The organism is Dickeya oryzae, from assembly GCF_020406815.2.
GTDB lineage: Bacteria > Pseudomonadota > Gammaproteobacteria > Enterobacterales > Enterobacteriaceae > Dickeya > Dickeya oryzae.
Genome location: NZ_CP162670.1, coordinates 3,748,641 through 3,979,326 on the forward strand (window position 1 = coordinate 3,748,641; position 230,686 = coordinate 3,979,326).

202 protein-coding genes, 1 tRNA gene, 1 other RNA gene, 1 pseudogene and 1 riboswitch (2 of these 206 only partly in view) are annotated in these 230,686 nt (G+C 52.5%); of the genes and pseudogenes, 84 read left to right on the forward strand and 121 right to left on the reverse strand.

The window, feature by feature from the left end:
• Window positions 1-1,104, forward strand: the 3' portion of a protein-coding gene (locus tag LF929_RS16425; RefSeq protein WP_038903463.1) for an FAD-dependent oxidoreductase. The gene continues 468 nt to the left of window position 1, outside the view; the window shows 1,104 of its 1,572 coding nt (coding positions 469-1,572); the start codon falls outside the window, past its left edge; it ends in the stop codon at window positions 1,102-1,104.
• Window positions 1,105-1,148: 44 nt separating this feature from the next.
• Here the strand turns inward: LF929_RS16425 and alkB are convergent, their stop codons facing one another.
• The gene (gene alkB, locus LF929_RS16430; protein WP_038907175.1) at window positions 1,149-1,802 is read right to left on the reverse strand and encodes a DNA oxidative demethylase AlkB; all 654 of its coding nucleotides are present in this window, start codon (window positions 1,800-1,802) and stop codon (window positions 1,149-1,151) included.
• Between the two features lie 475 nt (window positions 1,803-2,277).
• On the opposite strand from alkB, the gene LF929_RS16435 reads away from it, so the two are divergent.
• Window positions 2,278-2,964 carry a DNA-3-methyladenine glycosylase gene (locus LF929_RS16435; protein WP_226093001.1) on the forward strand — a complete coding sequence of 229 codons (687 nt, stop codon included), beginning with the start codon at window positions 2,278-2,280 and terminating at the stop codon, window positions 2,962-2,964.
• A gap of 58 nt (window positions 2,965-3,022) precedes the next feature.
• On the opposite strand, the gene LF929_RS16440 is transcribed toward LF929_RS16435, so the two are convergent.
• Window positions 3,023-3,487, reverse strand: coding sequence for a multidrug/biocide efflux PACE transporter (locus tag LF929_RS16440; RefSeq protein WP_050570768.1), 465 nt, complete (start codon window positions 3,485-3,487; stop codon window positions 3,023-3,025).
• Window positions 3,488-3,592: 105 nt separating this feature from the next.
• On the opposite strand from LF929_RS16440, the gene LF929_RS16445 reads away from it, so the two are divergent.
• Window positions 3,593-4,459 carry a LysR family transcriptional regulator gene (locus LF929_RS16445; RefSeq protein WP_038903460.1) on the forward strand — a complete coding sequence of 289 codons (867 nt, stop codon included), beginning with the start codon at window positions 3,593-3,595 and terminating at the stop codon, window positions 4,457-4,459.
• A gap of 416 nt (window positions 4,460-4,875) precedes the next feature.
• Window positions 4,876-6,519: a class I fumarate hydratase FumA gene (gene fumA, locus LF929_RS16450; RefSeq protein ID WP_210175241.1), complete on the forward strand. Its 1,644-nt coding sequence runs from the start codon at window positions 4,876-4,878 to the stop codon at window positions 6,517-6,519.
• 46 nt (window positions 6,520-6,565) lie between these two features.
• On the opposite strand, the gene norR is transcribed toward fumA, so the two are convergent.
• Window positions 6,566-8,095 carry a nitric oxide reductase transcriptional regulator NorR gene (norR, locus tag LF929_RS16455; protein WP_226093002.1) on the reverse strand — a complete coding sequence of 510 codons (1,530 nt, stop codon included), beginning with the start codon at window positions 8,093-8,095 and terminating at the stop codon, window positions 6,566-6,568.
• Between the two features lie 162 nt (window positions 8,096-8,257).
• On the opposite strand from norR, the gene norV reads away from it, so the two are divergent.
• The 3 genes from norV to tehB all read left to right on the forward strand — a co-directional run bounded on the left by norV (window position 8,258) and on the right by tehB (window position 11,933).
• On the forward strand, window positions 8,258-9,742 hold the full coding sequence (norV, locus tag LF929_RS16460; protein ID WP_210175243.1) for an anaerobic nitric oxide reductase flavorubredoxin: 1,485 nt from the start codon (window positions 8,258-8,260) through the stop codon (window positions 9,740-9,742).
• 39 nt (window positions 9,743-9,781) lie between these two features.
• A complete protein-coding gene (gene norW, locus LF929_RS16465; protein ID WP_226093024.1) occupies window positions 9,782-10,948 on the forward strand; it encodes an NADH:flavorubredoxin reductase NorW in 1,167 nt (388 codons plus the stop codon).
• A gap of 121 nt (window positions 10,949-11,069) precedes the next feature.
• Entirely contained in the window at window positions 11,070-11,933 is an 864-nt protein-coding gene (gene tehB, locus LF929_RS16470; protein ID WP_226093003.1) for an SAM-dependent methyltransferase TehB, read from the forward strand.
• Between the two features lie 134 nt (window positions 11,934-12,067).
• Here tehB and ribB read toward each other — a convergent pair whose 3' ends face one another.
• Window positions 12,068-12,721, reverse strand: a complete 654-nt coding sequence (gene ribB / locus LF929_RS16475) for a 3,4-dihydroxy-2-butanone-4-phosphate synthase (protein WP_038903452.1) — start codon at window positions 12,719-12,721, stop codon at window positions 12,068-12,070.
• A 126-nt stretch (window positions 12,722-12,847) separates the two neighbouring features.
• A riboswitch (FMN riboswitch) is annotated at window positions 12,848-13,010 on the reverse strand.
• Between the two features lie 160 nt (window positions 13,011-13,170).
• On the opposite strand from ribB, the gene LF929_RS16480 reads away from it, so the two are divergent.
• Entirely contained in the window at window positions 13,171-13,458 is a 288-nt protein-coding gene (locus tag LF929_RS16480) for an accessory factor UbiK family protein (RefSeq protein ID WP_226093004.1), read from the forward strand.
• A 47-nt stretch (window positions 13,459-13,505) separates the two neighbouring features.
• On the opposite strand, the gene yjeH is transcribed toward LF929_RS16480, so the two are convergent.
• Together yjeH and zipA are read right to left on the reverse strand one after the other, a co-directional pair.
• Complete coding sequence (yjeH, locus tag LF929_RS16485; RefSeq protein WP_038907168.1) at window positions 13,506-14,768, reverse strand: L-methionine/branched-chain amino acid transporter; 1,263 nt, start codon at window positions 14,766-14,768, stop codon at window positions 13,506-13,508.
• 252 nt (window positions 14,769-15,020) lie between these two features.
• Complete coding sequence (gene zipA / locus LF929_RS16490; protein ID WP_038903449.1) at window positions 15,021-15,965, reverse strand: cell division protein ZipA; 945 nt, start codon at window positions 15,963-15,965, stop codon at window positions 15,021-15,023.
• Window positions 15,966-16,187: 222 nt separating this feature from the next.
• Here zipA and cysZ point away from each other — a divergent pair, with 222 nt between their 5' ends.
• The 5 genes from cysZ (at window position 16,188) to crr (ending at window position 21,099) form a co-directional block, all read left to right on the forward strand.
• Window positions 16,188-16,958 (forward strand): sulfate transporter CysZ, encoded by a 771-nt coding sequence (gene cysZ, locus LF929_RS16495; protein ID WP_038903448.1) that lies wholly within the window; start codon window positions 16,188-16,190, stop codon window positions 16,956-16,958.
• 190 nt (window positions 16,959-17,148) lie between these two features.
• Window positions 17,149-18,117, forward strand: a complete 969-nt coding sequence (gene cysK, locus LF929_RS16500; protein WP_012883550.1) for a cysteine synthase A — start codon at window positions 17,149-17,151, stop codon at window positions 18,115-18,117.
• Between the two features lie 398 nt (window positions 18,118-18,515).
• A complete protein-coding gene (gene ptsH / locus LF929_RS16505; RefSeq protein ID WP_012883549.1) occupies window positions 18,516-18,773 on the forward strand; it encodes a phosphocarrier protein Hpr in 258 nt (85 codons plus the stop codon).
• Window positions 18,774-18,820: 47 nt separating this feature from the next.
• The gene (gene ptsI / locus LF929_RS16510) at window positions 18,821-20,548 is read left to right on the forward strand and encodes a phosphoenolpyruvate-protein phosphotransferase PtsI (protein WP_038903447.1); all 1,728 of its coding nucleotides are present in this window, start codon (window positions 18,821-18,823) and stop codon (window positions 20,546-20,548) included.
• 41 nt (window positions 20,549-20,589) lie between these two features.
• A complete protein-coding gene (gene crr, locus LF929_RS16515) occupies window positions 20,590-21,099 on the forward strand; it encodes a PTS glucose transporter subunit IIA (protein WP_012883547.1) in 510 nt (169 codons plus the stop codon).
• Window positions 21,100-21,194: 95 nt separating this feature from the next.
• Here crr and LF929_RS16520 read toward each other — a convergent pair whose 3' ends face one another.
• Both LF929_RS16520 and LF929_RS16525 read right to left on the reverse strand, forming a co-directional pair.
• Entirely contained in the window at window positions 21,195-22,613 is a 1,419-nt protein-coding gene (locus LF929_RS16520; protein ID WP_038909482.1) for an ATP-binding protein, read from the reverse strand.
• Window positions 22,614-22,615: 2 nt separating this feature from the next.
• A complete protein-coding gene (locus tag LF929_RS16525) occupies window positions 22,616-23,296 on the reverse strand; it encodes a response regulator transcription factor (protein ID WP_038907166.1) in 681 nt (226 codons plus the stop codon).
• Between the two features lie 227 nt (window positions 23,297-23,523).
• On the opposite strand from LF929_RS16525, the gene LF929_RS16530 reads away from it, so the two are divergent.
• Together LF929_RS16530 and LF929_RS16535 are read left to right on the forward strand one after the other, a co-directional pair.
• A complete protein-coding gene (locus LF929_RS16530) occupies window positions 23,524-24,741 on the forward strand; it encodes an efflux RND transporter periplasmic adaptor subunit (RefSeq protein WP_226093005.1) in 1,218 nt (405 codons plus the stop codon).
• A gap of 3 nt (window positions 24,742-24,744) precedes the next feature.
• Window positions 24,745-26,694 carry a MacB family efflux pump subunit gene (locus LF929_RS16535; protein WP_226093006.1) on the forward strand — a complete coding sequence of 650 codons (1,950 nt, stop codon included), beginning with the start codon at window positions 24,745-24,747 and terminating at the stop codon, window positions 26,692-26,694.
• A 4-nt stretch (window positions 26,695-26,698) separates the two neighbouring features.
• Here LF929_RS16535 and cysM read toward each other — a convergent pair whose 3' ends face one another.
• The 5 genes from cysM to LF929_RS16560 form a co-directional block, all read right to left on the reverse strand.
• Window positions 26,699-27,580: a cysteine synthase CysM gene (gene cysM / locus LF929_RS16540; protein WP_038907163.1), complete on the reverse strand. Its 882-nt coding sequence runs from the start codon at window positions 27,578-27,580 to the stop codon at window positions 26,699-26,701.
• 90 nt (window positions 27,581-27,670) lie between these two features.
• Window positions 27,671-28,570: a Dyp-type peroxidase gene (locus LF929_RS16545; protein WP_038903441.1), complete on the reverse strand. Its 900-nt coding sequence runs from the start codon at window positions 28,568-28,570 to the stop codon at window positions 27,671-27,673.
• Window positions 28,571-28,822: 252 nt separating this feature from the next.
• The gene (locus LF929_RS16550; protein WP_226093007.1) at window positions 28,823-30,118 is read right to left on the reverse strand and encodes a cytosine permease; all 1,296 of its coding nucleotides are present in this window, start codon (window positions 30,116-30,118) and stop codon (window positions 28,823-28,825) included.
• Between the two features lie 15 nt (window positions 30,119-30,133).
• Window positions 30,134-30,823, reverse strand: a complete 690-nt coding sequence (locus LF929_RS16555; protein WP_210175252.1) for a PAS and helix-turn-helix domain-containing protein — start codon at window positions 30,821-30,823, stop codon at window positions 30,134-30,136.
• Between the two features lie 35 nt (window positions 30,824-30,858).
• Entirely contained in the window at window positions 30,859-31,272 is a 414-nt protein-coding gene (locus LF929_RS16560) for a GNAT family N-acetyltransferase (protein WP_210175253.1), read from the reverse strand.
• 408 nt (window positions 31,273-31,680) lie between these two features.
• Between LF929_RS16560 and LF929_RS16565 the strand changes: the two genes are divergently transcribed.
• Window positions 31,681-31,965 (forward strand): helix-turn-helix domain-containing protein, encoded by a 285-nt coding sequence (locus tag LF929_RS16565; RefSeq protein ID WP_226093008.1) that lies wholly within the window; start codon window positions 31,681-31,683, stop codon window positions 31,963-31,965.
• 172 nt (window positions 31,966-32,137) lie between these two features.
• Here the strand turns inward: LF929_RS16565 and fadK are convergent, their stop codons facing one another.
• From fadK to LF929_RS16590, 5 genes are all read right to left on the reverse strand, one after another.
• Window positions 32,138-33,820 (reverse strand): medium-chain fatty-acid--CoA ligase, encoded by a 1,683-nt coding sequence (gene fadK, locus LF929_RS16570; protein ID WP_226093009.1) that lies wholly within the window; start codon window positions 33,818-33,820, stop codon window positions 32,138-32,140.
• A 156-nt stretch (window positions 33,821-33,976) separates the two neighbouring features.
• Window positions 33,977-34,270, reverse strand: coding sequence for a ferredoxin ydiT (locus LF929_RS16575; RefSeq protein ID WP_016942287.1), 294 nt, complete (start codon window positions 34,268-34,270; stop codon window positions 33,977-33,979).
• The gene (locus LF929_RS16580; protein WP_226093010.1) at window positions 34,267-35,556 is read right to left on the reverse strand and encodes an FAD-dependent oxidoreductase; all 1,290 of its coding nucleotides are present in this window, start codon (window positions 35,554-35,556) and stop codon (window positions 34,267-34,269) included. Before LF929_RS16580 ends, LF929_RS16575 begins: the two co-directional genes overlap by 4 nt.
• A gap of 49 nt (window positions 35,557-35,605) precedes the next feature.
• Complete coding sequence (locus LF929_RS16585; protein ID WP_226093011.1) at window positions 35,606-36,559, reverse strand: electron transfer flavoprotein subunit alpha; 954 nt, start codon at window positions 36,557-36,559, stop codon at window positions 35,606-35,608.
• A 22-nt stretch (window positions 36,560-36,581) separates the two neighbouring features.
• A complete protein-coding gene (locus tag LF929_RS16590) occupies window positions 36,582-37,346 on the reverse strand; it encodes an electron transfer flavoprotein (protein WP_226093012.1) in 765 nt (254 codons plus the stop codon).
• Window positions 37,347-38,256: 910 nt separating this feature from the next.
• Here LF929_RS16590 and LF929_RS16595 point away from each other — a divergent pair.
• Window positions 38,257-39,168 carry an AraC family transcriptional regulator gene (locus LF929_RS16595; RefSeq protein WP_038907154.1) on the forward strand — a complete coding sequence of 304 codons (912 nt, stop codon included), beginning with the start codon at window positions 38,257-38,259 and terminating at the stop codon, window positions 39,166-39,168.
• A gap of 172 nt (window positions 39,169-39,340) precedes the next feature.
• Here LF929_RS16595 and LF929_RS16600 read toward each other — a convergent pair whose 3' ends face one another.
• From LF929_RS16600 to LF929_RS16620, 5 genes are all read right to left on the reverse strand, one after another.
• The gene (locus LF929_RS16600; protein WP_210175963.1) at window positions 39,341-40,492 is read right to left on the reverse strand and encodes an acyl-CoA dehydrogenase; all 1,152 of its coding nucleotides are present in this window, start codon (window positions 40,490-40,492) and stop codon (window positions 39,341-39,343) included.
• A gap of 14 nt (window positions 40,493-40,506) precedes the next feature.
• Complete coding sequence (locus LF929_RS16605) at window positions 40,507-42,102, reverse strand: acyl CoA:acetate/3-ketoacid CoA transferase (RefSeq protein WP_210175964.1); 1,596 nt, start codon at window positions 42,100-42,102, stop codon at window positions 40,507-40,509.
• Between the two features lie 292 nt (window positions 42,103-42,394).
• On the reverse strand, window positions 42,395-43,153 hold the full coding sequence (gene aroD, locus LF929_RS16610) for a type I 3-dehydroquinate dehydratase (RefSeq protein ID WP_210175965.1): 759 nt from the start codon (window positions 43,151-43,153) through the stop codon (window positions 42,395-42,397).
• Between the two features lie 98 nt (window positions 43,154-43,251).
• Window positions 43,252-44,118, reverse strand: coding sequence for a quinate/shikimate dehydrogenase (ydiB, locus tag LF929_RS16615; protein ID WP_038903428.1), 867 nt, complete (start codon window positions 44,116-44,118; stop codon window positions 43,252-43,254).
• Between the two features lie 69 nt (window positions 44,119-44,187).
• Window positions 44,188-45,456 carry an MFS transporter gene (locus tag LF929_RS16620; protein WP_226093013.1) on the reverse strand — a complete coding sequence of 423 codons (1,269 nt, stop codon included), beginning with the start codon at window positions 45,454-45,456 and terminating at the stop codon, window positions 44,188-44,190.
• An 836-nt stretch (window positions 45,457-46,292) separates the two neighbouring features.
• Between LF929_RS16620 and LF929_RS16625 the strand changes: the two genes are divergently transcribed.
• Window positions 46,293-47,195, forward strand: coding sequence for a LysR family transcriptional regulator (locus LF929_RS16625; RefSeq protein ID WP_226093014.1), 903 nt, complete (start codon window positions 46,293-46,295; stop codon window positions 47,193-47,195).
• 58 nt (window positions 47,196-47,253) lie between these two features.
• Here LF929_RS16625 and LF929_RS16630 read toward each other — a convergent pair whose 3' ends face one another.
• The 8 genes from LF929_RS16630 to LF929_RS16665 all read right to left on the reverse strand — a co-directional run bounded on the left by LF929_RS16630 (window position 47,254) and on the right by LF929_RS16665 (window position 59,537).
• Window positions 47,254-48,483 carry an MFS transporter gene (locus tag LF929_RS16630; RefSeq protein ID WP_210175264.1) on the reverse strand — a complete coding sequence of 410 codons (1,230 nt, stop codon included), beginning with the start codon at window positions 48,481-48,483 and terminating at the stop codon, window positions 47,254-47,256.
• Window positions 48,484-49,271: 788 nt separating this feature from the next.
• Window positions 49,272-49,628: a DUF1870 family protein gene (locus tag LF929_RS16635; protein WP_226093015.1), complete on the reverse strand. Its 357-nt coding sequence runs from the start codon at window positions 49,626-49,628 to the stop codon at window positions 49,272-49,274.
• 232 nt (window positions 49,629-49,860) lie between these two features.
• Window positions 49,861-50,451: an RpoE-regulated lipoprotein gene (locus tag LF929_RS16640; protein ID WP_210175266.1), complete on the reverse strand. Its 591-nt coding sequence runs from the start codon at window positions 50,449-50,451 to the stop codon at window positions 49,861-49,863.
• Window positions 50,452-50,674: 223 nt separating this feature from the next.
• Window positions 50,675-52,336 carry an ABC transporter ATP-binding protein/permease gene (locus LF929_RS16645; protein ID WP_038907144.1) on the reverse strand — a complete coding sequence of 554 codons (1,662 nt, stop codon included), beginning with the start codon at window positions 52,334-52,336 and terminating at the stop codon, window positions 50,675-50,677.
• Entirely contained in the window at window positions 52,333-55,122 is a 2,790-nt protein-coding gene (locus tag LF929_RS16650) for a pitrilysin family protein (protein ID WP_226093016.1), read from the reverse strand. The genes LF929_RS16645 and LF929_RS16650 overlap by 4 nt, the downstream gene beginning before the upstream one ends.
• Window positions 55,123-55,273: 151 nt before the next feature.
• Window positions 55,274-57,844 (reverse strand): TonB-dependent siderophore receptor, encoded by a 2,571-nt coding sequence (locus LF929_RS16655; protein WP_210175269.1) that lies wholly within the window; start codon window positions 57,842-57,844, stop codon window positions 55,274-55,276.
• Between the two features lie 41 nt (window positions 57,845-57,885).
• A complete protein-coding gene (locus LF929_RS16660; RefSeq protein WP_210175270.1) occupies window positions 57,886-58,782 on the reverse strand; it encodes a TonB family protein in 897 nt (298 codons plus the stop codon).
• Window positions 58,783-59,111: 329 nt separating this feature from the next.
• Window positions 59,112-59,537 (reverse strand): GNAT family acetyltransferase, encoded by a 426-nt coding sequence (locus LF929_RS16665; protein WP_016942301.1) that lies wholly within the window; start codon window positions 59,535-59,537, stop codon window positions 59,112-59,114.
• 221 nt (window positions 59,538-59,758) lie between these two features.
• Here LF929_RS16665 and hemF point away from each other — a divergent pair, with 221 nt between their 5' ends.
• Window positions 59,759-60,697 (forward strand): oxygen-dependent coproporphyrinogen oxidase, encoded by a 939-nt coding sequence (gene hemF, locus LF929_RS16670; RefSeq protein ID WP_210175271.1) that lies wholly within the window; start codon window positions 59,759-59,761, stop codon window positions 60,695-60,697.
• Window positions 60,694-61,143: a YaiI/YqxD family protein gene (locus tag LF929_RS16675; protein WP_016942304.1), complete on the forward strand. Its 450-nt coding sequence runs from the start codon at window positions 60,694-60,696 to the stop codon at window positions 61,141-61,143. Before hemF ends, LF929_RS16675 begins: the two co-directional genes overlap by 4 nt.
• A gap of 54 nt (window positions 61,144-61,197) precedes the next feature.
• Here the strand turns inward: LF929_RS16675 and maeB are convergent, their stop codons facing one another.
• Complete coding sequence (gene maeB / locus LF929_RS16680; RefSeq protein WP_012883512.1) at window positions 61,198-63,477, reverse strand: NADP-dependent oxaloacetate-decarboxylating malate dehydrogenase; 2,280 nt, start codon at window positions 63,475-63,477, stop codon at window positions 61,198-61,200.
• Between the two features lie 428 nt (window positions 63,478-63,905).
• On the opposite strand from maeB, the gene tal reads away from it, so the two are divergent.
• On the forward strand, window positions 63,906-64,856 hold the full coding sequence (gene tal / locus LF929_RS16685; RefSeq protein WP_210175272.1) for a transaldolase: 951 nt from the start codon (window positions 63,906-63,908) through the stop codon (window positions 64,854-64,856).
• 69 nt (window positions 64,857-64,925) lie between these two features.
• On the opposite strand, the gene nudK is transcribed toward tal, so the two are convergent.
• The 3 genes from nudK to grpE form a co-directional block, all read right to left on the reverse strand.
• On the reverse strand, window positions 64,926-65,510 hold the full coding sequence (nudK, locus tag LF929_RS16690) for a GDP-mannose pyrophosphatase NudK (RefSeq protein ID WP_210175273.1): 585 nt from the start codon (window positions 65,508-65,510) through the stop codon (window positions 64,926-64,928).
• 163 nt (window positions 65,511-65,673) lie between these two features.
• Complete coding sequence (locus LF929_RS16695; protein WP_210175274.1) at window positions 65,674-66,909, reverse strand: Nramp family divalent metal transporter; 1,236 nt, start codon at window positions 66,907-66,909, stop codon at window positions 65,674-65,676.
• A gap of 325 nt (window positions 66,910-67,234) precedes the next feature.
• A complete protein-coding gene (gene grpE / locus LF929_RS16700) occupies window positions 67,235-67,822 on the reverse strand; it encodes a nucleotide exchange factor GrpE (RefSeq protein ID WP_038907138.1) in 588 nt (195 codons plus the stop codon).
• Window positions 67,823-67,972: 150 nt separating this feature from the next.
• Between grpE and nadK the strand changes: the two genes are divergently transcribed.
• From nadK to bamE, 3 genes are all read left to right on the forward strand, one after another.
• Window positions 67,973-68,851, forward strand: a complete 879-nt coding sequence (gene nadK / locus LF929_RS16705; RefSeq protein WP_012883507.1) for an NAD(+) kinase — start codon at window positions 67,973-67,975, stop codon at window positions 68,849-68,851.
• A gap of 83 nt (window positions 68,852-68,934) precedes the next feature.
• Window positions 68,935-70,596 (forward strand): DNA repair protein RecN, encoded by a 1,662-nt coding sequence (gene recN, locus LF929_RS16710; protein ID WP_210175275.1) that lies wholly within the window; start codon window positions 68,935-68,937, stop codon window positions 70,594-70,596.
• A gap of 111 nt (window positions 70,597-70,707) precedes the next feature.
• Entirely contained in the window at window positions 70,708-71,052 is a 345-nt protein-coding gene (gene bamE, locus LF929_RS16715; RefSeq protein WP_012883505.1) for an outer membrane protein assembly factor BamE, read from the forward strand.
• A gap of 72 nt (window positions 71,053-71,124) precedes the next feature.
• Here the strand turns inward: bamE and LF929_RS16720 are convergent, their stop codons facing one another.
• Window positions 71,125-71,418 carry an RnfH family protein gene (locus LF929_RS16720; RefSeq protein WP_016942312.1) on the reverse strand — a complete coding sequence of 98 codons (294 nt, stop codon included), beginning with the start codon at window positions 71,416-71,418 and terminating at the stop codon, window positions 71,125-71,127.
• Window positions 71,411-71,845, reverse strand: a complete 435-nt coding sequence (locus LF929_RS16725; RefSeq protein WP_016942313.1) for a type II toxin-antitoxin system RatA family toxin — start codon at window positions 71,843-71,845, stop codon at window positions 71,411-71,413. The genes LF929_RS16720 and LF929_RS16725 overlap by 8 nt, the downstream gene beginning before the upstream one ends.
• Window positions 71,846-72,000: 155 nt before the next feature.
• On the opposite strand from LF929_RS16725, the gene smpB reads away from it, so the two are divergent.
• The 8 genes from smpB (at window position 72,001) to LF929_RS16765 (ending at window position 81,805) form a co-directional block, all read left to right on the forward strand.
• Window positions 72,001-72,483 carry an SsrA-binding protein SmpB gene (gene smpB, locus LF929_RS16730; RefSeq protein ID WP_016942314.1) on the forward strand — a complete coding sequence of 161 codons (483 nt, stop codon included), beginning with the start codon at window positions 72,001-72,003 and terminating at the stop codon, window positions 72,481-72,483.
• Window positions 72,484-72,533: 50 nt separating this feature from the next.
• Window positions 72,534-72,897: a transfer-messenger RNA gene (ssrA, locus tag LF929_RS16735) on the forward strand.
• A 779-nt stretch (window positions 72,898-73,676) separates the two neighbouring features.
• The gene (locus LF929_RS16740) at window positions 73,677-74,195 is read left to right on the forward strand and encodes an Hcp family type VI secretion system effector (RefSeq protein ID WP_038904890.1); all 519 of its coding nucleotides are present in this window, start codon (window positions 73,677-73,679) and stop codon (window positions 74,193-74,195) included.
• Between the two features lie 112 nt (window positions 74,196-74,307).
• Window positions 74,308-76,161 (forward strand): type VI secretion system tip protein TssI/VgrG, encoded by a 1,854-nt coding sequence (gene tssI, locus LF929_RS16745; RefSeq protein ID WP_368678948.1) that lies wholly within the window; start codon window positions 74,308-74,310, stop codon window positions 76,159-76,161.
• A 13-nt stretch (window positions 76,162-76,174) separates the two neighbouring features.
• Entirely contained in the window at window positions 76,175-76,582 is a 408-nt protein-coding gene (locus tag LF929_RS16750) for a DUF1795 domain-containing protein (protein WP_368678949.1), read from the forward strand.
• An 11-nt stretch (window positions 76,583-76,593) separates the two neighbouring features.
• Window positions 76,594-80,964, forward strand: a complete 4,371-nt coding sequence (locus LF929_RS16755) for an RHS repeat-associated core domain-containing protein (RefSeq protein WP_368678950.1) — start codon at window positions 76,594-76,596, stop codon at window positions 80,962-80,964.
• A 4-nt stretch (window positions 80,965-80,968) separates the two neighbouring features.
• Entirely contained in the window at window positions 80,969-81,382 is a 414-nt protein-coding gene (locus LF929_RS16760) for a hypothetical protein (protein WP_210175144.1), read from the forward strand.
• A gap of 294 nt (window positions 81,383-81,676) precedes the next feature.
• The gene (locus LF929_RS16765) at window positions 81,677-81,805 is read left to right on the forward strand and encodes an inovirus-type Gp2 protein (RefSeq protein ID WP_246753692.1); all 129 of its coding nucleotides are present in this window, start codon (window positions 81,677-81,679) and stop codon (window positions 81,803-81,805) included.
• Between the two features lie 114 nt (window positions 81,806-81,919).
• On the opposite strand, the gene LF929_RS16770 is transcribed toward LF929_RS16765, so the two are convergent.
• Entirely contained in the window at window positions 81,920-83,137 is a 1,218-nt protein-coding gene (locus tag LF929_RS16770; RefSeq protein ID WP_210175145.1) for a hypothetical protein, read from the reverse strand.
• 38 nt (window positions 83,138-83,175) lie between these two features.
• Window positions 83,176-85,389: an AAA family ATPase gene (locus tag LF929_RS16775; protein WP_226093450.1), complete on the reverse strand. Its 2,214-nt coding sequence runs from the start codon at window positions 85,387-85,389 to the stop codon at window positions 83,176-83,178.
• Window positions 85,390-85,768: 379 nt separating this feature from the next.
• Between LF929_RS16775 and LF929_RS16780 the strand changes: the two genes are divergently transcribed.
• Complete coding sequence (locus tag LF929_RS16780; RefSeq protein ID WP_012768898.1) at window positions 85,769-86,053, forward strand: DNA-damage-inducible protein J; 285 nt, start codon at window positions 85,769-85,771, stop codon at window positions 86,051-86,053.
• Window positions 86,050-86,361, forward strand: coding sequence for a type II toxin-antitoxin system RelE/ParE family toxin (locus LF929_RS16785; RefSeq protein WP_013316528.1), 312 nt, complete (start codon window positions 86,050-86,052; stop codon window positions 86,359-86,361). The genes LF929_RS16780 and LF929_RS16785 overlap by 4 nt, the downstream gene beginning before the upstream one ends.
• A gap of 45 nt (window positions 86,362-86,406) precedes the next feature.
• Here the strand turns inward: LF929_RS16785 and LF929_RS16790 are convergent, their stop codons facing one another.
• From LF929_RS16790 to LF929_RS16855, 14 genes and pseudogenes are all read right to left on the reverse strand, one after another.
• Window positions 86,407-87,645, reverse strand: coding sequence for a TrbI/VirB10 family protein (locus LF929_RS16790; protein WP_210175147.1), 1,239 nt, complete (start codon window positions 87,643-87,645; stop codon window positions 86,407-86,409).
• 2 nt (window positions 87,646-87,647) lie between these two features.
• Window positions 87,648-88,529 (reverse strand): P-type conjugative transfer protein TrbG, encoded by an 882-nt coding sequence (gene trbG / locus LF929_RS16795; RefSeq protein WP_226093449.1) that lies wholly within the window; start codon window positions 88,527-88,529, stop codon window positions 87,648-87,650.
• Entirely contained in the window at window positions 88,526-89,230 is a 705-nt protein-coding gene (gene trbF, locus LF929_RS16800) for a conjugal transfer protein TrbF (RefSeq protein ID WP_033569622.1), read from the reverse strand. Before trbF ends, trbG begins: the two co-directional genes overlap by 4 nt.
• Before the next feature lie 2 nt (window positions 89,231-89,232).
• A complete protein-coding gene (gene trbL, locus LF929_RS16805; RefSeq protein ID WP_210176132.1) occupies window positions 89,233-90,396 on the reverse strand; it encodes a P-type conjugative transfer protein TrbL in 1,164 nt (387 codons plus the stop codon).
• Window positions 90,396-91,127: a P-type conjugative transfer protein TrbJ gene (gene trbJ / locus LF929_RS16810; protein ID WP_226093454.1), complete on the reverse strand. Its 732-nt coding sequence runs from the start codon at window positions 91,125-91,127 to the stop codon at window positions 90,396-90,398. The genes trbL and trbJ overlap by 1 nt, the downstream gene beginning before the upstream one ends.
• Window positions 91,127-93,569, reverse strand: a pseudogene (trbE, locus tag LF929_RS16815) (conjugal transfer protein TrbE). The gene trbJ and the pseudogene trbE overlap by 1 nt, the downstream one beginning before the upstream one ends.
• A 10-nt stretch (window positions 93,570-93,579) precedes the next feature.
• Complete coding sequence (locus tag LF929_RS16820) at window positions 93,580-93,852, reverse strand: VirB3 family type IV secretion system protein (RefSeq protein WP_027711224.1); 273 nt, start codon at window positions 93,850-93,852, stop codon at window positions 93,580-93,582.
• A complete protein-coding gene (locus LF929_RS16825) occupies window positions 93,849-94,193 on the reverse strand; it encodes a TrbC/VirB2 family protein (protein WP_050515705.1) in 345 nt (114 codons plus the stop codon). Before LF929_RS16825 ends, LF929_RS16820 begins: the two co-directional genes overlap by 4 nt.
• Complete coding sequence (trbB, locus tag LF929_RS16830) at window positions 94,193-95,146, reverse strand: P-type conjugative transfer ATPase TrbB (RefSeq protein ID WP_226093453.1); 954 nt, start codon at window positions 95,144-95,146, stop codon at window positions 94,193-94,195. Before trbB ends, LF929_RS16825 begins: the two co-directional genes overlap by 1 nt.
• A gap of 53 nt (window positions 95,147-95,199) precedes the next feature.
• Window positions 95,200-95,640 (reverse strand): ribbon-helix-helix protein, CopG family, encoded by a 441-nt coding sequence (locus tag LF929_RS16835; RefSeq protein ID WP_027711222.1) that lies wholly within the window; start codon window positions 95,638-95,640, stop codon window positions 95,200-95,202.
• Window positions 95,637-97,586: a conjugal transfer protein TraG gene (locus LF929_RS16840; protein WP_318841905.1), complete on the reverse strand. Its 1,950-nt coding sequence runs from the start codon at window positions 97,584-97,586 to the stop codon at window positions 95,637-95,639. Before LF929_RS16840 ends, LF929_RS16835 begins: the two co-directional genes overlap by 4 nt.
• A 217-nt stretch (window positions 97,587-97,803) precedes the next feature.
• Window positions 97,804-98,064: an entry exclusion lipoprotein TrbK gene (locus LF929_RS16845; protein ID WP_201765884.1), complete on the reverse strand. Its 261-nt coding sequence runs from the start codon at window positions 98,062-98,064 to the stop codon at window positions 97,804-97,806.
• Window positions 98,065-98,088: 24 nt separating this feature from the next.
• Window positions 98,089-99,003 carry a LysR family transcriptional regulator gene (locus LF929_RS16850; protein WP_210175152.1) on the reverse strand — a complete coding sequence of 305 codons (915 nt, stop codon included), beginning with the start codon at window positions 99,001-99,003 and terminating at the stop codon, window positions 98,089-98,091.
• Window positions 99,004-99,179: 176 nt separating this feature from the next.
• On the reverse strand, window positions 99,180-99,485 hold the full coding sequence (locus tag LF929_RS16855) for a helix-turn-helix transcriptional regulator (protein ID WP_033569615.1): 306 nt from the start codon (window positions 99,483-99,485) through the stop codon (window positions 99,180-99,182).
• A gap of 139 nt (window positions 99,486-99,624) precedes the next feature.
• Here LF929_RS16855 and LF929_RS16860 point away from each other — a divergent pair, with 139 nt between their 5' ends.
• The 9 genes from LF929_RS16860 (at window position 99,625) to LF929_RS16900 (ending at window position 110,939) form a co-directional block, all read left to right on the forward strand.
• Window positions 99,625-99,963 carry a helix-turn-helix domain-containing protein gene (locus LF929_RS16860; RefSeq protein WP_050515699.1) on the forward strand — a complete coding sequence of 113 codons (339 nt, stop codon included), beginning with the start codon at window positions 99,625-99,627 and terminating at the stop codon, window positions 99,961-99,963.
• 368 nt (window positions 99,964-100,331) lie between these two features.
• Window positions 100,332-100,619, forward strand: a complete 288-nt coding sequence (locus tag LF929_RS16865; RefSeq protein ID WP_210175153.1) for a hypothetical protein — start codon at window positions 100,332-100,334, stop codon at window positions 100,617-100,619.
• Between the two features lie 204 nt (window positions 100,620-100,823).
• Complete coding sequence (locus tag LF929_RS16870) at window positions 100,824-101,699, forward strand: phosphorothioated DNA-binding restriction endonuclease (protein WP_210175158.1); 876 nt, start codon at window positions 100,824-100,826, stop codon at window positions 101,697-101,699.
• Window positions 101,700-101,892: 193 nt separating this feature from the next.
• On the forward strand, window positions 101,893-105,177 hold the full coding sequence (locus LF929_RS16875) for an AAA domain-containing protein (RefSeq protein ID WP_318841906.1): 3,285 nt from the start codon (window positions 101,893-101,895) through the stop codon (window positions 105,175-105,177).
• 67 nt (window positions 105,178-105,244) lie between these two features.
• A complete protein-coding gene (locus LF929_RS16880) occupies window positions 105,245-106,159 on the forward strand; it encodes a hypothetical protein (protein ID WP_210175906.1) in 915 nt (304 codons plus the stop codon).
• Window positions 106,160-106,613: 454 nt separating this feature from the next.
• Entirely contained in the window at window positions 106,614-108,050 is a 1,437-nt protein-coding gene (locus LF929_RS16885; protein WP_210175905.1) for a 3'-5' exonuclease, read from the forward strand.
• A complete protein-coding gene (locus tag LF929_RS16890; RefSeq protein WP_210175904.1) occupies window positions 108,047-108,697 on the forward strand; it encodes a DarT ssDNA thymidine ADP-ribosyltransferase family protein in 651 nt (216 codons plus the stop codon). Before LF929_RS16885 ends, LF929_RS16890 begins: the two co-directional genes overlap by 4 nt.
• Window positions 108,687-110,360 (forward strand): ADP-ribosylglycohydrolase family protein, encoded by a 1,674-nt coding sequence (locus tag LF929_RS16895; RefSeq protein ID WP_226093447.1) that lies wholly within the window; start codon window positions 108,687-108,689, stop codon window positions 110,358-110,360. The genes LF929_RS16890 and LF929_RS16895 overlap by 11 nt, the downstream gene beginning before the upstream one ends.
• 249 nt (window positions 110,361-110,609) lie before the next feature.
• On the forward strand, window positions 110,610-110,939 hold the full coding sequence (locus LF929_RS16900) for a helix-turn-helix domain-containing protein (RefSeq protein ID WP_226093446.1): 330 nt from the start codon (window positions 110,610-110,612) through the stop codon (window positions 110,937-110,939).
• Window positions 110,940-110,974: 35 nt separating this feature from the next.
• On the opposite strand, the gene LF929_RS16905 is transcribed toward LF929_RS16900, so the two are convergent.
• The 5 genes from LF929_RS16905 to LF929_RS16925 all read right to left on the reverse strand — a co-directional run bounded on the left by LF929_RS16905 (window position 110,975) and on the right by LF929_RS16925 (window position 115,988).
• Window positions 110,975-112,915, reverse strand: a complete 1,941-nt coding sequence (locus tag LF929_RS16905) for a relaxase/mobilization nuclease and DUF3363 domain-containing protein (RefSeq protein WP_226093445.1) — start codon at window positions 112,913-112,915, stop codon at window positions 110,975-110,977.
• Between the two features lie 200 nt (window positions 112,916-113,115).
• Window positions 113,116-113,661: a S26 family signal peptidase gene (locus LF929_RS16910; protein ID WP_226093444.1), complete on the reverse strand. Its 546-nt coding sequence runs from the start codon at window positions 113,659-113,661 to the stop codon at window positions 113,116-113,118.
• A gap of 310 nt (window positions 113,662-113,971) precedes the next feature.
• Window positions 113,972-114,784 carry a replication initiator protein A gene (locus tag LF929_RS16915; protein WP_050568520.1) on the reverse strand — a complete coding sequence of 271 codons (813 nt, stop codon included), beginning with the start codon at window positions 114,782-114,784 and terminating at the stop codon, window positions 113,972-113,974.
• A gap of 26 nt (window positions 114,785-114,810) precedes the next feature.
• Window positions 114,811-115,107 carry a helix-turn-helix domain-containing protein gene (locus tag LF929_RS16920; protein ID WP_012768890.1) on the reverse strand — a complete coding sequence of 99 codons (297 nt, stop codon included), beginning with the start codon at window positions 115,105-115,107 and terminating at the stop codon, window positions 114,811-114,813.
• An 83-nt stretch (window positions 115,108-115,190) separates the two neighbouring features.
• Complete coding sequence (locus LF929_RS16925; protein WP_226093443.1) at window positions 115,191-115,988, reverse strand: DUF2285 domain-containing protein; 798 nt, start codon at window positions 115,986-115,988, stop codon at window positions 115,191-115,193.
• A 933-nt stretch (window positions 115,989-116,921) separates the two neighbouring features.
• Between LF929_RS16925 and dgt the strand changes: the two genes are divergently transcribed.
• Window positions 116,922-118,430, forward strand: a complete 1,509-nt coding sequence (dgt, locus tag LF929_RS16930) for a dGTPase (protein WP_226093442.1) — start codon at window positions 116,922-116,924, stop codon at window positions 118,428-118,430.
• Window positions 118,431-118,459: 29 nt separating this feature from the next.
• Window positions 118,460-119,095, forward strand: coding sequence for a hypothetical protein (locus LF929_RS16935; RefSeq protein ID WP_012768886.1), 636 nt, complete (start codon window positions 118,460-118,462; stop codon window positions 119,093-119,095).
• Window positions 119,096-119,464: 369 nt separating this feature from the next.
• On the opposite strand, the gene LF929_RS16940 is transcribed toward LF929_RS16935, so the two are convergent.
• Together LF929_RS16940 and radC are read right to left on the reverse strand one after the other, a co-directional pair.
• Complete coding sequence (locus LF929_RS16940; RefSeq protein WP_226093441.1) at window positions 119,465-119,776, reverse strand: DUF736 domain-containing protein; 312 nt, start codon at window positions 119,774-119,776, stop codon at window positions 119,465-119,467.
• A 594-nt stretch (window positions 119,777-120,370) separates the two neighbouring features.
• Window positions 120,371-120,880, reverse strand: a complete 510-nt coding sequence (gene radC / locus LF929_RS16945) for a DNA repair protein RadC (RefSeq protein WP_161132948.1) — start codon at window positions 120,878-120,880, stop codon at window positions 120,371-120,373.
• A gap of 305 nt (window positions 120,881-121,185) precedes the next feature.
• On the opposite strand from radC, the gene LF929_RS16950 reads away from it, so the two are divergent.
• Genes LF929_RS16950 through LF929_RS16960 form a run of 3 tightly spaced genes read left to right on the forward strand, consistent with a single transcriptional unit; the run spans window position 121,186 to window position 122,616 of the window.
• Window positions 121,186-121,326 (forward strand): hypothetical protein, encoded by a 141-nt coding sequence (locus LF929_RS16950; protein WP_210174836.1) that lies wholly within the window; start codon window positions 121,186-121,188, stop codon window positions 121,324-121,326.
• A complete protein-coding gene (locus tag LF929_RS16955) occupies window positions 121,277-121,486 on the forward strand; it encodes a hypothetical protein (protein WP_027711199.1) in 210 nt (69 codons plus the stop codon). Before LF929_RS16950 ends, LF929_RS16955 begins: the two co-directional genes overlap by 50 nt.
• Entirely contained in the window at window positions 121,441-122,616 is a 1,176-nt protein-coding gene (locus LF929_RS16960; RefSeq protein ID WP_210174837.1) for a tyrosine-type recombinase/integrase, read from the forward strand. The genes LF929_RS16955 and LF929_RS16960 overlap by 46 nt, the downstream gene beginning before the upstream one ends.
• A gap of 264 nt (window positions 122,617-122,880) precedes the next feature.
• Here LF929_RS16960 and LF929_RS16965 read toward each other — a convergent pair whose 3' ends face one another.
• Complete coding sequence (locus LF929_RS16965) at window positions 122,881-123,426, reverse strand: type IV toxin-antitoxin system AbiEi family antitoxin (protein WP_210174838.1); 546 nt, start codon at window positions 123,424-123,426, stop codon at window positions 122,881-122,883.
• Between the two features lie 333 nt (window positions 123,427-123,759).
• Here LF929_RS16965 and LF929_RS16970 point away from each other — a divergent pair.
• Window positions 123,760-124,604 (forward strand): IS5 family transposase gene (locus LF929_RS16970; protein ID WP_226093440.1). Its coding sequence is split into 2 segments (ribosomal slippage): window positions 123,760-124,105 and window positions 124,105-124,604, totalling 846 coding nucleotides; the frame shifts between segments, so codons are not numbered across the junction.
• Between the two features lie 896 nt (window positions 124,605-125,500).
• On the opposite strand, the gene LF929_RS16975 is transcribed toward LF929_RS16970, so the two are convergent.
• The 3 genes from LF929_RS16975 to LF929_RS16985 all read right to left on the reverse strand — a co-directional run bounded on the left by LF929_RS16975 (window position 125,501) and on the right by LF929_RS16985 (window position 128,958).
• Complete coding sequence (locus LF929_RS16975) at window positions 125,501-125,887, reverse strand: hypothetical protein (RefSeq protein ID WP_210174877.1); 387 nt, start codon at window positions 125,885-125,887, stop codon at window positions 125,501-125,503.
• 147 nt (window positions 125,888-126,034) lie between these two features.
• On the reverse strand, window positions 126,035-127,444 hold the full coding sequence (locus tag LF929_RS16980; RefSeq protein ID WP_226093439.1) for an MATE family efflux transporter: 1,410 nt from the start codon (window positions 127,442-127,444) through the stop codon (window positions 126,035-126,037).
• 32 nt (window positions 127,445-127,476) lie between these two features.
• Window positions 127,477-128,958 (reverse strand): efflux transporter outer membrane subunit, encoded by a 1,482-nt coding sequence (locus LF929_RS16985; protein WP_226093438.1) that lies wholly within the window; start codon window positions 128,956-128,958, stop codon window positions 127,477-127,479.
• Between the two features lie 122 nt (window positions 128,959-129,080).
• Between LF929_RS16985 and LF929_RS16990 the strand changes: the two genes are divergently transcribed.
• From LF929_RS16990 to LF929_RS17015, 6 genes are all read left to right on the forward strand, one after another.
• Window positions 129,081-129,698, forward strand: coding sequence for a TetR/AcrR family transcriptional regulator (locus LF929_RS16990; RefSeq protein ID WP_226093437.1), 618 nt, complete (start codon window positions 129,081-129,083; stop codon window positions 129,696-129,698).
• A 95-nt stretch (window positions 129,699-129,793) separates the two neighbouring features.
• A complete protein-coding gene (locus LF929_RS16995) occupies window positions 129,794-130,906 on the forward strand; it encodes an efflux RND transporter periplasmic adaptor subunit (RefSeq protein ID WP_210174874.1) in 1,113 nt (370 codons plus the stop codon).
• On the forward strand, window positions 130,903-133,968 hold the full coding sequence (locus tag LF929_RS17000) for an efflux RND transporter permease subunit (RefSeq protein WP_226093436.1): 3,066 nt from the start codon (window positions 130,903-130,905) through the stop codon (window positions 133,966-133,968). The genes LF929_RS16995 and LF929_RS17000 overlap by 4 nt, the downstream gene beginning before the upstream one ends.
• A 243-nt stretch (window positions 133,969-134,211) precedes the next feature.
• Window positions 134,212-134,682 carry an MEKHLA domain-containing protein gene (locus LF929_RS17005; RefSeq protein ID WP_038907118.1) on the forward strand — a complete coding sequence of 157 codons (471 nt, stop codon included), beginning with the start codon at window positions 134,212-134,214 and terminating at the stop codon, window positions 134,680-134,682.
• 377 nt (window positions 134,683-135,059) lie between these two features.
• A complete protein-coding gene (locus LF929_RS17010; protein ID WP_226093435.1) occupies window positions 135,060-135,428 on the forward strand; it encodes a hypothetical protein in 369 nt (122 codons plus the stop codon).
• Between the two features lie 45 nt (window positions 135,429-135,473).
• Window positions 135,474-136,256 (forward strand): transporter substrate-binding domain-containing protein, encoded by a 783-nt coding sequence (locus LF929_RS17015; RefSeq protein ID WP_210176018.1) that lies wholly within the window; start codon window positions 135,474-135,476, stop codon window positions 136,254-136,256.
• Window positions 136,257-136,417: 161 nt separating this feature from the next.
• Here LF929_RS17015 and LF929_RS17020 read toward each other — a convergent pair whose 3' ends face one another.
• On the reverse strand, window positions 136,418-137,350 hold the full coding sequence (locus LF929_RS17020) for a nucleoside recognition domain-containing protein (protein ID WP_210176019.1): 933 nt from the start codon (window positions 137,348-137,350) through the stop codon (window positions 136,418-136,420).
• A 278-nt stretch (window positions 137,351-137,628) separates the two neighbouring features.
• On the opposite strand from LF929_RS17020, the gene mltB reads away from it, so the two are divergent.
• Window positions 137,629-138,732 carry a lytic murein transglycosylase B gene (mltB, locus tag LF929_RS17025; RefSeq protein WP_038909477.1) on the forward strand — a complete coding sequence of 368 codons (1,104 nt, stop codon included), beginning with the start codon at window positions 137,629-137,631 and terminating at the stop codon, window positions 138,730-138,732.
• Between the two features lie 399 nt (window positions 138,733-139,131).
• Here the strand turns inward: mltB and iolB are convergent, their stop codons facing one another.
• The 8 genes from iolB to iolG all read right to left on the reverse strand — a co-directional run bounded on the left by iolB (window position 139,132) and on the right by iolG (window position 148,797).
• Entirely contained in the window at window positions 139,132-139,959 is an 828-nt protein-coding gene (gene iolB, locus LF929_RS17030; protein ID WP_210174870.1) for a 5-deoxy-glucuronate isomerase, read from the reverse strand.
• Between the two features lie 23 nt (window positions 139,960-139,982).
• Window positions 139,983-140,873: a myo-inosose-2 dehydratase gene (gene iolE, locus LF929_RS17035; RefSeq protein ID WP_038907113.1), complete on the reverse strand. Its 891-nt coding sequence runs from the start codon at window positions 140,871-140,873 to the stop codon at window positions 139,983-139,985.
• Window positions 140,874-140,903: 30 nt separating this feature from the next.
• Window positions 140,904-142,889, reverse strand: coding sequence for a 5-dehydro-2-deoxygluconokinase (iolC, locus tag LF929_RS17040; RefSeq protein ID WP_226093434.1), 1,986 nt, complete (start codon window positions 142,887-142,889; stop codon window positions 140,904-140,906).
• A 72-nt stretch (window positions 142,890-142,961) separates the two neighbouring features.
• Window positions 142,962-144,095: a Gfo/Idh/MocA family protein gene (locus LF929_RS17045; RefSeq protein WP_226093433.1), complete on the reverse strand. Its 1,134-nt coding sequence runs from the start codon at window positions 144,093-144,095 to the stop codon at window positions 142,962-142,964.
• A gap of 17 nt (window positions 144,096-144,112) precedes the next feature.
• Window positions 144,113-145,147, reverse strand: coding sequence for an ABC transporter permease (locus tag LF929_RS17050; protein WP_029456630.1), 1,035 nt, complete (start codon window positions 145,145-145,147; stop codon window positions 144,113-144,115).
• 16 nt (window positions 145,148-145,163) lie between these two features.
• The gene (locus LF929_RS17055; RefSeq protein ID WP_038903394.1) at window positions 145,164-146,711 is read right to left on the reverse strand and encodes a sugar ABC transporter ATP-binding protein; all 1,548 of its coding nucleotides are present in this window, start codon (window positions 146,709-146,711) and stop codon (window positions 145,164-145,166) included.
• A gap of 56 nt (window positions 146,712-146,767) precedes the next feature.
• Window positions 146,768-147,706 carry a substrate-binding domain-containing protein gene (locus LF929_RS17060; protein ID WP_226093432.1) on the reverse strand — a complete coding sequence of 313 codons (939 nt, stop codon included), beginning with the start codon at window positions 147,704-147,706 and terminating at the stop codon, window positions 146,768-146,770.
• Between the two features lie 104 nt (window positions 147,707-147,810).
• On the reverse strand, window positions 147,811-148,797 hold the full coding sequence (iolG, locus tag LF929_RS17065; RefSeq protein WP_029456631.1) for an inositol 2-dehydrogenase: 987 nt from the start codon (window positions 148,795-148,797) through the stop codon (window positions 147,811-147,813).
• A gap of 630 nt (window positions 148,798-149,427) precedes the next feature.
• On the opposite strand from iolG, the gene LF929_RS17070 reads away from it, so the two are divergent.
• The gene (locus LF929_RS17070) at window positions 149,428-149,946 is read left to right on the forward strand and encodes a ClbS/DfsB family four-helix bundle protein (RefSeq protein WP_038907109.1); all 519 of its coding nucleotides are present in this window, start codon (window positions 149,428-149,430) and stop codon (window positions 149,944-149,946) included.
• Between the two features lie 299 nt (window positions 149,947-150,245).
• Here LF929_RS17070 and iolD read toward each other — a convergent pair whose 3' ends face one another.
• On the reverse strand, window positions 150,246-152,177 hold the full coding sequence (iolD, locus tag LF929_RS17075) for a 3D-(3,5/4)-trihydroxycyclohexane-1,2-dione acylhydrolase (decyclizing) (RefSeq protein WP_226093431.1): 1,932 nt from the start codon (window positions 152,175-152,177) through the stop codon (window positions 150,246-150,248).
• Between the two features lie 27 nt (window positions 152,178-152,204).
• Complete coding sequence (locus LF929_RS17080; protein ID WP_016943671.1) at window positions 152,205-153,716, reverse strand: CoA-acylating methylmalonate-semialdehyde dehydrogenase; 1,512 nt, start codon at window positions 153,714-153,716, stop codon at window positions 152,205-152,207.
• 311 nt (window positions 153,717-154,027) lie between these two features.
• On the opposite strand from LF929_RS17080, the gene LF929_RS17085 reads away from it, so the two are divergent.
• Window positions 154,028-154,885 carry a MurR/RpiR family transcriptional regulator gene (locus LF929_RS17085; protein ID WP_012883443.1) on the forward strand — a complete coding sequence of 286 codons (858 nt, stop codon included), beginning with the start codon at window positions 154,028-154,030 and terminating at the stop codon, window positions 154,883-154,885.
• Window positions 154,886-155,224: 339 nt separating this feature from the next.
• Window positions 155,225-156,325 carry a D-alanine--D-alanine ligase gene (gene ddlA, locus LF929_RS17090; protein ID WP_226093430.1) on the forward strand — a complete coding sequence of 367 codons (1,101 nt, stop codon included), beginning with the start codon at window positions 155,225-155,227 and terminating at the stop codon, window positions 156,323-156,325.
• 46 nt (window positions 156,326-156,371) lie between these two features.
• On the opposite strand, the gene LF929_RS17095 is transcribed toward ddlA, so the two are convergent.
• Both LF929_RS17095 and LF929_RS17100 read right to left on the reverse strand, forming a co-directional pair.
• A complete protein-coding gene (locus LF929_RS17095) occupies window positions 156,372-156,656 on the reverse strand; it encodes a YciI family protein (protein WP_016943674.1) in 285 nt (94 codons plus the stop codon).
• A 20-nt stretch (window positions 156,657-156,676) separates the two neighbouring features.
• Entirely contained in the window at window positions 156,677-157,069 is a 393-nt protein-coding gene (locus LF929_RS17100) for a VOC family protein (protein ID WP_210174863.1), read from the reverse strand.
• A gap of 136 nt (window positions 157,070-157,205) precedes the next feature.
• On the opposite strand from LF929_RS17100, the gene LF929_RS17105 reads away from it, so the two are divergent.
• Together LF929_RS17105 and LF929_RS17110 are read left to right on the forward strand one after the other, a co-directional pair.
• On the forward strand, window positions 157,206-157,688 hold the full coding sequence (locus LF929_RS17105; RefSeq protein ID WP_080646374.1) for a GNAT family N-acetyltransferase: 483 nt from the start codon (window positions 157,206-157,208) through the stop codon (window positions 157,686-157,688).
• Between the two features lie 73 nt (window positions 157,689-157,761).
• Window positions 157,762-158,001, forward strand: a complete 240-nt coding sequence (locus LF929_RS17110) for a DinI family protein (RefSeq protein WP_210174862.1) — start codon at window positions 157,762-157,764, stop codon at window positions 157,999-158,001.
• Window positions 158,002-158,240: 239 nt separating this feature from the next.
• Here LF929_RS17110 and LF929_RS17115 read toward each other — a convergent pair whose 3' ends face one another.
• From LF929_RS17115 to LF929_RS17125, 3 genes are all read right to left on the reverse strand, one after another.
• Window positions 158,241-158,969 carry a YnfC family lipoprotein gene (locus LF929_RS17115; protein ID WP_226093429.1) on the reverse strand — a complete coding sequence of 243 codons (729 nt, stop codon included), beginning with the start codon at window positions 158,967-158,969 and terminating at the stop codon, window positions 158,241-158,243.
• Window positions 158,970-159,088: 119 nt separating this feature from the next.
• Window positions 159,089-159,634 carry a GNAT family N-acetyltransferase gene (locus tag LF929_RS17120; RefSeq protein WP_226093428.1) on the reverse strand — a complete coding sequence of 182 codons (546 nt, stop codon included), beginning with the start codon at window positions 159,632-159,634 and terminating at the stop codon, window positions 159,089-159,091.
• Between the two features lie 160 nt (window positions 159,635-159,794).
• Window positions 159,795-160,217, reverse strand: a complete 423-nt coding sequence (locus LF929_RS17125; RefSeq protein ID WP_210174859.1) for a hypothetical protein — start codon at window positions 160,215-160,217, stop codon at window positions 159,795-159,797.
• Window positions 160,218-160,766: 549 nt separating this feature from the next.
• Between LF929_RS17125 and nifJ the strand changes: the two genes are divergently transcribed.
• The 6 genes from nifJ (at window position 160,767) to LF929_RS17155 (ending at window position 170,721) form a co-directional block, all read left to right on the forward strand.
• A complete protein-coding gene (nifJ, locus tag LF929_RS17130; protein ID WP_226093427.1) occupies window positions 160,767-164,300 on the forward strand; it encodes a pyruvate:ferredoxin (flavodoxin) oxidoreductase in 3,534 nt (1,177 codons plus the stop codon).
• A 301-nt stretch (window positions 164,301-164,601) separates the two neighbouring features.
• Window positions 164,602-165,684, forward strand: a complete 1,083-nt coding sequence (locus tag LF929_RS17135) for a L,D-transpeptidase family protein (RefSeq protein WP_016943683.1) — start codon at window positions 164,602-164,604, stop codon at window positions 165,682-165,684.
• A 274-nt stretch (window positions 165,685-165,958) separates the two neighbouring features.
• On the forward strand, window positions 165,959-166,414 hold the full coding sequence (locus LF929_RS17140) for a MarR family winged helix-turn-helix transcriptional regulator (protein ID WP_038907097.1): 456 nt from the start codon (window positions 165,959-165,961) through the stop codon (window positions 166,412-166,414).
• Window positions 166,411-167,532: an HlyD family secretion protein gene (locus tag LF929_RS17145; RefSeq protein ID WP_038907096.1), complete on the forward strand. Its 1,122-nt coding sequence runs from the start codon at window positions 166,411-166,413 to the stop codon at window positions 167,530-167,532. Before LF929_RS17140 ends, LF929_RS17145 begins: the two co-directional genes overlap by 4 nt.
• Window positions 167,519-169,123 (forward strand): DHA2 family efflux MFS transporter permease subunit, encoded by a 1,605-nt coding sequence (locus LF929_RS17150; RefSeq protein ID WP_038907095.1) that lies wholly within the window; start codon window positions 167,519-167,521, stop codon window positions 169,121-169,123. Before LF929_RS17145 ends, LF929_RS17150 begins: the two co-directional genes overlap by 14 nt.
• A gap of 101 nt (window positions 169,124-169,224) precedes the next feature.
• The gene (locus LF929_RS17155) at window positions 169,225-170,721 is read left to right on the forward strand and encodes a mannitol dehydrogenase family protein (protein ID WP_226093426.1); all 1,497 of its coding nucleotides are present in this window, start codon (window positions 169,225-169,227) and stop codon (window positions 170,719-170,721) included.
• A gap of 40 nt (window positions 170,722-170,761) precedes the next feature.
• Here the strand turns inward: LF929_RS17155 and LF929_RS17160 are convergent, their stop codons facing one another.
• The gene (locus tag LF929_RS17160; RefSeq protein ID WP_038903377.1) at window positions 170,762-170,983 is read right to left on the reverse strand and encodes a helix-turn-helix transcriptional regulator; all 222 of its coding nucleotides are present in this window, start codon (window positions 170,981-170,983) and stop codon (window positions 170,762-170,764) included.
• 464 nt (window positions 170,984-171,447) lie between these two features.
• Here LF929_RS17160 and LF929_RS17165 point away from each other — a divergent pair, with 464 nt between their 5' ends.
• Window positions 171,448-172,974 carry an MFS transporter gene (locus LF929_RS17165; protein ID WP_210174855.1) on the forward strand — a complete coding sequence of 509 codons (1,527 nt, stop codon included), beginning with the start codon at window positions 171,448-171,450 and terminating at the stop codon, window positions 172,972-172,974.
• A gap of 117 nt (window positions 172,975-173,091) precedes the next feature.
• Here LF929_RS17165 and LF929_RS17170 read toward each other — a convergent pair whose 3' ends face one another.
• Together LF929_RS17170 and LF929_RS17175 are read right to left on the reverse strand one after the other, a co-directional pair.
• On the reverse strand, window positions 173,092-174,102 hold the full coding sequence (locus tag LF929_RS17170) for an AI-2E family transporter (protein ID WP_038903375.1): 1,011 nt from the start codon (window positions 174,100-174,102) through the stop codon (window positions 173,092-173,094).
• 641 nt (window positions 174,103-174,743) lie between these two features.
• Window positions 174,744-175,136, reverse strand: a complete 393-nt coding sequence (locus LF929_RS17175) for a hypothetical protein (protein WP_038903374.1) — start codon at window positions 175,134-175,136, stop codon at window positions 174,744-174,746.
• 754 nt (window positions 175,137-175,890) lie between these two features.
• On the opposite strand from LF929_RS17175, the gene acs reads away from it, so the two are divergent.
• The 3 genes from acs to actP all read left to right on the forward strand — a co-directional run bounded on the left by acs (window position 175,891) and on the right by actP (window position 179,962).
• Window positions 175,891-177,852, forward strand: coding sequence for an acetate--CoA ligase (gene acs / locus LF929_RS17180; RefSeq protein WP_038907090.1), 1,962 nt, complete (start codon window positions 175,891-175,893; stop codon window positions 177,850-177,852).
• A 143-nt stretch (window positions 177,853-177,995) separates the two neighbouring features.
• Window positions 177,996-178,307 carry a DUF485 domain-containing protein gene (locus LF929_RS17185; RefSeq protein WP_038903372.1) on the forward strand — a complete coding sequence of 104 codons (312 nt, stop codon included), beginning with the start codon at window positions 177,996-177,998 and terminating at the stop codon, window positions 178,305-178,307.
• The gene (actP, locus tag LF929_RS17190; RefSeq protein WP_210174854.1) at window positions 178,304-179,962 is read left to right on the forward strand and encodes a cation/acetate symporter ActP; all 1,659 of its coding nucleotides are present in this window, start codon (window positions 178,304-178,306) and stop codon (window positions 179,960-179,962) included. The genes LF929_RS17185 and actP overlap by 4 nt, the downstream gene beginning before the upstream one ends.
• Window positions 179,963-180,016: 54 nt before the next feature.
• On the opposite strand, the gene LF929_RS17195 is transcribed toward actP, so the two are convergent.
• Window positions 180,017-181,663, reverse strand: coding sequence for a Na+/H+ antiporter (locus tag LF929_RS17195; RefSeq protein ID WP_226093425.1), 1,647 nt, complete (start codon window positions 181,661-181,663; stop codon window positions 180,017-180,019).
• A gap of 208 nt (window positions 181,664-181,871) precedes the next feature.
• Window positions 181,872-183,239, reverse strand: coding sequence for an NCS2 family permease (locus LF929_RS17200; RefSeq protein ID WP_012883418.1), 1,368 nt, complete (start codon window positions 183,237-183,239; stop codon window positions 181,872-181,874).
• On the opposite strand from LF929_RS17200, the gene LF929_RS17205 reads away from it, so the two are divergent.
• Complete coding sequence (locus LF929_RS17205) at window positions 183,238-183,468, forward strand: hypothetical protein (protein WP_368678951.1); 231 nt, start codon at window positions 183,238-183,240, stop codon at window positions 183,466-183,468. The two genes, LF929_RS17200 and LF929_RS17205, sit on opposite strands and share 2 nt — an antisense overlap.
• 682 nt (window positions 183,469-184,150) lie before the next feature.
• Here the strand turns inward: LF929_RS17205 and lpxP are convergent.
• Window positions 184,151-185,071 (reverse strand): kdo(2)-lipid IV(A) palmitoleoyltransferase, encoded by a 921-nt coding sequence (gene lpxP / locus LF929_RS17210; RefSeq protein WP_038903367.1) that lies wholly within the window; start codon window positions 185,069-185,071, stop codon window positions 184,151-184,153.
• Between the two features lie 266 nt (window positions 185,072-185,337).
• A complete protein-coding gene (locus LF929_RS17215; RefSeq protein ID WP_038903366.1) occupies window positions 185,338-185,766 on the reverse strand; it encodes a molybdopterin-binding protein in 429 nt (142 codons plus the stop codon).
• Window positions 185,767-186,002: 236 nt separating this feature from the next.
• Between LF929_RS17215 and LF929_RS17220 the strand changes: the two genes are divergently transcribed.
• From LF929_RS17220 to LF929_RS17240, 5 genes are read left to right on the forward strand one after another with little or no spacing between them, the layout of a single operon-like run.
• Entirely contained in the window at window positions 186,003-186,875 is an 873-nt protein-coding gene (locus LF929_RS17220; RefSeq protein WP_038907084.1) for a carbohydrate ABC transporter permease, read from the forward strand.
• Window positions 186,865-187,752 carry a carbohydrate ABC transporter permease gene (locus LF929_RS17225; RefSeq protein ID WP_210176035.1) on the forward strand — a complete coding sequence of 296 codons (888 nt, stop codon included), beginning with the start codon at window positions 186,865-186,867 and terminating at the stop codon, window positions 187,750-187,752. Before LF929_RS17220 ends, LF929_RS17225 begins: the two co-directional genes overlap by 11 nt.
• Window positions 187,753-187,762: 10 nt before the next feature.
• On the forward strand, window positions 187,763-188,584 hold the full coding sequence (locus LF929_RS17230; RefSeq protein WP_226093424.1) for a phosphodiesterase: 822 nt from the start codon (window positions 187,763-187,765) through the stop codon (window positions 188,582-188,584).
• Window positions 188,584-189,669, forward strand: a complete 1,086-nt coding sequence (locus LF929_RS17235) for an ABC transporter ATP-binding protein (RefSeq protein WP_210174851.1) — start codon at window positions 188,584-188,586, stop codon at window positions 189,667-189,669. The genes LF929_RS17230 and LF929_RS17235 overlap by 1 nt, the downstream gene beginning before the upstream one ends.
• The gene (locus tag LF929_RS17240; RefSeq protein WP_038903361.1) at window positions 189,662-190,984 is read left to right on the forward strand and encodes an ABC transporter substrate-binding protein; all 1,323 of its coding nucleotides are present in this window, start codon (window positions 189,662-189,664) and stop codon (window positions 190,982-190,984) included. The genes LF929_RS17235 and LF929_RS17240 overlap by 8 nt, the downstream gene beginning before the upstream one ends.
• Window positions 190,985-191,065: 81 nt before the next feature.
• Here LF929_RS17240 and LF929_RS17245 read toward each other — a convergent pair whose 3' ends face one another.
• On the reverse strand, window positions 191,066-191,614 hold the full coding sequence (locus LF929_RS17245) for a sugar transferase (protein ID WP_038903359.1): 549 nt from the start codon (window positions 191,612-191,614) through the stop codon (window positions 191,066-191,068).
• A 9-nt stretch (window positions 191,615-191,623) separates the two neighbouring features.
• Complete coding sequence (locus LF929_RS17250; RefSeq protein WP_210174850.1) at window positions 191,624-192,598, reverse strand: NAD-dependent epimerase/dehydratase family protein; 975 nt, start codon at window positions 192,596-192,598, stop codon at window positions 191,624-191,626.
• A 151-nt stretch (window positions 192,599-192,749) separates the two neighbouring features.
• Here LF929_RS17250 and LF929_RS17255 point away from each other — a divergent pair, with 151 nt between their 5' ends.
• The gene (locus LF929_RS17255) at window positions 192,750-194,636 is read left to right on the forward strand and encodes a nucleoside-diphosphate sugar epimerase/dehydratase (RefSeq protein WP_038907080.1); all 1,887 of its coding nucleotides are present in this window, start codon (window positions 192,750-192,752) and stop codon (window positions 194,634-194,636) included.
• Window positions 194,637-194,699: 63 nt separating this feature from the next.
• On the opposite strand, the gene LF929_RS17260 is transcribed toward LF929_RS17255, so the two are convergent.
• From LF929_RS17260 to LF929_RS17355, 20 genes are all read right to left on the reverse strand, one after another.
• On the reverse strand, window positions 194,700-195,833 hold the full coding sequence (locus LF929_RS17260) for a glycosyltransferase family 4 protein (protein WP_038907079.1): 1,134 nt from the start codon (window positions 195,831-195,833) through the stop codon (window positions 194,700-194,702).
• Entirely contained in the window at window positions 195,833-197,026 is a 1,194-nt protein-coding gene (locus LF929_RS17265) for a glycosyltransferase family 1 protein (RefSeq protein ID WP_318841904.1), read from the reverse strand. The genes LF929_RS17260 and LF929_RS17265 overlap by 1 nt, the downstream gene beginning before the upstream one ends.
• Entirely contained in the window at window positions 196,972-197,862 is an 891-nt protein-coding gene (locus tag LF929_RS17270) for a GDP-mannose 4,6-dehydratase (RefSeq protein WP_038903353.1), read from the reverse strand. Before LF929_RS17270 ends, LF929_RS17265 begins: the two co-directional genes overlap by 55 nt.
• Window positions 197,862-198,896 (reverse strand): GDP-mannose 4,6-dehydratase, encoded by a 1,035-nt coding sequence (gene gmd, locus LF929_RS17275; RefSeq protein WP_038907076.1) that lies wholly within the window; start codon window positions 198,894-198,896, stop codon window positions 197,862-197,864. Before gmd ends, LF929_RS17270 begins: the two co-directional genes overlap by 1 nt.
• A gap of 15 nt (window positions 198,897-198,911) precedes the next feature.
• Window positions 198,912-199,232, reverse strand: a complete 321-nt coding sequence (locus LF929_RS17280) for a hypothetical protein (protein ID WP_038903350.1) — start codon at window positions 199,230-199,232, stop codon at window positions 198,912-198,914.
• Window positions 199,219-199,938, reverse strand: coding sequence for a glycosyltransferase family 2 protein (locus LF929_RS17285; RefSeq protein WP_038903348.1), 720 nt, complete (start codon window positions 199,936-199,938; stop codon window positions 199,219-199,221). The genes LF929_RS17280 and LF929_RS17285 overlap by 14 nt, the downstream gene beginning before the upstream one ends.
• A gap of 2 nt (window positions 199,939-199,940) precedes the next feature.
• Window positions 199,941-200,567, reverse strand: coding sequence for an HAD family phosphatase (locus tag LF929_RS17290; protein WP_038906205.1), 627 nt, complete (start codon window positions 200,565-200,567; stop codon window positions 199,941-199,943).
• 8 nt (window positions 200,568-200,575) lie between these two features.
• Complete coding sequence (locus LF929_RS17295; protein WP_210174849.1) at window positions 200,576-201,199, reverse strand: phosphodiesterase; 624 nt, start codon at window positions 201,197-201,199, stop codon at window positions 200,576-200,578.
• Window positions 201,196-201,957, reverse strand: a complete 762-nt coding sequence (locus LF929_RS17300) for a glycosyltransferase family 2 protein (RefSeq protein WP_038907073.1) — start codon at window positions 201,955-201,957, stop codon at window positions 201,196-201,198. Before LF929_RS17300 ends, LF929_RS17295 begins: the two co-directional genes overlap by 4 nt.
• Window positions 201,958-201,970: 13 nt before the next feature.
• The gene (locus tag LF929_RS17305) at window positions 201,971-202,858 is read right to left on the reverse strand and encodes an FkbM family methyltransferase (protein ID WP_038907071.1); all 888 of its coding nucleotides are present in this window, start codon (window positions 202,856-202,858) and stop codon (window positions 201,971-201,973) included.
• Window position 202,859: 1 nt separating this feature from the next.
• Window positions 202,860-204,008, reverse strand: a complete 1,149-nt coding sequence (locus tag LF929_RS17310; RefSeq protein WP_080649052.1) for a glycosyltransferase family 4 protein — start codon at window positions 204,006-204,008, stop codon at window positions 202,860-202,862.
• Window positions 203,974-205,236 (reverse strand): hypothetical protein, encoded by a 1,263-nt coding sequence (locus tag LF929_RS17315; protein ID WP_038907069.1) that lies wholly within the window; start codon window positions 205,234-205,236, stop codon window positions 203,974-203,976. Before LF929_RS17315 ends, LF929_RS17310 begins: the two co-directional genes overlap by 35 nt.
• Window positions 205,233-206,456, reverse strand: a complete 1,224-nt coding sequence (locus LF929_RS17320; protein ID WP_274518126.1) for an ABC transporter ATP-binding protein — start codon at window positions 206,454-206,456, stop codon at window positions 205,233-205,235. Before LF929_RS17320 ends, LF929_RS17315 begins: the two co-directional genes overlap by 4 nt.
• Before the next feature lie 5 nt (window positions 206,457-206,461).
• Window positions 206,462-207,259: an ABC transporter permease gene (locus LF929_RS17325; RefSeq protein WP_038903341.1), complete on the reverse strand. Its 798-nt coding sequence runs from the start codon at window positions 207,257-207,259 to the stop codon at window positions 206,462-206,464.
• Window positions 207,256-208,623: a phosphomannomutase/phosphoglucomutase gene (locus LF929_RS17330; RefSeq protein WP_038903340.1), complete on the reverse strand. Its 1,368-nt coding sequence runs from the start codon at window positions 208,621-208,623 to the stop codon at window positions 207,256-207,258. The genes LF929_RS17325 and LF929_RS17330 overlap by 4 nt, the downstream gene beginning before the upstream one ends.
• Window positions 208,620-210,050, reverse strand: coding sequence for a mannose-1-phosphate guanylyltransferase/mannose-6-phosphate isomerase (locus tag LF929_RS17335; RefSeq protein ID WP_210174848.1), 1,431 nt, complete (start codon window positions 210,048-210,050; stop codon window positions 208,620-208,622). Before LF929_RS17335 ends, LF929_RS17330 begins: the two co-directional genes overlap by 4 nt.
• Window positions 210,051-210,870: 820 nt before the next feature.
• Window positions 210,871-211,248: a helix-turn-helix domain-containing protein gene (locus LF929_RS17340; RefSeq protein ID WP_038903338.1), complete on the reverse strand. Its 378-nt coding sequence runs from the start codon at window positions 211,246-211,248 to the stop codon at window positions 210,871-210,873.
• A 279-nt stretch (window positions 211,249-211,527) separates the two neighbouring features.
• On the reverse strand, window positions 211,528-211,800 hold the full coding sequence (locus tag LF929_RS17345; RefSeq protein WP_210174847.1) for a hypothetical protein: 273 nt from the start codon (window positions 211,798-211,800) through the stop codon (window positions 211,528-211,530).
• Window positions 211,801-211,820: 20 nt separating this feature from the next.
• Entirely contained in the window at window positions 211,821-212,591 is a 771-nt protein-coding gene (locus LF929_RS17350; protein ID WP_038907063.1) for a molybdopterin-dependent oxidoreductase, read from the reverse strand.
• A 10-nt stretch (window positions 212,592-212,601) separates the two neighbouring features.
• Window positions 212,602-213,201, reverse strand: coding sequence for a cytochrome b/b6 domain-containing protein (locus LF929_RS17355; RefSeq protein WP_210176046.1), 600 nt, complete (start codon window positions 213,199-213,201; stop codon window positions 212,602-212,604).
• A gap of 140 nt (window positions 213,202-213,341) precedes the next feature.
• On the opposite strand from LF929_RS17355, the gene LF929_RS17360 reads away from it, so the two are divergent.
• Window positions 213,342-214,064 (forward strand): response regulator transcription factor, encoded by a 723-nt coding sequence (locus tag LF929_RS17360; protein ID WP_210174844.1) that lies wholly within the window; start codon window positions 213,342-213,344, stop codon window positions 214,062-214,064.
• The gene (locus LF929_RS17365; RefSeq protein ID WP_210174843.1) at window positions 214,061-215,533 is read left to right on the forward strand and encodes an ATP-binding protein; all 1,473 of its coding nucleotides are present in this window, start codon (window positions 214,061-214,063) and stop codon (window positions 215,531-215,533) included. Before LF929_RS17360 ends, LF929_RS17365 begins: the two co-directional genes overlap by 4 nt.
• A gap of 126 nt (window positions 215,534-215,659) precedes the next feature.
• Here LF929_RS17365 and LF929_RS17370 read toward each other — a convergent pair.
• From LF929_RS17370 to xerD, 7 genes are all read right to left on the reverse strand, one after another.
• A tRNA-Gly gene (locus LF929_RS17370) sits at window positions 215,660-215,733 on the reverse strand.
• Window positions 215,734-215,818: 85 nt separating this feature from the next.
• On the reverse strand, window positions 215,819-216,490 hold the full coding sequence (locus tag LF929_RS17375; RefSeq protein WP_210174842.1) for a LysE family translocator: 672 nt from the start codon (window positions 216,488-216,490) through the stop codon (window positions 215,819-215,821).
• A 272-nt stretch (window positions 216,491-216,762) separates the two neighbouring features.
• Complete coding sequence (gene lysS, locus LF929_RS17380) at window positions 216,763-218,280, reverse strand: lysine--tRNA ligase (RefSeq protein WP_016943583.1); 1,518 nt, start codon at window positions 218,278-218,280, stop codon at window positions 216,763-216,765.
• An 8-nt stretch (window positions 218,281-218,288) separates the two neighbouring features.
• Window positions 218,289-219,387 (reverse strand): peptide chain release factor 2 gene (prfB, locus tag LF929_RS17385; protein ID WP_100224712.1). Its coding sequence is split into 2 segments (ribosomal slippage): window positions 218,289-219,311 and window positions 219,313-219,387, totalling 1,098 coding nucleotides; the frame shifts between segments, so codons are not numbered across the junction.
• A gap of 184 nt (window positions 219,388-219,571) precedes the next feature.
• Window positions 219,572-221,302, reverse strand: a complete 1,731-nt coding sequence (gene recJ, locus LF929_RS17390) for a single-stranded-DNA-specific exonuclease RecJ (RefSeq protein ID WP_210174841.1) — start codon at window positions 221,300-221,302, stop codon at window positions 219,572-219,574.
• Window positions 221,303-221,325: 23 nt separating this feature from the next.
• A complete protein-coding gene (gene dsbC / locus LF929_RS17395; RefSeq protein ID WP_038903329.1) occupies window positions 221,326-222,042 on the reverse strand; it encodes a bifunctional protein-disulfide isomerase/oxidoreductase DsbC in 717 nt (238 codons plus the stop codon).
• Window positions 222,043-222,128: 86 nt separating this feature from the next.
• Window positions 222,129-223,028: a site-specific tyrosine recombinase XerD gene (xerD, locus tag LF929_RS17400; RefSeq protein WP_210174840.1), complete on the reverse strand. Its 900-nt coding sequence runs from the start codon at window positions 223,026-223,028 to the stop codon at window positions 222,129-222,131.
• Window positions 223,029-223,290: 262 nt separating this feature from the next.
• Between xerD and LF929_RS17405 the strand changes: the two genes are divergently transcribed.
• A complete protein-coding gene (locus LF929_RS17405) occupies window positions 223,291-224,616 on the forward strand; it encodes an MFS transporter (RefSeq protein WP_038909473.1) in 1,326 nt (441 codons plus the stop codon).
• A gap of 157 nt (window positions 224,617-224,773) precedes the next feature.
• Window positions 224,774-225,292 (forward strand): flavodoxin FldB, encoded by a 519-nt coding sequence (gene fldB / locus LF929_RS17410; protein ID WP_038903327.1) that lies wholly within the window; start codon window positions 224,774-224,776, stop codon window positions 225,290-225,292.
• 88 nt (window positions 225,293-225,380) lie between these two features.
• Here the strand turns inward: fldB and LF929_RS17415 are convergent, their stop codons facing one another.
• Both LF929_RS17415 and sdhE read right to left on the reverse strand, forming a co-directional pair.
• Window positions 225,381-225,812, reverse strand: coding sequence for a protein YgfX (locus tag LF929_RS17415; RefSeq protein ID WP_012883372.1), 432 nt, complete (start codon window positions 225,810-225,812; stop codon window positions 225,381-225,383).
• Window positions 225,793-226,059: an FAD assembly factor SdhE gene (gene sdhE, locus LF929_RS17420; RefSeq protein WP_038909472.1), complete on the reverse strand. Its 267-nt coding sequence runs from the start codon at window positions 226,057-226,059 to the stop codon at window positions 225,793-225,795. The genes LF929_RS17415 and sdhE overlap by 20 nt, the downstream gene beginning before the upstream one ends.
• A gap of 309 nt (window positions 226,060-226,368) precedes the next feature.
• Between sdhE and ygfZ the strand changes: the two genes are divergently transcribed.
• On the forward strand, window positions 226,369-227,349 hold the full coding sequence (gene ygfZ, locus LF929_RS17425) for a tRNA-modifying protein YgfZ (RefSeq protein WP_210174839.1): 981 nt from the start codon (window positions 226,369-226,371) through the stop codon (window positions 227,347-227,349).
• A gap of 120 nt (window positions 227,350-227,469) precedes the next feature.
• Here ygfZ and tnpA read toward each other — a convergent pair whose 3' ends face one another.
• On the reverse strand, window positions 227,470-227,928 hold the full coding sequence (tnpA, locus tag LF929_RS17430; RefSeq protein WP_033570971.1) for an IS200/IS605-like element IS1541D family transposase: 459 nt from the start codon (window positions 227,926-227,928) through the stop codon (window positions 227,470-227,472).
• A 214-nt stretch (window positions 227,929-228,142) separates the two neighbouring features.
• Window positions 228,143-228,793: a hemolysin III family protein gene (locus LF929_RS17435; RefSeq protein WP_038903325.1), complete on the reverse strand. Its 651-nt coding sequence runs from the start codon at window positions 228,791-228,793 to the stop codon at window positions 228,143-228,145.
• A 212-nt stretch (window positions 228,794-229,005) separates the two neighbouring features.
• Between LF929_RS17435 and LF929_RS17440 the strand changes: the two genes are divergently transcribed.
• Window positions 229,006-229,614, forward strand: a complete 609-nt coding sequence (locus LF929_RS17440) for an HD domain-containing protein (protein ID WP_038907054.1) — start codon at window positions 229,006-229,008, stop codon at window positions 229,612-229,614.
• 79 nt (window positions 229,615-229,693) lie between these two features.
• On the opposite strand, the gene gcvP is transcribed toward LF929_RS17440, so the two are convergent.
• Window positions 229,694-230,686 carry the 3' portion of an aminomethyl-transferring glycine dehydrogenase gene (gcvP, locus tag LF929_RS17445; protein ID WP_210175896.1) on the reverse strand. 1,881 nt of this gene lie beyond the right edge of the window, so the window shows 993 of its 2,874 coding nt (coding positions 1,882-2,874); the start codon falls outside the window, past its right edge; its stop codon occupies window positions 229,694-229,696.

A 230,686-nucleotide genomic window follows, 5' to 3' on the forward strand; every position in this document is an offset into this window, starting at 1 on the left:
CCCGGCGGGCCGGGCGGGATGCTGACCTGGCACGTTATCGATGGCCCCGGCCACGGCCGTTACCTGATCAAAACCTTCCATGAGCAGTTTAAGAACATGAAGGTCACCACACTGGTGAAAACCGCCGGTAAAGACCTGGTGATGAAGGACGGCAAAATTACCGGCGTGATCGCTGAAGGCAGCGACGGTAAACCGTTCCAGATCGACACCAAAGCGGTGATCGTCGCCACCGGTGGTTACGCCAACAACAAAGAGATGCTGCAAAAATACGTCGCCATGCCCGACACCATCATGGTCGGCAACATCGGTAAAGACGGTGACGGCATCAAAATGGCGTGGAAGGCGGGTGCCAAAGAAGAAGGCATGGGCGTGGTGCAGTCTTACCGCCCCGGTCTGCCGGAGTATGCCCCTAACTCCCAGATGCTGGCCGCCGCTCGCCAGCCTTACCTGTGGGTAGACAAAACCGGACGCCGCTTCACTGATGAGTCCATCGTTATCATTTGGCCGCACGCCGGTAACGCGCTGGCGAAAGCAGGTGGCGTTATGTACTCCGTCTTCGACGAGGAAACCCGCAAGCACGTGGTCAACGACGGTATTGATGTGCCGATCGGCGAATGGGTTATCGCCAATACCAAACTGGTGAAATTTGATGACGAGTTTGCCAAAGAACTCCAGAAAAACCGCGGTTTTGTCTTCAAAAGCAACAGTATCGACGACCTGGCCAAACAAATGGCCATCGACCCGGCCGTGCTGAAACGCACCATTGAAGACAACAACCGCTATGCCACCCAGAAACGCGACGACATCTTCAATAAGAGCATGGACTATCTGCGTCCGGTGAAAACCGGCCCGTTCTATGCCGTGAAGATGATGCCAGCAGCACTCGGTACGCTCGGTGGTGTGAAAATTAACGAGAAAATGGAAGCAGTCAGCCCGAACGGCAGTGCGGTACCGGGCCTGTACGTGACCGGCAACGATGCCGCCGGTATGTACGGCGACACTTATGATTTGCTGTTGGGCGGCGGGACGTTCGGTTTTGCCCTCAACTCAGGTCGTATGGCGGGTGAAAACGCGCTGGAGTACATGCACTTCTCTGCGAAGTAATCATACAACGTCATGGCAAGTGTCCCTCACTGCGTGGGGGACACTCATACGCAGCGAAACGTCAGATTCAGGCGCACCTCATCGGACATTCCCATCGGCAACGGCCCACGTTTTAGCGGCAAAATAGCGTGGTAACACAATCGGGACGGGCCCCCCCATACCACCACATCACCGTGCATCAACGTCAGCCGCTGGCAAGGGTCGCTGCGTTTCATACCACCGAACAAAAACACCGCGCTCAACCCTAACGATACGGACACAATCGGCTGGCGTAAGTCCAGCTCGTCTTTATCCTGATGCAACGACAGTTTGGCACCAACGGCGTAGCGGTTAATCAGGCAGGCATCGGGCGCAAAGTCGTGATATCCCGCCTCGCGCGCCGCGGCCTGAGACAATTGCAAGAAACAGGTCGGCATAGCAGGCCAGGGCTGACCGCTGAGCGGGTCCTGCGCGCTGTAGCGGTAACCCTGCTCGTCGCTCACCCAACCCAGTGGCCCGCAATTACTCATCGCCACCGACATGGTATACCCGCCCGGCGTCACCAGGTGCCGAAACGGCGCTCGTTGCGTCACGGTCTTGAGAGCAGCCAGCAACGCATCGGCCTGTGGCCAGGCAAAACCTCGCAACACCACCGCACCGGGTGCCAGCGTTTCATTCCGGCGCTCCGGCGGCTCATCGGCAAACAGTTCAAAATTCATGCGTAAACCTGTTCAAATAACCAGTATAATTGAGTATACAAGGTCAATGGACAGCTTGCCCTTCTTGTTTTAGGAAACACAATAATTATCTAAAACAGAAAAAACATATTGCTGAAAAACCCTTTATTTACAGGCAATAGCGTTTTATAGCGTCAAAAACTGTGCTGAGGTGAGCGACTTCGCCGGGTGAGCCGCACGGACGCGGCGAAAGCCCGTGCCGCTCCGGGAGAGCGTCACGGGCGGCCCGAACAGCGAAGGCGAACGCCGAAGGGACCGCGAAGCGGCACCGTTTAGCCTTCAGCCAGTGGTCAAGGAGAGGTGGCGTCGAACCTCTCCTTGTCGGGCGTGCGATGACGCCGCAAAGAAACAACCGATGCTATCACGCACGAAACTTTCCACTGTTCTGGCATAAATTTGTCTGTCATAACACAACAAAGCTGTTTGTCTACAGCACCAACCATAAGGATGCCACCCTATGACGCCATCACCCCTCCCGTTCAACGAACCTCAGGCTCTTGCCCATTTGTCCGCCATTGATGTGCACTGGGCGCGCTTGATAGAGGGCGTCGGTCATATCCGCTTTGAAAGCCGACCGGCACGGGAACCTTACGAAGCGCTGATCCGGGCGGTCTCCAGCCAGCAACTCAGCAACCGTGCCGCCGCCGCGATCATCGGCAAGCTACAGCACCGTTTTGATGTGGGAGACGGCGGTTTTCCATCCGCTGAACAACTGGTGGTGTGCGAACCCGAGGTGTTACGCCAGTGCGGTTTTTCCGCCCGTAAAATCGATACGGTAAAAGGTATTGCGCAGGGCGTACTGAGTGGATTGGTACCCGCCAGAACGGCAGCCGAACATCTGGATGACGACACACTGATCGAGCGCCTTTGCACTTTGAAAGGCATCGGCCGCTGGACGGTAGAAATGCTGTTGATCTCCACACTGGAGCGGATGGATATCATGCCGGTGGACGATCTCGGCATCAAACAGGGGTTTCGTTACCTGTATCGCCTGCCACAAAACCCCACGCGCAAAGCGATGCTGGAGATGAGCGAGCCTTGTCGCCCCTATCGCACACTGGCAGCCTGGTATCTGTGGCGCATTCCTCACATGCCGGATTACGCCGAATACCGGGCGTCACTGCGTCAGTCGACCGACGAATGAAAACAAGCCCGAGGCAGGAGAGTGAAGCAAGCACTCACTCTCCTGCCTCGGGTGCCGACTAGCGTCCCTGTACCGCTGGGGTTAGCAGACGCTCACGCAGCAGGTCGTACAGCCAGTTGTAGGCCATGGTGTACGGCAGGAAAAACAGGAAGAAGCCGATTTCCACCATCAGTGCCTGCCACAACGTAATATTCAGCATCCAGGCGGCCAGCGGCAAACCAAACAGGATAAAACCACCTTCAAAGCCCAGCGCATGCCCTGCGCGCACCCATACACCACGCCTCACGCGGCTGACCGGCCACAGGCGATCAAACACGCTGTTGTACACCACGTTCCAGACCATTGCCACGCTGGACAGCATGATGGAGAGCACCCCGACCTGTAGGATGGATCGCTCCAGTACCCACGCCCCTATCGGCGAGCAAATCAATAACGCCATCACTTCAAAACCCACGGCATGCACTATCCGTTCACGCCAGGATTTTGACGGATGATGTCCTGTTTGCTGAGTATTCTGTTGCATAATTCCCCCTACTGATCGCGCGGTGGCGCTAACGGATTGCTATTTTCATCGAAATAACCAATAGTGATAAATTAGAATCCATCTAAAAAACCGATAGAGGTAGCGATGCGTTATTCTCCTGAATCACTGCTGGCGTTCATCGCCACCGTGAATACCGGCTCGTTTTCCGCCGCGGCACGCCACCTGCAAAAAAGCCAGTCCACCGTCAGTACGGCGGTGGCGAATCTGGAAGCCGACCTGGGATTGCAGCTGTTCGACAGACGTGGTCATCAGCCAGTGCTGACGGATGAAGGACGTAAGGTGCTCAGTCATGTGAAAGCGATTCTGGCCGCCAGCGAAGCACTGGATGAACTGTCAATCCGGCTGGCAGATAAAGTCGAGCCACGGCTCACCTTCGTGTTATCGGACACCTGGCAGTGCCGTTACTATCACCCGATACTGCAACGCTTCGCCGTGCGGTTTCCCGACGTGGAATTCGAATGCCTGATTGCAGAAGACGAAGACGTGGTGGAACTGCTGCAATCTCAACGCGCCCATGTTGGCGTGTTACAGGCGCAGGCACATTATCCTATCGACATTGCGGTATCCCGGTTGCAGGTGAAAACCGAAATGGCGGTGTATGTCGCCCGCACGCATCCGCTGGCGCAGCAGCCCCAGGTAACGCAGGAACAACTCGCTACGGTGCGTCAGTTATGTCTGCATACATACAGCCAGCGAGAGCGCCCACAAACGGAAAGCGCCAGTTGGTCAACGCCGTCGTACCTGATGCTGTTGGAGATGGCGCAACAAGGATTTGGCTGGAGCACCCTGCCGCGCTGGCTGGTCAAGGAATACGCGCAGAATCAGTTGGTGGAGCTATCGCTGCCAGGCTGGCCGCGGCAAATTGAAGTGGATATCGCCTGGTCCCGCCCCTCGCCCCCCGGTCCGGCGGGATTATGGCTTATCGATACCTTGCTCGAACAGCGCGAATAATACAATCAACATACTGTCAGTGCGATGTGTACCCTTATTTATTCAATGGGTATTCATCACCCAGCCACATTGCACTTAATTAACTTAAATAAATGACTTAATATGACATCCGTAACGTCATGATTATCAATATCAACATCCTGTTTCTGCCAGCGATATATTTTCGACGAAAACATGACGAAGATAAAAATAATGTGACTTGTCAGCGTGGTACTCCCCGCCATAAAGCCATAGTATGTGAGGTGGTATCCCTCAATAGGCGCACAACTGGCGCAAGTTAAGGAATATCAACCACGTTTATTGCTTTTGTCGTCGTGCCAAAGACGACGGACACAACAATAAGACCGGCACAAAAGCCTTAGGCGGAAATAAGACCCGATAAATCACTCAATTATGCGGCTGCAAGTGAGAAGAAAATGTCGAATAAACCGTTTTATTACCAAGATCCGTTTCCATTAGCGAAAGATAAAACCGAATACCGTTTGATCAGCAGCGACTTTGTTTCCGTTAGCCAGTTTGAAGGCCAGGATATTCTTAAAGTTGCCCCGCAGGGGCTGACCTTGCTGGCACAGCAGGCATTTCACGACGCCTCTTTCCTGCTGCGTCCTTCCCACCAGCAGCAGGTCGCCGATATTCTGCACGACCCGGAGGCCAGCGAAAACGACCGTTATGTCGCCTTGCAGTTCCTGCGTAACTCCGAAATCGCCGCCAAAGGCATCCTGCCGACCTGTCAGGATACCGGTACTGCTATTATCGTTGGCAAAAAAGGCCAGCGTGTGTGGACCAACGGCAACGACGCTGAAGCACTGTCGCGCGGTGTATACAACACCTTTATCGAAGACAACCTGCGCTACTCCCAGAATGCGGCGCTGGATATGTACAAAGAGGTCAACACCGGCACCAACCTGCCAGCACAGATAGACCTCTACAGCACGGAAGGTGATGAGTATAAATTCCTGTTCGTCACCAAAGGCGGCGGTTCCGCCAACAAAACTTATCTGTATCAGGAAACCAAAGCGCTGCTGTCACCGGGTAAACTGAAAAACTATCTGGTGGAAAAAATGCGTACGCTGGGTACCGCGGCTTGCCCGCCGTACCACATTGCCTTTGTCATCGGCGGCACCTCTGCGGAAACCAACCTGAAAACCGTGAAACTGGCCTCCACCCGCTACTACGATGAATTACCGACCGAGGGTAACGAACACGGTCAGGCGTTCCGTGATGTAGCACTGGAGCAGGAACTGCTGGAAGAAGCCCGTAATCTGGGGCTCGGTGCCCAGTTCGGCGGCAAATACTTCGCGCACGATGTGCGGGTGATCCGTCTGCCGCGTCACGGTGCATCCTGCCCGGTGGGGATGGGCGTGTCCTGCTCGGCGGACCGTAACATCAAAGCCAAAATCAACCGTCAGGGTATCTGGCTGGAACAGTTGGAAACCAATCCCGGTAAATACATTCCGGAACACCTGCGTCAGGCTGGCGAAGGTGAAGTGGTGCGTATCGATCTGAACCGCCCGATGGCAGATATCCTCAAAACGCTGTCGCAATACCCGGTTTCCACTCGCCTGTCGCTGAACGGCACCATCATCGTGGCGCGCGACATTGCGCACGCCAAGCTGAAGGAACTGCTGGACAACGGCGGTGAACTGCCGCAATACGTGAAAGATCACCCGATCTACTACGCAGGCCCGGCCAAGACGCCAGAAGGCTACGCGTCTGGTTCACTCGGCCCGACGACCGCTGGCCGTATGGACTCTTATGTTGATTTGCTGCAATCCCACGGCGGCAGCATGATCATGCTGGCCAAAGGCAACCGCAGCCAGCAGGTCACCGACGCGTGTCATAAACACGGTGGCTTCTATCTCGGCAGCATTGGCGGCCCGGCCGCGATTCTGGCGCAGAACAGCATCAAGAGTCTGGAGTGTGTGGAATACCCGGAACTGGGTATGGAAGCTATCTGGAAAATCGAAGTGGAAGACTTCCCGGCCTTCATTCTGGTGGATGACAAGGGCAACGACTTCTTCCAGGTGATCCAGTCACAGAAATGCACCCGCTGCGGCTGATGACTCGTTAAGCCTGTCCTTCAAACCCCGGCCATGCCGGGGTTTGTTATTTTATCCCCAGCCGTTTTGCCATACGGTGTAAATTACCGCTGTCTACCGCCAGCTCGCGGGCACAGGACGACCAGTTACCCTGATGCCGCGCCAGCGTATCGCTAATCACCTGTCGTTGATAATGCTCTGTTGCATCCCGCAGGCTGACGCCACGCCACGACGGCGCGGTATTCTCCGCGTTAGCAGGATGAGGCTCATCGGGCAGTACACCATCCAGATTCAAGTGTTCCGGTCGCAAGACAAGATCGCCGCTCGTGCCGCCTGCCCGCGCCACAATCGTCGCCCGGTAGATGACATGTTCCAGCTCGCGCACGTTCCCCGGCCACGGATAACGCACCAGCAACTGGGTCGCTTGCGGCGATAATGACAGGCGTTGCAACCCGAGTCTGGCACGGCTGCGCTCACAGAAAAAACCGGCCAGCAGCGCAATATCCTGACCACGCGCACGCAGCGGCGGTACCGACAGCGGAAACACGCTCAGCCGGTGGAACAGGTCGGCACGGAACGTCCCCTCCTGCACCGACTGCTTTAAATCCCGGTTAGTCGCCGCCAGCACACGCACATTCACTTTCAGGCTGCTGTCGTCACCCACGCGCTGCAAATCACCGTATTGCAATACCCGCAGCAGCTTGGCCTGCAAGGTCAACGACAGCTCGCCGATTTCATCCAGAAACAGCGTACCGTTATCCGCCAGCTCAAACTTACCAGTACGATGATGGATCGCGCCGGTAAACGCCCCTTTCACGTGGCCGAACAGTTCGCTTTCCGCCACTGACTCCGGCAACGCGGCACAATTCAGATACACCAGCGGGCGATCTGCACGCCGTGAACCCTGATGAATGGCCCGCGCCACCAGTTCCTTGCCAACCCCGGTTTCCCCCATGATCAGCACGTTAAGGTCGCTATCGGCCACAATCGCCACTTCTTTTTTCAATTGCTGCATGGGCGCGGACAATCCCACCATCTCGTCGGCACTTGCCTGCGCCATCGGCGCGACATCCGGCAGTGGTGCTACGGTCTGGCGCTCCAGTTGTTCCATCAATAGCGCATTACTCAGGGCTACCGACGCCATCGCACCAATCAACCGTAGCTCTTCATCACTAAAATGATCGAACTGGTGTGGATCCATCCCGTCAATGGTCAATACGCCAATCAGGGAATGGTGAGCAAACAGTGGCAGGCCGACGCAGGCATGTACTTTCAACGCTTCCTGACCGGGGATCAGGCCATCGTAAGGGTCGGGAAGCTGGCTGTCCGCCGGGAACCGCACCACATCACCGGCCCGGGCTATCGCCTCCAGACGCGGGTGTTCGGAGAGCCGAAAACGCCGCCCCAGCACGTCCGGTGCCAGCCCATCGGTTGCCAGCGGGCGCAGCAACTGACTTTCATAACGCAGCAACGCGGCGGCATCGCAGCAGAGTAATTGGCGCAGGCTATTTAGCAGGCGTTGAAAACGGTCGCGGGTTGAAAGCCCTTGCTGCAACTCAATAGCAATGTGCGCAAAGGCATCTATCGATAGCGTCATGGTGTGTCTTTTTCACAAAGAAGTGTCAAAAAGACATTATCTGGTTATTGTCATAATGACAAAGGCTATTTTTAAAATCATTGATAATCAACAAGATAAAAAATGGCACGGCCTGTGCAATGACATGGCATCGACCTTTACTACGTTCACTGGAGTATGACGATGTCTATTCATGTTAAAAATAACATTCACTGGGTTGGCCAACGAGATTGGGAAGTTCGCGACTTCCACGGCACTGAATACAAAACGCTGAAAGGCAGCAGCTATAACAGCTACCTGATCCGGGAAGAAAAAACGGTGTTGATCGACACCGTTGACCACAAGTTCAGCCGCGATTTTGTCCAGAACCTGATGGCGGAGATCGATCTGGCGCAGATCGACTACATCGTCATCAATCATGCCGAGGAAGATCACGCCGGGGCACTGAGTGAGCTGATGGCCTATATCCCCAATACGCCGATTTACTGCACCCATAACGCCATCGACTCGATTACCGGTCATCACCATCATCCTGAATGGCATTTCCACACCGTCAAAACCGGCGATTCGCTGGATATCGGCAACGGCAAACAATTGGTGTTCATCGAAACGCCGATGTTGCACTGGCCAGACAGCATGATGACCTATCTGAGCGGTGATGCAGTCTTGTTCAGTAATGACGCGTTTGGGCAACACTACTGCGATGAACACCTGTTTAACGATGAAGTCGATCAAGGGGAACTGTTCGAGCAGTGCCAACGCTACTTCGCCAATATCCTGACGCCGTTCAGCCGTCTGGTCACCGCTAAAATCAACGAAGTGCTGGCGTTTAACCTGCCGTTATCGATGATCGCCACCTCCCACGGCGTGGTATGGCGCGATGACCCGGCGCAGATCATTCACCACTATTTGCGCTGGGCCGACAGCTATCAGGAAGATCGCATCACGCTGTTCTACGACACCATGTCCAACAATACCCGCATGATGGCGGATGCCATCGCCCAAGGGATCCATGATGTCGATCCGGGTGTTGCCGTCAAAATCTACAATGTGGCCCGTCATGACAAAAACGAGATTCTGACGCAGGTATTCCGCTCCAAGGGTGTGCTGGTGGGTTCTTCCACCATGAATAACGTGATGATGCCGAAAGTAGCCGCCATGTTAGAAGAGATCACCGGCCTGCGCTTTCAGAACAAGAAAGCCTCCGCCTTTGGTAGCTATGGCTGGAATGGCGGCGCGGTTGATCGTATCCAGACCCGGCTGATGGATGCGGGTTTCGAGACCACGCTGTCGCTGAAAACCAAATGGCGTCCGGATGGGTCTGCGCTGGCAATTTGCCGGGAACATGGTCGTGAAATTGCCCGCCAATGGGCGCTGCATCCGCTAACCGTCTCACCGGTCACCACTGATATCAGCCCCACGCCGGTGGCGGCCGATACCGGCATATCAGCAGAGATAACCGCCGCCTCCCCTTGCTCCTGTAACAGCACCGCTGCACCGCAGTATAACGGGCGCATGCAGTGCAGCGTATGCCAGTGGATTTACGATCCGGCTATCGGTGAACCGATGCAGGACGTGACACCGGGCACCCCCTGGTCTGATGTACCAGACACCTTCTTATGCCCCGAATGCAGCTTAGGTAAAGACGTGTTTAACCCCATCAACTAAGGAACGGCCATGTCTGATGAGATCATTTCTGATGAAACCATTTCTTATGAAACCATTGTTGTCGGGGCTGGCTTTGCCGCCCGGCAATTGATTAAAAGCCTGCGTAAGCAGCATGCTCACTGCCCTATTCGCCTGATCACCGCCGACAGCGGCGACGACTACAGTAAGCCGGAGCTCAGCCATGTGTTAAGCCAACAGCGCCGTGCCGACGACCTGACACGCATGCATGCCGCGCACTTTGCCGAAGAACAGCGGATTACCCTGTTGGCGCATACCGCTGTCACCGCGATTAACGCCAGTCGACGGCAGGTCATCTGTGGTGACCGGCAGTATGATTACCACACACTGGTGCTGGCTACCGGTGCCAGCGCCGTGCTCCCACCGATTCCCGGTCGTGAATGGATGCTGACGCTCAATAGCCAGCAGGAGTATCGTCAGGCGGAAACTCGCCTGATGCAGGCAACACGCATTCTGGTAGTCGGCGCAGGGTTGATCGGCAGTGAACTGGCGATGGATATGGCGCAAGCCGGTAAACACGTCATGGTGGCGGATCGGGCATCGCATCTTCTTTCTGCTCTTCTGCCTGTCGAACTCAGCGCACGCCTGCAAACCACCTTGCTGCAACAAGGGGTGGAGCTGTTACTCGGCACCGAGCTCCAACAGGTGGAAAAAACCGAGGCTGGCCTGCGCGTTACGTTGGTGTCTGGCCGCACACTGGTGGTAGATGAAGTCATCTCCGCCATCGGGCTGCGCGCCAATACCGAGCTGGCCGCAGCGGCAGGCCTGTCGGTAAACCGTGGCATCGTTACCGATAGCCAGTTACGCACCTCTGATCCGCATATTTACGCGTTGGGAGATTGCGCTGAAATTAACGGTAAACTGCTGCCCTTTTTACAACCGATCCAGTTAACCGCCAGCATCGCGGCTAACAGTATTGCCGCACGCCTCACCCCGGAACCCCATCACCCTCAGCCACAAGGAGAGCAGCCACTCACCCTGCCTGCGATGTTGATTAAAGTAAAAACGCCGTTGTTTCCGTTGCAACTGGCGGGGGAAACACAAAACCCGGCGCTCACCTGGCACCTCATCGCCGATCATGGCGGCATCGTGGCAAAGGGAATGGCAGGGGAACAGTTGCGGGCCTTTGTTGTCGGCGGCGACCGCATGAAAGAGGCCTTCCCACTGCTACGACAACTGTCATCATGATGGTGTATCCAGCGACCGCCCGGCGGTCGCCTTGCCATTTCATGCATTTATAATACATATTTCTGGTCACACTACTGCGTGATTAATAGAATGGGAAAAGACGAGAACGTACGAGGTCCCTATGCAAGAACTGATTTGTTATAAACAGATGCCGGTATGGAACAGCAATACGCTGCCTGCTCAGTTCCAGGAAAAACACAACACCAAAGAAGACACCTGGGCAAAACTGGAAATACTGCAGGGCGAACTGACGTTCGAACTGCTGACGGAACAAGGAGAAGTCACAGAACGCTTACAGTTTTCACCGCAGCAGCAACCGCCTTATATTGAACCGCAACGCTGGCACCGCATTGCCGCGTTTTCTGACGACCTGCAATGCAGGCTCAGTTTTTATTGCACGGCGGAAGATTACTACCACAAAAAATATGAGCTGACGCGCACCCACTCGGAAGTTGTCAACGCTCTGCGTTATATCCAGCCGGGGAAAGCGCTGGATCTGGGCTGTGGCGGCGGACGTAACGCACTCTACCTGAACCTGAAAGGCTTTGAGGTCACGGCCTGCGACAAGAACGCCATGAGCATTGATAAGCTCAACCAGATAATCGCGGATGAGTCACTCAGCGGGATCGACGCATTCGTCCACGACATCAATCAGGCCGATATTCGTCATCAGTACGATTTCATCCTGTCGACGGTGGTATTCATGTTTCTGGATCGCTCCTGCGTCCCGGCTATTATCAGCAACATGCAGGAACACACGGTTGCCGGTGGCTATAACCTGATTGTCGCCGCCATGTCTACCGACGACTTCCCCTGCCCTCTGCCGTTCTCGTTCACTTTCGGGCACAACGAACTGCACGACTATTATCGTGACTGGGAGATAGTGAAATACAACGAGGATGTGGGGGAACTGCACAAGACCGACGCCGACGGCAACCGCATCAAGCTGCGCTTTGCCACGCTGCTAGCCCGCAAATCAGCCTGAACCCGGCATCTGAAAAAGCCTGCGCCTGAAAAAGGCTATGTCTGAAAAAGCATCTACCTGAAAAAATACATACCTGAAAAAACAGGGCCGGAAAACTGGCCCTGTTTCAAAGACGTGATAGTGTCTGGCAACAATCAGCTGGCTTTACGTTCAGCCGCCTGACGGTAAGCCACCAGATCTTCGATAGTCAGCACCGGCATATTGTGCTGTTTTGCGAAAGTGATCACTTCCGGCGCATGCGCCATGGAACCATCATCATTCGTCAGTTCGCACAGCACGCCGAACGGTTTAAACCCAGCCAGACGCATTAAATCCACTGTGGCTTCAGTATGACCACCACGCACCAGCACGCCGCCCGGCTGCGCACGCAGCGGGAACACATGGCCAGGGCGATTCAGATCGCTCGCACGGGCATCATCGGCAATCGCGGTACGAATGGTTGTCAGGCGATCGGCGGCAGAGACCCCGGTAGTGACGCCTTCAGCCGCTTCGATAGTCACGGTAAACGCGGTCTGATAATGGCTGGAATTGTTTTCCACCATCATCGGCAGTTCCAGCTTCTGACGGCGTTCTTCAGTAATACACAGGCATACGATACCGCTACCGTGACGAATGGTCAGCGCCATTTGCTCAACGGTCATGGTTTCGGCGGGGAAAATCATATCACCTTCATTTTCCCTGTCTTCATCATCCAACACCATGACGCCACGGCCTTGACGCAATGCATCCAGCGCACGTTCAACGCGTTCGACAGGTGTACCGAATTCGGAAAGTAAAGTCTGATTCATGGTAAAAAAACCTCATTGTTAGTATGGATTACCAGAATCAGGGCGAACTTGAGGAGTCGTTTTTGTACTGAGTAAACAGACAAAAACGCAAAAAATAACGCGGGCAGGCGCTAGCCTGTCAGAAACCGTTACTCTCTCCCATCCGGACTATAACCGTCGGCCCCGGAATTACACCGGATCTGCTGACCTCAAACCATGCAGTCTGAGCGCTCGCGGGCTTCCAGTTGACCTTAAGGCCACATACTGGTTTACCGCCGGTGGGGAATTACACCCCGCCCTGAGAATAAGCAGGATTACTATAGCGCTAACCGAAGGGAGGGGCAATCACTAACCCCGCTTATGGATCGCAAAATTTATCGAATGAAAATGACTTTTTGTTTATACCGTGCGGGTCAGGCATTACACTTGATGTATATCCACCCTTTCGTCAAACAGTTCAGGAAAGTGTCATGATTGACCCGAAGAAATTAGAGCAGATTGCCCGTCAGGTGCAGGAATCCATGCCAAAAGGCATCCGGGAATTTGGCGAAGACATGGAGAAGAAAATCCGTCAGATCTTACAATCGCAGTTAGGCAAACTGGATGTAGTCAGCCGTGAAGAATTCGACTTACAAACCCAGGTATTGCTGCGTACTCGCGAAAAACTGGCGCTGTTGGAACAGCGGATGAGCGAGCTGGAAGCGAAAGTCGCAGGCCGCGACACAGCGGAACAACAACAGCCTGCCGACGCTCAGTAACGCGGCGGTCTGCACATGCCAGACGGGGCCTGCGCCCCTGTCTGGTTTTACTTAGTGACCTCGGTGACAATGTCAGCGCGTCTTACCGGTAGCACCAGCCATAGCACCGTCAGCATCCCTAGCGCATACAGCGATTTCCAGCCGAGTGTCAGCAGCAACGCCACGCACAGTACGCTCCCGATGCTTGCCATCACACGGGAACGGCCATGCAACAGCCGCCACCCCGCCAGCATACACAGCAGATAAATCAAAATAAAAATGCCGTTGGCGTAAACGATCAGCTCAGATAACGGCAGTTGCAGCCAGTAAATCAACAGGCAACAGAGCAGGCAGCAGGCCACCACCAGCGATAACGCGTTCACCGGCGCACGTGCGGTGGATAAACGCGCCAGTCGGCTTCCCTCCGGGGCCTGCGACCACACCAGACGGGCAAAACCCTGGGTATAAATATTCACGCTGGCGAAACAGGCTAGATAGCCGACAATGCAAGCCAGCCACAAAGCATGCTCGCCAAACAACCGCACCACTATGCCAGGCAGCGATGCGGTGGCAGCCTGATGGGGACCGTAAGCCCCGAAATGCAAAACGGCGACAGTACATCCCCAATAAACGGCACCGGCCAGCAACATGCCTATCAGCAGCGCCCGCGGGAAATCACGCTCGGGTGATTTGAATTCCGTTGCCAGATGCGCAAAGGCTTCCAGCCCGACGAAACACCAGAACATCACCGCCAGCGCATCCAGCATCTGTGCGCCGTGAACCTGCGTAAGCGCAGGCCACGGAATCTGAGACGGCGCAATCTGCCCTTTCCACCAGATTGCCGCCACCAGCAGCACCACCAGTAAAGCAATCAGTGTCTGAATGGTGGCGCTGGAACCCGCACTGCGTATTCCCAGTAGCCAAATCGCCGCCAGCGTCAGCAATTGCACCAGCAGTAACCCGTCAGCACTCACCCCAAAAGCAGCCTGCCAGAACCCAGCCGCAATCTGCATTGCCGCTGGCAACCCCACAGGGATCACCGACAGGAACAACCATCCAGTCACCCGCGCCAGCCGCGGCCCAAACGCCAGCTTCACAAAATGCGCCGCCCCACCGGCATTCGGGAAGTGCCTTCCCAGCGAGGCAAAGGCAATCGCAATCGGAAACACCAGGGCAATCAATAGCGGCCAGGCCCACAAGCTAGCACCTTGCGACTGCTCAGCCACCAGAGCAGGCACAGCAAACACGCCGGTTCCTAACAACGAGGTCGATAACAACCCAATCCCCTGAACCAGTCCCAACTCCTGTTTTAACGTATTATTGCCGCTCACTGTCTGCACCTTATTGCCAACCGGTAGGTTCACCGGCCGACACTGCCATACGAAACGCGCTCGTTACGGAAACGACGCGATGGAGATAGCACGGAAAAACCGCGCGATGAAATTAATTACCCGATGAAAGTCATACCTGATGAAAGTCATACGCGATGGATGTAACACGCGATGGATGTAACACGCGATAAAAGCAAGAAGCCCCCGTAAACGGAGGCTTCTGATAAGCGCTGATATCACAACACACTGCCATTATTCGCTCTGCGCACTGTTCGCTTTGAGCACATCGCGGATACGGGCTTTATAGGCTTCCACTTTCTGCGGTGTCATCAGACGACGTTCGTCATCCAGCACCACGCCGCCCACATCGTCAGCAATACGCTGAGCGGACTGCAGCATCAGCTTGAAGTTCTGACTGGCATCGCCATAAGACGGCACCATCATGAAAATCGACACGCCCGGCGTGGTAAATTCAGACATCGCGTCCACATTGAACGAACCGGGTTTGACCATGTTAGCCAGGCTGAATAACACCGGCCCACTGCCAGCCGGGTTGACATGACGATGGAAGATGTTCATTTCGCCAAACTGGAAACCTGCCTGCAACACGCTTTGCAACAGCACTTCACCACCAATCACGCCGCCCTGATGAGCCGCTACGTGCAAAACCAGCACCACTTCTTGTTGCGGCATCGGCGGTGAAGCTACCGGCGCTTCAGACACCGGTTCAGCATGAGGGTGATGGTTGACGTCAGCTACCGGCTCTTCCGCTCTCTGCTCCGCAACGCGTTGCACCGGTTCTGTCGGCTGGGGTTGGGAAGCTGGCTGCTGATAGCGAGGCTGCGGTTCGGCATACGGGGCAGCAGACTGATGCGACGGCGCTGGCGGCTCAACTTCATCCAGCAGCGGATCGTAGACGGTCGGCTCCTGGCGGAAGGTCGTCTCAAAACGATCACCCGCCGCGTTGCCGGACGGCGTATTTTGCTGACGGCGAGAAGACGTTACCCGCACTTCACCCACCCCGTCGTCAAGCTCCTCCAGCGGGGCATCATCACGCTTTGGCTTCAGGCGCTTTACCGGACGATCGCGGAAAAGGGACGAGCGCTCCTTACGGCTTGTCCAAAGACCATGCAGTAACAGTGCTATAATTGCGATCGCGCCAACGACAATCAAGATCAGACGCAGGTCCTGCATCATTGCTATCCCAGTTATTCCAATACATTGCCACTACGGCAAATACACATACCTCTAACTGTATTTGCCTGTGTACTCAAGTGCAAGTCTGTACACTAGTTTATGATAATAAAGATCGACTGCGGGCATTTTTTTGCCGTTTTTTCAGGCAAATCGCAGCTAGCCAGCCGAAATTCATCCCGATATGATGCCGTAACCTGCCTACCATAAGGTGAGAACCACCCCATGTCCTACACGCAACACCTTGATCCCAAACACAGCGGCCTGCATTATTTTCTGAAAGGCTGGCAACTGCTTTCTCTGCCCGGTATCCGTCGTTTTGTCATTCTTCCCATGCTGGTGAATATCCTGCTGATGGGTGGTGCTTTTTGGTGGCTGTTTCGCCAGCTTGGCACCTGGGTCCCACAGCTAATGACCCATGTGCCAGAGTGGCTACAGTGGCTTAGCTACCTGCTCTGGCCGCTGGTGACACTTTCCGTCTTGCTGGTTTTCAGCTATTTCTTTAGCACCCTGACCAACCTGATCGCCGCACCGTTCAACGGCCTGCTGGCGGAGCAACTGGAAGCCCGGCTGACCGGCCAGCCGCTGCCCGCCAGCGGAATACTCGATATTGCCAAAGACGTGCCCCGCATCATGCGACGCGAGCTGCAAAAACTGGCCTATTATTTACCCCGTCTGCTGGTGTTACTGCTGCTGTATTTCGTACCCGGCATCGGTCAGACCGTCGTTCCTGTGATGTGGTTTTTGTTTGGTGCCTGGATGTTGGCAATCCAATATTGCGATTATCCGTTCGATAACCACAAAGTCGGTTTTGCCACCATGCGAAAGGCGTTGCGGCAAAACAAGCTGGCAAATCTGCAATTCGGCGCGCTGGTCAGCCTGTTCACGATGGTGCCAGTGCTAAACTTGTTGATCATGCCGGTTGCTGTCTGCGGCGCGACCGCCTTGTGGGTCGATCGTTACCGCCACCTTTCCAGCACATTGCCTCGGCACTGATACCGACACAGAACTGACACCGACACAGAAAGGAGAGCCAGTGACGCTACCCTGTTCTATAACTGGATATTAATGAAAATATATTTCCTCAGAACATATCGATATAGCGATTCTTTACTTCACTGGCTTTCCCGAACGAGTATTCTCTCTGAGGTTCGCAAAAATTTCATACAGTTATTAAGGACGGGCTATGAGTAAGATCTACGAAGACAATTCTTTCACTATCGGCCATACGCCGCTGGTTCGTCTGAATCGCATTGGTAATGGGCGTATTCTGGCTAAGGTGGAGTCACGTAACCCGAGCTTCAGCGTCAAATGCCGTATCGGTGCCAACCTGATTTGGGATGCCGAAAAACGCGGCGTATTGAAGCCCGGTGTCGAACTCGTAGAGCCGACCAGCGGTAACACCGGTATCGCACTGGCGTATGTGGCGGCAGCACGCGGCTACAAACTGACACTGACCATGCCGGAAACCATGAGTCTGGAGCGCCGTAAGCTGCTCAAAGCGCTGGGTGCCAATCTGGTGCTGACCGAAGGTGCCAAAGGCATGAAAGGCGCTATCGCCAAAGCCGAAGAGATTGTGGCCAGCGACCCGGAGCATTACCTGCTGCTGCAGCAGTTCAGCAACCCGGCCAACCCGGAAATTCATGAGAAAACCACTGGCCCGGAAATCTGGGAAGACACCGACGGCGAAGTCGACGTGTTCATTGCTGGTGTAGGTACAGGTGGTACGCTGACGGGCGTCAGCCGCTATATCAAGCAAACCAAAGGCAAAGCGATCATTTCTGTGGCCGTCGAACCGACAGACTCTCCGGTTATCACCCAGGCGCTGGCCGGTGAAGAAATCAAACCCGGCCCGCACAAGATTCAGGGGATCGGTGCCGGTTTCATTCCTGCCAACCTGGACCTGAAACTGGTCGACCGAGTTGAACGCATTACCAACGAAGAGGCCATCACCACGGCCCGTCGTTTGATGGAAGAAGAAGGCATTCTGGCCGGGATTTCTTCCGGTGCGGCGGTGGCGGCTGCACTTAACCTGTTAAAAGAAGAAGAATTCGCCAACAAAACCATCGTGGTGATTCTGCCGTCCTCCGGCGAGCGTTACCTCAGTACCGCGTTATTTGCCGATTTGTTCACCGAACAGGAATTGCAGCAGTAATTCCGGCACTCAAAAATGTGATTTAAAAGTTAAAAAAGCACCCTGCGGGGTGCTTTTTTGTGGCAGAGTTCAAACTTTCTGCTACTTGCAGATTGCTTTTCATCGTCAGGTTTAGTATTTAACCGGACAATTATTTTGATGCGTAAAATTAATATCTGTCGACGCTCCACATACGGATATCACTCTTGTGACATGAAGCAGCAAGGCCGGACGCTTCATCAACGCAAGAGCAAGGAGCATTGCCGATTTGAGCCAGGGGTAAGCGCATTCCGTTTCCCTTAACCGCATCCCGGCCTGCCCTGACCCATTCAGGGCAACCAAACAGGCTAAAGTTCAGTAGATACACTAAACTTTAGTTCCGCAACATGAACCTAATCCAACAAGTTGGGGAAAACAGAATGTTCAAGCAAGAAGTAACGATTACCGCACCGAATGGCCTGCACACTCGTCCTGCCGCACAGTTCGTGAAGGAAGCTAAAGGTTTTACCTCTGAAATCAACGTCACCTCTAACGGCAAAAGCGCGAGCGCGAAAAGCCTGTTCAAGTTGCAGACTCTGGGTCTGACTCAGGGTACGGTTGTCACGATTTCAGCTGAAGGCGAAGACGAACAGCAAGCGGTTGAACATCTGGTTAAACTGATGGCTGAGCTTGAGTAAACGGCCCGCTCTCTTTAGTGAACATCAGGATTAAGTAAGGTAGGGTTATGATTTCAGGCATATTAGTATCACCGGGTATCGCTTTTGGTAAGGCGCTGCTACTGAAAGATGATGAGATTGTCATCAACCGGAAAAAAATCTCCGCAGACCAGGTCGAGCAGGAAATCGAACTCTTCCTGACCGGTCGCGCCAAAGCGTCGCAACAGTTGGAGGCCATCAAGCAAAAAGCCGCCGAGACGTTGGGGCCAGAGAAAGAAGCCATCTTCGAAGGGCATATCATGCTGTTGGAAGATGAAGAGTTCGAGCAGGAAATCATTTCCCTGATTAAAGACGAGCATGCGTCTGCGGACGCAGCGGCGTTTTCCGTCATCGAAACCCAGGCGAAAGCGCTGGAAGAACTCGATGACGAATACCTGAAAGAGCGCGCTGCAGACATGCGCGATATCGGCAAGCGCCTGCTGAAAAACATCCTGGGCATGCATATCGTTGATCTGGGTGACATTCAGGACGAAGCGATCCTGATAGCCAAAGATCTGACCCCGTCTGAAACCGCACAGTTGAACCTGAAAAAAGTGCTGGGTTTCATTACCGATATCGGCGGCCGTACTTCCCACACCTCCATCATGGCGCGCTCGCTGGAACTGCCTGCCATCGTAGGGACAACCGACGCTACCCAGAAAATCAAGAATGGCGATTTCGTTATTCTCGATGGGGTCAACAACAAGATTTACCTGAATCCTGATCAGGCCACCATTGACCAGCTCAAGGCTGTTCAGGAGCAGTACAACACCGAAAAATACGAGCTCGCCAAACTCAAAGATCTGCCGGCCATCTCGCTGGATGGTCATCAGGTCGAAGTGTGCGCGAACATCGGTACGGTACGCGACATCGCAGGAGCTGAACGTAACGGCGCCGAAGGCGTGGGTCTGTATCGCACCGAATTCCTGTTTATGGACCGCGATGCGCTGCCGACCGAAGAAGAGCAGTTCCAGGCGTACAAAGCCGTCGCCGAAGCAATGGGCGCTCAGGCCGTGATCGTGCGTACCATGGATATCGGTGGTGACAAAGACCTGCCGTACATGAATTTGCCGAAAGAAGAGAACCCGTTCCTCGGCTGGCGTGCGATTCGTATCTGTCTGGATCGCAAGGAAATCCTGCATGCACAGCTGCGCGCCATTCTGCGTGCCTCCGCGTTTGGTAAATTGCGCATCATGTTCCCGATGATCATTTCGGTAGAAGAAGTGCGTACACTGAAAGCCGAACTGGAGATGCTCAAAGCCCAGTTGCGTGCTGAAAACAAAGTATTTGATGAAACCATCGAAGTCGGTGTGATGGTGGAAACCCCGGCCGCGGCGGCCATCGCCCATCACCTGGCGAAGGAAGTTGACTTCTTTAGTATTGGGACAAATGACTTAACCCAGTATACTCTGGCGGTAGATCGTGGGAACGAGCTGATTTCTCATCTCTATAACCCGATGTCTCCGGCCGTGTTGACCCTGATTAAGCAGGTAATCGACGCTTCCCATGCCGAAGGCAAGTGGACTGGCATGTGCGGTGAACTAGCAGGTGACGAACGTGCTACACTACTGCTGCTGGGAATGGGTCTGGATGAGTTCAGCATGAGTGCCATCTCGATTCCTCGCATCAAGAAAATTATTCGCAATGCCAACTACGAAGATGCGAAAGCGCTGGCGGAGCAGGCATTAGCCCAGCCGACAGCAGAAGAGTTAAGCAGTCTGGTAAGCCGGTTCATTAAAGAAAAGACGCTTTGCTGATACCGCTGTGCTGACCCAATATTAATGCTTAGGAGAAAATCATGGGTTTGTTCGATAAACTGAAATCTCTGGTTTCTGATGATAAGAAAGAAACCGGCAGCATCGAAATCATTGCCCCGTTATCCGGTGAAATCGTCAATATCGAAGACGTGCCTGATGTTGTCTTCGCTGAGAAGATCGTCGGCGATGGTATCGCTATCAAACCTAGCGGTAACAAGATGGTTGCGCCGGTCGATGGCACCATCGGTAAAATCTTCGAAACCAACCATGCTTTTTCTATTGAATCAGACACGGGTATCGAACTGTTCGTTCACTTCGGTATTGATACCGTTGAACTGAAAGGCGAAGGCTTTAAACGCATCGCCGAAGAAGGACAGCGTGTCAAGAAAGGTGACGTCGTGATCGAGTTTGATCTGCCGTTGCTGGAAGAGAAAGCCAAGTCCACTCTGACGCCAGTTGTTATCTCTAACATGGATGAGATTAAAGAACTGACTAAGCTGAGCGGTACCGTGGTTGTGGGGGAAACCCCGGTTATTCGTATCAAGAAATAACCGCACATCCTCATGAAAAACGGCACCTTCGGGTGCCGTTTTGATTTATCGCTCAATCTTTTCTCTCGCCAGCTAGCTTATGCACCACACAGCGCTTACTGCCAGCGTGGAATGCAAATATGGATCTGTAATCCGCCCTGCTGACGATTCTCCGCCTCAATCCGGCCGCCATGCGCCACCACCGCCTTGCGGGCGATCGCCAGTCCCAGCCCATACCCTTTGCCCGACTGCGGCGAATCGATACGCATAAACGGGTCGAAAATGCTGGAGAGCTTGCTCGCATCCACGCCCGGGCCGCTATCGGCCACACCGATACACCACTCTTTCTCGTCGCGAGACAAGGTTACCAGCACCTGCTGACCACGTGACGAGAAACGCAAAGCATTACGGATGATGTTATCCAATGCATGCCGCATCAATTCCGCCGAGCCCTTAACGGTATAATCGTCGTATTCGCCGGGGCTTAACGCAATATCGACCCCTGGCACCTGCGCTTCATAGCGGGCATCGTTGACCACCGCGCTCACTAATCCGAGCAGGTCAAAATACTCGTCACTATTGACGGCATGGCTATTAGCCATATGATTCTCAGCACGGGAGAGCGTCAACACCTCGCCTATCATCTTATCCATGCGCTCGGCTTCACGCTCCATACGCTGTAACGCGTTTTCCACGTTGTCGGGGTTCTGGCGCGCCAGCCCTATCGCCAGTTGTAATCGGGCCAGCGGCGAGCGCAACTCATGGGAAACGTCGTGCAGCAGTTGCTCGCGCGCACTCACCAGTATCGACAAACGGCTGACCATCGCGTCAAAGTCACGAGCCACATCGCCAATCTCATCATGGCGCCGCCGCATCGATGGATAAAGGCGTACCGACAGGTCACCCTGCGCCACCTGCTCGAAGCTCGCCCGCAACCGTCCAAGCGGACGCGCCAGATTCCATGCCAGCATCGCGCTAAACAGCAACCCGCCCAGTGCGCCAATCCAGATCATCGGTAGTGGCAAATGCAGGAAAAACGGCAGCGACGCCGGGGGTTCCTTCGGCATCACATCACGCCGCCAGCGCGCAATATCAAAACTGACCCGGTAACGCTGCCCGTCAGGGCCTTCCACAGCCTGCTGCAATGTCTGATCCGCCCGGTCTGGGAAGCGTCCTGGCTCTGGCGGAGGCCCAAAGCCCACTCTGCCGGGGTGCGGTGGCTCATCCGGCATTCCCGTGCCCGTCAAGGGATCGAGATTGCCCGTGTCGTTATCACCGACAACCGACACATTGATATAAACACGCTCGTTCTTCGGCCAGTCGGCCAGCGTTTGCCCCAGTTCAGCCATTCCCCCCTGACGCAACGCCTGTGCCGCCAGTGCCATTTGAAACGACGCGGTATATTTGACCTGACGCATTTCCGGTGGCTCGGGGCGCTCGCCGTAAAATGAGAACCCCACCCACAATAGCTGCGAAATGACGAAGAACGTCAGCCACAGTCCCAGCAGGATCTTCCAGAACAGCCTTCCATGCATCATTAACGGATCCGATAGCCAACGCTGCGCACGGTCTCGATGGTCAGGTTACACTCATCCAGCGCGGCCAGTTTCTGACGAATATTACTGATGTGGACATCCACACTGCGGTCATAAGCCTCACGGCGACGCCCCAGACATTTCTCCGACAGTTCATCCTTGGTCACGACCCGGCTCGACGAACGCATCAGCAGTTCCAGCAGGTTGAATTCCGACGCGGTGAGATCAAACACCTTGCCACGCCACTCGCTGCTGCGTGTAGACGGGCACACCACCAGGTCGCCATAGCTCACTGTCCCGGCGTCTTCGCTTTTTTCCGACTTATCTTCATAACGGCGTAACACCGCGCGCAAACGCGCCACCAGTTCCCGCGGATAACAAGGTTTCGGCACATAGTCATCCGCCCCCATTTCCAGCCCAATGACGCGATCGATATTGTCGCCTTTGGCCGTCAGCATAATGATGGGAATCGCGTGATTCCGACGTACTTGCCGCAGCACGTCAATCCCGCTCATGTCAGGCAACATGATGTCCAAAATCATCGCGGTATACTGACTGGACATGGCGCCGTCTATCCCTTCCTTGCCGGTCATGACCTGTGAAGTACTAAACCCCTCCGCCGTGAGGTATTCACACAACATGTTCCCCAGTTCAGCGTCATCGTCTACCAGTAAAATTTTCATACGTTCTTCCCATGCATTGTTACCGCCCTTATTGTCAGGGCTGGTCGCAATCTGCGCAGCAGTATTTACGGAATCCTTACCTTTTGCCGTTCAAAACATAACGCCTGTAAAGCCGAAGGACAGGTAAATTATACCCAGCCCTGATTTTACTCGTCAGTGATACGCCACGTGTGCTGCCCACGTTGGTTGTATCGGCAATTTATTCAGTCAAGGATGCGTTCGTTTTGATGAAATACCCTCTTTGCACCGGCCGCCGTGTCTGGTGGCTATTATTGTTACCTGTCACCATCGCGCTCTTCGTCGCCATGCCTCTGTTAAGACCCGCGCCTGCGAAAAATTATATTACGGCGGCGGTAGATATTCGTGACCTGCAACAAACGGTACTCGCCGACGGCACGGTGAATGCCCGCAAGCTGGTCAGCGTTGGCGCACAGGTTTCCGGGCAGATTAAAGCCTTGCACGTTGCGCTAGGCGATAAGGTAAAACAGGGCCAGTTGCTGGCCGACATCGACGATCTGACGCAACAAAACACCCTGCAAGACAGCAAAGCGGCGCTGGATAATATTCAGGCGCAACTGGCCTCCAAACTGGCAACGCTACGCAACAACCAGCGTAACTGGCAACGTCAGCAACGCCTGATGCAAACCGGCGTTGGGGTGCAGGCAGACTACGACAGTGCCCAGACAACACTGGAAGCCACCGAGGCCGATATTCACGCGCTGGAGGCGCAGATCGTGCGGGCGAAGATCGCCGTGAATACCGCACAGGTCAATCTGGCTTATACCAAAATCGTCTCGCCGATAGCGGGCACGGTGGTGGCGCTACCCGTCGAACAAGGGCAGACCGTTAACGCCGTGCAAAGCGCACCGACCATCGCCAAAATAGCCAGCCTCGACACCATGACTATCGAGGCCAAAATATCAGAAGCTGACGTTATCAACGTCAAGACCGGCATGCCGGTCTGGTTCACAATCCTCGGCAATCCGCGTCAGCGCTATCAGGCGGTGCTACGTGCAATTGAACCCGCGCCAGAATCCATCAGCAGCGATAGCAGCACGACCAGCAGTAGCCGAACCAGCAGCAGTAGCACCAGCAGCAGTTCCTCCAGTTCCGCCATCTACTACAACGGGTTATTCGATGTCGCCAACCCGGATGAAACGTTGCGTATTTCCATGACTGCACAGGTCTACATTCTCTTATCCGAAGCGAAACACGCCACTGTAGTGCCTATCAGTGCGTTGCAGAACCGCCAGGGTAAATGGTTTGTTCAGGTCGTTCGGCCACAAAGCCCACCACAATGGCGCGAAGTGACACCCGGCATCAGCGACAGCGCGTATATCCAGTTGCTGTCCGGCGTACAACCCGGTGAAGAGGTCGTGATAAGCCAGCAGTTAGCCAGCGACAGTAACCGTACCTCGTCACCGCCGCCGCCGATGGGGTTTTAAACCATGAGCACACCGCTGCTGGTATTACGTCAGGTTCACCGCCGCTTTACCCACGGTGAACTCGGCGTCGATGTACTGAAAAACATCAACCTGACGATTAACGCGGGTGAAATGGTGGCGATCGTCGGTGCATCCGGGTCTGGAAAATCCACGTTGATGAATATCCTTGGGTGTCTGGATAAACCCACGCAAGGGGACTACCAGGTCGCGGGGGTATCGACCCTAACGCGAGATGATGACCAGCTTGCCGCATTACGCCGCGAGCATTTCGGGTTCATCTTTCAACGCTATCACCTGTTAAATGATTTGAACGTCAGCGACAACGTAGAAATGCCAGCGGTCTATGCCGGTCAACCCCGCCACGAACGCCGGGCGCGCGCCGCCGCCCTGCTGGCAAGATTGGGTCTGGCCGGGCGTTTGCAGGACACGCCCAACCAACTGTCAGGCGGTCAGCAACAACGCGTCAGTATCGCCCGGGCACTTATCAATGGCGGTCAGGTGATTCTGGCAGATGAGCCAACCGGCGCGCTCGATAGCGCCAGCGGCGAAGACGTCTTATCCATCCTGCGCGAGCTACACCAGCACGGTCATACTATCGTGCTGGTGACGCATGACAAACGCATCGCCCAACAGGCCGAACGCATCATCGAGCTTCACGACGGTGAAATCGTGGCCGACCACCACACCGCAGCACGAGGGATGAAACGCAGTCCGACAGCTACCCCAGCCCCTCAGCCGGGCAGAACGCTGACCCGCGGGTATGACCGGTTGCAGAATGCGTTCAGAATGGCGTTACGCGCCATGAACGCACAGCGGATGCGTACTTTCCTGACAATGCTGGGGATTATCATCGGTATTGCCTCGGTCGTCTCGGTGGTCGCACTCGGCAAAGGGTCGCAACAACAGGTGCTGGAACACATCAATGCGATGGGGACCAGCACGCTGGAGATTTTTCCCGGCAAAGATTTTGGTGACATGCGCTCTGCCGCTATCCAAACACTACGCAGTCACGATCTACCGCCACTGGAACAACAGCCTTATATTCACAGCGTCACCCCCACCGTTTCGACCTCGGCCACGCTGCGTTATGCCAGTCACGCCGTCTCGGTCAGCGTTAATGGCGTAGGCGAGCAATTTTTTACGGTACGTGGCTATATCTTGTCGCAAGGGAGTGGGTTTTCACCGCTCAGCGTCGAGCGCCTGACGCAAGAGGCGGTTATCGACCAGAATACCCGCAACACACTGTTTCCTCATGGTGAGAACCCACTGGGACAAGTGATTTTTCTCGACCAGTTACCTTGTCGCATTATTGGTGTCGCCACCCGCAAACAGTCCGGCTTCGGCAGCGATGAAAACCTGAACATCTGGGTGCCTTATACCACCGTCATGCGCCGTATGGTCGGTCAGTCGTACCTGCGCAGCATTACCGTTCGGGTCAAAGACAACATTGATCTGAGTGTGGCACAGCAAGGCATCACCCAAATCCTGACGCGTCAGCACGGCAGCAAAGACTTCTTCGTCATGAATACCGATACCATTCGCCAGACGATTCAGCAGACGACGGCCACCATGACGCTACTGGTATCCGCCATTGCACTGATTTCGCTGATTGTGGGCGGCATCGGCGTCATGAATATCATGCTGGTGTCTGTCACCGAGCGCACGCGAGAGATAGGCGTGCGCATGGCGGTCGGCGCACGTACCGGCGACATTATGCAGCAATTTCTGATCGAAGCGGTGCTGGTGTGCCTGTGCGGCGGCGTATTGGGTATGCTGCTGTCGGTTCTGGCTGGCACCCTCGCCAGCCACCTCAGTGGCGTGACTTTCGTTTATTCCGCCACCGCGATGGTCGCGGCGTTCTTATGCTCCAGCCTGATTGGCGTGATTTTCGGCTTCTTCCCGGCCAGACGGGCGGCACAGCTGCAACCGATCCACGCGCTGGAGCGAGAGTAGCACGTCAGCCAAATACACCGGTAGACAGATAGCGATCACCGCGATCGCACACCACGGTCACCACCAGACTGCCGGGGTGTTCGGCGGCGATACGCAGCGCCCCGGCTACCGCCCCGCCGGAGCTGACGCCGCAGAAAATGCCTTCCAGCCGCGCCAGTTGCTGCATGGTGCTTTCCGCCTCCTGCTGCGACATATCCATAATTCGGTCAACCAGCTGTGGCTGAAAGATGCCCGGCATGTAGTCCGGCGACCAGCGGCGGATCCCCGGAATCTGGCTACCGTCTTGTGGTTGCAGGCCCACAGTGCAAACCGTATCGCTCTGGCTTTTCAGGTAACGGCTCACGCCGGTGATGGTACCGGTGGTCCCCATGCAGGACACGAAGTGGGTAAGTCGCCCTTCGGTTTGCCGCCAGATTTCCGGGCCGGTGGTGGTGAAATGCGCCAGCGGATTATCCGGGTTGTTGAACTGATCGAGCAGCACGCCCTCGCCAGCCTGTGCCATTTGCCGGGCCAGATCACGCGCGCCCTCCATCCCCTGCTCTCGGCTGACCAGCAGTAGCTCAGCGCCGTAAGCGCGCATCGCATCCTGACGTTCCCGACTCATGTTTTCTGGCATCAGTAACCGCAGTCGGTAACCTTTCATCGCTGCCACCATCGCCAACGCAATCCCGGTATTCCCGCTGGTCGCTTCAATCAACGTGTCTCCGGGGGCTATCTCGCCCCGGCGTTCCGCCTGCTGAATCATCGACAACGCCGCCCTGTCTTTTACCGACCCAGCCGGGTTATTGCCCTCCAGCTTCAACCAGATTTCGCTGCCGGTATGCGCCGCCAGACGTTGTAATTTGATCAACGGCGTATTGCCGACGCAGTGTTCAAGCGTACTCACGTTCTCTCTCCGCACGACGTCAGGCGTCGCCAAAAAAACAGGCACCGCGATGCAGTGCCTGTTTGTCACTCGTAGCAAAACCGGATTCTGTTATAGCGATAGCAAACGATCAAGAGAAGGCGCGAAGAAGTAGCTACCGCTGACTGCGCGGGTAAAGCGCAGCATCTCGTCACGTTTGCCGTCACGGTCGCCGAACATGCTCAACAGTTGCTGTTCAATATTGTGAAGACGGGCGCAGTACGCCGCGAAATACAAGCCGTGCTTACCGCTGGCGGTACCATAGGGCAGGCTCTGGCGCAGAATTTTCAGCCCTTTGCCATCCTCTTTCAGATCGACACGGCTCAGGTGTGAGGTTATCGGCCGCGCGTCGGACGACAGCTCTTCATTGTCTTGCTTCGTGCGACCGATCATCTGTTCCTGCTGTTCGACGCTCATGCGGTTCAACTGGCGCAGATTATGCTCCCAGCGCTGAACAAACACATAGCTGCCACCCTCACCTGCCTGACCATCCGGTACGATGGCGACATCGCGACGCGTATCGCCTTGCGGGTTCTCGGTACCATCAACAAAACCGCTCAGATCGCGGTCTTCCACCCAACGAAAACCATGGGTTTCTTCTTCGATGTTGATGGTGTTGCCGAACGCAGCCAGCACCGCCTGTGCCAGTGAAAAATTGACGTCATGACGCAGTGACTGGATGTGAATCAGCATATCGCGCTGGGTCGCAGGAGCCAGCCCGTTACCCAACGGCGTGAAAGGTTTTAGCTCCTGTGCGCTGTTATCGCAGTCCAGCTCACGCCAGACATCGTAGCCAAATGCGATCACCGCGCCGAGCCCCGCGTCAGGGAAGCGCTGCTGTAACTCGGTCAGCGCCTGACAAAACTTCTTGCAACCCTGGCGGATGGCATCAAATTCGCCCTGTACCATAGCCTCCATGAAGATGGCAAAACGGCGATGCTCCAGCAAAATACCGCTTTGAATTTGTGTCATCTGTTGCTTCCTCACTCGGTGCAGTTTCTTTTACGCCGACAAGACTATTACGCCGACAAAACGATTACGCTGACAAAACTATGCCGGACGGCTATCTCAATACTGCGTCAAAAAAATACGGGGCGCGACCTGCACGCCCCAATCGGATTCACATCATATCAAACGATGTTGACGATAACAGGATAACCTTACCAATAAAGGTAGAAATCGCAGGTGACTGTTTTTGCAAGGATGATCATCACAGACTACCGATTACTCCGCATAAACGGGTTTCGGTGCCGGGGCAACCACCTTGATGACCCAATACACAACACTGGCTGCCAGTAACGAGTTCAAGGCCGGAACACCCCATTCGGTGAACAGCCCAATGGCGCTCCCTGCCAGACTGGCGATCATCGCCGACCAGCCGATAGGTGGCGTACTGGCGGCATCTGGCAACTCACCGCGTTGGCGACTTTCATCCAGCACGGCCCGGCTGGTACGCAAAATATAGTAATCCACCAGCATGACGCCAATTACCGGTGGGAAGAACACCCCCAACAAGGTCAGGAAATCCACAAACCGGTCCAAAATACCGATCACCGACAGGAAGGTGCCGATAAAACCTATCAGTAACGTGATGGATTTATAGCTCAGCTTTCTGCCGGTGATGCCCTCAACCGCATTCGCAATCCCCAGCGATGAAGAATACAAATTGATGTCGTTGATGCGCAACGTGGAGAAAATGACGGTAATCAACCCGATACCGCCCGCAGTTTGCGACATGATAGTCACAATGTCAGCAGTATTCAGCACACGGGCAATCAGTATTGCCAGCCCGTTAACGACAAATTCGCCGATAATAATCGACAGCATGGTAATCCAGAAAACATGCTGCCCACGACGGGAGTAACGGGTCATGTCGGGGGTAATCAGGCTCGCTACAATGCAACCGCCGACCACCATGGTCGCCCCGGCACTCACGGATATGGCCTCACCAGACACGCCCTTTTGCAGCAGTTCGCTAATGTTGTGGCCGGTGAGCGTCATAAACGAAATATAACCGACGACCATGATAAACAGTGGCACCGCAATTCTGGCGGTATACCGCAGCGCGCTAAAACCAAACGTGACCAACAACGTCAACGCACAACCAGAAAGTGCGGCCGACCAGCCGAACCCCAGTCTGTCGCCCAATGCAAAATTGAGCGATTTGGCAAACACGGCGTTTTGCACACCGAACCAACCCAACAGGCTGACAGCAATAATAGCGCCGATAAATACCGCACCGATGCGGCCAAACCCACACCAGCGCGCCAGCAAACTCCCGGACAACCCTTCCTTCATGCCCGCGTAACCTAACCCCAGCGTTACAACGCCAAATATCGCACTGCCGATGGCAATAGCCAGAAACGCATCGCTGAGTGTCATCGAATGCCCCAGCACCGCGCCCAACATAAACTGATCCAGTGCGGTCAGCATCCCTATATGCACCAACGCCACATTGAAAAACGGCAGTCGAACAGACACGGGAACCCGACTTACCGGGTAATCATCAATATTTTCCATTACCTCTATCCTTGCTTAAATAAATAAAATACCTTTCGCGATCAGCGAATGAGGTATAAAACTCTCCAGGCCGCAATCCCGGCAATACTCCTCGAATTGATTCAGTGAGTGAACGCCGACTTTCTGATACATGTTATAAATTCTATTTTCGATTGTTTTATGAGAAACGTTAAATTTCCTGGCAATTTCTTTACTGGAAAATCGACGCAACATCAAAAAAATCACATCAAGCTCTGCTTTAGTAAACAAATCAATATTAATCGTCGTTTTTAACACCGATGGCTTTTTCTGATCGATATAAATTAACGGCGATAATGTACTGAATGGTTTGGCATTCCATATCACACCAATACATTTTTTATCGCTGTCAAAAATGGGGATTTTTTCACTGACGAACGGCGTGAGTTCATTTCGACCATACCAGTAATCGGTTTCGATAACTGAGACTCGTTGTTCACTGTTTTCTGTTCGCTTATCATGCTCGATAAAGTCGTCAGATAACTCAGCCCAACTGGCAGGAAACTCCTCATCTAACCGCCCCTCAATGCTAAATTTTTCAGGCGTTACCGTATAAAGGCGGGCAGCACGATTCATGTAAATATGACGCGATGCCAAATCTTTTATCCCCCAAGGCTCGTTTAGCCCCTCCAGCAGGGTGATGAGATTACCAATATAATCGCTTGTCACTGATAACGACAAATTCATCCTGTTATCCCTATTCCTTATCAGTCAGTCTGATATCAGGCAATATGCTTCGTCAGGTAATGCCGGGTATATTTATGCGCATAATCCGGTTGTGAGCCATACTCCTTATACCCTAATTTTTCATAGAACCCTTTAGCCTGAAAATTGAAGGTATCAACATAAGCCATATGGCATCCGCGCGCCAGAGCCTCTTTTTCAGCCTGTCGCATGAGCTGACTGCCTAAGCCTGTCTTGCGATATTCAGCACTCACCCAGAGATACTGCACTTCCAGTCCCCCCCACCAGGTTCTGGCTACCAACCCCGCGATAATCTCCCCCTCGTTATTGGTAAAATGCAAAAAAAGCGGGCGAATATCTACATGCTCATAATCTTCATTATGTCTCCACAAACTCTCAATAACATACTCCTGCTCCTTGTGATTAGGTGTATCGGTTACATGTAATTCCACACTATGCTCCTTAATGCTGCTTGTATTTATAGGGTAGTGGTCAGGCTCAATCAAGATTCACCGAAAAAATCAAGGGTGTTTTTTACCCGTTCAAAATTAGCTTCAGCAGGCTACCCTATAGAAAACCCACAATAATAACTTTTTTGATTGGTCGCAATTATTCCCACACCAGGGAAACACGTAAAGATAGCTCACCAATTATTTACATAAATTATTATATACTGATGTTTTTCATTTAAAAGAAAAAGATTAATAGTCAGAAAACGAAACCACTTTCATTAAATAATAAAAATAGTAATTAATAGCATAAAAACTTTCACGGAAAATCATACTTCGCACTGAATTGTGATAATCCTTTCAGATATCTCAAACTCAGAATAATCGGTTAGATATAGCAGAGAAAAAGCCATGCACATAAGGAAAACAGACTGGCATACAGCAGATATCATTGCTGCATTAAGGAAAAAAGGAACATCTTTATCAGCCGTCTCACGCCAGGCGGGATTATCCTCGGCCACGCTGTCTAATGCCTTATACCGTCCCTGGCCGAAAGGGGAACTGTTGATAGCCAGGGCACTGGGGGTTGGCCCGGAAGAGATCTGGCCAAGCCGCTATTATGACCCGCAAACCAATACGTTAATTGATCGTCAAAAGCTGATGCGTAACAAATCCAACCGACACATTGCAGGTTAATACGTTATTGTCGCGAAACACAGAGCACGCTTATTTTCGGAACGTTCAATAATAAAACCGCTCAGCATTGGCATGACGTAAAAACCTAACCCGAAGACACTCCACGGGTTAGGCATTCAAATAATGCGGATAATGTATTCCCCCGTGCCAGATAGACACATCAGGGACGGTGTTATACCTGCAGGGTGGTACCTGAAATCGCGGACGCCACGGTGTCAACTTGCGACGCTACCAGCCCCAAACGCTGGATGATGTCCTGTCGCAACAGATATTTCCTGATTTTCCCTGACGCGGTGCGGGGCAGATGGTCAATCACTACCAGATGCTCGGGGTATTTGTACTTGGCGACACGCTTGCGGCCGAAAAAGGCGATCACCTCTTCCAGTATCAGTGTATGGTAGGGTTCCTTCAGTACGACATAAGCGCAGGTACGTTCACCCAGACGCTCATCCGGCATGGCAACAACGCCCGCATCACGCACCCGTGGGTGTTGCAAGAGAATTTCCTCCACCTCCCGACTGCTGATGTTTTCACCGCCACGGACAATAATGTCCTTCTTACGACCGGTGATCTTGATATAGCCCGCCTCATCCATACGGCACAAATCACCACTGTAGTACCAGCCTTCGTCGTCCAGCGCTCTCGCCGTCAGTTCAGGTTCGTCCAGATAGCCCATAAACACCTGGGGGCCACGGGAAGCCTCTTCCCCTTCATCACCACACGCTACCGTCTGCCGGTGCTTATCAACCACCCGGATTTCAACACCGGCGACAGCCGTGCCATCAGTATTAACCACGCGGGACAGCGGATCATCCAGCTTAACCACAGCGTGAGGCGAGCTTTCCGTCGCGCCATACACACTCAGCAGCTTGATGCCAGCTTGCAGACAGTCGCGGGTGATTTTTTTCGGGATCGTGGTGCCGCCGCACAGGAAAAAGCGCAGTGACGACAGATCGTAAGGGTGCTGCTGTACGGTACACAACAAGTCGTAGACGAACGGCGTCGCCCCCAGCACACAGGTACAGCGTTCCCGTTCCAGTAAGGTGAGGCAGTGCGTCGGATTAAAGATGTCCAGCAGCACACTGCGGCCCCCGATCAAGAATGGCAGGGTGACGCCGTGCAGAAACCCCGTAGCGTGCGCCAGCGGTGCTGGCATCAGGATGGTGTCCAGCCAGTTCAGATTAAGAGTAGCGGCGTAAGCTCGCTCGCTGGCAAGAATATTGTTGTGGGTCAGCATCACTCCCTTGGGTACGCCTTCGGTACCAGAGGTGAACAACACCGCAGCCAGTTCGTCGCCGTTGACGTTGACCGGTTGCGCCAGCGGTGGGTAGTCCTGCAACAGTTGGCTAAGCGCAGGCGTCGAGGTCGTGGGCACCAGCTTGTCTACCGCCACCAGATGCTCTAAATACGGCAGTTGCTCACGCAATGGCGTAATCAGATCCAGCGGGCTGCTGTTTTTGAACCAGGTCGGCACAAACAACATGCGCGCCTGACTCTTGTTAAGAGTCCAGATCAACTCCGTCTCACGGTAGGCAGGCAGCAGCGGAACCGATACCGCGCCGACTTTCAGGCAGGCCAGATAGATTAACGTGAACTCGCTCCAGCCGGGAAGCTGGAACGCCACCCGGTCGCCGGGCGTAATACCGCAAGCCAGCAAATACGCCGCCAGGCTCCCGGCAGCGCGGTCCAGTTCAGCGTAGGTATAGGTCGCGCCTTGATTGTCGATAACGGCAATTTTGTCAGGTGCCGCCTTTACCGACTGGTGCCAGTAATCGCCAAGCGACGCGTCCCCCCAGTACCCCAACCGCCGATAGCGCTCGCGGCGTTCGGCGTTAAATTTTATTGTGACCGTCATGATGTTATCTCTGTTTTATACACGGCCGCGCTATCGTGAAAGGCTTGCACGGTATCGAGCCATTCCATCATCCATCACCGACACGACGACCTCTCGTTGCAGGTGAGCACAGTCCAGACAGAACGACTGGCTGGCCCCACTGCTGACGTGAGAGTCTCAGCCAAAACGGAACTCGATACCGAACGTGCCCTGGGGGTACTCCCATTTTTCCAGAATCGTATCGCCGCACAGTACCCGACAGGTGCCGCACTCCAGGCAGCCAGCGTAATCAAAGTGGATATTGCCTTCGCCGTCCTGCTTATAAAGCCCCGCCGGGCAGGCTTTCACCAATTTGTTGAACTGCTCTTGCGCCGGTTTATCCATCAGCACGATATGCGGATTGCCTTCATCGACATGGAATTTGTTGATGCCCAGTTTGACGTCAACATTGACACTACTTTCGTTGCTCATAGCGCGGTCGCTCCCTTGATGCCATCTTTCAACAGATTCATCAGCCCCACCTGTTTGGCACGACCCAGGATTTTTGAGCGCATGGATTTGCTGGGGCCGCCATCAATAATGAACATGTCGCTCATGATGTCGGCTATCATGCGCGGGTACTGGGTGAACATGCGTGGGTTCTCCATCAGTGCTGGCAGCTTGCGGTAGCGGTGCATGTCTTGTAGCACGAAGCTCTGCTCCAGAGTCTTGCGGTATCCAGCCAGCCCATCGGCGGAAAAGTCCTGCCTGTTTTTCGCGTCAATGGCGGTCAATGCCGCTGCCTCCGCCGATGCGATGGCCAGGTCCATCCCCCGCACGGTATACCCCAGATTGAGGCACAACCCCGCGGCGTCACCCACGATCATCACGCCATCGCCCACCAGTTGCGGCACCATATCCAGCCCCCCTTCCGGTACCACATGTGCAGAATACTCCCGCAGAGTGCCCCCTTGAATCAGCGGTCGGATAGCCGGGTGCTGCTTAAAATCCTCCAGCATCTGCGGCACGCTCTTGGTGGCGTGCTCGATATCGCCCAAGCCACAAACCAGCCCCAATGAAATCGTATCCCGGTTGGTGTAAAGGAAGCCGCCACCCATCAGGCCGTTTGATGGCGATCCGGCAAATAGCCAGGCCGCGCCTTCGCCCGCGGCGAGGGTAAAACGGTCTTCAATTACAGACGACGGCAGTGCAATCAGCTCTTTAACGCCGACCGCATAATGATGCGGTGATGACGGCTGTACCATGCCGATAGAACGCCCCAGCAGCGAATTGACACCTTCGGCCAGAATCACGATGTTGGCTTCCAGTACATCGTCACCCGCCTGTACGCCGACCACCCGGTTACCCTCGCGGACCAGAGAATCGACACGCACGCCGGGAATAAACTGTGCGCCCGCTGCTTCCGCTTTTTCCATCAGCCACGGGTCAAACAAATTGCGCAATACGGTGTAGGAAGCCTTCGATGCGATATCTGGCTGTTCGCTGTGGTAATCCATCGTGATCGCGCTTTCTTCAGTGAGAAAGGAGATTTTTTCCCGGGTCACCTTGCGTTCGACAGGCGCCTCCTGCGCAAAGCCCGGCATAATTTTCTCCAGACTGTGCGCATAAAGACGCCCACCGGTCATGTTCTTGCTGCCCGCCGAGTTGCCACGCTCAATCACCAGCACGTCCAACCCGGCTTTCGCCATTACATACCCGGCCACACAACCGGCGACACCCGCACCGACCACGATGGCATCAAATTTTTCTTCCGACATAGCGTCGTCTCCTTATCCCGCCACCAGCAGGGCGGCGGGGCCAGTGTCGTTAACGGGTCAACTGCTCGATCAGGACGGGTACAACTTTGTAGATGTCCCCAACCAGACCGTAATCGGCGTATTTGAAGACGGGCGCGTTTTTGTCTTTGTTGATGGCGATGATGGTTTTCGCACTGTTGCCACCCACCATATGCTGAATCTGACCGGAGATACCCAGCATCAGATAAAGATCGGATTTCAGCAGCACACCGGAAACGCCGATGTAGCGTTCACGCTCCATCCAGTGTTCCCCTTCGGCGATAGGACGGGAACAACCGACTTCTGCGCCGATAGCCGTCGCCAGCCCTTGCACCATACGCAGGTCATCCTGAGACGCCAGACCACGGCCAACACCGATAACGCGTTTGGCTTTGCTCAAATCAACGCTACTCACGGATTTCGCACGACGCTCCTTGCACAGAATTTCCTGGCGCGGGGCAACATAGCTGGCCTGATAGACCGGGCAGTCGTGTGCCGGATTGGCAACAGCAGGCTCTAGCGCGCCGGGTGCCAGCGTGACAATGGCGATCGCGGTGTTGATCTTCTCGCGGCCAAAGGCCAGACCACCGTACATGCGGTGTTCAGCAAACACGCCATCATCACCTATGCTCAGGGTGGTGACGTCGTTGACCACGGCGGCATTGAGCAGAATGCTAAGGCGTGCAGCCAGCGCTTTGCCGCGTTTGGTGGAGGACAACAGGATAAGCGACGCGGTACGGGCATCGTCTGCCGGTTTTTCTACGACGGAAGCCAGCGTTTCGGCATAGTTTTCAATACGCTGGTTTTGCGCATTCACGCCCAGAACATAGACGGCGTCCGCCCCTAGAGGTTTGACTGCCGAAACCACGTCGTCATGCTGGACCAGCACATCAACGCGCTCCCCCCACTGACGGGCACCGGCCAGTAAGTCGGCATAACGTTCGGTGTTGTCGCTGAACACCCATACATTGGCTACTTTACTCATGGTGATTGTTCTCCATTCCGGGTTAGTTCAGCACTTTCTTCAGATGTTCAGCCAGTTCAGCCACGGCTTCCGGCGAATCGCTTTCAATGATGATATGTTTGCGTTCAGCCTGGGGCGGTACATGGATAGCGGCCAGTTCAGTAAAGGGGGACCCGGGCGTCCACTCGATATCACTAGCTTTCCATTGCGTAACCGGCTTTTTCCCGGCACCGAGAATGGCTTTCATGGAAGGAATGCGGGGGACGTTGATATCAGACGCCACGCACAGCACCGCTGGCAGCGTCAATTCCAGCACCTCGACGTCTTCTTCCAGCGTGCGCTCAACGATGACGCGGTTACCCTCCAGTTGGATACTGCTGACCGCGTTGACGGTCGGCACCTGTAGCAGTTCCCCGGCCAGCAGCCCCACCTGCTGGGCGTACAGATCGCCGGAGCCTTCACCGAACAGCATCAGATCGAAGCCGATTTTGCCCGCTGCGGCGGCAATCGCCTGTGCGGTGTCCTTCGGCTGTGCGTTTTCCAGCCGCTCATCCTGCACCAGACAGAGTTCATGCGGGCCGCGCGACAGCACGTCCTTGCGGACTTTGGAGTTTTCGAGATAGTGGCCCCCCACACAGAGTGCCGTTACCTGACCGTCATCCCCGACCAGTTGGGCCGCCGCCTCAATAGCGTTGAGGTCAAACTGGCTAATCTTGGCATCAGCGTGGTCGAAATTGAGCGTCCGCTCTGCGGTAACCACAATGTCTTGCTCTTCGGGTACCAGCTTGAAGCAGGTTATAATTTTCATGGTATCTCCTATCGGCAATCACAACGATTTGAGTGGGCAACATATTAAGTGGGCAACATAGGCGTCCTTACCTGAATGGTGATACCCCAACAGGTCAGTAAAACAATTCAGACGGATGCCGCTCGCTGGCAATAAATAATGTGGAGAGATGGGTTGTTGACTCATGTTTTTCTCCGGTTAAACAGGCATGGTTAAAGAGTAATAGCGCGGTATTCCTCATCACCGAATGAGAAATGCCGTGGCGTAAATAAAAATCGGCTCTCTCAAGGTGAGATAAAACTCACACCTCAGTTCATTCGTGTTAAACAACGCAACGCGTTGACTCTGCAAAGGTAAATCCTCTGGATAGAGCAGCTAATAAAGCGAAACTGAAGCATGAAGAATATATGCAGATATACTGATACCGACGCACGGTAAATACGACATGATAATATGTTTTAGTTACCAACTATCTTGCAAAAAAAAGTGTTAACTTGCTCAATGTGTTAATTAATTGTTTTATATCCACAGCCATTTTATCAGCCATAAATAAAAAGATGACTAATACACGGCGTTAACACACCTGGAAAAGCCATCAATTCATGTGTGATCGCCATCATAGTTATGATCTTTTTTTCTGATTTTTTGATGTTGATTTCCATGAAAAATAAAATATGACTCGAATTGTGAATCTCGTGTATCAATCTTGTAGATTATTCTTCCATTTTCTCTCACATGCTGACCGTATAATCAGGAGTAGCTTATTCCTCGTCGGGCTATTTATCCTGTTGGCAAGCCAACGCACGATCTTGCATGACATACCAACAATCTTGTTTTTGCCTGCATATTTCGTGTTATATACTGTCTTCGGTTACTCTATTTCGCCATCCAATAATTGGCTTACGCCTTACGGTTAACTGTGGAGGTCGTTATGTATCAATGCTGGTTTGATAATAAAACGGATGCTGTTTTTGAAAATGGACTGACACCCAAACTCTCCCGCTATGTTATTAGCGACGATCCCAACTGGGAATCCGGCCACCATGTACACGAGACCGAAACGGAACTTATCTATGTCAAGAAAGGCGTTGTTAATCTTACCATTGACTCATCCAGTTATACCGCACGGACGGGGGATATCATTGCGATAGAGCGCGGTAGCCTGCATACGGTGGCGTCTGACACCTCATCACCTGCCACCACCTACACGTGTGCCGTTTATGGTTTTAAAATCAATGGACTGGAAGAAGGTCGCATTATGCAACCCCATTCATGCCCCGTCATTTCAACGGTTAAAAATAAAGAGGTGATCCGCAGCATTTTTCAGGAGCTCAGTGTATTGCTACCACAGAAAAAGACAAATTCACCGCCCCTGGTGTACGATGCACTCAGCTATGCGTTAACCGTGATTTATTATGAAAACTTCAAGAATGCTTATCGAAATGATCGGGGGTATATAAGAAAGGATGTGCTTATCAAAGATATCCTGGTGTATTTAAACAATAACTATCGAGAAAAAATCACGTTAGAAAATCTGGCAAAAAAATTCCGGGCCAGTGTCAGTTACATCTGTCACGAATTTACCAAAGAATACCATATTTCACCGATTAACTATGTTATCAAGCGCCGTATCACCGATGCAAAATTTTCACTGACCAACACCGATCTCTGCCTAAACGAAATATCGTTCAGGGTGGGGTACGATAATGTCGATCATTTTACAAAACTGTTTATTCGTCACGTTGGCTGTTCACCGTCTGAATATCGAAAACAGTTCAAAAACGACCTTGATAGCCTGGAATACGTCACCCAGCTCGATGACCATTCAGAAATGCTGACGTAAATCGACCACATTATCATCAGTAAGCCACCATGATTCGGCACGGGTGATAGAACACCGGCACGAGTGATAGAACACACGCTCTGTATCCAAACAAGCCAGGCCAATAGCTCTCCACTCAGATCACAGCCCACTCAGTTCACACCGTGAGGTGTGAACTGAGATGAATAACCGATTATTTATTCTGGTAATCTTTCAGAATCTGACGGCCCGCAATATAAATCATGATCTCATCGGTGCCGCCGCCAATCCGCTCGCAACGGACATCACGCCAGAACCGGGAAACACGCGCATCGTCGGTGTAGCCCAGACCGCCCATAATCTGTATCGCATCATCAATGACTTCCAGCGCGGTACGCGCACAGTACAACTTACACAGCGCCGCGCTGGTACGCAGCGACTGGTGCATATCCGCCTGCCATGCCACCTTCATCACCATATTGCGCATGTTCTCGATTTTTATCGCCATCAACGCCAGCTTTTCCTGGATCATCTGGTTATGGCCGATAGGCTTGCCGAACGCAATGCGCTGGTTGGCGTATCTGGCGGCATCCTCAAACGCGCACTCGGCAAACCCGGTACTACGCGCGGCGTTGATCAGGCGTTCCATCTCGAAGTTGTACATCACATTGAGAAAGCCCATGCCTTCTTCGCCGACCATATCACTTTCATCCACCTCGACATTATCCAGATAGACTTCACAGGTGCTCAGCATATGCCAGCCGATTTTATGCAGCGGGTTGATTTTGATACCTGGCTTGTTCGATTCCACCCACCAGAGGGTGAACGCTTTTTTTGGATCCTTCGGTTCAGGATCGCGCGCCAGTACCAGCATATACGGGTATTCTTTCGCCCCGGTGATGAAGGTCTTCTGACCATTCAGATAGACTTTGCCGTTTTTGCGCGTATAGGAAGTGGTTGCGCTACTGTTGTCCGAACCCGCGCCCGGTTCAGTCAGCGCCAGCGCATAAGCCGGGTCGCCGGTGGCCAGCGTACTTTCCGCCGTTTTACGCAACTGCTCAGCAGATCCGAAACGACGCATACTGTGAATGCATTGCCCGTTGGTGATAAGAAACGCAGGTGCACCACATTTTGCCACTTCCATCAGCGCCAGCATCTGGGTGACATAATCAGCCGGAATGCCGTTATATTCTTCCGGCACACCCAGCAGGGAAATACCGTTATCAGACAACGCTCTCATGAATTCTTTGGGATACGTCCCGGTCTGATCGCATGTCCTGAAATATTCTTCCGGGAAATTATTGGTAATTAACTCGCGAATACTGGCAAGCAAGAGTTCTTGTTCTTCAGTTAAGGCAAAGTTCATCTTCTTTACTCCTATTATTGTTCTGCTTCAGGCAAAACAAACCCCATGACGTTGTCGTGAAACATTCTTTCATCCATCAATTTCAGATCGCCGGAAATAATGGGTGTGAAGTCCATTTGAGCCAAAATGTCTTTTTCCAGATCGACACCGGGCGCAATTTCGACCAAATGCAAACCATCTTCTTTCAACGTAAATACCGCACGTTCGGTGATATAACGGACATCGAGACCACGCTCCAGCGCTGTTTTCCCACTGAAGGTAATTTCCGGTATTTCTTTAATGAATTTTTTAACTTTCCCTTCCTGAGTAATGGTCAGCTTGCCATCCCCCACGTCGGTTTTCAGGCTACCGGCGGTCAGCGTGCCGCAGAAAATGATTTTCTTCGACGTGGCGCTGATATCGATAAACCCGCCGGTCCCCATGATCTTGCCGTTGAATTTGTGCACGCCGACGTTACCGTGCTGGTCGATTTCCGCGAAGCTCAGGTAGCACACGTCCAACCCACCGCCGTGGTAGAAATCAAACTGGGCGGTCATATCCAGAATGGCGCGGGTGTTCACATTGGCCCCGAAAGCCACCCCCTGAGTGGTGATACCGCCCACCGGGCCGGTTTCCACCGTCAGCACAAAATCGTCGGCGCATCCCTCTTCCCGTGCCACCAGGCCGATACCATCGGCAATCCCGACCCCCACATTCCCGACTGCGCCTTTGCGCATTTCAAACAGTGCGCGACGGGCGACCAGCTTGCGCTGGTTCAGTGGGATAGCCATTTGCGTGCTGTCATCAAGGGTGAAGTCGCCGGAAATAAAGCGATTGACGGGCGCACCGCCATAGAGCTGCGTCTGGGCTGAATCAACCACCACGATATCCACCAGATAGCCGGGGATCCGCACCGATTTGGGGTGTAACGTGGCCTTCTTCACCATTTTCTGAACCTGCATCATCACGATGCCGCCATGATTGTGAACGGCTTGCGCGATCACCAACGCGTCCAGATACATCACCTCATCCTCAAACGAGGCATAGCCTTCACTGTCGCAGGTGGTGGCGCGGATAAAGGCGATGTTCGGCGCTATCGCCTTGTAATACAGGTATTCCTGGTTATCGATTTCAATCAGTTTGATCAGCTCTTCTTTGGTGACTTCGTTGAGCTTCCCGCCCTGCTGACGTGGGTCGACAAAGGTACCGATGCCGATATTGCTCAGGATACCGGGCTGATGCGCGGCAGCGGCGCGTAGCGTCTGGGTCAACACCCCCTGCGGGTAGTTGTAGGCAAAGATTTTATTCTGCTCGGCCAGATCGGAAATTCGCGGTGACTGCCCCCAGTGACCGCACAACGCCCATTTCACCAGTCCCTCCTGCGCCAGTGGGCTGATGCCGCGCTCAGCGCGATCCCCTAATCCGGTCGGGCTGATTAGCGACAGGTTGCGCGGTGACTGCGTGGCTTTATATCTTTCGGATAACGCAGTAATTAGTGTTGTGGCTTCAAGGATGCCGCCACCAGCGCCTAATACGCATAGCGTGGCTTCATCCGGAATATATTTAACGGCGTCTTCGGCAGATAATACCGGCACTCTGCCATTGACTCTTTTCGGTTTTTCCAGCTTCATAGCGACTCCTGACTCAGGCCGAATTGAATTCTTTTTATTCAAAAATGAAATACACTGACGCATCATTAAATCATTTTCTTTTCGCGATATTTGAACGCAAAAAAAAAAAAATTCATTTTTGAATGAGGATATATTTATTATTGCAATTTACGCTATCAATTCTAATTATTGATAGCAGGTGAGTGTTCGAGCTATAGCATCAATACTATTTATCTCATCAATGATGCTAGTTTATATTTATTTCATTCAGGCACCATAATAGTGTCTGAATAAATACATCAATGCCGTTCAATCAGGCTTCATGCAAAACTCTCAGCACGTCTCTCAAATCTTTGATGGCTATCTGGCCGGGTGCAGATGCTTTTTTCAATGCCCCAAACGTTGCCGCCGAACCAAATATCTCTCCCGACAGACGCGAAATCACCCCGGTTTTCGACATCGACATGGTGATGATCGGACGATCCGCATATTTCTCGGACATTTCCTGCGTAGCCGATAATAACGTCACCACGTCACTCTTGCTTTGTGGCATCAGGGCAATCTTGGGAATATCAGCACCCAGCTCCTGCATTTTGCACAGGCGCTTGACGATCTCGTCCTTCGGTGGCGTTTTGTGGAAATCATGGTTGGACATCACGACCTTGATTCCGTTGGCATGTGCGTGAGCGATGGTGTCACTCACCAGTTGGTCACCGGTAAACAGTTCCAGATCGATCATATCCACCAGACCACTATCGATTAGCTGTTTATTCAGGGCAATATAGGCTTGCGGCGAAATGTCTTTCTCGCCCCCTTCTTTCGCGGTGCGGAAGGTAAATAAGATGGGTTTATCGCGAATAATACTGCGTAGTTTGCGTGCAGCGTTGAGCACGCTGTCGATCTGTTCCACGTCATCAAAATGATCGATGCGCCATTCCAGAATATCGAAATCAAAATCCCGGTAGTAATGCGCTTCCGACTCGATGGATGACACATCTTTTCCCATTAATGACACGATGATTTTGGGCGCACCTTCCCCTATCACCACATTCTTCACGGTTACGGTATTCATGTTGTTCCCTTAAAATTTTATACCCTGACCAGAACCGCCTGGGCGAACAGCGTGCTTCAGGCGGCCACCGCTGGGCAACTAACAGCCGGTGCGGACCATCAGGCACCAAACCCCATCGCTTTTTTAATGTATTCCAACGGGAAGTCTTTTCCGGTCCAGAGTTTGAACTGCTCTGCCCCCTGCCACAGCAACATGCCATAGCCATCAATGGTCTTGCAGCCAGCGTCCATCGCCATCTGCAACAGCTTGGTGATATGCGGGTTATATACGCATTCGGTAACCAACAAGCCTGGGCGCAACAAGGATTTATCCGTAACGATGCTCTCGTTTTCCAGCGGTTTCATCCCAAGCTTAGTGCCGTTGGTCAGGATGTCGGCGGTAGCGATAGCATCAGCGAACGCCTGTTGATCACCCAGATCGTGCACGGTAACCATGCAGTCGGTGTTGTCGTTCACGCGTTTGGCAAAGGCGAGCGCCTTTTCGTAAAACTCATCACGCCGATTGAACAGTTTGATAGCCTTAATGCCTTCAATCGCCGCCTGAGCGCCGATCGCGGTCGACGCGCCCCCGGCTCCGACCAGCACCATGGTTTTGCCTTTGATATCAAAGCCGCTTTCCTTGATGGCGCGGATATGCCCGGTACCGTCGGTGTTATACCCTTTGAGGTAACCATCGTCGTTGACGATGGTATTAATCGCGCCGACCAGTTTGGCTGCTGGCGTCAATTCATCCACATAATCGCAGGCCAGCTGTTTATTGGGCATGGACACACCAGTACCACGCATTTTTAGCGCTTTAAGCCCTTCGATCGCCTGAGGGAAGGTGGTGTTATCCACCTCAAAAGCCATATAGGTATAAGGCAACCCAACTTCTTCCAGCGCTTTATTCTGCATTTCCGGTGACAGGCTGTGTCTGATTGGATAAGCCATTAACCCAATCAGTTCATATTTTGCAGTTACATCCATTATAAACTCCTTACGCTATAAATATATTCTTACCACCTGCGCCATTATTATGATGACGAGGGATTCTGCTTATGAATGTGATGGTCTATTACTGGCATTCTTCATCGAAAACATGTTTTCCCCCATACGCACATCGTTTTCAGGAATATTGAATACCTTGTAATAGCGAACGAAAACGATAAACGCGGTGAGCAGCGATACCACGGCAAAACCAATATCCAGTAGAATGATGTATTTCAATTCAATCTTGGATAAATAACCGGTGATAATCGGAATCACGAAATTAGCCAGGCCGCCCATCAGCATATAAAGACTGGTGACTTTTGCTTTGCTTTTTGGGAAGAACTCGGACATCACAGAAACGCCCAGTTGTAATAACCCACCGGCCGCAGAGAAGCCGATAACAAATGCGCCGACGTTACAAACCAGCGCAGAGGGATACAGATAAATCACCGTGCTGGCTACCACCGCCAACGCGGAGTTGAACACGTTGGCCCAGACTGGGCGAACCATGCTTTTCAACAGCAGAGCGAAGACGAATACGCACACCAACGATCCCATGCTGTAATAAGAAATGGTCTTCAACGCGTCGGTTTCCGCCATACCGGCATAGGCGACGGCATATTTCGGCATCCAGACCACGATGACGTAAAAGGTGGAGAAGATGGCAACGCCGAATACAATCGATGCCACACCTTCCAGCCAGACCAGCGGCTTCTGGTTCATCTGCGGCAAGTCTTTGATGGCATTGGCATCCGCCGTCTGGCTCGGGAATTTACTCCTTACTATAAGCAGTGATACCAGCAGGAACGCGATCCCCGGCAGGACAATGCCGTAGCCGTACCAGATATTGCTGGTGAGCAGGTAGCCGACCAGGACCGGATAGAACATTTGTCCGAAAGAAATCATTGCCTTGAGTAGAATAACGGCCGAACCGGACGTTTTGGGATAAGCCTCCATCAATGCCGGATAAGCGCCGGTATCCAAGGCCGCGTTGGCCACACCCACGCAGACCGCGAGAATAAAAGCAACGATCAGGTTGGGGCTGGAAGGAATACCGAAAAAGAACAGTAAATACAGCGCCACCCCGATAAGAATTGACACGCGGCGGCCGAACTTATCGGAAATCACCCCGAAGAACAAAATACTGACCAATCTTCCCAGGCCAATACCTGAAATAAGATAGGCGATGCCTGCATTATCAGTTCCGAATTTTGCCGCCAGACTCGTCATATTCTGCGCCAGGGTGATGACGCTAATGCCATGAAGAAAATAGCTTAGATATATGCCGATAACAGCTAATAAAAATGGCGAATTGAAGGCCTTATTATGGCTCATGCTTCTCTCCGTTTATAGTGATTTTTTCATTGCACAGTTTTCATTGCATCATGTTCATCGCACAAGTCGTGCCTTGTTGCACAAATTGCTCCGGCAGTCTTATTTCTCTTATTTACTCCCCATGAGTTATACGCCCATGAGTTATACGCTTCGTAAAATATTGCTAAATTACTCTCTGTATTTAATGTACTCAGCCTGGGGAATAATGAACACGCAATATAAGGTTTTCGTTGCAAACTTTATTGCAGGGAACGACAGACCTCATTCAGTCAGCGTGTTGAAGATTTGTTTTCTCTTTTACAAAATCACCACATCACGATGACCAAAAGCACTACCCTAAACACCAACAAGACAGAATAAAATAATGCGACACGCTTCAAATTTATTTTTATGATTCGTGTGTGAATAAGTTTTTTTCATGCCAACTATCGCCACGCTCAAAAAACAGCACATTGTTATTGTGAGCCAGCTGGCATTAATACATAAAAGAGAAAAATGAGATGAAGTGACACCTATCTCCCACCTTATAACTCACGAGGCGAGAGACAACAAAGCCGCTTTCAAGTAACACTCTATTTACCTTTCCCTCCTGTATTTCATATTCAAAAAGACATGCTATTTTGCAGTTCACCATAATAATGTTGCAAACAGGACAAAGCGGCCTCGTTTTTACGGTCATACCCGTGTACACCATGACATAAATCCCACAGATAATCTGATTCTCATATATTTGCGGTATGTGGGTATTATCAACCGTATCGTTAGGCTACGCTCGTAACCAATACGGTAGTACCACCGGCAGTGATAGGCGCTTCATTGATCTGACGAGAACCCGAATGAACTTAAAACAACTACACTATTTCAAACGACTGGCAGAAAAACAGCACTACACGGAAGCGGCATCCAGCCTGAACATTACCCAACCCTCGTTGAGCCATGCCATCTCTGAGCTGGAAAAAGAACTGGGGGTCGCTCTGTTTGAACGGCATGGGCGCAACGTTCGAATTACCCAGAGCGGGAAACTCTTTTTACCTTATGTCGAAGGTGCGCTGCTTGAATTGGAAAATGGCCGCACGGCGCTGAGGAAAATGTGCGCGCCCCACGATGAAATCATCAATCTGGCGTTTATTTACACCATGGGGGAAACCGTGGTGCCGCAATTGATCGATCGTTTTATTCACATTCCAGACAATGCGCATAAACGCTTCGCTTTTTTTCAGGGCACCACACTGTCGATCGTGCAGGATCTCAAGGAAGATAAATTTGACATGGCGCTGTGCTCCCATATTCCAGACGAGTCAGACATTGACTTTATCCCGGTGATCAGTCAGGAACTGGTGCTGGTGACCTCACGCGACCACCCACTGGCGCAACACCATCGCAGTGAAATCGATCTGGAAGACGCCATCGCCTATCCGTTCATCTTTTTCTCCCAGAAAAGCGGGCTGCGGCAGTTTATCGACAAAATCTTCATGCAGAAAAAACTGATCCCGGAAATTGCCTGCTATGTGGAGGAGGATACGGCGATGGTGGGCCTGGTTAGCATCAACTACGGTGTCGCGATCATGCCACGTATCAGCACACTGTCGCACTCCAATGTACAGGTGATGAAAATTCGCAATCCAGGCCAGACGCGCTACGTCTATCTGGCGACACACAAAGAACGGACGCTGTCGCCAGCAGCGGAATCTTTTAAGCAGTTCATCCTGAGCACCTGCCAGTCGATAGCATTGGCATGACGGTGTCGACGTCAGGGAACTGAAATAAACGAAAGTGGCCGTAGCCTCCCAGCGGACCTCAGGCACCAATCTGATTCATACTGATGGAACAGCGACGGGCTTCCATATCGCGGTAGCCAATAAACAGTGCGGTCAGAAAACCTGCCGCCGCCAGGCCAACGTCAAACCACATAATGCTGGCGATGCTGAGTTGCGACAACCGGGCAGTGACCAACGGAATCGTAAAAGTCGCCAGACTCCCCGCGCTGTAATAAATGGCGGTGGCTTTCCCTTTAGCATTAGGAAAACGCCGCGCCATCAGCGTTAACCCCAGTTGTAACACCCCTCCCGCCGCAGAAAAGCCGATCACAAAGGCAAACACGATCACCACCTTCACACTGGGATACAGGCACACCACCAACAACGCGATGAAAGACAGGAAGGTGCAACCTATCAGCACCAGACTCGAATGGGTACCGTTTCTCGCCAGTCCCGCGATAATCACCACGCCAGACAGCGAACCGATGGTGTAGAGACTCAGCAACTTGATTGCCATTTCATAAGGCATGCCCGCCACAAACTGCCCGTACTGCGACAACCATTGACTGATCAGGTAGAACGTTGCCATAGCGATGTAACCGTAGAAGGTAAAACTGGCGAGATCCAGCATGGCACAGGCATGGTGTTCTTGCTCCGCCAGCACTGGCTTAATCTGGGCGTCGGCCCGTTTGGCCTTATCGGTTTGCGGATGATGTGGTGGAAACGGATACCGGAACAGGCACACCGCGTTTAACATCATGATGCCAGCAGCCAGCAGGAACGACCAGCCGAACCAAAGATTAGCCCACACCAGTACGCTTATCACCAACGGCAGAAGAAACTGCCCACCGGAGACAAACGCTTTGATCAGGATGTTGGCGGTACCTGGACTGTTGGGAAACGCCTCCATCAGTGACGGATAAGTCCCGGAATCCAGAAAACTGTTGGCCACGCCAGCCAGCAACCCAAAGCAGTAAGCCACGATAATATTGGTCGTGCCGAGGATACCCAAAAAAAACACCAGATAGCATGCGATACCAAGATAGATAAAAGGCTTACGACCAAATCTATCGGACAGCGTACCGGCAATCATCAACAGGCTTAGCCGACCAATCCCCAACGAAGAAATGACCACAGATACCCCAGCGGCATCGGTGTGCCATTGCTGTTCCAGATGGTGCATATTCAAGCTCATCAGGATAACGCCCATACCATGTACCAGATAATTGAGGTACAAGCCAAATGCCGTTGGTATATAGGGATTTTTCATACAAGACCTTCGGTTCAGAAAAGGATGCTGTCATTAAGCGGCATGTCCTTATTCCCCCCGGATACCCATTCATCAATGGGTATGATACAGAGAGAGCGCAGCCTTCTCATGGCACATCACCTGGCGTCATGCAGACAAAAAAACTACGGTCTTGTCTGCCCATAAGGCACATTTCATTTCAGGTATTCCATACCTTTTTCATGCTATCAATTCATTCTCAAAATAAATAATTCCTTTTTTAGTCACAATTCATAGATTCTTTCTATAGTGAAATTTCATGAACCACTGCACATAAAAAAATGAATTATTCGAATTTACTCATACAAATAAAAACACAAATGCAACATCTCAATCGTTATTTAACAGCATTTTTGGCTATAAAAAATGCCTTAACTATTAACAGACAATACCCTTACGTATTGGCAGCAAAGAAAGGGTATCTGTCCATGCTTTTCATTATGAATGTGTGCATTACCCTGGCCTTCGAAAAATAAAATGCAAGATTGTATGTTTTCTTATAAAAAAGGGGAAATACCCGTTTCTCTTGCCAATCAGTCTTTCTTCATAATAATGGTTTACATATTTTTCCGATGGCCAAATTCATTCACGAGACAAAACCTGATGTCTGAGCAACACCGCTGACCACACCAGATTATACCGAGCTACACCGGACTATACCTAACTACACCGATGCTCTACCAATGCCTTCACCTCCAGGCACCTGCGCTACGCCCGTATCTGGCGCGCAATGGCGCTATGTCTGGCGGTATCCACATAGGTGTTAGCCATTAACACAATCGCTCCAGATCACGCGAATAAAGCTCATTGGCGACGGATTGGTACACTTTCCACTCCAGGAAATCGCCATCGGGATAAACAGAAAGGAAATCATTAAAATCGGTAAAGGAACGCATGGTGTTATTGCCAATGCGGTTATTTATCTTTTCAATTATTGCGCTAATTCTCCGCCTTCTCTCCTGATTCATTGATTCAAACTGCTCAACAATCAATAAAGGTATTTCCCGTTCTCCCCGTTCCCACATGACCCACTGTTCGTTATTCCTATCGTTAGCAATATAGTATGCAGCCTCATCCACACTCAATAGAAAAAGCTGGCGCATTGCCAGTAGTTCAAGATGATTCATGATGCATGACTCCGAAATTACCAGGGTGAGAGAGGAATTAAATATCACCTTCATTCTTAAGACGGTATGATCATTATCACACTATCCTGAAGAAAATAGTGTGGCTATCTCTCGTCATATTTCAAGAGACAAGACAGTGGCGTGCAAGATAGTGGGGTGTAAAATAACGAATCGGGATATAAGCCGGAACAATATTGCTCCGGCTCATACCGTCATAAAGCACGCAGATACCTTATTCCCGGCCCTGCGCATGCCAGACAATCTTCGTGACTTTCCAGGTTTTAAGAATATCGTCGGATGGCATCAACCCTTCAGGGCCATTCCAGTCGCCAGAAAACAGGTAACTCACGTGTTTACCCTGCGGTGCCACACACTCTACACTGCGAGCATCCGCGCCTTGTCCCGGCTGACAAACGCCAAACGCTTTGCTGTACAGTGAGCTGAACTCATCACCGATTTTTACGCCCCACTCGCTGGCGATAGCGTTATCCGTTACGGTCACTTGCTTTACCTGGCCTTTTGGCGCGCCGCTGATTTCCAGTCTGACGCTGTCATCCTTAAGTGCTTCATAGAGAGAAACCAGTTTACCGTTACGGGTTTCCATACCACCACGCAGGCGATAGTCGCCATCCAACGCCTTATCCAGAGCAGACTCCAGCATGGGAGTAGAGGCATTAATATCACCCACGCCCGCGTCTGACACCGTCAAGCGGTGACCAAACCAGTTGAACGGCGACAGACTGGACCAGGAAAAACCGGACAGGGTGCTGCACCCAGCCAGCAACAGCGGGAAAGCCAGAAACAACGGACGCACTTTTGTCACACTCGACTCCTCAACATAAAACGGTGCCGACCCACAGTCGTCAGCCCATATAGTGCTGGCTGTTGGAGTCCGCCCCCGGCAAAAAGTGCCGTAAATATTCGCGCGGGTTTATTCACGGCGCGCACAATGGCGCCAAGATTACCATTGTTCAGGCTGGCCGGGGACCATTTCAACCTGATAACGCCGTCATCAGATAAAAACGCCGCCGACCAGTGGAAGAACATCAGCGAAACGCCGCCAGATCGATGTGGTAGTGGAACAAATCGGCCAGTTCCTGTTGGTGAGTCACTGCAATGACGGTGCAATCCGGCAATGCCTGGCGGATGACCCCCAGCAAGTGTCGGGCAGCATACGGGTCGAGATGGCTGGTGGCCTCGTCCAGATACAGGTGATCCGGGCGATTAATCAGCGCCCGTGCCAGCGCCAGTCGTTGACGCTCACCACCGGAGAAGACCCGATCCCAGTTCATCTGCTGTTGTAACCGCTCCCCCCAGTCACCGAGACCAACCTGATCCAGTACCTGACGCAGCGCGGTTTCATCATCCAGCGGCGCATGTGGATAACACATCACCTCCGCTAATGTCCCCTGCCCCAGATAGCTCTGCTGCGGCAGCAACAGCGGTGTACCGCGTCCCACTTGCCAGGCCCCCTCGTAATAGGGCCACAATCCGGCCAGCGTACGCAACAGCGTCGATTTTCCCAATCCACTGTGACCAGAAAGGCAGTTCCAACTGCCGGGTACGCACTGGAAGGTCACGTTGCGCAGCAGCGGCTGTCCCTGTGGTGTGGAGAAACTGAGCCGTTCGACATGCAGCTGATCCCCCTGCACCAACGGCATCGCCGTATCCTGATGCGCGTCGATTTCCCGCCGAAACTGATCCAGACGCGTCATGCTGGCAGACAGTTCTACCAGTGAGTAGTACACCCGAATAAACCAGCTCAGTGCGCCATGTACCTGACCGAACGCGCTGCGGATCTGCATCAGGCCGCCCAGCGTCACCGTCTTGCTGAGGAATGCAGGCAACGCGGCGAATACCGGTACGATCAGGCTGACACGGGTATAGCCGACGGTGAACAGGCCCAGATTACGCTCGGCGTTCATCAAGGCGCGCCAGTTACTGACAATCGAAGCAAAATAGCTGCCGAGTTGGCGTTTTTCCTGCTGCTCGCCGCCATACAGCGCAATCTGCTCTGCACTGTCGTGCTTACGCAACAGTGAGGCACGGAAATCGGCTTCCGCCTGCTGCTTATGGTAATTGATACCGTGCAGCCGCTTGCCAATCCACTGGGTAATCAGGCTCCCCAACAGGGTGTAGAGCACCGCGACCCACACCAGATAGCCGCTGACCGTGACGCTATGCCCCCACAACGTAAACTGCTGCACGCCGGACAGGTCCCACAGGATCACCAGAAACGAGCACAATTGGGCGAAAGTGATGATAAACGACACGGACAGCCGTACCGTTTGGGTGACGAACAGGTCGACATCCTGCGCGATACGCTGATCCGGGTTATCCACCTTACCGCTTAGCGACAGGCGATAAAACGTGCGTTTCGCCAGCCAACTGTCGATAAACGCCGCTGTCATCTGTTCACGCCAGCGAATGATTAACAGTTTGGTCAGCCACTCCTGATACACGAAGATACCGATATAAATCAGGATATAGAGGCAATATTCTTTGATAAGACGGTAAAGCAGACTGCTATCGAATGCTCCCAACGCATCATAAAAGGTCTTGCTCCAGTCATTGATACGCACGTTGAGGTACACAATACTGCCGCCCATCGCCACGATCGTGGCCAGCAACAGCCAACATTGCCAGTAACGCCGATCAAGCCAGAATGGACGACATAACAGGGCAAACGCCTGCAGAAAGGTGCTCACGATTTTTTCTCCTGCGGCAGCGTGATGGTCGGCAGTGTGATGTACAACACCTGATTTTGCGGATGCCACAACCGGGACGCCGCGTCGCGCACCGCCTCAACGGTGATAGCGGGTGCCAGGCTATCGAGTTGGGTCAGATAGCGGGGGTCGTGATAATTGCGGTAACTCAGTATCAACCGGGACATCAGGGTGGTGATGTCTTCCTGACGGGCACGTTCGCTGTGAATAAACTGTTTGCGCTCCTGTTCAACATCCTGCGGCGTGATGCGCGTCGCCAACGTTTCCAGCACCTGCTGGGCGTTATGCCTCAACGCCTGCGCCCGTTGCGGCGAGGTGGTGAAACGCAGCTCAGTTTCAATGCGCTGGCTCTTATCATTCAGGCGGCTTTCCATCTTCAGGTTGTACACACCCTGCGCCTCATCCCGCAGGCTGGCCTTGAGATAACGCGCCGCCAGCCGGGCGGCGATATTCACTTGCACCGCCTGCTGCGGCGTCCAGGTTTGGGGTGAAAAACTCCACAGATAAACATCGGCTCTCGGCTCCAGATTGATAGCCGAAATACGCTCACGCTTCCCGTCCTGCGCCAGATGTGGCGGGCTTTCCCCCACAGACTGACGAGGCAGTGACGCCAGATAGCGCTCCACCAGAGGGCGTAATTGCTCTGTCGGTAGGTCCGCCAGCAGGTAATAGGTAACCGGTGCCGCCACCGTCTGCCGCCACTGTTGCGCCAGTTGTTCGCCAGTCACCGCATCCAGTTGTGCTGGTGTCGGGAAAGGCAGACCGGCTTTGCCAAACTGCAATTCGGCACTCTCCCGCTCCCGCTGGGCGCTAATGCTCTGCTCGCGGGTAATCTGCTGACGTTTCAGTGTCGCCAGGCTCTCGCGCAGATCACCTTCGTCGATACCCGCCGAGCGATTCATCACATGATACAGATGCAGCAACGCCCCCAACTTATCGGGGCTCGTACTCCCGCTCCAGCGCAGTTCATCTGGCTGATAATCCAGACTGAGGGAGAGTTTTCGTGCTTTTTTCCAGTCGTTCAAATCACGGCCTTTCCATCCCGCAGGCCCGCTTTGGCTGATCAACTGGGCGGCAAGTTGAGACAGCCACGGTTCACGCCCCGGAGCCATAAAACCAGCAGACGACAGCATGGTCAGTGATACTGTTTTGCCAGCCTGAGGCGTGCGTAGCCACACCAGACGATCACCATTCGCCAGTTGCCACTCTTCCACCTTCTGCTCCGGGAAGAGACGTACACTGATAACCTCGCCACGGCCTTCGCTCGGCGGCAGTACGGGCGCAACCCGCTTCATTGGCAGTTGTAACGGTGCCAGCTCACGCTGCGCGACCGACTGACGCTGTTGCTCGATCGCTGCCGCTGACGGCGGCGTGAACGGCAGGCTGCCGGGAACACTGAACTGAACCAATTGATCTGGCGACGACAACCAGCGTTGCAGGCAGGCGTTAATATCATCGGCTGTGATGGTTTTCAGTACCGCCAGCGCCTGTTGCCCCAACAGTTGCTTACCGATGTAAGGACGATCTTGCTGCCAGGGCACCACCAGTTGTTGTACCCAATCGGAGAACTCGCGCTGCTCCGGCGTCGCTGCCATGTTCTCTGCCGATTGGCGCAACTCGTCCTTGATTGCGGTGATATCCGGCTCGTGAAGCGGATAACGCTGCAAGCGAGCAATTTCTTGCAGCACGGTATTAATCCCTTGCTGATGCCCTTGCGGCAGCACCGAAGCAAACAGCCCCAGCGCTACCGTGGTCGTGCCGATATCAGACTTGCGCACCACCAGACTGCTGACTGCCGAAGACGAAGAGAGCGGCTGACGCTGCACCTGCCGGCTCAGGGCATCCAGCGTTATCTGGTTAATCAGACGACGGCGCATCCCCTCTTCCCCTGTCGCTTTGGCCGCAGCGTCATCAAAACGGAACACGAATGACACCTGGCTAACGCTGCTCTGACTGTCTTGCAGGCGCGCCACATGCAGTTGCGGGCGCAACGTCGGCTCATACGACGGCCGCGATGGGATCGGCGTGTCCGGCAGACTCCCCATCACCTGCGAAATCGCCTGTTTTACCTGCTCGGGCTGCAGGTCGCCTATCACGATCAGGCGCATATTACGGGGGTGATACCAGCGGTCATAAAAACGGCGCAGCACCGTCACCGGCGTGTTCTGAATAGAAGCTTCCGTGCCGATAACCGGTCGCTCGGGATAACGAGAACCATGCCTGATGGCAGCGACCCGCTGCTGATTCATGCGCTCTGCGACCCCGAGCTTGCCGCGCCACTCCTCCAGAATCACCTGGCGCTCGCGCTGCCAGTCCTCCGGTTCGAAACGCGCTTGTCTGGCTATCTGCGCCAACACGTTCAGCGCCAGCGTCAGCGAGGCTTTCCCCGCCGGCGGACTCAACATGTACATCGTGCGCTCGTAGTTAGTCATGGCATTGTAGTGCTGCCCACGGATCCAACCCTGTTGCCCCAGCGTTTGTGCCAGTCCGGCCGGATAATCCTGAGTAGCGCGAAACACCATGTGCTCAACCATATGCGCGACGCCGGATTCACCGTCCTGCTCATCCAACGACCCCGATTCGACCAGCAGCCGGATATCCAGCCGTTGTTGTTGACCGGCTAACGGCACAAGGGTGTAACGCAAGCCATTAGCCAGTTGCCCTTCGGTGATCACCGGTAACGGGCTGGTAACGGTTTGCGCTGATGCCAGCGTGCTGAACAGCCACAAGCCGATAATGCCAATCCAGCGTGATGTCATTTTTTTCATCAATTACTCAATCATGGATGCATAAAATAGAAAAAACAGTTCGATAAACCATTGTGTTACTGCCAGGTAATCGTGTTATTGCCGGGTAATCGTGTTACTGACAGAGAATGGTATTACCGCTAGGGAAAGCACCATGCCCGGCGGCAAGTCATTACCAGTTGTACGCAACACCCAGCCAGAACTGGCGTCCCAACTTGTAGGTCACCGTATTGCTGGTTGACTCCTGCGAGGTGGCGATCACGTTGTCGAACACGTTGATCACATCCAGCGTCAGGTCCAGCGACTGGTTTTTGTAGGTCGGCAGCGAGTAATTGAAACGCCAGTCATAAGAGAGGTAATCCTGATATTTGTGCTCGGTATACAACGTGGCGCTACCGCTGTAATCACCACAGGCACTGACACGACTGGTGTTGCCGGAGCAGGTTACGCTGCTGGTGCGGTAGCCTTTGTAGCCCGAGGTATAGGTCAGGTTATGATCCCAGTTCAGGCGAATGGCCGGGAAATAGGTATTGACGTTCAGCGCAATCGACCACGGCGTGTTGTAGTCCAGTGCATCCATGTCACGGCGATCGGTCAGGCGTCCTTTAAAGATCACCTTGCTGTCGTCCATGTTGCTCTGGTCGTAATAAATCTGTGAGCTGGTCTTGTTATCCGCCATGCTGGCGCTCAGTCCCCAGCGAATGTCCGCGTATTTCAGTTTATACGGGCTGATCGGTTCTACTGTCAGCGACACGGTATTGCCTTCGGTACGTGCATCATTGGTCAGGTAGTAATAGCGTTGACCGCTGCTATCGGTTTGGCTGCTGCGGCCAAACTGGTCACGCCCCTGGCGATTCACCCATTTCAGCGTCCAGACGGTGTCATACACCCGTTGCGACAGCCCCAGCGACAACTCATCGCTGTACGGCGTTTTCAGGTCGGAAATATCGTAGTCATATGTGCCATAGCTGGTCGTGCTGTTCGTCCAGGCGCTGTTGGCATTGGTTCGATTCTGCACCACCGACTCGTTGATTCCGGAACGCAGTTTGTACGCCAGCATATTCTGGGCGTAGTAGCGGTTGGCACCGCCGAAAACACGGGTAGCACGATCGCCAAACACATCGTAAGAGGCCGCCAGACGCGGGGCGATATTGAGGTTTTTAAGGTAGTCGTCATACTGCAGGCGCACGCCCGGCGTTACCTCCAGGTTCTTGTAGCTGACGCTATCTTGCAAATACAGCGCATAATTAACGTAGTTCCCTTCAACCTGACGCGCTGGATACAGCGTGCGGCTGCGGAAATACTGTTCACGGTTGATACAAAACGCATCGCCAGTCTGACACACAACGCTGGTACTGATGGTTGGTGTGCTGCGGCTGGTATACACATCGCTAAAACGGCGGTATTGGGCGTGATAAGAATCAACCTGCCAGCCCATATCCCACTGATGGCTGGTTCCCCATAAAGCCAGTGGGTTTAGCTCGTAATCCTGTTTGAACGTGAAGGTGCGCTTCTCGGTGGCATACTTGCCATAACCGCCGATCCCGGATAACTGCGAGGTATTTCCCGCCACACCAGTGCCCCAATCCACAACGTTGGATACAAACCGGGATGTCCGGTTATAGCGATACCAGGACTGGTAAGTATCCGCTTCGTGTTCAATACGGTTTTCTTCAGACTGATACCCGGCAAGGCTGCTGACTTTTCCCCAGTCGGCGTTGTGTTCCCATTCGATATTGCCGCGATAGCCGCCGCCGGTATTGGTATAACCGCCGTTTTTAATGTCTTTCTTGTAATAGCCGGACTCATGCGGCGCGTACATCCCGGTAAGGCGAAAAACATCGCCGTTATCCGCCAGATAAGTGCCTTTAAGCAAATAGGTTTCCGCCTCACGAGTCTGTTTGACCCACTCATCCATCACACTGTTGTAAAAAGGAATGGTCGACTGCTGACGGTTATAGGCAAAAATAAATCCGGCTTTATCGCTTAATGGCTGATTAAAGGTGGCCGAATAAAAATGCTTGCGGAATTTCGGCTGATAATAGAGCTGACTGGCGGAATAAAAGTCACCTTCAATATCGTCGTCAATGTGATAGCGGGCCCAACTGTCGCGAGTGGTGCGATAAGAAATTTTGCCGGAAGCGCGATCCAGTTTCGGGTCTTTTAATTTGGCATCGACCACACCGCCGGTAAAATCACCATATTTCGCAGAGATATTACTGTCGAATACCTGTAACTGCTCGATCAACTCCGAATTAACCCAGAAGGATTGCGCGCCACCGGCAGGCAAATCCGTTGGCGAATAACCATCCGGCGTATTAGTCAATTGACCGTTATTGGCTCCTGGGTTAATCACATTATTATTGGATAACCCATCGATCATGTAGTTATTCTGGTAAAACTTTTCGCCATGGAAAGACACGTTTTCCGGCGCCAATTCACCTGGCGTCGTACTGCTATCAAGATCATTTGAAAACCGTACGTTTGGGTTGGAACGCAGTAATTCAGTAACGCTACCGTTACGTGTCGGCCGACGCTGAATCTGCTCGCTATTAATAATTTGCGTTCCCATACTCTGGCTGGTGGGCGTGGAACGCACCAGAATCGTATCTTCATCGGCTGGCTTTTTTTCTGCCGTCACTGGTTTATCCGTAGCGGTATTTTCCGCCTGTGTTGTCTGTTCGGCAGCCGTCACCGTTGATGATACGCCCAGTATCATCATCAAATAGAGATGCTTATTCATGTCAGTATTTCCTGTACCCTGATGATATTGAAAAAAAACGATCAATTCTGAAGTTCGATATGACCACTCAATCGAAAAATGACTGACACGGTCTGATCGGTGGCGGGTGAGCCCGCCTGATAACGCCAGCGCGCCATATCTTTGATAACGTCGCTGCTGAACATGCCGTCGGGGTTTTCTGATAGCACCCGAATGTTGGTCACCGTGCCGCTGGACGTCACGTCAAAGCGCAATCGCACCTGACCCTCCACCCCCATTGAACGTGCCCGAACCGGGTAGCTCACCCGACGCTGCAACGCCTTGAGCACGTCGTTTTGACTACTTCCTGCGCCACGACTGGCCTGCCCTTGAGTGCTTTCGCCCTGCGGCGCAGCCTGACCACCGGCTGACATACTGGCGGACACCGGCGCGGTAGCGCGATCTCCCTGCCCGGCAAACGGTGCCTCAGCCTTCACCGGCGTATCCCGGCTATCACTGCGCACTGCCATCGGCATGTTTCGGACATCAGTTTTTTCACTCGCCCGCACCGGTGTGGCATCAACTGGCGTACGCGGTGTTTCCCGCGGTTTTTCCGGTGGTTTTTGCGGGCGCGTTTTCGCCGCAGTCTCAGCCGACACCATACGCACTACCGCGCGTTCATTGACCGGCACCGCCGACGCAGCAGCAATAGCGTTTTTTTCTGGCACGGTAGGCGTTTCTGGCACAGTAGGTTTTTCAGGCACGGTAACCGGCTCGACACTCGGGGAAGGTTCAGGGTGTGAAGAAAACAGCCGCACCGAATGAGGCGAAAATGACGTGACATGCATACTTGCCGCGCTTTCCCCGGCACGCCCAGCCTGCAGCACAACCTGTTCACGAGACACCACGCCCCACAACAAGGCCCAGAGAACCGACAGGTGTACCGCGACAGACAGCAGAAAAGAGTGCGTGACTTTCAAAGTAATACCATGTTTTATTTATAAAAATAGTCATCGAGCCATGAACAAGGCAACGGTATGCCAGCCACCCTGAACTCCCCAATCGGCCCACACAAATGTAAATATTTATTGATAATGGTAATTATTTTACAAATGATATTCATTATCAATAAATATTTACAACGAGGATGACGATCACGGGATTGCAGAACGTGGAAACGACGGCAAAAGAACGTGGCGCAAGCGCGCTTACAGAAAGGAGGGGGAAAAGAATGTGGCCGAGACGCGCAGGAAAATCAGGCGAGCTGGCATCGCCTCTTCGTTATCAGCCGACGATGTACCAGCGGAATTTAATACTCCTGATCTTCAATCAAACGCTTACCCAGCGTAATGCTATCAACCAGGTCGTAATTCATCTTTTCATACATGCTGATGACGGCCGTGTTGTTCTGGCGCACCATCAGGTGAATCTTCGGGCAACCACGCGCGATCAGTTTTTTCTCCAAACGGCTGATCAACGCATTGGCGATACCACGGCCACGGTAATCAGGATGCACCCCCAGATAGTAGGCAGAACCGCGATGCCCGTCGTAGCCGCCCATCACGGAACCCACGACCTCACCGCCCACTTCCGCCACCAGAAACAGGTCGGGGTCATGGTTGAGCTTACGCTCAATATCCATTTCCGGATCGTTCCAGGGACGCAGCAAATCACAACGCTCCCAAAGGGTGATCACTTCTTCAAAGTCATCTTGCCTGAATATGCGGATTTCCATTGCTGCTCGCCATCTAGAGTCAATCGGTTATTCCTGATTATCCCGCGATTCATCGCAGACGCAATATCTCCGTCATACACTTTTCAACCGCAGGCTGATAATTCATGCCAGCGACATTTTCGGTAATGGGCGACGTGGCGAAGTCCGATATACTAAGGCCAGAATCAGCCCGGGCAGGAAATCCGCCCTCACTGCCTTTCACTATCATGATAAGGGACATTATGAGTTCACCGGACACCAACGCTATCAAGCATTTTCTGCTCGGTTTGCAAGACACCCTGTGCCGACAACTGGAACTGGCGGACGGCACCGCCAGCTTTATGGAAGATGCCTGGCAGCATGCCTCCGGCGGCGGTGGGCGTAGCCGTGTTCTGCGTCAGGGGCGTGTATTTGAACAAGCTGGCGTGAACTTCTCTCACGTTTCGGGTGCATCGCTGCCACCCTCTGCCAGCACCCATCGTCCCGAGCTGGCAGGACGCAGTTTCCAGGCGATGGGCGTGTCGCTAGTCATCCACCCGCTTAACCCTTATGTGCCAACCAGCCACGCCAATGTCCGCTTTTTCATCGCCGAAAAACCGGGTGAACCGGCGGTATGGTGGTTTGGCGGCGGGTTTGATCTCACCCCGTTCTACGGTTTCGAAGAAGACGCCGTCCACTGGCACCAGACCGCGTTTGACTTGTGCCAGCCATTTGGCGATGACGTTTACCCGCGCTACAAGAAATGGTGCGATGATTACTTTTTCCTCAAACACCGTAACGAAGCGCGTGGCATCGGTGGCCTGTTCTTTGATGACCTCAACACGCCGGATTTCGACACCAGCTTTGCTTTCATGCGCGCAGTCGGTGAAGGGTTCCAGCACGCCTATCTGCCTATCGTTAATCGCCGCAAAGATATCCCGTGGGGCGAGCGGGAGCGTCAGTTCCAGCTCTACCGCCGGGGCCGTTATGTGGAATTTAATCTGGTATGGGACCGGGGGACCTTGTTCGGCCTGCAAAGTGGTGGCCGTACCGAATCTATTCTGATGTCGATGCCGCCGCTGGTACGCTGGGAATACCAGTACCAACCCGAGCCAGACAGCCCGGAAGCCTCGCTGTACCGGGACTTTTTACCCGCTCGCGACTGGCTGGGTGTCGCAACATCGCCGGAGTCACACGGATGAGTGCCATCTGGGTCGATGCCGACGCGTGCCCTAACGTCATTAAAGAGGTGTTATACCGTGCAGCCGATCGTACCTCGACCCGGCTGACACTGGTGGCCAACCAGCCGCTCAGAACGCCGCCGTCACCACACATCCACAGCCTGCGCGTGGCCGCAGGGTTTGATGTTGCGGATAACGAAATTGTGCGTCGTGTCCAGCCAGGCGATCTGGTGATCACCGCCGATATTCCGCTTGCTGCTGAAGTGCTGGCAAAGCAGGCTATTGCTCTTAATCCACGTGGCGAGCGCTACACCGCGGATACCATCCGCGAGCGGCTGACCATGCGGGATTTCATGGATACGCTGCGCGCCAGCGGCGTACAGACCGGTGGCCCGGCGGCACTCAACCAGCGTGACCGCCAACAGTTCGCCAACGAACTGGAGAAGTGGTTACGCCAACAGGCGTAAAAAAACCGGCAGGGTGACCTGCCGGTTTCGTTGTTCTCGCAGTAATCAGGACGATTACAGCGGTGCGGTCTGTGCTTCCACAACAGCCAGTGCGACCATATTGACGATACGACGAACAGAAGCGATCGGCGTCAGGATATGTACCGGTTTCGCCACGCCCATCAGTACCGGCCCGACGGTCACGCCTTCGGAAGAAGAAACACGCAGCAGGTTATAGCTGATACGCGCAGCTTCCATGTTCGGCATGATCAAAATATTAGCCGCCCCTTTCAGCGGGCTGTTCGGCATCTGTTCACGACGAATGGCTTCCACCAGCGCGGCATCGCCGTGCATTTCACCATCGATCTGCAACTCCGGCGCCATCTTGTTCACCAGTTCCAGCGTCGCACGCATTTTCTTCGCCGTCGGCGAATCAGAGGTGCCGAAGCTGGAATGCGACAGCAAGGCCACTTTAGGCTCAATACCAAAACGGCGTACCGTGTCGGCGGCCATCAGCGTAATTTCCGCCAGCTGTTCTGGTGTCGGATCCGGGTTGACGTAGGTATCGGCGATAAAGGTGTTACCGCTCGGCAGCAGCAACGCGTTCATCGCGCCCGCCACATGCACACCGTCACGGTAGCCGAACACTTTCTCTACCACACCGAAATGTTCTTCGTAATTACCGACCGTCCCGCAGATCATCGCATCCGCTTCACCGCGATGGACCATGATAGAGCCAATCAGCGTCGGGTTAGCACGCATATCACGCTGCGCCTGTTCCTGAGATACACCACGGCGCTTCATCATCTCGAAGTATTCAGTCCAATAGGCTTTGAAACGTGGGTCGGACTCGTTATTGACCACTTCGAAGTCTTTACCAATGGCTATTTGCAAGCCCAGTTTCTGAATACGTTTTTCGATAACACCAGGGCGACCGATCAGTACCGGGAATGCCAGCCCCAGCGACACCAGTTCCTGCGTTGCATGCAGCACACGCGGGTCTTCCCCTTCCGCCAGTACCACACGTTTTGGCTGGGTACGAGCCTGAGCGAAGACAGGCTTCATGAACAGGTTGGTTTTGTAGACGAACTGCGTCAGCTTCTCGATGTAATCATCGAAGTTTTCAATCGGGCGGGTTGCCACGCCGGAGTCCATCGCCGCTTTCGCTACCGCCGGTGCAATCTTGATGATAAGGCGTGGATCAAACGGTTTCGGGATCAGATATTCCGGCCCGAAAGAGAGATCCTGATCGCCATAGGCAGACGCAACCACATCGCTCTGCTCCGCCAGCGCCAGGTCTGCAATGGCATGCACGCAGGCCAGCTTCATCTCTTCATTGATGGTGGTCGCCCCAACGTCCAGCGCGCCACGGAAAATAAACGGGAAGCACAGTACGTTGTTAACCTGATTCGGGTAGTCAGAACGGCCAGTACAGACGATAGCGTCCGGACGCACTTCTTTTACCAGCGGCGGCAGAATTTCTGGTTCCGGATTCGCCAGCGCCATGATCAGCGGGCGCGGTGCCATGGTTTTCACCATGTCCTGAGTCAGCACGCCCGGGCCAGAACAACCGAGGAAAATATCCGCGTTCGGGATAACATCCGCCAGTGATCGGCTGCCATTGTCGTCAATCGCATAGGCCGCTTTGGTTTCCGCCATATTGGCTTCACGACCCTTGTAGATAACACCGCGGGAATCACACACCACGATGTTTTCACGTTTCAGGCCCAACGCCACCAGCAGATTGAGGCAGGCAATCGATGCCGCACCCGCGCCAGAAACCACCAGCCGGACATCGGCAATCTGTTTTTCTACCACGCGCAACCCGTTGAGTACCGCTGCGGTACAAATGATAGCGGTGCCGTGTTGGTCGTCGTGGAATACCGGAATCTTCATGCGCTCGCGCAGTTTCTGCTCGATATAGAAGCATTCCGGGGCCTTGATGTCTTCGAGGTTGATACCACCGAAAGTCGGCTCCAGTGCGGCGATCACATCGATCAGCTTGTCAGGATCCTGCTCATCCACTTCGATATCAAATACATCGACGCCGGAGAACTTCTTGAACAGTACCCCTTTACCTTCCATCACCGGTTTACCGGCCAGTGCGCCGATATTACCCAGCCCCAGCACGGCGGTACCGTTGGAGATCACCGCCACCAGATTACCGCGAGCGGTGTATTTGTAAGCAGCCAGTGGGTCTTGCGCAATTTCCAGACAAGGCGCGGCAACGCCCGGTGAGTAGGCCAGCGCCAGGTCGCGCTGAGTTGCCAGCGGCTTCGTCGGGGAGACCTGGATTTTTCCCGGCACCGGATATTGATGGAAGTCCAGTGCGCTTTGCTTGAGTTGTTCATCCATAGCTAATTACCTTGTCTTCTTGCTTTGTTTGTAGGGTAGTGGGCTACCCAGTCTATCGTGTCTGTCATTTGCGAAACCATGAAGCATTACAAAATCCGCGCCGGAATACCGCTTAATATAGTTAATTAATGAGAGTGAAAATCACTCAGCGCCATACGCCCTCACAACCTGTGACAACGCGCATATCCGCGATAACCCCGCGTGATGCGCCGGGCAAAAAAAGCAGAACATGCCAGAAAAAACGCCACTTACCCCTCAATTTATCCAACCCGACGGCAGATGGCGTACAGATTAGCTATGCTTAGCCAGTGTTACGGCATGACGGGGTCAGCTCTGCCGATGGCTGCGCAATCAGAAAAAACGCATGTCATTCCACCACAGAATCCTGCAGTGTGATTCCGCCACATTTATCTTCCGGGAGCTAAGCCATGAACCAGCTAGACGCATTGAAACAATTCACTGTGGTAGTGGCAGACAGCGGCGATATCGAATCGATTCGCCACTTTTCACCGCAGGACGCTACCACTAACCCCTCACTCATTCTGAAAGCCGCCAGCCTGCCCGCGTATCAATCACTCTTTGCCGATGCACTGGCGTATGCCCGCCAGCAAGGCGGCACGAAAGAGACACAACTCATCAACGCCAGCGACCGCCTGGCGGTCAACATCGGGACGGAAATTCTCAATAGCATTCCTGGGCGAGTCTCCACCGAAGTCGATGCCCGCTTGTCGTTTGATCGCGGCATGTGTGTGGCGAAAGCCCGTAAACTGATCGCGATGTATGAGGAAAAGGACATCCATCGTTCGCGTATTCTGATTAAGCTGGCCGCCACCTGGGAAGGGATCTGCGCCGCCGAAGAGCTGGAAAAAGAAGGGATAAACTGCAACCTGACGCTGCTGTTCTCATTTGCTCAGGCTCGCGCGTGTGCCGAGGCGGGTGTCTATCTGATTTCGCCGTTTGTCGGCCGTATTTACGATTGGTATCAGGCCCGACAGCATTCTGCCGACTACAACGCCGAACAGGACCCCGGCGTACTGTCCGTACGACGTATTTACGAGTACTACAAACAGCACCGCTACCGCACTATCGTGATGGGGGCCAGCTTCCGCAAGGTGGAACAAATCCTGGCATTGGCCGGATGCGACCGTCTGACCATCGCCCCGGCGTTGCTGGAACAGTTGAAAAACAGCACTGCACCGGTAGAACGCCGACTCAGTCCGTCAACCGAAGGCTTCCATCAGCCAGCGCCACTGTCGGAAACCGAATTCCGCTGGCAGCACAATCAGGATCCTATGGCGGTAGAAAAACTCTCTGAGGGTATTCGCCTGTTTGCCGCAGACCAGCAGAAACTGGAAGATCTGCTCGCCGCCCAGCTATAAGCCCGCAGAATCACCAAACGACACGGGGCCTGTCGGCCCCGGATAGCGAGATTGCTCCATTCCCTACGGTTAGCGAGCGTTGGCGAACCAGCCATTAATCTGTGCGTGCTGCAACAACATGATGGTTTTGCCATCCTTAATACGGCCATCTTTGACCATCGCCATCGCTTCACTGAATGGCAACTCCAGCACTTCGATATCTTCGTCTTCCACACCACCGCCGGAAGTCCGTTTTTGCGTATCGTCGTATTCCGCCGCAAAGAAGTGCAGCAGCTCAGTGACACCACCCGGCGACATATAGGCTTCAAACAGCTTTTCCACCTGACCAATCCGGTAGCCGGTTTCTTCGATAGCCTCATTACGGATGCACTGCTCCGGCGATTGATCGTCCAGCAGGCCAGCGCAGGCCTCCAGCAACATCCCGCTTTCATTACCGTTCAGATAGGTCGGCATACGGAACTGACGGGTCAGCACCACTGTGCCTTTAGCCCGGTTATACAGCAAAATCGTTGCGCCATTACCACGGTTGTACACTTCCCGCATCTGACGCACCGTACCACCGTTTTTTCTCTTCAAATCAAATACGTATTTATGCAAAACGAACCAGTGATCGGATAGCAGCTTCTTCTCAACGATAGTAATCGGCGCAGACATAATGGTATCTCGGTATCAAAAATCAGCTTCAGATAATAGGCCGGGCATCACCCAATTGCACGTGATCATCCGGTGAAAGCAAAAAGTCAGACACACAAAAACAAAACGCCCCCGACACACGGAGGCGCAATGGAAAACGCAATCAATAAAGAACCGGCGGGCATTATCCCAGCAACGTATCCACAACCAGATACAGGTTGAGCGCAACCACCATACACACGATCACTTTACCCGTATTCTGCACCCGGCGACTGTTGACCAGGTTTCCCATCAAATCGCGGTTACCGGTAAACACCAACAGTGGGATCAGCGCCAGTGCAATACCGAAGCTCAACAGCACCTGGCTTAATACCAGCACCCGGGTCGGATCCATACCGCACAGAATCACGACAAAGGACGGCAGCATGGTCACCACACGGCGAACCCACAATGGAATATGAAAACGCACAAAGCCTTGCATCACCACCTGACCGGCCAGGGTTCCCACCACGGTAGAAGACAGACCAGCCACCACCAGACTCAGACCAAAAATGGTTGCTGCTGCCTGCCCTAACAGGGGTTTGAGCGTCAGATACGCCTGATCCAGCTCTGCAATCGAGGTGTTACCGCTAAAGTGAAACGCCGCCGCCGCTGTCGCCATCATGGCCAGATTGACAAACCCGGCGATAGTCATCGCCACCGCGACATCCACCTTGGTGGCGGAATAACGTTCAGCACGGGTGATGTGACTTTGCTGCTGCGTCAGCGACGAATGCAGATAGATAACATGCGGCATGATGGTAGCACCCAGCACACCGGCCGCCAGTAATACCGCATCGGAACTCGGCAAACTTGGCACCACCATGCCTTTTGCCAGCGATGCCAGTTCAGGACGAGAGAAAATCAATTCAACGATGTAGGCCGCAGCGACGAACATCAGTAACCCGCCGATCACCATCTCCAACGGCTTCTGCCCACGTTTTTGCAACATCAAAATCAGAAAGGTGGCAATCCCGGTCAGGATAGCGCCTTCCAGCAACGACACGCCAAGCAGCAACTTAAAGCCGATAGCCGCACCGATAAACTCGGCGAGATCCGTCGCCATCGCGATGATCTCGGCTTGTATCCAGTAAGCCCAGACCACAGGTTTAGGAAAACGATCGCGAATATGCTCCGCCAGATTCTTGCCGGTCGCGATCCCCAGTTTGGCAGAAAGCAACTGGATTAACATCGCCATCAGGTTAGCCCATACCACCACCCACAACAGCTGGTACCCGTAAGCAGCACCCGCCTGAATATTGGTGGCGAAATTACCGGGATCGATATAACCGATCGCCGCGATAAAGGCCGGCCCCATCAGCGAAAGTTTGAGCTTTCTTGACGTTCGGCTGACTGATTCCACTACACGACTCCCCGGCATATGAGTAACCCTTCTAATGCTATTGTTTTGCTACTGTCGCAAAGTTGATAATGATTATCAAGTGCATTTAGAATGAAAGAAATGATTGCTCTGATAGGTAATGATAATGATGCATCTACCCGGCAAGTAACACCGGTTTTAACACATAAAGATTAACAAAATATAAACACAAAAACGAACAATGAATAACGGACTAACGAATTTGTTTCACAACATGGCACGGGGGAAAGTGGGGAGAACAGCGGGAAGGAAAATGAGGGAAGAAACCGTAACACAGAAACCCCGGGAAGACGCCGTTAGCCGCTTCCCGGAGCACGAACAGACGTTACTCTTTTGCTTTAGACACGGCGACCATCGCCGGACGCAACAAACGACCGTTCAGGGTATAGCCTTTTTGCATCACCATCATGACATGGTTTGGTTGATGCTCGGCAGATTCGAGCAGTGTCATCGCCTGATGTACGTCCGGATTAAACGGCACGTTCACCTCAGCCACGACCTCGATGCCGAACTTGCTCACCGCAGAAAGCATCGCTTTTAGCGTCAGCTCAACCCCTTCAATCATGCCGGACAGCGCTTCGTTCGACTTATCCGCCATTTCCAGCGCACGCTCCAGGTTATCAATCACTGGCAGCATTTCTCCGGCAAACTTCTCCAGAGCGAATTTATGCGCTTTTTCCACGTCCAGTTCGGCACGACGACGGACATTCTCCATCTCGGCACGGGCGCGTAATGCGGTTTCACGTTCACGCTGCTGAAGCTCGCTCAGTTGCGCTTCCAGTTCGGCAATACGCTCTTCACGCGGGTCAGCGACATCCGTCGTCTCTGGCACGGCATCCGCTTGCTGACCTTGCGCTGCTTCCTTTTGATCCAAGACTTGCTCGTCAGGCGACTTCTGTTCTTTACTACTCATGAAATTCTCCGCGTTTTTCGCATTCATCTCGCTAGTTCGCTTATTATGGGGATCAAAACCGGGGTTTCAAGGGAACCACTCACATATTGGTCTGATTACCGGTCCGAAAACCGTGAGCTGCCGGTGCGCCTATGAGGACAAACCACCCAAATGAACAGAGCGTTTAACTGCATTGGTATTGTAGGTCATCCACGTCACCCACATGCATTGACCACCCATGAAATGCTGTATCACTGGTTACGTGCGCAAGGATACAAGGTCGTGCTCGAACAACAGATCGCCCGCGAATTGCAGTTAACCGAGGCCGCTACTGGCAGCCTGTCGGAAATTGGTCAGCAGGCTGATCTGGCAGTGGTGGTCGGCGGTGATGGCAACATGCTGGGCGCAGCGCGGGTGCTGTCGCGCTACGATATCAACGTCATTGGCGTCAACCGTGGCAATCTCGGTTTCCTCACCGACCTCGACCCGGACCACACCCAGCAGCAACTCAGCGAGGTGCTCGCCGGGCGTTACATCCGCGAACAGCGTTTCATGCTGGAAGCACAGGTGTGCCGCGCAAATCACCCCAACAGCAGTAGCACCGCCATCAATGAAGTGGTGCTACACCCGGGCAAAGTGGCACACATGATTGAATTTGAAGTCTATATTGACGACAAGTTCGCCTTCTCGCAGCGCTCCGACGGCCTGATTATTTCAACCCCCACCGGCTCCACAGCGTATTCGTTATCCGGCGGCGGCCCCATCCTGACCCCATCACTGGATGCGATAGCGCTGGTGCCGATGTTCCCACACACCCTGTCGGCAAGGCCGTTGGTGATCAACAGCAGCAGTGCCATTCGGCTGAAGTTTTCCCACATCACCCAAGATCTGGAAATCAGTTGCGACAGCCAAATTGCGCTGCCAGTTCAGGAAGGTGAAGAGGTCCTCATCCAGCGCAGCCAGTACCACCTGAATTTGATCCACCCAGAAAATTATAGCTATTTCAACACATTAAGTAGCAAGCTCGGCTGGTCCAAAAAATTATTCTGAAAGTGGCGATTGCCTCTTTACTGTACAAAAAACCAGTCTATACTGTATGTAATAACAGTTGTTGTTACATACAGGACACTATCATGCTGGCGCAACTCACAATCAGTAATTTCGCCATTGTGCGCGAACTGGAAATTGATTTTCAGGCAGGGATGAGCGTCATTACCGGTGAAACCGGGGCGGGAAAATCCATTGCTATTGATGCTCTCGGCCTGTGTCTCGGCAACCGCTCTGATGCCAGCATGGTGCGCCCTGGGGCCACTCGCGCTGACATCTGCGCCCGCTTCTCGCTGACGGATACCCCCGCCGCGTTACGCTGGCTGGAACACAATCAGCTTGATGACAACAACGAATGTCTGTTGCGCCGCGTCATTAGTGCCGACGGCCGCTCTCGCGCCTTTATCAATGGTACCGCGGTGCCGTTGTCGCAGTTACGCGAACTGGGCCAACATCTGATTCAGCTCCACGGCCAGCACGCGCACCAGCTGCTGCTCAAGCCGGAACATCAACGCCATCTGCTGGATGCCTACGCCGATGAATCACAACTGCTTGGTGCCATGCGCCAGATGTGGCAGCAATGGCACCAGAGCTGTCGCGAACTGGCGCAACATCAGCAGGCCACCATCGAGCGGGAAGCGCGCCGGGAATTGTTGCAGTACCAGCTCAAGGAGCTCAATGAATTTGCCCCTCAACCGGGTGAATACGAGCAGATCGATGTCGAATACAAGCGGCTTGCCAACAGCGGGCAATTGATGTCACTCAGTCAGCAGACGCTGCAAATACTCAGCGAAGGTGAAGAGCTGAACGTACTTGGCATGTTGCACAGCGCCAAACATCAGTTATCGGAACTGATCAGCATGGATGAGACGCTCTCCGGGGTGTTTTCCATGCTGGAAGAAGCCAGCATTCAAATTAGCGAAGCCAGCGATGAGTTACGCCATTATTGTGACCGCATGGACCTGGACCCTATCCGGCTCTACGAACTGGAACAGCGTTTGTCGCGCCAGTTAACGCTGGCACGTAAACACCACGTCACACCGGAAGAATTGCCAGCGTATCACCAACAGCTGTTGCAGGAACAACAACTGCTGGAACAGCAAGAAAGTGACCACGACGCCCTGAACCGTGCCGTGCAGGAGTACCATCAACAGGCCCTGCATGTGGCGGAGCAGTTACACATCCGGCGCAGCCAGCACGCCAGTGAACTGGCACAATTGATCACCACCAACATGCATGAACTGGCTATGCCGCACGGCCATTTCACCATCAACGTCACCTTCACCCCAGATTCGCTGACCGCCACCGGTGCTGATCACATCGAGTTCTGTGTCACCACCAACCCCGGCCAGCCACATCAGCCGCTGGCTAAAGTGGCGTCTGGCGGGGAACTGTCGCGTATCGCACTCATTATTCAGGTGATCACCGCCCGCAGAATGGATACACCGGCGCTTATTTTTGATGAAGTGGATGTGGGCATCAGCGGCCCGACGGCGGCTATCGTCGGTAAAATGCTGCGCCAGCTTGGGCAATCAACCCAAGTCATGTGTGTGACCCACCTTCCACAAGTGGCCGGTTGTGGTCATCACCACTACTTTGTCAGCAAACATACCGACGGTGAAGCCACAGAAACCCTGATGCAGCCACTGGGTAAACGTGAACGGCTGCAGGAACTGGCGCGTTTGCTCGGCGGTTCGGCCGTCACCAAAAACACGCTGGCAAACGCCAGAGAATTACTTGCAGCCTAGTGAGGATCAACTTTTTCGAATTCCCGCGGTCTTACAGACGTCTTGCAGGTTTTCAAGTCAGGCAAGGTCTATTATCATCTGCAACCTATGCCCTTAAGGAATGTAATCACTATGCGCTGTAAAACGCTGACTGTCGTCGCTGCGGTGGTTGTTGTTATGTTGACTGCTGGTTGTTCCACACTGGAGCGTGTCGTCTATCGGCCTGACATCAATCAGGGGAACTATCTGGCCCCCGCTGACGTTGCCAAAATTCATAATGGAATGACCAAACAGCAGGTCATCTATACGTTGGGCACCCCAATGCTGCAGGATCCGTTTGGATCAGACACCTGGTACTACGTCTTCCGTCAGCAGCCAGGGCATGAAGCCGTGAAACAGCAAACGCTGACGTTGACCTTCAACAGTCAGGGTGTGCTGACGAATGTGGATAACAAACCCACGTTACAGGCGCAGTAAGTGAGCAGGTCTGGCGAAGTAGCCCTTCATTGGAAGTAGTCCTTCGCTGACCGGCACAAAAAATAAGGCACGTTACCGTGCCTTATTTTTTGAACGCTCTGCGCGCTGACGGCGCAATTCTTTCGGGTCAGCCAGCAATGGCCGGTAGATCTCTACTCGATCGCCATCACTGAGCACGTCGCTTAGCTTCGCCGGGCGGCTAAAAATACCGATTTTATTGACGCTAAGATCGATATCCGGGCGCAACGCCAGCAAACCGGATGCCTGAATAGCCTGTTCCGCGGTACTCCCCGCTTCCAGCGTTAACGGCCGCAAGTACTGACGCTCCGGCAAGGCGTAGACCACCTCAACATGGATCTCAGGCACAGTAAACCTCTTTGGCTCGCAGGGTAAATGCCTGCACCATACTGTTGGCCAGCTCTTTGAAAATTTTGCCAAATGCCAGCTCAATCAATGCATTCTTGAATTCAAAATCCAGATTCAGCTCCACCTTACAGGCATCATCACTCAATGGCGTAAAGCGCCAGTCGCCACTGAGTTGACGGAACGGGCCATCCACCAGTTGCATCAAAATGCATTGATTGTCGATAAGCGTATTGCGGGTGGTAAATGTCTTGCTGATGCCGGCTTTTGACACATCAACCGCAGCCGTCATTTCACTTTCGGAAGAAGACAGCACGCGGCTACCGGTGCACCCAGGCAGAAAGGCAGGGTAAGAAGAGACATCATTCACTAATTTATACATCTGCTCGGCACTGAATGGGACCAGCGCAGACCGGCTGATTTTAGGCATACAATTTTCCGTGATTCATAAAACGCGCAAAATCATACCACCGATGAGCAGCCAGACAACCATTCTGCGAGGAACATCGCACCTGTTCATAAAGAACGGGATGAATCCCGGCTGGGGATTTCATTCACGACGACAACCAGTATAATGACGGCACTATGACAAAGAAAAAAGCACATAAACCCGGTTCTGCCACCATTGCGCTTAACAAGCGCGCCCGCCATGAATACTTCATAGAAGAAGAGATTGAAGCGGGCCTGGCTCTTCAGGGATGGGAAGTCAAATCACTGCGCGCAGGTAAAGCCAATATCAGCGACAGCTACGTGCTGATGCGTGATGGCGAAGCCTACCTGTTTGGTGCCACTTTCACCCCGCTGCACGGCGCTTCCAGCCATGTGGTGTGTGACCCGACCCGAACCCGCAAGCTGCTGCTAAACCAGCGCGAGCTGGATTCGCTCTACGGTCGCGTCAACCGCGAAGGCTACACGGTAGTCGCGCTGTCACTGTACTGGAAAAACGCCTGGTGCAAGGTCAAGATTGGCGTTGCCAAAGGTAAGAAAGAGCACGATAAGCGCGACGACATCAAAGAGCGCGAATGGAAGCTGGATAAAGCCCGCATCATGAAAAACGCGGCCCGTTAACGGCTGCTAGCGTCGCTACCCATCTTTCTGTTATAATAGTGAAATATCTTGGGGCTGATTCTGGATTCGACGGGATTCGCGAAACCCAAGGTGCATGCCGAGGGGCGGTTGGCCTCGTAAAAAGCCGCAAAAAAATAGTCGCAAACGACGAAACTTACGCCGTAGCAGCTTAATAACCTGCTTACAGCCCTCTCTCCCTAGCCTCCGCTCTTAGGACGGGGATCAAGAGAGGTCAAACCTAAAAGAGATCGCGTGGATGCCCTGCCTGGGGTTGAAGCGTTAAATCCAATCAGGCTAGTTTGTTAGTGGCGTGTCTGTCCGCAGCTGGCAAGCGAATGTAAAGACCAGACTAAGCATGTAGTACCGACGGTGTAGGAATTTCGGACGGGGGTTCAACTCCCCCCAGCTCCACCAAATTTGATAGGACAGCAGCAGGACAACATCTTTAAATACAACCAATTAAAGACACAGGCCTGACAGTGACTGGACTATAAAAGGACTAGATTATGCACGTGAACTGCACGTGCATTTCACGTCTATCCCGACAACCCCTGAGTCGCAATCAGGGGTTTTCTGTTTGTAAGAAAATGAAATAAGAAATCCTGCACTGCTATCCTTACCCGAATCGAGTGCTGCTTTTTCCCATGCCGGAATACCTTTCTCTATCGATTGGCAGGATATATACCGTGTGACAATGTACTGCAAACACGCTGGAATCCTGATGTTCCTCTCTCGGTATTATCTCAATAGTGCGGATGGCGGATCTGAACGCCTTTCCTCAACAGCAAAGCTTCACCAAAACCAGACAACCGCGAATAGAGTGAAGTAGATGTACTTGTTTCCTGTTTATCGCGCTTCCTGACGCACATTCCTCTGCCAGACTCCAGCGATCGCACAGAACACATTATGTGATAGTTGTCACATAAAAACAGGCGTCAGATGCTCACAAAACAACCACAAACAGAATAAATGCAAAATCTGCGCAACTTCTTGCTCACTTTCCAGCATAAATCCCTGTTTGCGCAATGGATGCCGTTTTTTCGGGAGGTCTGCGCAACTTTTTGCTCAAATTTGACTTAGGGAAAATGGCGATATTATTTTTCCCTTTAAAAACAATACAATAAAAACTGGCACAGTCATTGCTTTGTAAACGGTGAAGTCACACTAACCGTTCAACAACAAGGAGCAAGACTATGCCAACTCCATGCTATATCAGCATCGAAGGTAAAACGCAGGGCAATATCACCGCCGGTGCCTTCACCTCCGACTCCGTCGGCAACATCTACGTGCAGGGCCACGAAGACGAGATGCTGGTGCAGGAATTCAAACACATCGTCACCGTACCGACCGACCCGCAGTCCGGTCAGCCAGCCGGTCAGCGCGTGCACAAGCCGTTCAAGTTTACCGTCGCCCTGAACAAGGCCGTGCCGCTGCTGTATAACGCGCTGGCCTCCGGCGAAATGCTGCCGACCGTGACCCTGAAGTGGTTCCGCACCTCTGTCGAAGGCAAGCAGGAGCATTTCTTCACCACCACCCTGACCGACGCCACCATCGTCGACATCAACAACCAGATGCCGCACTGCCAGGACCCGTCCAAGCAGGACTACACCCAGCTGATTGAAGTGTCACTGGCTTACCGCAAGGTGGACTGGGAGCACACCGTGGCCGGGACCTCCGGCTCTGACGACTGGCGCGCGCCTATCGAAGCGTAATCACGCCGTCACCCGGACTCCGGTCCGGGTGTTGTCGTTTTCAGCCTGCCCTGAGCGATGAAAGGGGTCATCGCTGAGTGCGGACGCAGACAAGGAATAAGGAGAAAGCCAGGTGGCCAACAGTACCGGATTGCAGTTTACCGTGAAGGTCGGCGCGTTGCCGGACACCACCTTCGCGGTGGTGGATTTTGAACTGAGCGAGGCGCTGAACCAGCCGTTTGCGCTGTCGCTCAATCTGGCCAGCAGCCAGCCCGGCATCGATTTCGGCGCGGTGCTGGACCAGCCGTGCGAGCTGCTGGTGTGGTACGAAGGCGAACTGCAGCGCCGGGTCAGCGGTATCGTCAGCCGCTTTGCCCAGGGCGATACCGGTTTTCGCCGCACCCGCTATCAGGCAGAAGTGCGCCCGGCGCTGTGGCGGCTCGGTCTGCGTACCAACGCCCGCATCTTCCAGACCCAGAAGCCGGACACCATCATCAGTACCCTGCTGGAAGAAGCCGGGATTACCGATTATGCCTTCGCCCTGCGCCACGACCACGCGGTGCGCGAGTACTGCGTGCAGTACCGCGAAAGCGACCTGGCGTTCATCCACCGGCTGGCCGCAGAAGAAGGGATGTTCTACTACCACGAATTTGAGGCTGGCAAGCACCGGGTGGTGTTCGCTGACGATGCCGGTGCGCTCGGCAAAGGCCCGGAACTGTTCTTCAATCTCGCTACACAGGGGCTGAGCGAAGGGGCGTATGTGCGCCGTTTCCGTTATGCCGAGGCGGTGAGCACCGCTGAGGTGGCGCTGAAGGATTACAGCTTCAAGACCCCTGCCTACGGGCTGCTGCACAACAGGATGAGCAGCGAGCTGGACCATCAGCGCGAATCCTACCAGCACTTTGATTACCCCGGCCGCTTCAAGCAGGACCCGAGCGGCAAGGCGTTTACCGGCTACCGGCTGGATGCGCTGCGTGCGGATGCGATAACCGGTGTGGGCGAGTCGAATGCCGCCGAACTGAGGCCGGGTGGCACCTTTACCCTGACCGAGCACCCGAACCCGGCATTCAACCTGGCCTGGCAGGTGGTGGCGGTGACCCACAGCGGCCAGCAGCCGCAGGCGCTGGAGGAAGAGAGCGGCGGCGAGCCGACCACCCTCAGCAACAGTTTCGAGGTGGTGAAAGCCACCACCACCTGGCGGGCGGCCATGCCGTACAAGCCGATGGTGGACGGCCCGCAGATTGCCACCGTGGTGGGTCCGGCGGGCGAAGAAATTTACTGTGACGAGTTTGGCCGGGTGAAGCTGCAGTTCCCGTGGGACCGCTACGGTGCCAGCGACGACCAGAGCTCCTGCTGGGTGAGGGTCAGCCAGGGCTGGGCCGGTGGCCAGTACGGCCTGATTGCCATTCCGCGCATCGGCCACGAGGTGGTGGTGAGCTTTCTGGAAGGCGACCCGGACCAGCCGATTATCACCGGCCGCACCTTTCACGCCACCAACCCCTCGCCGTATCCGCTTCCGGCCAACAAAACCCGCACCTCGCTGCGCACCAGTACCCATAAAGGGGCCGGATTCAACGAACTGCGCTTTGAAGACCAGGCAGGGCAGGAAGAGGTGTTTATCCACGCCCAGAAGGACATGAACACCGTGGTGCTGAATAACCGCAGCACGGCGGTGAATGCCAGTCATACCGAGAATGTCGGCGGCGACCAGACCGTGATGGTGCAGCACAACCAGACGGTGTCGGTGAAGGAAAATCAGGTCACCGAAATTCAGGGCGAGCAGACCGTCGCCGTCACCAAAAACCGTAACACCACCGTTGACGACAACGAGTCGCTGCAGGTGAAAAAAAATATCGCCATCCAGTCCCAGAGCGGCGACATCCTGATTGCCACCGCGGGTGGCTTCATCGCCATTGACAGCGAAGGCAACATTTCCATTACCGGTAAAGGACTGGTGCTGAACGGCACCCGTATCGATTTGAACTGAGGGAGCAGCACGCATGTATCAGATGAACGAAGGCACCCTGGCTATTCCGACGGGCTGGCGCGACGAGTCGCTGCACGTGTTTGTGCTGCCGGGCGATACCGCCAATCTGGTGGTCAACCGCACACCGATTGAATTCGGCCTGTCGCCGGACACCGTCTATGAACAGACGCTGTCACAGTTTTCCGCCCACCTGAAGGGCTATCAGGAGCGTGCCGCCTGGGAACTGGTGCTGGATGGTCAACCCGCACGCGGGCTGGAATATACCTGGCGCTCGCCGGAAGGTCCGATGCATCAGGTGGTGGTGATGCAGGTACGCGGCGAGCTGCTGCTGACCTTTACCGTTACCGCCGCCGGTGAACTGCAGGACGAACAAAAAACCGCGTTGCTGGCGGTCATCGAGACATTTAAAGCCGCGTCCTGAAGGGAGTCACGATGCTCAACGATATTCTGAGCCGGGTGGCCCGGGTGGGGGCCATGCATGCCGGAAACCGTCCCAACCCGCCCGCCGACCGGCCACAACCCTGTCAGGGTAAACCGCCAACGTCGCCGGGCAAGACCATCAAACACAAGAGTTTCCTGGGTGCACTGGCCGGTGCCGTGGCCGGGGCGCTGGTGGCGGCCGCCGTATTTACCGCCGCCGCGGCCGTGGCGGGCGCTATCGCCGTCGCCGTGGTGGGGACTGGCGGGATGGGTGCGGCGCTGGTGGTGGGGGCGGTAAAACTGGCCGCCGGATTTGGTGCGGTCAGCCTGCTGGGTGGGCTGATAGACGCGGTGTCCAGCAAGGTGTCGGCGATGGTGGACAGTGCATCACCGGCCTTCGGGCCGGTGGCGTCCGGCTCGGGTAACGTGTTTGTCGAAAAGCAGCCGGTGGCCCGCGCCACGAAAGATACCGTCGCCTGCACCAAGCACAACAGTCCGCAACTGATTGCCCAGGGCAGCGAGTCGGTATTTGTGAATGACGCACCGGCCGCCCGTATCGACGATAAAACCGTCTGTGGCGCCACTATCAAGGAAGGCGCCTCGACGGTATTTTTCGGCTCCGGGCAGGGCACCTATCTGGAGATTGCCGAAGAGTTTACCGCGCTGCAACGAGCGCTGCTGATTGCGGTGGAGTTTCTGGTGCCACCCAGCCGCGGCATGTTCAAGGGGCTGGGGAAACTGTTCACCCGTGGGCCGATGTGGGTTCTAAAAGGGATGCGTGTCGGGGCGCTGAAAACGCTAAAAGGACTGAAAAGCGCCGTTAAATGTGCCAGTGAGGGATTTCGCAACAACAAGGGATTGTCGCGTGTCACGGAAGCGGTGCGCGGTTTCCTCAAAGACCCGGTTTATATCGCCAGCGGCGAGGTGATTGAATCCCGTACCGATATCGCGCTGGGCCAGACGCTGCCGCTGGTGTTCGAACGCACCTACCGCTCCGCCTCGGTACATGTCGGGCTGCTGGGCCGCGGCTGGCACGACAGCTGGAGCGAGGTGGCGACGGTAACGCGCGACGGCCTCAACACCCACGTGGTCATCACGCTGGCACAGGGCTACGACATCGATTTTACCTTCCATCAGGACGTACAGGCGGTGTACTGCCCGCACTACCCTGAATTTACCCTGCACCGCCGGGGCGAGGGTTTCAGCCTGTGGCACCGCGACCAGCAGACCTGGCGCGACTTTAGCGTGGTGCAGGGCGAGCGCCGGTTGCTGTCGGCCATTCACGATACCCACGACAACCGCATCGAGCTGGTGCGCGACCCGAAAGGCTACCTGCGCCAGGTGCGCCACAGCGACGGCGTCACCCTGCTGCTGGTGTGGCGGGGCGAATTCCTGCACCAGATACAACGCATCGATGGCGGCCAGAAAACGTTGCTGGCCGTGTACCGCCAGGACGAACAGGGCCGACTGGTGGAAGCGGACGCCACCCACGCCTATCACCTCTACTACGAGTACGACGCGGCCCATCGGCTGACCCGCTGGCACGATAACGACCAGACCTGGGCGCGCTACGAATACGACGCACAGGGGCGCTGCGTCTACACCACCTGCGCCGACGGTTTTCTGACCGCCCGCTTCGACTACCTGCCCGACCGGGTGGTAATGACCGACGGCCTCGGCCAGCGCAGCGAATTTGGTTTTAACGACCTGCACCTGATGAGCTGGGAAACATCCCCGCTCGGTCACGTCACCCGCTACGACTACGACGAGGTTGGCAACCTGCTGCGGGAAATCTCGCCCGCCGGGCGGGTGGTCGAATTCGGCTATCTGGACGATACCGGGCGGGTCAGCACCTTTACCGACGCCAGCGGCCATCAGTGGCAGTACGATTATGACGACGCGTTGCGGCTGTGCGGCGTCACCGACCCGCTGGGACGCGAGTGGGGCTGGGCGTATGACGCCGAAGGCAACCCGGAGCGGCTCACCGGGCCGGACGCCAGTGAAGTGCGATTCACCTGGAACCGCTACGGCCTGCTGACCCAGGTCAGCGACGCCGCCGGTGAGGTGCAGGCCCGGTTACAGTACGACCACCGCCAGCGGCTGCTGAGTGCCACTGACGCCGAGAGCCGTACCCAGCAGTTACGCTACGACGGGCAGGACCGGGTGGTGCAGTGGCAACGGGCGGACGGTGCCCGTTTCCGGCTCGGTTACCGCCGGGCCAGCTGGACGCTGCCGGAGCAGCTGATACGCCCGGATGACAAGGAAGAGCAGCGCCAGTACGACCGCCATAACAACCTGCTGAGCTACGTGGACGGTAACGGCGCGTTGTGGCGTCAGAGCTTCGGGCCGTTCGACCTGCTGACCGCACGCACCGACGCCGAAGGCCGCACCTGGCACTACGCGTACGATAAAGAGAGCCAGCAACTGACAACGGTTATTGCCCCGGACGGCAGCCGCTGGCAGTGGTGGCTGGATGCCGACGGGCGGGTCATCCGCGAGCGTGACATGACCGGCACCGAGACCCACTACGGCTACGACGAGGACGGCCTGTGCATCAGCGTGCGCAACGGCGAAGGCGACACCCGCCACTTCCTCTACGACGCCCGCGGCCTGCTGTTGCGTGAAACCGCGCCGGACGACACCCTGCACTACCGGTACGATGCGGTGGGCCGCCTGACCGAGGTCTCGTCAGCCACCGCCCATGTGCAACTGGACTACGACCTGCGCGACCGGGTGGTGCGTGAATGGCACAACGGCACGCTGCTCACCCGCCAGTACGATGACGCGGCCCGCACCGTCACCCGCACCCTGACCTGGGACGGCGACGCCGGGGACACCACCGGCACCCTCGCGCCGCTCACCAGTCTGTTCCATTACACCCGCACCGGCGAGCTGCGGCAGGTGCAGTTGCCGGACGGTGCCGACCTGACCCTGACCCAGGATGCAGCGGGCCGCGAGTCACACCGTCGCGGCGGCAGCGGCTTTGTCCAGCAGCGGGAATACGACGTGATGGGCTGGCTGACGCGGGAGATGAGCGGCGCACAGCACGACGGCCACCTGCTGGCAGCACAGACGCGGGAATACCGCTACGACGGTGCCGGTAACCTGACCGGGGTGCGTCACAACCGCGACGCCGAAGGTTATCGTCTGGACGCCACCGGCCGGGTGCAGGCAGTGCTGAGCGGCGGTGCGGGCAAACCGGTGGACACCCTCGCCCGCTTCCACTACACCCGCACCGGTCTGCCGCAGGAGGCGGGGCGGCTTACCGAGTGGCAGTCTGGCCGACTGGTTCAGCACGATGACACCCATTACCAGTACGACAGGGCCGGGCGGCTTATCCGTAAACAGGTGGTGCAGCCGGGCTACCGCCCGCAGGTGTGGCAGTACCGCTGGGACAGTCGCAACCAGCTGCGGGTGGTGGATACCCCGAGCGGCGAGCGCTGGCTGTACCGTTACGACCCGTTCGGCCGCCGGGTGGGCAAACGCTGCGACCAGAAAGCCGAAGAAATTCGCTACCAGTGGGATGGCGACCAGATAGCGGAAATCCGCCACTACCGCCACGGCCAGTTGGTAGCCCGCCGCCACTGGGTCTACAACGGCTGGGAGCTGGTGGTCCAGCAGCGCCAGCACACCGGCGGCGACTGGGAAACGGATTTTGTCACCAGCAGCCAGAACGGTACCCCGCAGGCGCTGTTCACGCCGGACGGCACCCTGCGCTGGCAGGCCCCGAAAGCCACGCTGTGGGGCCAGCGTCAGGCAGAAAAATCGGAAAGTCCGGACCCCGGCCTGGCCTTCGCCGGGCAGCTCCGTGACAGCGAAAGCGGGCTGTGCTATAACCGCTTTCGGTACTACGACCCGGCCGGTGGGTGTTATGTCTCGCCAGACCCGATAGGGATAGCGGGTGGAGAAAGCAGCTACGGGTATGTGCCGAATCCTAATACGTGGGTTGACTCTTTGGGGCTGGCAGGTTGTCCGGTAATCAGGCAACGAGTTCTGGATAATATTGCGTCTAGCAAAGCTGCGAGAGCCGCCTCAAAGTTTCCAAGTAAAGCCAGAGTTGGTTCTTCTCTAAGCAATGATTATAAAGGAACCTTTTTTGCTGCACATCCAACTTTGCAAGGAAAGGTCATTGTCCATCATGCAGTGGAGCAGCAGGTGTTAAAGCGTTACCCTGGACTATTTAGTACATCTGAAATGCACTCATTGCCTAATTTAAGGGGGATTCCTAAGGAAATTAACTCTGACGTTCATTTAAGTAAAATTAGGATGGAGTGGAATAGATTTTATAAAGCGAATGCTTCTCCCAGTCGTGAAGACTTATTAAACAAGGCTACAGAGATAGATAATATGCTCGGTAACCTCTTTAATCCATCGATAAGGTAAATTTATGTCAGAAATTTATTACATTGAACCTGAAGTCGCTGGCGAGCTCGGTGATGGGACAGATATGGATACCAGTGTTCACCCTCCTTTGGTGAAAAAATTGGAGCTTTGCTTTTCGGGGTGGCTTGGCGATGATCTACTTGAATGTTACCCATGCTTTATTGTATCAGAGCGTTTATTCAATGAATTGAAAGATATAACTCAAGAGTGTGTTTTTTTTGAAAAAATCAATGTGACACAGTCTGATGAATTCATTGAACTCTACCCGGGGAAAGAACTACCTAATTTTTATTGGATGAAATTTAGTAGTGGTAAAGATATCTTTTTATCAGACGACCAACGATTAGCCGTGTCTAAGCGTATAATGAATATTCTGAATAATTTCAACATATCCAATGCAATTATAGAAAAAGCATAAACAGCCACCACCTCTTATGGAGGTGGTAAAAATCTAACAATAAAATCTGGAAGCATTTATATTTCTATTATTCAGTTGAGATTATTTACAGCAACAGCGACACCAAATATGTACAGCTTTTTTCAGGGCTTCCTCACGAAATTCTGGCGCATGCTGTTTACGGGGCCTTTTATTGGTTGATACTGGTTTTTTCATGAGTAATCACCTCTGGTTTAGAGTTTACTCACTTAGTCACGTGTCCACTATTGCTGGGTAAGAGCACTGGTCCATTTTTCCGAGACCTGCAAATATGTTCTGGATACTCAATCACCTGATTATATCTATAACTATGGCATGCTGTTTGTTCGTTTGGATTACCTGACCAAGCTTGAAAGCAAAATTTACGAAAATGGTGAAAGGAACTTCGGCTGTAGCCGGAAATAATAGTTTGAATTGGCCATCTCAACGTGGGAAGGCCTTGCTTTTATTTAGGAGGAACACCCTTAAATTACTCTCCCAGCTTACACTTATGTTGTTAGAATCATGTTTAAATTTATCTTAACCATTCTTAATAAAATCAGTATATCTATTGATAATTAATGGCAAAATTTTATCTATTAAACTATTTTTAAAAGCATGCATAGAGTGTGGACGTGGAATTATCACAGACGTCAACTCCTCCAGAGTAATAACTGAACTTGGAAAGATTGAATTTAAATTAGCCATACTTAAAACTTCACGACCTAAATTTATCGCTGTATCGACACAGTCTGCGCACATTGCCATATCCTCATAGTCTATATTGTTTTTATCTGGATTAAATAAAGGTACTTTCTTTATTTCCAGCACCCACGGATTCTTTTTGGATGCTCTGACGCACTGGTACTTTACTCGTTTACAGCAAGGGCACATCCAAATCTCATCGTATCTATTCCAGTACTTTCCTCTGGTAGACGATAGATGAGCCACTTCATTTGAAGTTGGTTTGTTTTTAGCAATAGGATTAATTTTCATTCTCCAAGAGTTGACTGCCCCCTTGAAAACTTCAGTGTTATACAACAAACTTTCAGGCCAATACTGGTCAAACTCTAACAGCCCGTTAATTCTAAAGAAATACTTAGCTGACGTTTCTATCTGTTTAGCCGTTTTCTCTGAGGGTTGATACCAGTCCTGCTTTTCGGCTGCGATAATTGCAAATTTTTCAGCCAGATCCAAGCGAATTTTAAATACAGGCTCTGCTCTTGCCCAAACTTTTTTCGCAGCTTCAATATTTATCTGATGCTCGCGATTACTCGTAACATAAATGAACTCCGAAATCTCCTTCGGTGAAAATGAAAAAAACTTATGACATTTAACTAAGCGTTTGGCATCAGCATCGGCTTTGTTGCAATCAGAACATATAACCGTATTGTCATAGGCTGATAATGAAAATGCTGTCTTTATGGCAAATCGTTCAGAAAGAGCATCTGCAACGATAACTTTCTTCTTTGTCGAAAATTCCTCGAAAAGAGACTTTACGACCTCTTTCATATGATCATGATGTTCATGTAGTTGGCAGCTTAAAAAATTATTTTTATTTAGCCTTACGATTTCTGATTTTTTCCTTCTACAGCAGGGACAAACCCACTCTACTGGGGTCATAACCCACCATTTATTAAGATGGGCTCCATCCGCTTTAAAAAGAGAAACCAAACGCTTTGTTGAAAAAGTAAATTCTGAATCCAGACCCGTAAGATCTCGCTGTGCAAGAGAGAGTTTAAATGTTTCCCAATCCATTATAGGCCTCAGTCATTACTAATAATCCAGCCAAGAGCTTACTCATCAACATCATCGAAAATACTCCGCCCTAATGGCAAATTTATATTCAGGGCTTCTTCTGTTTCTAGTTCGTCGTAATCCACTGCCTCGGATTGCTTCTGCTTCAGCCTATCTTTCTTAGCTTCGATTTCACGAATGAACTGTTCAGATTTTTGCCATTCATCTTCATCATAGAAATCCTCATTGCAAAGCTCATTGTTCTCGTCACGAAATCGCTCCAAAAGGTGTGTGACATCGTAGAATGCTTCATCTACATCATCGTCTGTGTCCCAAGAGTCCTCTATATCTTGAATTATTTCGTTCATGTTAGTGTAAAATTTGACTTTTTGGACTGAAAGTCTAGTGTCATTCTCTTCTTGTGAGAGTAAAACTCCGACAAAATCGGCGTCAATGAAACAATCTGAATGGCTTATTGCTGCAAGGAAACTCAGTTTGTCCAGTACTTTTTTTCTAAGCTCATCACCGAGCAAACCATTTACATTCAGCTTGCCCAGTATTGTCAGGCTATGGTCGTACCTTCTCGCAGAGTTTATTAAATCAAGCAAATCAGCTTTCGTTTTGTCGCTATTAAAAAAAAGTCCCAAGAATTGAGGTGAACACCTGCTTGCCAAAAATGAGAGTATTGGCCTACTGATGGGGAGTCTGTTGTCCCCAGGAGTGATGATGTCCAAAACTCTGTTAAACATACTGCGTGGCACAACCAGTTTTATCCCCTCAATTCCCATATCCCCACAACTGATTTCCTCAATTAATCTTTCCTTTGTAACTCCGGAAAGATAGATTTCTATGAGTTCTGGATTACCTGAAACATCGGTCGCGAAAGCATCGCGAATGGTTGGGTGGCGGAATGTCCAGTAATGTTCATCTTGTGTTTTGCTAATTCTGATAAGTGAATCATCTAATGTTGACAATGCAGCTTTTACGTCGCCAAAATTTGATTGCATGGACGTGATGATATTGGTTGTCTGAGGATTTTCTAACCGAAGCGGAATTGGTAATTCCCCTCCGTTTGCAAATACAAGAGCTAAGGCAGCTCTTTCGGCAGGTGCGAGTCCACCTATAATATCTGCCATAATCCCGGTGGGGTTGGAGAAAAAATCAACTACGGCTGCTTCGCTAAGCACGGGCTTTTTTGTGAACTGCGGGTTGGCGAATCTCCGGGCAATTTCCGGAAGAAATTTTGGCACTGAAACTACTGTCGGTAGGAAATTTTTTATCGCCCTTCGAAATGCCTTAGTCTGTTTCCCAAGCTTCAAGTGGTTGTACAGGATCATGGCTTTTTCAGGTTCGGAGAGTTTTTCAACTTCAATTGTGACTCGACTATCTTTGAATAACTCGAACTTATTTGCATTTAAGCGATTCTGAGCTGTACGGAAGATATAGCTACGCGAAGTGAAAATCACTCGCGCCCCCTTATGTATAGCGGCTTTCAACTTAGGAAGCCTTTGATTCCACTCCTGGACTCGGTTAAAGTCGCAATGATTAGATCCAAAAGCATCGTCAACCCAAAAGAATTGTCCTGGATCGTCTGGGTTCCATTGCCTATCCAAGTCTTCCGGCGAACTTAAAATCAGCGTCTGCAACCCCCACTCATCAGCCGCCGAGAGCGCCAACAAATTAGCTATCATAGTTTTACCGCTTGCCGGTTCACCTATAAGCATGACGAATCCGTGATCCCTAAGAGCGTGTGCACAACGACGGTATGCCTCTGTAGGGACGAAGCATGCAAGATCGGGAGCAATCGAATCGAGCACACTTTTCGCTTGCCGGAATGCCTGATTTGTAATTATCTGGGAAAGGTCCCCAAGACCATATATTCGGGGTACCATACGCCTAAGACTTGGGTGTAAGGATATGCTGTGGTTTATCCATTCGGCACCATAAATCTTTGCGAACTTTGCACCAGCCTTCCGCATTTCCTCTTCCATAACGGCGGCTGTTTCGGCGGAAACTGAACAATTAGTGAAGAGAAGGTATACATCGGCTAGCCCTTTCCTCACCAGCCGCTCAATCTTTGGAAGTTCACCACTAATAACTCCCTTTGAAAGCTTCATATCTTGTTTGCTGGAATGTTTACATTGAGTAGTAAAACTACTGCTGCTGTCATCGCCGAAACCAGTTCCAGACCAAGTGCCATAGAAAGCCCCATCGCGGCCACCATCAACGCCGTCAGAGAATACTTGAAATGTCTGCCCAAAGGTCTCTTTCAATATACATGATACGAGATCCTCGAAAGCCTTCCATCCAAGTTTGTGGAGGTCGAACTGGATTGGTTGCATTGTTTTTTTAGAATTTCGGACTTAATAGATACTTATTTTAAAGTGCATGTTGGGGATGTCTAGGGATTGATTACAAGATGACCTGCCCTCAGGATTAGATACAACCGTCAATTAGTAATATCGGTTTGCTTACCTTCAAATTCTCCGTTCCAAATGCATCATGTTGACCTCTACAACAGAACCGCCACTGTATCCTGAGAACAACGTTACACGGTAAGCCGATTCTCCCTTCAAAAAAGCAGCAAAAACTGACGAGATTGGATAAAATGACACCACATGTGACAACACATGCAATCTATCGGAGGCGGTCATGGGGACAATACACTTCAGAATTGACGAGGAAACCAAACGTCTGGCTATGAAGGCTGCTGAACGTCAGCAGGTCAGTCTTACCGAACTGATGCGCCAGCGTGCGGAAGAACTGGCCGAGGAAGAGCGGCAGTACCAGCGCCATACTGGTGATGAATGGCTGGAAGCGAAAATTCAGGAAGCTTTCGCCCGTTACGATGCCGGTGAGGTCCAGTTCATCAGCAATGATGAGGCCAGTCAACGTATGGCAGCGCTGAAAGCGCAAGCCGCCCGGGGGGAACTGTGACGGCAACGGTTCGCTGGGAAAGGCAAGCTATCGCTGACCGCGAAGACATTTACCGTTACCTGTACCTGAACGCGGGACTGGAGGTCGCCAATGCCACCGATGACAAATTCGCCGCCGCAGTGGCGTTGCTGGAAACCACCCCGGAAGCGGGCGTCAGCATAGGAAAGTCGGGAGAACGGCGTAAACTGGTGCTGGCCCGGCTGCCGTTTATTTTGGTCTATGCGCTGAAACGCCACAGCGGCGACGTACATATCTTGCGACTATTGCATACCGCCCGGGATGTGTCGGCACGCTACCGTTCCAGATAAACGCCCATTCAGGCCCCCTGCTTCGTTCCTCTCGTCCATACCCATTCAGCGCGCACTCCCCTGATTAAAAAACAGTGGTTGATACGGCCTTAACACCAAATCCCTGTTGACGATGATACGAACCGGCAGACCTGGCCGTTCGGTCAGTGTCGGCTGAATATCGAGGTTACGCCGGGTGAGCTCTTGTCCCACCTGACTGACCGAATCCTGCAAACTGTCACGTCCGGCAAGGATAATACGATCGCCATGCTGTCGGTTCTCCGGGGCAGCGAGTTCAGCTCCCACCCCCAATAGTGTAGTCATTGCTGCACCGGCAATCACACGATCCCAATGCCAGTCCACCTGATCTTCCAGCCCGATGTAACCGGCCGGGTCGGCACCGGCCAGATTATCCAGCGTCAGCGATGACGTATCCGGCAGGATAATGCGGTTCCAGACCACCTGAACCCGGCTTTGCCCATAGCTGACCTGGCTGTTGTATTTCCCCAGCAAGCGCGAGCCTTGTGGGATTAGCAGATAATGTCCGGTCGCGCTGTCGTAGACCGGTTCGGTGACGGTGGCGATCACCGGTCCCGGCAGGTCGGAACGAATACCGGTCACCAGCGCCCCGGCAATCACAGTTCCCGCCATCACCTGATAAGGCGAAGCCGGTAGCCGCAGATCGCCGTGATTTCGGGTATCAGTCATGTCACCGAGCAGGAACGCCTCTTTCTGATCCTGCCGGATACCGGAAACCGCCCCCTGTTCTGCCATAGGGTCAGCCGCAATCGGGGCTGGAGATGGGCTGGTGGACGCCAGCGGTGGTACCGGCTGGCTGCCACGACGAAAGAACACCGGCGAGGCGGCAGCGTCTTCAGCTTCTTTCAGGTGTGCCTGACTCGCCGATTCATAGGCATCTGGCCCGGATGGTGTGGCCGCCTTAGCGGCGCGGATCATGGGCGGTCCCATATCCCCCGGCAGCGGCGGCCCCAATACAGGTGCCACCTCCGCAGGTTTCGTCGGCAACCGGGTGTAATCCGCCGGTAGCCGGCTTAGTGCTTCGGTTTTCGCCACCCGCTCGACGTTATAACGTTCAGCCAGTTCACCGTTATCATGCGGCCTCGGGCGCTGTAATGCCCACAGCGTCGCTGCCAGCACCGCCAGCGCCAAACCGCCAGTCAGGATGAACAGCGATCGCCGATTCAGCCGGGTCACCGGGCGTGGCCTGCTGCGCAGCGCCAGTGTCTCGGGGGCCACTTTCTCTGACGGTGCTGGCGTGCTATCCGCCTGTGATTCCGGTTGCATATTCACGGGCTCCGTCCATCGATACGCGTAATGCGCACCACCTGGGCACTGCCATTGCCCAGTCGCAGCTCGGCCGCCCCGAACAACCGGTCCACCACGTAGTACGGCGGCTGGAACCGGTAATTCACCAGTTGTCCGTCCCCCTGTAGACCGATGACGAACAGCGGTGGCAGTTCACCCTGCGCGATACCGGCCGGAAACCGGATATAGACCTTTTCCCCGTCATCAAACACCTGTCGGGGGCACCACGGCGGGCGATCACCGCTGATAGCGTAACGAAAGTGGAGCCTGCCAGGTGCCAGCGCGCTTCCCGGTAACCGGAGCGATGTGGCTGGTGAAGGTATCGACGCCGGATCGGCTGGGTACTGCCATGACACCGTCGCCATCCAGCGCGTCCCGCCGGAGGTCATCAGCAGCAGGTAAACCCGCCGGCTGGTGGTGATCACCAGATTGGTTTTCAGCCCGGCCCGCACCGGCTTGACCATGATATTGACGCGCTGTTCGCTGCCCGAGCCGCTGGTGGTATCACCGACAATCCAGCGAGCCGTATCACCGGCCGCTACATTTGTCAGTGTTTCACCCGGTTGCAGGGCAATTACGGTGACGCGCTCCGGTGCCGTATAAAGCCGATACATTGTCCCCTCGCTATAACGCCAGGACGACAGGTTGCTGTTATCCGCAACGCGCCAGTTATTACTACCCGACAGTTCGCTCCCCATTCGTCCGGGCGCTCCGTTCTCCCCCTTCCCCACCTCTATAGAGGCCGGTGGCATCGGAACAGGCTCATCCAGATCGACAACCGGTGGCCGGTTTCCCATACCGCGACACCCTGTCAGCGCCAGTATCAAGTAACAGGCAGAACCGTAATACCACCACGTTCTCATGGCTGACCGCCTTCCGGCATCGCCAGTTCCCGACTCCACGACAACCCGTTGATATAAATGCCCAACGGGTTCAACCGTAACTGCTGCTCGGTACGCGGCGTGTGTTGCACAACGGTCAGCATGGCAGTCCAGCGTTCGCTCTCCGACGGAGTGCCGTGGATAAAGTGTTGTTCGCTCCAGCGCACTTCAAACGATCGATCGCTGGAGCGCACCACACTGGCAATCTGCACCGTGACAGACTCGTTACCAATGCGGCTAAAGGGATCCTGGGCGCGGGCATAGGCGTTGAGCACCGCAGCACCCTGATCGGTGGTATAGGCATACGCCTCCAGCCAGTTCTGCCGCACCACAACCGGGTCAAGCGAGAGTGAACGCACCAGCGTGATAAAACGCGCCAGATGGTAGGCGATTTGTGCCTCGCTGGGCTGGTACGTCGTCACCGCCGGGGCCACCGCCCGCACCTCGCCGGATTTTTCCACCTCCACCACATAGGGGACGAGGGCCGATTGCATCGCCCGCCAGATCAGACCGACCGCCATCAGCAACGCCAGCAGCAGACAGCCAAAGGCCATCAGTCGCCAGTTCCTGGCTTGCACCCGAGCAGTGCCGATGCGGGTATCCCACACCTCGGCGGCTGCCTGATACGGTGTGGCGGGGGATGGTGTTTCGCCATAGTGCACCTGCGGTCGCCGAAAACGCATGGTCAGCCCCCTTCCCGGTCGGACTCACGCAGAGTCGGGCCGCCGCTGCTGCCACCGTGCTCTGCACTGCGCAACGTATGCGCCACCGTGCCCGCCGCTTGCGCCAGTTGCTGACGGCGATACAGCCGCTTCGCCCAGTCCGGCTGTGCCGTGGCTGACGAACCGGATGAACCGGCCTCCCGCCCCGGTTGTCCGGTAGCAGACGGGGTCGTATTGGCTTGTGGCCCGCGTAACGCCACCGGCAGCAGACGTGCCCCGGCTCCCACCGCACTGCCTATCCGCCCCGCCAGCGCGCTGGTTCCCGCCGCGACGCCGGCCACTCCCAACGCCGTTCCAGCCAGCGTTCCGGCTCCCAATTGCGGCGCACCGCTCACCAACCCGGTAGCAATGCCAGGACCGAAAATCCCCAGTGCCAACAGTGCAAGTGACGCCAGCATGGCGACCAACGCCTGATCTAACGAGGGGTCATCCGGACTCAGGGCCAGCGAACCGAACAGACCGGTGCCGATCCCCACGATCACCGCCAGTACCAGCACCTTCACACCGGAAGCCACCACATTGCCCAGCACTTTCTCTGCCAGAAACGCCGTCTTGTTCCACAGTGCGAACGGCACCAGCACAAACCCCGCCAGTGTGGTCAGCCGGAACTCCACCAACGTGACGAACAGTTGTATCGCCAGCGCGAAGAAACTCAGTACCACCACCAACCAGGCCAGCAGCATGACGGTGACGGGCACAATATTGATGAACACATCTGGGAAACCACTCAGGCGGTCGATTTGATGCAGCAGAGGGGCAGCCGTATCTATACCGGTTTTAGCTAACCGCCCGGGCTGCAGAAACGTAGCCAGACTCAGCGCCGCGCCACCGGCCTGCAGGCCCAACCCGGCAAATGAGCGAAACACTATGCCCGACAGCCCGTTGAAGTTGTTGAGTATGTAAGCAAACGCGCCGACATAGAGCACCTTGCGGATCAGCCGTGCCATCACATCCTCTCCCTGCCCGCCCGCCTGCGACAGCGCCCAGTACAACCCCGCCAGCGTCATGTCGATCGCCACCAGTGTGGCGGTCAGAAAGGAGACTTCACCGCGAACCAACCCAAACCCAGAGTCGATGTAGGTCGAAAAGGTATCAAGGAAGCGGTCAATCACCGACACATCGTCCATCACTCACCGCCGTCCTTACCGTAAAAGTGCACTGGCTGCGGCGTGTAAGGGGTTCCCGTACCCAGAAAACGTCGCGTGATTTCCCGGCCGCGTTCAACCGCCGCAGCCTGTCGCGCCAACTCCAGCGCGACCGCACGGTTCTGCGTCAACTGGAGCTGCTGGCCTTGCATCGTTTGTTTCGCCTGCAACGCCAGCAACTGGTTTGTCGCCTGCATGGCCTGCAGGGCACCGGTGGCCGCCTGACTCTGCCCGACCAGCGCGGACAGCGTGCTTTCGTCCGCCGACAGGCTCTGCACCATCTGTGCCTGCATCTGCAAAGCGGTATGCAAGCCTGCCAGCGTGTTGACCCAGCGCGTACCGGCATCCTGATACAGGCGATCGTGGCCCACCGTGGTGGCATACTGTTCGGGGTACAGCCGCGCAAAATCCGAGTCCATGCGCTGCACCTCATAGGCCAGGCCACGCGCCTGGGCAATCAACCGGTCTGTGCCCGCCAGCGTGGTGCGCAGTTGATCGGTTACCGTGAATGGCAGACGAGTCAGGTTGCGGGCCTGATAAATCAGCATCTGCGCCTCGTTCTGCAACTGGATGACCTGATTGTTGATCTGATCCAATGCCCGGGCAGCGCTCAGCGTGTTCTGCGCATAGTTGGCAGGATCAAATACCGTCAGTGCCTGCGCTGGACGCAGCGGCAGCAACGCCAGCAGGATGACAAGCCACACAGTTTTCATCACGGTGTCCCCCTGCACGGTGGAGAGGAAATCGGCTGCGCCGCTGGAGTAAACCCCGGCAGCAGGTCGGCCGCCCACGCCAGCCCCTGGTGACGCAACCAGGCGCTGGTGAAATCTGGACGAGGGTCCTGTGCCAGCAGGCGCTCTATATCGCGCTGACTCTGTGGTGAGGCCGCCGCGGCAAACGCCAGAGCCACCGGCCCCAGATCGAGATCGAACCGGCGGTTGCCCTGTCGGGACTGGTAGTAGTAATCCCGTTTGGGCTCTGCGGCAGCCAGCATGGCTATCTGCCGGGCGTTAAGACCAAACCCTTCATAGATGACCCGGATCTGGGGTTCGCTGGCCTGTGGATTGGGCAGGAAAATCCGGCTGAGGCAACTTTCGATGATGGCCGGTGCCAAGGCAGAGCGTTGGATATCCGCCAGCGATTGGGTGGCGAATATCACACTGACGTTTTTCTTGCGCAGTGTCTTGAGCCACTGCCGGATACGCGCCGCAAACACCGGTTCATCAAGAAACAACCAGGATTCATCCAGGATCAACAGCGTCGGCGCGCCGTCAAAACGGTTTTCCAGCCGGGCGAACAGGTATTCCAGCACCGCCAGTACCGCCGCCTTGCTGGGCATCAGCGCCTCCATTTCAAAGCACTGCACATCAGCGTCGCCCAGCCGCTCCTGATCGGCATCCAGCAGGTTGCCGTACGCCCCACCCAGCACATACGGCGCCAGTGCCTGACGCAACGCCAGCGACTGCAACAGGACCGACAGGCCGGTCAGGGTACGCTGTTCAACCGGTGCACCTGCCAGGCTGTCCAGCGCCGACCAAATGGCGGCCTTCTCCTCCGGCACCACGTTCACGCCCTCCTGCCGGATGCGCCCCACTACCCATTCTGCCGCCCAGCGCCGCCAACCCGCCTGATCGATCCGGGCCAGCGGCTGAAACGCAATCGCCCCGTCAGCCCCCAGATCATAATGCTCGCCCCCCAGCCCCAGCGTAGTGGCCCGCAACGAGCGGCCAACATCAAAAAGAAATACACGCGAGCCGGGATAGCGGCGAAACTGCATCGCCAGCATGGCCAGCAGCACCGATTTGCCCATCCCGGTGGGCCCCACCACCAGCGTATGCCCCACGTCGCCAATGTGCGTCACCAGCCGAAACGGCGTGGCGCCATCGGTCCGGGTCACGATAAGTGGCGGCCCGTCAAGGTGAGCATTGTTCTCCGGCCCGGCCCAGACCGCCGACAGCGGGATCAGGTGCGCCAGATTGAGGGTGGAAATGATCGGCTGGCGCACATTGGCATACACCTGGCCGGGCACCGACGACAACCAGGCGTCCACCGCGTTCAGCCGCTCCGGACAGGTCACGAAGCCCCGCCCCTGAATCACCTGCTCGGTCTGGCGCCGTTTTTCCTCCGCGTCCTCCGCCTCATCGGCCAATACGGTCACGGTGGTGGTGACGTAACCAAACGCCGCCTGATCGCTGCCCAGCGCCTGTAACGCTGCATCGGCATCGGCCGCCTTGTTGCCGGCATCGTTATCCACTAGTGGACTTTCCTGCTGGAACACGGTTTCGCGCAGCAGCGTCGCCACGTTTTTCCGTTTCACAAACCACTGTCGGCGCAGGCGGGCCAGCGCTTTCTCCGCCTCCGCCTTGTCCATGAACAGAAAACGCACCGACCAGCGGTAGGCAAACCCCAGCCGGTTCAGGTCGTCCAACATGCCCGGCCAGGTGGAAGACGGAAATCCCCGCACCGTGATCGTCCGCAGGTGTTGGTCGCCTAGCATCGGTGCTATTCCGCCCATCATCGGGCTGTCAGCCAGCAAGGCATCCAGATGGAACGGCACCGCCGGCACGCTAAGCCGGTAATGCCGAGTCGATACCGTGCCATGCAGGTAGGTCAGCGTCTGACTGTCATCCAGCCAGATGAGCTCTGGCATGACGCCGGTCATCAGGTCAGACAGGCGATCGGTCTCCGCCACAAAGGCCGTGAGCCGTTCCCGCCAGTCCACACGCCCCGACGGGGTGTTCTCGTATAACCAGGCCACCGTACGTGACTGCGCGTCCTCCGGCGGCAGATACCACAGGGTGAGGTGGTACAGGCTGTCAAAATGGCCCCCCTCCACCTGAAACGCGGCACGCCGCTCTTCGTCCACCAGCCAGGAGAGCGCCTCGGGGAAGCGGATACGCGGCGGCAGGTCGCCTTTCGGCGTCGGTAAACAACGCCCAGTTGCTGCCGAGACGTCGCAGGGCGTTATTCAGGCGGGCAGCTGTGGCGATCAGTTCGCCGGGGGTGGCACTGTCCAGATCCGGCCCACGAAACCGGGCGGTGCACTGAAACGACCCGTCCTTGTTCAGCACTACACCGGGTGCCACCAGCCCAGCCCACGGTAGCCAGTCGGCCAGTAAGGCTGGGCGCTGACGGTATTCGGCAAGATTCAGCATGGTACGCCCCTCAGACATCCAGCAGCGACGGGTGGCGGATATGCCGGGCAAACACAGTCATGAACTGCGGATCCTCCCGCGCGCCCCATACTGCCAGCGTATGCCCAACCACCCACAGCACCAGCCCCGGTAGCCACAGCTGTAACCCCAGCCCGACGGCGGCGGCCAGCGTGCCATTGGCAATCGCCACCGTGCGCGGTGCGCCCCCCAGTAGGATCGGCTCAGTCAGCGAGCGGTGCAGCGGTACGTCAAAACCGGGTAACATCGTGTATTCGTCACTCATACCACCGCCCCGCCGGCAAAGCTGAAAAACGACAAAAAGAACGATGAGGCGGCAAAGGCAATCGACAGCCCAAACACGATCTGGATCAGCTTGCGAAATCCGCCCGAGGTATCGCCAAAGGCCAGCGCCAGCCCGGTGGTGATAATGATGATGACCGCGATAATGCGCGCCACCGGCCCCTGTATGGATTCCAGGATCGACTGCAGCGGCGACTCCCATGGCATACTTGAGCCACTGGCGTAGGCCGTCAGCCCCCACAACAGGCTGACGGCCAGTGCGGCTCCGGGCAGACTACGTCGAACGAGCCAGCAGTCGGAAAAGCGAAGAGTAAACGGGAGCATCATGATGAGCCTCCGGGTGAGGGTGTCGATATCGCAGGACCGGGAGAACTAAGGTTACTGAGCTGGTAGTGCGTGCCGTCAAAGCCGGTCACCCGGACCAGCGAGGCGATACGGCGTGCCTGCCCACGCCCGGTCAGGTGTACGATCAGGTGGATGGTGTCAGCGATCAGCGCCCGGGGCGGGGTGATCGCCACTTCGAGGATCAGTTGTTCCAGCCGCAACAATGCCCCCAGCGCAGACCCCGCATGCAGGGTGGCTATCCCGCCGGGGTGACCGGTTCCCCAGACCTTGAGCAGGTCCAGCGCCTCGCCGCCACGGACTTCACCGACGATGACGCGATCAGGGCGCAACCGCAGCGTGGTACGCACCAGTTCGGCCATGCTCACCACACCCGGCCGGGTACGCAGGGGCACCTGATCGCGTGCCACACATTGCAGCTCCACGGTGTCTTCCAGCACTAGCACCCGATCGCCGGTCTCGGCAATCTCGGCCAGCAGAGCGTTGGCAAGTGTGGTTTTCCCGGTACTGGTGCCCCCGGCAATCAGAATGTTTTGTCGCTCACGTACCGCCTGACGCAGCACCCCGGCCTGCGCGGCGGTCATCATCCCGTCGGCGACATAGCGCGCCAGCGGGATCACGCCGACGGCGCGCTTACGCAAGGCGAACGCCGGTCCAGGCGCTGCCGGCGGCAGTATGCCTTCAAAGCGTTCACCGGTCTCCGGCAATTCCGCCGTCAGCAGCGGCCGGTGGCGATGCACCTCGGTACCGACATGGGCCGCCACCAGTCGGATGATGCGTTCCCCCTCGGCAGCAGACATCCCCCCCTCCAGCGGAGCCAGTCCGGTGGACAACCGATCCACCCACAAGGTGCAGTCTGGATTAAGCATGATCTCCACCACATCGGGATCGTCCAGCGCTGCCGCAATCAGCGGCCCCAGTGCGCTGTACAGCATATGTCGGTGGCGCGTACGGGATGCACACATCGTATCGTCCGCAGATATGTTGCTCATGGCATCTCCTGCGTCGTCTCGTCTGCCGTGTCGGGCTGAAGTTCCCGACAGACGTCTTGCACCAGACTGTGTCCGCGCAGCAAGTGGCGGCCCAGTTGCTCAACAAACTGCCCGAAACGCGCACGGCCCTGTGCGTTGGCGGCATCTTGATGGGCGTCAGCCACTGGCGGGCTGACGGTCAGGTAGTAGCGGATAAACAACGCCAGCGTTTCAATCTGAATGGTTTGATCGCGCTCCAGCCGCCCAAACTGGCGTGACAGCTGATCCAGTCGCCGGCTCAGGAGGCTGTCCCGTTGCCCTCCCGCATCCGGCGACAGCCAGGCGGCCAGAGCAGCCGCGACAATGGAGGATTTCGAGACCCCTTTTCGGGTCGCCAGCTCGTCCAGCCGCCGGGCGTGTTCAGGTGGGATAAATAGATTCAGGCGATACTGACTCATGGTGCTTCCCCCCTTTCCGGGGCCGACGTGGATCGTGTAAGGAACCGGTTCACCGTGTCATCCGACAGCCACGACAGGTCGCTGGCCGGTGCCACCGACGCTGGCATGGGGACAGTGATCTCGTCTTGTCCGGCTGATGGGTGCCCTTCCCTGTCATCGTCAGCCAGTCCGGTCATCCCAGGAGGCACCGGCACCGTCGGAAGGCGCAGATCGCGCCAGTCATCCGGTCTGGGCTCAGGCACATCGGTGTAATGACCGTCTGTCAGCGACGGCGGCGGGAGAACACGCGACTGAAAGTTGGCATCCGCGAAGTAGCGCATCTTTCTGGCGCGGATCGGCGGCTGGCTGCCCACCATCACAATGGCGTCACTGGCGGGCAACTGCATCACCTCGCCAGGTGTCAGTAATGGCCGGGCCGATTCCTGACGCGCAATCATCAGGTGCCCCAGCCAGGGGGCCAGCCGGTGACCGGCATAGTTGCGCTGGGCGCGCAGCTCCGTGGCGGTGCCCAGCGTGTCGGAAATGCGTTTAGCCGTGCGCTCGTCGTTGGTGGCAAAGGCCACTCGCACATGGCAGTTGTCCAGAATCGCGTGGTTCGGGCCGTAGGCCTTGTCAATCTGGTTAAGCGACTGGGCAATCAGAAATGCGCGCAGACCGTAACCGGCCATAAACGCCAGCGCCGATTCGAAAAAATCCAGCCTCCCCAGCGCCGGGAACTCGTCCAGCATCAGCAGCAAGGTATGCCGCCGGGTGCTACCGTCAGCGTCTTCCAACGACTCCGTCAACCGACGGCCAATCTGATTGAGGATCAACCGAATCAACGGTTTGGTACGACTGATATCCGATGGCGGCACCACCAGATACAGCGACACCGGATGACGGGCCGCGATCAGGTCGGCGATGCGCCAGTCACACCGCGAGGTCACCGCCGCCACGGTCGGGTCGCGGTACAGCCCCAGAAAGGACATGGCGGTGGACAAAACGCCGGAGCGCTCGTTGTCAGATTTATTGAGGACCTCGCGGGCCGCTGAGGCAATTACCGGGTGCGGCGCATCGCCCAGGTGTGCCGTGGTCATCATCCGATACAGCGTGACTTCAAACGGGCAGTCCGGATCGGAGAGAAAATTGGCGACACCACGCAGGGTCTTATCTTCCTGTGCATAAAGCACATGCAGAATGGCCCCCACCAGCAGCGCATGGCTGGTTTTTTCCCAGTGGTTGCGCCGCTCCAGCGCCCCTTCCGGGTCTACCAGAATATCGGCGATATTCTGCACGTCGCGCACTTCATGCGCACCACGCCGCACCTCCAGCAACGGATTGTAAGCCGCTGAGCGGGTGTCGGTCGGGTTAAACAGCAGGCAGTGGCTGAAGCGGGCGCGCCAGCCTGCCGTCAGTTGCCAGTTCTCGCCTTTGATATCGTGCACCACGACGGAGGCTGACCAGCTCAGCAGTGTGGGCACCACCAGCCCGACGCCTTTCCCCGAACGAGTGGGGGCAAACGCTAGCACATGCTCAGGCCCTTCATGACGCAGGTATTGCCCGTTATGCAGCCCGAGGAACAGCCCCGACGGCCGGTACAACCCCGCCCGGCGAATATCCTGTACCCTGGCCCAGCGTGCCGAACCGTAGGTCGTGACATGTCGGGACGAACGGGCACGCCATACTGACAGGGTCATCGCCACCATTGAGGCCAGCAAACTGCTGCCACCCGCGATGGCACCACCGATATCAAAGATACGCGGCGCATACCCGCCAAACAGAAACCACCATTCAAACAGCCGCCACGGGGGATAAACGGGAACGCCAATGCCCTCGAACCACGGGGTGCCCAGGCGCGGAGAATACCCCAGCGCTGCCGCAGTCCATTGCGTGGCGTACCACACACCGGCGACAACGACACTGAACACCACCGCAACCTGCCCTACCAGTATGCCCTGCCCCTGCATTGCTGCCCCCTTCTCGCCCTCAAGACCGCACAACGGTTATGCCGCCTGCGAGAGAGCATCGGTGCGGGTTCAGCCCAGTGCAAAGACCGTTACCGACTCAATCAGGGAGCAAAAAGTCACAATGCGTACAGGGAAGAACGTGAGCACAGTGCAACCCGCTATGGCGTAACCAGGCGTAGCGGGTGCCGGGAGTGATTTTTGTGATGATGGCGACGACTCAGAATTTGGGCGGCGTTTTGGGTGGCGTGTAGGGGGTTCCCGTCCCCAGAAACTGTTTGGTGGTGGCATGCCCGACTCGATTGCACAACGCATTCCCCACGCGCTCCCAGTCGTCATGGCACTGCTGGCGCAGTTCCTTTAATCGCTTCGGGTTAGCCAGTAATGATTCTACCGTCTCCGTTGCCGGTACGGCGCCACTGCCGATACACCACAGCACGATGCATAAGAAAACACGAAATGAAAACATAAGATTACGCATGAGGATCCTCCGATAGTCGTCGAATCAGGTGATAACATCAGGCGAGTTATCGTCCGCCCACGCCAGCGCGTCAAGCCGCTCGATAAAGCGGGCCACCGTTTCTGGCGGATCTCCGGCATGGCGCAACAGATAGGTGGTCATCATGGGGGTTTTCCCAGCTAGTGGGCGAGCCACCACTCCAAAAGCCCGGCTAGCCGCAATATGAGAAACGTCAGCCAACCCCAGTGCAAACCCGGCTGAAACCAAGGTCATCATCAGGTCGAACGAGATAACCTGTTCGACAATCAACGGCTCCTGCGCAGAACAACGCAAAACCCGCGCCACCTGACGAGCATGCCCTTCACACACTCTCGGGTCACACAACACCAACGGGTAACGCAGCACTTCGTCCAACGGGATCTGGCTGTAGGCCAGTAAAGGATGTCGGGCAGGAACGGCCACCATTAATGGTTCGGCCCAGACCGGTTCAGCAGTGATATGCTCACCCACTGCATCAGACAAGGCAAAACCCACATCGTACAGTTCATCCTGCAATCCCTGAATTTGCTGAAAGAGCGGCATTTCAAACAGGCGAATATCCACCTCGGGTTCTTCCTGGCGGCACAGCGCCAGCAAGGTTGACAAGCGCACAGGGGTAATGCCGTCTGACAGCGCAATGCGCAACTGGTCATGATAACCGTTGGCTACGGACTGCACGCTGTCGCGTGCCTGTTGCAACACCGCGAACACCCGGGCGACATGGTCCAAAAATAACTTACCGGTGCGAGTCAGCCGGGTACTGCGGGTGGTGCGCACAAACAGTTTCACCCCCAGCTCGTCTTCCAGTTCCTTGATGGCACGGGACAACGGTGACTGCTCAATATGCAGCCGTTCCGCCGCCCGGGCAAAGTGCAGTTCTTCTGCAACCGCCCGAAAGTAACGAAGATGGCGAAGCTCCATACCCGATACCTACATCTCATCATCGAACAGGTGGCCCGGCATCGGGCCACGGAATACTGAGTGTAGGAGAGCGCGTTAGCACAAAGTTGAACAGAACTCACACTGACAAGACGATTCAGGCATTATCAGGGCATTCTTATAGCTGCCCCTGCTTACCCTGATGGACACAGATACGGCTAACTATCGGGCGCGGGGGATTCTTCCTGTTCAGACCTGAGCCGAGAGCGGGGAACGCGTGGGATTAGCCGCCCCTGTTCGTCAAAATAACGGCTCGGCCAAATCTCATAGGCTGGCACCCCCAGTGCATCAGCAATCAGTTGCTCCCCTTTAGGCCACGGACGATTAAGCGCATTACCCAGTGTGGAGGAATTCAGCCCCGCCGCCCGCGACACAGCAGCCATTGTGGTTCCCCGTTTGTGAAGCCCGGCAATAATGTCGGCAGAATGCCAGTCAGCCAAGCCATGCCTTTGAATAGAGCTCATTCACTGCACCTCTCAAGATAAAGAGTTACTTTCCATAATAAAGGATAGTTTATTTTGAGATTAAATATCAACCAAAAATAAAGTTTAACTTTATTTATGAAAAATAATCTTTAAGAAAGAACCGTTAGCGGCAGAGATAATGCCATCATGCCATTTAGATGAATTGGATATCGCCGTGATCGGGAAACGATTGAAACTGGCCAGAGTCAACGCAGGCTTAACGCAGCTTGAGCTTGGATGTCGGGCCGGTCTGGATGAAGAAACCGCCAGTTCGCGTATCAGCCAGTATGAAAGGGAAGTCAATGAGCCAGACTTTGGTCTGGTCTGTCAGTTTGCTGCGGTTCTCGATGTCCCCGAAGCTTACTTCTATGCAAGAGATGAAGAGTTGGCACTAATTATCCTGCAATATCATTATCATAAAAAAGTACATCCTGATGCGGTGTTTGGTGCAGCTTTCTGGCTGGAACATGGGCGTTAAGCTGCCTCTTTACTAGTTCCGCCCCCTGAGCATTACCTAAAATACTGTTGCTCAGTATCGGTAAGTGTCAAGATAGTTAGCGCCCCAGTTGATTTAGGCTGTCTGTTTTTTTCCGTTCTGGATTCAGCATGACCTCGTCTGTCGGCTACCATTTCCTTGTCCTGCCTGACCAGCGTTCTGAGTGTTACGCTTTTGTTTTTTGATACACCTCTTCCCGATTTTTCAGCAGCGCACGATCTTCACCTCGGTGTCGTTGACCACCCGGTAAAACGCTCTACCCATTCACGCGCATCCTCTAAGGGACACCCCAGTACTGATATCTAACCGAGCGGAAGAACGCCTGCGCGGCGGGTTGGATGAGATAGTCGATGCATGATGTCGCCGAGCGGGGAAACTTTTGCGAATGCAATACATCGATGGGGCTGCGCACAGCTTTTCTGATGACGGCCCTGAAAAAGATACAGCCTGCGCCTTGGTTGGGAAACGGCGCAGGCGGCTCCGAGTATGACAACCCGGAAACCGGAGAGCGGGTTCATAACCCTTACAACCAGTACCTGCTGGATTCCGCCGAGGGGCATCTGTTCATTATCCTTACAGTGATGTTGGTGGCAGGGAGTCGAATAACGAAAGAGGAAGGGAACCTGATTAGGCGGTGAATGATTTTGATGCACAGTTTTGCCGGACGCATAACCCGTATTGTCTCTATCGGGTGATAACAATTTGATTGTAAAATGTTTACTGGCTGATATATTTCCCAAGGCAGGCACGTTGTCCTTTTCTGGTTGGATTGGCTGAATACCTTGAATATTGCTGATTTTGCGAGCAAAATCGCAGTAAATATTCCCTGCCATCATGTAGAGATGTCATCCGCTCAAGCCCTTCAAACAGCAATTACTCACATGTCTATGTGGCGTAAAGGCGACCAGCGTGCGCCACATAAGCCGCTGTTGCTGCTTTACGTACTGTCAGCCTATCAACAAGGGCATCCGCGCCTGTTTCATTACGGCAATGAAATTCGCCCTAACCTTTTGACTCTGCTGAACAGCTTCGGGCCTCAGCGGCGCACTCATTACCCGGAGATGCCATTTTGGCGGCTACGAGGCGATGGTTTCTGGGAATTACAGAATGATGATCGTTGCTCACCACAGAAAGGTAGTAAAGAACCGCCGAACCGTGAGCTTATTCAACATGATGTCATGGGTGGTTTTGATGAAGTCAGCTATCAACTATTAAAAAAACAGCCACGGCTCATTGAGAAACTGGCCCAACAGATTTTAAGTGAACATTTTCCTGAAAGTGTCCAGGCCGTGATTGCCAGCAGTCTGGAACTGTCGATAGAGGATGTCAGACAATCCCGCGATCCCCATTTTCGTCAGGCAGTGTTACGTGCGTATCAATACCGCTGTGCGGTATGCGGCTATGATTTACGCCACGATACAACACCGGTTGGTCTGGAAGCCGCACACATCAAATGGAAGCAATACGGTGGCCCTTGTACCGTAACCAATGGACTGGCCTTATGCTCGGTACACCATTCCGCATTTGATATCGGTGTTATCGGTATTACTGACGAAATGAAATTGATGGTTTCTGACGGTGTTAACGGCAGCAAGATTGTTGAACGCCTATTCTGGGATTTTGAAGGAAAACCGCTTTTTATGCCCAAAAAGCGGGAGTATTACCCGCTGGAACAGTTTGTGGAATGGCATCGGGGGCAAGTGTTTAAAGGTGTTTAATTTCATATCGAGAGGGAAGATAATGCTGATAAAATAAAATCAAAAGATTACTGCAGCAACAAGTAAGTTTAGTTTTTCAGCTTCTTCAAAAAAGGAAGTATTAATTAGCATTAAAATATTTACATATAAAAGCATATCACGCAAAACACCTTATTTGTGATTGATTTACATGGATAATAATCAAAGAGCTATGATGGCTAAGACGTCTCTATCAAATAATATTCTCCGAGCCTGGCAGCGTGTAGAATTTTTCCAACCTTATACGCTTGAAGAAAAAAAGAATAGCTTACGAATACCACTTAGCAAGCTCATCCAGAATGGTGATAACTACTTGCCCTGGCTTTCTGCTGATCTGCGTGAGTTACATCGTATCCCCAAAAAAGTGTCATACTGCATCCATATCGGCCTGTTTGATAAAGGGATAGCCAACACCATCACCCAAAGTGTGTTTGGGCCAGATAAAGGGCATGATGCAGAAGAACAAGAGCAACGGCTGGATCAGGAAGGGATCACCTGTTTTGCTAAAGTTCAACTGAATTCGGAAGGCGTACCGGCGTTGGATAAACTGTCTGTAAGTTCTCTTCCTTGGGCACTTGGACATTTACAAGAAAAGCGCTTTCAAGCCCTTAACGCTAAGTTTTTTTCTGAAGCGTGCCAGAGACTCGCCAGCACACTCAGGAATTTCAGCTCTACGTTAAAACCAGAACGTGAGAATGGTCCTGGCGTAATGAAAGCTGATGATATTTTAACATTATTAGCTACACATTTAGTGGAGTGGGCAGATTTTAAACCAAACTGGGAATATGCTTTACAAATTGACTGGTTTGAAGGGAAAAGTGAGTGTACAGAAGCTTCCTCGGAAGAAGATGATGAAATTGAAGAAGAAATTAGTGACAGTGATCAAAGTTTAGCGCTACCTATCTTAAACAGTTTCTTTTTTGAGGACATTGAACACATTATTTCGGCGTTACAACTTAATAATGATTGTAAAGCTCTCAGAACTTACCTTTCTGACAATGCTCCACGAAACACCGATCTGTATTCACAAGATGGTCTCGAATCGATCATCGATAAACTACATCCAACATATATGCCTCATGGCCGCTGGCCCACCGAACCAGAACACACTATGTCGTTGATGCAGCAATTTGTCATTAATACAGCGGTAAAAGAGCTGGCTGAAGGTGGATTGCTTTCCGTCAATGGTCCGCCGGGAACGGGAAAAACAACGTTGCTACGTGATTTGGTCGCACATAATGTTGTTGAGCGCGCTAAGGCACTGTCTCGTTTCAAAAAGGTTGATAACACTCTGGATAGTGATGGTTTTATCGTAGAAGCGCTCACCGGTTTTGAAATGGTTGTTGCATCGTCCAATAATTCGGCAGTGGAAAATATTTCGAAAGATCTACCGCAAAAGAAATCGCTGGCTAAAGAGTTTCGCTCACTTAATTATTTAGCACCAACAGCAAATCAGATAGCGGCAGAATATCTGCCAAAGCGTGAACGTAAAAAAGATAAGAATGGTGAGGGAAAAGAGCGTGAGTATCATCTTTTTAAACCTCTGGAAAAGGATAAGCAATGTTGGGGCATGATTTCCGCTGCATTGGGTAAAAAATCTAATCGGGTTAAGTTTGCGCAAAAATTACTTATTGACGAGCATTTTTTACGTAAAACCCCCGCTGAAGATCCTCGTCCTGAAGATGAGGATTTTCTCAGCTTGTGGCGCTGGAAACACTATCATTCACAACTCTCTTTTGCAGAATCGAAAAGAAAATTTCTGCAGTGTTTGAAAGAGACAGAAATGCTACAACAGCAATTAGCCGCCTTTGCCCATCTACTCGAAAAACAGTCTGACGATTCGCTCGACACCTTATCACTAGAATTGGCTCAAACCCAAAGCCTCTATGAGGAACAGCTTGCTAAGCTAAAACGTGCTGAGGTACAACGTGATGTCGTAGAAAAACAAGTTCGACATGCAGAACAACAGCAAAAAATTGTTGAAAGCACGGCACCTGGCTGGCTAACTCGCCTGATAAGCCGTAAGCGGGTAAATGAGTATCAGGCTAAGCTACGTACAGTACAACTTGAACTACTAAAGCTGACAAGGTTACAAATCGAATGTGCACAAGACGTAGCTAAACAGATCAAGTTTTGTGGTGACCTTGAGGAGAAAAAGCGAGCTATAGAGCATGATATTACCCAAATGACTCAGCAGCGGAAAAATGATCTGGACAAATTGCAAACATTGCGGAATCAATTCTCTGATATAACATTACCCAATATCAACCAGCCCATTTATGATGCAGCATTGCAACGCACAGCATTCTGGCAAAACGCACGGATAAACCGTCAACGCTCCGAGTTATTTATCGCCGCGATGGAACTGCATCAAGCTTGGGTCTATGAAGCATTAGGAATAAACCGTTTTAGATCTATTGTTCTTGGGTTTAATTCATTCCTTGCACACCCCCACACCAAGATATCCCCTATCCGTTGGTGGCAAACGCTATTTATGATTGTACCGGTACTGTCAACTACCTTTGCTTCAATTGGGCGTATGTTCCACGGAGTGAAAAGCGAAGAATTGGGGTGGCTGATGATTGACGAGGCTGGTCAGGCATCGCCACAGCAAGCTGTTGGAGCAATCTGGCGAGCTAAACGAGTATTGGTAGTGGGTGATCCCCTACAGGTCGAGCCGGTGTTTACCACATCACCATCTTTGGTTGAACGACTCTGTTTAGATGTTCTAAAGGAGCGTGCCAGGGACTGGAATCCAGCGTTACTCTCGGTACAGCAGGTTGCCGATCGCGTTAACTCATGGGGGTGTGAATTAGAGGTGATGAATATACCTGTTTGGATTGGTATTCCCCTATGGGTACATCGACGTTGTATTGAACCAATGTTCAGTTTGGCGAATAAGATGGCCTACAACGAACGGATGATCCACGGTCTTAGTGCTGACAAGGTTAGTAGTCAGTCGATAAACAACATGATTGATAATCACTGGCTGATTTCTTCTGGTGGTCAAGGTGAAAAACAGTACCGTGACAGCCATGGCAACGATTTGCTCACCTTAGTCGATCGCCTACTAGCGGAGAATGTGGCACTTAATTCAATTTATGTCATCACACCGTTTAAAGCAGTTAAGGCAGGGATATTACAGCTAATTAGACAGCGAAATATAAAGGCGTGGCGACAACATGCACCTCTGATATCACACCAAGAACTCAGCGATTGGCAGCAGAAATGCATTGGTACTGTGCATACGTTTCAGGGGAAAGAGAATGATATAGTTATTCTTGTCCTAGGTTGCGACAAGGATAATGATGGTGGTGCTAAATGGGCGGCAAGTAAACCTAATCTGTTAAATGTTGCCCTTACCCGAGCCAAAAGACATATTTTTGTGATTGGTGACCCAACCGTATGGCATGGGTTGCCTTGGTTTCGTGATGTGGCAAAAACACTGCCGACAGAATAATAAGATCAGTGCATTAGCTAATACAAATAGAATATTTCTTGACGTATCCTTTAAACAGGAGTGGGCGATGAGGTTAGAGCAAGCAAGAAGTTTAGAGTTGGATAGAGACATAACAGCGGAGGAAGCTGATAGATTATTCACTCAAGGTCTTGTCACATCAAAGCACCTTTTCGAATGCCCTGAACTCCATTGCCATGCGCAAGTCACATGTGCCAACCTTGATCGGCCTAAGCGCTTACGTAAGCGTGACCCATATTTCAAATTTGTCTCTGAACATATTCTCGGATGCAAACTGGAAGAGCAGAGCGATGATGAATTGCGTCGAGCCCAGCATGCGAAAGGTGATCCTGAAGCATTACCTTTTATCCGTGATGATGTTGTTGAGCTTGTTTTGTCCGTATCGAATAAACATGTCACACGTATTCTTCCCACGACTGATGACAAAAAAGAATCAACAAAACGTTCTAAGTCTACTGATATAAATGAAAGTGGTGAAGATCAGCAAAAACGACGTTCTCGCAAGCGGTTATCTGGATTAGCTGATGCATTTATTGCCAAAGAAAATTTCTTTATTGAGACCATTGATGGTAGGATTCATTTAAAAGATTTTTTCATCCGAGTTGACGATCGCAAGGATATTAGTGAATATCCAGATGAACCACGAGTTTACTTTGGCAAGGCTTGGATTAATCGAAAAGAAGACTATTACCTAGTCCGCTTTGCAAATGAAATGCGAGCTGGAAATCTCAGATGCAAACCAACCTTTTTTATTCCCTCTAGGTTTGTTGAGCGATCCGATTATAAAAGAACATCTAGGGAATCACTGGATAAGATAGCGATGAGCAATCCATCTAAACCACTCTATTTATTCATTCTTAGTGAATTACCCCCAGTTAAAGATAACAATGCCAATTATATCAATTTTAAACTAGATACACTGACCTATCTCTATTATCGCCATTGGGGAAAAGATAAATATTGATGAGAGACCTCGGTATCAAGAAGGCAAAAAGTATCACACAGCGCCCGCGTAATATGGCCAGCCTACTACTTGATGGAGTTGCATTTATCGAGAAGTGTTTTGCTGAAAGTCCCTCTTTAGTCTGGATAAATCTTCTACGAGCTGGAACCGAACGTCTGAGCACAAAGAGTTTGCTCTGCTCCTCAAAGGTCCAATTTCTGCAATCCGTAACCCCACCTGAAAATCCTTTGGTAGGGAGAAGAAGATACAGCAGACTACCTTATTCTACTTTCTATGCTGCATCGTAAACTGGATAAATCCCATGTGGTTAAAGCATAATTTTGATGATCGATTAGTGAGCAAAGAAAATGATTATGTGAATTGGTATACTGATTCCAGTTAGGAAATAAGCTATATAACCTAATGAAATTTTATTTGATTTACTAAAGTATGGTTGCGTAAGGATGCACTGGTAATGAAAACACTACAATCTGTCAAACCTACTGATGAGCAATTGAAGTTGATGGTCAGACCCAGACCTGGCACATTAATCATTCGTGGTGCTGCAGGTAGCGGTAAAACAACAACTTCAATTTTAATGATGAAGCTATCTATCGGCTATTTTTTAGAAGAATTTTCCAGACTTGGCATAAATGAAAAAATTAACATTAGAATTTTTACTTTTAATAAAACACTTTCGGCTTACATTAACGATTTAGTAATAAGTGAAACGTTGCTATCAACACCCGAAAACCATAGCCGGTTAAACATTGATGTGTTGACATTATCCAAATATATGTACAACAGAATTGATGGTTCTCCAAAAGTTTTAAGTTTGCAAGACCAAGCAAATAGGATAAGACACATTGGTCATTTAATCCCCTTAAGCAATCAATTTTTGGTAGATGAAGTAGAATATCTTTTAGGAAGATTAAATGAGGAAAATTTAGAAGATTATCTTGAGATGGAACGTACTGGTCGTGGTACTATGCCAAGAATGGAAAGGCCACTACGAAGGAGAATTCTCGATGAGGTCGTTTACCCTTATATTAGATCGAAGGAAGTTGATAAAATTTTGGATTGGAACGATGTTGCAATTTTGTTTATAAAAAATAAAATAGACAACATTCACATAGCTATTATTGATGAAGCACAAGATTTCTCAGCTAACCAACTTAAAGCAATCACTAACCAATTATCTGACATCAACTTCACTACAATTATCCTTGACAGCAATCAAAAAATATATAAACGAGGGTTTGCCTGGAAAGAGGCCGGCATTAACATTGCTAATACTCGATATGCTCGATTAGAGTTCAATTATAGAAATACAGTTGAAATAGCTACTTTTGCAAGTAGGTTGATCAAAAATACAGCCATTTCAATAGACGATGATGGAACATTGCCAATACTTGATGCAATTAAAGAGCATGGCCCTCTCCCACTTGTCTTGGAAGGTCGTTTTAATCAACAGTTAGATTTTGTGATCGATTACATATTAAAAAATGTAGATTTAGATCATGAAACTGTTGGTTTTTTACATGCTAAAGGTGGTGGGTGGTTTGATCGTGCAGGCGGAATAAAAGATACACTTAGAAAACAAAACTTGTCCTTCGTTGAAATATCGGGAGAAAGCTCTTGGCCACCGAATGAAACGAACATAGCCCTGTCGACTATTCACTCAGCCAAGGGACTAGAGTTTGACCACGTCTTTATTCTTGGGCTTGAGGAAAATCATTTTTATTTTAGTTTTGCAGATAGTCAAGACTCTGATTATTCATCGGTAATAAAACTTATTTCAATGGGGATTACGAGAGCTAAGGTAAGTATTATCCTAGGTTATTGCTTCGACACAAGACCATTTTTCATCGATCATTTGGACACTAGTACCTTCCAGAAGGTGGTGCTATGAACGAATTTGAGACACTGATAAAGGCTAAAGACATTAAAGAGATACTCCACTTCACAACAAACCAAGGTCTTTTAGGCATTCTTAGAACCGGAGCTGTACTTCCTAACTCTCAGCTAACAGAAGAAGATACTTTAGCGTTTATTTTTCAACAAAACTCATTGAAAAGAAGAGAGAGAGATTCAAAGTGGTTAAGTTATGTTAACCTATCTATAACAAAATTAAACTTTGAGTTCTTTGAGCATTCGCGAAGTGTTCACCAATATTCTGACATCTATTGGGTAATATTATCTTTTTTACCAGAAATTATAATAGACTCAGGTGTTTGCTTTACGACTACAAACAACATTTACCCGTCTTGCCTTCGAGGAGAAGGTATTGAAAGTTTCGAAAGGATGTTTCGCAATACTATTGTTGGTAAGTATCAAAGGGAAATTTTCAGAGGACCATCACATCTACCGTCGTGGACGACTTGCGAGCAAGCTGAAGTCTTGTACCCCGGAAGACTTGCTTTAGAGCGTCTGGCAAAGGTTTATGTATCAAACTTTGAGGATAAAGCTAGTATCATGGCTCAATTGGCTGTGTTAGGTTTAGTCCTAGATGTGGAAGTTTGTCCCAACAAGTTTAGAGATGATACGAATGACAATTAACAATATTGAAAACACTGTTAACTCAAGTCTTTGGGCTGCATATGGGGATGCTTTAGGGTTCATATCTGAACTAGCAGACTGCAGTTTGCTGGTAAAAAGAACAGGTCGGGACCATTTGTCTGGTTTGATTGAATGGAAAAGACAAGTCGGTGGAATGTATGGGCCTCTAGTATCAATACCTTCTGGTGCTTACTCTGATGACACCCAACTCCGACTATCGACGTCACGAGCAATTAATCAGAATAATTATTTTGATATAAATGCATTTTCAAAAGTGGAACTTCCTATTTGGTCTTCTTATGCTTTAGGTGCCGGCATATCTTCAAAACTGGCAGCGGAATCTCTCGGAAAAAAAAACGTCACCTGGTATAACAATTTTTATCAGTCAAAGAAAACAAGTTATGTGCACTCTGGAGGTAATGGTGCAGCTATGCGAATCCAGCCTCATGTTTGGGCAAGCCGAACGCCAGAAATAGTAGATTCGTTCCTGCTTGATATAATAAAAAATTCTCTTACTACACATGGGCATCCTAGAGCTATTGCAGGAGCTGTATTTCATGCTTTATGCTTGAGCCAAGTTTTAAAAAATAAAAGCATACCATCAATATCTGATGTTCGGCTTTTTCTCCGATGGATAAATGAAATTCCTAATAAAATCCATAGCGACATAAACCTTAATACTGCCTGGGCTCCTTTGTTCGAATCTCAAACATCTACAAGTCTTGAAGAAGCATATGATGAAGTATACCAAGAATTAGTGCACCTTCTTGATATTGTCGAAAAGTGGAAAGCAGAGGAAAATCCATCATATAATTCCTTAGTAAAAGCTCTTAACTTGAAAGACAAAAGAACAAGAGGAAGTGGTACATTAACTGCAATTGCAGCACTGGCTGCATCATATTTACACCCAGATAATTTACCTTTATTAATGCTTGATATTGTTAATGAACTTGGTACAGACACTGACTCAATTGCAACTATGGTTGGGGCGTTAAGGGGATATATTGAAGGAACAAGACCACCTCAAGAACTACAGGATCAATCGTACTTAATTTATGATGCAGAGAGATTATATACTCTTTCTCAAGGTAATGAGTGTAATAGTTTTGCATTCCCCGATGTATCGGAGTGGAACGCTCCTGTTTCTTCACTAGATTTTGTTGGTATACAGGATGGAAAAATTGTGTTTCCACCATTTGGGGAAATAAAACCAATATCAGAAGAATTCAGAAGCAATGGCACTGACACGTACCAATACTTTTATCAATGGATGATATCTGAGTTTAATCAATCATTCTTGCTTAAACGTCGTAATGCCTCAACTTTGAAATCATTTAAGTCAGAGCCTAGCTCTATGGAAAGTAACAATTTTTCGAAACGGGTAGATTCCTCGTTATCAAAGCAGCAACAAATTGAAATCCCCGTAGATTATCGCACTCAATCAAAGAGACCCATTGAGTCAAATCCAACCATAAAAAGCAGTGAATTAGATATTGACAAACTAACAACAGAAGCAATTAAAAGTAATTTCGATGAAAAATTAATTGGAAGTCAATTATTATACATTTCAGGAGTCATGGGTGTTAATGGTGCAATTGCATACTCAGCCATAATCGCGAAAGCAATTACCTCCCGAAAGAATCGAAATAATCGAAATAATTAAATGGATTAGCATGGGATATCTAATTTACTAGATATCCCATATTTAGACTACTGTAGCACCTGAATCATTCTTCAACTCACTGAAAAGCACACATCAGAAGCCAAACCGACACTCTCCACATGAACTCAGTCATCATTAGTAATCCTTTTTATCACTAAGAATTACTTTATTTAAGACCAAAAAAAGCACCAAAATAAAGTATTACTTTTATTTTTAAAGGATTTTTTCAAGAAGCGTAACCACGATACCGTGATAATCAATCATCGTTCGATCAACAAACAAGGTAACACGGTGATTGGTAAACGTTTGAGGCTGGCAAGGGTCAATGTGGGGTTAACCCAGGCAGAGCTAGGAAGGCAGGCCGGGATTGATGAAGAGTCGGCAGGCGCGCGAGTCAGTCAGTATGAGAAGGAAACCCATGCGCCCGACTTCAAACTAGTTTGCCGGTTCGCAGCGGTGCTGGATGTACCTGAAGCTTATTTCTATGCCGTGGATGACGATTTGGCAACACTGATTTTGCAGTACCACCGGTACAAGAAAAACAACCCCAACTCGACGCTGTTGATTACGCCGCAGTAAGCCATTAAACCTGTCCACCTCCGGGACACAACACCTCAGCCAATAGCCGGTCCCCGCTGCCGGCTGAATTCCCAGGCCACCCGGTTGCCACGGATGATCGCGGTCATTGACTGACCTAGCCATGGTTCGATGACAGGTTTCCACGGTACCAGGCTGAAGCCCAGCCCGTCATCCAGCATCGCGTAGCGCCCGCTGGCAAGTAACAAACTGCGTCGGTAGATACCGCTGATACATTGCCCGTCAGTCGCGGGGCGGTATACCAGTCCGGTTTCCCGGGCAATATCCTGTGCAGTTTTCTCCAGCTCACGCTGGCGCAGTGTCGCTAGCAGGTTACTCACCAGGCGCACTCGTTGCCCTTCCTGTACCGCCAGCCCTTGCGAGATAAGAAAGTCAACACGCTGGCGGAGCGCTGCCCGTACCTCGCCCCCAAAGCCACGTACATCCGGCGATAGGTTTCCACTAAGCAACTGCTGATCGAGCCAGGTCGCCCCGATTGCCCGGATCTGGCGTTCAACCGGCAAGGGCGATTGTAGCGAGACAGTAGCCCCACCGGCCAGACGCTGTATATCGTACTGACGGCCACGCTCAGGCAAATCGTCAGGAGTACGCCAGACACCTTGTGCCACGCGCTCGACAACCCCTGCCCGGCGTAACGCCTCCAGCCGGCGCACATGGAAAGCCACCTCCTCATGTGGATCGAAACCGTCATCCCGGTGCTGTGCTACCCTCAGATGATGTTCGGTGCGATAGATACCCGCGGACGCCAGACTTGCAATATTCCGGTCAGTCTGGCGGATAGCGGCCCCGTTCACCGCCACCACCGAACCACTAGGAAACTGCGCTAGATCGGCGCCGGGCGGCAACACCACGTAGTGAGCCTTGCCGTCCACACCGTCAATCACCAGATATCCTCTGTCATACAGTTCATCAGCCAACCCTTTACCGGCCACCCGGCCGATGAGTGGATGAGGGTCTTCACCGGGCTGGAACACCGCCAGCTCACGGGGTTGACCGTGCATGGCGCGTTGCATGGCCCGGATGATATCGCCACGCTCACCCATCTCTCTCAGCGTCTTTTCCGCGTCTGCCTGTACGTCCCAGACACCGGGCGTCTGCTCACATGCCAGCCCCATCCGCGCTAAATATTGTAGTCGGCCAATCAGCAGCTGCCGCTGGTGTTTCAAGGATGACGCGGAAAACTGCGCAGTATGCACCCGGCCATTGTCGGCAAGACGCTGAAGCGTGCGATCCAGCCCCGTCCACCGCGCCTGCTCCACTTCGCGCTGACGGGTGTGCTGCATTTCTAGCTCCGTGCGCGGCCCCAACCATTCCGTAGCCAATGCCGCGGCCCGCAACCGCATCCCCTCGGCAATATAATCCCGCGAAATAATCAGATCTCTGCCGGTCTCGTCTTTGCCCCGCAATACAATATGGGTGTGCGGATTATCGGTATTCCAGTGATCCACCGCCACCCAGTCCAGCCGGGTGCCCAGATCGGCTTCCATACGCACCATCAGTTGACGGGTATAAGTTCGCAAATCGTCGAGAGACTCCGCGTCTTCAGGCGAAACGATAACGCGAAACTGATGCCGATCTTCACGTCCGCGTAGTTCGAACGCCGCCCAATCGGCGTGATCGGTCAGTGGGCCATAAGCCTGACCCGGTTCCCCCTGTCGGCCGACACCGTCACGCTCGATATAACGCAGGTGCGTGGATGTTGAACGGGCACCGGCTTTCGTCAGATTTACCAGCCGGGTCTTTACCGTCACACGCCGCCAGTCTGGCGAATAGGCATCATGGGCAAATCGCGCCGCAACCTGACCGCGCCCCAGTCGGGCACCGGGTCGTCGCCCATTTTTAGCGGTCCTGATACCGGCCTTGTTTATCTGGCGGGCCACCTGACGTACAAAGGCATCGCCACGCTGCTTCGGCCTACCCGGACGAGGGGTAAAACGCTCATCATGCTTCTGGCTCATCACTTCCTCCCTGCTACTTGTCAGCACAGGAAATAGCCATGATTAATAATCAATTAGTGGTTCCACAGCACGCCAGAACACCGGATGCGTGCCGCCCTTTCCCCGTGTGCAGACGGCACGTCGGCGTCACCGCGTGTCGCCCCCTTTTATCTTGCCCTGCCCTTCGTCTATTCCACGACGCGCTGTTCAGCCGTAAGCCGCTACCTTGTCAGCAGGGGTTGTGCCGCTCCCCGCACAGAGGCCATCGGTACCGGTCCAAAATAACGACTGTCAAACGATGCCGGGTTCGAGGTGCTCAGCAGGAACACCTCGCCTGGATACAGGTGCCGACAGCCCGGCCAGGCCGATAACGGTCGCCCCAGCCGGTCGGCCCGCAGCACGCGAGCCACAACCATGCCGTTAATACGCACCGTGTCGGCGATAACACATACCTGTTGGGGTGCCATAGCCCCAATCGGTTTAAGCAGTGGCACCCCCGCTGGAAGGTAACCACGCTGCGCAGCCAGCAGTGCGGCCTCAACCGGAGGCGACACCAGTACCACGCTGCCAACGAATAGCGGTGGCAATGGCGGGCGAAGCGGCTGAAGGCGATACCAGCCTGGGGCGATACTGTCCGTCGGGTTGTAGACCAGATACGGCGTAACATCCCCCACCGCTGCCCAAGCCAGTGAAACCAGGCCGGATAACGACAGGCCCGCCAGCCACAGCGAAGGCGCGCCCCATCGAACGTGATGTGTCATGCTCATCGGGGTATGTTCTCCTGCCATCCGCGCTCTTTTGCGGTGATGTTGCCGCCCGTCCTGTAAGGATTCAGGGTGTTGAACCCCGACTTTCTGCCAGCGGTCTGGGCGTGCCGTTTACCGGTTATCCACCGGTATCGCCACCCCCAACAATTCGTTAGTTTTTTTATGTTAGAACCGTTAGCGCGATGCCAAACCCGCGCCAGCAGCGGGATACGGGCTCGCCGATGCGCCTGATAGCACGAGGGGGATGCGCTCGATAGCCCGATAGCTCGTGCGCCTGATAGCACGACCGTCTTCACCGTTTTTTCCCAGGTTATCCCCGTGCCGCGGATGACACCGGCCGGAACGTGAGTAGCTCCCCGCCTCCCGGCAAACGCCCTATACCGAGGACATACCCCGGCAGGGACTGGCGGGCCACCAGCGTGCGCAGATCGCAGGCGAAATCGCTGTACCGGGCTGCGCTGCCGGATTTGCGGTACAAATGGCGAAAATCGAACCGCCACCCAGCCGCCTGTCGGCCGCCATGTTTGCGCACCAGACGATACAGCCAGCGCTCGATCCCACCGGTCAGTCGGAAGTAAGCCGAATCGATGGTCAGGACCAGCGCCGCATCGAGAACACCGGCGTAAAACCAGTCCGGCAGGATCAGCTCGATGCCCAGCGACATGCCCCGGGTATCGGTTCGCTCGTGCCATTCGTTGAGCCAGGAGAAACGGTGTAACCGCCGTCCGCTTTCGGCTCGAATCGAGGTGGCAACAGTAGTGGACTGCAGACGGTCGAGGGCAGCTTTCAGCCGCTGATAGTCCCGCTGCGAAGTGCCACGACCGATAAAAGTCAGGATCTCGTAGGGCGTGGCCCGCATCCGGCGTGACGTCGGAATGCCCGCATCGCGGGCTTCGACGATTTGGCTGGCCGCCCAGATCAGAATGTCGGCGTCCCAGATAGTGGCAATACCCTGTTCGGCAGTGCCTTCCACCCGGATCCTCACGGTACCGATGCCATACTCGATCGGCACCGTGCGGCGTGATTTCGATAAGGAAAAGAAGGGATACGCCATCAGATCCCGGGCATCGCGCGGTGCCATGCGTCCCGGCAATGCCTGGAACAGGTCGAGCGAACCGGACATCAGACGTGCGGCCAACGCGCCGCCGTTCAGCGTACACGGCTGTCGGCCGAGTGGTACTCGGCATAGTCAGGATCGGACGTGGTTTCAAAGCTGTGCTGATTAGCCCAGCTATCCAGATCCGATACCGCATACATGACACGGCGGCCAAATTTGCGAAAGCGCGGCCCACCACCAATGACCCGCTGCTTTTCCAGCGTGCGCGGTGATAATCGCAGATAGGCAGCCGCTTCGTCGTTGGTCAGATAACGGGGCGGCTGTGGGGAACGGGCAGGCTGCGGCGTAACCGCAACAGCAACATCAGGGCGAACAGGAACAGGGCGCATAGGATCAACCTCCAGTAGTCAACAGGGTCAGCCACGCCAGCGCAGCCAAACGGAGACAGTCTCGAAAAAATACGTTCGCCTGCTCAGGGCCGTTTTGCGCCGGAAACAGAACGACCCTTCCCAGCCACGGACGGGGAAACAAGACAGCGATACCCGCCCCACATCAGCCGCTTGCCGCGAGAGACCAGCCGCCGGACTCGGGAGCGGAGGCCACTATCCGCGTGCCAGGCGTCAGCAAGGCCCTCCGCACCCATTAAACCGGCAGCTACGTCACGCAAGGAAGCACCAGCCAGCGACGCATCCAGCGCCTGCAGGGTATGTAACTCCCGCAATGCGGTGGGAGACGGCCGGGGATAAGCCATCCTATCCGGTACTGCTTTGCGCCTTTCCACTCCGTGACTCAACGCGGCCGATAATAGCCGGTAACGGGAATGCAGCAACACACCGCCCCTGATGGCACAGACATACGCCATGCCATCGGTCAGCATCGGTACACACACCAGCCGTAGGCAACCGCCGGGCCAGCGCGTCAACAGCAGTAAGCGTCGGCCATCATGCACCAGATCATGACGGCCGGGCATGTGCCAAAAGGCGAAAACCGGGGCAACGGGCGATGGGTCGGCATCCGGGTAAAGCAGCACAACGCTGTCAGGGTCGGGATACCAGACGGGATGCGCCTCACGCGCATCCCGGGACGGATCTTCCCACAGGCGTAGGCCCCAACGCTGTGCTCCACCGGCGCGACGCGGGCGGTGGAGCCAGTCAAAGCGGTAATCCGGATTTCGGCGCAGGTATTCCCAGGCCAGCGCGGGGCCATCAAGATGTAAGGCGTAAAGGTAAGCGGCAACTGGGCGGCAATGCCCGACGAGATGAGACGTCATGATACTTTCTCCTGTCAGAAACCGTGTTCGTCACCACAGGCATTGAAAGGACCATTGACCAAAGAAAAGTCGACAAAACAAATCATTAGTGGGTGTTAATGGCATGACCCGTCACGCCAGCGTTTACGACCTTACCCGAAACTGTACCCGGGATCATGACCGTTCCAGTCAGGGGGACAGGCGTCAAACGGCAGAATGCCGATTATGATCGATGGCGCCGTGAGTCTGATCGAGGTTGTCGTAATGCGAAGTCAGTAGCCACGTTATTATCTTAAAAACAATCACCACCTCTCGAGGAGGTTGACAATAAAAGGAATAAAAACCGTTATTCCGTTCAGGTCGAATGAAAAATCCAACCGGGAGAAACGGCGAAAACTCGATATCCGGTGGTATAAAAAGCGCAACGTCGTTGAACGCTGTTTTGCCCAGCCTTGGCCTGGCTGAACGAACATCGCCGTATTGCCACCCGCCCGGAAAGAACAGCCAGAAACTACTTGAGTATACTTAAACTGGGTGTTGTCCGGTTATTTTTGAAGCGACTGTTAAGTTAAGGGACACAGCCTAAATAGCTGCGCCTAATACCGCTACACCTACCGTTTACTGACATGTGGCATGTTGCGTAAGGGCAACACATCCGAGGCCTTATGTAGAACAGCCAGACAGAGAAAACAGCTCCAACGCCTTACCCTGCAAGAGCTGGCCGAAAGTGGAGCACTATTCCGCACAGCTATTTAATCATCTCACTTTGGATATTAATCATAGAGTCAGTCTTTATAGGAAGAACTCCACTTGAGTTTAACTTGGCCAACGAGATATCTATCATGCAGTAGCAAAAAAAACTTTTTCTGTTAGAATTATTCGACTACAATAGATAATTGCACATAAAAAACAGAATCAATAATAATGAGTCAAAATTAACTCTGGAGATAATAAATGGATAAATTAATTAAAACGGATAGATATAGAAAGTCTAGTGCAGATCACTCATCAATTCTTGCAGCCACTCAAAGTGATCGAGCAAGGTTAATATATTCTGCAGCTTTTAGACGATTACAGCAGAAAGCTCAAGTATTCTCATTAGAAAGTAATTCTTCTGTTCGTTCTCGCTTGACCCACTCAATCGAAGTTTCACATATAGGCCGCTATTTAGTAGCCTCTATTTTTGAAAAAATATTAGCAGCCGATAGAATCGATAGTTCAATAAAAAACTTCTGGATGAAAAACAACCTAACAATTTCCAATATTGTAGAAACCGCATGTTTAATGCATGATATTGGCAATCCACCTTTTGGTCACTTTGGTGAGTCCGCAATAGTAAAGTGGAGTAAATCTGACGAAATAAAAAAATCAATTAGAACATCAATAAATAAAGAATTAAATAATGAAGAATTTGATGATTTACTTTGTGATATAAATAATTTTGACGGCAACCCTCAGGGTCTGAGAGTTATAACTCGCTTACAGGGAGAGGACGGATATTATGGACTCAATTTAACATATACACAACTAGCTGCCTTCCTTAAGTATACATTTTGTCCTAAAAGCATTAATTCCGAAAAACCATTTAGTAAAAAAATCGGATACTTCTGCAGCGAAAAGAATATAATAGAAAGAGCTTGGAAAAGCCTTGACATGCCACCTAATTCAAGACACCCTCTGGGTTTTTTAATGGAGGCTTCAGATGACATATCTTATTGCATAAGCGACATTGAAGATGGTATAGAGAAAAAAATAATTTCTTTTGAAAACTTCAAAGAATTTACAACCAAAAAACTTTCAGATCTCAAAAATTCTATCCCCACACAAGAAAAAATATGCGAAGAATTAATTAACAGTTTATCTGTTACTCCGAACTCACCGATTGGTAGTTTTTTATCTTTTAAAACAAAGCTCTCTAATTATCTCGTAGAACAAGTTGCTCTTCGCTTTGTGGAAAAATATGACAGTCTTGTAAAATCAGAATATAATAAAGAATTAATTTCAGAATCAGATTTCGAATACAATCTATTGAAAATCCTTAAAGATTATACATCTCAATACTTATTCACCTCTGAAGAAGCCGAAAGAATGGAGTTATCAGGATTTTCTATAATAAAAGGGATATTGGATGAATACTTACAATTATTATCACTTTCAAAAAACGATTTTTCACTCCTATTAACAAAAGATAACAAAAAAATCAGAAAAAACAATTTAGACATTCAAAGACGCTTATTCAACAGGCTTCCTTCTAAGCATCTCAATGCATATAAAACATCTTTATTAGATTTACCATTAAATGATCCTGGTTATTCTGAAGAAAAAATCAAAAACAGATTAGAGTCAATTGATAGTACTATCGAATGGAAACTTCGCGTCCACCTTATAGTTGATTTCGTTTCCGGCATGACAGATCAATTTGCAATGGAAATGTATCATATGCTTAAAGGTATAAAGGTATAAAGGTATAAAGGTATAAAGGTATAAATACAATGAGCGAATTACTAACAAATCATCCATTTATTATTAGGCATCCAATATTATGGGTGACTAATCTTATAGAAAACCAGATAAAGAATAGTATCGTGTCTAGTAGCATTTCTCTTACATTTAGTAAGTACCGTTATTTACCTCAAAGCTTTACTGATGAGAGATATATTTTCAGCCTACCGATATGGCAACTTAACGAACAAACCTTATTAGATATGATAGCAAATTTACAACATGGTGAAGAGTTAGCACTCCATTCACAACTTTTTGACTTTGGCTCGGAACATCACATTCCATTAATCGATTTTGGTAATGTTGATAGAGGTATAATTGACAGCACACCACTAAGAGACTTAGCATCCCATTGGAATTTAAGCTTTTACATTTTTAATAGCGGTAGGTCTTTCCATGCTTATGGAAACAGGTTAATAAAAAATCATGAATGGATAAAATTCATGGGCAGTTTATTACTATTGAATAAACCAAGCGGTTTTAAATTGATCGATGAAAGATGGGTTGGACATCGAATTATGGCTGGTTATTCCGCCTTAAGGTGGTCTTGCAATACAACTCATTACAAAAAAAAACCGACCTATGTAGGCTATCTAAATCCGTATGGATTATTTATGGAAAAGTAATTTTTAAATTAGCTGTGTTGGCTCTTTATAAATCAACGGTAAGCAACAGCATTTCGCTAATTGGCTGTAGGTAGCATGATCATGGGCGTAATAGAGATAGCTCATTGAGGGTTACCGAGATTATAGAACGGTTCGATCTAGCTGATTTTTTTCCGCACAGCATCTACATCGTAACCACCGTCCGTCTGATTACACAGAATCGCGGACAGGCTTTTCCCTTCACTATCCTCGACCGCAGCACATCCCACATATGCCGCAATACCCGCTCAGGGTCTGCCATGTCCGCTTGGCGTTGAGCGGAAAAGCCGGTGGTGTGGCCCATTCTCTACCTACGGCAACCCCGCCATTCGGCGGGGTGCTGTGTTTCCGTTAAACCGCCGCTTTGCTGCGCGACCAAATCAGGTTATAGGTGCCATCATCGTCCTCGATCAGGCGGGCGTAAATGGTCGTCGGAAGGGACGGGTCATCGAGCGTGACCGACAGGTAAGGCCGTTCGGCCTGGCTGATTTTTTTCCACGCCGCGCCGATGTCGTAACCGCCTGCCGTCTGGATGCGGTAATCGGGGACGCTGTCGCCGCTTCGGTCATTGGGAACAAACTTCACCTTGACGTTAAGGGTCAGGGTGCGAACCGTGCCGGTAAAACCGTTCGTCTGGGCGGTGAAGGTGCCGATGTTAGCCATGATCATTTCTCCTTTCGGGTTCATCAAGGTCGCGCCATCGCGTCCTTGTTGTGAACCGACAGACGGAGACCGGGCTGGCCGCACCTGCGGCCGTAACACCGTGAAGGACCAGCAAACGCCAGGAATTTGCTGCGCGAGGAAGGCGCTGGCGCCGGGGACATTGCTGGTGCTTGCTGGTTGCGGCCATCAGGCCCGAGGCGTAGCCGTGCCACCGTCAGGATTCACAACGACACAAGGACGTATGGCCCTACCGCCCCCGAAAGGTACCATGGCTAACGCACCTGACCGACACAACGGCGTTACCGATTCGCCACGCCTGTGTCAGCCTCACGCTGTTCCCATGACGGGCGACAGCACCTTACCTCACCGGGCAACGGCAGAAGTCATCACGCGACGCAGCGTCGTAGCCAGGCTGCCGGCATATCGGCCACGCCGCCTTCACGACCTTACGGCAGTCGATCACCAGTGTCGGGGACGATGCACGGCCACACAACCTGATGCAGCACATCATGGCGAGTCACAGCGCTGCGCCGAATGACGGGGTATCCAGTCAAGGGCAGGCCACCGCAAAAAAGGGGGCTCACGCCCCCACAGTCACAGTAATGCCCGTTCAGCAAATGACAACGTGTCATTACCGCCCACAATGATGTGATCTAGAACCCGCACGTCCACCAGTGCCAGCGCCGCACTGACCCGGCGCGTCAGCATCAGGTCGGCCTGACTCGGCTCCGTATTTCCACTCGGGTGATTGTGCGCCAGGATCACCGCCGCGGCATTGCAGCTCAGCGCTTTTCTGACGATTTCGCGCGGGTACACCGCAGTGGTAGCAAGGGTGCCGTAAAACAGTTCGGCATACTCAATGAGGCGGTGTCGTGTCGTGAGAAACAGCACCGCGAACACTTCGCGCTCAAACCCGGCCAACTTGGCGCACAGGTACGCCTGGGTCTGGCTCGCTGACGTGAACTCCGTGCCTAAAGGCATTTTGCAGTCTATGGCCTGACGTGCCGCCTGCAAGATTTGCTCAGTCGTCGCCGGCAGATAAAGCCCGTGTGTATCCCGCACCAGCAGTGGCGCGGTCAACAAAGAGAACGTGGGTTGTGACATGACAGTACTCCGGTTGCTCGGGCGACATTGCCCGGAGCCGACGCAGCACGGCGCAGCGCACGCCGTCACAGGGTCGCAGACGGCTTTGCCGCCAGCGCGCAACGCGCGCGCCGCCCTTGACGGCGAGAACGCCGTGGTACGATGGGCGAGACAGCAAGGCCGCCTTCATTCTCCCCTGACATTCCGTCTTCACCGTTACCTATCCTCCTTACGCTGGTATACGCCCTGACCGGTTTTGTTCAACTGCGCTTTTTTGCATGATGATCCCCTCTGCGGTCGACTTATTCGAAGACGATCAGGAAAGGATGACGACTGGCAGCCGTGAAGACTTGCCGCAGGCTCAAACGTATGACTCGTCAGTCAGGCAAGCGCAAATGCACCAACCGGAGGCGATCGATGAACCTGGATTGCATACCCATTTCAGCCTACTGCCGGGAGTCCGGTGAATCGCTGGATGCCATTAACAAACGGATACAAAGGGGAGTATGGATTGAAGGCGTCCAGGTATTAAAAGTTGATGGAGTGAAAGAACGCTGGATAGACTTAACGGAGGTTGCCAAATGGGCCAGAAAGAACAGAGATCCCTATCACTTCCCAGAGGTATAACCCTTCGCCAGCACAAAACCGGCTCCACACTGGTGATGACCTTTACCTATAAAGGGCTGCTGTGCCGGGAGCCCTTGTCATTGATGGACGTGAACACGAAAACCATCAAATATGCCGAAAGGCTACTGGGCGAGATCCAGAATAAAATCGCGGCTGAGAGCTTTGCTTACATCGATTATTTCCCTCACTCCAGAAAGCTAAAGATTTTTGGCGCCATCACCCGTCGCCGGGCTGTTATTGACTATCTGGATGAGTATCTGACGATCTGTAAAAACCGGAATCTCTCACCGTCCACCCTTGTGGGGTATAAAAAGTGCCGTTCAGTACTGTCTGCACTGCATAAGCTGCCAGTAACCAGCCTGACCCCAGCAATCCTCAAAAACTGGATCAGTCAGCAAAAAACAACCCTGAAAACCACCAGGAATCGCCTCTCATTTCTGCGTAGTGCGCTTGATGAAGCCGTCACAGATGGGCTGATCGAGGTTAACCCGGTAAAATTGGTCAGTGCGGCCAGATACCAGACAACCAGGTCGTTGAATAGCGGCCGTCATTATGAGGTCGACCCGTTTTCCCCAGCAGAAGCAACGGCCATCTATATCGCCGCAGGCAACAAGCAGTGGGAAAACCTGTTTCGGTTTGCCTTTCATACCGGTATGCGCAGTTCTGAACTCTGTGCGCTACGCTGGGAAGATATCGATTTCACCGGAAAACGCGTTAACGTCAAATCCGCCCGCGTTGTTGGCGTTATCAAAGAAACCAAAACCAAGGCTGGCCGCCGTAGTGTCGATCTAGACACGGAAGCGTTAACCGCCCTTGAGGAGCAAAAACCGTTCACGCTTATGCGTAGCAAGTTCGTGTTTGACGATCCGAAAACCGGCGCACCGTGGGCAGGCGCAGATGCCATCAGGAAGAAAGCCTGGGTTCCCACGCTCCAAAAAGCCGGGATACGCTACCGCAATCCCTACCAGACCCGCCACACCTTTGCCACCCGGCACATCAGCCGAGGCGCCAATCTGTTCTGGCTGGCCGCACAAATGGGCCACAAAGGGCCCGAAATGCTCTTTCGTCACTACGGTTCTTACCTGTCCGATTATGACGGGAATGCGGGGCGCGAATTCAACATACAATGAACATCGCGTCCCCCAGCCTCGTTTTTCATCCTCACCCAATGCGTCCCGACAGCACCGGCAAAACCGGGAAATGCACGTAAAATGCACGCGCTCGAACCTTAATAAAAATAAATCTTATAATTCAAACAGTTAAATTAAATGCGGACGCGGATTCAACTCCCCCCAGCCCACCAAAATTCTCCATAGGTGATTACCAGAGTCATTCGATGAAGTCCTGAAAGCCCGCACGGCGCAAGCCCTGCGGGCTTTTTTGTGCCCTTCGGGTTAACTTTCTGATTCATGGCATAACTCTGATTCGTCGATCAGATGAGTGTTACGTCCGACGCGGCGTAAATCCCTCACTGCGGTTTGTTTCGTTGCTTGCCGCAATGGGGAATTACCCAAATAGGTATCCTGCAAAATTTGCTCAGGTGGCCGCTTGGTATGGGTAAATTCGATCACACCGAAAGGCGTTTTATGTTCTTCTGAACGCCCGGTTGTCATTACCGTGATCCGGCCAATCGGGATTTGAGAAATGACGCCATACTCAGATAGCGCTGATTCAAGGCTGAGATAGTTATACCCGCCACGTCGCAGCGCTAACACGATGCGCTCAAGCGTGTAGGCATCTTTGCTTTTGGCATGGTTATAGACGTACACCCCGCGAATCGCACGGGTCAAAATGCCATCTTTTACCAGCCTAGTTAGCCCGGCATTAAACGCTCTGGGGCGATCGTCATGAAATATTTTGGCTAAATCGCGGAAAGTGAAAACATAACGCCCCTGCTTATCGAATGCGTTTAAACGTTCAATAGCAGTGATTCTGTCCATTCATAAGTCCACATGAAAACCACATAATTATGTTATTCACGGATACTTGAATAAGCCCACTCAGTCAAGTACACACGAAAACCACCAAAAAGTGATATTCGCGTGCACTTATGAAAATGACGTGGAAGAAGGTGATGAAAAGATGTTGCCAGACAAGGCGCACCACAGATAAAAAGGTCCATCACTTTTCAGCATTGGTATACGTTTAGGTATACACGTAAAGTCTGAATTCATATTTATGTTATAAAAATCATTATATTATATTTAGGGTGTGTCCCGTAACTATTTTTTGTACAATCAGGGACATGATTTCACCACAAAAAGTCCTTTAATTTGGCTCGTTACGATTTTCCCGATGACGCCTGGGCGTTGATTTCTCCCATGCTGCCACCTGAAAGAGGCTCTTCCCGAGGCGGGCGTCCTTATTTTGCGCACAGACATGTCATGAATGGCATATTTTGGGTGCTTTGCTCTGGCGCACCCTGGCGGGATTTACCTGAGCGTTATGGTCAATGGAAAACCATTTACAACCGCTTCAATCGGTGGTCTAAAGCCGGAATAATGAACAGCATTTTCAATAAATTACTCCAGATTCTGGATGAAAAAGCACTGATTGACTGGGATGTTATCGCGCTGGATGGCAGTAACGTTCGTGCCCTGAAAGCAGCCGCGGGTGCGAAAAAAAACATCCCGATGAATACGAGGACCATGGGCTGGGTCGCTCTCGCGGCGGCTTTGGCACCAAAATCCATCTGGCGACAGATGGCACAGGATTACCGCTGAGTTTTTGCCTGAGCGGTGGACAGGCCCACGAAAGCCGATACGCGGAAAGGTTGCTCAACCGGGTCGGGATTATCCGAAAAAGCGGGCACCTGAAATCACGCCCGAAAGCGGTGCTGGCGGATAAGGGTTATTCAGGTAAAAACCTTCGCATTCATTTGAAAATGAAAGGAATAAAAGCGGTTATTCCGTTTAAATCGAATGAGAAGGCTAGTCAGGACGGACGTCGCCCCCTCGACACACGCCTGTACAAAAAACGTAATGTCGTGGAGCGTTGCTTTGCGATACTCAAAGAAAATCGCCGTATTGCCACCCGCTCGGAGAAAACAGCAAGAAACTACCTGAGTATGCTAAAACTGGGAGCGAACAGGTTATTTTTAAAGCGGTTGTTAAGTTAAGGGACACAGCCTAGTTAATAATAAAATTTATTTTTACACCAATGAAATCTCAACTGAAAAAGCAGGACTTTTAAAATCATTTAATGTAGAGGTTGTAGCTCTTAATTTATCTAACAATGACTACAAAAAATGTATAATTCTGCAATCAATAAAATGAAAATTAATTTCAAAGATTCGATATCCGCGTGAAAATAATAAGTCCAGTCCATCCTACAACTTGACTGGACCCATTCAATTCTAACTTATACGTTTTCCCACAACTGGCATTCAGTTTGAATCTCCAATAATATTGAAAATAACTAACTATCACCTCACAAAATTAAAGTGTGGTTCAACAGCCACCTTGGAAATTCTATTTAGCGTTTCTTAAGGTAAGATCAATAAGAATCACATCGATCGCAGCAACACCAGGAAATTACTGGCAATAGAATTCCAATAAATTTTAAGAGATTCTTCAACGTTAGAAAGCTTGGCTCTTCGCTTCCCAATCTGCCAGTGTGTAAGCATCCCGTTTAACCGAACCATTCTCTTTTAGAGATCTTCCGGCAGACTAATTATGTCCCTCAGAAGAGATAGAAATATGCAAGATACAATTAACTAAATGCCATAACATAAATATATCAAGGATTATTTAAGATGAATATGCAGAACAGAAAGGTCAGGTTTTTAATTGCTAATAACACTGATTTAAGTTATGGCAAGCACTAGCATAAGATTGAGCACATACAACCATATTCAATCTAATTAACTACCAAACAGCTTGATACGAAAATATAATATCAGCGAGCTATATAAAAATATGCCTCAAGCGTCCTCGATTACATATCAACTCCACCGAGTCATGAACCCAATAAAATTTGAGTAGCTTTCTTAGTATATTACCACCATGCTCTACATCAGCCAGGTTTTACCCCGTAGTCAACTAATATCTGCATCAAGATCACTCGTGGAACATTCTTGGTTTCAAGCATAATGCCAGATTTCAATCTGGAAAGAATAAGAGCATGCATTAAAAGATGATCTTTGTAATAAATTTCAAGCTCTTTACCCATATTCTGAATGGTCAGAACGCTAAGTTTTTCCCCGCATTCACCAGTCAGGTTCATATCAACCCGCTCTGGATAATCGTCACTTTTATCGTGAAACTCTAAATGTTCTATGCAAGATGCTGGGAAACGGTAAGTTTCATTATTCACTCGAAAAATAAAATCACTCCCCACAGCACAAGATGTGCTCGAGTAAAAGAGTGCCATGCCCAATAACATCCCAATCTTAATTCTCATTATTTCCTCTGTGAGGGTCTCTTTCTTAATGCAGTGCCAGGCTAAATCAGAAATCCAGACATTCTGATCTTGAGCCTACCCTCATAAACGATATCCATTGAGTAGACTATCAGCCATGAAGTCCGTGCACCAGCATACCGGCCCCCCTTACATCACCGTCGGTGCCGTTTCGCGCGTGACCCGACCACTGGCTAAGTTGGTCACAACGATCATGGCTCCGTAAGCCAGCGCGCTTAGCGCGACAATCGTGAACAGCGATGTCAGGCCAGCGCCATACTGAGTGACAGCCAGCCACCCCACGGCCGCGGCAATGACCATGCGTACGGTTCCGGCCAGTACGGGCCAGAGCACACGTTTCGCCCCCTGGCCTGCAAAATAGAGCGCCATACCGATGCCAATAGCCCCATAGCATGGCGCGACGTTTCGCAGATACAGGCTCCCTGCCGCCAGAATGGCGTTATCGTCGCTAAACAGCGAAAGCCAAAGGCGCGGATAGACCGCCACACCAAGCCCGAGCAATTCCGTAAAGGTGAAAGCGACTGCCGCCCCCACCCAGGCGATACGTTGTGCGCGCATCGTTTGTCCCGCGCCAACATTGACGCCAACCATCGTCATGATGGCTGTCCCCAGCCCAAACAACAGCGGGATTTGCAGATAGTCGAGCCGTGAAGCAATGCCATACCCGGCGATGGCATCAGGCCCAAACCGCCCGACAATCGCCGTCACCACGGTAACGGTCAAATTGATTTGCACGGTGCCAATGGCCGATAAAAAACCAACGCCCAACACGTCGTTGAATAATCGCGAATGTAGCGGTGTGATTGCCAGCCTGATAACACTGTTGGCGGAACGCATGTGCCTGACCAGCAATAGCGTGGCGAAGAGGTAATAGAACAGTATCGCTATCCCCGCGCCAGCAACGCCCAACGACGGTATCGGCCCCCACCCCAGTATCAGCACAGGAGAGAGCGGCATCAGGATAATGCCGCCCAGCAAGGTGATGCGCGCCGGGGTTTTCGTGTCGCCCGCACCGCGCAAGGCGGCTGACAGTAATGCGACCAGCCACACCAGCGGTGCCCCGGCAAAAACCAGGTTTGAATACGCCAACGCCGCAGACAGTGACGGCCCGTTAACCCCCATGGCGCGATACAGCGCTTCACCGCCAGTAAGGATCAGTGCTGCAAACACCGCGCCCATGACAACCGCGATAATCACACCGTGCCACACCAGCGCTTGCGCATCCTGCCACCGACCGGCACCCGATGCCCGCGATATTGCCGATGATAATCCTCCGCCAATGCCGCCGTTTGCCATCATTTGCATCAGCATCAATATCGGAAATACCACGGCAACCCCGGCCAATACCCCCGCGCCAAGCGAGCTGACAAAGTAGGTTTCCATCACGCCTACGAGTGTTTGCACCACCAGCACCGCCACCGTTGGCAACGCCAGACGGAGCATCACCGGCAGGATCGGCCCGGCCAGCATCGCGGTGGTCAACGGTTTTGCGGCCGGTTCCCGGCTCCGGTTTGCATTCGGTAATAATGTCGTCATCATGCAAGCTCAACACTCAGTATGGTGGATAAGATTTACACGCTATTTTTGCTACGCTGACCCGCCGTGACCGAACCCGCGTCACTGGGCTGCCAGCCACCGCCGAGCGCTTTAAACGCCGCGACCGCCGCACGTGCGGATTCGGTTTGCGCCTGTAGCCGCGTGTCGGAAGCCTGTAGCAAGCTTTCGTCGGCCTGCAACACCTCTATCAGGCTAAGTGTGCCGTGCTGATAGGCGGCAAAGGCGGCATCCCGCGCCCGTCTGAGTGAGTCCACCCCTTGGGCCAACACGCGGGCTTGTTCTTCATCGTTAACTAACGCCGAAAACGCGTTTTCCACATCTTCTGTCGCCCGTAATACCGCCAGCCGATAGGCCGCCAGCATCTCAGCTTCCTGACCTTTAGCCTGATGGATCTGCGCGTTGATGCGACCAAAATCGAATAGCCGCCAGCGCAGTCCGATTACGCCGGACGATTGACTGGCACCATTGGTAAACAGGTTGCTGCCAGATACCGTTGTCGCGCTACCAAGCAGCCCACTCAGGGAAAATGAGGGGTAATACCCGGCGACGGCAGCACCAATACGCGCGTTGGAGGCCGCCAGTCGACGCTCGGCCACAATCAGGTCCGGGCGGCGTCGCAGCAGTTCGCCCGGCGAGCCGGTCGCGGCGATGCGCGGTGCGGCGGGAATGGCGCCAACCTCAGCCAACATGGCCCGATGCGTGCCCGGCGCTGACCCTAGCATCACATCCAGCGCGTTCATCGCGGTATCCAGCGCGGTTTGTAAAACGGGTACCGATGCCTGTACCTGCGCCAATGCGCCTTCGGCCTGCCTGACCTGAAGCTCCGCCGCCAGTCCCTTGTCATGCAAGCGGTTAATGGTCGAGAGCAGTTCCTGCTGCGTCTGTACCTGCCGACGGGCGACGTTCAAACGGGCCTGCAATCCACGAATCGTGATGTAGATATCAGCAGTCTGTGCGGCCACCGCCAGACGCGTTGCCACCGCCCCTGCTTCGGATGCCTGATACTCGGCGAGTGCCGCCTCTCGCTCACGGCGCAAGCCGCCAAACACGTCCAGTTCCCAACTGGCACCGAGGTCGGCCTCATAAGCATTCCCATAGCGGTCAAAACCCGGCGTCGAATTCAATACTTTCCCCAACGGGGTCTCGACAGACTGGTAGGCCCTGCTCGCTTGACCGGAAATATTGCCGGAAGGCAGCAGTGCTGCATTGGCCGAGCCAAGACCGGCACGCGCCTGAACCACACGTGCAGAGGCCTGCGCGAGGTCGAGATTCTGTTGCAGCGCCTGCGTGACAAGTTGGGTTAATTGCGGGTCGCCGAATCCTTCCCACCAGGTCAGAAGATCAGCATGGACGGCAGTGCGTCGTTGCTCAACGGCGTCCTGACCCAGGTATTTTTGCTGCATTGGTACAGCAGGCCGGGTGTAATCAGGGCCGACCGTACAACCGGCTAACAGAGCCGCCACGCCAAGGACGATAAAAGAGGGCTTAGGTAACATATGTTCCACCATAGACATCACGCCGAATTGTGACCATATTACAATTTAGTCACTCGTTGTCAACGCATAGGTCAGGGGGTAAACTGCCTTTTATGTATTACGTCAGGGGTAAATAGCAGACCATGAGTAAAGAAAACCCTTATCCCGTGTCGAACCGGGGCCCGGCTGATCATGACGTGCGAGATCAGATAGTGAACGCCGCGACAGAGCACTTCAGCCGCTATGGCTATGAAAAAACCACGGTGTCCGACCTTGCTAAATCAATAGGTTTTTCAAAGGCTTATATTTACAAATTCTTCTCATCTAAACAAGTGATTGGCGAGATGATTTGCTCTAACTGCCTGCGAGAGATCGAAGCGGAAGTGCGTGCCGCCGTTGACGCCGCCGACAGGCCACCTGAAAAATTACGGCGGATGTTTAAGGCCATCGTTGAAGCAGGCCTGCGCCTGTTCTTCAAAGACAGAAAGCTGTATGAGATTGCTGCATCCTCCGCGACCGAGCGCTGGCAATCGGCGATCGCCTATGAAGAGCGCATGCAGGCACTGCTGCAGGATATTTTGCGTGAAGGGCGGCAAAGTGGTGATTTTGAAAGAAAAACCCCACTCGATGAAACGACGGCGGCCATTTATCTCGTCATGCGCCCTTACCTCAACCCGCTAATGCTGCAGCAGAGTTTCGATTACATCGATGAAGCACCGGCACAGCTGTCCAGCCTGATACTCCGCAGCTTATCGCCATAGCGTCACCACCATCATTCAACATTGTGACCATTGACTAAAATGGTCACATGATTAAAGATAGGTCTCCTGATTAATCCGTCAAGGGGACTCTACTTATGGCTCGTCACCGCCTCCTTCCACTTGCAGCCATCTGCGCATTGCCGTTTGCCCTGGCCGCTTGTGGCGAAAAAACACCTTCCGACCCGCGAACACAGGCACCGCTGGTACGCTCCACTGTGGTGAGGGCCGCCGGGGTTGAATCACGGGCCTTCACCGGCACGATCGCCGCCAGAATAGAGAGTGATTTAGGGTTTCGGGTCTCCGGCAAAGTACTGGAACGGCTGGTTGATACGGGGCAAGCAGTGAAACGGGGCCAACCGCTGATGCGCCTTGACCCTGTTGACCTGGAGCTGGCTGCGCGTGCACAGCAGGAAACCGTAGCCGCCGCCCGGGCACGGGCGCTGCAAACCGCGGAAGATGAAGCCCGTTACCGTGGCCTGCAAGGAACCGGGGCGATATCGTCATCCGCTTATGACCAGGTGAAAGCCGCGGCAGACGCCGCCAAGGCTCAACTGAGTGCAGCACAAGCCCAGGCCGATGTGGCCCGGAATGCTAACCGCTATGCGATACTCGTCGCTGACAGCGATGGCATCGTGATGGACACGCTGGCCGAACCGGGACAGGTGGTCAACGCCGGGCAGACTGTCGTACGTCTGGCGCAAGCCGGGCAGCGCGAAGCGGTTATCCAGCTACCGGAAACACTGCGCCCCGCACTCGGCTCACTCGCGCTGGCAACCGGCTTTGGCAAAGAAAGCGTCGTCAGCCCGGCCACCCTGCGCCAACTCTCCAATATGGCGGACAGACTCACGCGGACATTCGAGGCCCGCTATGTACTGCAAGGCGAGCTAGCCAACGCCCCACTGGGCACGACGGTGACGATTAGAATCCCCGAACAACCCTCCACCACACAAGGCCTGCAGGTGCCACTGGCCGCCTTATTTGACGCCGGCAAAGGGCCGGGGGTGTGGGTGATCCACGGCGAACCGGCGACGGTAAGCTGGCGTCCGGTCACCATTGAAAACATGGGGGAGGATACGGCACGCGTCACCGGCCAGATACAGCAAGGCGCACCGATCGTCGCGCTCGGCGCGCACCTGCTGCACGAAGGTGAAGCGGTGCGGGTCGCTGACGTTACCGCCACAACCGCTGTGGCAGGAGGCCGCCCGTGAGCGAGAGCCGTTTTAATCTGTCGGCGCTCGCAGTACGCGAACGCGCCATTACGTTGTTTCTGATTTTCCTGATCACCGTCGCCGGTATCCTCGCGTTTTTTCAGCTCGGACGGGCGGAAGATCCGCCTTTTACAGTCAAGCAGATGACGATTGTCACCGCCTGGCCGGGAGCCACGGCGCAGGAAATGCAGGATCAGGTTGCCGAACCGCTGGAAAAACGCCTGCAGGAACTGCGCTGGTATGACCGCACAGAAACCTATACCCGTCCTGGTCTGGCTATCACCATGCTTTCTCTGCTTGACAGAGCGCCGCCTTCGGAGATTCAGGAAGAGTTTTATCAGGCGCGTAAGAAAATGGGAGATGAAGCTCAAAAATTGCCTGCCGGCGTCATCGGCCCCATCATCAACGATGAATATGCCGACGTGACGTTCGCGCTGTTTGCACTCAAAGCCAAAGGCGAGCCGCAGCGGCTGCTGGTACGGGATGCGGAAACATTGCGCCAGCAACTGCTGCACGTGCCAGGGGTGAAGAAGGTTAATATCATCGGCGAGCAGCCTGAACGCATTTTCGTTTCATTCTCCCACGACCGCCTGGCGACACTCGGCGTCACACCGCAGGATATCTTCGCTGCGCTCAATAACCAGAACCTACTGACCCCGGCCGGCTCCATCGAAACCAAAGGGCCACAGGTGTTTGTACGCGTCGACGGTGCGTTCGATAACCTGGAGAAAATCCGCCAGACCCCTATCGTGGCGCAAGGACGGACACTGAAGCTGTCGGATGTGGCGACTGTCGAGCGTGGCTATGAAGACCCCGCGACCTTTATGGTCCGCAGCAACGGTGAACCGGCGCTGTTGCTGGGCGTCGTGATGCGTGACGGCTGGAACGGGCTTAAACTCGGCCAGGCGCTTGAAGCGGAAGTCACCAATATCAACGCAGGGCTTCCTCTAGGCATGACCTTGAGCAAAGTAACCGACCAAGCCGTCAACATCAGCTCTGCCGTCGACGAGTTCATGGTCAAGTTTTTCGTCGCTTTGCTGGTCGTCATGCTGGTGTGTTTTCTCAGTATGGGCTGGCGCGTCGGTATCGTGGTCGCCGCCGCAGTCCCGCTGACGCTGGCGGCGGTGTTCGTCATCATGGCCGCCACCGGCAAGAACTTTGACCGTATCACGCTGGGTTCGCTGATTCTGGCGCTGGGCTTGCTGGTGGATGACGCCATCATCGCCATCGAAATGATGGTAGTGAAGATGGAAGAAGGGTATAGCCGTATTAAAGCGTCCGCCTATGCCTGGAGCCACACGGCGGCACCGATGCTTTCGGGTACGCTGGTAACGGCCATCGGTTTCATGCCGAACGGATTCGCCAGCTCCAGTGCCGGTGAATACACCAGCAATATGTTCTGGATCGTCGGCATCGCCTTGATCACTTCCTGGGTGGTGGCGGTGGCATTTACCCCTTATCTCGGGGTGAAGATGTTGCCGGATATCAAGAAGGTCGAGGGTGGGCACGACGCCATCTACAACACCCGTAACTACAAGCGCTTTCGGCAGGTGCTGGGGCTGGTTATTGCCCGCAAATGGATCGTCGCCGGTGCGGTCATCACGCTGTTCGTGGTATCGGTGCTTGGCATGGGAGCCGTCAAGAAGCAGTTCTTCCCGACATCCGACCGGCCAGAAGTGCTGGTTGAAGTGCAGATGCCGTACGGCACTTCGATTGAGCAAACCAGCGCCGCCACCGCGAAAGTCGAAGCCTGGCTGGCACATCAGAAAGAAGCGCGGATCGTGACGTCCTACATTGGTCAGGGTGCACCACGGTTCTATCTGGCAATGTCGCCTGAGCTACCCGATCCGTCGTTCGCCAAAATTGTGGTGCTGACAGGTAATCAAGAAGAACGGGAAGCGCTCAAATTCAGACTGCGTAACGTTGTTGCCGATGGATTGGCCTCTGAGGCCAGGGTTCGGGTGACACAACTCGTGTTCGGCCCCTATTCTCCTTTCCCCGTCGCCTACCGCGTCATGGGTCCGGATCCGGACAAGCTGCGCGCCATCGCCGATGAAGTCGGGACAGTGATGCGCGCCAGCCCGATGATGCGCACCGTCAATACGGATTGGGGGCCGCGAGTGCCGACACTGCACTTCACGCTCAATCAGGACAGGCTACAGGCCATGGGGCTGACCACCAACGCGGTATCCCTGCAATTGCAGTTCCTGTTGAGCGGCGCCCCGCTGACAGACGTGCGTGAAGATATTCGTTCGGTGCAGGTGATCGGCCGCGCGGCGGGCGACATCCGCCTTGATCCCGCCAGGATCGCCGACTTTACGTTAGTCGGTTCCGCCGGGCAGCGCATCCCATTGTCTCAGGTGGGGTCGGTCGATGTGCGCATGGAAGACCCGATCCTGCGACGCCGTGACCGCACACCGACCATCACGGTTCGCGGCGACATCGCCGAAGGACTGCAACCGCCGGATGTTTCCACCGCCATCATGACGCAGTTGCAACCGATTATAGCGCGCCTTCCGGCAGGCTACCGGATAGAACAGGCCGGTTCGATCGAGGAGTCCGCCAAGGCGACCCAGGCCATGGCACCCCTTTTCCCGATTATGATCGCTCTCACTCTGCTCATCATCATTTTGCAGGTGCGTTCGATGGCGGCCATGGTGATGGTGTTCCTGACCAGTCCGCTGGGGTTGATCGGCGTGGTGCCTACGTTGCTTATCTTCCAGCAGCCGTTTGGCATCAATGCGCTGGTCGGCCTTATCGCCTTATCGGGGATACTGATGCGCAATACACTGATCCTGATAGGGCAGATCCACCACAACGAACAGGAGGGGCTGGATCCGTTCCGTGCGGTCGTTGAAGCTACCATACAGCGTGCCCGACCGGTACTGCTAACGGCACTGGCGGCGATTCTGGCGTTTATCCCGCTCACCCATTCGGTGTTCTGGGGCACCCTGGCCTACACGCTGATTGGTGGCACGCTGGCCGGAACCGCCCTGACGCTGGTGTTCCTGCCAGCCATGTATTCTATCTGGTTCAGGATCAAACCCGTTCGCCACGGCTGAGACGTGGCGTGGCGCTATCAGGCGGTGTGATAGCGCCACGATGCCGAAATGAAACGCGGTGACGATAAGCCCGACAAAGGCTGGCGCAGTGTCGTGGTGCGCCAGCCAGATAAGTCTGAAATCGCCAATCGGCGGCAACACCACACCTCATCAGCATGACAACGGTTATTCGGCTGGATTATATAGCTGATGTACTGTGCGTACTAAAGCCAGCCCGGCTCAATATCTGAAGGAGGGAGTGTGATGACAACGGCAGAACATCTGACGCTATTAAGACGGATCGATGAATGTTACCGCGCATTGAACGGTAAGGGGCTCTATTGTGCTGAGGATGTAGAAGATCGTTATCTGTGGCTGGATCAGGCCGCCCCTTACAGTATTCTGGCCCATAGCAGCACAAGCGACCCTGTCTTTATCTACGCCAACCAGTGTGCTTTACGTTGCTTTAAGTACAGCCATGAGGAGATGTTACGGTTGCCGTCGCGGCTGAGCGCTTCCCCGGCGGATCGCGCTGAACGCCAAACGTTACTCGATATCGTCACCCGCGATGGTATTGCGAAAAACTACACCGGGCCACGTGTCGATAAGCAAGGCAATACCTTCACGATTTATGATGGCGAGGTATGGCAGTTAGGATACAACAGCGACAACGTCTGGGGACAAGCGGCGCTGTTCTGGCCTGTGCCACGTAAAAATACCCTATATACCCAATAACGCCCCTTTAGGCGTTGAAACGTCAAGGAAATAACGAGGCCCAGGGATGGGCCAAATAATACAATCAACACAGCGGCAACGTAATCTATCACGGATATATAGCAACGACTCTCCCTTTACATAAGACTCGTCCGAATAAAAAATGATTCTTTTATTGCAAATAATACGAATTTATCAAAAGCCATCACCTCGCCTGCCGATATTTACGACCTGTTACCATTTCTATATCCGCTAAAATACCTTGCACTGGCGAGATAAATTCAGGCACCGACACCTGAATATGCATAGATTTACATCCTGAAAATAAAATAACGCCCTCTATCATTCTTTCACGTATAAATTAACGTCCACTTTCCAGATAAGGTATGGACAGGGATATGAATAAGTACAGGGATGTAGCAAAAAATAATCATGCCGTGCCTGACGTTTTTTCCATCCTCGCTTTACAGGCTATATGTTGTGTCGTCTCTGGCGATACAACATCAGCAATGTTGCCAGCCACCCCATCGCTTTCACTGAGTGAGGGCATGCCTTTTCCCTATAAAAAGTATGCCATTAGCTGGCAGGACATTGACTCATCGCAGTTATTATCACCCATCGATGAAAGGCCCCGTCAGCCGCGCTTTCAGGTATCCCCTTCGGGAAGGCCACCGCTAGCATCTGGCCGCTACTGGAATGTAACGAGCAACCCGACTCAGGACAGCGTCTTTATTTCACAGTTCACAGGTAACGACATGAATATATGAATATTCGCATTCATTTTTACATGGTTAAAAAGAGGTATCATTTTTATGTTTAAAAAACTATTTATTTTTCCAGCTATTATTCTCCTCGCGACCTCACCGGTCGTATTTGCCAGGCAAGGCGTCATTCGTATTGGTGTGGATCTCGCTTATTCACCCTTTCAAACCAGAGACGTCAATGGCAATCCGGCAGGATTTGAAATTGATATTACCGATGCTATTTGTAAATCCGTCAACGCGAAATGTGATTACATCGTCAATACCTTTGATGCCCAGATCCCAGCACTTCTGGCCAAAAAAATAGATGTTATCTCACCACTGGCCGTCACCCCAAAAAGAAAAGAGGCGATAGACTTCAGTCACTATGTTTTTCATGTCCCGACCCGATTCGTAGCCAGAAAAGGAAGCACACTGCTGCCTCAGGCCGACAAGCTGTGGGGTAAAACTATCGCGGTGCAGCAAGGCACCATTCAGGAAGCCTACGCCAACAAATACTGGCAGCCCGCCGGGGCCAACGTGAAAAGCTATCCTGATCAGGACGCCATCTATGAAGATTTACGCGCCGGAAGGGTTGACGGTGCGCTGTGTCCATCGGTGTCCCTGATATTCGGTTTTCTACAAACGCCGGACGGTAAGGATTTTGAATTAAAAGGCCCGGAAGTCACGGATGACAGGTTATTCAGCATCGGCTCAGCCTACGGCATACGCAAAGGGGATACGGAAACCCAACAGCTGTTCAATCAGGGCCTGCAAAATATCATCAATGACGGTACCTTTTTGCGTATCAAGGCGCGGTATTTTGGGGATATGGATTTAAGCGTAAAAGAATAATTGGGGGGTAATTTGGCTATCCCTTCACGTATTTCTCCTTATCTCCTTGCACTCACCGTATCGCACCCGGCCTACAACGAGGCCGGGAGAAATAACATACACAGTGCGGGAACGCCCTCCGTTAAATGCCGAGGGTGTCACGCAACAGCGCGCGACATCCGCTAAAACACCGCCACATGCAGCACAGTTCTGACGGCAATACCGAACAGTGCCCCCAATGCGGCATAACGAAACAGACGAGTAAAGCGGGAGCCCACACCAAGAAAAATACCGATCCCCGGTAAATCAAAGGTCTGAATCAGTAAACCGGCCGAAGCGTTGATCTGGCTGGCTGTCATCTTGCCTTGCTGCATCAAGTCCGACACCACACCAAAATAAGCGGTACCGCCCGCCAGACATTTCACCAGCGTCGGCAACACGAAAACCGGAGAAATATGCGCGGCAGCCAGCAGTGGCGAGAAAAAGTGCTCAAGTGCCGTCACCGCGCCCGCCGCTTCCAGTATGCCAACGATCGTCATGGAGAGGATCAGCATCGGCACCGACCCCAGCGCCAGACGGATGGCATCCGCCCCGGCACTGTTAATAATGCCGATGAGGCCTCTGGCGGTGGGTTCATCCGCCGCCATCTCGCTGGAACGCTGACTCTCTGCGACAGACAATCTGCGCCCCAGCACATGATAGGTCAGCGCAGCGGCAGCCAGTCCGCCGACAATCGAGATGACAATCGCCCCCGCCCAGTGCAGACCAAACGGCGTCAGCGGATAAAACACGTTGCCCTGCCCCATCGCAAACACCATCGCCAGCGTCGCCGCCATGTGGCGATCGGACACGCCACGTTTTTCCATCATCGACAAGGTGGCGAGTGGCGCGGCGAAACTGACGAAATTGAGCTGAATCAGCGCGAAGGTGCTCATCCCGGTGAGCCCAAACGGCTTGAGGATCGGTGCCATCCAACGAACCAGCGCATCGACAACACCTTTCACTTCCAGAAAACGCATGATGACCAGCATCACCACCATAATCGGCAACAGTGTATACAGTGCAACGTCAACGGAGGCCTTCCCCGATGACATGATAATTCCAATCACGTTCATGTAATGTCCCTGTGCGGTTGAAACAGTGCCGGTTGCTGTCGCTGGCGACGCCAGCCCGACTTTTCTTACCGGCTATTTTCGTGACAATCATCACAATATTCCACCACGTTTTTTATCCCTGTCTCATCCCGGCCTGCGCCATGGTCGTGACTGGCAGCGATGTCATGACTGACAGATAACCCATTGTGTGCCAGTGCGCCACAATTCGGTTTTTTCCCTATGGACGTTGCGCTACCATGGCCGCCACGTTGTTTTTGACAGAATTATATGGATATCTGATGCGTCGCCTGGTTGCTATTCTCCCGCTGTTGTTGGCGCTGTCCGCCTGCAGCAATAAATCCGCTGAGCCCGCTGGGGCTGAAATTATCGGTACTCCCCCTTCCACGGCCCCTTCCGGTGGTTTTCTGTTATCTCCCGGCCATTCTGGTGGCCTGCTGACTAACGGCGATTTTGCCAACAGCCCGGACGTGGACCGCTTTGTGGACAAGATGGTGCGGCAGTATGGCTTCGAGCGCCAGCAGTTGCATGATGTGCTGGCACAAGCGCAGCGGCTGGACTGGGTGATAAGACTCATGGACAAGCAGGCACCCGCGCCGTCCACCGCCACCCCATCCAACATTCCCAATGGCTCCTGGTTGCGTTACCGCAAGCAGTTCATCACCCCGGATAACGTGCAAAACGGTGTCGCATTCTGGAACCAGTATCAGGACGCACTGGCACGCGCCCAACAGGTTTACGGTGTGCCGCCGGAGATCATCGTCGGTATTATCGGGGTAGAAACCCGCTGGGGCCGGGTGATGGGTAAAACCCGCATTCTGGATGCGCTGGCGACGTTGTCCTTCGCTTACCCACGCCGCGCTGAGTACTTCCAAAGCGAGCTGGAGTACTTTCTGCTGATGGCGCGGGAAGACGGCTTTGACCCGTTATCGCTGCGTGGTTCGTTTGCCGGGGCGATGGGCTACGGTCAGTTCATGCCATCGGCGTTCAAGAAATATGCGGTGGATTTCAACGGCGACGGCATCGCCAACTTGTGGGACCCGGTGGATGCCATCGGCAGCGTCGCCAACTACTTCAAATCAAACGGCTGGCAACCGAACCAACAGGTCGCCATACCCGCCAGCGGTCAGACGTTCTCGCTGGAAACCGGCTTTAAAACCCGTTATTCCCTGTCAACGCTGGCAGCAGCCGGGCTACGTCCGACCGCGTCACTGGGTGGCTATCAGGAAGCCAGTCTGCTGCGTCTCGATATGGGGAGCTACTACCAGTTCTGGTACGGTCTGCCGAACTTCTACGCGATTACCCGTTACAACCACAGCGTGCACTACGCGATGGCGGTATGGCAGTTAGGAGAAGAAGTCAGAAAAGCACGGCAGGGGTATTAAACCGGAGTCAAACTGCTGACAAACCCTTTAAGTACAGGGTGAACGGGTTTTCCAGCGTCAAAAACTGTGCTGAGGTGGGCGACTTCGCCGGGTGAGCCGCATGGACGCGGCGAAAGCCCGTGCCGCTCCGGGAGAGCGTCACGGGCGGCCCGAACAGCGAAGGCGAACGCCGAAGGAACCGCGAAGCGGCATAGTTTAGCCCTCAAGCCAGTGGTCAAGGAGAGGCGGCGTTTGAGCCTCTCCTTGTCGTGCGTGCGATGAAATGGCAAAGAAACTATACCGTTTATCCCGCACGAAACCATTCACCGCCCAGGCAGACGTCACCGTTCACGAGACAACATGGCGGTTTGGGCTGCCAGCCCGGTTTGATCTGTACGATAAAAAGCCTCATACATCATCTCACCCGCTGTGTTTTGCGGCATATTCCGCGCTGTTCACCCACTGGTGATCCTGCTCCCAGCTAAAGCGCCACTGGCGCACCGGCCCGGCCATCACGTTGAGATAGTAGCTGTCGTAGCCCGCCAGCGTCGCTACCGGGTGGTAACCACGCGGCACCATCACCACATCCCGGTCGTACACCGCCATGCACTCGTCCAGCGAGCGATCCTCGGTATACACCCGTTGCAGACAGAACCCCTGCGGCGGGTTGAGCCGGTGATAGTAAGTCTCTTCCAGATACGTTTCCTGCGGCGGATTATCGACATCATGTTTGTGGCTGGGGTAAGAGCTGGTACAGCCTTCGTCGGTGTAAACCTCAACCACCAGCAGACTGTCCGCCGCTTTGTCCTCCGGCAAAATGTTGTGCACGAAGCGGCGGTTGCGCCCGGCGCCACGCGCTTCGGCACCGATATCCTGTGGCGCAATCAAGCGGGTAGGATGGTTCCCGGTGCCCGGCGCGGCACAGACCGCCAGTTCCAGCGGTGTGTCGGCTATCACCGTTACCGTTTCCCCCGGCGTGACGTACACCGCCCAGGGTTTCTTGCGCTCGAATGGGTTCATGCGTTCGCCGATATGTTCAAAGCGCGACTGCGGTGTTATCACCGTCGCCCGGCCGCCAACCAGCACCAGACAACGCTCCTGCGCCACCGCAGGCAGTGACAGCGTTGCTCCAGTCGATAGCTGGTAAACCTCAAATCCGACATGACGCCACCCCGCGCGAGCCGGGATAATCTGTTGGATACACCCTTGCTCATCCGGCGCATGATAACGAGACAGTAATTCAGACATGACCCACCTCCTGGCTGCAACCGTCAGATCAAACCGGCATCGCGGGCGAAGCGCTGCAGGTTATTGAATCCCAACGTCGCGTACGTCAGCGGATGCGCCACTGCCGGGTCCTGTTCGGCTTCCACCACCAGCCAGCCCTGATAATCCTGCGCTTTTAGCAGTTGGAACAGCGACGGGTAATCGACACAGCCGTCACCCGGCACGGTGAACACCCCACTGAGTACCGCATCCAGAAAACTGGTTTTGCGGTTTTTCACGTCTTTGAGCACCTCGGGGCGGATATCTTTGCAATGCACGTGGTTGATGCGCACCGCCCAGCGTTGCGCCACCGCCAGCGGGTCGGCACCGGCAAAGGTGAGATGGCCGGTATCCAGCAGCAACCCGACCTCCGGCCCGGTATGGGTCATCAACTGGTCTACGTCGTCAGCGGTTTCAATTACCGTCCCCATATGGTGGTGATAGGCGATTTGTACCCCCTGCTGTTGGGTATAACGGGCGAATTCGCTGAGCTTCTCACCGTACTCCTGCCAGCGCGCCGCTGGGAAACGCGGACGTAAATGCACCGGTGTGCCTTGCTCGCCGTGAATCGCACCGGTCACCTCAGCGAACACCAGTACGGTAGCGCCTAATTCCCGCAGCAGGTTGAGGTGGTCTTGTACGGCAGCGATTTCCTCTGCTACCGAGCGGGTCAGCAGTTGGCCGGAATACCAGCCAGAGACCAGACGCAGCCCATGCTGTTGCAGAATCGGCCCCAGCACGCTGGACTGACGCGGAAACTTGTTGCCCAGTTCAAACCCGGCGAAACCGGCCTCACGCCCCTCGCTCAGACAAGTTTCCAGCGGGGTTTCCGCGCCCAGCGATGGCAGGTCGTCATTGGTCCAGGTCAGCGGATTAATACCCAGTTGAACGCTCATTTCGATTCCCTCTGCTCAGAATTAATGGAGTTAGCCGCGCTGACGCCACAGGGCGATCAGGTGCAAGTAGTTATCTTTGATGTCGGCGATCAACTGCTGATCGTCGATGTCACCACGCAGCCATTGCTGCGCCGGTTGGGCAAACAGTGTTCGTCCCACCGCAAAGCCTTTCACTACCGATTGACCCGCGGCGGCGTTGAACCCCTGACGTAACGTCTCGATCGGCGCATCCAACCCGAGGATCACCACACCACGGCAATAGGGGTCGCGCTCGGCCAGTAACGCTTCCAGCCGTTGCCAGCCGCTAGCCGACAGCGGCGGTAGCTTCCACCAGTCCGGCCGGACGCCAAGGTTGTAAAACCGCTGAATCGCCCGCAGGTACAAGTCATCGCTACGCGGCATATCGGCAGGGAGGATCACCTCCAGCAACAGTTCATGACCCGACTGGCAACAGGCACGATAGACCTCACTCACCTGCCGCTCCTGCGCCAGCCGTAACGGGCTGTCGTCTTCCGGGTGGAAGAACACCAGACATTTCACCACCTGCTCCAGCGGCCAGCTCACCAGTTGCGACCCAATGTTGCCGTGCTCCAATGCCAGCGGCCGTGAACCCGGCAGTTCGATTGGACGACCGATCCACCAGCCTTGTCCGGTAATGGTATTCAGCGCGTCCTGCCCGAAGGTGCCATCGCACAGTAATCCGGCTTTGCCGGGGGCTAATCCGGCTCTGCCGGGGGCTAATCCTGCTCTGCCAGGTGTTAATCCAGCTCTGCCGGGCGACCCGGTAAGACCCAGCAACCCGGCCTGCTCCGCTGCCTGCTGGCTGGCGTTGAGAATCAACTGTTTAAGCAGCGGGATCCGGCTGCGCTCAGCACCGCACGCCAGCGCCATCTCTTCCAGTTGGATGCGGTGATCGAAGGCGATCACGCACAGCTCCTCCCAGTGCTGCCGACGGGTGGTGACGCGATGCAGGTGGTTCAGTTCCGGGTCCAGGTCTGGCCTTGGCACCGCATGCGCCCGCGCCAGATAGTTATCCAGTTCGATGCGGCTCGGCATCGCCGGGGCGCAGCCGTGGCGTGATACCACCAGCGCACCGCAGGCATTGGCGTAAGCACAGGCTTTTTCCCAGCCTTCTCCGCTCAAATAACCACGCAACAGACCAGACATGAACGCATCGCCCGCCCCCAGCACATTGAGCACGTCAACGCGCACACCTTGCACAGTAATGCCGTCATCCAGCGACGCCGGAATAGCGCCGGTGAATACCGAACAGCCCAGTGGGCCACGCTTACACACCAGTTCCGCTGCGGTGTGCGCCCGCACCTGCCGCAACGCCTGCAGGGTATCGGTACTACCACCGGCAATATGAAACTCCTCTTCAGTGCCAACAATCAGGTCAAACAGGTTCAGTACCTGTTGCAACTGTGCCGTCACCGCCGCAGATTCGATAAAACGGGTTTCGCCGTCGCCTAACGAGGTCAATCCCCACAGCACCGGCCGGTAATCGATATCCAGCACCGTTTTCACACCGTGGCGACGGGCGTAACGCAATGCGGTTAATACCGCCTCGCGGGTATTGGGATGCGACAAGTGGGTGCCGGTGATCGCCAGACAACGCGATGAAGCGATGTATTCTTCGCTGACGTCTTCCGGCGTGATGGCCATATCGGCGCAGTTATCGCGATAAAAAATCAGCGGAAAGGTTTCCCGGTCTTTGATACCGAGCAGTACCAGCGCCGTCAGCCGCGTCGGGTCGGTAATCAAATGGCTGGTGTCGCAACCGACCTGCTGTAGCTCCTCACGCAGAAAGCGCCCCATGTGTTCATCGCCGACCCGCGCCAGCATGGACGAGCGCAGCCCCTGCCGGGCGGTACCGTAGGCGACATTACCGGAAGAGCCGCCCAGATATTTGGCGAAGCTGCCCATGTCTTCGAGACGTGCGCCGATCTGCTGACCGTACAGGTCCACCGCCACCCGCCCCATGCAAATCACATCAAACTGCTTTTGCGTAGTCATTACGTCCATTCCTGTCAGCCAAAAAGGGAAATCGACAACACGTCGGCCCGACGGTTATCCCACTTATTCCACTTATCCCACCTCATGTACCGCCACCCAGCGCGCAGCCTGATGCGACAACACAATCGCGTCCAACACCCGGGAGACTCGCCAGCCCTCTTCAAAATCGGGCCACAGTGGCTGGTCAGCGGCGATGCCGTCGATAAGATCGCGTACCTCGACGGTTTTCTGATCGTTAAAGCCGATACCATGCCCGGCGCTGGCGCAAAACGCGGCATATTCCGGGTGCTGCGGCCCAATCAACAAGGTTTGGAACCCCTGCCGATTTACCGGGTCGTCATGCCGATAGAGCTTCAGTTCCGCCATCCGCTCCTGGGTAAAACTGATGGCACCACGGGTGCCGGTAACGACATAACTCAGCCCCATTTTGCGGCCACAGGCCACCCGCGAGGCTTCGATCACCCCGCGTGCACCGCTGGCGAAACGCACCATGGCATGGGCCTGATCTTCGTTTTCCACCGTGACTCGATCCGCACTCCCGGCACTCACCGGCCGCTGCGGCACCACCGTGTGCAAATCGCCGCACACCTCAGCAATCTCGCCCACCAGGTAGTGCGCCATATTGACGATGTGCGCGCCCACATCGCCCAGTGCACCCAACCCGGCGGTGTGCCGGAAGCAGTGCCAGTCCGCCGGTTTGTTCGGGTCGGCCAGATAGTCTTCGTTGTGGGTGCCGTAGAAATGGGTCACCTCGCCGATTTCACCGCGGGCGATAATCTCTTTCGCCAGTTGTGCCGCCGGGTTTTTCATGTAGTTAAACCCGACCAGCGTTTTCACCCCAGCCTGACGGGCGGCATCCACCATCTCGCGTGCTTCGGCGGCATTCAGCGCCAGCGGTTTTTCCGAATAGACGTGTTTGCCGTGGCGAATCGCCGCCATCGCCATGGTCTGGTGCAAAAAGTTAGGCGCGCAGATATCCACCACGTCGATAGCCGGGTCGGCCACCAGTTCCTGCCAGTCACCGGTGAAGCGGGCAAACCCCATCTCACGCGCGCGTTGCTCTGCCAGCGCTGGCGAGACTTCCGCCAGCATTTCACGCACCAGTTGTCCTTTAAGGGGATACACCACCGGTGCCTGCGCATAAGCGATAGCATGAGCGCGGCCGATGTAACCGGTGCCGATAAGGCCGATTCGAACCTGTTTCATGACTGTCGCTCCCACTGTCAGAGTGCACCGCGTCGGCTTTTGGCGTAGGTATCGAACGCCACCGCCAGCACGATAATCAGCCCGGTGATGATCTGCTGGTAGTAGGCCGAGACATTCATCAGCACCAGCCCGTTAATCAGGATCCCCATAATGACGGAACCGATAATGGTGCCGCTGATACGCCCGTAACCACCCATCAGCGAGGTACCGCCAATCACCACCGACGCAATCACCCGCAGTTCGAACGAGATACCGGCCACCGCTTCGGCACTACCTAAGCGCGCGCTGAGAATAAAACCGGCCAGCCCCGCCAGCGCGCCGATCACCACGTAGACGCTGACCAGTACCCGCTGCACGTTAACCCCGGCCAGTCGTGCCGCTTCGGTATTACCGCCGATGGCGTACACGAAGCGTCCCCAGCGGGTTTTATGCAGCGCCAGCCAGCCTATCAGCGCTACCAATGCGAAGATCCAGATAGGGATGGATATCCCTAGCAGTTCGCCACGGCCCCACCAACGGTAGCCAGGGTCAAACCCGGCGATAGGCGCACCGTCGTTGATGACCAGCGTCAGACCACGCCAGATGGTCATGCCGCCCAGCGTGACGATGAACGGTGACAACCGCAGGCGGGTGACCCCCAGGCCGTGCAAAAAACCGATGATCGTGCCCATCGCCAGACAGATGCCAATCCCCACCAGCCAGCTCATACCGCCCCAGGCTTGTGCATCAACCGTGGTGAAGTTATCGCCTTTGATCACATAAGCGGCGGTCATGGCGCACACCGCCAGAATCGAGCCGACCGACAGATCGATGCCTGCCGTCAGGATCACGAAGGTCATCCCCACCGCCATGATGCCGTAGATAGACACCTCGGTAAGAATGTTGGTGATGTTGCGTTCTGTCAGGAAGTTGCTGTTCTGCGACTGAAAAAAGATCAGCAGCAGGATCATGAAAATCAACACGCCGAAACGCTCGAAGAAGGCGATCGGGTCGATGCGTCCCCGGCCGTTGGTCGGCGTCGGCAATTTAATGCGCGATAAAGGTTGTTGCATACTCATAGACTCTCCGTTATGCGGCCTGTTGTGCGTCATGGCAGATGGCCATCAGGGTCATCAGCCGCTCTTCCGTAGCGTCATCGCCGTGCAGTTCGCCGGTCATCCGGCCTTCGCTCAACGTGATGATGCGATCAGAAATCGCCATCACCTCTGGCAGGTCGGAAGAAATCACGATCACCGCCACGCCGCGTTTTGCCATATCGAACAGCACCTGATGCACTTCGGACTTGGTGCCGACATCGATGCCGCGCGTCGGCTCATCGACAATCAACACCCGGGGGTTGAGCGCCATACAGCGCGCCAGAATCACTTTCTGCTGGTTGCCGCCAGAGAGCTTGCGCACCTCCTGCTCGCTGTCCACCATCTTGATGCGCAACGCCTGCCGGTAAGATTCAATCAGGTCGTCCTCACGGCGGGTATCGACGAAGTAGCGCCAGCGCAACAGTGACGACAGGCTGGAAAGCGACAGGTTATTGCGGATAGACAGCCCCAGCACGGCACCCTCTTTTTTGCGATCTTCCGGTACCAGCGCGATGCCTTGATCCAGCGCGTGCAGCGGATCGACCGGGTGATAAGGCTGGCCGTCGAGCCAGAACTCGCCAGAGGTAAACGGGTCAGCGCCGAACAGGCAGCGCGCCACCTCGGTACGCCCGGCTCCCACCAGCCCGGCGATCCCCAGGATCTCGCCCTCGTGCACCTGAAAACCGATGTTATCGAGCGCGATACCGTGCGGGTCGAGCGGTGGTTTTTCCCGGCACAGCCCTTTCACGGCCAGCCGCACCGGCTTGTCCTGATGATGGGTTTCTGATGGCGGACGACGGGTAAACACCACATCGCGCCCGACCATCATGCGGATGATGCCCGCCACATCGATGTCGGCCACATTGCCGGAACCGGTGTAACGGCCGTCCTGCAAGACGGTGAAGCGATCGCACAGTTGAAACACCTCATGCAGCCGGTGCGTGACATAAATCACGCTGACACCGCGTGCTTTGAGTTCACGGACCACCCGGTGCAGGCTCTCGACCTCGCTGTCGCTCAGCGCGGCGGAGGGTTCATCCATCACAATCAAGCGGGCATTCAGCGTCAGTGCACGGGCGATTTCCACCATCTGTTGCTGCGCCACGCTCAGCCGCGCTACTTGTGTGGTCGGCGATATGTTCAGTTGCAGGTACTCCAGTACCGTGCGGGCTTCCTGATTGACCGCCTGCGCATCGACAAACAGCCGGTTGCGCTGTAATTCACGGCCGAGAAATAGGTTTTCCGCCACCGTCATGTTGGGCAGCAGATTGAATTCCTGATAGATGGTGACGATACCGCGGTTTTGCCGTGCTACCGGCGAATCCTGCGGTGACAACAACTCACCGTTGAAGCGGATATCGCCGCTGGTCTGGGGTTGCGCCCCGGCCAGTGCCTTGAGCAGGGTGGATTTTCCCGCGCCGTTCTCACCCAGCAACGCGTGGATTTCCCCCGGTAACACCGTCAGTTGCACTTTGTTCAGCGCCCAGACGCCGGAGAAATTCTTGGCCAGATCGGTAATAGCCAGTAAGGGTTCAGTCATGGGATAGCCCTCCTTCATCACCGGCCTCCCGGCCGGTGAGTGAGTGGTGTGTCCGCTTATTTGCCCGCTTCGCCGATACGTTCTGCATCGTTCAGGTTGTCTTTGGTGATCATGGTCGGTGGGTAGTCCGCTCCGGTGATCGCCGACTTGGTGCGAATATTGTTGGTCAACTGCGTCATCGCTTGCGTGACTGCATAGCCGGGGCGCTGATCAGCGGTCACCGCCATCCAGCCATCACGCACGCGCGCCAGCGCTTCCGGTACGGCGTCAAAACCGGTCACCATGACATCACCCGGCTTCAGCCCCTGGCTTTGCAGCGCTTCAATCGCCCCCAGCGCCATATCGTCGTTAGCCGACAAAATCACCTGTGGCCGTTTGGGCAGCGATGGCAGCACGCTTTCCACAATGCGCATCCCTTCAGAACGCATCCAGTTGCCGGTCTGATCCACCACCAGACGGTACTTACTGCCACCCGCTTTCAGACTGTCGCGGATACCCTGCGTACGTTCGATGTTAGATGACGACCCCGGCTGACCGGTCAGCAACACGATGTCGGCACCGTTCGGAAAACGCGCTTTGACGAAATCGGCAATCGCCTGACCACCTTTGTAGTTATTCGCGCCGAAATGCGGCACTTTCTTGTCGGTCTTCACCGAGCGGTCCAGAGTCACCACCGGCAGTTTGGCGTCCTGAATTTCCGTTACCGCACCGGACACCGCGTTGACATCATTCGGTGACACGATAAAACCCTGGGCTCCGCGAGTGATGGCGTTTTCCAGATCGGCCACCTGTTTCGGGGAACTGCCCTGGCTATCCAACACCTGCAGGTTCACGCCCAGCTCTTTAGCGGCCTTGACCGCAGTACGCTGCATGTGCACTTCAAAAGGCATCGCCAGGTTGGGGGTACTGAATACAATCTGTTCGTTCTGTGCCTGCGCCAGACCGGACGACATCGTGAAGGCCATCGCGGCGGCCAGGATGGTTATCTTTTTCATGGTGTTGTCTCTGCATCAGTTAGTTGGGTGTAAAGGTAAGGTCATGTTGTTATTGATGTCGTGATGCCAGGGTCTGATGCCATGCCAGACCCTGTAGTTGTGTGTCAGAGCGAAACCGCACGCCCTGTCGCCAGCGACTCCAGCGCTTTGTCGGCCAGATACAGCGCCCGCTCACCGTCAACGCCGCTGCACTCAGGCCGGGTACGCCCGTGCAACACCTCAACGAAATGACGCCATTCTGCCGCGTAGGCGTCGCGGTAACGCTGCAGGAAAAAGTGTTCCGGTTTGGCGGCAAGGCACCCGGCATCGCCCCAGTGTTCCACCTGGTTTTCGCGGATATTGCCCGCGCTCAACACGCCGAGTTCGCCGTGCAGTTCCAGCCGCTGGTCGTAGCCATAACCGGAGCGGCGACTGTTCACGATGGTCGCCATCGCACCGGAGGCAAATTTGAACACCACAAACGCGGTATCAATGTCGCCAGCCGCACCGATAGCCGGGTCGACCAGATTGCTGCCTTGTGCAAAGACCGAGACCGGCTCTTCGCCCATGATGAAACGCACCATGTCGAAATCGTGGATGGTCATATCGCGGAACATGCCGCCTGACACACGCACATACTCGGCAGGCGGCGGTGAAGGGTCACGGGAGATAATCATCAGTGATTCCGGCTTGCCGATACGCCCTTCACCTGCCAGCGTCTTCACCCGACGAAATTGCGGGTCGTAGCGACGGTTAAACCCGACGAACAATGGCACCTGCTGTTGCTCCACCACGTTCAGGCAGTCGCGTACCCGTGCGATATCCAGATGCACCGGTTTTTCACAGAATATGGCTTTGCCGTGGCGGGCGGCCAGCTCAATCAGGTCAGCATGGGTGTCGGTGGCGGAGGCAATCAGCACCGCGTGTACCGCCGGGTCGGCCATCGCCTCATCGATGGTTTGCAAACGTGCCTGATACTTATCAGACAACGCCTGCGCGTTAGCCGGGTTGGGATCCACCACCGAGTAGAGACAGGTTTCCCGATGTTCGGCGATGTTGACGGCGTGAACCTGGCCAATGCGGCCGGCACCCAGTAAAGCGATGTTAAACATGGCTACTCCCTCGATACCCTGGGGTATCACTGGTTGGTTGTAGGGGTCAGGGTCTGTTCTGCTTGTTAGCGTAAAGACAATAAAACGTTTATTTCAATTTCAGTAAAACTGGAAATTATGTTTTTGCGTGCCAGCTAACATTTTGGTGACATATGAGCAAAATAGTGTTAGCAAAATCACGAAACCACCGTCATGTCGTCAGCGTATTGCAGGGCAGGAAAAAACCCAGTGAAGGCAGGGGATTAGTGCGTCAGAATAGCCGACTCACTGGCAGTGGAGAGCTGCGCGATGCATGTAGCTCCCTTGCCAACCTCATCGCTACAGGGTTCGGTTCGTCAGACTGAAATGAAATAAATATTTCAACAGATACCGTTGTGGCAGAAAAGCGAGAGCGTTGTTACCAGAGGGGTTCAATCAGGTGCTGGATAATGCACCGCAACGGGTTTATACCGGCCTGACGAACCGCAAGCCACAAGAACCGATGAGCCAGGTGGCTTATTTTTATCACCCAACAACGAATGGCCTATCTTATTATTTTTGTCACGGCAGGCAGCATAGGTAATAGATTATTATTACGTGACACACATGTACCGCCATGGCATCTATTAAAAAAACAAAAGGAAGTTCTTAATGGGTGTACCACAAACAAAACCCGAACTGTTGTCAGCAATTGATAATAATTTTAATAAATTAATCAATTACCTCAACGCCATTCCACCAGAATTGACTTCAGATAAAACGATGGATGGTCATGCACAAGGCACGAAGATCAGCGTCAGCGATCTTGTTTCGTATTTATTAGGATGGAATACGCTGGTTGTAAAATGGATTACTCATGATGCAACCGGTCAGCCTATCGACTTTCCAGAAACAGGTTACTCGTGGAACCAGCTTGGTCTTTTGGCCCAGAAATTTTACATTGATTACAAAGAATTAAATTACCATTTATTAATAAACCACCTCCAGTCGGTAAAGGATGAAATCGTGGAACTTATTAATCAACGTACTGATGAAGATCTGTATGGGAATGCGTGGTATGGCAAATGGACCATGGGCAGAATGATTTCACTGAACACATCATCCCCCTATGCCAATGCAAACGGAAGATTAAGGAAATGGGCCAAAGCGAATAATCTTAGGCTACAGTAAATTCATCGCTCATCGTCCTCGTTTATAATCATCCTAGTTTAAGGATAATAAGCCATGGCTACTGGGATATCGAGATGCCCATTCCGGTTCAGTGCCTAAAAATAAGCAGAATACCCAACCCGTTGGGACAAGCCCGACAACACTGTTCTCTGGATTGTCGGACTTATGCCTGATTGCTTGCCACGTCTCTATCGCCGCCTTAATAGCGGCAGTGCATCACTCTGCCGTCGACGAGAAACATTGTCGACGATAAACATTGCAGAACACCGCCGCCTAAAAGCCTTGTCAGTAACCGGGGGCTAATACTGTCTGGCTTTCTTACGCTGCAAGTGCACCTCACGCGCGGCGGCTTCAATCGCCGGGTTGTCCGCGACTTGCGCGGTGCCGGTGTTCCACCAGGCGTCGTAGCCGTGGGTCATGGTTTTCGGCAGCACCTTAATATCCAGCAGACAAGGGCCGGGGTGTGCCTGCGCTTCGCGCACCGCCTGTAACAACGACGCCTCATCACGCACCGTCCACGCCCGACAACCGTAACTCTCGGCGTTGCGGGCGAAGTCTACCGTGACCAACGGGCCAGTCAGCTTGCCGCTGCCCTGATCACGCCGCCGGTTCTCGGTGCAAAAACTGCCCATCCCCTGACTCATTTGCAGGTTGTTGATGCAGCCGAACCCGGCATTGTCGAACAGCAGCACGGTGACCTTGATGCCTTCTTGCACCGCGGTTTGCAGCTCACTGTGCAGCATCAAATACGACCCGTCCCCCACCATGGCGTACACCGGCTGCTGTGGTGCAGCCAACCGCGCCCCCACCGCCGCCGCGATTTCATACCCCATGCAGGAGTAGCCGTACTCCAGGTGATAGCTGTCCGGGGTTTTCACCTGCCATAACCGTTGCAGGTCACCGGGCAGCGACCCGGCCGCGCCCACCACGATAGCGTTATCTTCCAACGCGTCGTTGAGCAACCCCAGCACCCGGGTTTGTGTCAGACGGGTCCCCAGGGTTTCGCGGTACTCCGCCAGTTGTGCCTCCAGATGCCCGGCGATTTCCAACGCCTGCCCGTCGTCGTCGCGCCGCTCAAACAACCGCTGGCGCTCCTGCTGCCAGTCGCTGCGCGCCTGCGCTATCTCCTCACCCCAGCCACTGCGATAGCCCTGCGTCGCCAGTGCCTGCGTCAGTTGCGTCAGCCCCTCACGGGCATCAGCCACCAGCGCGGTAGCATCCAGCTTGAACGCGTCGAATTCCGCCACATTGAGCAGCAAAAACTCGACCTCCGAGTGCGTAAACAGCGATTTGGAGGCGGTGGTGAAATCGGTCAGACGGGTGCCGACGCCAATCACCAGATCCGCCTGCGCCGCCAGCCGGTTGGCAGCCTGCCCGCCGGTGACGCCGATGCCGCCCACATTCAGCGGATGCGACGAGACCACCGCGCCCTTGCCCGCCTGAGTTTCGCCAAACGGCAGGTTGAAACGTTCCGCAAACTGGCAAAATGCCTCATGCGCACCGGCGTAGCGTACCCCGCCGCCGCAGATCAACAGCGGGCGACGTTTACGCGCCAGCAACGCCGCCGCCTGCGCCAGCCGGGTGGTATCTGGCGGGCGGCGCTCCAGATGGTGCACCCGCCGCTGGAAGAACGACCGCGGGTAATCCCAGGCTTCCGCCTGCACATCCTGCGGCAGACACAGCGTTACCGTACCGGTATCCGCCGGGTCGGTCAGCACCCGCATGGCGTTGACAAGCGCGCTCATCAGTTGCTCCGGGCGGCTGATACGATCCCAGTAGCGCGACACCGGCCGCAGGCAATCATTGGTGCTGATGGTGGCATCGTGATACTGCTCAATTTGCTGCAACACCGGGTCGGGCTGGCGGCTGGCGAACAGATCCCCCGGCAGCAGCAATAGCGGAATCCGGTTGGCCGTCGCGGTGGCGGCCGCCGTCACCAGATTAGCCGCCCCCGGCCCCACCGAGGTAGTCACCGCGTACACCCGCCGCCGCCGGTGCTGTTTGGCAAAGCCCGCCGCGATGTGCGCCATGCCCTGCTCATTACAGCCCTGGTGTACCTGCAGGTGTCCGGCGTCCTGCTCCAGCGCCTGCCCGATACCCAGCACGTTACCGTGCCCAAAAATGGTCATCACCCCGGCAAACAACGGTGTTTCCTCACCGTCAACGTCAAGGTATTGCTGATTGAGAAACCGGACCAGCGCCTGCGCCATGGTCATTTTCAACGTGTCCATCGTTTTGCTCCCGCAAATCAGGTGGAATTACTCCAGCGTCGGCATCACAAAGCTGCTGGCGTGCTGTTCCAGACGCACGCTGGCAGGCCAACGACTGGTGACGGTTTTCATTCGGGTATAGAAACGCACGCCGTCGTTACCGTGTACATTGAGCGGACCAAAAATGGACCGTTTCCAACCGCCAAAACTGTGGAACGCCATCGGCACCGGGATCGGTACGTTGATCCCGACCATCCCTGCCTGCACCTCTTCACTAAACTGGCGGGCGGTTTCGCCGTCGCGGGTAAAGATCGCCGTGCCATTGCCGTATTCATGCTGGTTAATCAGGGTCAGCGCGGTGTGGTAATCAGGTACACGCACCACCGACAGCACCGGGCCGAAAATCTCTTCCCGGTAGATCTGCATGTCTGGCATGACATGGTCAAACAGCGTTGGGCCGACGAAATAGCCCTGCTCATGCCCCGGAACACGAAGCCCGCGGCCATCGACGCGCAACGTCGCGCCCTGATCGACGCCGCTTTGAATATAACCGCTAATCTTGTCGCGATGTGGGCCTGAAATCACCGGCCCCATGTCGTTTTCTTTGCCGTCCACCAGACCGGGGCCGACACGCATGGCGGCAATCTGCGTTTCCAACCGACTGCACAACGCTTCGGCGGTGTCATCACCTACCGCGACTACCACCGACAGCGCCATGCAGCGCTCGCCCGCGGCGCCAAATGCCGCACCGAGGATCGCGCTGGCCGCCATGTCCATGTCGGCATCCGGCATCAAAATGCAGTGGTTTTTAGCGCCGCCCAGCGCCTGACAACGTTTACCGTGCGCCGATGCGGTGCGATAGATGTACTCTGCCACCGGTGTCGAGCCGACAAAGCTCACCGCCTGAACGCGTGGGTCGGTCAACAGCACGTCGACCGCTTCTTTATCGCCCTGCACGACATTGAATACGCCGTCCGGCAGGCCCGCTTCTTTCAGCAGTGTTGCCAACATCAGCGACAGCGACGGATCTTTCTCCGAAGGCTTGAGGACAAAGGTGTTACCGGTAGCCAGTGCAATCGGGAACATCCACATCGGCACCATCGCCGGGAAATTGAATGGCGTGATCCCCACGCACACCCCGAGCGGCTGCATCAGCGAATGGCTGTCCACGCCGGTACCAACGTTGGCGGAATGCTCGCCTTTTTGCAGATGCGGAATACCACACGCAAATTCCACCACTTCCAGCCCACGGGTCAATTCGCCCACGGCATCAGAGTAGACTTTGCCATGTTCTTCGGAAATCTGCCGTGCCAGCGTACTCAGATTCTCTTCCAGCAACGCTTTGAAACGAAACAGGATGCGGGCACGACGCAACGGAGAATGCTTCGCCCAGTCAGGGAAAGCCGCGGCGGCTACGCTGATGGCGTGTTTTGCCTCGTCGGCGCTACTCAGCGCCACCTGACGAATCGCTTCGCCGGTCGCAGGATTAAATACCGGTGCGGTGCGCCCGCTATGACTGGGCGCAATCTCGCCATGAATGAAATTGGATACGGTTTCCATGGTTACACCTCTGCAGGATTTAGGGTGACAGATGGCTAATACCGCTTTACTGTATATGAAATAAAAATTCCATTTTAATAAGAAATAAAACAAATGTTGATTATTGTGATCCAGGATAGATTTTCTGGTAAACGGCAGGTAACCGGCATTTAACCGCGTTATTCAGCGAATTCATTCGCTCATGACGTGCGGGAAAACTGAATTATTCATTCTATTTTTCGTCGAAAAAATAACAAATCGGTTTGAAATGCCGGTTCAACTCACTAGAATCGGATCAACAGCATCCCGCCGGGATGACGGAGAAGACGATTATGGCGATGGCGACCAGCCTGAGAGAATTACAGGAGCAGATCCGCGCACGGTACGATTCCCTGAGCAAGCGTTTGCAGCAGGTGGCGCGTTATGTGCTGGACAATACCAACAGTGTAGCGTTCGACACCGTCGCGGTGATCGCCGAGCAGGCAGACGTGCCCCCTTCTACGTTGATCCGTTTCGCCAACGCGTTCGATTTCAGCGGGTTCAATGAAATGAAACAGCTGTTTCGCATGAATCTGGTGGAAGAAACCGCCAGCTATACCGACCGGGCGCGCTTATTTCGCGAGATGGAAGACCGGGTGCCAGAACGCCCGCAGGATATTTTGCATGAATTCGCCCGTTCCAACGCACAGGCGATGCAACAACTGGCCGCCCGCACCCAGCCAGACGATCTGGAAAAAGCGGTCGACCTGTTGGCACAGGCTGACACTATCTACATCGTCGGGCTGCGGCGTTCATTCAGCGTCGCCACCTACCTCTGCTACGCCCTGAGTCATCTGGAAAGCCGTCCGGTGCTGGTTAACGGATTGGGTGGGATGTTTCGCGAACAGCTATGCCGTCTGAGCGACAAAGACATCGTGGTCTCCATCAGCTTCTCGCCTTACGCGCAGGAAACCGTGATGGTCAGTGAAATGGCCGCCAACGCCGGTGCGCGCCAGATAGTGATCACCGACAGCCAACTCAGCCCGCTGGCTACCCTGAGCGACCTGTGCTTCGTGGTAAAAGAAGCGCAGGTCGATGCCTTTCGCTCCCAGTCCGCCACGTTGTGTCTGGTGCAATCGCTCATGGTGTCGCTGGCGTACCGTCAGGGCAACAGCCTGCGTCAACGTGAAGAAGGGCAAAAAAGTGCCTGATCGGCACCGACGAGAGAAATTTCAGCCGGGTCGCCCTCCCGGCAGTCAGGTTCATCATCCCTGGTTGACGCTCTCATACCTCACGCCGCTACTGCCACAAACGCGATGAAATCGGGTTCGCCCCCTTATCTTTTACGCCCTTTCTTTCATATGGGTTAATTCTGCATCACCACTGAAAAAGACAGCACCCAGTTACCTGAAAAAAGTCCCGCCTCGCGGTATGAAGTGATACTCTTGCACCCACAGATCAAGACGTTTGACTTAGAGCCTATCCCATTAGGTACCAGACAGTTCAATGATCCTAATAACAGAAAACGATCCCATAACGGAAAGAGTGATATGAGTAAAATTCGGGTTGGCGTGGTTTTTGGTGGTAAATCCTCTGAGCACGAAGTGTCACTGCAGTCCGCAAAAAATATTGTGGATGCCATTGATAAAACGCGATTCGATGTGGTGTTACTGGGCATCGACAAGCAAGGGGAATGGCACGTCAACGACGCCTCCAACTACCTGCTCAACGCCGATAATCCAGCGTTGATCGCCCTGAACCGTTCCAGTCAGAACGTGGCGCTGATCCCAGGACAAACCCACCATCAGTTGATCGATACAGCCAGCGCCAGCGCGTTGTCGCAGATTGACGTTATTTTCCCCATCGTTCACGGTACGCTGGGCGAAGACGGCTCATTGCAGGGCTTGCTGCGCATGGCGAATATCCCGTTTGTCGGCAGCAGCGTGCTGGGCTCCGCCGTCAGTATGGATAAAGACGTCACCAAGCGTCTGTTGCGCGACGCTGGATTGCAGGTTGCTCCGTTCGTCACCCTGACCCGTGCCAACCGCGCCCGCCACCCTTACGACAGTGTGACCGCCGAGCTCGGTTTGCCGCTGTTCGTCAAACCCGCCAATCAGGGGTCGTCCGTCGGCGTCAGCAAGGTGCGCAATCAGGCGGAATTCGATCATGCTGTCGAGCTGGCGTTCCGTTATGACCATAAAGTGTTGGTGGAATCGGCGATTGTCGGACGGGAAATTGAATGTGCGGTGCTGGGTAATGACTACCCGAAAGCCAGTGTCTGCGGCGAAATCGTGTTGCATGACGAATTCTATTCCTACGACACCAAGTACATCAACGAAGACGGTGCCGCGGTGGCTATCCCAGCGGTAATGGACGATGACGTACACCAGCATATTCGCGACATCGCCTTGCGGGCGTTCCAGGCATTAGAGTGTCAGGGCATGGCGCGGGTAGACGTCTTCCTGACACCGGACCAGCAGGTTGTCGTCAACGAGGTCAACACCCTGCCCGGCTTCACTAACATCAGTATGTATCCCAAACTGTGGGAAGCCAGCGGCCTTGGCTATACCAGCCTGATCACGCAACTGATCGAACTGGCGCTGGAGCGCTACGCGCAAGACAGTAACCTGCAAAGCTCGGTACACGCCTGACGCTAACGCTCCGGTACGCGCACGACGCCTGCCGGAGCCTGTTCACTCAGATACGACTCAGGGCGGTAAAAGCCTCGGCCGTCATGGATGGCTGAAAGTCGATCACCTCGTAATTTGCTACCGCCTGAAACGGATCCTGTTTAAGAAACGCGTCCAGCTCTTCTCGTGCGACACTTTTGGCCAGAATAACACCGCCAGTACGCGGATTTTTACGCCCGGAAGCCACAAACAGGCCTTGTTCATATCCTCGCTTCAACCAGGTTACATGCCGTTCCAACAAGGTTTCCACATCATCCAGCGGCGCATGGTATGTCAGACTGATGATATACATGGTTACTCTTCTCTTTGTTATTAATCGGTATTCGGCCAGTGCCCTTGCTGCAACACCACCCGGTAACCGTCAGGATCACGGAAAGTTTTTCCCTGCCGCTCCCAATAAGGATTAAACGACGCCACCACGCTGAAGCCGGCCTGCACCATACGATCGCAGGCCTCTCGCCAGCGTTCATGGTCAGGCATGTACAGCACCAGTAAATCGTCTTCCGTCGGTGCAGGCATGACAGGATGAGTATGACAAAAGGTAAACTCAAGGTGCCAGGCCAGCCCCTGTTGTCCCAGCATAACACCACTAAAGCCATCGTGTTGCGCAAACGAGCCGAGTTTCTGCAACCCCATGCCGTCACAGTACATTCGCTCACTTCGTTGCAGGTCCGTTACTGGCCGGGCCAGGCGTAATGTAGTCATGCGTCACTCCTTTTCTGTTGATGGCAAAGACAGTGATATCACGAATCCCCACTATAGGCCATGCTGCTTATTCCCCTTTTTTATCATGGTATTATATGAAATAGTACGTCGATGACGGGTTACCTGAGAGCACGTGATGCCCACACATTGCACGCCGTTGTTTACCATCCGGCCAGAGGCCGTTGATCAGCCGGACATTCTGACGCTGTTGGAAAAACTGGATGCTTATCAATCGACGCTGTATCCGCCAGAGTGCTGCCACTTTACCGATTTGCGCACACTGGCCGCTGACGAACTGATTTTTCTGGTGATCCGCCACCGTGACGGGCACGCGGTAGGTTGCGGCGCTATCGTGCTGCGTCAACCGGGAGAAGGTGAGATGAAACGCATTTATGTCGAGCCAACCTATCGTGGCAGCGGCGCGGCGGATCAGTTACTGCGTCAGTTGGAAAAACAGGCCTCTCTGGCAGGGTGTCAGGTCATCCGCCTCGAAACCGGCATCCATCAGCCACAAGCTATCCGGCTCTACCAACGTCATGGTTATCACCTGCGCGGCCCGTTTTTTCCTTACGGCGACGATCCGCTTAGCGTGTATATGGAAAAAAAGCTGGGTACGTGATCTGAAAAAGCGATTGCGGATCCTGCAATAAAAGCTGTATATTTAGCCAGTATTTTTCATGGAGATGCGGCTGATGTATGTAGAGCTGGTGTACGATAAGAGAAACGTGAGCGGATTACCCAACGCGGCAGAGCAGATAAAAAACGAACTCACCAAACGGATCCACAAGGTGTTTCCTGATGCGGAAATCAAGATAAAACCGATGCAGGCCAATGCCATCAATTCCAATGCCAGCAAACAGGAAAAATCCACCATTAACCGGATCATCGAAGATATGTTCAATGAAGCCGATGAATGGCTGGTGCAGGAATAACGACTGTCTATCCAATAACTACTATCGATCCAATAGCTACAATCGATCCAATAACCACTATCTATCCCATGCCGACGGGGGCTTCTGACACCCTTCGGCATGGACAAAAAGCAATGCAGTGCCTGTCGTCAACCCGTGACAGGCAAGATGAGAGAGACGAACACCGCACAGGTTCGCTTCGGTTAAGCATTCATCAAACGTCGGCTGCTCATCGCGGCCCCATCATCTGACGGGACCGATTACTCGTAATACTCAATTTTGGTCGTATGCGTCAGTGTGGTGACCGTTTGCGCCACGCCTTTGCCATTTGATACCAGCACCTGGCACACACGCGGGTTAAGATGCTGGTCATACTGGCATGTGGTACGGGTCACGCTAACCTGCTGGTTGTCTTCTGTCACGATAACCGTGGCATCCAGCCGTTTTTGCATCGGCGCATCGCTTTGCATCTCCACGCGGGTCACCTTGCCATTTTCCGGTGAAACAAACGTCATGCTGACCGGGAATCCCTCATCATCGTAGCGGTAACGCGCCAATGGCGTTGGTCGATCGCGATATACCACCTCGCTGATAGCCTGCTTATCGTCAGCACGGTAGCTCAGGCGACCATCTGAGGTTTTCGCCAACTGGCAGTGCTCCGTCAGTTGAAACAACGCTTGTCGATCGCTCTTTTCTAACAGTGTCTGCCCCGCTCGCACCAAATCCAGGTCAACGTTCATCGCCGGTTGATAGGTGCGTAACGTCACAAGGCACCCTTCGGCATCAAAGGTCCCATCCACATAGGCGGTCACTTTGCCTGCTTCGTCGGTCTGGGTTTGGGTAAAGTGCTTCACCTTCCCCCGTAGCGCATCAAAACCAAAAATATTGGAAAGCCCAGCCAACACCGGGTTCACCGACTCAGGCGTCGGTTTTCGATCACACCCTGCCAGTAATACCACCCCCACCAGCGCCATGGCGTGTAGTTTCATAGTCCTTACCCTGGATACCTTGCTAAGTCGCGCCAGTTTACGCCAATTCCAAAAGAGAGGATAAAGATAACGCGCCATCACTCCTGAGAAAGAATAAGCATAACGCCAGACAGAAGCACTCACGCCGTCGCCATCATGGGCGATGGCATCATGTAAACCGCCACAGTTTCCTGCTGGCGTCGTGACGACAGCAACACCTGACGTATCCCCAACGAGTGGAAACCACATTTGAGTAACACCCGGCCAGACGCCACGTTCTGCGGCAAATGGCAGCCGTAGATTTTCGCGATACCCAACTGACTAAACGCGAACTGGCATAACGCCCGACTGGCTTCGGTGCTCAATCCTCGTCGTCGGAAATCAGCGCTCAGCCAATAACCAATCTCCGGCTGGGCAGTATCCAGCGCCACCAGCGAAATAGAGCCGATCAGTTGCTGGTTTTGCGATAAACAAATGGCGTAGGCCACACCTTTACGCTGCTCCCAATTGCTGTGCAAATCGGTAATCCAGCTGGCGACCGTTTCACGTGGACAAGGATAGGGAATCAACATGGTCATGGCAGAAATATCAGGGGTGCTATTAAGCAAAGCGCAAACATCAGTGACATCTGACGCCTGTAATGGTCGCAACAGAAGATGTTCGGTAGTCAGGGTAGGTTGCCGCATCAGATTCTCCTCATCAGTCGCCTCCCGTCATCGTGTCTACGGGCGCGCTGTTAGGTGGCATCATAGCGGAGCAGAGTTCCAGCCGACGCGAATCTCGTCGGCTGACTATACCGTTGACTGCACCGCATTACCTGCCGCTGATGTCACTTGTCAGCAACGCTCAGGAATACAGGCTTTTAGCCGCCTGTTCACTCTCTTCGCGGGAATACCCGCCGTAAGTCATGGCAGTGATAAAGGAAGCGCGGTCTGTTTTAGGGTACACCTTTTCATGTAATAACAGTCGCCCCACCTCTTCCGGCGTCAGTTGCGGAAACTGTTCATGAATACCACCGACCACATCCCTGTTGGCATAGCCAAGCATACGGATGATAGCGGCAATCTCCAGTGGTGACGTTTCATCCTGATAGGTCGAATAAATCACATCGGCTATCAGTTTCGAGGTCAGCACATTGATCTTGGATACATCGCTATAACGGCTACCCAGCGATTGAACAATATGATTGATGGCATCCTCCGGTCCATAACCCCTTTCACGAATTCGGGTTAATACCGAAACCATTTTGTCTCTCAGATCGTTAAACATAGTGCTATTCCTTCGTCAAAGTCGATAATCAACCCGAAGCGCGCGAAGGCTATCCCTGAGGTATAAACAGATTTCCTTAATGGTCGCGTCTGGGATTTTCCTGCCTGTCTGCCGTTATCCCCCGCATCAGCAGGCCCGGTGCTTTATTTCAGCATAGGCGCAGATGCCTATCCTTCCACTGGCATTTCCTGCTTTGCGGGCAAACGCCGAATTTTTACACTGACCCAGTAACACGCGTCCTGGTCAGCACCTGTTATCCACCACTACACCCTAATTCTATTAACGATACATTAATATTGTTTTTTATCGCTGCGCTTATATTCCTGATAAGAATGCGACACCGGTAAAGTTGATGGTATGACCATCATTCACAAAACTGCACAAGCCCGTTTTTAGCTGGTATTATTTCCCCCCCTATGCTACTGCGCCTGCACGCCATACACATCTTGCAACAACCCAGTGCGCTATAATCGGTCAACAAAACCCGCTGAATGTTGATAATGGCCGTCTTTGTCTTGTCGGGCCATCCTTCAGCAAGGAGGTTTAATCATGATTACCACCGACGGTAATAACGCAGTCGCCTCAGTCGCCTGGCGCACCAATGAAGTTATCGCTATCTACCCTATTACCCCCAGTTCTACCATGGCCGAACAAGCCGCAGCCTGGTCGAGCGATGAACGTAAAAATATATGGGGAGATACACCGCGCGTCATCGAGATGCAATCCGAAGCGGGAGCTATCGCGACGGTGCATGGTGCATTGCAAACCGGTGCGTTATCCACGACCTTCACGTCGTCACAAGGGTTGCTGTTAATGATCCCAACGCTGTACAAGCTGGCCGGTCAGTTAACGCCATTTGTACTGCATGTCGCGGCTCGTACCGTGGCTACCCATGCGTTGTCGATTTTCTGCGACCATTCAGATGTGATGGCGGTACGCCAGACCGGTTGCGCCATGCTGTGCGCCAGTAATGTGCAGGAAGCACAGGACTTCGCGCTGATTGCTCAGGTAGCAAGCCTGAACAGCCGCCTGCCGTTTATCCATTTCTTCGACGGTTTTCGTACTTCGCACGAAATCAACAAAATAGAACCGCTCAGCGATGCCCAGTTACATAGTCTGCTACCGCAGGCGGCGATTGACGCACACCGTGAGCGTGCACTTACTCCTGAGCGTCCGGTGATTCGTGGCACCGCCTCAAACCCTGATACCTTTTTCCAGGCCCGTGAAGCCACCAACCCGTGGTACAACGCGGCATTCGGACACGTTGAACAGGCCATGAACGACTTCGCCCGCGAAACCGGTCGTCAATACCAGCCGTTCGAATACTACGGCCATCCGGATGCCACCCGCGTCATCGTAATGATGGGTTCTGGCGTCGGTACCTGCGAAGAAGTGATCGACACCCTGCTAACACGCGGCGAAAGAGTGGGGGTAGTGAAAGTGCGGCTGTACCGGCCGTTCTCTGCGCAACACCTGCTGGCAGTCATCCCGCAAAGCGCACAATCCATCGCGGTATTGGATCGCACCAAAGAACCCGGTGCGCTGGCTGAACCGCTGTATCTGGATGTGATGACCGCACTGGCCGAGGCGTTTTCACGAGGTGAGCGCCCACTTATGCCGAAGGTCATTGGCGGGCGTTATGGGTTATCGTCAAAAGAGTTCACCCCACAATGCGTTGAAGCGACGTATAAAGAGTTGGCGCTTACCAACCCCAGACCGCGTTTTACCGTGGGTATTTATGACGATATCACCCACCTGTCGTTGCCGCTGTCTGACCAACCGATGCCGACCCAGATGTCTCTGGAAGCGCTGTTCTACGGGCTTGGCAGCGATGGCACCGTTTCGGCTGCCAAGAACTCGATCAAAATCGTCGGCAATTCGACACCGCTGTTCGTTCAAGGCTATTTCGTTTACGACTCCAAAAAAGCCGGTAGCCTGACGGTATCGCACATGCGCGTCGGCCCGCACCCGATTCACTCCGCTTATCTGATTGAGCAAGCTGATTTCGTGGCCTGTCACCAGTGGCAATTCATCGACAAATACAGCATGGTGGATCGCCTCAAGCCAGGCGGTATCTTCCTTATCAATACGCCATACAGCGCTGACGATCTGTGGCATCGACTGCCGCAGGAAGTGCAGGCTGGTCTGAATCAGCGTCAGGCGCGGGTGTACTGCATCAATGCGGCGAAAATCGCACGTGAATGCCAGTTGGGCGCACGCATCAACACCGTGATGCAAATGGCGTTCTTCCATCTGACACAAATCCTGCCGGGCAGCGATGCACAAGATAAACTGCGCGCGGCTATCGCCAGCAGCTATGGCAACAAAGGCCAGGAACTGGTAGAGCGCAACTGGCGGGCACTGGACGCGACACTCGACGCACTGGAGGCCGTCGCACTTGAGCCTGTCAATCCCCAAAGCGCATGCCGCCCACCGGTCGTCTCCGACGCGGCACCTGATTTCGTCAAAACCGTTACCGCCGCGATGTTGGCCGGTCTGGGCGACAGCCTGCCGGTTTCCGCCCTGCCGCCGGATGGGACCTGGCCTGTCGGCACCACGCAGTGGGAAAAACGTAACATCGCCGAAGCCATCCCGCTGTGGAAGCCGGAGCTGTGCACCCAATGTAACCACTGCGTGGCCGCCTGCCCGCACTCCGCCATTCGCGCCAAAGTGGTGCCCGCCGAGGCGATGACCGATGCACCGGCGTCGTTACAGTCGCTGGACGTGAAAGCGCGTGACATGCGTGGTCAGAAGTATGTGTTACAAGTCGCGCCGGAAGACTGCACCGGCTGTAATCTGTGCGTGGAAGTCTGCCCAGCGAAAGATCGCCAAAATCCAGAAATCAAAGCCATCAACATGGAACCGCGTCTGGAACATGTGGCGACCGAGAAAACCCATTACGATTTCTTCCTCAAGCTGCCGGAAATTGACCGCAGCAAACTGGAACGCATCGATATTCGCACCTCGCAGTTGATCACTCCGCTGTTCGAGTATTCCGGAGCCTGCTCCGGTTGCGGCGAAACCCCGTACATCAAGTTGCTAACCCAGTTATATGGCGATCGACTGCTGGTTGCCAACGCGACCGGATGCTCCTCGATTTACGGCGGCAACCTGCCGACAACCCCCTGGACTACCGACGCCAACGGCCGTGGACCAGCCTGGGCCAACTCGCTGTTTGAAGACAACGCCGAATTCGGCCTGGGCTTCCGTCTGAGCGTCGACCAGCACCGTCAGCGTGCCTTGCGTCTGCTGGCTGAACTTAAGCCTCAACTGCCTGCTGAGCTGGTGGCCGACCTGCTGGAGGAATCGGTTGCTGCCGATGTACGACGCGAGCAGATTGCCCGCCTGCGTCAGTCGCTCAGCGCCATCGACAGCGCCGATGCCCGTCAGTTGGCCGCCGATGCCGATCATCTGGTGGACAAATCCATCTGGCTGATTGGCGGTGACGGTTGGGCTTACGATATCGGTTACGGCGGTCTTGACCACGTGATGAGTCTGTCGGAAAACGTCAACGTGCTGGTACTGGACACCCAGTGCTATTCCAACACCGGCGGTCAGCAATCTAAAGCCACCCCGCTCGGTGCCGTCACCAAGTTTGGTGAGCACGGCAAACGCAAAGCACGCAAAGACCTTGGCGTCACTGTCATGATGTACGGCCATGTCTATGTGGCGCAAATTTCACTGGGGGCTCAGTTGAACCAAACGGTGAAAGCGATTCAGGAAGCGGAAGCCTGGCCGGGCCCCTCCCTGATCATTGCCTACAGCCCTTGTGAAGAGCACGGCTACGACCTGGCGTTTAGCCACGACCAGATGCGTCAGTTGACCGCCACCGGCTTCTGGCCGTTGTACCGTTTCGATCCACGCCGTACGGCAGAAGGGAAACCAGCACTGGTGACGGATTCCCGTCCACCATCAGCCAGCCTGAGCGAAACCCTGCTCAATGAGCAACGTTTCCGTCGGCTCAATACACAACAACCGCAAGAAGCGGCACGGTTGTATGAAGAAGCCGAAGCTGACTTGCGCCGCCGCTATGACTTCCTGAGCTTGCTGGCAGGCAAAGCAGAGAAAAACGCGCAGGAATAGAAACGCGCTGGCACCTTCTGCTGTTCAACACCGGGAGTGAGAAATCACTCCCGGTGTTTTTCTAGCCAACCACGCCTGACGACACTTATTCGATTTTTTTGTTCGTATCCTTCACCCGTCGCCTTATTTCCTGCTCCAACACGCCAGTAGCCTGAAATATGAGTGGGATATAATGTAATGGATTGTACATCTGGTTTTCCTGCCGACCTTCTGCACATATAATGCGCATCCGGGCTTTATGATCCGGATAACAACAATTCCTTTGCCGCAATGGCTTTTAACACTCAACAAAGATATGAAAATGAGTATTCGCGCGATCCTGACGTTAGTTGTGGCGGCGGCTGCTTTCAGCCAGACAGCACTCGCCGTAGTTTATCCATTGCCAGCTCCGAATAGTCGGCTGGTAGGAGAAAACATCCAAGTTACGATTCCCAGCGGCAGTACCGATGCGCTGGAGCACTTTGCCGCCCAGTATCAGATGGGGCTGAGCAACCTGCTGGAAGCCAACCCAGGCATTGATGTCTATCTGCCGAAACCGGGCACGACCATGACGGTGCCGCAGCAACTGATTCTCCCCGACGCACCGCGCGAGGGCATCGTGATCAACAGTGCCGAAATGCGCCTGTATTATTACCCGAAAGGTTCCAAAACCGTGGTGGTCTTACCGATTGGTATCGGCCAGCTCGGCAAAGATACCCCGATCAACTGGGTGACGTCGGTACAACGTAAGAAAGAGCGTCCGACCTGGACACCGACTGCCGCCATGCATGCCGAATACGCGGCTCGCGGCGAATACCTGCCTCAGGTTTACCCGGCGGGTCCGGATAACCCGATGGGGCTGTATGCGCTGTACATCGGCAAGCTGTACGCTATCCACGGTACTAACGCCAACTTCGGTATTGGCCTGCGCGTTAGCCACGGTTGCGTCCGTCTGCGCGATAAAGACATCAAGTACCTGTTTGAACACGTTCCGGTCGGTACCCGCGTTCAGTTCATCAACGAACCGGTGAAAGCCACGGTGGAACCTGATGGTTCACGGTATGTTGAAGTACACAACCCACTGTCTCGTACCGAAGCTGAGTTCAACTCTGACACGCCAGCACCGCTGCAGCTGAGCCCGGTCGTCGCCAAAGTACTGTCTGACGCCAGCGTAAACGAAAGCGCGGTTGACCAGGCACTGCAGAACCGTTCTGGTATGCCGACGAAAGTGAACGGTGCCGATGACAACATCGCCCCGATCGCGCCTGCTGCTCCGGCAGCGCCGCAGGCTCCTGCTATCCAGCAGACCAATGCACCGGACAATGCACAACCAGCAGCACCTCAGGCTCAACCTGTCGTCACCGACGCTAATCAGGCTGCTGCGGCTGACAGCAGCAAATCCTGATTCCTACAGGTGAATGCTTTTCCCAGGGCAGCGTAAGCTGCCCTGTTTATTTTCAGTCCAACCGACGCTTCCTCACTACTCCTCCGTTTCGTCCGGCCCTATCCGTCATCGTGTGACGTTCGCCTCTGGTGTTCACTGCCTCACGCTTATCGCCTGATGCGTCTTATCCGTTTGCCGCCCGGCTATTTTGGCCTCACTGCGCAAAATCAATTGACTTATCATTAATTGATTTGTTAACTAATGACACTGTCATCTATTTAAACGGGAACTCATCATGCCACAGACCGAATCTTCAGCCCGCCGACATTTCGCCCTCCAACTGGGACAGACCACCCGTCTATGGCGCCGGGTCATTGACCGGGAATTACAGCCGTTCGGCTTAACCCAGGCCAGTTGGTTGCCCTTGCTGTTTATTGCCCGCGAAGAAACATCCACCCATCAAAAAGCACTGGCCGAATCATTGGGACTCGATGCCTCTGCGGTGGTGCGGATACTGGATAATCTACAAAAACAGGGACTTATTGAACGTCGGGAAGGCCATGACCGCCGTTTTCGCGAGATTCATCTCACCACACTCGGACAGGAACAAGTGAAAAAGGTGGAATCCATCGCCTGGCAGGTGCGCAACCAGGCGCTGGCCGGGGTATCAGAGCAGGATATCCAACAGGTCAGCCGGATTATCGATCAGGTTATTGCTAATCTTTCCCGCAACGAAAACAGTCACCCATGAACCATCACTTATCCAAACTGACGGGATTTCGCCGTCTTAGCCAGCGTCAGCGTACTTTTTTGCTGACAGGTGCCGCCCTGTTATTGCTGGCATTACTGATGCTGGCCTATTGGTTTCACCAGCGTTTTACACACATCAGCGAAACAGATGCCCGTGTCATGGGGGAAGTGATCTCGCTGGCCAGCCGCGAAGACGGTTGGGTGACAGCCCGCCCGGTCATCGATGGCGATGTCATCCACAAAGACCAGTTACTGGCACAAATAGACGATCGCGATGCCCGTCTGCGGCTGGCGGAGCAGGAAGGCAATCTGGCCGCGTCAGACGCGCAAATTGCCTACAGCCAGACCCAGCGCCAGGTCACCGACCTCACGACCCAGGCGGCGTTGGATCAAGCGCGTGCCAAGCTGGCATCCAATGACTCCGCCGTCAGTAACGCCGGTTATCAGCTCAGCCTGGCCCAGAACAATTTTCAGCGCGACGATCAATTACTGAAGAGTAACCTGACCGCCCGTAAAACCTGGGACGAATCCCACACCTTGCTGTTGCAACGCCAGAGTGAGCTGCGTGAAGCCGAAGCCCAACGTACAGCGCAACACGCTGATCTGAACAACGCCTTAGCGCAACGCAACACATTGCAGGTGCTCGACAGGCAGATAGAGATGCAGCGTCAACAACGTATTGCGTTGCAGGCGCAAGTCGATCAGATCAAACAGGAGATCGCCGACCGGGCGTTACGCTCCCCGGTAGACGGTGTCGTGGATCGTACCATTGTCAATGTGGGCAGTTACGCACAAACCGGTCAGTGGATCATGCTGGTACACGATCCGCGTAACCTGTGGGTCGAGGCCAATATCAAAGAAACGGCCATTGGCCGGGTACGAGTCGGCCAACGTGTCGATATTCAGGTCGATGCTTACCCGGACAAGCATTTCAGCGGCCATGTTATCCGGGTTGGCGATGCGGCCACCAACCAGTTTGCATTGCTGCCAAGCCCCAATCCTTCTGGCAATTTCACCAAAATTACCCAACGCGTCCCGGTGCGTATCGCGCTGGATTCCCAGGATAACGGCCTGAAACCGGGCCTGATGGCGGAAGTGAGCATCAATGTCGCCGATTGAAGCCCAGGCAGCCCGTTTTGGCCATCGCTACCGCTGGCTGGCGACAGTGACGATTATGCTGGGTACGATCGCCACCACCGCGACGGCAACCATCGTCAATGTCGCGATGCGTGACATCATGGGGGCATTCGGTATGGGTCAGGATCAGGCACAGTGGCTATCCACCGCCTTTCTGGCCTCAATGACCGCGACCATGTTGATCACCGCCTGGATGCTGGAGCGCTTTGGTTACCGTGCCACTTACGTCGGCTCACTGGCGGTGTTCATCGCAGGCAGCCTGTTAGGCACCTTCAGTCAGAGCAGTACTGAAGTGATCCTGGCTCGTGTTCTGCAGGGTAGCGCCAGCGGCGTGATCCAACCGCTGGCGATGATCATCATTTCGCAGGTTTTTCCGGTATCGGAACGTGGCAAAGCGATGGGGATTTACGGTGTCGGGGTGGTACTGGCACCGGCACTGGGGCCAGCCGCTGGCGGATTGATGGTCGACCAGCTCGACTGGCGTGCCGTCTTCATGGTGGTGGTGCCGTTCTGTCTGGCCGGAATCGCCGCGGCATGGGTGATCCTGCCCGCTAAAAGCACGCAGACGACGAGTACACCACGTCGTTTCGATACATTGGGGTTTATTCTACTGGTCATCGCGCTGACCTCACTGTTGGCCGGGTTATCCAACGGGCAGCGCGAAGGTTGGGACTCATTTTTCATTCTCTGCCTGCTCACCACCGCCGTGATAGCCACACTGGCCTTTATTATCCGTGAATTCACCACACCGTACCCGTTGCTCAGCCTTAGGGTATTCGCGAATCCGGCGTTTACCTCTGGCTGTGTTGTGGCATTCGCATTGGGGGCAGGTATCTACGGCTCGACGTATATCATCCCGCTGTTTGTACAAAGTATTCAGGGGTATACCCCGACCCGCTCCGGTCTGTTGCTGATGCCGGCCGGGCTGGCGCTCGGTATGGTTTTCCCACTGGCGGGCTCGCTCAGCGACAAGCTCAAGCCCCATCTGCTGGTGATTTCAGGCTTAGTGCTGTTTGGACTATCTTGCTGGTTATCCAGCGAGGCAGATACCGATACACCATTCTGGACCATGGCCTGGTGGATAGTCATTGGGCGTATCGGGCTTGGGGTCATGCTGCCTGCCATGAACGCTGGCGCGTTGCGGGCACTGCCCCCGGCGCAACTGGCGCAAGGCGCAGGCAGCCTCAATTTTATCCGCCAGCTAGGCGGTGCGATGGGGGTCAACCTGCTGTCGGTATTTATTGAACGACGCGCAACCTTCCACGGCCAGATGCTGGCGCAATCGCTCACACTGGATAATATCCGCAGCACCGATGCCATCCGCCAGCTCAGTTTGTTGTTTGGTCACGGTGGTAACCCGCTTGGCGACCCGCTCAGTACTCACATCAACCCAGGGATCATGACGTATCTGGAATCCATGCTAACGCCCAAAGCACAGATGTTTGCTTATCTGGACGGTTTTTTTATGGTGGCGTTGTTCTTTTTTCTGGCGATAGTCCCCGCCTGGTTTATCCGGCCTCGACCGGTACTGAACCCAACCTCGCAGGCAGAGACGGCAAAAGCCCGCTCATGACTCTGTGAACAGTCTTCAGAACACGTGATATGACAGTTGCCGCCCAGCCGAAAGATCGCTAAGGTTGGGCGGTTAATTTTTCCCTTTTCAGGACGCCAGCTATGTCCAGTAACAGTCTGTCCGGCAACGAAAAAAATCTGTCCAATACGGCGCTTCCCGCCACTGTTCAACAACCCCGCTACGACCGCCAGTCGTTGAAGCCCCGCATCGTACACATCGGCTTTGGTGCATTTCACCGTGCCCATCAGGCGCTGCTGACCGATCGGGTGCTCAACCGTCAGGGCGGCGACTGGGGGATTTGCGAAGTGGTGCTATTTAGCGATGATTCCCTGATTTCTGCCCTGCGTCGTCAGGATCACCGCTTTACCGTGCTTGAGAAAGCCGCTAACGGTAATCAGGCCATCGTGGTGGGCGCTGTCTGTAAGTCGCTACACGCCCGTGTCGAAGGGATTGCGACCATTCTGGAACAACTGGCAGACCCGGTCGTGGCGATCGTATCGCTGACTATCACCGAAAAAGGTTACTGTCGCGCAGGCAACAAAGGCGAGCTGGATCAGAATAACCCGTTGGTTCAGCAAGACCTGGCCACCCCACGTCAGCCGTCGTCAGTGCCGGGCTTACTGGCCGAAGCGCTGCGCCTGCGTCGTGAACGCGGTATTGCGCCCTTCTCGGTGCTATCCTGCGACAACGTACCGGAAAACGGTAAAGTGACCCGACAGGTTGTTATAGATGCCGCCCGTTTGCAGGATCCTTCGCTGGCGGACTGGATAGCACAACACGTGACCTTCCCTAACACCATGGTGGACCGCATCGTACCGGCTGCCACTCCGGAAACGCTGACCCAGATAGCCGATGTCATTGGAGTTGCCGATCCTTGCGGTATCGCCTGCGAGCCCTTCATCCAGTGGGTGGTGGAAGACAAGTTTGTTGCCGGTCGCCCCGAGTGGGAACTGGCGGGAGCACAGTTGGTTGATGACGTACTGCCGTTTGAAGAGATGAAACTGCGTATGCTCAACGGTAGCCACTCTTTCCTGGCCTACCTCGGTTATCTGGCTGGCTACGAGCATATCAATGATGGTATGGAAGACCCGCACTACCGGCTGGCGGTACGCCATTTGATGTTGCAGGAACAGGCACCGACCTTACAGGTTTCCGGCGTCGATCTGACCGCGTATGCCGACCAGTTGCTTGAGCGTTTTTCTAACCCGGCATTGAAACACCGCACCTGGCAGATTGCGATGGATGGTAGCCAGAAACTGCCACAACGTATGCTGGCCTCACTGCGCTGGCATCTGGCACATGGCAGCGACCACCGCGCGCTGACGCTTGGCGTGGCGGGTTGGATGCGTTATGTCGGTGGCGTTGACGATGCCGGCCAGGCGATCGATATCCGCGATCCACTGGTCACCACCTTGCAGCAGATTGTCAGCACAACCGCTGACAACGAAGCGCGCGTTCGCGGCCTGCTCGCCATCAATGCCTTGTTCGGCGATGATTTGCCCAACAACGCGCCGTGGGTAGCTGAGCTGACCAACGCCTACCTGTCGTTGCGTGATAACGGCGCGAAAGCAACCGTCGCCGCGCTATTCAGTCGCTAGTCACAGTCCGTCACCAGAGCCGTGCAGGGAGTGCGCGGCTTTACTTTTCAGGCAAACACTCCGGCAGAGATTCCAGCACATCGCCGGGCTGGCAGGCCAACGCTTCGCATATTTTCTGCAACGTCTCGAACCGGATGCTCTTCACCTTACCGGATTTCAGCAATGACAGATTTTGCTCTGTAATACCAATACGTCTCGCCAGCTCGCGGGACTTCATCTTTTTCTGTGCCAGCAGTACATCCAGCCTGATAACGATTGGCATAACCCGCCTTACCAACGATTCACCCATAACCCGATAAAATACACTGTCCGGCACAGTGAGATAAATCACACTTTGCGCTATGCACTGACGCAAGATCCAGGCGAGATCACAAGACGGTCACAATTGCTCGCTATTTTTTACAATTATACTTGCTTTTTATCGGCCTACACGGCGAAATAGTGCCGATAGTTTCACCACTTCCGCTGATGTCACCACGAGTGACATCCTCAACTTTTATCGTATAACGATAAAAAAATACGCATTCCCGGTAAGACATTACATTTTATCCAGCTGTATCCATGATCAAATTAAAAAAACTTATTTCATGATCTCCATGACAGATTCCTATTAAAAGCCGTCAGGAGCGGGATGGCTAGTTTACTTTTGTCGCAATCAGGCAAATGATAAGAACATAAGTTCATTTCAAATGAAATAATGTTTTAATATTGTTAGGCGAATTGATCATGAGTAAACCTATTACGTTTAAACACACGTTCTGCTACGGCAGCGCGAACTTGCTAGGCAGCGGTGCATTAGCCATCAGTGGTGCCTGGTTAATGTACTTCTACACCACCTTCTGTGGCTTGACCCTGGTTGAAGCGGCGGCCATTTTCTCCGTCGCCAGCGTTATCGACGCGATCAGTAACCCGATAATGGGTTACATCAGTGATAACTTCTACAACACCCGTATTGGCCGCCTTTTCGGCCGTCGCCGTTTCTTCATCATGCTCGGTATCCCGCTGGTGCTGGTCTACCCGATGCTGTGGATGGAAGGTTTAGGGTTCTGGTATTACCTGTCGACCTACGTGTTGTTCGAGCTGATCTACACCTCCATCATGGTGCCATACGAAACGCTCGCCACCGAAATGACGACCGATTTCAAAGTCCGCTCAAAACTGACCGGCTCCAAGGCTATCTTCGGTAAAGTCGCCAATTTCCTGGCCGCGTTTATCCCAGGCCAGTTCATCGGGATCTACGGTAAAGACTCCGCCACACCGTTCTTCTACACCGGCCTGGCCTACGGTTTCATTATGTGCGCGGCGATGATCGCCCTTTACTTCACGTCCTGGGAACGTTCTCCGAACGAAGTGGCCCGTGAGCACACTCAGAACCTGTGGCAGTCCCTAAAGAAACTCAGCGTCGATATGGCTTCCACATTCCGTCTGCGTATTTTCCGCAAACACCTTGGGATGTACCTGTTCGGTTTTGGTGCTGAATGGCTGTTCGCTTCCGCGTTCACGTACTTCATCGTCTTTGGCCTGAAGCAAAGCACCGCGGTGGTCTCCCAGCTCAACAGCTTCAGCTCCATCATGCAGTTTATCTCCACGTTCCTGTTTATCGGTATTTGCGTGAAGATGGGCTTTGGTCGCCCGTACCGTATGGCGTTGATGGTGGTGATCGTCAGTGTGATCGCGTATGCCGCGCTCTATTTCACCGGTTGGTCTCAGACCGCGACCATGATCGTTCTGTTTGGTATTACCGCTGTCTTCGGTTTGAGTACTGGCGGTATCTACTACATTCCGTGGACGGTCTACACCTTCCTGGCGGATGTAGACGAAGTGCTGACAGGGCGTCGTCGTGAAGGGATTTATGCTGGTGCCATGACATTCGCGGGCAAGATGGTGCGCTCTGTCATCGTCTTCGCCATGGGCTGGATTCTGAGTCAGTTCGGATTTGTCTCCGGCAAAGCCGCCCAACCGGAAAGTGCAGTACTGGCAATTATCGGTGTGTTCTCACTGGGTGTTATCGCACTGGCGGTAGTAGCCATCTACTTCAGTGCTCAAATGCGTCTGGACCGTAAGAACCATATGATTCTGCTGCAGGAAATTGCACGTATCAAAGCAGGTGGCGCCATTGCTGATGTGCCTGCAGAAGCCCGCGCCGTTGCTGAAGAGCTTACCGGCTGGAAATACGAACAATGCTGGGGCAACAACCCGCTCGGCCTGCAACCGACTGAGCCTGAGCCCGTCATTGCAACCTCTCCTCGCTAAGCTATTGCCAGTCAACACAATGCCGCCCTCGGGCGGCATTGTTGTTTTAATACGCTGGTCAGCTGGTTTCACATGGAAGCATCGATAAATACCACGCAGCCATGCTTGAGAAGACAATCAGATCAGCGCCGCTTCCCGCAACTCACTTTTCAGGTAGGCATAATAAATAGGAGCAGCAATCACGCCGGAAATACCGAATGCAGCCTCAAACACCAGCATCGCCAGCAGAATTTCCCAGGCATGCGCCTTGATGCGGGTGCCGACAATCTGCGCATTGAGGAAGTACTCCAGCTTGTGGATCAACATCAGGTAGACCAACGACAATAGTGCGATTGGTAAAGAGATCGATAACGACGCGATGAACACCACGGAATTAGAAATCAGATTACCGATGACCGGCAGCAAGCCAAAAATGAAGGTAAGCGCCACCAGCGTTTTGGCAAATGGCAGATGAATGCCGAAACTGGGTAACAGACCTAAAATGAACAGCGCCGACAACACTGTGTTCACCAGTGAAATCTTCACTTGTGCAAACACAATATTGCGAAACGAGGACGATAACAGAGCGACCCGATGCATCAGCTCGGTTTTCAGCAAGGGCTTATCCACCGTCGGCTCAATGTTATACAAAGAGATGATCGCGCCCAGGATCATGCCGATCAACATCGTGACAAAACCATGCAGGAAATCTTTCCCCATGTTTTGCAGCATCTCCACATGCTTTTGTAGCCACATCACGAACTCATGCTGCAACTCTTCCACACTGACCGGCAGGTAGCCGGGTAGATAGGTCATGATCTGCTTTTGTACATCTTCGAGAATAAAAGCAATTCGGGCGTTGAACACGCTGGTATCTTTCATTTCCTGCATCAACAACCCGACCAGCGAGCCGAAAATTACGCTCAACAGGCAGACAACCAAAGTACTGATCACCGCCACGACCGCAAGACGGGCGCGTTTACCGCTGATCACCTTCTGGAAATACGGTGTCAGTAGATTAATGATTTCGTACACCAGAAAACCGGCGATAAAGCAGGCAAGCAGTCGCAACTCAATCAAGAGCAGCAACCCCCCAAGGATAAACGCAAAGCTCAGCAATCTGGCTTGTTTCACATTCAACAACTGCATACGACACCCTGTTTCTTACCGCGACGTCAGAAGGGAGTGCCACACCGACCAGCGACAAGGAAACCTTACGCCAGAGGACAGCAATACCCTGACCTGAAATAATATTTCAGCAACCATTCTTAGCGTTTTGACTACGAAACACCAGCAGGATTAGCATCAATTTTGGTCATCTATCGTCGCGTTTGGTCACCTGCCGTATAGACAGGCCATATAACGTATAGATAGGTCGTATAGACAGTGCCATCGCGGAAGATACGCCAGGAACAATGAGAAACGACGCCTGACATGCAAGGCGCATCATCACAGTAAAAATGCGAAAACCGGTGGATGAGGCACTTCCAGATAGCAAGATCAGTTCATCCCGACAATATCGTTAGCTCCGGCATACCCCGCCAGTAAAATCCCTGTGTCAGGATTAATATAAAAGATACATTTAACTAAGAAAGTGTATTTAAATATGAATGCTTTATTAGCTTGCTTGTGAAATTGATTATCGAAACGTATCGATATAAAGACGAGACGAATAATAAGGATTAAAATGCGCCCAATTTAATAGTAACACCCCGTGTAAACGCACAAGAAAACATATCAACAAATAACGTTGATATTGTAAAAATTTCATTTTCCTAATCGTTGGCGCGTTATGACGCCATCGTCGTAGTCATGTCGCCATCATCTTGATTGAGGATTAACAGCGACAGAACCCTGTCTTCTACATTCAACTTGGAAAACGAAAGCGTGCTGAGCGGCTTTTTAGCGAAACCATCAGACAACAAATCCCAGGCGACATGTGTGCTCAGTAACTCGTTGTTAGTCATGAAATCCTGGTAAGCGAACCGAACGTTAACCGGCAGGACCTCATCAATAGAGGCAGGGGCAGTAGCACCGGTACGCAAACCAAAATGCGCATTAAATGCGGAATTTGCACAGAGTATCTTGCATTTATCATCAATGACCGCAATTGCGCGTCTGTCATTGTGAACAGGGGCACTTAACATGCTCATGATTTCATTCTGCCCAAATATCAGACTCATATGTCCTCTGCTTCTTGCTATGTGAAATCTATCCCTCCTGAAGCAACCAGAGAATGTCGGCGCAGGCGTGTATGGGGATAGTTTTTAAAGTCAGCCAGCAAATGTCTCTGGCAACCACAATAATCAAACCGTTGATATAATTAGAATCCAACCAACCTGAACAAGACATGATGAGTGATAACTTAATTTCCTACGTGATTACGTAGTCCAAACAATAATAAGTATTATACTTTGGTAAATTATATCCCATTTCATCTGGCTGACTGAAAGTCGAAATTACCTATCATAATAATCAGCCTACTTGTTGCTACGAATTGCTTACAAAGAAAACAATTTCGTAACTTATGGGCGGCATTACATGCGACCCTTTAGGCATTGTTAGCACTATATCCGCTTTCGCTGGAGGTCGATCGCTCAAATAAGGCCGATCTTTTGCTTGTTTGATCATATCGTCCGATCAAAATCTTGCTAATGATAGTTAATGCCAATTGAATAGTCATTTTCATTCACCGTTCCCTTTACGATCCCAACGGGCCGCCCCAACCGGCAAAAATGTGAGCGAAATCGCATAAACCAGCGTACTTCCGCAACGGCTTCCCCATGCTTCTCGATCTGGGACTACTCTTAAAAGCAAACATCTGGACACCATTTCTGTAATGCGTGATCCATCGCGCAAAAAAGAAACAAATGTTAATGGCTCACTATTATTAACCATTGATTGACATAATATTAACAATGTTTAAGGAGAAGCGCTATGAGCCAATATAATAAACACCCTATACCTACCGCGATTGCGGAGAACGCCTTAATCACCGCCGAACAATATAAAAAGATGTATCAGGAATCGGTGCAAGATCCTGATTCTTTCTGGCGGGAACAAGGCAAGATCGTTGATTGGATCAAACCTTATCAACAGGTCAAAAACACCTCTTTTGACCCAGGCCATGTTCGCATTCGCTGGTTTGAAGACGGTACGCTGAATGTCGCAGCGAACTGTCTCGATCGCCACCTTGCCACACTAGGTGATCAAACTGCGATCATCTGGGAAGGTGACGATGCCAAAGAAAGCAAGAAAGTCACCTACCGCGAGTTGTATCAGGCGGTCTGTCGTTTTGCTAACGTATTAAAAGCAAAAGGGATCCGCAAAGGTGATGTGGTCGCCATTTATATGCCAATGGTGCCGGAAGCAGCTGTCGCGATGCTAGCTTGTGCCCGTATCGGTGCTGTGCATTCGGTTATCTTCGGAGGGTTCTCCCCTGAATCGATCGCTGGGCGCATTGTCGACTCCAGCGCCAAACTGGTGATCACCGCCGATGAAGGGATCCGTGCCGGGCGCTCGATTCCACTGAAAAAGAACATCGATGAAGCACTGCGTAATCCTGCCGTGACCACCGTGAGCAATGTCATCGTTTTCCAGCGCACCGGCAAACCCGGTAACTGGCAGGATGGCCGCGATCTATGGTGGCACGAGCTGGTTGCTCAGGCGAGCGATGACTGCCCACCGGAAGAAATGAATGCCGAAGACCCCTTGTTTATCCTGTATACCTCCGGCTCAACCGGTAAACCCAAAGGGGTTCTGCACACGACCGGGGGGTATCTGGTATACGCCGCCACAACGTTTAAGTATGTCTTTGATTATCATCCTGGCGATATCTATTGGTGTACCGCCGACGTTGGTTGGGTCACGGGTCACAGCTATTTGTTGTACGGTCCGCTGGCCTGCGGTGCCATCACACTGATGTTCGAAGGTGTACCTAACTGGCCAACCGCCAGCCGGATGGGACAGGTCGTAGACAAACATCAGGTCAATATTCTGTATACCGCTCCCACCGCTATCCGCGCATTGATGGCGGATGGCGACAAAGCCATCGAGGGCACCTCACGTCAGTCGCTCAAAATCATGGGCTCGGTGGGGGAACCCATCAACCCGGAAGCCTGGGAATGGTACTTCAAGAAAATCGGTAACAGCCGCTGCCCCATCGTCGATACCTGGTGGCAGACAGAGACCGGGGGATTCATGATCACCCCGCTGCCCGGTGCGATTGAAGCCAAACCCGGTTCTGCAACGTTGCCGTTTTTCGGGGTACAACCGGCCCTGGTGGATAACGTCGGTAACCCGCAAGACGGTGCCTGCGAAGGCAATCTGGTGATTACCGATTCCTGGCCGGGTCAGGCTCGCACGCTGTTTGGTGACCATGACCGTTTTGAACAGACCTACTTTTCTACGTTCAAAGGTATGTATTTCAGCGGTGACGGCGCGCGCCGTGATGAAGACGGTTATTACTGGATAACCGGCCGCGTAGATGACGTACTGAACGTGTCCGGACACCGTCTGGGGACAGCAGAAATCGAGTCTGCGCTGGTGTCACACCCGAAAATCGCCGAAGCCGCCGTGGTTGGTATTCCGCACAGTCTCAAGGGACAGGCTATTTATGCCTACATCACGCTCAATCATGGTGAAGAACCTACCAGCGAGTTGTACACCGAGGTGCGCAACTGGGTGAGAAAAGAGATCGGCCCGATTGCGACGCCCGATATTCTGCATTGGACCGATGCACTACCGAAAACCCGGTCCGGCAAAATCATGCGCCGTATTCTGCGCAAGATTGCAGCCGGGGATACCAGCAATCTGGGTGATATTTCTACCCTCGCCGATCCTGGCGTAGTAGAGAAATTGCTGGAAGAAAAACAAGCCATGGGCAACACACCGTCTTAACCGTTATCCGATAGATAAAAACAGCGCCGCCCGCACCAGGTAACAATATGTTGTTGGTAACAATATGTTGTTCTGGTGTGTGGTGGCACCTGAAAAACAGTCGTCTGTTAAGGCGACGCGACTTATCTGACTGGAGATTTATGATGAATGATCTCATTTATCAACGGATTGAAGATAACCCTCTATTTAAAGAACTGGTTCAGAAACGGCAACGTTTTGCCGCCTTTCTTTCGCTGATCATGCTGGTGTTGTACGTCGGTTTCATTCTGTTGATCGCCTTTGCACCGGGCTGGCTGGGAACGCCTATTTCTCCCGGAGCGGGGACGACCCGCGGCATCCCGTTGGGTATCGGGCTCATTATCATTTCTTTTGTGCTTACCGGTGTTTACGTCTACCGAGCCAATGGTGAATTCGACCGCCTGACCAAAGCATTGCTAAATGAGGTGCAAAAATGAAAAGCCGCATTTTCCTGCTGACCGGTCTTCTGGGGCTACCAATATGGGTGCAAGCAGCGGATGCCGTTTCCGGCAACGTTCAGAAACAACCGCTGAACATCCAGGCTATCGTACTGTTTGTGTTATTTGTGGCAGCAACGCTCTATATCACCTACTGGGCATCCAAGCGCACCCGTTCGCGTAGTGATTACTATACGGCGGGCGGTAATATCACCGGCTTTCAAAATGGGTTGGCGATTGCGGGCGATTACATGTCTGCCGCCTCGTTCCTCGGCATTTCGGCGCTGGTATATACCTCTGGCTTTGATGGCCTTATCTACTCGCTCGGTTTTCTGGTGGGCTGGCCGATCATTCTGTTCCTGATAGCGGAGCGGCTGCGCAATCTTGGTCGCTATACCTTCGCTGACGTGGCGTCTTACCGGTTGCAGCAAAAACCCATCCGTACCCTATCGGCCTGTGGTTCGCTTGTGGTCGTGGCGCTATACCTGATAGCCCAGATGGTGGGGGCCGGTAAGCTCATCCAGTTGCTGTTCGGGCTGAACTACCATATCGCCGTGGTGTTGGTTGGCATTCTGATGGTGATGTACGTGCTGTTTGGTGGCATGCTGGCGACTACCTGGGTGCAAATCATCAAAGCGGTCTTGTTATTGTGTGGCGCGACCTTCATGGCAATCATGGTGCTGAAAACGGTCAATTTCAGCTTTGACAGCCTGTTCACTGAAGCCACCAAGGTTCACGCGAAAGGCTTCGCCATCATGAAGCCCGGTGGTCTGGTCTCCGACCCGGTTTCTGCCCTGTCTCTTGGATTAGGGTTGATGTTCGGTACTGCAGGTCTGCCACACATCCTGATGCGTTTCTTCACCGTCAGCGATGCCAAAGAAGCGCGTAAGAGTGTGCTCTTTGCTACCGGTTTCATGGGGTATTTCTACTTCCTGACCTTCATTATCGGCTTTGGTGCGATTCTGCTAGTGAGCTCCAACCCGGCATTCAAAGACGCAGCAGGCGCGTTAATCGGCGGCAATAATATGGCAGCCGTGCACCTTTCAAATGCGGTAGGCGGCAACTTTTTCCTGGGCTTTATCTCCGCTGTGGCCTTCGCCACTATTCTGGCGGTGGTGGCCGGGCTGACGCTGGCGGGAGCCTCTGCGGTATCGCATGACTTGTACTCGAATGTTATCAAGAAAGGCCAGGCCACTGAGCGTGACGAACTGCGAGTGTCCAAACTGACGGTACTGGCGCTAGGGGTCATCGCCATCCTGCTGGGGATTTTGTTCGAAAACCAGAATATCGCCTTCATGGTGGGTCTGGCGTTCTCGATTGCCGCCAGTTGTAACTTCCCGATTATCCTGCTGTCGATGTACTGGTCGAAGCTGACCACTCGCGGGGCGATGATCGGTGGCTGGGCAGGGTTGTTAACGGCCATCATTCTGATGATTCTGGGGCCGACCATCTGGGTGAAAATTCTCGGTCACGCTACCCCAATCTACCCCTATGAATACCCGGCACTGTTCTCAATGCTGGTGGCGTTTATTGGTATCTGGTTTTTCTCCATTACCGATAACTCCGCCAATGCCATCGAAGAACGCGGCAAATTCAAGGCGCAATTCATCCGTTCGCAAACCGGCCTTGGCATCTCCAAGGGCTCATCTCACTAACACGAGACAAGCGCAAACGTACAACAAACCGGGGAGCCTGCTCCCCGGTTTTTTTTACACCTTCTCGCTGAGTACGGCTTCCAGCAAATCCAGCTCCCGCAGCATTTTTTGCAGCGTTTCATTACTGATGCGCTGCGTGGCACGCAGGTGATACAGCTCGGCACGCTCAGCACTGACCGCCGCCAGACGAAAGCGCCGCTCCAGATTCTCAACCGCCATATTGTTTTCCAGTTCATCGGTGCCTGCCACACGTCGATGCAGCATACCGATGACGCGGGCGCTGACCTCCGCCAGTACCTGATCATCCAGATTCTCTTCTCTGTCTGCCGCCAGGCGCTCCTGCATTTTTTTAAGGCAATCGATAGCGACCTGCGCCATCGTCACCCGCGCCATGCGTTCCTCTTTTTTCTGCACGCTGTGATCCGTCAGGGTAATCCCCCGCAGTAGCAGCGGTAGCGCCACTACGCCGCACAATAGTGAAAACAGGATCACTCCGGTAGCAATAAATACCAGTTGATAGCGCGATGGGAACGGCTCACCGCTGCTCAGAAACAACGGGATCGACAGCACACCCGCCAGCGTAATGGCACCACGTACACCGGCAAAGGTACTGATCCAGATTTCACGCGCGGTATAGCGGGCAAATAACATCGGGCGCTTATTCTGCACATAGCGGCTGTAGAGTTTCATCAGCCACAACCAGGCAAAACGCAACAACAACAAGGCGCAATAGATCAGCGCGATATCAGCAAACAACAACCAGGTTTCAATGGTAGGGTCCAGTTCCGCCTGCACAATCGACTCTTCAATCACGCCCGGCAGTTGCAGCCCCAGCATCAGGAACACCATTCCGTTGAACACAAATTCCAACATGTTCCACACGCCGTTAGCCCGCAAGCGCATGTTGAGCGGTGCCTGCCGCAACAGTTGTGTTCGGCTTATCGCCATACCCGACGCGACCGCAGCCAAAATGCCCGACACACCGAAATGCTCTGCAATCAGGTAAGCCGCAAATGGCAACAGCAGCAGCAATACGATCTGGGTGGCGGCATCATCATCGTTTTGATGGCCGAGCAGCGACAGGGATTTGCTGTACACCCAGGTGATGCCGATCCCGGCCAACAAGCCCCCTAGCGCTACCTGCAAGAACGCCAGTGTCGCGCCAGAAACAGTAAACACCATGGTACCCATGGCAATCGCCACGGCAAACTTGAGCGACACCAGCGCTGAGGCGTCATTCATGAGCGCCTCCCCTTGCAGGATCCCCATCAGTTTTTTAGGGATCCGGTCTTCACCGACGATACCGGACAACGCGACCGCATCAGTGGGAGACAACACGGCAGCCAGTGCAAACGCCGCCACCAATGGCATTTCCGGGATCATCCAATGCAACAGGTAACCAATACCCACCACGGTAATCACCACCAGCACCAGTGCCAGCCCCAGAATTTCGCGCATATGATGCAAGAACTCACGGGTCGAGGTTTTCCAGCCGTCAGCAAACAGCAACGGCGGGATAAACAACACCATGAACAACTCAGGATTAAAGTCGACGTGCAGGCCGAACTGCGGCCACGCCAACATTGCGCCAAGCGCAATCTGCATCAATGGCAGTGGTATCTGGAAAGGCAGGAGGCGCGTCATCACGCCGGAAAGCGACACGATCAACGTCATGATCAGAATGGTGAAAAATATTTCCATGTGTTCCTTGGTTAATTGCCGTTACATGAAAGGACTCCGGTTAGCTACCATCAAGGCGGGCTGCGCTCACCAATGGGTGATCTTTATGAATAATAACAAGATATTGTGTGATGAACAGAAAACGATGACAAAAAATCATCACATTGGCATCACAGGATAAAAAAGGGGAACCGATGTTCCCCTTCATGCCAGATACGGTAAAACAGGTTTAAAGCGCCCAGCCGCCAGCGTAAAAGGCCACCAACGCCACGGCGATAATCACTGTGCCGACATTCAGCTTGCGCCATTCGCCGGAGAACAGACGGCCCAGCACCAGTGAGCCAAAGCCCAGCATGATGCCGGTCACGATGTTACAGGTCAGTACGATGAATACCGCACACACCAGGCCAGACATCGCATCGACAAAGTCGTTGAAATCCAGTTTGGACACATTGCTCAGCATCAGCAGGCCGACATACATCAGCGCAGGTGCGGTGGCATAAGCAGGCACCAGATAGGACAACGGCGACAGGAACAGGATCAGCAGGAACAACACGCCAACTACTGTCGCGGTCAAACCGGTTTTACCGCCTGCGGCAGTACCCGCCGCCGACTCAATGTAGACCGCCGCCGGAGAGGTTCCCACCAGGCTGGAGAAAATGCTACTGATGGAGTCAGCGGTCAGCGCACGTCCACCGTTAATAATCTGTCCGTCTTTATCCAGCAGGTTAGCCTGACCAGCCACTGCGCGGATGGTACCCGTCGCGTCAAATACCGCCGTCATCACCAGTGCCAGCACACTCGGCAGCACCACTGGCTGCAACGCGCCTTTGATGTCGAGGCTGAAAATCAGCGACTGACCATTGGCATCCGTCAGGCTCGGCAACGCAAACAGCCCTTGGTATTTCACGTTCGGATCAAAAATCAGGCCGATGACCGAAATAGCAACGATCACCAGCAGGATCCCACCCGGTACGCGGCGTTTTTCAAGACCGATGGTTGCAGCCAGACCGATCAGCGACATTATCACCGGGAACGCGGTGAAATGCCCCAATGCCACCGGTAAACCATCGATCGGGTTTTTAATGACCAGACCGATGCCGTTAGCCGCAATGATCAGCAAGAACAACCCGATACCAATACCCGCACCATGCGCCACGCCCATGGGCAGATTGCGCAGGATCCAGGAACGGATGCCAGTCGCAGAAATCACCGTGAACAGCACGCCCATCATGAAGATCGCACCCAGTGCTACCGGCACACTGATATGTTGCCCCAGCACCAGGCTAAAGGCAGTAAACGCTGTCAGCGAGATAGCGCAGCCAATCGCCATCGGCAGATTGGCCCACAACCCCATCAGCAGAGAACCGAACCCCGCCACCAGGCAGGTGGCGACAAACACAGCCGCAGGCGGAAAGCCTGCTTTGCCCAGCATGCCGGGTACGACGATGACCGAGTAAACCATCGCCAGAAACGTGGTCAGACCCGCCAGCACTTCCTGACGAACGCTGCTACCGCGCTGTGTAATCTTGAAAAAGGCATCAAGCGCGCCTGCGGGACGAGCCGCATCGTCAGCCTGACGAGTGGTATTGGACATGGTATATCCCCTGAAATGTCGTTGTTATCAAATGCTATTGGTTATCAAACGACTGGCTATCAAACGCCGGGTTATTACGCGGACGGGTTATCACCGCACGGTGGTCGGCATCTGGTCAACATTCGAAAAACGGTGTGAATCAACATCCTTGCCAGACGCCGTAAACCTGCCGCTTTCCGCTGCCAGTCTGACACGCAAACGATTAACCATTGCGTTACAGAGCGGCTGAATCCTGCCAGTTGTTGTTGAGGCGGCAGATTATCCTGCCTTCGGGACATCCATTTCAACTGCTATTCCCTGCATACGCATCATGGTTGCACTAAAAATGGCGCCAACCCCGCGCAATACAGCACCGACACAGCTACCTATCTGGCAACCGGCCGACATCGTTCACATAGCAATACATTGAGTATGAAAGAAAATAAAACCATGGTTCAGGAAGAGCAGACTGTACGTTTATTTTTTTGTGATGGAGTTCACAAAAAAGTTGACCACTGCCCGAGCTGGGTATATCTTTAAAACCGTGAACAACGTCACATAAATAATGAATCACACAGAGGAATACGACAATGAAACTGCTGCACAAAATTATCGCCATGTTTGAAAACTTCAACATCCACTTCGGTACGTTCAACCAGTAATTCTTTTATGCGTAGAGGGGGAAACACCATGAGTCTTGTCCGTCAAATCACTCAACTACTAAAAGCGCTGGGCAAAACCTACCGCGGTGTCCGTCCTTACGCGCTGTTCCGTTAATCATCAAATCATTCTCTCCTTCTTGAATTGTGGCAGCCCTTGGGCTGCCACTTTTTTATCTCTTTTGTTCTTATACTGATTACTGTTTTTATACTGGTGGTGCCTGTGCGTTTGTACCGAATGTTATCGGTACAACTGTTATCGGTACAAAACTGTTATCGGTACAACGACGCCTCACCACACGGACGCGTCTTGAAACGGCGATGCAGCCATAAGTATTGTTCCGGTGCGCGCAGAATTTCCCGCTCTATTACCCGGTTCATGTATTGCGCGGCCTGCTGTTGATCTTCACTCGGGTAGTCTTCCAGCTCCGGCTCAATCACCAACTGGTACCCCTGACGGTTTGGTTTGCGAATCAACACAGTGGTGATCATCGCTGGCTTGGCTAACCGATGAATGGTGAAGGTACCGCATGTCGTCGCTGCCTGATCCACCGCAAAGAACGGCGCGAAAACGCTACCTTTGGGGCCATAGTCCTGATCAGGCGCAAACCATACCGCTTCGCCGCTTTTCAGCGCCTGCACCATGCCACGCAAATCTTTGCGATCAATCATCGCTTTATTGGAACGGGAACGTCCCCAGGTCTGCACCAGCTCCATGACTTTATTGTTATGGCGTCGATACATCGCCATCATCGGCTGGCATAGCCCCATCGCGCGGCCACCTAACTCCAGCGACATAAAGTGAATGCCTATCACCATCACACCACGTTGCTCACGCCCCGCCTGCTGAAGGTTTTCAAAACCGGATACCTCGAACCAGGCTTTGACTCGCCGATCCGACCAAAACCAGGCCATGCCCGTTTCCATAAGCGCCATCCCCAACGATGCAAAATTCGCCTCCAACAGCGTGTCACGCTGGGATGCCGACATATCGGGAAAGCACAGCTCCAGATTACGACGCGCGATGTTCACCCGCCGCTTAAGAAAGTGGCGGGAAGTCCGTCCCATCCAGCTTCCCAGCCGCATCAGTAGCGGATAAGGCAGTTGTACCAGCAGAAATAACACCGCCAGGCCGAACCACAGCAGCCAGTAGCGAGGGTGGAACAAGTCCTTGGTAAAGGTTTGTTGAGTCATTATCGAATATCTTCTTGAAAGTCATACCAGCCAGTTTTAACAAACCAACCATGTACGACTGCTATTCTCAGTATCCAGACAGCACGAAGGAAAACACAGTTAATGTGAAAAACGGTCAATGTGAAAAAGAGGAAAAACAGGCAGCAGAGAACACGCCAATAAACCCCATGCTTCTCTGCCACTACGAGGTTACCCAGATTACCCGAAATCGGTCACGGAAAGGAGAGCATCGAGTGTAAAGATTGTGAACAACCACAAACCGTTTGTCAGGCGCGGGTTGCCAGAATCACACTCGAAGCCTTAACCAAGGCAATCACGGCAGAACCTGCGTATAACCCCATCTCCTGTACACTGTCATTGGTTACACTGGCGGTCAGTTTTAATCCGTTGGTGGTGGTGATATGCACCGTTGCGTTCACTGCGCCGTCGACAATACGATTAACCGTGCCGCTAAACTGGTTACGGGCTGAGAAATTCAGGCCACAATCTGCCGATGCCAGAATCACCCATGGCGCTTTGATCAACGCCAGCGCGGGTTTACCTGGCGCCAGCCCGAGCGTCACCACACTATTGCGGGTGATAACCGTGGTGAGTGTTTCTCCGCTTTCCAGCGTTAGCACCACTTCACTGTTAACAGCCCCCTCGGTGACACTGGCCACCGTGCCGTTTAATTGGTTTCGTGCAGAAACGGACATATCCCCTCCTGGGTGAATCAATGAATAACCCCTAAATCGGATGAAGCGTATCCATCAAACGCCTTTTCCCTCCTCAGCACAAGCCATCCGCGTTGGTTTTATTTTCTGGAAACTACCGTCACCAAATCGTCACTGACCTGCCATGCCCTTGCAGTATTCCCCGCACAGCATATGTGTTCCGTTTTTACCGAAATTCGTTGACTGGCATTAACCATCACGCTGCGAAAACTATCACCATGCAAAAAAAATGGCTCCCCTGGGTGATTCTGTCGCCTTCTTTATTGTTTCTACTGCTGTTTACCTATTTTCCGCTGTTGCGCTCCGTTTATGACAGCTTGTTCGATACCCGCATGGCTAGCGTGAATGCGCCATTTGTCGGTTTGGGAAATGTGATCCGCCTGTTGGATGACCCCGTTTTCTGGCGTGCCGTATCCAATAATCTGATCTACATCCTGTTGACGGTCATCCCCGGCGTGGTACTGGCGCTGATGTTAGCCGTCGCGTTATGGGAGAACCACGTGGTCAATCGCTGGCTACGCACCGCCTTCTTCTTCCCGATGATCATTCCGATGGTCAGTGCCGCCGCACTGTGGCTGTTTATCTTCATGCCCGGTATCGGCTTGCTGGATTATTACCTGGCCAAACTGTTCGGTCCGATGAACAACAATTATCTGGGTCGTAGCAATAGTGCTCTGCTGGCACTCGCGCTGATTGGCGTGTGGAAATTCGCTGGTTATTACATGCTGTTCTTTTTAGCTGGTCTGCAAAGTATCTCGCCTTCTACCCGTGAAGCCGCCGTCATGGAAGGTGCCACACCGACACAGGTATTTTTCCGCGTCACACTGCCGCTGCTGCGCCCGACGCTGAGCTTCGTCATTACCACAGCGCTGATTTACTCCATCACCCAGATTGACCACGTAGCGGTCATGACCCACGGTGGACCGGATAACGCCACTACCGTGCTGCTGTATTACATACAGAATTTAGCCTGGGACACCCACGACCTCGGCAAGGCCTCCGCCGCGACCTTTCTGACGCTGGCCGGTCTGTTCGTCTTCTCGCTGATTAACCTGAAAGTACTCGAGAAAGGGGCACATTATGAGCGTTGATATTTCCCCTGCTGTTGTCTGCTCGACACAGGCCCCGTTACCGACCTGGCTACGCTGGCGCCAGTCAAGGCGCGCCACCCTGAGTCTACTGATGATCTGTGCCGCGCTGCTCTGGGTCAGCCCGTTTATCTGGATGCTGTCATCCGCCTTTAGCGCTACCACCTTTGGCACTGGCATGGCTTCTCTGTTACCACGCTGGCCATTAACGTTGGACAACTTCCGTGATGCCTGGCAAAGCGCTGACTGGATAAGCCTCTATGCCAACACGATTTTCTTTACGTTTGGCACCTTTTTCGTCCAGTTCCTGACCATCACTACCGCGGGTTACGTGTTCGCCTGCCACGAGTTTCGCGGCAAGCAAACACTGTTTCTGCTGTTTCTGGTGCAGTTGATGATCATGCCAGTCGTGATGATGGTACCGAACATGATGACGCTGAAGGCATTCGGTCTGCTCAATACGCTAACTGGCGTGATGATGCCCTATTTCACTTCAGCATTTGGCGTGTTTCTGATGCGCCAGGCGTTCCTGTCCATTCCCAAAGAGATTGAAGAAGCTGCGCTGATGGAAGGATGTCGTTGGTGGCAAGTGGTATTTCGCGTACTGCTGCCGATGTCCTGGCCTTCCATTCTGGCGTTTGCCACCGTCAGCATTACCTATCACTGGAACGAGTATCTGTGGCCACTGATGATGCTCAACGACCCGGACAAGCAGGTGCTGACCGTCGGGTTAGTGTCATTCGCGATGGGTGCTGAGTCTGGCGGCCAGTGGGGAATGATCAGTGCCGGTACGCTGATGGTATGCCTGCCGTTAATGCTGGCGTTTATCGCTTTCCAAAAACAGTTCCTGAGAAGTTTCGGTTTCTCAGGAATAAAATAAGGGGTTTTTCATGCTGTTAGCACAAATTTCTGATACTCACTTTCGAAGCTCAGGGCAAAAACTGTACGACTTTATCGATATCAATGCCGGTAACGCCGATGTGGTATCACAACTGAACGCGCTCACCGAACGCCCGGATGCGGTTGTGGTCAGCGGCGATATCGTCAACTGTGGCCTGGCGTCGGAATATCAGGTCGCCCGCCAGATTTTAGGTAGCCTCAACTACCCCTTGTACATTATTCCCGGCAACCACGACGACAAAACGCATTTTCTGGAATATTTGCAGCCACTGTGTCCCCAGTTGGGTAACGATCCACAAAATATGCGTTACGCGATTGATGATTTCGCCACGCGGTTGCTGTTTATCGACTCCAGCCGTGCGGGGACATCCAAAGGCTGGCTGACGGAAGAGACCCTGTCCTGGCTGGAAGCACAACTGGCGCGTGATGACAAACCTACCGCCGTCTTTATGCATCACCCGCCGCTGGCTCTCGGCTCCGCCCAAATGGACCGTATCGCCTGCGAAAACGGGTACCGCCTGCTGGAACTGGTGGAGCGTTTTCCGTCGCTGGTGCGCATTTTCTGCGGTCACAATCATTGCCTTATCATGACGCAGTACCGTCAGGCCATCATTGCCACCGTGCCGGGTACGGTTCATCAGGTGCCCTACTACCACGAAGATACTCGCCCTTATTACGACATGTCCCCACCAGCCTGCCTGATGCACCGTCAGATTAATCAGCAGTGGGTCAGCTACCTGCACCCGCTGTCACATTATGCCGGTCCATGGTTGTACGACGAAAAAATCAGTTGCCCGGTGGATGCGCGTTAATGGCCATGTTACGACTGCACAACGTCAGCAAACAATTTGACGATAAACCGGCACTGCGCTCCCTTTCACTGGAGATCGCCGATGGCGAATTTCTGGTGCTGGTCGGGCCGTCCGGCTGTGGTAAAAGTACCCTGCTACGCTTACTGGCCGGGCTGGAAACGGTAAGCGACGGCGAAATTTGGCTGGATGGCGATAACATTACCGCCCAGTCACCGCGTGAGCGGAACTTCGCGATGATCTTTCAGAACTACGCGCTGTTTCCCCACCTGACGGTGAAAGAAAACATCACCTTCGGTATGCAAATTCGCCATGAACCCAAAGCAAGCTGGCAGCCGCGGCTGCAAAAAGTGGCGCACCTGCTGCAACTGGATACCTTGTTGGATCGCAAACCGGGCAAGCTGTCTGGTGGTCAGCGCCAACGCGTCGCGATGGCACGCGCCATTGTACGCGACCCAAAACTGTTTTTGATGGATGAACCGCTGTCCAACCTGGATGCCCGACTGCGCACTGAAGTACGCGACGGTATTATGGCGCTGCATCAGCAACTCAAGACCAGCACCGTTTACGTCACCCACGACCAGATAGAAGCCATGTCGATGGCGGATCGCATCGTCGTCATGAATAACGGCGAGGTCCAACAGGTCGGCACCCCAGAACAACTGTACGCGTTCCCGACCAACCTGTTTGTCGCCAGTTTCATCGGCTCACCGGCCATGAACATTATCACTCTGCCTTGCAGCGGCGGCGTGGTTCAGATTGGAGAAAAAACACTTCCTCTGCCCCCCCACGCGGCACATCTTCAGGAGGTGTTCTTCGGCATCCGTCCGGAACACCTCACCGATACGCCAGAAGCAGAACAGCATACGCATCACGTGCCCGGCACTGTGACGCAACGAGAATTGATGGGCGCAGACTATCTGCTGCACATCAGCACGCCAATCGGCGAACTACGCTACAGCCGCAAAAATCGCGGCGATATCCCGATGGTCGGCGACACCGTCAACCTCGGCTTTTCACCTTTTGATGTTCATCTTTTTCATGCTGAAACACAGCAGAATATATACCAGGAGATCCCCCATGCATAAGCCCCTGAAACAGCGGTTACAGGCGCTCACTCTCGGCATTTCGCTGGCCTTTAGCGCGTCGGCGCTGGCCAAGCAGAACATCGACTTCATGTTCCCAGCCCCAGTGGATGGCAAACTGACGATGGAAATGACGCGCATCATCAAAGAATTCAACAATTCCCAGCAGGATGTCGAAGTGCGGGGAATTTTCACCGGTAACTACGACACCACCAAAATGAAAGCGGAAGCGGCGCAAAAAGCCGGTCAGCCACCGGCATTGGTGATTATGTCCGCCAACTTCACGACCGACCTGGCGCTGAAAAATGAAATTCTGCCGATGGATGAGCTGTTCAAATACGGCAATGAACAAGCCGGTACGTTTCTAACCAACGAGTTCTGGCCGGCCATGCATAAAAACGCCCAGGTGATGGGCGTGACCTACGCGATCCCGTTCCACAACTCCACCCCGATCCTCTACTACAACAAAAACCTGTTTGAAAAGGCCGGGATAGCGCAGCCGCCCCAAACCTGGCAGGAACTGCTGGCCGACGCGAAAAAGCTGACCGACCAGAGCAAAGGCCAGTGGGGTATCATGCTGCCTTCAACCAATGACGACTACGGCGGCTGGATTTTCTCCTCGCTGGTACGCGCCAATGGCGGCAACTACTTCAACGAAAATTATCCGGGTGAAGTTTATTACAACAGCCCGACCACCATCGGCGCGCTGCGTTTTTGGCAGAACCTGATCTACAAAGATAAAGTGATGCCATCCGGCGTGCTGGATTCTAAACAAATCAGTGCCGCCTTCTTCTCCGGCAAGCTGGGCATGACAATGCTGAGCACAGGCGCGCTGGGGTTCATGCGTGAAAACACCAAAGACTTTGAGCTGGGTGTCGCCATGTTGCCTGCCAAAGAGCAGCGAGCAGTACCGATCGGCGGTGCCAGTCTGGTCAGTTTCAAAGGGATCTCGGATGAGCAGAAAAAAGCAGCTTACCAATTCCTGAGCTATCTGGTCAGCCCGCAAGTTAATGGAGCCTGGAGTCGCTTCACCGGCTATTTCTCACCGCGCAAAGCCGCGTACGACACACCAGAAATGAAAGCGTATCTGCAGCAGGATCCCCGTGCTGCCACGGCGCTGGAACAGTTGAAATACGCACATCCGTGGTACTCCACCTATGAAACGGTGGCGGTGCGAAAAGCGATGGAAAACCAGCTGGCTGCCGTAGTGAATGATGATAAGGTGACGCCTGAGGCCGCCGCCAAAGCCGCCCAGCAGGAAGCGGATACCATCATGAAGCCTTACGTTGATCAGACTGCGTTGGCCCCGATAAAGTAATCCCTCAACGTACATGATGTTGTACTTATGATATTGCACTTACGATGCCGGTCTGACCGGCATCGTTTTTTATCAGGGGTATCAGCGCACCCGATCGCCGGAGCCTTTACCGACTACCGTTTGTATCAGATAGGTAAAGTAGTGCTTCACCGACAGGGTCTGAATCATCTTCTGATCCCACTCGGCCAGTTTTTGCGGTGTGGACATGTCGATAGCATTCACCTGTGCCAGCCCGGTTATCCCCGGCAACACATCAAAGACGCCACGCGCCTGGCGTTCGGCAATCAGTTCTTGTTGATTGAACAGACAAGGGCGCGGCCCGACCAGACTCATTTCGCCCCTCAGTACATTGATCAACTGAGGCAATTCATCCAATTTGGTTTTACGCAAAAACGCCCCTAAACGGGTCACCGAACTACGACTGGCAAGATGTGTCGCCACTGACTCGGTCGCCACCGCCATCGTGCGAAATTTAATCAGATTAAAGGGGCGCTGATGCCGCCCAACGCGTTGCTGGATAAAGACCGGCGACCCCGTATCAAATAATCCCAACACATAAACGATCAACATCACTGGCCACAAACACAGCAATCCCACCAACGCCAGTAAGATATCCAGAACACGCAGCATAATAATCAGTCAACCTTCTTTGGATAGAGACTCTGATGCGCCGGGTATTTCCGACAGAAACGCCCGCGCCGTGATGGCAATCGCCTGATGATAGGAAATGGCTGGCTGCCAGCCAAGCTGTCGTCGGGTTTCACTCACATCGACCTGCAATGAGCCCAGCAGGCGATCTGCCACCGCCGATTTCCCCAACAGTGTCGCAGCACCTTTCAGTACCCACGACGGTAACGGCCAGCAGCGGTTTTTAACCCCCAGCGCCATGGCCATGTCCGCCAACAAGTCAGCGGTAGAGACATCATGACAGTCTGATACCAGCCACACCCGTCCAGGCGCCTGCGGATGACGCACACTGAGCAAAATCAGGTCAGCCACATTGTCAACAAACACCAGACTACGTTGATTATGTACCGCCGCCAGCGGCAACGGCACGCCTTTGTGAACCCAATTCATCATGGCACGGAAATTAGCCTTTACACCGGGGCCATACACTAACGGCGGGCGAATAATCACCACCTCCAGACCTGTTTCCTGGGACAAACGCATCAGGCCTTGCTCCGCCTCATACTTACTCAGACCATAAGGGTCGAACGGTGGCACGGCCACATCCGGCTGAAAAGGCGCCCCCGGGTGCGTTGCCTCGCCATTCACTTTAATTGAACTCACAAAAACAAACCGCTTCACACCCGCCGCCGCCGCCTGCTGCGCCAGACGCAGTGTCCCTGCGACATTGGTTTCCCGGTACAACGCCAGTGCATCACGGCCATCTTGCATCTGGTGAACTCTGGCGGCGCAATGCACAACCGCATCCACGCCCTGCAGTGCCGGTGCCCAGTCTGTCGTCGCACCCAGATTGGCACGAATCATGTCACTGTCGGTTGCGTTACTGTGTTCGCTACCATGCAAAACACAGCGCATGCCTTGCTCATTCGCCAACGCAACCACCCGGTTACCGATAAACCCCCGGCTTCCCGTTACTAAGATTTTCAATGAGATTACCTTCCTGAATAGTCCGGTTCATAATACCCGGCATAACGCCATAACTAAAATTAAGATAAGCACATCTGGTCAAGACATGGCTAGACCACTAAAATAGTCCGCTAATACCACTCTATTGTCGCACACGGACATTCAGGCTCTGATGTTTAAACTTATTCCGCTTTTGCTTAACGCAGAGCGTGCCACCAAACGCATAGTGACTGTATTCTATGACGTTGTTGCCATTGTGGCCTCATTGTATCTGGCCGTTGCCGTCCGTTTAGGTACCACTGATTTTCCAATCGGCTCAGCTGAAATAGCCAGCGTCGTTGTCACGTTATCCATCACAATCCTGGTCTTCATTCGTTGCGGCATGTACCGCGCCGTACTGCGCTACATGATGCTGCCCGCAATGGGGTATGTATTTCTATCGGTTATTTTATCCGCTGTCAGCCTGGCGCTGAGTAGCTTCTTTTTTCAGTCATTTGTCCCACGCAGCGTACCGTTTATTTACGCCGGTCTGGCGACTCTCGCTTTGGGTAGCCCTCGTGTACTCATCCGAACCTTCTATTACCACTACTATAAACGCCAGAAACCTAACGTGTTTATTTACGGAGCAGGAGCGACCGGGCGAGATTTGCTTTATGCGTTGATTCAGGGCGATGAATATCACCCCGTTATCATCCTTGATGATGACGAGAAGAAGGTAGGCCAAATCATTTGTGGTATCAAAGTGCACCACAGTAATGAATTCGAGAAGCTAAAACCACTCTACCAGCCTGTAAAGTTACTTTTAGCCATCAATAATATACAGAAAGGTCAGCGCTTAAGATTACTTGAAAGACTCTCCCACTGGCCCATCGAAGTACAGTCCGTTCCCTCGGTTGAAGATATCGCCGCAGGCAAAGCAACGGCGACAGAGATACGCGACCTGGATGTTGCGGACCTGCTAGGGCGCGAAGCAGTTGCCCCCGATAAAAACCTGATGGCGAAAAACATTACGGGAAAATCGGTGATGGTGACAGGCGCTGGCGGTTCGATAGGCTCTGAGCTGTGCCGCCAAATTCTGGCACAGCGCCCAAAAATATTGGTGTTGTTTGAACTCAATGAGTACAACCTCTATACCATCGATCAGGAACTGCAGGGTATCAAAAAACGCCTCATGCTTGAGACAAAAATCGTCACAGCATTAGGTTCGGTACAAAAGCAAAACCGGGTACAAAAGCTGATTCATACCCATCAAGTCGAAACGATTTACCATGCCGCCGCCTACAAGCATGTGCCGCTGGTTGAAGAGAACGTGATTGAAGGGATCCGCAATAACGTGTTTGGCACGTTAGCCTGCGCCGAAGCAGCGATAGCCGAAGGGGTGGAAAATTTCACACTGATCTCCACAGACAAAGCGGTGCGTCCAACCAATATCATGGGCACCAGCAAACGGATGGCGGAATTAATTTTACAAGCATTGGCTGAGCGTCAAAATCAGACCACATTCACCATGGTCCGATTTGGGAACGTATTGGGGTCGTCGGGTTCTGTTGTCCCACTGTTTAAAAGGCAGATCCGCCAGGGCGGCCCAGTCACCGTGACACACCCGGATATTATCCGTTATTTCATGCTCATTCCTGAAGCGTCACAGTTGGTCATACAGGCGGGCGCAATGGGAATGAACGGGCAGGTGTTCGTACTGGATATGGGCGAACCGGTCAAAATACTCGATTTAGCCCGCAGGATGATCAACCTGATGGGGATGAAAAGCTACATAGAAGGGCAAGGACACGCTGAAGAAGGGGATATCGCGATTAAATTTACGGGATTACGCCCTGGGGAGAAACTCTACGAAGAGTTATTGATCGGCGAAAATGTTGAAGGCACCAGTCACCCGAAAATTATGACTGCTCAGGAAGAGAAGCTGAGCTGGCAAGAGATGGACTCCTTATTGAAATCGCTTGATATTTATTGCCACAACTTTGATGTTAATAAAATTAGAGAAACTCTACTTCAAGCACCAACAGGCTATAACATCGGGTGTTATACAGATACGAACTAGTATCTTTTACATACTATTGTCGCTTGATTATGAAAAGGCTAAAGGGTGCTATGCACCCTACAGCTAAATATTGTTATCTTTTTTATGATTTGCAATAACCCTTTTATAAAGGCTCATATAGTTATTAACCATATGGTCAGCAGTAAAATTCTCACTAAATCGCTGTTTCGCTAGTTTCCCCATTTCCTGGGATTTTTCAAGATCCATCCACAACATCATTAGTGCATTCTTTAATGCGGCAGGATCTGCCGGGGGCACCGTGATACCTGTTACCTGGTCCTGATTAATATAGGTTGTTCCAGTCCCTATTTCACAGGAAATCATTGGTTTACCATACATCGCCGCTTCAACTAATGTCATTCCATAAGCTTCCGAGCGAAGATGGGAGGGAAATACTACGCCGTAGCATAACTCAAATAGCGCACATTTATCTTCATCGGATAGTGCCCCCACAAAATGAGTATTCTTCAAACCTAACGAAATAGCCTGCGACTTCAGTTCATTTTCGTAAGGCCCCTCACCTACAATAACCAATGGGTAATCAATATCTCTCATGGCTTCGAGCAAAAATGACAACCCCTTGTAATAGCGTAAGAAGCCTACAAACAGGAAAAAACGCTCGCCAAATCGGCCTTTCCATTTATCAAGGGCAGATTGTGTTGACTGATGATACGAGTCAGGATCCAGACCAAACGGGATAATTTCTACCGGTTTTATCAACGATTGCAACACTGGACTGGTGGCAACATAGTTTGGTGATGAGGCGACAACACTATCAACACTATTCAAAAACCGTTTCATTAGTGGTTGATAGAGCTTGAGCAGGTATTTTTGTTTTACAATATCTGAATGGTAGCTAACAATCGCAGGTTTACCTATCTTCGCAATAAAATGCACCAGATCCATGTAAGGCCATGGGAAGTGATAATGTATGATATCTGCACTCTTGGCCAGTTCCTTGAAATCTTTTATTGCCGATAAAGAAAAGCCTGTTGAAGCTAGATAAAGATCTTGCCGGGATGTGTGAACATGGTGGTGCCCAATAACCCCATTTCTGGATGAACCATCAGGATTCAATGAAAGTACATCAACAGTAGCCCCTTGTCTGGAAGCGCCTTCTGCCAGTTGATAAATAACTTGTTGTACACCGCCATAGGCTACAGGGTAATATGTCTTAAAAAAATGTAATATTCTCATTATCTATTAATGACTTCTTTGTAAACTTCGATTGTTTTCTTGGCGCATTGCTGCCAAGAAAATTCACCTGCGCGCTGCATACCCCTGATAATAGAGGTCTGTCTCCAGGTATCGTCCTCAATAGCCTGAATAAGCAATGTCGTCATTTGTTCAATATCATTAGCTTTACACATAAGACCGACATCCCCTACCACCTCAGGTAAAGAAGATGAATCTGAACAAACAACGGGAACACCCGATGCCATAGCTTCAAGTACTGGCAGCCCAAACCCCTCATACAATGAAGGAAAACAAAACACTCGCGCGCCAGAAAACAGAATCGGCAATTCCCTGGCAGGTAAATAACCAAGATAACGAGCCCATCCTTCGCGTTCGGCCGAATCTATTCGATGCATAATAGATTCATTCTGCCACCCTTGATATCCCGTTAATATAAGAGGTATTTGGCGGCGACAATTAAGAGGCATTCTAGAGTATGCATCCAACAGTGCGATTAAGTTCTTACGCGGCTCAATAGTGCCGACATATAAAGAATACTCCTGATGTTTCAGACCATACTGTGACAATACTTCCTGACACATCTCTGGAGTCCGTTGATGAAAATCAGCTGAGCAGGCTAACGGGACGGAATAAATACGCTCAATAGGCCAATTAAAGTAATCAGCTACCTCTTGCCGAGTATAGGCAGAATCGGTGATCAATGCATCTGCAGAAGATATTGTTTTCTGCAATTCTTTCTGGGTGAAACGGATTCGTTGTGGTGTATTACACTGGGGCCAGGTAAAAGGCGATAGATCATGAAAGGTAGCAATTTTCTTCCCTGGAAACGGAGGGAGAAAAAAATTAGGTCCATGGTAAATGTAATCGTCATACCCTTTTAATGCATTCCGCTTCAGCAATGGCATTAATAGCCGATACGCCTCAGTAGCGATATAACTTTTTTGGACCCATCTCTTCAAACCATGTTGAAATCCTGCATTTTCCTGAGCTACCGGGAGCTCAGGGAGAAATCGTCTTCCCGCAAAAAATTTCAACTCCGAGACCTGAGGTGATTGCATCAATGCGGATGCCAATTCCCAAGTATAGCGCCCAATGCCTGTTAGCGGAAACCGGATCGGCTCGACTGATAATATAACTCTCACTTTGACTCCAACATCCAACGGAGAGTGTCTTCCAATTTCAGCGACTGCCACTCACCAATCATAGAACGCAACAGACTAGCATCACCGCATAATGTCTTGACTTCATTAGCTCTGACAAAAGCAGGGTTCACCTGGATTTCAACCTTGTGACCAGAGATAGACTCACAAAGAGCAACAACATCTCGTAAGCTATACGTTTTACCAGAGCAAACATTGACAACACACCCAGACGCCTTCACATCAATGAGTCGAGCATAAGCCTGAACCAAAGAACGTACATCACTGAAATCACGCCAAACATCCAGATTGCCCAATTCGATAACTTCAGCTTTACGTTTAAAGTGAGAAACAATTTTTGGCAGAAGAAAGCTATCAGCTTGACCTACTCCCGTATAATTAAACGGGCGGGTAATAACAATAGGCAAACGATCCATCCATAGACGAGCCATAAACTCCATGGACAGTTTGCTAACCGCATAGTCATTTGCTGGATCTGGCAAAGTATTTTCGGATAGGGCACCTTCGGAACGGTTACCGTAAACATTGGCGCTACTGGCAATTAATATCATTTCTGGTGTTTGCTTCAACTGAGCCAGAGACTCAAGTAAATTGCGGGTGCCAATGACATTCACCTGATAGAAATCATTCGGATCACCATGACCAACAAAGGCCAACGCAGCGAGATGAATAACGACATGAGGTTGAACCTCATTGATCGCATATTCAAGTGCGGCCCGATCCGCCAAGTCGGCCAAATAGATATTTTTTTCAGATGATGCTTTCGTTCCTAACCCAAAAACACGATATCCAGATGCCGCCATTTCGGCCGCCATATAGCGGCCTGTAAAGCCCTGAATCCCGGTTATCAAGACACGTTTTTCTGTCATCAGAAAGAAAATCCTGCTTCATTACGACGAATATCTTCTTTTACCATCATTTGGCAAAGTTCTTCCAGCGTAGTTCTTGGTTCCCATCCGAGTTTCTCTTTGGCATATGCAGGATTGCCAATGAGTAACTCCACTTCCGCAGGGCGGTAGAATTTTGGGTTCACACGAACAAGAACTTTACCCGTATCCGCATCAATACCTACTTCGTTTTCTGCAGATCCTTTAAATTTCAATGTAAAACCAGCAGCTTTAAATGCCATAGATACGAAATCACGCACAGTTTCAGTACGATTTGTCGCAAGCACATACGTATCCGCTGAATCTGCTTGTAACATTCTCCACATGCCTTCGACATATTCTTTTGCAAAGCCCCAGTCGCGTTTTGCATCAAGATTACCCAACTCCAGCACATCCAATTTACCCAGTTTGATTTTGGCTGCTGAATCGGTAATTTTTCGCGTTACAAACTCACGACCACGCAATGGAGACTCATGGTTAAAAAGAATACCGCTACAAGCGAAAATACCATAGCTCTCGCGATAGTTTATAGTCATCCAGTGTGCATACAACTTTGCCACACCGTAGGGGCTACGCGGATAAAAGGGTGTACTTTCAACCTGTGGAATAGCCTGAACCTTACCGAACATCTCAGAAGTTGATGCTTGATAGAAGCGAATTTTGGGATTCACTATACGAATGGCCTCTAACAGGTTCAGCGGCCCTATGCCAGTGATTTCAGCCGTGGTAACTGGCTGTTCGAAAGAGACGCCAACAAAACTCTGAGCAGCAAGGTTATAGACCTCTGTTGCCTGAGTGTCTTGTAACAGGCGAATACTGGCTGACAGATCTGTCAAATCGTACTCTACTAGATGCAAATTAGGGTCTTTATCAATACCTAGCTCTTCAATACGCCAGAAATTTACAGAACTAGTACGACGATAAGTACCATACACCGTATAGCCCTTACTCAATAATAGCTCAGCCAAGTAAGCACCATCTTGACCAGTAATACCTGTAACAATTGCACGTTTCATTTAGTAATCTCAGAATTAGATAACATACTTATCGTTTAAAGCACCTGGAAGTTTTACAACAACATTTACAGCGTCGGTCAATGCTGTAAAATCAGTTACCTCTCCAGGCTGTAACACAATAATATCACCTTTAGAATACACTTGCCCAGACATCATAATATCCCCTTCGACAACGACAGTAACCTCAGTCGCAATCTTATGGTAATGGGCGGACTCTTTATCACCTTTCCGATATCGTTTTACGGCAACCTCACAATCGCTGGTGTTAACAACTGCAGGAGAAAAAGCGCCAACGAACCATCCACCGATCATATTATCTAAATTATCTAGCTTCATTGAAAAACTCCTCAACCTGATAGACATTTTTTAGTGGATGATAGTCATCCTTATCGATTCTAAATACTCCAACTTTACCACTAGCAAGAATAACCTCATTGAGAGAAGGGCAGATATAGAATTTACTATCAACTCTCGCATCTTTTCTTATCATATTCTTTACCGAGTCGACAAAAAGAGCAGTCGACTTAAACCAATAAATGCCTGCTGTTGCATTCTTACTAATCGGTTTCTTCTCTGACGCCTCATTAACTAAGCCATCATCATCTAAACTAACAAATGAATATCGCGGATGAATTGCTTCAAATATTACAGTACCTGCATCATACTGCATATCAAGCATGTTTTTAGTAAAGCAATCATAATCAATATCAGTCAGTTGGTTGCTACTTATTATCAGCAGCGGCTCATCTTGATTAAGACTAACAGCCCCCAACAGTGCAGACGTAGCAGCACCGGCAGTATTTTCGGGCACAGATGTTACCAGTCCTTTTCCCGATGACAGCAGTTCAACAATTGTAGATAAATGATACTTTCTGATGTGCTTTTCTTGAAAAATAAAGAGAATTTCGTTATTTTCAAAATTTAAAGAGTCTGCGATATGTTGGATGATAGAACGACCATGCAGCTCTGTTAAACAAAGAGGATATTTATTATCTTTCGATGCTATGTATTCTTCACCAGCAGCAAGTATAACAATATTCATTATTATCGCCCCCCCTCTGTTTTTAAAATGAAGTTCTTAATGTTCTTATAATTGACATCGGTTACCTCATCAACAGTCAGAACATTAGCTCCAGCAGCTAGTGCAGCTCTAATCCCATTTTCATTATCTTCAACTACAACACATTCACTGGGAAGAACACCTAACTTATTAATAGCAGTAATGTAAATTTCAGGATCTGGCTTTCCTTTGCGAACATCCTCGTTAGATAGCATTATATCGAGATAATCACTTAAGCAGGCCTTCTCCATCATTGTCACTACCGAATTTTTTATAGAGTTAGATGCCACTGCCAGCTTATATCCTTCGCTTTTTAGCTTTGAAAGCGCATATTGATGAATAAACATAGGTTTACAATGTGTATGGACAATCTCCATTGTATAATGCTGTTTCATCTCATTAATAAAAGAGTGCAGTTCGCTAGGTAATGAATATTCTTTACTTAACATATTCAGCTTATCTTTAGTAGGCAAGCCATCGAATTTAGTAAGATGATCATACCGACTAATATTATAACCGAATAAATTGAGAGCTCGATTTAATGCATCGTAATGCCAATCCTTAGCCTCAATTAGAACGCCATCCATATCAAAAATTATCGCCTTTATCATATAAGTCATCACCTAAAAAAAGTAACAGCATCTTCAGGAAAATCGGTGCAGAGAACAACTTTATCTGAATCGGATATACCGCGCTCTTTGAGATTACCCCAAAAATCCAAGTGATTGCGTTTATGAAGTTCAGGAGACACGATACATAATTCTTTCCCATCAGAAAGAATTTTTTCAATATCAGTTTCATCGTACCAATGCTCAAAAAATGAGTCCAACCATACGCCATGTGATTCTTGGTAAAATGCAGGATATCTCTCCTGCTCACTCATTCTGGTATAAACTCGGACAGCAGATTGCTCATAATAAAGTTTCTGGTCTGGTACAGACATATCAAAAACAAAAGCATTAGTAATGTTGAAACTTTCCATTTCCTTAACTAATAAATCTCTGAGCCCGTCTGCTTTAATATTTAAAGCTAAAATGAGATTTCGCCCCGCCAGGCACTGGAAAAAATCAGAAAGCAGAATACAGTTCTCATCTGATACATCATGAGATATTACCAATTTTCCTTTGTAATCACGAATGTCAGTTTCGGTTCCAAACCCTTTATCAAATGAACGAGAAAATGCTTCAAGAGTATTTTTCTCTTTAGCATCTTTCCAATATCCTCTATGAGAAATAATTTTCATTTTGAGATGCCTTTTGTTGCTCTAAATGATACGTCTTTGGAAAGAAAGAGGTTCAAATCATCAGGTATTCCGAGTCCATACATACCATTCGATTCCTCACCTATATTATAAACACCTATCTTCCTTCCATTTTTTATTAGGGAATTATATGCAGGTGCAACATAAAACTCGCCATTAACACGCTCATCATTAGATATCATCATCTCTGCTGCATGAACAAAATCAGAGCCACGCTTGAAGTTATAAATACCGACAGTTGCCTCGTTTGATATGACTTCTTTTTCAACGACTCTAGAGACAAGATTTTCCTCATCGAATCCAACAAAGGACCATTTAGGGTCATCTGCAGTCATAGTCATTATCAGACCATCCAGGGAGCCAGACTCCAGTGCATCAAGGTAATGATTTATATCAATGTCAACATATTGATCACTATTAGCAATCATCAATGGATCGTCATTGTTTATAAATTCTTTAGCAGAAAGAACCGTACAAGCAGCCCCTTCAGATAAGCCATTTAATGTCACCACCTCGCACCCAGGAGCCCAGAGACGCAGCTCATTTGCGATCCCATATTTATTATCATGCTCTTTCTGTATTATAAAAATAAAACGATGACTCGTATTTGGGGCCAGGTTATTAATAACGAGACGAATCATGGGAATATCATGTACTTTAATCAAAGGCTTCGGGTCTGCATAACCAGCCTTCGCAAAACGACTACCAGCGCCAGCCATAGGAATAACAATATTTAACATTTCTCAACCTCAATTAGATTTTTTTGAATAATTTAAAAAACTTATAAAAAATAGACTTCTTTATAAGAATGACGTTCATTTCAAGATATTCATCATTTTTCATCTTAAGTTGATTGTTTTCTTCGCGGGCTTCAGCTATAGCATTCGTCAAGTGCATAATATGCTCTTCTGGATACTCTTGGCGAAAAGAAGGAAAATGCCAATAGTGTTTACCATCATAATAATGCATTTCTCGGAGACTCAAATTTCTCTCTAATAATTCATAAGAGAGCTCATTTCGACAAAAGAAAACATTAAACTCATTTGATGCAGGATCATTAGGTTTTATTTTATGAATTTTAAATCCATTCTCATTTAGGAATTTTAGTGCAGAATATAAGTCATCATCAGTTTTTGCATATAAAGAGCAATCTTTGGTCGCAGGAACCTCCAGCATACCAGCGTCAATTCTATCTAAATATTTACCCGCTGACTTTAGTGCAGTAAGATCTAACCCTTGGATATCTATCTTTATAAACAAAATCCGATCGAATACTAAACCATCAAGAAAATGCTCCAGTGGCATAGTTTTAACTTTTATTTTTTCAGAGTATTTTAAGTCTATTCGAGTAGCCCAGTATTCATCTTGTTGCAAATGCTCCTTTGAAAAATCCAGAAGACTAGATGTCCCACCATCAGATTCAGATGATATATTGAAAGTATGCTCACCCTCTTCATCAGATATCGCAACCTGGTGCACTATGTGGTTATCAACACATTCATCCTTAGCTTTCTGAATTAGAGTATCGGCTAATTTTGGATAAGGTTCTATAGCATGAATTATAATATTCGAATTCCTTTTAGCTACTTCTAAAGAAAACCCACCAACATTGGCACCAAGATCTAAAATAATATCGCTCACATTAAATACCTGTACGATTAGTTATATCGTTAATAAATTTCACTAGATTTTCCCTATCCCACTTACAATCAAATTCATGAATGGGGTAATCTGAATTTAACACCTGATTAATTCTATCCGCACTATCTGATACATCATCATCAATATTAATAATATATTCTTTATCCACTAAAGTGTTTAATGGCTTTATATCAGATACTATTGCAGGCCTATCACAAGCCAATGCTTCTAGCACTGGCAACCCTAGCCCTTCATTTAAAGACGGGAATAATAGTACTCTTGCTTTTTTATATAGTTCTATCTGCTTTAATGTTGTAACAGAATACCACCACTCAATCTTTTCAATGTTGATAGATTCGAAAAAGCCCATCAGATTATCAAGAGAACAGCGAACACCACCAAAAATAATTAGTTCATCTGCATCAGTTTTATTAATTATTTCTGGCATATATTTTAGTCCTTTTCTCTCATCAAAAGGAGCAGCTAAAATTATAGATTTATTTCTTGGTTCAACATCTGAACTTTCAACGTCATTAAAACCAGCTGGTTTAAATGGCGGTAACGAGTATATCCTTTCACGTCTGGACGTAAACGAAGAGATCTGATTCTTACTATCTTCTGATATAGATAGGATCATATCATAATACTCAAATCCCACTTTATGACGCCAGGCAAACTCTCTCAGCGGGTGGTTATCCATATCATGAAATGAATAAATATTAGGTATTGCATCTAAACCGATACAAGCAACAGGGCATGAGAAAATATTTTTATTTATATGTATCCACGGTGCTGCAACGATAACAAAAGAATAATCGGTGGAAAGCCGACTACCGATACAGCTCGTTGTATACGATGGATCGATATTTGATTGGCTTCCTTTATAACTATTAGATGAGATTTTTTTTACAATATCTGATTTTGATTGACCGACCAAATAATCACTAAAAAAACCATTGTTCACTACGAAGTCATGGCTAAAAACAACTTTATAAAAGCTTTCACAAAAAGAAATTTTTCTGTGAATAACAAAGTCAATATCAAAAATATTCTTTATGGATTCAGAAAGAGATAGTACATACCTCCTAACTCCATGATGAACCGCTAAAATATCATCATCGATGATGAATAAAATTCTTGATTTTTTCATATAGACCGATTCTTCTTTTCAATTTATCTTTAATTGAATTTGGTAATTTTCGCCATATCGAGTACGCAACATAGAAAAGAACACGACTTTTCCTTCCCGATATTCCACGACCATTGAAAGATGATGATGTTGTATCAACAAATGTGGATGTATAGTCTAGAGGTATACCTATCGTCTTAGACGATGAGAATCCATTGAATCTGGCAACAATGCCACTCTCTGAGAGATGGAAAGCAAGCTCGACATCTTCAGCTTCATTGTGCAATAGCAAACTGTTAAATAACGGATTGATAAATATATTCTTCTTTGTAACAATCAGACCACCATTGATAAAAGAGCCAGGCAAAGCTAAATCATGATTTACAATATTAAGTGGCCTCTGCCATTTTTTTTCTCTATGTTCGAACGCTAAATAAGCAGGAAATTCCTTACCATTCTCATAAAATTGTTTAATAGTCAGAAAATCAAAGTTGTAGCCAAAATTATCAAAACCATCGAAGAAATCATCATTAACTATATATCGATCATGAAATATAGCAATGTTAGCCATTTCTGCTGCATTTATAATATTATTTTTCTTCTCAGATATTCTTGGCAAGTCATCTTTTATTGCTGTATTAACATACTTAATAACTACTCCATCGACTCTTTTATCAACTATCTCCGGACCGGCAATAATAAACTCTATCGGTAGATTTTGGTGGTTAGCCTTATTTATACTCTCGATTAAGTTGAGAACAACATCTTCTTTTTTACCATTAGAAAGTATGCCTATACTCCAGCTTTTATCATTATAGTTTATAATATTCTTTTTAATAATTTTAAATACTGATATGACTACTCCATCCAAAAACTTACTTTGTTTTGTTAATATCACATCGATATTCTTATTTCTAAATAGTTGTGATTTTAGATCAAACAAAGTTCCAAAATTACTATCAGTACTTCTGATAATTAAAAACCCATCATTATTTAGCAATCGTATAGATTCATCTAGTACTAGCCGCCAACTATTGCCATAATCAAATATATTTTCCGAAAATAGAAACACCACCTTATAGGTATTATGATGAACAGGATCAGCCCGGAAGTTCGTTGATAGAGATAAAGCCAACTGCTCACATTCTATAAATGGAAGGGTATCACCAACCCAAGCAATGTCACCCTCCATTCTGTTATTTATATATTCTTTAATGAACTCAAAAGATTTTGACTTATCTACGCTCATGAATGAACTCTCATATTACACAGTCCGGCCCAAGATCGGTCTATATTTCTAATGACAGAAAATTGTTTTCTTCCCACATCATGAAGCAATACTTCTTTGAAAGAGCTCAAACCATATCCATCTGATGCTACACCGAAGCTTAGTATGTATGCTCCCTCACATAGGTTATTAGTCAGATGAAATTCAGATTTAAAACGATTACCTTCACGTACAGGAGGGGTTCTCTGACAATAAGTATTGGTTTCAAAATAAATATTGCCTTTTGCGTCTCTTATTTGAAACCCAATATGCAAGTCATCCGAAACGTTCCCTATCGTTTCTATTTCTACAGCAATGGAAAACTCAGCACCTTCATCAATAGAATCAGTAGCTATACCACTACACAAAACCTGCCCACTAATAAATCTAACTGGAGGCGAAAATACACTATCATCATATTGAACAGCTAGTGAGTCACTACTCTTCGAAATACCTTCCTTATCGAGGGAATCTTTATTTATTTTTTTCAGATCGAGTTCATATTTCGCTATTGTTTCTCTGACATCACCAAATGCTTTTACCATACCGTGATCAATATATAATGCCTTATCGCATAATCTATATATCGACCCCATGTCATGGGTTACGAACAATAGTGTTGTACCCTTCTGTTTCATATCGAATATTCGATCAAAGCATTTTTGCTGGAAAAAAATATCACCAACAGCTAAAGCTTCATCGACTATAAGAATATCAGGTCGAACAGCTGTTGCCAGACTAAAAGCCAGACGAACTTGCATACCACTGGAATAGACTCGCACTGGTTGATCAATATAATCACCAATTTCAGCGAAAGACTCAATTTCCGGCATGAGCGTATTTATTTCATTATGGCTCAGACCTAAGAGTTGCCCTGACATATATACATTCTGTCTACCAGTAAAGTCAGGGTGAAAACCTATTCCTAACTCAAGAAGTGCGGAAATTCTGCCAGAGACAGATACATTACCATTTGTCCCTGTGGTTGTACCCGTTATAATTTTTAGAAGCGTACTTTTCCCTGCACCATTAGAGCCAATAATGCCAACAGACTCTCCAGCATGAATATCAAAGTTTATATCTTTAAGAACCCATTTTAGTTCATGTCTTTTAATATTAAATGGAGATATCCACTCTACTAGCCTAGACCACCTAGTGGGATACATCTTATAAGCTTTATTTAAACCGCTAATACTAATCATGGGCATTATAATTCATCCACAATTTCACCAGAATGTTTTCTGAAAAGAGACAAACCGAACCAAACGAATACCCCCCCTACACATAGCGCAGGGAGAAGTCCCCACCAGTCAGGCCATACTTTTTTCACCATTACGGTATGACATGCTTCAATTATTCCTGTCATCGGGTTATAAGATAAAATGTTTTTAATCTTTTCAGGTAGGATATCTGATGTATATACTATTGGTGTAAACCAAAACCAAAACTGAACGACAATCGAAAAAAGTTGTCCGGCATCACGAAAAAAAACATTTATAACACCAACAGTAATACCAATCCCAATAGCTAATAGGGATAAAACAAGTAATATTGGTATATATGATAATATTTCTATTCCTGGCATGTTACCTGATAAAATAAGAAATATTAAGAATATAGAAAAACTTATCAAAAAATTAACCAATGCACTCAGTATAGCAACTATGGGAAGGCATAAACGGGGGAATGTTATCTTCTTAAGAAGGTTTGCATTGTCAATAAATGTATTTTGAGATCTAAGTACTATCTCACTGAAAAGACCCCATGTTAGCAATCCAGAGCACAAGTATATACTATACCCAAAAGAGTTATCTATTCCAGGAATACGAGCCTTCATAACACCGGAGAATATCACAGTATATACAATGATCATTGCTAGAGGATTAAGAATATTCCATATTGCCCCCAGCAGCGAGTTTCTATATCGACTCTGAAACTCTCGTTTAACACTACTGAGAATGAAACCTCTATATGCAATTATATTTCTTAATATTGTAATAGTCATTGGTATCTCTTTATTAACTCTTCAATTTCTTTTACTTTTTCCCATACCAATTCCTGGCGTGATTTTGTTTCTATGTTCAATCGTAATAATGGTTCGGTATTCGATATACGGATATTAAAACGCCATTCATTCATATCCACACTCACACCGTCTATATGCTCGATATTGATAGCTTCCGATTTATAATAATCTTCTATTTTAGCTATAATATTATTAGCACCAGCAACCTTATAATTTATTTCCCCACTACATGGGTAGCTCTGCATCCTCAGACTAACTAGCTCAGATAACAAAGCTTTCCTTGAAGATAACAACTCTATGACCAATAACCAAGGGATCATGCCACTGTCGCAATAAGCGAAATCGCGGAAATAGTGATGGGCACTCATCTCACCACCATAAACTGCATTTTCCTCGCGCATACGTTCTTTAATAAAAGCATGTCCAGTTTTACTCTGGACAGGGAGCCCACCCGCTTTATTAACCACATCTATAGTATTCCATATCAGCCGTGGATCATGGATAATTTTGTCACCAGGATTTTTTGCAAGGAAGGCCTCAGCCAAAAGACCAACAATATAATACCCTTCGATGAAATCCCCATTTTCATCGAACAGAAAGCAGCGATCAAAATCACCGTCCCATGCAATCCCCATATCGGCTCGATGTAATTTTACTGCATCTGACGTTGCGGAGCGATTTTCAGGTAATAATGGATTAGGAATACCATTAGGAAAGTGACCGTCAGGTTCATGGTGAATCTTTATAAACTCCACAGGGACTTGCTGCTGCTGAAATCTAGCCTCAATCTCGTCAATGACATGTCCTGCAGCACCATTCCCTGCATTGACTACTAATTTCAGAGGTTTCAATTTCCCCATATCAATATAAGACATGAGGTGATCAACATATGCATTTAGCAAAGAGCATTTCGTATAATTGCCTCTGCGAGTAATAGTATTAAATTGACCTAGTACAGCCAAATCATGAATGTCATTTAATCCAGAATCACCGCTAATTGGTTTGGCACCTCGTCCTACTAGTTTCATGCCATTATAATCCATTGGGTTATGGCTGGCAGTCACCTCAATAGCACCATCTATATCTAAATGGAAAGCAGAAAAATAGATCTCTTCAGTCCCTGTTACCCCAAGATCGATAACATCAACCCCAGCATCTCTGAGACCATTAGCCAAAGCTAATTTTAATTCTTCACTACTTAAACGAATATCCCCCCCGACAGCAATCGTTCTGGCATTCAAATATTGTCCAAATGCACGGCCAACACGATATGCGATATCCGTATTTAACTCACTCCCTAGTCGACCTCTAATATCGTAAGCCTTAAAGCATGCAAAACTCATTGAATTAGTCCCCCGTTATCATCAAATCGAACAATATCATCATCACCAAGGTATTCACCACTTTGCACCTCGATCATTACGAGATCTATAACTCCGGGGTTCTCAACTCGGTGCTGCTCACCAGCAAGAATATATGTAGATTGATTAGTTGAAAGAAATATATTTTTGTTACCATTAACGATTTTTGCAGCCCCTGACATCACTATCCAGTGCTCACTTCTATGGTGATGTAACTGCATACTTAATTTGGCGCCAGGTTTTACAACAATTCGATTAATTTTGAAATTATTCCCTTCTTCCAGGATGGTAGATGTCCCCCAAGGTCGGTGGACAGTTCGGTGAATTTTATAAGCCTGATGCCCTTTAGCTTTAAGCTGATTGTATATAGATTTAACATCCTGACCGTTATCTTTACTCGCAACCAACAAAGCATCTGGGGTATCAACAATAACCAAATCATTTACACCTACTGCACCGATAACTCTCTCATCAGCCTTGATGTAACAGTTGCTTACGTTATGAGTAAGCACTTCAGCACAACCTTCTACAGTATTACCATCCTTATCAATGTCACCTAACTCCCCCAAAGCTGTCCAGGAGCCGATATCACACCAGCCGATGTCACAAGGAACAACAGCAACGTGTTTGGATTTCTCCATAACTGCATAATCAATAGATATGTCTTCGACCTGAGAAAAAGTCTCCATATCTAATTCAAGCTGAGTCGCACCACTACCTTCAAGGCAACGAGAAACACTCATACTATGCTCAACATCGGCCAAAACCTGAGGGCATAACGTTTGCATCTCTTTGAGAATTGTTCCGCAAGCAAAGCAGAACATGCCGGAATTCCACAAATAATCCCCTGATTCGACATATTCTTGAGCTTTACTCAGAGAAGGTTTCTCGACAAACTGCTCTACCTGATTACCTTCGTATTTGATATAGCCATAACCAGTCTCAGGTTTCTCCGGTTGAATACCGAAAGTAACCAGTTTCGATTGTCCAGCCAGCAAAGCTGCCTGAGAGACAGCAAAAGAAAAAGCATCTCTATTTCTGATAAGGTGGTCTGCAGCCAGAATCATCAATACGGCATCATCACCATATTTTTTATGCGTAAGCAAAGCGGCAGACGCAATTGCTGCGGCAGTATTACGCCCTACAGGTTCCAAAATATAAGAAATAGGAGTGGAACCTTTATACACTTCAGAAAAAGCATCCACAGCCTTAAAAAGCAATTCTTTGTTCGTGACAGTGATAATCTCTTTAACACCATCAAATGATAAAGCTCTAAGCAATGCCTTTTGAATCAAGCTTTCTCCATCCGATAAACGGATGAAAGGCTTCGGATGCTGCTCCCGAGATACTGGCCAAAGCCGTGAACCACTACCACCGCACATGATCACGGGAATAATTGCCGTTGACAAACCAACCTCCTGAACATGGTTCTCACCATGGTGGATTTAACTACCTAATACTTATTTGCGATCAAACAGCCCAAAATAAGCATACATTTCAGACGTAAAAGCCCCAAAAAGTACACAGTTGAATATTTTTCCAAAAAATCCCTGCATAAATATAAAACTCAAAATTTCTCTATGAGGAAAAATCTGCTAATGATGTAACTATTTGACAGAATTGCTTAATATTATGGCAGATAAAGAGCATTACTATTTTATTGCCCTCTGTATCAAAAGCTATCCATCATGAGAACCCGCAAACGACAGTCGAGACTCGGTAAGTGGTTTAGTCGTCTCCCAAAGACCAACGCTATATGAGTATTTTTTAGCCAAATAGAGCTTGGTGGAAGCAAGCGATGATACCCAACAACGTGACCAAGGCTTCAGGCATGCTACCGCCCTTGGGATTTAACCCACACGTAGACACTGCCCTCAAATTGTCGTTGCGCGTGTGATTCTGCTGGAAATATAGTCAGAAACAGGAAAAATAATTTGCGTATTTTACATGTCACAGCAAGGGAGGTGTAGCGGTATTGTCGGCCCCCTCCTTCCCCAAAGCCAAAATTTACACCCTATTCACAGTCCTAGCTTGCGATATGAATAGAGTAAAATGGCCTATGAGCACGAATAAAAATAACGATTATTATTCTCATCTAAGGTTGTTTTAGGCTAAAAATCTAACTACAAAGATAATGTGTTAATACATAAGTCTATTCTGGAAATCGTCAATGCAATAGAAACGGTATCACCTTTTAGGCTCTACAAATCGTCTGGAACGGGAATGCACCTATGCCACGGAGGAAACCGAGTTGAGTTCATCATACCGTTGCTGCGCCAGCATGACTTCATCGATGTTCCGCTCCGCCCAGTGGGTCAGTTCATGCACGGTCTTGACCAGTGTCTTACCCAGTGTAGTAATTGAGTACTCCACCGTCACTGGCACGGTAGCAAACACCTGTCGGTGAATCATGCCATCACGTTCCAGGTGTTTGAGCGTTTGTGACAACACTTTCTGCGATACGCCTTCAATATCACGTCTTAGTTGGTTGAACCTGACCGGCTCACATGCCAGCCGATCCAGAATCAGCAGCGACCATTTATTGGACAGACGATCCAGCACCACACGTGCCGGGCAGGTTTTACTGTAAACACTGAATTCAGGCATCCTATGACCTCTGCTTTCTCAGTTAGTTAAGGTTTTATTCGGTATCTCTCGGTATCCCTGCTTACCATAGCGCATGTTATTTCTTTTGGGGAGTTAGTTCTTTTCTGGATGGATAGTTTCTTTTTGATTGGATGGTTTCTATTGGAATGATAGTTTCTTTTTAAAACCTAAATGGGAGGGGAACTTACTTCACAAACCTTGCCAGTATTGAAAAGGAGCATGTGCCATTCCGTGCTTGCATCGCGCTGGAATGACACATCTTTTTGCTGTCTCGCCGGACTATTTGTTCATGGTATCTTTTTTATCTTTACCCATGTTATCCATCTTGCCCATACTGTCCTTCTTCATCTCGTCCGTATTCATCCCTTCTTTGCACATGCCGTCTTTACACTGGCTGCTATGGGGTTTTCCCATCGCGTCTTTCGTCATTCCGTCGTGCGACATGCCTGCTTTTTCTTTCGTCATCCCGTCATGGCTCATGTTGTCGGCAGCCTGTACATTAGCCATCAACAATGTCGACAAAACGGCAGCAGCAATCATCATCTTTTTCATAGTATTTCCTTTTTTTGGGGTTAGTAGCCACCAAACCAGTTGTAACCTTGATCTTCCCAGTAACCCCCCAGGAAGCGGTTGGTGACTTCGATGGATAAAACATGCTTTGGATTTTTGTAACCGAGCTTAGTCGGGATACGAATCTTCATTGGGAAACCGTACTCAGGCGGCAGGATCTGGTTATCCCAGGTCAACGCCAGTAACGTCTGCGGATGCAATGCCGTCGCCATATCAATGCTGGTGTAGTAGTCGTCCGCACAGCGAAAGTTGACGTACTGCGCTCGCTTATCTGCCCCGATCAGTGCTAAGAAATGATGAAACGGTACCCCTCCCCATTTTCCAACGGCGCTCCAGCCTTCCACACAGATATGACGCGTGATCTGACTCACCTGCTGCAGCCGATATAACTCCGGTAGCGTCCAACGACGGGTGTCCCGCACCAGACCCCGGACGTCGAGCTGATAGTCATGACCATCAACCCGAGGAATATCTTCCTGGCCGTAAAAAGCGTTAAATGGGAAGGGGCGGGTAATGTCTGACTCACGGTATTCCGGCGCCAGATTGCTGCGGCTGAACAAGAAGCCCTGCACCCGGTCATTAAAACGAGAGATGAGGGACAGCGTACTCTCGACACTCTCGTTGTTGCTGATATCACAACCGGTCAGCATCATGATGCCACCCAGCGTCAGTCCCTGGCGCAACAGGCGACGGCGCTCTGGGCTTAGCAGTTTTTCGGCCTCTTTCACCAGATAGTGTGCGTCGCTGCCGCTGAGAATAGTGTTTTTTTTCATTGTATTATCCTCAGCGCCCCCGGAGCATGGCCAACAGCGTGCGAGGTACCAGCAGCACCATCAGTAAATGAATGACCACAAACAACACCATCAGGCTCATGCAGAAAAAATGGACATAACGCGCTGTTTCGTAACCATCCAGCAGGTCTCGCAGCAGGGGTAATTGCACGGATTTCCACAACACCAAACCAGATAGCAACAACCCCATGCCCAACAAAATGGCCCCCAGATAAGCTACCTTTTGTATGGTGTTGTAGTGGCTGAGATCGGTGTGTTGAAGCTTGCCGCGCAACGCCCGCACCAGGTCATCCCGAAAACTGTGCAGCGATAGGGGAAAAAATTTGCGACGAAAGCGTCCATCAATTACGCCAAGTGTCAGGTAAACCGCGCCATTAACCACAAAAACCCACATCATGGCGAAATGCCACTGCAACGCACCGCCCAACCAACCGCCGAGTGTTAACACCGAAGGAAAGGAAAAATCGAACAGCGCAGAAGCGTTGTAGATACGCCAGCCGCTAAACAGCATGCCTGCAACGGCGATAGCATTAATCCAATGACAGCAGCGCAACCACAGTGGATGAATATGTTCAGGATTGACAGAAGACATAGCCCGACTCCATGAATGACAGGCCTGCATCATGGATCGACGGCGATCACCACATCCTCACGGAAGTTTAAATAAAATGTGATAACTCATGCTCCGCGCCTGGAGTAAGCTTTGGCGAAAAGAGTGTGGATAGAAAAACCATGAATAGCGCAAGAAAAATACTGCTGGTAGAAGATGACCACGATATCGCCACGCTACTGCGGTTAAATCTGCAGGATGAGGGCTACCAGATTAGCCATGAGGTAAATGGCGCGCATGCACTAATTCAGTTGGAAAAACAGGTCTGGGATGCCGTAATCCTCGATTTGATGCTACCCGGCGTAGATGGGCTTGAGATTTGCCGCCGCATTCGTCAGATGACCCGCTACTTACCCGTGATCATCATCAGCGCTCGAACCAGCGAAACTCATCGGGTTCTCGGGTTGGAAATGGGAGCGGACGACTATCTGCCTAAACCGTTTTCGGTGCTGGAATTAGTTGCCCGGGTCAAAGCCCTGTTTCGTCGTCAGGAAGCAATGGGACAGAATATCCGTATGGAGGCAGGCTCTGTCTCCCTTCACGGTCTGGATATCGATCCACTGGCACGAGAGGTGTCACTGCATGGCGAGCCGATAGAGCTAACGCCGCGCGAATTCGATCTACTTTACTGGTTTGCCCGCCATCCGGGAGAGGTTTTTTCACGACTGACACTGCTCGATCGCGTGTGGGGATATCAGCACGAAGGTTATGAGCATACGGTCAATACCCATATCAACCGACTACGAATCAAGGTCGAACGTAACCCCGCCGAGCCAGAGATTATCCTTACCGTTTGGGGAAAGGGGTACAAATTTGCCACCAACAAACCGGAGTCGCCGCTATGATCCGCCGTTTAAGCCTCAGCCAACGTCTGACGCTCGCCTTTACTGCGATTCTTCTGCTATGTGCTGTTACCGCCTGCGGCGTGCAGCTTTATAGCAGCAGCCAGTACGGCAATGCGATGGTCCAACGCCTCTCTGGTAGTCTGGCACAGCAAATTGTCAGCAGTGAATCACTGCTGGACGCACAAGGCAGGGTAAACCAACTGTCGTTAAAAACCCTGTTTGATCGCCTGATGACGCTCAACCCCAGTGTCGAACTCTACCTGGTTTCTCCTGATGGCCAGTTGTTGGCAGATGCCGCCCCACCAGATCATCTCAAACGCCAGCGCGTGGCTATCACTCCGCTGCAACGCTTCCTGAGTGGCGCGAGCTTACCTGTGTATGGCGACGATCCACGCAGCCCAAACAAGCAAAAGGTGTTTAGCGCCGCGCCGATAAACCAAAACGGAGAACTGCGGGCCTATCTGTATATCATTTTGCAAGGTGAGGAGCTCAATGCACTGGCGGACAGCGCCTGGCAGAAAACGCTGTGGCGTACCGTACTGTGGTCGCTACTGATGGTAGCAGGACTCGGCCTGCTGGCAGGCCTGTTGGTCTGGCGGTGGATAACGTGCCCGGTCAAAGAGTTGACGGCCGAAGTGCGTGGGCTTGAGCGAGACAGCATCAGCACTATCAAGCAGTTAGCGCAACAGATACCGGAAAATCTGCCAACCAGCGAAGTGGCGCTGCTGCGTAATACCTTCATCGAGCTGGCACGGAAAATCGTCAGCCAGTGGGACCAGCTTTCGGACAGCGACAGACAGCGGCGGGAGTTTATTGCCAATATTTCCCACGATCTGCGTACACCGCTCACCTCGCTGCTGGGTTATCTGGAGACCTTGTCAATGAAGGCCGAGACCCTATCGCCGGAAGACAACCGCCAATATCTGGCGATCGCCCTGCGCCAAGGCCACAAGGTTCGTCATCTGTCACAGCAACTGTTCGAACTGGCAAAACTTGAACATGGTGGAATAAAGCCGCAACTGGAGCGTTTTTCCATCGGTGAATTAATCCAGGATGTGGCGCAGAAATTTGATCTGGCTATCGCCACACGTCAGTTGCAGCTAAAAGTGGACATGCAACCATCACTGCCACAGATATACGCGGACGTATCGATGGTTGAACGGGTGGTAACCAACCTGCTGGATAATGCCATTCGGCATACACCGCAGGGAGGAACTATTCAGCTAAAAGTATGGCAAGAGCATCATCAATTGCAGGTGGAAGTGGCAGATAGCGGGCCAGGCGTCGAGCCAATGTTGCGCGAGCAGCTGTTTCAGCGGCCATCGGCGCTCAGTCAACAAAGCGTTCGAGAGAACCGAGGTGGCCTCGGCTTACTCATTGTCCGGCGCATGCTCGAACTGCATGGAGGGGAGATCCGTCTGATTGACGCCGCAGTCGGTGCCTGCTTTCGCTTTTTCGTACCGATCTGAATCTATTCCTGTACCACGCGGTAAAACATGGGGAGCACCCACAGTTGAGACAATAGCAGTACTGTCGCTTACTTAAGCAGCAAGGCGTGATAGCAACAGGAAAGGACTCAAAGGGAAGAAAGAACTTGGAGCGGGCGAAGGGAATCGAACCCTCGTATAGAGCTTGGGAAGCTCTCGTTCTACCATTGAACTACGCCCGCGTAGAAAGTGACTGGCATTATAGCGTCATCTCTCTGGCGGGCAAGATAAAACACGGTTCGATTGCGCGTGTTTTGAGCGGTCGACTCACACCGCTGTCACCAGCAGCGTTTGGTACCCGTTGACGATCACCTGCACGGCAAACACCGCGAATAACACTGCCGATACCGCACTGCAGTAAAACGACAGCCTGCCTTTTAACGCACCACGCCCGTACTTGATTAAGACCGCCATAAACAGCGTCCAGAGTATGCCGCCAATGAAAAATCCCGCCAGAAACAACGTAATTTGTCTGGCAGAACCATCCGTCGCCTGGGCAATCAACGTCCCCCCCACAGCAGCAAACCACAGTAATGCGCTGGGTGACGCCAGTGCCATTCCCATTCCGCTGATAAAATGGTGGCGCGCGGGGGCAGATGCACCAGATGAAGGCTCACTCGCGCTATCAATAGCCAAACCACGGTGCTGGCGATAGTCACGCCAGGCGCTACGTGCCATATTGAATGACAGCCACAGCAGTACACCGCCACCACCAATCCACAACAGCCACCGTACTGGCGTGTAGTTAAAGATCACCGCCATCCCTAACACCGACAGGGTCGCATAGAGCAAATCACCAAAGCAGGATCCCAGCCCAATAAAGAACGCCGCGCCTGCGCCGTCCCGAATGCCACGATTAATAATGGCGGTGTTGACGATGCCCAAATCCAGACACAGCGACAGCGACAGTAACAACCCACTCAACATCACCAGTAACATACATCCCTCTTCTTATTCTCTTCACTCTGTCTCATGCTGGGCCGATGAATCCACTTTCCTGCTTGCCTTACTGGCAAGACGGCTATGCCGATACAGCAAGATAAATGCCCTACGGCAATGCCGCATCAGGACAAACGACAGTAGCATTCCCCCCACGCCAACGGCAAGGCGAGCCTGTCAGATGATAATGCGCGTAAAAGAGGGAAACACTGGGAGATAAAAAAACGGCTCGTCTGCCTGCGGGCAAACGAGCCGGGATACAGCGGTGAGGCTTATTTCTGCGGACGCATCGCCGGGAACAGGATCACGTCGCGAATGGTGTGACTGTTGGTAAACAACATCACCATACGGTCGATACCAATGCCCAGACCCGCAGTCGGCGGCAAACCATGCTCCAGCGCGGTAACATAGTCTTCGTCGTAGAACATCGCTTCGTCGTCACCGGCATCTTTCGCCGCAACCTGATCCTGGAAGCGTTGCGCCTGATCTTCTGCGTCGTTCAGCTCGGAGAAACCGTTGCCGATCTCACGTCCGCCGATGAAGAACTCGAAGCGGTCGGTGATTTCCGGGTTCTGGTCGTTGCGACGTGCCAATGGTGACACTTCAGCCGGGTATTCGGTGATGAACGTCGGCTGGATCAGATGGGCTTCCGCCACTTCTTCGAAAATCTCGGTGACGAGACGGCCCAAGCCCCAGCTCTTCTCTACCTTGATGCCGATAGATTCCGCGATGGCTTTTGCCGCGTCGAAGCTATCCAGATCCGCCAGGTTGGTTTCCGGACGGTATTTCTTGATGGCTTCACGCATGGTCAGCTTCTCGAACGGCTTACCGAAATCAAACACCTGGTCGCCATACGGCACCTCGGTGGTGCCCAGAACGTTCTGCGCCAGCGTGCGGAACAGTGATTCGGTCAGTTCGATCAGGTCTTTGTAGTCCGCATACGCCATGTAGAGTTCCATCATGGTGAACTCAGGGTTATGACGCGGCGACACACCTTCGTTACGGAAGTTACGGTTGATCTCGAATACACGCTCAAAACCACCGACCACCAGACGCTTCAGGTACAGCTCTGGCGCGATACGCAGATACATGTCGATATCCAGCGCATTGTGATGGGTGATGAACGGACGAGCAGACGCACCGCCGGGGATCACCTGCATCATCGGCGTTTCGACTTCCATAAAATCACGACCGACCATGAACTGGCGAATACCAGCCAGAATCTGCGAACGCACACGGAAAGTGTGGCGGGATTCGTCGTTGGCGATCAGGTCCAGATAACGCTGGCGGTAACGGGTTTCCTGATCCGCCAGGCCGTGGAACTTATCCGGCAACGGGCGCAACGCTTTGGTCAGCAAACGCAGTTCAGTACAGTGGATAGACAGCTCACCGGTCTTGGTTTTAAACAGCTTGCCGCGTGCGCCAAGGATGTCGCCCAAATCCCATTTTTTGAACTGCTCGTTGTAGACGCCTTCCGGCAGGTCATCACGCGCCACATACAACTGAATACGGCCACCGACATCCTGCAAGGTCACGAACGACGCCTTACCCATGATACGGCGGGTCATCATACGACCGGCAACCGTCACTTCCAGACCCAATGCTTCCAGCTCTTCGTTCTCTTTTTCGTCATAGCTGGCGTGCAGTTGATCAGCGGTGCTGTCACGGCGGAAATCGTTCGGAAAAGCGATGCCGGTCTCACGCAACGCCGCCAGCTTCTCACGGCGGGTTCTGAGTTCGTTGTTAAGATCCAGCGCCTGCTCGGCACCCTGATTTTGTGGTTCAGACATGAGATTCCTTATAACCCCGCTTTTAAACTTGCTTCGATAAACTTGTCCAGATCACCATCCAGCACCGACTGGGTATTACGTGTTTCAACCCCAGTACGCAGATCTTTAATGCGGGAATCGTCCAGTACATAAGAACGAATCTGGCTACCCCAGCCGATATCGGACTTATTGTCTTCCAACGCCTGCTTCTCAGCGTTCTTCTTCTGCATTTCGAACTCATACAGCTTGGCTTTCAGCTGTTTCATCGCCTGATCTTTGTTCTTATGCTGAGAGCGATCGTTCTGGCACTGCGTCACGATATTGGTCGGGATGTGAGTAATACGCACCGCGGATTCAGTACGGTTAACGTGCTGACCACCGGCACCAGAAGCACGATACACATCGATACGCAGGTCAGCAGGATTGATCTCGATATCAATATCGTCATCGACTTCCGGATACACGAAAGCGGAACTGAACGACGTATGACGGCGGCCGCCCGAGTCAAACGGACTCTTGCGCACCAGGCGGTGTACGCCGGTTTCGGTACGCAGCCAGCCAAACGCATAGTCGCCCATAATCTTGATAGTGGCAGACTTGATGCCAGCGACTTCGCCTTCAGACTCTTCAATGACTTCGGTTTTGAAGCCTTTGCTTTCCGCCCAGCGCAAATACATACGCAGCAGCATGCTGGCCCAGTCCTGCGCTTCGGTGCCGCCGGAACCGGCCTGCAAATCGAGGTAGCAATCAGCGCTATCGTACTCGCCGGAGAACATACGGCGGAATTCCAGCTGACCCAGCTTGTCTTCCAGTAGATCCAGCTCGGCGATGGCTTCGTTAAAGGTCTCTTCGTCGTCGGCTTCTACCGCCAGATCCAGCAGGCCGGCGACATCGTCCAACCCCTGAACCATCTGATCAATGGTGTCGACGATCATTTCCAGGGAGGAACGCTCTTTCCCCAGCGCCTGAGCGCGCTCAGGTTCGTTCCATACGTCGGGCTGTTCCAGCTCGGCGTTTACCTCTTCCAGACGCTCTTTCTTGGCGTCATAGTCAAAGATACCCCCTCAGAACGGCTGTCCGGTCAGACAGGTCCTGAATGCGGTTTTTTACCGGATTGATTTCAAACATGGTCGTAAGATCTTAATAGTTGTTTGTCGATGACAGAATGCATGTAAACCGCGAATTGTAGCGGATCCACGCCGTGGTTTATAGCTTTTTACCGATTTTAGCGGGTTACCGATTTTAGCGGGATGTCCCGCCGGGTGAAAAGAAAACGCCGGGAAAACCCGGCGTCGATTTCAGCATCTGTACGCTACAGCGGCCACAGGTGCTCTATCAGCAGTTGTACCGAGCGTTTGCCGCGGAATTCGTTAACGTCCAGTTTATAAGCCAGTTCGACTTCACGCACGCTGCTGTCAGGCCACAGCACGGTATCCACATTAAACGCGATGCCATCCAACAGCGGGCCGCCACCCAGCGGCTCCACCATGACCTTGAGATGGCGTTCACCAACCAGCCGTTGTTGCAACAGGCGAAAACGGCCATCGAAAAGTGGCTCAGGAAAAGCCTGCCCCCACGGCCCGGCCTCACGCAGCATTTCAGCGGTGCCAAGCGACAACTCAGGCACGGCTAATTCGCCATCTGACCACACCACGCCTTCGAGCTGTGAAGCATCCAGCCACTCGCCAACCAGATCGGCAAAACGCTGGCGAAACTCGTCAAAGCGATCTTCGGCCAGTGACAATCCCGCCGCCATCGCATGACCGCCAAACTTCAGCATCAGGCCGGGATAACAGGTATCCAGTCGCTCCAGCGCGTCACGCAAGTGCAACCCGGCGATAGAGCGCCCGGAGCCTTTCAGAATGCCGTCGCCTGCCGGTGCAAACGCAATGACCGGGCGGTGAAAACGCTCTTTGATGCGCGACGCCAGAATGCCCACCACGCCCTGATGCCAATCCGGGTGGTACATCGCCAGCCCCAGCGGCAACGTATCGCGGCTACGCTCCAGTTGTTCGCACAACTGCAACGCTTCTACCTGCATCCCCGCTTCAATCTCACGGCGACTTTGGTTGAGCGCATCCAGATCGCTGGCCAGCATCCGCGCCTGCACGATGTCATGGCACAACAACAGTTCAACCCCGACGGACATATCGTCCAGTCGACCGGCAGCATTCAGGCGCGGCCCGAGCGCAAAGCCCAAATCACTGGCTACCAGTTGGGCGGCATCGCGGTTAGAGACTTCCAGCAAGGCGCGGATCCCCGGCCGACATTTCCCGGCCCGGATACGGCTCAGTCCCTGTGCGACCAGAATACGGTTATTGGCGTCCAGCGGTACCACATCCGCCACCGTCCCCAACGCCACCAAATCCAGCAATTCCGCCAGATTAGGCTCGGCCAGCCCGCGTTCAGTAAACCAGCCAGACTCACGCAGGCGAGCCCGCAACGCCATCATCAGGTAGAACGCCACGCCCACGCCGGCTAACGCCTTCGACGGAAACGCACAATCCACCAGATTAGGATTCACCATCGCCTCTGCCGCTGGCAGGGTGTCCCCCGGCAAATGGTGGTCAGTCACCACCACCTCGATACCTCGCCGGTGCGCATCATCCACCCCAGCGTGGGACGAAATGCCGTTATCGACGGTGACGATCAACTCCGCCCCTTTGGCAGCCGCCTGAGCGACCACTTCGGGACTGAGCCCATACCCATCTTCGAAGCGGTTGGGCACCAGATACTGAACCTCTCGCCCTCCCATACTGCGCAGCGCCAGCACCGTCAACGCGGTACTGGTGGCACCGTCAGCGTCAAAATCACCGACAATCACAATGCGGCGCGCTTCCGCCAGCGCCCGACACAACACGTCGACGGCCTGAGAAATACCGCTCAGCAGACGATAATCCAGCAGCCCGCGCAGACTGCGCTCCAGTTCCTGCGCCTGTCTCACACCGCGCTGGGCGTATAAACGACGTAATAGTGCCGGGAGGGAGTCAGGTAACTCCGTCTCCGTCACCGGACGGCGACGGAGTTGGGTAACAACATTCACGCTTGATTAACCACTCGATTCAATTAGCCGCCTGATTTCAGCGAGGCTTTGTGCGCTTCCAGCATAGCCATCATTTCTTTAGGCGGCTGATACCCCGGCACCACCGTGCCGTCACTCAATACGACAGCCGGTGTCCCCTGCACGCCAAACAGCACACCCAGTTGGTAGTGCGCGCCGATATCCGTTTTACAGGTTGCAGGCGAGACATCATCCCCTTTCATGGCCGCATCAAACGCCTTGTTGCGATCCGCGACGCACCAGATGGATTGCATGTCTTTCGCTGCCTGAGAGTTCATGCCCTGGCGAGGGAAAGCCAGATAACGCACGGTAATACCCAGCGCGTTGTAATCTTTGATCTGCTCATGCAGTTTGTGGCAGTAGCCGCAGGTGATGTCGGTAAACACGGTGATGACGTGTTTCTCCTGTGGTGCCTTATAAACGATCATCTGGTCTTTCAGGGCATTCAGACGATCATTCAGAATATGATTGGTGACATTCACCGGATCCTTACCGCTGACGTCATACAGTGGACCCTGCAACAGGTGTTTACCGTCGTCGGTGATGTAAAGCACGCCATTCTCCGTCAGCAGGGTTTTCATTCCGCTGATGGGAGAATCTTTCACTTCCGCGTTCTGCATTCCCAAACGGTTAAGCGTCTGCTTAATCGCGGCGTCATCCGCGTGTGCCATGTTGCCGAAAGCCAGCGTCAGCAACGAAAGGAGTATTACACGTTTTTTCATGGAGTTATCCTGTTCTCAGGGCGCAAGCGCCGCGCTTATCCATTATAGGCGGAAACCGCCATTATCATCCTATCGACCCAGAGGCATCATGCCCGGGGATGGTGCTGTTGATGCAGTTGTTTCAACCGCTCCGTCGCAACGTGGGTATAAATCTGCGTGGTGGAAAGATCGCTGTGGCCCAACAACATCTGCACCACTCGCAAATCCGCACCGTGATTCAGCAGGTGGGTTGCAAAGGCATGACGCAAAACATGCGGAGAAAGTTTATTGCTGTCAATAGATGCCAGTGTCGCATAGTGCTTGATACGGTGCCAGAACGTCTGGCGCGTCATCTGCTGGGCACGGTTACTCGGAAACAACACATCCAGCGTCTGCCCGTTTAGCAACCAGGGACGGCTGTACTCCAGATACTGCTCCAGCCAGTACACCGCCTCTTCCCCGAGCGGCACCAGTCGCTCCTTGTTGCCTTTCCCCACGACGCGCACCACCCCCTGGCGCAGACTGACATCGCTCATCGTCAGCCCCACCAGTTCCGATACACGCAGACCAGTCGCGTACAGCAATTCCAGCATTGCCTTATCCCGCAGTTCGATCGGCTGATCGGTAACCGGTGCCGCCAGCAGCGCTTCCACCTGCGCTTCAGTGAGATCCTTCGGTAATCGCTGCGGCAATTTAGGAGAAGACAACGGCGCACTCGGGTCATCTGCTCGTTGCTTTTCCCGGTACAGATACTGAAAAAAGCGCCGCATTGCGCTCAGCAAACGCGCTGAACTGGTGGCCTTGTAACCGCCCTCCAGTCGCTCAGCCAGAAAATCCTGTAGGTCAGACGGCTGCGCCTCCAGCAGATGACGGTCATGGTGCGCCAGCCACTCCGCCAGCGAGGACAGATCATTGCGATAGGACGACAATGTATTTTCCGCCAGGTTGCGCTCCAGCCACAAGGCATCCAGAAACTGCTCGATTAAGGCCTGATCCTGCTTCTGCATTACTCTCTCCTGCCATGCCGCAGACCATACTCTCCCGCCATTATGCCTGACAGAGTATGTTCGGGGTACAATTCGGTAATCATTCTCAACTTCATCACATCCTGTGGCAAAACGAAGCATGAAAGGGATTATATTTTCTTATTGATGCAGATCACGGAATGCTGTTACCACAAGGCTTGACTTCATCCGCCGCAGTGGTTTGAAAAGAACTTTTTCTATGCATAGAATGCGCGTCCGTGTGTTACAAAAAAGCAAAAAAATTATGCAAGCCTCCATCTCATCCACTATTGATACTCAAGCACCAGAAGCGCCAGTCAACTCGCGCAATAAGGTGGTGGTCGCCTCGTTGATCGGTACCGCCATCGAATTCTTTGATTTTTACATTTATGCTACCGCTGCCGTGCTGATATTTCCGCACATCTTTTTCCCGCAGGGGGATGCGACCGCCGCTACGCTACAATCGCTGGCGACCTTCGCCATCGCATTTGTTGCCCGGCCTATCGGTTCTGCGCTATTCGGTCACTTTGGTGATCGTGTCGGGCGTAAAGTGACGCTGGTCGCCTCGCTGCTGACCATGGGGATCTCCACCGTCTTAATCGGCTTGCTGCCGAGCTATGAAACCATCGGCGTACTGGCACCACTGCTGCTGGCGCTGGCCCGTTTCGGTCAGGGGCTGGGTCTCGGTGGCGAATGGGGCGGCGCGGCGCTGCTGGCAACCGAAAACGCACCTGCCCACAAACGCGCGTTGTACGGTTCATTCCCGCAGTTGGGTGCGCCCATCGGCTTCTTCTTCGCTAACGGTACTTTCCTGCTGCTGTCCTGGATGCTCACTAACGAGCAGTTCATGAGTTGGGGATGGCGTGTGCCGTTCATCGCCTCGGCGGTGCTGGTGATTATCGGCCTGTATGTGCGTGTGTCTTTGCACGAAACACCGGTGTTTGCCAAAGTCGCCAAAGAAGGGAAACAGGTACGTATACCGTTGGGTACCCTGCTGAGCAAGCATGTGAAAGCCACTGTTTTGGGCACCTTCATTATGCTGGCAACGTATACCCTATTTTACATCATGACCGTCTACTCCATGACCTACGGCACTACCCCAGCACCGGCTGGGCTTGGCATTCCACGTAATAACTTCCTGTGGATGCTGATGATGGCGGTCATCGGTTTTGGTCTGATGATCCCGGTGGCAGGCTATCTGGCCGACGTCGTCGGTCGTCGCAAGACCATGATCACCGTGACCTGCATTATGCTGGTCTTCGCGATGGCGTTCCCGTCGCTGCTGGGTTCTGGTAACCAGATGCTGATTATGGCCTTTCTGGTCTGCGGCCTGAGCCTGATGGGGCTGACCTTCGGCCCGATGGGCGCGCTGTTGCCAGAACTGTTCCCCACTGAAGTGCGCTATACCGGTGCCTCGTTTTCCTACAATGTGTCCTCGATTCTGGGGGCATCCGTAGCGCCGTATATCGCCGCCTGGCTGACCAGCCATTATGGGCTGTTCTATGTCGGTGTTTACCTCGCCGCCATGGCCTCGCTGACTCTGATTGCACTGCTGCTGACAAAAGAAACCCGTCACCAGTCTCTCGGTTAAGTCTTACAGGGATGAAGGCGTTGCTTGCTTTCATCCCTGCTTTCTTGCTTACCGTCCTCTCATCTTCCGCCCCACCCTGTACGCTCCCAGGTTATTCCGTTAGGCTAAGCGCACAGCAATATCGCCTTTTATTGATGCAATCACGATCAGACAACTTATGAAGATAGGACTTTTTTACGGCACCAGCACCTGCTACACCGAAATGGCAGCAGAGAAAATCCGCGACATTCTGGGTGAGGAACTGGTTGACCTGCATAACGTGAAAGACGTTGCGCCGCAGGAGATGGAACACTACGAGATGCTGATCCTTGGCATCCCCACCTGGGACTTTGGTGAGATACAGGAAGACTGGGAAGCCATCTGGGCGCAATTGCCAACATTGAATCTGAATGGAAAAATTGTCGCGCTCTACGGTATGGGTGACCAGTTAGGGTATGGCGAATGGTTTTTGGATGCGCTCGGCATGTTGCATGACCAGCTCAAACCATTAGGTGTGCGCTTTATTGGCTACTGGCCAACGGCGGGTTACGATTTCACCAGCCCCAAACCCGTCACCGAAGACGGTAAGCACTTTGTTGGCCTGGCGCTGGATGAGGTAAACCAGTACGACATGAGCGATGATCGTCTTCAGCAATGGTGCGAACAAATCCTGCTGGAAATGGCAGAGTTACTTTGACGCGCTGTCGCGCTATTTGATGTCATCAGTCCAGATGAGCATTCAGGCGTGTCTGGCACGCCTGAATCGCACGAATACCGTTCGCCCGTTAATGATGGCGGGAAGATTCCGTTCCATGCAGCGCAGGCTGCTGCAGTTGTTGACGTAACAGCCGCCATTCCTCACTCCCCATACTGTCTGACGCCAGCCACAAACGCTGTTGCCCTTTACCATCCACCGCACGTAGCGATAACAATACGCCGTTGCGCATAAACCACGGTCGCCGGACAATCTGCCAGTCACGTTGCTGCCAGTGCAGTTGGTTATCGCCACGCAGGGAAATCTCCCCCTGGCGCGATTTGATGCTTCGCTGGCTACGCACAAAGTCAAACACGACCAGCGTCACTAACCCGAGCCACAGCGGTGCGTAGCCGTCCGGCCAGGGAGCCAGCAGGATCATCAGCATTAGAAATCCGTGCGTCAGCAGCGAAAACAACTGCATACGCCAGGATACGCGTAAATCACATTGCCACTGGGCCACGATCTTTATTTCGCGTCTGAATAAGGGAAACCATCCGCTTCAAACCGGGATCACCCGGCTCGCCGTGGTTCATCAACCAATTAAACAGGTCGGGATCGTCACACTGCAGCAGACGAATAAACTGCTGCTTGTCGTCGTCGCTCAGCGCATCGTACTCATGCTCGAAAAACGGCATGATGGAGATGTCCAGTTCGCGCATTCCACGCCTGCACGCCCAGTGAATACGTGCTTTGTTATTGATGTCCATGTTCATGTCGCCTGCTTCTCTGTTCTGTCTGGTTATCCGTGCGGGTCGATAACGACCGCCAGTGTACAGCTATTCTACCTGATGCCCTTCAACCAATAGTAACACTTTGACATATTTTCGCGTATCAGCGCCTGTACTATTTTACCGCGACCTTGCGTATCGCACGATTCGCGCCATTTTGCTGATTCATGTTACCAGACGCGCTAATCAGCGACCGGATGGCAGAACACAGCCTAAACTGCTTGCAAACCGTTGTCGCTCTTTTACCATTGGATGATTCGCTGACATTACGCATCGCAGGATTGTAATATGGCTCATCCGTTTACCGAACAACCGCTGTTTTCTTCTGCTCATCTCCCCGCCACCCTGATGTCGCTGGACGACTGGGCGCTGGTTACCCTCACCGGGCCAGACACCGTCAAATACCTTCAGGGGCAACTCACGGCTGACGTTAATGCGCTACAGGCCGGTGAGCAGATACTGTGTGCTCACTGTGACGCCAAGGGAAAAATGTGGAGCACGGTACACTTATTCCATTATGGCGATGGACTGGCTTATCTGGAGCGCCGTAGTGTACGCGATTCTCAACTGACGGAGCTGAAAAAATACGCGGTGTTCTCCAAAACCACCCTGACGGCTGACGACAGCGTCGTGTTGCTGGGTGCCGCTGGTGACAACATCCGTCATCATCTGGCGGCGCTGTTTGATACCCTGCCCGATACCGATAACGCCGTCGTACACCAACCCGGCGCAACGCTCGTGCATCTGTCACAGCCTGCCGAGCGTTTCGTGTTGGTGCTGGATGCACAACGTGCCACAGCTGTTATCGACGCACTGCAAGCACAGATTACGCTCAATGATAGCCGCCAGTGGCTGGCGCTGGAGATAGAAGCGGGCCGCCCCGTCATTGACAGTACTAACAGTGCGCAGTTCATTCCGCAGGCCACCAATTTACAAGCGCTACAAGGCATTAGCTTCACCAAAGGATGCTATGCCGGTCAGGAAATGGTCGCCCGAGCCAAATACCGTGGTGCCAATAAACGCGCACTGTACTGGCTGGCTGGCTCTGGCGCACAGACACCTGCGGTGGGTGATGAGCTGGAACTGAAACTGGGTGATAACTGGCGGCGCACCGGTACGGTACTGGCGAGCAGCCAGTTGCATGACGGCACGCTGTGGGTTCAGGCAGTATTAAATAACGATCTGGACGCAGACAGCGTACTGCGGGTTCGCGACGATAACAGCAGCCAGCTTGCGATTCAGCCGCTGCCTTATTCTCTCGCAGAATAATCGATACGGTAATAAATATCCTCCGGCATAGCCGGAGGTTTTTCATATGCGCCTATAAGGCTCTGTTACCAGCCGCGCCCTAACAGGCGCATCGCAATCTGACATTTGCATCCAAATCCGTTACTTACGGCCCGTAAACGGGCTACCTGGATATGGGATTGATAACTGCTCGCCCAGTTTATCCTGCTCCAGTTGGTGCTTTATGTAGTCCCGGATCTTCGATGTATTTTTACCCACCGTATCTACATAATACCCTCGGCACCAAAACTCCCTGTTCCTATATTTGAATTTCAGATCACCAAATTGTTCATAGAGCATCAGGCTACTTTTGCCTTTCAGATACCCCATGAAGCTCGATACACTCATCTTCGGCGGGATCTCCACAAGCATATGTATGTGATCAGCACAGCACTCTGCTTCCAGAATCTGCACATTTTTCCATTCACACAGCTTTCTTAAGATACTCCCTACTACACGCCGTTTCTCACCGTAGAAGACCTGTCTTCGGTATTTGGGTGCGAAAACTATGTGATATTTACAGTTCCAGCGAGTGTGCGCTAAGCTCTTTTCGTCCCCCATTGGGACCCCCTTTTGATTTCTTGTTTGACCATTGCAGTTGCCAGACCGCAAGGTGTTTTAACAAATCAAAAGGGGTTTTTATATCCGCCCCAAAGCTGGAAGCTTTACGGAACCCCCAGCCTAGCTGGGGGTTTTCTATAGACAAAAAGCTCAGGGAGCTACCGCTCCCTGAGATTATCAACTTCAACATCAATTCACCGCACTTACCGCGCCGTTACCCCACATACAGGTAAATGGCCAGAAAATGGCATACGCTACCGCCTAAGACAAACCCGTGCCAGATAGCGTGATTGAACGGAATCCGCTTGCAGACATAAAACACCACGCCCAGCGTATATATCGCTCCCCCTATCGCCAGCAGAGTCACCCCACCGATGGACAGCTTCATCGCCAGTTGGTAAACCACAATCAGCGATAGCCATCCCATCACCAGGTACGTAATCAGTGATAACACTTCGAAGCGGTGTGCAAACGCCAGTTTGAAAATGACGCCCAGTAGCGCCAGACTCCAGATGGCGATCATCAATCCTCGCGCCAGCGGTGAATCCAGCCCCACTAACAGAAACGGGGTATAGGTTCCGGCAATCAACAGATAGATGGCGCAATGGTCAAATATCTTTAGCCAGCGTTTTGCGCGTTGATGCGGAATGGCGTGATACAGCGTGGATGCAAGAAATAATAAGATAAGGCTACCGCCATAGAGACTGTAGCTGGTAATGGCTAAAGACGTGGCACCGTTGTTCACTGCCTGAACCAGCAGCAACACCAGCCCAACGATCCCAAACACACAACCGATTCCATGGCTAATGCTGTTGGCGATTTCTTCCGCCAGCGCATACCCGGGTTCCCCCACATTTTTCTTCATGCCAACCTCGTGTCCCATACCTACCTCACTCTGTGTAACTGCGACACACAGACTGTCGCGCCGAGCAAGTTTTGAGCAGATTAACTGAGAACCTTTCCAGTGTACACCTGTACGCTAAAATAAAAATCCGTTGCATCGGGGGGATATTCTTGCATGTTCATCGCCCCCTATATCTCCTACAATGACCGCTCTTTATTACAGGAGGTTAACGGATGTCATCTGCTTTACCCGTACTGGATTTCGGCCCCATGACCGATGTCGTCAAATTTCTGATGGAAATCGACAAACTCAAGAGTGTTCAGCGCCGTTCCAAGGTAATCGGCACTGACCGTCAGGAAGACTCCGCAGAACACAGTTGGCATTTTGCCGTCGCCGTGATGAGCCTGGCACCGTATGCCGATGACACTATCGATATCACCCGCGTACTCAAAATGGCGTTGATTCACGATATCGTGGAGATTGATGCCGGTGACGTACTGGTTTACGACCTCAAAGCCCGCGAAGCTATTCAGCAACAGGAACAGGCGGCCGCCACACGTATTTTTGGTCTGCTACCGCAACCACAACATGACCAGTTTCTGGCGCTCTGGCACGAATACGAGGCCGGTGACAGTGCAGAAGCTCGCTTTGCCTTGATGATCGACCGCGTTATGCCAGTACTGATGAACCTGCACAACGGCGGGCAGAGCTGGGTAGAACACGGCATTCGACTGGAACAGGTGTTGAGCCGTAACGATTTTATCCAGGATATTAATCCGGCGCTGTGGGGTTATCTGAAACAGCATCTGGAGGATGCACAGGCGAAAGGCTGGCTGAAGTAATCTGCCGCGCTCATCAAGAACCGGCATAACGAAAAACGGGAGGCTCACGCCCCCCGGTTATTCACAACAAGACTTGCCTTTACTGGTACTCGCTCATCGGCACGCAGGAACAGAACAGGTTACGGTCACCGTAGACGTCATCCAGACGTTTTACCGCAGGCCAGTACTTGTGGGTCTGCCCGGCCGGGAATACCGCCAGTTCACGGCTGTACGGATGCGACCAGTCAGCCGCCAGTTCGGTCTGGGTATGCGGTGCGTTCATCAGTGGGTTATCGTCATGCGGCCATTCACCGGCAGCAACACGGTCTACCTCCGCGCGGATCGCCAGCATTGCGTCGATGAAGCGGTCCAGCTCCACTTTGCTTTCTGACTCGGTCGGTTCGATCATCAGTGTACCTGCGACCGGGAACGACATCGTCGGCGCATGGAATCCATAGTCAATCAAACGTTTGGCGATATCCATCTCGCTGATGCCAGTGCTGTCTTTCAGCGGCCGAATGTCCAGAATGCACTCGTGCGCTACGCGACCATCACGGCCGGTGTACAACACCGGGTAGGCGTCTTTCAGACGCGTCGCCACATAGTTAGCGTTCAAAATCGCCATCTGGCTGGCCTGCTTCAGCCCCTCTGCCCCCATCATACGGATATACATCCAACTGATCGGCAGGATAGAGGCGCTACCGAACGGCGCAGCGGCAACCGCCCCCTGACGAGTCAGCACGCCGTCCATTTCCACCACCTGATGGCCCGGCACGAACGGTGCCAGATGCGCTTTCACGCCGATAGGCCCCATGCCCGGGCCACCACCACCGTGGGGAATGCAGAAGGTCTTGTGCAGGTTAAGGTGCGACACGTCAGCGCCGATGTAACCCGGCGAGGTAATCCCAACCTGCGCGTTCATGTTGGCACCATCCAGATACACCTGACCGCCGTACTGGTGGACAATCTGGCACACTTCACGGATGGTTTCTTCATACACGCCGTGGGTAGACGGGTACGTCACCATGATGCAGGAGAGCTTATCCCCCGCCTGCTGTGCTTTTTCCCGCAGGTCGTGCAGGTCGATGTTCCC

Bases quoted from the DNA above. Each gene is read 5' to 3' on its own strand.
- tnpA (WP_033570971.1), bottom strand. From the start codon at position 227,928: ATGGGGGACGAAAAGAGCTTAGCGCACACTCGCTGGAACTGTAAATAT.
- LF929_RS17290 (WP_038906205.1), bottom strand. From the start codon at position 200,567: ATGATAAAGGCGATAATTTTTGATATGGATGGCGTTCTAATTGAGGCT.
- LF929_RS17220 (WP_038907084.1), top strand. From the start codon at position 186,003: ATGCAAAAAAAATGGCTCCCCTGGGTGATTCTGTCGCCTTCTTTATTG.
- LF929_RS17365 (WP_210174843.1), top strand. From the start codon at position 214,061: ATGATCCGCCGTTTAAGCCTCAGCCAACGTCTGACGCTCGCCTTTACT.
- LF929_RS16875 (WP_318841906.1), top strand. From the start codon at position 101,893: ATGGCTAAGACGTCTCTATCAAATAATATTCTCCGAGCCTGGCAGCGT.
- LF929_RS16695 (WP_210175274.1), bottom strand. From the start codon at position 66,909: ATGCCGGGGAGTCGTGTAGTGGAATCAGTCAGCCGAACGTCAAGAAAG.
- LF929_RS17185 (WP_038903372.1), top strand. From the start codon at position 177,996: ATGAATGATCTCATTTATCAACGGATTGAAGATAACCCTCTATTTAAA.
- tal (WP_210175272.1), top strand. From the start codon at position 63,906: ATGAACCAGCTAGACGCATTGAAACAATTCACTGTGGTAGTGGCAGAC.
- bamE (WP_012883505.1), top strand. From the start codon at position 70,708: ATGCGCTGTAAAACGCTGACTGTCGTCGCTGCGGTGGTTGTTGTTATG.
- acs (WP_038907090.1), top strand. From the start codon at position 175,891: ATGAGCCAATATAATAAACACCCTATACCTACCGCGATTGCGGAGAAC.
- LF929_RS16865 (WP_210175153.1), top strand. From the start codon at position 100,332: ATGCATGATGTCGCCGAGCGGGGAAACTTTTGCGAATGCAATACATCG.
- LF929_RS17360 (WP_210174844.1), top strand. From the start codon at position 213,342: ATGAATAGCGCAAGAAAAATACTGCTGGTAGAAGATGACCACGATATC.
- LF929_RS16855 (WP_033569615.1), bottom strand. From the start codon at position 99,485: ATGAGCTCTATTCAAAGGCATGGCTTGGCTGACTGGCATTCTGCCGAC.
- LF929_RS17230 (WP_226093424.1), top strand. From the start codon at position 187,763: ATGCTGTTAGCACAAATTTCTGATACTCACTTTCGAAGCTCAGGGCAA.
- LF929_RS17085 (WP_012883443.1), top strand. From the start codon at position 154,028: ATGGCGATGGCGACCAGCCTGAGAGAATTACAGGAGCAGATCCGCGCA.
- LF929_RS16480 (WP_226093004.1), top strand. From the start codon at position 13,171: ATGATTGACCCGAAGAAATTAGAGCAGATTGCCCGTCAGGTGCAGGAA.
- xerD (WP_210174840.1), bottom strand. From the start codon at position 223,028: ATGCAGAAGCAGGATCAGGCCTTAATCGAGCAGTTTCTGGATGCCTTG.
- LF929_RS16630 (WP_210175264.1), bottom strand. From the start codon at position 48,483: ATGAAAAATCCCTATATACCAACGGCATTTGGCTTGTACCTCAATTAT.
- LF929_RS16525 (WP_038907166.1), bottom strand. From the start codon at position 23,296: ATGAAAATTTTACTGGTAGACGATGACGCTGAACTGGGGAACATGTTG.
- LF929_RS16790 (WP_210175147.1), bottom strand. From the start codon at position 87,645: ATGCAACCGGAATCACAGGCGGATAGCACGCCAGCACCGTCAGAGAAA.
- LF929_RS17240 (WP_038903361.1), top strand. From the start codon at position 189,662: ATGCATAAGCCCCTGAAACAGCGGTTACAGGCGCTCACTCTCGGCATT.
- LF929_RS17440 (WP_038907054.1), top strand. From the start codon at position 229,006: ATGTCATCTGCTTTACCCGTACTGGATTTCGGCCCCATGACCGATGTC.
- LF929_RS17200 (WP_012883418.1), bottom strand. From the start codon at position 183,239: ATGTCCAATACCACTCGTCAGGCTGACGATGCGGCTCGTCCCGCAGGC.
- LF929_RS16860 (WP_050515699.1), top strand. From the start codon at position 99,625: ATGCCATCATGCCATTTAGATGAATTGGATATCGCCGTGATCGGGAAA.
- LF929_RS17010 (WP_226093435.1), top strand. From the start codon at position 135,060: ATGAATAAGTACAGGGATGTAGCAAAAAATAATCATGCCGTGCCTGAC.
- LF929_RS16595 (WP_038907154.1), top strand. From the start codon at position 38,257: ATGTATCAATGCTGGTTTGATAATAAAACGGATGCTGTTTTTGAAAAT.
- LF929_RS17340 (WP_038903338.1), bottom strand. From the start codon at position 211,248: ATGCCTGAATTCAGTGTTTACAGTAAAACCTGCCCGGCACGTGTGGTG.
- dgt (WP_226093442.1), top strand. From the start codon at position 116,922: ATGGATAAATTAATTAAAACGGATAGATATAGAAAGTCTAGTGCAGAT.
- LF929_RS17015 (WP_210176018.1), top strand. From the start codon at position 135,474: ATGTTTAAAAAACTATTTATTTTTCCAGCTATTATTCTCCTCGCGACC.
- LF929_RS16910 (WP_226093444.1), bottom strand. From the start codon at position 113,661: ATGAGCATGACACATCACGTTCGATGGGGCGCGCCTTCGCTGTGGCTG.
- LF929_RS16625 (WP_226093014.1), top strand. From the start codon at position 46,293: ATGAACTTAAAACAACTACACTATTTCAAACGACTGGCAGAAAAACAG.
- hemF (WP_210175271.1), top strand. From the start codon at position 59,759: ATGAGTTCACCGGACACCAACGCTATCAAGCATTTTCTGCTCGGTTTG.
- maeB (WP_012883512.1), bottom strand. From the start codon at position 63,477: ATGGATGAACAACTCAAGCAAAGCGCACTGGACTTCCATCAATATCCG.
- LF929_RS16905 (WP_226093445.1), bottom strand. From the start codon at position 112,915: ATGAGCCAGAAGCATGATGAGCGTTTTACCCCTCGTCCGGGTAGGCCG.
- LF929_RS16985 (WP_226093438.1), bottom strand. From the start codon at position 128,958: ATGTTACCTAAGCCCTCTTTTATCGTCCTTGGCGTGGCGGCTCTGTTA.
- LF929_RS16980 (WP_226093439.1), bottom strand. From the start codon at position 127,444: ATGATGACGACATTATTACCGAATGCAAACCGGAGCCGGGAACCGGCC.
- LF929_RS17175 (WP_038903374.1), bottom strand. From the start codon at position 175,136: ATGAGTCTGATATTTGGGCAGAATGAAATCATGAGCATGTTAAGTGCC.
- LF929_RS16585 (WP_226093011.1), bottom strand. From the start codon at position 36,559: ATGAGTAAAGTAGCCAATGTATGGGTGTTCAGCGACAACACCGAACGT.
- LF929_RS16915 (WP_050568520.1), bottom strand. From the start codon at position 114,784: ATGTCCGGTTCGCTCGACCTGTTCCAGGCATTGCCGGGACGCATGGCA.
- fadK (WP_226093009.1), bottom strand. From the start codon at position 33,820: ATGACGGTCACAATAAAATTTAACGCCGAACGCCGCGAGCGCTATCGG.
- LF929_RS16635 (WP_226093015.1), bottom strand. From the start codon at position 49,628: ATGAATCATCTTGAACTACTGGCAATGCGCCAGCTTTTTCTATTGAGT.
- LF929_RS16825 (WP_050515705.1), bottom strand. From the start codon at position 94,193: ATGCTCCCGTTTACTCTTCGCTTTTCCGACTGCTGGCTCGTTCGACGT.
- LF929_RS16885 (WP_210175905.1), top strand. From the start codon at position 106,614: ATGAAAACACTACAATCTGTCAAACCTACTGATGAGCAATTGAAGTTG.
- LF929_RS17435 (WP_038903325.1), bottom strand. From the start codon at position 228,793: ATGAAGAAAAATGTGGGGGAACCCGGGTATGCGCTGGCGGAAGAAATC.
- LF929_RS16820 (WP_027711224.1), bottom strand. From the start codon at position 93,852: ATGAGTGACGAATACACGATGTTACCCGGTTTTGACGTACCGCTGCAC.
- LF929_RS17020 (WP_210176019.1), bottom strand. From the start codon at position 137,350: ATGAACGTGATTGGAATTATCATGTCATCGGGGAAGGCCTCCGTTGAC.
- LF929_RS16935 (WP_012768886.1), top strand. From the start codon at position 118,460: ATGAGCGAATTACTAACAAATCATCCATTTATTATTAGGCATCCAATA.
- LF929_RS17115 (WP_226093429.1), bottom strand. From the start codon at position 158,969: ATGAAACTACACGCCATGGCGCTGGTGGGGGTGGTATTACTGGCAGGG.
- LF929_RS16925 (WP_226093443.1), bottom strand. From the start codon at position 115,988: ATGACGTCTCATCTCGTCGGGCATTGCCGCCCAGTTGCCGCTTACCTT.
- zipA (WP_038903449.1), bottom strand. From the start codon at position 15,965: ATGATGCAGGACCTGCGTCTGATCTTGATTGTCGTTGGCGCGATCGCA.
- nudK (WP_210175273.1), bottom strand. From the start codon at position 65,510: ATGTCTGCGCCGATTACTATCGTTGAGAAGAAGCTGCTATCCGATCAC.
- LF929_RS16620 (WP_226093013.1), bottom strand. From the start codon at position 45,456: ATGAGCCATAATAAGGCCTTCAATTCGCCATTTTTATTAGCTGTTATC.
- LF929_RS17050 (WP_029456630.1), bottom strand. From the start codon at position 145,147: ATGCAACAACCTTTATCGCGCATTAAATTGCCGACGCCGACCAACGGC.
- LF929_RS16590 (WP_226093012.1), bottom strand. From the start codon at position 37,346: ATGAAAATTATAACCTGCTTCAAGCTGGTACCCGAAGAGCAAGACATT.
- LF929_RS17310 (WP_080649052.1), bottom strand. From the start codon at position 204,008: ATGAAAAAATCAAGAATTTTATTCATCATCGATGATGATATTTTAGCG.
- LF929_RS17125 (WP_210174859.1), bottom strand. From the start codon at position 160,217: ATGTTTAACGATCTGAGAGACAAAATGGTTTCGGTATTAACCCGAATT.
- trbF (WP_033569622.1), bottom strand. From the start codon at position 89,230: ATGCGTTTTCGGCGACCGCAGGTGCACTATGGCGAAACACCATCCCCC.
- iolD (WP_226093431.1), bottom strand. From the start codon at position 152,177: ATGGACACGTTGAAAATGACCATGGCGCAGGCGCTGGTCCGGTTTCTC.
- LF929_RS16995 (WP_210174874.1), top strand. From the start codon at position 129,794: ATGGCTCGTCACCGCCTCCTTCCACTTGCAGCCATCTGCGCATTGCCG.
- LF929_RS16950 (WP_210174836.1), top strand. From the start codon at position 121,186: ATGACGACTGGCAGCCGTGAAGACTTGCCGCAGGCTCAAACGTATGAC.
- ydiB (WP_038903428.1), bottom strand. From the start codon at position 44,118: ATGGATGTAACTGCAAAATATGAACTGATTGGGTTAATGGCTTATCCA.
- fumA (WP_210175241.1), top strand. From the start codon at position 4,876: ATGTCGAATAAACCGTTTTATTACCAAGATCCGTTTCCATTAGCGAAA.
- LF929_RS17315 (WP_038907069.1), bottom strand. From the start codon at position 205,236: ATGAGCGTAGATAAGTCAAAATCTTTTGAGTTCATTAAAGAATATATA.
- LF929_RS16725 (WP_016942313.1), bottom strand. From the start codon at position 71,845: ATGCCTAAAATCAGCCGGTCTGCGCTGGTCCCATTCAGTGCCGAGCAG.
- LF929_RS16895 (WP_226093447.1), top strand. From the start codon at position 108,687: ATGACAATTAACAATATTGAAAACACTGTTAACTCAAGTCTTTGGGCT.
- trbJ (WP_226093454.1), bottom strand. From the start codon at position 91,127: ATGAAAACTGTGTGGCTTGTCATCCTGCTGGCGTTGCTGCCGCTGCGT.
- actP (WP_210174854.1), top strand. From the start codon at position 178,304: ATGAAAAGCCGCATTTTCCTGCTGACCGGTCTTCTGGGGCTACCAATA.
- LF929_RS16565 (WP_226093008.1), top strand. From the start codon at position 31,681: ATGCACATAAGGAAAACAGACTGGCATACAGCAGATATCATTGCTGCA.
- LF929_RS17295 (WP_210174849.1), bottom strand. From the start codon at position 201,199: ATGAAAATTATTTCTCATAGAGGATATTGGAAAGATGCTAAAGAGAAA.
- gmd (WP_038907076.1), bottom strand. From the start codon at position 198,896: ATGAAACGTGCAATTGTTACAGGTATTACTGGTCAAGATGGTGCTTAC.
- LF929_RS16975 (WP_210174877.1), bottom strand. From the start codon at position 125,887: ATGAGAATTAAGATTGGGATGTTATTGGGCATGGCACTCTTTTACTCG.
- iolC (WP_226093434.1), bottom strand. From the start codon at position 142,889: ATGACTACGCAAAAGCAGTTTGATGTGATTTGCATGGGGCGGGTGGCG.
- LF929_RS17160 (WP_038903377.1), bottom strand. From the start codon at position 170,983: ATGCCAATCGTTATCAGGCTGGATGTACTGCTGGCACAGAAAAAGATG.
- LF929_RS16520 (WP_038909482.1), bottom strand. From the start codon at position 22,613: ATGCATGGAAGGCTGTTCTGGAAGATCCTGCTGGGACTGTGGCTGACG.
- ygfZ (WP_210174839.1), top strand. From the start codon at position 226,369: ATGGCTCATCCGTTTACCGAACAACCGCTGTTTTCTTCTGCTCATCTC.
- LF929_RS16880 (WP_210175906.1), top strand. From the start codon at position 105,245: ATGAGGTTAGAGCAAGCAAGAAGTTTAGAGTTGGATAGAGACATAACA.
- aroD (WP_210175965.1), bottom strand. From the start codon at position 43,153: ATGAATACCGTAACCGTGAAGAATGTGGTGATAGGGGAAGGTGCGCCC.
- LF929_RS16675 (WP_016942304.1), top strand. From the start codon at position 60,694: ATGAGTGCCATCTGGGTCGATGCCGACGCGTGCCCTAACGTCATTAAA.
- LF929_RS17055 (WP_038903394.1), bottom strand. From the start codon at position 146,711: ATGACTGAACCCTTACTGGCTATTACCGATCTGGCCAAGAATTTCTCC.
- LF929_RS17095 (WP_016943674.1), bottom strand. From the start codon at position 156,656: ATGTATATCATCAGTCTGACATACCATGCGCCGCTGGATGATGTGGAA.
- LF929_RS17260 (WP_038907079.1), bottom strand. From the start codon at position 195,833: ATGAGAATATTACATTTTTTTAAGACATATTACCCTGTAGCCTATGGC.
- LF929_RS17080 (WP_016943671.1), bottom strand. From the start codon at position 153,716: ATGGAAACCGTATCCAATTTCATTCATGGCGAGATTGCGCCCAGTCAT.
- LF929_RS16990 (WP_226093437.1), top strand. From the start codon at position 129,081: ATGAGTAAAGAAAACCCTTATCCCGTGTCGAACCGGGGCCCGGCTGAT.
- LF929_RS16755 (WP_368678950.1), top strand. From the start codon at position 76,594: ATGCTCAACGATATTCTGAGCCGGGTGGCCCGGGTGGGGGCCATGCAT.
- LF929_RS17320 (WP_274518126.1), bottom strand. From the start codon at position 206,456: ATGATTAGTATTAGCGGTTTAAATAAAGCTTATAAGATGTATCCCACT.
- LF929_RS17285 (WP_038903348.1), bottom strand. From the start codon at position 199,938: ATGAATATTGTTATACTTGCTGCTGGTGAAGAATACATAGCATCGAAA.
- LF929_RS17145 (WP_038907096.1), top strand. From the start codon at position 166,411: ATGAACCATCACTTATCCAAACTGACGGGATTTCGCCGTCTTAGCCAG.
- LF929_RS16600 (WP_210175963.1), bottom strand. From the start codon at position 40,492: ATGAACTTTGCCTTAACTGAAGAACAAGAACTCTTGCTTGCCAGTATT.
- LF929_RS17280 (WP_038903350.1), bottom strand. From the start codon at position 199,232: ATGAAGCTAGATAATTTAGATAATATGATCGGTGGATGGTTCGTTGGC.
- LF929_RS16740 (WP_038904890.1), top strand. From the start codon at position 73,677: ATGCCAACTCCATGCTATATCAGCATCGAAGGTAAAACGCAGGGCAAT.
- sdhE (WP_038909472.1), bottom strand. From the start codon at position 226,059: ATGGACATCAATAACAAAGCACGTATTCACTGGGCGTGCAGGCGTGGA.
- LF929_RS17255 (WP_038907080.1), top strand. From the start codon at position 192,750: ATGTTTAAACTTATTCCGCTTTTGCTTAACGCAGAGCGTGCCACCAAA.
- mltB (WP_038909477.1), top strand. From the start codon at position 137,629: ATGCGTCGCCTGGTTGCTATTCTCCCGCTGTTGTTGGCGCTGTCCGCC.
- cysZ (WP_038903448.1), top strand. From the start codon at position 16,188: ATGTCCTACACGCAACACCTTGATCCCAAACACAGCGGCCTGCATTAT.
- LF929_RS17405 (WP_038909473.1), top strand. From the start codon at position 223,291: ATGCAAGCCTCCATCTCATCCACTATTGATACTCAAGCACCAGAAGCG.
- LF929_RS16535 (WP_226093006.1), top strand. From the start codon at position 24,745: ATGAGCACACCGCTGCTGGTATTACGTCAGGTTCACCGCCGCTTTACC.
- trbL (WP_210176132.1), bottom strand. From the start codon at position 90,396: ATGGACGATGTGTCGGTGATTGACCGCTTCCTTGATACCTTTTCGACC.
- LF929_RS17150 (WP_038907095.1), top strand. From the start codon at position 167,519: ATGTCGCCGATTGAAGCCCAGGCAGCCCGTTTTGGCCATCGCTACCGC.
- ptsH (WP_012883549.1), top strand. From the start codon at position 18,516: ATGTTCAAGCAAGAAGTAACGATTACCGCACCGAATGGCCTGCACACT.
- LF929_RS16650 (WP_226093016.1), bottom strand. From the start codon at position 55,122: ATGAAAAAAATGACATCACGCTGGATTGGCATTATCGGCTTGTGGCTG.
- nadK (WP_012883507.1), top strand. From the start codon at position 67,973: ATGAACAGAGCGTTTAACTGCATTGGTATTGTAGGTCATCCACGTCAC.
- LF929_RS17325 (WP_038903341.1), bottom strand. From the start codon at position 207,259: ATGACTATTACAATATTAAGAAATATAATTGCATATAGAGGTTTCATT.
- LF929_RS17105 (WP_080646374.1), top strand. From the start codon at position 157,206: ATGCCCACACATTGCACGCCGTTGTTTACCATCCGGCCAGAGGCCGTT.
- ribB (WP_038903452.1), bottom strand. From the start codon at position 12,721: ATGAATCAGACTTTACTTTCCGAATTCGGTACACCTGTCGAACGCGTT.
- LF929_RS16655 (WP_210175269.1), bottom strand. From the start codon at position 57,844: ATGAATAAGCATCTCTATTTGATGATGATACTGGGCGTATCATCAACG.
- LF929_RS16665 (WP_016942301.1), bottom strand. From the start codon at position 59,537: ATGGAAATCCGCATATTCAGGCAAGATGACTTTGAAGAAGTGATCACC.
- LF929_RS16440 (WP_050570768.1), bottom strand. From the start codon at position 3,487: ATGCAACAGAATACTCAGCAAACAGGACATCATCCGTCAAAATCCTGG.
- norV (WP_210175243.1), top strand. From the start codon at position 8,258: ATGTCTATTCATGTTAAAAATAACATTCACTGGGTTGGCCAACGAGAT.
- LF929_RS16750 (WP_368678949.1), top strand. From the start codon at position 76,175: ATGTATCAGATGAACGAAGGCACCCTGGCTATTCCGACGGGCTGGCGC.
- LF929_RS17155 (WP_226093426.1), top strand. From the start codon at position 169,225: ATGTCCAGTAACAGTCTGTCCGGCAACGAAAAAAATCTGTCCAATACG.
- LF929_RS16760 (WP_210175144.1), top strand. From the start codon at position 80,969: ATGTCAGAAATTTATTACATTGAACCTGAAGTCGCTGGCGAGCTCGGT.
- LF929_RS16605 (WP_210175964.1), bottom strand. From the start codon at position 42,102: ATGAAGCTGGAAAAACCGAAAAGAGTCAATGGCAGAGTGCCGGTATTA.
- ddlA (WP_226093430.1), top strand. From the start codon at position 155,225: ATGAGTAAAATTCGGGTTGGCGTGGTTTTTGGTGGTAAATCCTCTGAG.
- grpE (WP_038907138.1), bottom strand. From the start codon at position 67,822: ATGAGTAGTAAAGAACAGAAGTCGCCTGACGAGCAAGTCTTGGATCAA.
- LF929_RS16835 (WP_027711222.1), bottom strand. From the start codon at position 95,640: ATGAGTCAGTATCGCCTGAATCTATTTATCCCACCTGAACACGCCCGG.
- LF929_RS16575 (WP_016942287.1), bottom strand. From the start codon at position 34,270: ATGAGCAACGAAAGTAGTGTCAATGTTGACGTCAAACTGGGCATCAAC.
- LF929_RS17235 (WP_210174851.1), top strand. From the start codon at position 188,584: ATGGCCATGTTACGACTGCACAACGTCAGCAAACAATTTGACGATAAA.
- trbB (WP_226093453.1), bottom strand. From the start codon at position 95,146: ATGCTGTACAGCGCACTGGGGCCGCTGATTGCGGCAGCGCTGGACGAT.
- crr (WP_012883547.1), top strand. From the start codon at position 20,590: ATGGGTTTGTTCGATAAACTGAAATCTCTGGTTTCTGATGATAAGAAA.
- LF929_RS17195 (WP_226093425.1), bottom strand. From the start codon at position 181,663: ATGGAAATATTTTTCACCATTCTGATCATGACGTTGATCGTGTCGCTT.
- LF929_RS17350 (WP_038907063.1), bottom strand. From the start codon at position 212,591: ATGAAAAAAAACACTATTCTCAGCGGCAGCGACGCACACTATCTGGTG.
- LF929_RS16890 (WP_210175904.1), top strand. From the start codon at position 108,047: ATGAACGAATTTGAGACACTGATAAAGGCTAAAGACATTAAAGAGATA.
- cysK (WP_012883550.1), top strand. From the start codon at position 17,149: ATGAGTAAGATCTACGAAGACAATTCTTTCACTATCGGCCATACGCCG.
- smpB (WP_016942314.1), top strand. From the start codon at position 72,001: ATGACAAAGAAAAAAGCACATAAACCCGGTTCTGCCACCATTGCGCTT.
- LF929_RS16850 (WP_210175152.1), bottom strand. From the start codon at position 99,003: ATGGAGCTTCGCCATCTTCGTTACTTTCGGGCGGTTGCAGAAGAACTG.
- radC (WP_161132948.1), bottom strand. From the start codon at position 120,880: ATGTCACAACCCACGTTCTCTTTGTTGACCGCGCCACTGCTGGTGCGG.
- LF929_RS17100 (WP_210174863.1), bottom strand. From the start codon at position 157,069: ATGACTACATTACGCCTGGCCCGGCCAGTAACGGACCTGCAACGAAGT.
- dsbC (WP_038903329.1), bottom strand. From the start codon at position 222,042: ATGAAAAAACGTGTAATACTCCTTTCGTTGCTGACGCTGGCTTTCGGC.
- tehB (WP_226093003.1), top strand. From the start codon at position 11,070: ATGCAAGAACTGATTTGTTATAAACAGATGCCGGTATGGAACAGCAAT.
- LF929_RS17005 (WP_038907118.1), top strand. From the start codon at position 134,212: ATGACAACGGCAGAACATCTGACGCTATTAAGACGGATCGATGAATGT.
- LF929_RS16870 (WP_210175158.1), top strand. From the start codon at position 100,824: ATGTCATCCGCTCAAGCCCTTCAAACAGCAATTACTCACATGTCTATG.
- LF929_RS17165 (WP_210174855.1), top strand. From the start codon at position 171,448: ATGAGTAAACCTATTACGTTTAAACACACGTTCTGCTACGGCAGCGCG.
- LF929_RS16435 (WP_226093001.1), top strand. From the start codon at position 2,278: ATGACGCCATCACCCCTCCCGTTCAACGAACCTCAGGCTCTTGCCCAT.
- LF929_RS16445 (WP_038903460.1), top strand. From the start codon at position 3,593: ATGCGTTATTCTCCTGAATCACTGCTGGCGTTCATCGCCACCGTGAAT.
- LF929_RS17045 (WP_226093433.1), bottom strand. From the start codon at position 144,095: ATGAAACAGGTTCGAATCGGCCTTATCGGCACCGGTTACATCGGCCGC.
- LF929_RS17205 (WP_368678951.1), top strand. From the start codon at position 183,238: ATGGTATATCCCCTGAAATGTCGTTGTTATCAAATGCTATTGGTTATC.
- LF929_RS17355 (WP_210176046.1), bottom strand. From the start codon at position 213,201: ATGTCTTCTGTCAATCCTGAACATATTCATCCACTGTGGTTGCGCTGC.
- LF929_RS17345 (WP_210174847.1), bottom strand. From the start codon at position 211,800: ATGAAAAAGATGATGATTGCTGCTGCCGTTTTGTCGACATTGTTGATG.
- lysS (WP_016943583.1), bottom strand. From the start codon at position 218,280: ATGTCTGAACCACAAAATCAGGGTGCCGAGCAGGCGCTGGATCTTAAC.
- ptsI (WP_038903447.1), top strand. From the start codon at position 18,821: ATGATTTCAGGCATATTAGTATCACCGGGTATCGCTTTTGGTAAGGCG.
- LF929_RS16770 (WP_210175145.1), bottom strand. From the start codon at position 83,137: ATGGATTGGGAAACATTTAAACTCTCTCTTGCACAGCGAGATCTTACG.
- LF929_RS17140 (WP_038907097.1), top strand. From the start codon at position 165,959: ATGCCACAGACCGAATCTTCAGCCCGCCGACATTTCGCCCTCCAACTG.
- LF929_RS16960 (WP_210174837.1), top strand. From the start codon at position 121,441: ATGGGCCAGAAAGAACAGAGATCCCTATCACTTCCCAGAGGTATAACC.
- LF929_RS17270 (WP_038903353.1), bottom strand. From the start codon at position 197,862: ATGACAGAAAAACGTGTCTTGATAACCGGGATTCAGGGCTTTACAGGC.
- norR (WP_226093002.1), bottom strand. From the start codon at position 8,095: ATGACGCTATCGATAGATGCCTTTGCGCACATTGCTATTGAGTTGCAG.
- LF929_RS16955 (WP_027711199.1), top strand. From the start codon at position 121,277: ATGAACCTGGATTGCATACCCATTTCAGCCTACTGCCGGGAGTCCGGT.
- LF929_RS17375 (WP_210174842.1), bottom strand. From the start codon at position 216,490: ATGTTACTGGTGATGTTGAGTGGGTTGTTACTGTCGCTGTCGCTGTGT.
- iolG (WP_029456631.1), bottom strand. From the start codon at position 148,797: ATGTTTAACATCGCTTTACTGGGTGCCGGCCGCATTGGCCAGGTTCAC.
- alkB (WP_038907175.1), bottom strand. From the start codon at position 1,802: ATGAATTTTGAACTGTTTGCCGATGAGCCGCCGGAGCGCCGGAATGAA.
- LF929_RS16940 (WP_226093441.1), bottom strand. From the start codon at position 119,776: ATGGCTAACATCGGCACCTTCACCGCCCAGACGAACGGTTTTACCGGC.
- LF929_RS16920 (WP_012768890.1), bottom strand. From the start codon at position 115,107: ATGCGCCCTGTTCCTGTTCGCCCTGATGTTGCTGTTGCGGTTACGCCG.
- LF929_RS17070 (WP_038907109.1), top strand. From the start codon at position 149,428: ATGGGTGTACCACAAACAAAACCCGAACTGTTGTCAGCAATTGATAAT.
- LF929_RS16845 (WP_201765884.1), bottom strand. From the start codon at position 98,064: ATGCGTAATCTTATGTTTTCATTTCGTGTTTTCTTATGCATCGTGCTG.
- LF929_RS16840 (WP_318841905.1), bottom strand. From the start codon at position 97,586: ATGCAGGGGCAGGGCATACTGGTAGGGCAGGTTGCGGTGGTGTTCAGT.
- lpxP (WP_038903367.1), bottom strand. From the start codon at position 185,071: ATGACTCAACAAACCTTTACCAAGGACTTGTTCCACCCTCGCTACTGG.
- recN (WP_210175275.1), top strand. From the start codon at position 68,935: ATGCTGGCGCAACTCACAATCAGTAATTTCGCCATTGTGCGCGAACTG.
- LF929_RS16965 (WP_210174838.1), bottom strand. From the start codon at position 123,426: ATGGACAGAATCACTGCTATTGAACGTTTAAACGCATTCGATAAGCAG.
- LF929_RS16555 (WP_210175252.1), bottom strand. From the start codon at position 30,823: ATGAATTTGTCGTTATCAGTGACAAGCGATTATATTGGTAATCTCATC.
- iolE (WP_038907113.1), bottom strand. From the start codon at position 140,873: ATGAGCGTTCAACTGGGTATTAATCCGCTGACCTGGACCAATGACGAC.
- LF929_RS17170 (WP_038903375.1), bottom strand. From the start codon at position 174,102: ATGCAGTTGTTGAATGTGAAACAAGCCAGATTGCTGAGCTTTGCGTTT.
- LF929_RS17060 (WP_226093432.1), bottom strand. From the start codon at position 147,706: ATGAAAAAGATAACCATCCTGGCCGCCGCGATGGCCTTCACGATGTCG.
- LF929_RS16545 (WP_038903441.1), bottom strand. From the start codon at position 28,570: ATGACACAAATTCAAAGCGGTATTTTGCTGGAGCATCGCCGTTTTGCC.
- LF929_RS16530 (WP_226093005.1), top strand. From the start codon at position 23,524: ATGAAATACCCTCTTTGCACCGGCCGCCGTGTCTGGTGGCTATTATTG.
- LF929_RS17245 (WP_038903359.1), bottom strand. From the start codon at position 191,614: ATGCTGCGTGTTCTGGATATCTTACTGGCGTTGGTGGGATTGCTGTGT.
- LF929_RS17120 (WP_226093428.1), bottom strand. From the start codon at position 159,634: ATGCGGCAACCTACCCTGACTACCGAACATCTTCTGTTGCGACCATTA.
- iolB (WP_210174870.1), bottom strand. From the start codon at position 139,959: ATGTCTGAATTACTGTCTCGTTATCATGCGCCGGATGAGCAAGGGTGT.
- LF929_RS16550 (WP_226093007.1), bottom strand. From the start codon at position 30,118: ATGGAAAATATTGATGATTACCCGGTAAGTCGGGTTCCCGTGTCTGTT.
- LF929_RS16780 (WP_012768898.1), top strand. From the start codon at position 85,769: ATGGGGACAATACACTTCAGAATTGACGAGGAAACCAAACGTCTGGCT.
- nifJ (WP_226093427.1), top strand. From the start codon at position 160,767: ATGATTACCACCGACGGTAATAACGCAGTCGCCTCAGTCGCCTGGCGC.
- LF929_RS16580 (WP_226093010.1), bottom strand. From the start codon at position 35,556: ATGTCGGAAGAAAAATTTGATGCCATCGTGGTCGGTGCGGGTGTCGCC.
- fldB (WP_038903327.1), top strand. From the start codon at position 224,774: ATGAAGATAGGACTTTTTTACGGCACCAGCACCTGCTACACCGAAATG.
- LF929_RS17135 (WP_016943683.1), top strand. From the start codon at position 164,602: ATGAGTATTCGCGCGATCCTGACGTTAGTTGTGGCGGCGGCTGCTTTC.
- LF929_RS17300 (WP_038907073.1), bottom strand. From the start codon at position 201,957: ATGTTAAATATTGTTATTCCTATGGCTGGCGCTGGTAGTCGTTTTGCG.
- LF929_RS17225 (WP_210176035.1), top strand. From the start codon at position 186,865: ATGAGCGTTGATATTTCCCCTGCTGTTGTCTGCTCGACACAGGCCCCG.
- LF929_RS17110 (WP_210174862.1), top strand. From the start codon at position 157,762: ATGTATGTAGAGCTGGTGTACGATAAGAGAAACGTGAGCGGATTACCC.
- LF929_RS17330 (WP_038903340.1), bottom strand. From the start codon at position 208,623: ATGAGTTTTGCATGCTTTAAGGCTTACGATATTAGAGGTCGACTAGGG.
- trbG (WP_226093449.1), bottom strand. From the start codon at position 88,529: ATGAGAACGTGGTGGTATTACGGTTCTGCCTGTTACTTGATACTGGCG.
- LF929_RS17215 (WP_038903366.1), bottom strand. From the start codon at position 185,766: ATGTCCGTTTCTGCACGAAACCAATTAAACGGCACGGTGGCCAGTGTC.